Origin of the sequence: Bradyrhizobium sp. SZCCHNRI2009 (genome assembly GCF_032485115.1) — a bacterium.
Classification (GTDB): domain Bacteria; phylum Pseudomonadota; class Alphaproteobacteria; order Rhizobiales; family Xanthobacteraceae; genus Bradyrhizobium.
The window spans coordinates 395,907-626,592 of the sequence record NZ_JAUEUH010000003.1 but is presented as its reverse complement, the minus strand read 5'-3'; the positions used below and the strand labels follow the sequence as shown (position 1 = coordinate 626,592).

General features: G+C 66.3%; 183 protein-coding genes and 2 tRNA genes (1 of these 185 running past the window's edge). 93 read left to right on the top strand and 92 right to left on the bottom strand.

The window, feature by feature from the left end; all coding sequences use genetic code 11:
* Window positions 1-348 carry the end of a catalase family peroxidase gene (locus QX041_RS14690; protein WP_315713933.1) on the top strand. 633 nt of this gene lie to the left of the window's left edge, so 348 of the gene's 981 nt are visible here — the last part of the coding sequence; its start codon lies off the left edge, out of view; its stop codon occupies window positions 346-348.
* 1,108 nt (window positions 349-1,456) lie between these two features.
* Window positions 1,457-2,938: an outer membrane protein gene (locus tag QX041_RS14685; protein ID WP_316165758.1), complete on the top strand. Its 1,482-nt coding sequence runs from the start codon at window positions 1,457-1,459 to the stop codon at window positions 2,936-2,938.
* Between the two features lie 85 nt (window positions 2,939-3,023).
* Here QX041_RS14685 and QX041_RS14680 read toward each other — a convergent pair whose 3' ends face one another.
* On the bottom strand, window positions 3,024-5,213 hold the full coding sequence (locus tag QX041_RS14680) for a methyl-accepting chemotaxis protein (protein WP_316165757.1): 2,190 nt from the start codon (window positions 5,211-5,213) through the stop codon (window positions 3,024-3,026).
* A gap of 327 nt (window positions 5,214-5,540) precedes the next feature.
* Between QX041_RS14680 and QX041_RS14675 the strand changes: the two genes are divergently transcribed.
* The 4 genes from QX041_RS14675 to QX041_RS14660 all read left to right on the top strand — a co-directional run bounded on the left by QX041_RS14675 (window position 5,541) and on the right by QX041_RS14660 (window position 10,461).
* Window positions 5,541-6,542 (top strand): helix-turn-helix domain-containing protein, encoded by a 1,002-nt coding sequence (locus QX041_RS14675; protein ID WP_315713937.1) that lies wholly within the window; start codon window positions 5,541-5,543, stop codon window positions 6,540-6,542.
* Window positions 6,543-6,689: 147 nt separating this feature from the next.
* Window positions 6,690-8,207, top strand: a complete 1,518-nt coding sequence (gene adh / locus QX041_RS14670; RefSeq protein ID WP_315713938.1) for an aldehyde dehydrogenase — start codon at window positions 6,690-6,692, stop codon at window positions 8,205-8,207.
* A 444-nt stretch (window positions 8,208-8,651) separates the two neighbouring features.
* Window positions 8,652-9,173 (top strand): PAS domain-containing protein, encoded by a 522-nt coding sequence (locus tag QX041_RS14665; protein WP_315713939.1) that lies wholly within the window; start codon window positions 8,652-8,654, stop codon window positions 9,171-9,173.
* Window positions 9,151-10,461 (top strand): methyl-accepting chemotaxis protein, encoded by a 1,311-nt coding sequence (locus QX041_RS14660; protein ID WP_315713940.1) that lies wholly within the window; start codon window positions 9,151-9,153, stop codon window positions 10,459-10,461. Before QX041_RS14665 ends, QX041_RS14660 begins: the two co-directional genes overlap by 23 nt.
* Window positions 10,462-10,526: 65 nt before the next feature.
* On the opposite strand, the gene QX041_RS14655 is transcribed toward QX041_RS14660, so the two are convergent.
* From QX041_RS14655 to xylB, 5 genes are all read right to left on the bottom strand, one after another.
* On the bottom strand, window positions 10,527-10,865 hold the full coding sequence (locus QX041_RS14655; protein ID WP_315713941.1) for a Rieske 2Fe-2S domain-containing protein: 339 nt from the start codon (window positions 10,863-10,865) through the stop codon (window positions 10,527-10,529).
* A 287-nt stretch (window positions 10,866-11,152) separates the two neighbouring features.
* Entirely contained in the window at window positions 11,153-12,100 is a 948-nt protein-coding gene (locus tag QX041_RS14650; RefSeq protein ID WP_315713942.1) for an ABC transporter substrate-binding protein, read from the bottom strand.
* 100 nt (window positions 12,101-12,200) lie between these two features.
* On the bottom strand, window positions 12,201-13,241 hold the full coding sequence (locus tag QX041_RS14645; protein ID WP_315713943.1) for an ABC transporter permease subunit: 1,041 nt from the start codon (window positions 13,239-13,241) through the stop codon (window positions 12,201-12,203).
* On the bottom strand, window positions 13,234-14,757 hold the full coding sequence (locus QX041_RS14640; protein ID WP_316165753.1) for a sugar ABC transporter ATP-binding protein: 1,524 nt from the start codon (window positions 14,755-14,757) through the stop codon (window positions 13,234-13,236). The genes QX041_RS14645 and QX041_RS14640 overlap by 8 nt, the downstream gene beginning before the upstream one ends.
* A gap of 148 nt (window positions 14,758-14,905) precedes the next feature.
* Window positions 14,906-16,351, bottom strand: a complete 1,446-nt coding sequence (xylB, locus tag QX041_RS14635; protein ID WP_316165751.1) for a xylulokinase — start codon at window positions 16,349-16,351, stop codon at window positions 14,906-14,908.
* Window positions 16,352-16,479: 128 nt separating this feature from the next.
* Between xylB and QX041_RS14630 the strand changes: the two genes are divergently transcribed.
* From QX041_RS14630 to QX041_RS14615, 4 genes are all read left to right on the top strand, one after another.
* Entirely contained in the window at window positions 16,480-17,313 is an 834-nt protein-coding gene (locus QX041_RS14630; protein WP_315713946.1) for a glucose 1-dehydrogenase, read from the top strand.
* Window positions 17,314-17,499: 186 nt separating this feature from the next.
* A complete protein-coding gene (locus tag QX041_RS14625) occupies window positions 17,500-18,624 on the top strand; it encodes a GGDEF domain-containing protein (RefSeq protein ID WP_316165749.1) in 1,125 nt (374 codons plus the stop codon).
* Window positions 18,625-18,737: 113 nt separating this feature from the next.
* Complete coding sequence (locus tag QX041_RS14620) at window positions 18,738-20,072, top strand: acyclic terpene utilization AtuA family protein (RefSeq protein ID WP_316165748.1); 1,335 nt, start codon at window positions 18,738-18,740, stop codon at window positions 20,070-20,072.
* 86 nt (window positions 20,073-20,158) lie between these two features.
* Window positions 20,159-21,709: a GMC family oxidoreductase gene (locus QX041_RS14615; RefSeq protein WP_316165747.1), complete on the top strand. Its 1,551-nt coding sequence runs from the start codon at window positions 20,159-20,161 to the stop codon at window positions 21,707-21,709.
* Between the two features lie 3 nt (window positions 21,710-21,712).
* Here the strand turns inward: QX041_RS14615 and ggt are convergent, their stop codons facing one another.
* Window positions 21,713-23,386 carry a gamma-glutamyltransferase gene (gene ggt / locus QX041_RS14610; protein ID WP_316165745.1) on the bottom strand — a complete coding sequence of 558 codons (1,674 nt, stop codon included), beginning with the start codon at window positions 23,384-23,386 and terminating at the stop codon, window positions 21,713-21,715.
* A gap of 216 nt (window positions 23,387-23,602) precedes the next feature.
* On the opposite strand from ggt, the gene QX041_RS14605 reads away from it, so the two are divergent.
* A complete protein-coding gene (locus QX041_RS14605; protein ID WP_315826045.1) occupies window positions 23,603-25,096 on the top strand; it encodes an amidohydrolase family protein in 1,494 nt (497 codons plus the stop codon).
* A complete protein-coding gene (locus tag QX041_RS14600; RefSeq protein WP_316165744.1) occupies window positions 25,093-26,022 on the top strand; it encodes a GTP-binding protein in 930 nt (309 codons plus the stop codon). The genes QX041_RS14605 and QX041_RS14600 overlap by 4 nt, the downstream gene beginning before the upstream one ends.
* 16 nt (window positions 26,023-26,038) lie before the next feature.
* Here the strand turns inward: QX041_RS14600 and QX041_RS14595 are convergent, their stop codons facing one another.
* Together QX041_RS14595 and QX041_RS14590 are read right to left on the bottom strand one after the other, a co-directional pair.
* Window positions 26,039-27,175: a GGDEF domain-containing protein gene (locus QX041_RS14595; protein WP_316165742.1), complete on the bottom strand. Its 1,137-nt coding sequence runs from the start codon at window positions 27,173-27,175 to the stop codon at window positions 26,039-26,041.
* Window positions 27,176-27,268: 93 nt separating this feature from the next.
* Window positions 27,269-28,339 carry a J domain-containing protein gene (locus QX041_RS14590; RefSeq protein ID WP_315713954.1) on the bottom strand — a complete coding sequence of 357 codons (1,071 nt, stop codon included), beginning with the start codon at window positions 28,337-28,339 and terminating at the stop codon, window positions 27,269-27,271.
* A gap of 129 nt (window positions 28,340-28,468) precedes the next feature.
* On the opposite strand from QX041_RS14590, the gene QX041_RS14585 reads away from it, so the two are divergent.
* The 4 genes from QX041_RS14585 to QX041_RS14570 all read left to right on the top strand — a co-directional run bounded on the left by QX041_RS14585 (window position 28,469) and on the right by QX041_RS14570 (window position 33,772).
* Complete coding sequence (locus QX041_RS14585) at window positions 28,469-28,636, top strand: hypothetical protein (RefSeq protein WP_316165740.1); 168 nt, start codon at window positions 28,469-28,471, stop codon at window positions 28,634-28,636.
* A 194-nt stretch (window positions 28,637-28,830) separates the two neighbouring features.
* On the top strand, window positions 28,831-29,706 hold the full coding sequence (locus QX041_RS14580; RefSeq protein WP_316165739.1) for a dihydrodipicolinate synthase family protein: 876 nt from the start codon (window positions 28,831-28,833) through the stop codon (window positions 29,704-29,706).
* A gap of 277 nt (window positions 29,707-29,983) precedes the next feature.
* Complete coding sequence (locus QX041_RS14575; protein WP_316165737.1) at window positions 29,984-32,323, top strand: xanthine dehydrogenase family protein molybdopterin-binding subunit; 2,340 nt, start codon at window positions 29,984-29,986, stop codon at window positions 32,321-32,323.
* A 387-nt stretch (window positions 32,324-32,710) separates the two neighbouring features.
* Window positions 32,711-33,772 (top strand): linear amide C-N hydrolase, encoded by a 1,062-nt coding sequence (locus tag QX041_RS14570; protein WP_316165736.1) that lies wholly within the window; start codon window positions 32,711-32,713, stop codon window positions 33,770-33,772.
* Between the two features lie 424 nt (window positions 33,773-34,196).
* On the opposite strand, the gene QX041_RS14565 is transcribed toward QX041_RS14570, so the two are convergent.
* The 3 genes from QX041_RS14565 to QX041_RS14555 form a co-directional block, all read right to left on the bottom strand.
* Window positions 34,197-36,632, bottom strand: coding sequence for a hypothetical protein (locus QX041_RS14565; protein ID WP_316165734.1), 2,436 nt, complete (start codon window positions 36,630-36,632; stop codon window positions 34,197-34,199).
* Window positions 36,633-37,871: 1,239 nt separating this feature from the next.
* Window positions 37,872-39,296, bottom strand: a complete 1,425-nt coding sequence (locus QX041_RS14560; RefSeq protein WP_316165733.1) for a sensor histidine kinase — start codon at window positions 39,294-39,296, stop codon at window positions 37,872-37,874.
* On the bottom strand, window positions 39,271-39,936 hold the full coding sequence (locus QX041_RS14555; protein ID WP_315713962.1) for a response regulator transcription factor: 666 nt from the start codon (window positions 39,934-39,936) through the stop codon (window positions 39,271-39,273). Before QX041_RS14555 ends, QX041_RS14560 begins: the two co-directional genes overlap by 26 nt.
* A gap of 119 nt (window positions 39,937-40,055) precedes the next feature.
* Between QX041_RS14555 and QX041_RS14550 the strand changes: the two genes are divergently transcribed.
* The 6 genes from QX041_RS14550 (at window position 40,056) to QX041_RS14525 (ending at window position 45,109) form a co-directional block, all read left to right on the top strand.
* Window positions 40,056-40,835, top strand: coding sequence for an ABC transporter ATP-binding protein (locus tag QX041_RS14550; RefSeq protein WP_315713963.1), 780 nt, complete (start codon window positions 40,056-40,058; stop codon window positions 40,833-40,835).
* Window positions 40,836-40,851: 16 nt separating this feature from the next.
* A complete protein-coding gene (locus tag QX041_RS14545) occupies window positions 40,852-41,718 on the top strand; it encodes an ABC transporter permease (RefSeq protein WP_315713964.1) in 867 nt (288 codons plus the stop codon).
* Between the two features lie 40 nt (window positions 41,719-41,758).
* Window positions 41,759-42,775 (top strand): ABC transporter substrate-binding protein, encoded by a 1,017-nt coding sequence (locus QX041_RS14540; RefSeq protein ID WP_315713965.1) that lies wholly within the window; start codon window positions 41,759-41,761, stop codon window positions 42,773-42,775.
* Window positions 42,776-43,064: 289 nt separating this feature from the next.
* A complete protein-coding gene (locus QX041_RS14535) occupies window positions 43,065-43,676 on the top strand; it encodes a LemA family protein (RefSeq protein WP_315713966.1) in 612 nt (203 codons plus the stop codon).
* 15 nt (window positions 43,677-43,691) lie between these two features.
* Window positions 43,692-44,594, top strand: a complete 903-nt coding sequence (locus QX041_RS14530; RefSeq protein WP_316165732.1) for a YgcG family protein — start codon at window positions 43,692-43,694, stop codon at window positions 44,592-44,594.
* A gap of 17 nt (window positions 44,595-44,611) precedes the next feature.
* Window positions 44,612-45,109: a TPM domain-containing protein gene (locus QX041_RS14525; RefSeq protein WP_315713968.1), complete on the top strand. Its 498-nt coding sequence runs from the start codon at window positions 44,612-44,614 to the stop codon at window positions 45,107-45,109.
* Between the two features lie 120 nt (window positions 45,110-45,229).
* Here the strand turns inward: QX041_RS14525 and QX041_RS14520 are convergent, their stop codons facing one another.
* Window positions 45,230-46,198: a YafY family protein gene (locus QX041_RS14520; RefSeq protein WP_315826052.1), complete on the bottom strand. Its 969-nt coding sequence runs from the start codon at window positions 46,196-46,198 to the stop codon at window positions 45,230-45,232.
* A gap of 86 nt (window positions 46,199-46,284) precedes the next feature.
* On the opposite strand from QX041_RS14520, the gene QX041_RS14515 reads away from it, so the two are divergent.
* Window positions 46,285-46,929, top strand: a complete 645-nt coding sequence (locus QX041_RS14515) for a glutathione S-transferase family protein (RefSeq protein WP_315713970.1) — start codon at window positions 46,285-46,287, stop codon at window positions 46,927-46,929.
* Between the two features lie 117 nt (window positions 46,930-47,046).
* Here QX041_RS14515 and QX041_RS14510 read toward each other — a convergent pair whose 3' ends face one another.
* Both QX041_RS14510 and QX041_RS14505 read right to left on the bottom strand, forming a co-directional pair.
* Entirely contained in the window at window positions 47,047-47,604 is a 558-nt protein-coding gene (locus QX041_RS14510) for a hypothetical protein (protein ID WP_315713971.1), read from the bottom strand.
* A complete protein-coding gene (locus QX041_RS14505) occupies window positions 47,601-47,906 on the bottom strand; it encodes a hypothetical protein (RefSeq protein WP_315713972.1) in 306 nt (101 codons plus the stop codon). The genes QX041_RS14510 and QX041_RS14505 overlap by 4 nt, the downstream gene beginning before the upstream one ends.
* Before the next feature lie 1,015 nt (window positions 47,907-48,921).
* Here QX041_RS14505 and QX041_RS14500 point away from each other — a divergent pair.
* Window positions 48,922-50,853, top strand: coding sequence for a hypothetical protein (locus QX041_RS14500; protein ID WP_316165731.1), 1,932 nt, complete (start codon window positions 48,922-48,924; stop codon window positions 50,851-50,853).
* A gap of 128 nt (window positions 50,854-50,981) precedes the next feature.
* Window positions 50,982-52,556, top strand: a complete 1,575-nt coding sequence (locus tag QX041_RS14495) for a hypothetical protein (protein ID WP_410051868.1) — start codon at window positions 50,982-50,984, stop codon at window positions 52,554-52,556.
* A 1-nt stretch (window position 52,557) separates the two neighbouring features.
* Here the strand turns inward: QX041_RS14495 and QX041_RS14490 are convergent, their stop codons facing one another.
* The 3 genes from QX041_RS14490 to QX041_RS14480 all read right to left on the bottom strand — a co-directional run bounded on the left by QX041_RS14490 (window position 52,558) and on the right by QX041_RS14480 (window position 56,199).
* On the bottom strand, window positions 52,558-53,766 hold the full coding sequence (locus QX041_RS14490; RefSeq protein WP_315713974.1) for a CoA transferase: 1,209 nt from the start codon (window positions 53,764-53,766) through the stop codon (window positions 52,558-52,560).
* Window positions 53,767-54,018: 252 nt separating this feature from the next.
* Window positions 54,019-54,219, bottom strand: a complete 201-nt coding sequence (locus QX041_RS14485) for a cold-shock protein (RefSeq protein WP_315713975.1) — start codon at window positions 54,217-54,219, stop codon at window positions 54,019-54,021.
* Between the two features lie 252 nt (window positions 54,220-54,471).
* Window positions 54,472-56,199 carry an adenylate/guanylate cyclase domain-containing protein gene (locus QX041_RS14480; RefSeq protein ID WP_316165730.1) on the bottom strand — a complete coding sequence of 576 codons (1,728 nt, stop codon included), beginning with the start codon at window positions 56,197-56,199 and terminating at the stop codon, window positions 54,472-54,474.
* Between the two features lie 224 nt (window positions 56,200-56,423).
* On the opposite strand from QX041_RS14480, the gene QX041_RS14475 reads away from it, so the two are divergent.
* Window positions 56,424-57,929, top strand: coding sequence for a glycosyltransferase family 39 protein (locus tag QX041_RS14475; protein ID WP_315713977.1), 1,506 nt, complete (start codon window positions 56,424-56,426; stop codon window positions 57,927-57,929).
* A 3-nt stretch (window positions 57,930-57,932) separates the two neighbouring features.
* Here QX041_RS14475 and QX041_RS14470 read toward each other — a convergent pair whose 3' ends face one another.
* Window positions 57,933-58,961 (bottom strand): TIGR01620 family protein, encoded by a 1,029-nt coding sequence (locus QX041_RS14470; protein WP_315713978.1) that lies wholly within the window; start codon window positions 58,959-58,961, stop codon window positions 57,933-57,935.
* Window positions 58,958-60,421 carry a YcjX family protein gene (locus QX041_RS14465; RefSeq protein WP_315713979.1) on the bottom strand — a complete coding sequence of 488 codons (1,464 nt, stop codon included), beginning with the start codon at window positions 60,419-60,421 and terminating at the stop codon, window positions 58,958-58,960. The genes QX041_RS14470 and QX041_RS14465 overlap by 4 nt, the downstream gene beginning before the upstream one ends.
* Window positions 60,422-60,612: 191 nt before the next feature.
* On the opposite strand from QX041_RS14465, the gene trhA reads away from it, so the two are divergent.
* Window positions 60,613-61,308, top strand: a complete 696-nt coding sequence (trhA, locus tag QX041_RS14460) for a PAQR family membrane homeostasis protein TrhA (RefSeq protein ID WP_315713980.1) — start codon at window positions 60,613-60,615, stop codon at window positions 61,306-61,308.
* A 24-nt stretch (window positions 61,309-61,332) separates the two neighbouring features.
* On the top strand, window positions 61,333-62,127 hold the full coding sequence (locus tag QX041_RS14455) for an SDR family oxidoreductase (RefSeq protein ID WP_315713981.1): 795 nt from the start codon (window positions 61,333-61,335) through the stop codon (window positions 62,125-62,127).
* A 765-nt stretch (window positions 62,128-62,892) separates the two neighbouring features.
* On the opposite strand, the gene QX041_RS14450 is transcribed toward QX041_RS14455, so the two are convergent.
* Window positions 62,893-63,204 (bottom strand): MarR family winged helix-turn-helix transcriptional regulator, encoded by a 312-nt coding sequence (locus tag QX041_RS14450; protein ID WP_409977923.1) that lies wholly within the window; start codon window positions 63,202-63,204, stop codon window positions 62,893-62,895.
* Window positions 63,205-63,714: 510 nt separating this feature from the next.
* On the opposite strand from QX041_RS14450, the gene QX041_RS14445 reads away from it, so the two are divergent.
* Window positions 63,715-65,409, top strand: coding sequence for an outer membrane beta-barrel protein (locus tag QX041_RS14445; RefSeq protein ID WP_315713982.1), 1,695 nt, complete (start codon window positions 63,715-63,717; stop codon window positions 65,407-65,409).
* 397 nt (window positions 65,410-65,806) lie between these two features.
* Here QX041_RS14445 and QX041_RS14440 read toward each other — a convergent pair whose 3' ends face one another.
* The 10 genes from QX041_RS14440 to QX041_RS14395 form a co-directional block, all read right to left on the bottom strand.
* Window positions 65,807-67,591, bottom strand: coding sequence for a hypothetical protein (locus QX041_RS14440; protein WP_315713983.1), 1,785 nt, complete (start codon window positions 67,589-67,591; stop codon window positions 65,807-65,809).
* Window positions 67,592-67,595: 4 nt separating this feature from the next.
* Complete coding sequence (locus QX041_RS14435) at window positions 67,596-67,871, bottom strand: hypothetical protein (protein ID WP_315713984.1); 276 nt, start codon at window positions 67,869-67,871, stop codon at window positions 67,596-67,598.
* A 43-nt stretch (window positions 67,872-67,914) separates the two neighbouring features.
* Window positions 67,915-69,537, bottom strand: coding sequence for a benzoylformate decarboxylase (mdlC, locus tag QX041_RS14430; protein ID WP_315713985.1), 1,623 nt, complete (start codon window positions 69,535-69,537; stop codon window positions 67,915-67,917).
* Window positions 69,538-69,711: 174 nt separating this feature from the next.
* Window positions 69,712-70,560: a MaoC family dehydratase N-terminal domain-containing protein gene (locus tag QX041_RS14425; protein WP_315713986.1), complete on the bottom strand. Its 849-nt coding sequence runs from the start codon at window positions 70,558-70,560 to the stop codon at window positions 69,712-69,714.
* A gap of 2 nt (window positions 70,561-70,562) precedes the next feature.
* Window positions 70,563-71,675 carry a CaiB/BaiF CoA-transferase family protein gene (locus tag QX041_RS14420; protein WP_315713987.1) on the bottom strand — a complete coding sequence of 371 codons (1,113 nt, stop codon included), beginning with the start codon at window positions 71,673-71,675 and terminating at the stop codon, window positions 70,563-70,565.
* A 9-nt stretch (window positions 71,676-71,684) separates the two neighbouring features.
* Window positions 71,685-72,851 (bottom strand): acyl-CoA dehydrogenase family protein, encoded by a 1,167-nt coding sequence (locus QX041_RS14415; protein WP_316165728.1) that lies wholly within the window; start codon window positions 72,849-72,851, stop codon window positions 71,685-71,687.
* A 162-nt stretch (window positions 72,852-73,013) separates the two neighbouring features.
* Window positions 73,014-73,595 carry a thiamine pyrophosphate-dependent enzyme gene (locus QX041_RS14410; RefSeq protein WP_315826067.1) on the bottom strand — a complete coding sequence of 194 codons (582 nt, stop codon included), beginning with the start codon at window positions 73,593-73,595 and terminating at the stop codon, window positions 73,014-73,016.
* Complete coding sequence (locus tag QX041_RS14405) at window positions 73,595-74,134, bottom strand: thiamine pyrophosphate-binding protein (RefSeq protein ID WP_315752662.1); 540 nt, start codon at window positions 74,132-74,134, stop codon at window positions 73,595-73,597. Before QX041_RS14405 ends, QX041_RS14410 begins: the two co-directional genes overlap by 1 nt.
* A 276-nt stretch (window positions 74,135-74,410) precedes the next feature.
* Window positions 74,411-75,682, bottom strand: a complete 1,272-nt coding sequence (locus tag QX041_RS14400) for a cytochrome P450 (protein WP_315713991.1) — start codon at window positions 75,680-75,682, stop codon at window positions 74,411-74,413.
* Between the two features lie 183 nt (window positions 75,683-75,865).
* On the bottom strand, window positions 75,866-77,161 hold the full coding sequence (locus QX041_RS14395) for a cytochrome P450 (protein ID WP_315752664.1): 1,296 nt from the start codon (window positions 77,159-77,161) through the stop codon (window positions 75,866-75,868).
* Window positions 77,162-77,379: 218 nt separating this feature from the next.
* On the opposite strand from QX041_RS14395, the gene QX041_RS14390 reads away from it, so the two are divergent.
* From QX041_RS14390 to QX041_RS14380, 3 genes are all read left to right on the top strand, one after another.
* Window positions 77,380-78,552, top strand: coding sequence for an isovaleryl-CoA dehydrogenase (locus QX041_RS14390; RefSeq protein WP_315713993.1), 1,173 nt, complete (start codon window positions 77,380-77,382; stop codon window positions 78,550-78,552).
* Window positions 78,553-78,759: 207 nt separating this feature from the next.
* Window positions 78,760-79,893, top strand: coding sequence for a DUF898 family protein (locus QX041_RS14385; protein ID WP_315714374.1), 1,134 nt, complete (start codon window positions 78,760-78,762; stop codon window positions 79,891-79,893).
* Window positions 79,868-81,013, top strand: coding sequence for a M48 family metallopeptidase (locus tag QX041_RS14380; protein ID WP_316165727.1), 1,146 nt, complete (start codon window positions 79,868-79,870; stop codon window positions 81,011-81,013). Before QX041_RS14385 ends, QX041_RS14380 begins: the two co-directional genes overlap by 26 nt.
* 266 nt (window positions 81,014-81,279) lie before the next feature.
* On the opposite strand, the gene QX041_RS14375 is transcribed toward QX041_RS14380, so the two are convergent.
* The gene (locus QX041_RS14375; protein ID WP_409998669.1) at window positions 81,280-82,122 is read right to left on the bottom strand and encodes a DUF2927 domain-containing protein; all 843 of its coding nucleotides are present in this window, start codon (window positions 82,120-82,122) and stop codon (window positions 81,280-81,282) included.
* 21 nt (window positions 82,123-82,143) lie between these two features.
* Window positions 82,144-82,716, bottom strand: a complete 573-nt coding sequence (locus tag QX041_RS14370; RefSeq protein ID WP_315826071.1) for a L,D-transpeptidase — start codon at window positions 82,714-82,716, stop codon at window positions 82,144-82,146.
* A 278-nt stretch (window positions 82,717-82,994) separates the two neighbouring features.
* On the opposite strand from QX041_RS14370, the gene QX041_RS14365 reads away from it, so the two are divergent.
* Both QX041_RS14365 and QX041_RS14360 read left to right on the top strand, forming a co-directional pair.
* Window positions 82,995-84,542, top strand: a complete 1,548-nt coding sequence (locus QX041_RS14365; RefSeq protein ID WP_315752667.1) for an acetolactate synthase large subunit — start codon at window positions 82,995-82,997, stop codon at window positions 84,540-84,542.
* Between the two features lie 130 nt (window positions 84,543-84,672).
* Window positions 84,673-85,188, top strand: coding sequence for a hypothetical protein (locus tag QX041_RS14360; protein WP_315713998.1), 516 nt, complete (start codon window positions 84,673-84,675; stop codon window positions 85,186-85,188).
* Between the two features lie 119 nt (window positions 85,189-85,307).
* Here the strand turns inward: QX041_RS14360 and QX041_RS14355 are convergent, their stop codons facing one another.
* The 11 genes from QX041_RS14355 to QX041_RS14305 all read right to left on the bottom strand — a co-directional run bounded on the left by QX041_RS14355 (window position 85,308) and on the right by QX041_RS14305 (window position 96,645).
* Window positions 85,308-85,862, bottom strand: coding sequence for a hypothetical protein (locus QX041_RS14355; protein ID WP_315713999.1), 555 nt, complete (start codon window positions 85,860-85,862; stop codon window positions 85,308-85,310).
* A gap of 267 nt (window positions 85,863-86,129) precedes the next feature.
* Complete coding sequence (locus QX041_RS14350; RefSeq protein WP_316165726.1) at window positions 86,130-87,206, bottom strand: nickel/cobalt efflux transporter; 1,077 nt, start codon at window positions 87,204-87,206, stop codon at window positions 86,130-86,132.
* A gap of 8 nt (window positions 87,207-87,214) precedes the next feature.
* The gene (locus QX041_RS14345) at window positions 87,215-87,493 is read right to left on the bottom strand and encodes a metal/formaldehyde-sensitive transcriptional repressor (protein WP_315714001.1); all 279 of its coding nucleotides are present in this window, start codon (window positions 87,491-87,493) and stop codon (window positions 87,215-87,217) included.
* 218 nt (window positions 87,494-87,711) lie between these two features.
* The gene (locus QX041_RS14340; protein ID WP_316165725.1) at window positions 87,712-88,428 is read right to left on the bottom strand and encodes a Spy/CpxP family protein refolding chaperone; all 717 of its coding nucleotides are present in this window, start codon (window positions 88,426-88,428) and stop codon (window positions 87,712-87,714) included.
* A 153-nt stretch (window positions 88,429-88,581) separates the two neighbouring features.
* Window positions 88,582-91,752, bottom strand: coding sequence for an efflux RND transporter permease subunit (locus tag QX041_RS14335; RefSeq protein WP_315752672.1), 3,171 nt, complete (start codon window positions 91,750-91,752; stop codon window positions 88,582-88,584).
* Window positions 91,749-93,173: an efflux RND transporter periplasmic adaptor subunit gene (locus tag QX041_RS14330; RefSeq protein ID WP_315714004.1), complete on the bottom strand. Its 1,425-nt coding sequence runs from the start codon at window positions 93,171-93,173 to the stop codon at window positions 91,749-91,751. Before QX041_RS14330 ends, QX041_RS14335 begins: the two co-directional genes overlap by 4 nt.
* 76 nt (window positions 93,174-93,249) lie before the next feature.
* Entirely contained in the window at window positions 93,250-93,642 is a 393-nt protein-coding gene (locus QX041_RS14325; RefSeq protein ID WP_315714005.1) for a FixH family protein, read from the bottom strand.
* Window positions 93,643-93,737: 95 nt separating this feature from the next.
* The gene (locus QX041_RS14320; protein WP_315752732.1) at window positions 93,738-94,103 is read right to left on the bottom strand and encodes a hypothetical protein; all 366 of its coding nucleotides are present in this window, start codon (window positions 94,101-94,103) and stop codon (window positions 93,738-93,740) included.
* Between the two features lie 171 nt (window positions 94,104-94,274).
* Window positions 94,275-94,349, bottom strand: a tRNA-Val gene (locus tag QX041_RS14315).
* A gap of 238 nt (window positions 94,350-94,587) precedes the next feature.
* Window positions 94,588-95,874 carry a hypothetical protein gene (locus QX041_RS14310; protein WP_315714006.1) on the bottom strand — a complete coding sequence of 429 codons (1,287 nt, stop codon included), beginning with the start codon at window positions 95,872-95,874 and terminating at the stop codon, window positions 94,588-94,590.
* A gap of 144 nt (window positions 95,875-96,018) precedes the next feature.
* Window positions 96,019-96,645 carry a DUF1134 domain-containing protein gene (locus tag QX041_RS14305; protein ID WP_315714007.1) on the bottom strand — a complete coding sequence of 209 codons (627 nt, stop codon included), beginning with the start codon at window positions 96,643-96,645 and terminating at the stop codon, window positions 96,019-96,021.
* A gap of 119 nt (window positions 96,646-96,764) precedes the next feature.
* Between QX041_RS14305 and QX041_RS14300 the strand changes: the two genes are divergently transcribed.
* Window positions 96,765-97,271 carry a YHS domain-containing (seleno)protein gene (locus QX041_RS14300; protein WP_315752674.1) on the top strand — a complete coding sequence of 169 codons (507 nt, stop codon included), beginning with the start codon at window positions 96,765-96,767 and terminating at the stop codon, window positions 97,269-97,271.
* A 15-nt stretch (window positions 97,272-97,286) separates the two neighbouring features.
* On the opposite strand, the gene cysQ is transcribed toward QX041_RS14300, so the two are convergent.
* Complete coding sequence (gene cysQ / locus QX041_RS14295; protein WP_316165724.1) at window positions 97,287-98,120, bottom strand: 3'(2'),5'-bisphosphate nucleotidase CysQ; 834 nt, start codon at window positions 98,118-98,120, stop codon at window positions 97,287-97,289.
* Between the two features lie 232 nt (window positions 98,121-98,352).
* Here cysQ and chpT point away from each other — a divergent pair, with 232 nt between their 5' ends.
* From chpT to QX041_RS14255, 8 genes are all read left to right on the top strand, one after another.
* Window positions 98,353-99,015 carry a histidine phosphotransferase ChpT gene (gene chpT, locus QX041_RS14290; protein WP_315752676.1) on the top strand — a complete coding sequence of 221 codons (663 nt, stop codon included), beginning with the start codon at window positions 98,353-98,355 and terminating at the stop codon, window positions 99,013-99,015.
* 243 nt (window positions 99,016-99,258) lie between these two features.
* A complete protein-coding gene (locus QX041_RS14285) occupies window positions 99,259-102,027 on the top strand; it encodes a hybrid sensor histidine kinase/response regulator (protein ID WP_315714011.1) in 2,769 nt (922 codons plus the stop codon).
* A gap of 26 nt (window positions 102,028-102,053) precedes the next feature.
* Window positions 102,054-102,527, top strand: a complete 474-nt coding sequence (locus QX041_RS14280; protein ID WP_316165723.1) for a chemotaxis protein CheW — start codon at window positions 102,054-102,056, stop codon at window positions 102,525-102,527.
* A 30-nt stretch (window positions 102,528-102,557) separates the two neighbouring features.
* Window positions 102,558-102,947 carry a response regulator gene (locus QX041_RS14275; RefSeq protein WP_315716971.1) on the top strand — a complete coding sequence of 130 codons (390 nt, stop codon included), beginning with the start codon at window positions 102,558-102,560 and terminating at the stop codon, window positions 102,945-102,947.
* A gap of 29 nt (window positions 102,948-102,976) precedes the next feature.
* Window positions 102,977-103,846: a protein-glutamate O-methyltransferase CheR gene (locus tag QX041_RS14270; RefSeq protein ID WP_315750716.1), complete on the top strand. Its 870-nt coding sequence runs from the start codon at window positions 102,977-102,979 to the stop codon at window positions 103,844-103,846.
* A 34-nt stretch (window positions 103,847-103,880) separates the two neighbouring features.
* Complete coding sequence (locus QX041_RS14265) at window positions 103,881-104,204, top strand: PilZ domain-containing protein (protein WP_315716973.1); 324 nt, start codon at window positions 103,881-103,883, stop codon at window positions 104,202-104,204.
* 197 nt (window positions 104,205-104,401) lie between these two features.
* Complete coding sequence (locus QX041_RS14260; RefSeq protein ID WP_316165721.1) at window positions 104,402-104,911, top strand: response regulator; 510 nt, start codon at window positions 104,402-104,404, stop codon at window positions 104,909-104,911.
* Between the two features lie 461 nt (window positions 104,912-105,372).
* Complete coding sequence (locus tag QX041_RS14255) at window positions 105,373-106,008, top strand: response regulator transcription factor (protein WP_315750719.1); 636 nt, start codon at window positions 105,373-105,375, stop codon at window positions 106,006-106,008.
* 114 nt (window positions 106,009-106,122) lie between these two features.
* Here the strand turns inward: QX041_RS14255 and QX041_RS14250 are convergent, their stop codons facing one another.
* From QX041_RS14250 to QX041_RS14240, 3 genes are all read right to left on the bottom strand, one after another.
* Entirely contained in the window at window positions 106,123-109,734 is a 3,612-nt protein-coding gene (locus tag QX041_RS14250; RefSeq protein WP_316165720.1) for a PAS domain S-box protein, read from the bottom strand.
* The gene (locus QX041_RS14245) at window positions 109,715-110,149 is read right to left on the bottom strand and encodes a response regulator (protein ID WP_315750724.1); all 435 of its coding nucleotides are present in this window, start codon (window positions 110,147-110,149) and stop codon (window positions 109,715-109,717) included. The genes QX041_RS14250 and QX041_RS14245 overlap by 20 nt, the downstream gene beginning before the upstream one ends.
* Before the next feature lie 382 nt (window positions 110,150-110,531).
* Entirely contained in the window at window positions 110,532-111,242 is a 711-nt protein-coding gene (locus QX041_RS14240) for a GntR family transcriptional regulator (protein WP_315750726.1), read from the bottom strand.
* A gap of 124 nt (window positions 111,243-111,366) precedes the next feature.
* On the opposite strand from QX041_RS14240, the gene QX041_RS14235 reads away from it, so the two are divergent.
* The 5 genes from QX041_RS14235 to QX041_RS14215 all read left to right on the top strand — a co-directional run bounded on the left by QX041_RS14235 (window position 111,367) and on the right by QX041_RS14215 (window position 116,608).
* Window positions 111,367-112,398, top strand: a complete 1,032-nt coding sequence (locus QX041_RS14235) for an ABC transporter substrate-binding protein (protein WP_316165719.1) — start codon at window positions 111,367-111,369, stop codon at window positions 112,396-112,398.
* Complete coding sequence (locus tag QX041_RS14230; RefSeq protein ID WP_315750730.1) at window positions 112,398-113,162, top strand: ABC transporter ATP-binding protein; 765 nt, start codon at window positions 112,398-112,400, stop codon at window positions 113,160-113,162. The genes QX041_RS14235 and QX041_RS14230 overlap by 1 nt, the downstream gene beginning before the upstream one ends.
* An 11-nt stretch (window positions 113,163-113,173) precedes the next feature.
* Window positions 113,174-114,034 carry an ABC transporter permease gene (locus tag QX041_RS14225; RefSeq protein WP_315750732.1) on the top strand — a complete coding sequence of 287 codons (861 nt, stop codon included), beginning with the start codon at window positions 113,174-113,176 and terminating at the stop codon, window positions 114,032-114,034.
* Window positions 114,031-115,767 carry an L-arabinonate dehydratase gene (gene araD / locus QX041_RS14220; protein WP_316165718.1) on the top strand — a complete coding sequence of 579 codons (1,737 nt, stop codon included), beginning with the start codon at window positions 114,031-114,033 and terminating at the stop codon, window positions 115,765-115,767. The genes QX041_RS14225 and araD overlap by 4 nt, the downstream gene beginning before the upstream one ends.
* A gap of 121 nt (window positions 115,768-115,888) precedes the next feature.
* Window positions 115,889-116,608, top strand: coding sequence for a ribonuclease activity regulator RraA (locus QX041_RS14215; RefSeq protein ID WP_315828378.1), 720 nt, complete (start codon window positions 115,889-115,891; stop codon window positions 116,606-116,608).
* 190 nt (window positions 116,609-116,798) lie between these two features.
* Here the strand turns inward: QX041_RS14215 and QX041_RS14210 are convergent, their stop codons facing one another.
* From QX041_RS14210 to QX041_RS14195, 4 genes are all read right to left on the bottom strand, one after another.
* The gene (locus tag QX041_RS14210; protein WP_315828377.1) at window positions 116,799-118,898 is read right to left on the bottom strand and encodes a S9 family peptidase; all 2,100 of its coding nucleotides are present in this window, start codon (window positions 118,896-118,898) and stop codon (window positions 116,799-116,801) included.
* An 8-nt stretch (window positions 118,899-118,906) separates the two neighbouring features.
* Window positions 118,907-120,094: a pyridoxal-phosphate-dependent aminotransferase family protein gene (locus QX041_RS14205; RefSeq protein WP_315828376.1), complete on the bottom strand. Its 1,188-nt coding sequence runs from the start codon at window positions 120,092-120,094 to the stop codon at window positions 118,907-118,909.
* A 155-nt stretch (window positions 120,095-120,249) separates the two neighbouring features.
* Window positions 120,250-120,975, bottom strand: coding sequence for a thermonuclease family protein (locus QX041_RS14200; RefSeq protein ID WP_315716988.1), 726 nt, complete (start codon window positions 120,973-120,975; stop codon window positions 120,250-120,252).
* 202 nt (window positions 120,976-121,177) lie between these two features.
* Window positions 121,178-122,902, bottom strand: a complete 1,725-nt coding sequence (locus tag QX041_RS14195; RefSeq protein ID WP_315828375.1) for a hypothetical protein — start codon at window positions 122,900-122,902, stop codon at window positions 121,178-121,180.
* Between the two features lie 430 nt (window positions 122,903-123,332).
* Between QX041_RS14195 and QX041_RS14190 the strand changes: the two genes are divergently transcribed.
* Window positions 123,333-124,193 (top strand): caspase family protein, encoded by an 861-nt coding sequence (locus tag QX041_RS14190; RefSeq protein WP_315750742.1) that lies wholly within the window; start codon window positions 123,333-123,335, stop codon window positions 124,191-124,193.
* Window positions 124,194-124,774: 581 nt separating this feature from the next.
* Here QX041_RS14190 and QX041_RS14185 read toward each other — a convergent pair.
* Window positions 124,775-125,653, bottom strand: coding sequence for an efflux RND transporter periplasmic adaptor subunit (locus tag QX041_RS14185; RefSeq protein ID WP_315716991.1), 879 nt, complete (start codon window positions 125,651-125,653; stop codon window positions 124,775-124,777).
* A gap of 200 nt (window positions 125,654-125,853) precedes the next feature.
* Between QX041_RS14185 and QX041_RS14180 the strand changes: the two genes are divergently transcribed.
* Window positions 125,854-126,831, top strand: coding sequence for a L,D-transpeptidase (locus QX041_RS14180; protein ID WP_316165716.1), 978 nt, complete (start codon window positions 125,854-125,856; stop codon window positions 126,829-126,831).
* Between the two features lie 545 nt (window positions 126,832-127,376).
* On the opposite strand, the gene QX041_RS14175 is transcribed toward QX041_RS14180, so the two are convergent.
* Window positions 127,377-127,577, bottom strand: coding sequence for a hypothetical protein (locus tag QX041_RS14175; RefSeq protein ID WP_315828373.1), 201 nt, complete (start codon window positions 127,575-127,577; stop codon window positions 127,377-127,379).
* Between the two features lie 60 nt (window positions 127,578-127,637).
* Window positions 127,638-128,444 (bottom strand): N-acyl homoserine lactonase family protein, encoded by an 807-nt coding sequence (locus QX041_RS14170; RefSeq protein ID WP_315828372.1) that lies wholly within the window; start codon window positions 128,442-128,444, stop codon window positions 127,638-127,640.
* Between the two features lie 351 nt (window positions 128,445-128,795).
* Here QX041_RS14170 and QX041_RS14165 point away from each other — a divergent pair, with 351 nt between their 5' ends.
* The 4 genes from QX041_RS14165 to QX041_RS14150 all read left to right on the top strand — a co-directional run bounded on the left by QX041_RS14165 (window position 128,796) and on the right by QX041_RS14150 (window position 135,392).
* Complete coding sequence (locus tag QX041_RS14165; RefSeq protein WP_316165822.1) at window positions 128,796-130,349, top strand: caspase family protein; 1,554 nt, start codon at window positions 128,796-128,798, stop codon at window positions 130,347-130,349.
* Between the two features lie 130 nt (window positions 130,350-130,479).
* A complete protein-coding gene (locus QX041_RS14160; protein WP_316165715.1) occupies window positions 130,480-131,157 on the top strand; it encodes an OmpA family protein in 678 nt (225 codons plus the stop codon).
* A gap of 159 nt (window positions 131,158-131,316) precedes the next feature.
* Window positions 131,317-132,243 (top strand): efflux RND transporter periplasmic adaptor subunit, encoded by a 927-nt coding sequence (locus QX041_RS14155; protein ID WP_316165714.1) that lies wholly within the window; start codon window positions 131,317-131,319, stop codon window positions 132,241-132,243.
* On the top strand, window positions 132,243-135,392 hold the full coding sequence (locus QX041_RS14150; protein WP_315828370.1) for an efflux RND transporter permease subunit: 3,150 nt from the start codon (window positions 132,243-132,245) through the stop codon (window positions 135,390-135,392). Before QX041_RS14155 ends, QX041_RS14150 begins: the two co-directional genes overlap by 1 nt.
* 24 nt (window positions 135,393-135,416) lie before the next feature.
* Here the strand turns inward: QX041_RS14150 and QX041_RS14145 are convergent, their stop codons facing one another.
* Both QX041_RS14145 and QX041_RS14140 read right to left on the bottom strand, forming a co-directional pair.
* Entirely contained in the window at window positions 135,417-137,051 is a 1,635-nt protein-coding gene (locus QX041_RS14145; protein ID WP_316165712.1) for a glycosyltransferase family 39 protein, read from the bottom strand.
* Window positions 137,052-137,317: 266 nt separating this feature from the next.
* Window positions 137,318-137,992, bottom strand: a complete 675-nt coding sequence (locus QX041_RS14140) for a Crp/Fnr family transcriptional regulator (protein ID WP_315717001.1) — start codon at window positions 137,990-137,992, stop codon at window positions 137,318-137,320.
* Between the two features lie 212 nt (window positions 137,993-138,204).
* Here QX041_RS14140 and QX041_RS14135 point away from each other — a divergent pair, with 212 nt between their 5' ends.
* Together QX041_RS14135 and QX041_RS14130 are read left to right on the top strand one after the other, a co-directional pair.
* Entirely contained in the window at window positions 138,205-140,286 is a 2,082-nt protein-coding gene (locus QX041_RS14135; protein ID WP_316165710.1) for an AsmA family protein, read from the top strand.
* Between the two features lie 259 nt (window positions 140,287-140,545).
* Complete coding sequence (locus tag QX041_RS14130) at window positions 140,546-142,999, top strand: adenylate/guanylate cyclase domain-containing protein (protein ID WP_316165708.1); 2,454 nt, start codon at window positions 140,546-140,548, stop codon at window positions 142,997-142,999.
* A 135-nt stretch (window positions 143,000-143,134) separates the two neighbouring features.
* Here QX041_RS14130 and QX041_RS14125 read toward each other — a convergent pair whose 3' ends face one another.
* Window positions 143,135-143,692, bottom strand: a complete 558-nt coding sequence (locus tag QX041_RS14125; RefSeq protein WP_316165707.1) for a MarR family transcriptional regulator — start codon at window positions 143,690-143,692, stop codon at window positions 143,135-143,137.
* 165 nt (window positions 143,693-143,857) lie between these two features.
* Here QX041_RS14125 and QX041_RS14120 point away from each other — a divergent pair, with 165 nt between their 5' ends.
* The 5 genes from QX041_RS14120 to fahA all read left to right on the top strand — a co-directional run bounded on the left by QX041_RS14120 (window position 143,858) and on the right by fahA (window position 149,536).
* Window positions 143,858-145,492: an FAD-dependent oxidoreductase gene (locus QX041_RS14120; RefSeq protein WP_316165705.1), complete on the top strand. Its 1,635-nt coding sequence runs from the start codon at window positions 143,858-143,860 to the stop codon at window positions 145,490-145,492.
* A gap of 13 nt (window positions 145,493-145,505) precedes the next feature.
* The gene (locus tag QX041_RS14115; RefSeq protein ID WP_315750764.1) at window positions 145,506-145,733 is read left to right on the top strand and encodes a DUF2783 domain-containing protein; all 228 of its coding nucleotides are present in this window, start codon (window positions 145,506-145,508) and stop codon (window positions 145,731-145,733) included.
* A 27-nt stretch (window positions 145,734-145,760) separates the two neighbouring features.
* Window positions 145,761-146,717 carry an MBL fold metallo-hydrolase gene (locus tag QX041_RS14110; protein ID WP_315750766.1) on the top strand — a complete coding sequence of 319 codons (957 nt, stop codon included), beginning with the start codon at window positions 145,761-145,763 and terminating at the stop codon, window positions 146,715-146,717.
* Entirely contained in the window at window positions 146,717-148,063 is a 1,347-nt protein-coding gene (hmgA, locus tag QX041_RS14105) for a homogentisate 1,2-dioxygenase (RefSeq protein ID WP_316165704.1), read from the top strand. Before QX041_RS14110 ends, hmgA begins: the two co-directional genes overlap by 1 nt.
* Before the next feature lie 198 nt (window positions 148,064-148,261).
* A complete protein-coding gene (fahA, locus tag QX041_RS14100) occupies window positions 148,262-149,536 on the top strand; it encodes a fumarylacetoacetase (protein ID WP_316165703.1) in 1,275 nt (424 codons plus the stop codon).
* A gap of 82 nt (window positions 149,537-149,618) precedes the next feature.
* Here fahA and QX041_RS14095 read toward each other — a convergent pair whose 3' ends face one another.
* Both QX041_RS14095 and QX041_RS14090 read right to left on the bottom strand, forming a co-directional pair.
* Complete coding sequence (locus QX041_RS14095) at window positions 149,619-149,930, bottom strand: DUF1272 domain-containing protein (RefSeq protein WP_316165702.1); 312 nt, start codon at window positions 149,928-149,930, stop codon at window positions 149,619-149,621.
* A 91-nt stretch (window positions 149,931-150,021) separates the two neighbouring features.
* Entirely contained in the window at window positions 150,022-150,501 is a 480-nt protein-coding gene (locus QX041_RS14090) for an Lrp/AsnC family transcriptional regulator (protein ID WP_316165701.1), read from the bottom strand.
* 122 nt (window positions 150,502-150,623) lie between these two features.
* Here QX041_RS14090 and hppD point away from each other — a divergent pair, with 122 nt between their 5' ends.
* The gene (gene hppD / locus QX041_RS14085) at window positions 150,624-151,742 is read left to right on the top strand and encodes a 4-hydroxyphenylpyruvate dioxygenase (protein ID WP_316165699.1); all 1,119 of its coding nucleotides are present in this window, start codon (window positions 150,624-150,626) and stop codon (window positions 151,740-151,742) included.
* Between the two features lie 369 nt (window positions 151,743-152,111).
* On the opposite strand, the gene QX041_RS14080 is transcribed toward hppD, so the two are convergent.
* The 4 genes from QX041_RS14080 to QX041_RS14065 form a co-directional block, all read right to left on the bottom strand.
* Window positions 152,112-153,224 (bottom strand): CaiB/BaiF CoA-transferase family protein, encoded by a 1,113-nt coding sequence (locus QX041_RS14080; RefSeq protein WP_316165697.1) that lies wholly within the window; start codon window positions 153,222-153,224, stop codon window positions 152,112-152,114.
* A 283-nt stretch (window positions 153,225-153,507) separates the two neighbouring features.
* A complete protein-coding gene (locus QX041_RS14075; RefSeq protein WP_316165695.1) occupies window positions 153,508-154,308 on the bottom strand; it encodes a xanthine dehydrogenase family protein subunit M in 801 nt (266 codons plus the stop codon).
* A gap of 18 nt (window positions 154,309-154,326) precedes the next feature.
* Complete coding sequence (locus QX041_RS14070; protein WP_316165694.1) at window positions 154,327-156,672, bottom strand: xanthine dehydrogenase family protein molybdopterin-binding subunit; 2,346 nt, start codon at window positions 156,670-156,672, stop codon at window positions 154,327-154,329.
* Between the two features lie 99 nt (window positions 156,673-156,771).
* Complete coding sequence (locus QX041_RS14065; protein ID WP_316165693.1) at window positions 156,772-157,257, bottom strand: (2Fe-2S)-binding protein; 486 nt, start codon at window positions 157,255-157,257, stop codon at window positions 156,772-156,774.
* A 297-nt stretch (window positions 157,258-157,554) separates the two neighbouring features.
* On the opposite strand from QX041_RS14065, the gene QX041_RS14060 reads away from it, so the two are divergent.
* The 4 genes from QX041_RS14060 (at window position 157,555) to QX041_RS14045 (ending at window position 164,005) form a co-directional block, all read left to right on the top strand.
* Entirely contained in the window at window positions 157,555-159,591 is a 2,037-nt protein-coding gene (locus QX041_RS14060) for a HAMP domain-containing methyl-accepting chemotaxis protein (RefSeq protein ID WP_316165692.1), read from the top strand.
* Between the two features lie 400 nt (window positions 159,592-159,991).
* Window positions 159,992-161,506 carry an MFS transporter gene (locus QX041_RS14055; protein ID WP_316165691.1) on the top strand — a complete coding sequence of 505 codons (1,515 nt, stop codon included), beginning with the start codon at window positions 159,992-159,994 and terminating at the stop codon, window positions 161,504-161,506.
* Window positions 161,507-162,328 carry a trehalose-phosphatase gene (gene otsB, locus QX041_RS14050; RefSeq protein ID WP_316165690.1) on the top strand — a complete coding sequence of 274 codons (822 nt, stop codon included), beginning with the start codon at window positions 161,507-161,509 and terminating at the stop codon, window positions 162,326-162,328.
* Window positions 162,329-162,544: 216 nt separating this feature from the next.
* Window positions 162,545-164,005: a trehalose-6-phosphate synthase gene (locus QX041_RS14045; protein WP_316165688.1), complete on the top strand. Its 1,461-nt coding sequence runs from the start codon at window positions 162,545-162,547 to the stop codon at window positions 164,003-164,005.
* Window positions 164,006-164,043: 38 nt separating this feature from the next.
* On the opposite strand, the gene QX041_RS14040 is transcribed toward QX041_RS14045, so the two are convergent.
* Window positions 164,044-164,388, bottom strand: coding sequence for a hypothetical protein (locus QX041_RS14040; RefSeq protein ID WP_315717023.1), 345 nt, complete (start codon window positions 164,386-164,388; stop codon window positions 164,044-164,046).
* 221 nt (window positions 164,389-164,609) lie between these two features.
* Between QX041_RS14040 and QX041_RS14035 the strand changes: the two genes are divergently transcribed.
* A tRNA-Ser gene (locus QX041_RS14035) sits at window positions 164,610-164,699 on the top strand.
* Between the two features lie 56 nt (window positions 164,700-164,755).
* On the opposite strand, the gene QX041_RS14030 is transcribed toward QX041_RS14035, so the two are convergent.
* Entirely contained in the window at window positions 164,756-165,655 is a 900-nt protein-coding gene (locus QX041_RS14030) for a helix-turn-helix domain-containing protein (protein WP_316165821.1), read from the bottom strand.
* A 184-nt stretch (window positions 165,656-165,839) separates the two neighbouring features.
* Between QX041_RS14030 and QX041_RS14025 the strand changes: the two genes are divergently transcribed.
* The 3 genes from QX041_RS14025 to QX041_RS14015 all read left to right on the top strand — a co-directional run bounded on the left by QX041_RS14025 (window position 165,840) and on the right by QX041_RS14015 (window position 170,916).
* Window positions 165,840-166,772 carry an alpha/beta hydrolase gene (locus QX041_RS14025; protein ID WP_316165687.1) on the top strand — a complete coding sequence of 311 codons (933 nt, stop codon included), beginning with the start codon at window positions 165,840-165,842 and terminating at the stop codon, window positions 166,770-166,772.
* A gap of 410 nt (window positions 166,773-167,182) precedes the next feature.
* The gene (locus tag QX041_RS14020) at window positions 167,183-168,388 is read left to right on the top strand and encodes an MFS transporter (RefSeq protein ID WP_316165685.1); all 1,206 of its coding nucleotides are present in this window, start codon (window positions 167,183-167,185) and stop codon (window positions 168,386-168,388) included.
* Between the two features lie 830 nt (window positions 168,389-169,218).
* Window positions 169,219-170,916: a methyl-accepting chemotaxis protein gene (locus QX041_RS14015; RefSeq protein WP_316165684.1), complete on the top strand. Its 1,698-nt coding sequence runs from the start codon at window positions 169,219-169,221 to the stop codon at window positions 170,914-170,916.
* 23 nt (window positions 170,917-170,939) lie between these two features.
* Here QX041_RS14015 and QX041_RS14010 read toward each other — a convergent pair whose 3' ends face one another.
* The 5 genes from QX041_RS14010 to QX041_RS13990 all read right to left on the bottom strand — a co-directional run bounded on the left by QX041_RS14010 (window position 170,940) and on the right by QX041_RS13990 (window position 176,139).
* A complete protein-coding gene (locus tag QX041_RS14010; RefSeq protein WP_315827900.1) occupies window positions 170,940-171,401 on the bottom strand; it encodes an NUDIX domain-containing protein in 462 nt (153 codons plus the stop codon).
* Window positions 171,402-171,405: 4 nt separating this feature from the next.
* The gene (locus QX041_RS14005; protein WP_315717030.1) at window positions 171,406-172,647 is read right to left on the bottom strand and encodes a DUF763 domain-containing protein; all 1,242 of its coding nucleotides are present in this window, start codon (window positions 172,645-172,647) and stop codon (window positions 171,406-171,408) included.
* An 87-nt stretch (window positions 172,648-172,734) separates the two neighbouring features.
* The gene (locus tag QX041_RS14000) at window positions 172,735-173,715 is read right to left on the bottom strand and encodes a homoserine O-succinyltransferase (protein WP_316165683.1); all 981 of its coding nucleotides are present in this window, start codon (window positions 173,713-173,715) and stop codon (window positions 172,735-172,737) included.
* 12 nt (window positions 173,716-173,727) lie between these two features.
* Entirely contained in the window at window positions 173,728-175,032 is a 1,305-nt protein-coding gene (locus QX041_RS13995) for an O-acetylhomoserine aminocarboxypropyltransferase/cysteine synthase family protein (RefSeq protein WP_316165682.1), read from the bottom strand.
* 150 nt (window positions 175,033-175,182) lie between these two features.
* Window positions 175,183-176,139: an alpha/beta hydrolase gene (locus QX041_RS13990; RefSeq protein ID WP_316165680.1), complete on the bottom strand. Its 957-nt coding sequence runs from the start codon at window positions 176,137-176,139 to the stop codon at window positions 175,183-175,185.
* Window positions 176,140-176,280: 141 nt separating this feature from the next.
* Between QX041_RS13990 and QX041_RS13985 the strand changes: the two genes are divergently transcribed.
* Window positions 176,281-177,168, top strand: coding sequence for a branched-chain amino acid aminotransferase (locus QX041_RS13985; protein WP_316165679.1), 888 nt, complete (start codon window positions 176,281-176,283; stop codon window positions 177,166-177,168).
* A gap of 1 nt (window position 177,169) precedes the next feature.
* Here the strand turns inward: QX041_RS13985 and QX041_RS13980 are convergent, their stop codons facing one another.
* From QX041_RS13980 to QX041_RS13970, 3 genes are read right to left on the bottom strand one after another with little or no spacing between them, the layout of a single operon-like run.
* Window positions 177,170-178,051 carry an acyl-CoA acyltransferase gene (locus QX041_RS13980; RefSeq protein WP_315717035.1) on the bottom strand — a complete coding sequence of 294 codons (882 nt, stop codon included), beginning with the start codon at window positions 178,049-178,051 and terminating at the stop codon, window positions 177,170-177,172.
* Between the two features lie 39 nt (window positions 178,052-178,090).
* A complete protein-coding gene (locus QX041_RS13975) occupies window positions 178,091-179,053 on the bottom strand; it encodes an amino acid--[acyl-carrier-protein] ligase (RefSeq protein ID WP_315717036.1) in 963 nt (320 codons plus the stop codon).
* Window positions 179,054-179,095: 42 nt separating this feature from the next.
* Entirely contained in the window at window positions 179,096-180,247 is a 1,152-nt protein-coding gene (locus QX041_RS13970) for an acyl-CoA dehydrogenase family protein (RefSeq protein ID WP_409977914.1), read from the bottom strand.
* Window positions 180,248-180,664: 417 nt separating this feature from the next.
* Between QX041_RS13970 and QX041_RS13965 the strand changes: the two genes are divergently transcribed.
* From QX041_RS13965 to mtnA, 3 genes are all read left to right on the top strand, one after another.
* On the top strand, window positions 180,665-180,937 hold the full coding sequence (locus QX041_RS13965) for a phosphopantetheine-binding protein (protein ID WP_315717167.1): 273 nt from the start codon (window positions 180,665-180,667) through the stop codon (window positions 180,935-180,937).
* Window positions 180,938-181,027: 90 nt separating this feature from the next.
* Window positions 181,028-181,903, top strand: a complete 876-nt coding sequence (locus QX041_RS13960; protein WP_316165677.1) for an S-methyl-5'-thioadenosine phosphorylase — start codon at window positions 181,028-181,030, stop codon at window positions 181,901-181,903.
* 12 nt (window positions 181,904-181,915) lie between these two features.
* Window positions 181,916-183,022 (top strand): S-methyl-5-thioribose-1-phosphate isomerase, encoded by a 1,107-nt coding sequence (gene mtnA, locus QX041_RS13955; protein ID WP_316165675.1) that lies wholly within the window; start codon window positions 181,916-181,918, stop codon window positions 183,020-183,022.
* 89 nt (window positions 183,023-183,111) lie between these two features.
* Here the strand turns inward: mtnA and QX041_RS13950 are convergent, their stop codons facing one another.
* Window positions 183,112-183,747, bottom strand: coding sequence for an HAD-IA family hydrolase (locus tag QX041_RS13950; protein WP_316165673.1), 636 nt, complete (start codon window positions 183,745-183,747; stop codon window positions 183,112-183,114).
* Window positions 183,748-183,838: 91 nt separating this feature from the next.
* On the opposite strand from QX041_RS13950, the gene QX041_RS13945 reads away from it, so the two are divergent.
* On the top strand, window positions 183,839-184,609 hold the full coding sequence (locus tag QX041_RS13945) for a S1 family peptidase (protein ID WP_410051871.1): 771 nt from the start codon (window positions 183,839-183,841) through the stop codon (window positions 184,607-184,609).
* A gap of 110 nt (window positions 184,610-184,719) precedes the next feature.
* Entirely contained in the window at window positions 184,720-186,222 is a 1,503-nt protein-coding gene (locus QX041_RS13940) for an NAD(P)/FAD-dependent oxidoreductase (RefSeq protein ID WP_316165670.1), read from the top strand.
* 217 nt (window positions 186,223-186,439) lie between these two features.
* Here the strand turns inward: QX041_RS13940 and QX041_RS13935 are convergent, their stop codons facing one another.
* Together QX041_RS13935 and QX041_RS13930 are read right to left on the bottom strand one after the other, a co-directional pair.
* Window positions 186,440-187,357 (bottom strand): response regulator transcription factor, encoded by a 918-nt coding sequence (locus tag QX041_RS13935; RefSeq protein ID WP_316165820.1) that lies wholly within the window; start codon window positions 187,355-187,357, stop codon window positions 186,440-186,442.
* A complete protein-coding gene (locus QX041_RS13930; protein WP_316165668.1) occupies window positions 187,347-190,721 on the bottom strand; it encodes an ATP-binding protein in 3,375 nt (1,124 codons plus the stop codon). The genes QX041_RS13935 and QX041_RS13930 overlap by 11 nt, the downstream gene beginning before the upstream one ends.
* 185 nt (window positions 190,722-190,906) lie before the next feature.
* Between QX041_RS13930 and urtA the strand changes: the two genes are divergently transcribed.
* The 7 genes from urtA (at window position 190,907) to QX041_RS13895 (ending at window position 197,874) form a co-directional block, all read left to right on the top strand.
* Entirely contained in the window at window positions 190,907-192,169 is a 1,263-nt protein-coding gene (gene urtA / locus QX041_RS13925) for an urea ABC transporter substrate-binding protein (RefSeq protein ID WP_315750826.1), read from the top strand.
* 240 nt (window positions 192,170-192,409) lie between these two features.
* On the top strand, window positions 192,410-193,336 hold the full coding sequence (gene urtB, locus QX041_RS13920; RefSeq protein WP_316165667.1) for an urea ABC transporter permease subunit UrtB: 927 nt from the start codon (window positions 192,410-192,412) through the stop codon (window positions 193,334-193,336).
* A 39-nt stretch (window positions 193,337-193,375) separates the two neighbouring features.
* The gene (urtC, locus tag QX041_RS13915; RefSeq protein ID WP_315751134.1) at window positions 193,376-194,515 is read left to right on the top strand and encodes an urea ABC transporter permease subunit UrtC; all 1,140 of its coding nucleotides are present in this window, start codon (window positions 193,376-193,378) and stop codon (window positions 194,513-194,515) included.
* 10 nt (window positions 194,516-194,525) lie between these two features.
* Window positions 194,526-195,281 carry an urea ABC transporter ATP-binding protein UrtD gene (gene urtD / locus QX041_RS13910; RefSeq protein WP_316165666.1) on the top strand — a complete coding sequence of 252 codons (756 nt, stop codon included), beginning with the start codon at window positions 194,526-194,528 and terminating at the stop codon, window positions 195,279-195,281.
* A 199-nt stretch (window positions 195,282-195,480) separates the two neighbouring features.
* A complete protein-coding gene (urtE, locus tag QX041_RS13905; RefSeq protein ID WP_315751136.1) occupies window positions 195,481-196,170 on the top strand; it encodes an urea ABC transporter ATP-binding subunit UrtE in 690 nt (229 codons plus the stop codon).
* Window positions 196,171-196,206: 36 nt separating this feature from the next.
* On the top strand, window positions 196,207-197,436 hold the full coding sequence (fmdA, locus tag QX041_RS13900; protein WP_315827910.1) for a formamidase: 1,230 nt from the start codon (window positions 196,207-196,209) through the stop codon (window positions 197,434-197,436).
* A 96-nt stretch (window positions 197,437-197,532) separates the two neighbouring features.
* Window positions 197,533-197,874 carry a zinc ribbon domain-containing protein gene (locus QX041_RS13895; RefSeq protein ID WP_315751138.1) on the top strand — a complete coding sequence of 114 codons (342 nt, stop codon included), beginning with the start codon at window positions 197,533-197,535 and terminating at the stop codon, window positions 197,872-197,874.
* A 29-nt stretch (window positions 197,875-197,903) separates the two neighbouring features.
* On the opposite strand, the gene QX041_RS13890 is transcribed toward QX041_RS13895, so the two are convergent.
* From QX041_RS13890 to QX041_RS13875, 4 genes are all read right to left on the bottom strand, one after another.
* The gene (locus tag QX041_RS13890; protein WP_316165664.1) at window positions 197,904-198,728 is read right to left on the bottom strand and encodes an MlaD family protein; all 825 of its coding nucleotides are present in this window, start codon (window positions 198,726-198,728) and stop codon (window positions 197,904-197,906) included.
* Window positions 198,729-198,784: 56 nt separating this feature from the next.
* The gene (locus QX041_RS13885) at window positions 198,785-199,501 is read right to left on the bottom strand and encodes a DUF1614 domain-containing protein (RefSeq protein WP_316165663.1); all 717 of its coding nucleotides are present in this window, start codon (window positions 199,499-199,501) and stop codon (window positions 198,785-198,787) included.
* Between the two features lie 113 nt (window positions 199,502-199,614).
* Window positions 199,615-200,184: a class GN sortase gene (locus QX041_RS13880; protein ID WP_316165661.1), complete on the bottom strand. Its 570-nt coding sequence runs from the start codon at window positions 200,182-200,184 to the stop codon at window positions 199,615-199,617.
* Window positions 200,185-200,284: 100 nt separating this feature from the next.
* Window positions 200,285-202,552: a marine proteobacterial sortase target protein gene (locus tag QX041_RS13875; protein WP_316165659.1), complete on the bottom strand. Its 2,268-nt coding sequence runs from the start codon at window positions 202,550-202,552 to the stop codon at window positions 200,285-200,287.
* Between the two features lie 199 nt (window positions 202,553-202,751).
* Here QX041_RS13875 and QX041_RS13870 point away from each other — a divergent pair, with 199 nt between their 5' ends.
* Window positions 202,752-203,525, top strand: a complete 774-nt coding sequence (locus QX041_RS13870) for a helix-turn-helix transcriptional regulator (RefSeq protein WP_316165657.1) — start codon at window positions 202,752-202,754, stop codon at window positions 203,523-203,525.
* 1,148 nt (window positions 203,526-204,673) lie between these two features.
* Here QX041_RS13870 and QX041_RS13865 read toward each other — a convergent pair.
* Complete coding sequence (locus QX041_RS13865) at window positions 204,674-205,906, bottom strand: ABC transporter substrate-binding protein (protein ID WP_315717056.1); 1,233 nt, start codon at window positions 205,904-205,906, stop codon at window positions 204,674-204,676.
* Window positions 205,907-206,175: 269 nt separating this feature from the next.
* Between QX041_RS13865 and QX041_RS13860 the strand changes: the two genes are divergently transcribed.
* The 4 genes from QX041_RS13860 to QX041_RS13845 all read left to right on the top strand — a co-directional run bounded on the left by QX041_RS13860 (window position 206,176) and on the right by QX041_RS13845 (window position 210,324).
* Complete coding sequence (locus QX041_RS13860) at window positions 206,176-207,315, top strand: acyl-CoA dehydrogenase family protein (RefSeq protein WP_315751145.1); 1,140 nt, start codon at window positions 206,176-206,178, stop codon at window positions 207,313-207,315.
* A 214-nt stretch (window positions 207,316-207,529) separates the two neighbouring features.
* A complete protein-coding gene (locus QX041_RS13855) occupies window positions 207,530-208,699 on the top strand; it encodes an acyl-CoA dehydrogenase family protein (protein ID WP_315717058.1) in 1,170 nt (389 codons plus the stop codon).
* On the top strand, window positions 208,699-209,355 hold the full coding sequence (locus QX041_RS13850; RefSeq protein ID WP_315751149.1) for a glutathione S-transferase family protein: 657 nt from the start codon (window positions 208,699-208,701) through the stop codon (window positions 209,353-209,355). The genes QX041_RS13855 and QX041_RS13850 overlap by 1 nt, the downstream gene beginning before the upstream one ends.
* Before the next feature lie 177 nt (window positions 209,356-209,532).
* Window positions 209,533-210,324, top strand: coding sequence for an AraC family transcriptional regulator (locus QX041_RS13845; RefSeq protein WP_316165654.1), 792 nt, complete (start codon window positions 209,533-209,535; stop codon window positions 210,322-210,324).
* Here the strand turns inward: QX041_RS13845 and QX041_RS13840 are convergent.
* Window positions 210,294-212,876: a cation-translocating P-type ATPase gene (locus QX041_RS13840; RefSeq protein ID WP_316165652.1), complete on the bottom strand. Its 2,583-nt coding sequence runs from the start codon at window positions 212,874-212,876 to the stop codon at window positions 210,294-210,296. The genes QX041_RS13845 and QX041_RS13840 overlap by 31 nt on opposite strands.
* A 186-nt stretch (window positions 212,877-213,062) precedes the next feature.
* On the opposite strand from QX041_RS13840, the gene QX041_RS13835 reads away from it, so the two are divergent.
* The 4 genes from QX041_RS13835 (at window position 213,063) to QX041_RS13820 (ending at window position 219,374) form a co-directional block, all read left to right on the top strand.
* The gene (locus QX041_RS13835; RefSeq protein ID WP_315767746.1) at window positions 213,063-213,929 is read left to right on the top strand and encodes a 3-keto-5-aminohexanoate cleavage protein; all 867 of its coding nucleotides are present in this window, start codon (window positions 213,063-213,065) and stop codon (window positions 213,927-213,929) included.
* A 119-nt stretch (window positions 213,930-214,048) separates the two neighbouring features.
* Window positions 214,049-215,644: an AMP-binding protein gene (locus tag QX041_RS13830; RefSeq protein WP_316165650.1), complete on the top strand. Its 1,596-nt coding sequence runs from the start codon at window positions 214,049-214,051 to the stop codon at window positions 215,642-215,644.
* Between the two features lie 140 nt (window positions 215,645-215,784).
* The gene (locus QX041_RS13825) at window positions 215,785-217,401 is read left to right on the top strand and encodes an acyl-CoA carboxylase subunit beta (protein ID WP_316165648.1); all 1,617 of its coding nucleotides are present in this window, start codon (window positions 215,785-215,787) and stop codon (window positions 217,399-217,401) included.
* A gap of 17 nt (window positions 217,402-217,418) precedes the next feature.
* Window positions 217,419-219,374: an acetyl-CoA carboxylase biotin carboxylase subunit gene (locus QX041_RS13820; RefSeq protein ID WP_316165818.1), complete on the top strand. Its 1,956-nt coding sequence runs from the start codon at window positions 217,419-217,421 to the stop codon at window positions 219,372-219,374.
* 227 nt (window positions 219,375-219,601) lie between these two features.
* On the opposite strand, the gene QX041_RS13815 is transcribed toward QX041_RS13820, so the two are convergent.
* The 5 genes from QX041_RS13815 to QX041_RS13795 form a co-directional block, all read right to left on the bottom strand.
* Window positions 219,602-219,964, bottom strand: coding sequence for a response regulator (locus QX041_RS13815; protein ID WP_315717065.1), 363 nt, complete (start codon window positions 219,962-219,964; stop codon window positions 219,602-219,604).
* A complete protein-coding gene (locus tag QX041_RS13810; protein ID WP_316165647.1) occupies window positions 219,951-221,333 on the bottom strand; it encodes a PAS domain S-box protein in 1,383 nt (460 codons plus the stop codon). Before QX041_RS13810 ends, QX041_RS13815 begins: the two co-directional genes overlap by 14 nt.
* 331 nt (window positions 221,334-221,664) lie before the next feature.
* Window positions 221,665-221,970 carry a cytochrome c gene (locus QX041_RS13805; protein WP_315717067.1) on the bottom strand — a complete coding sequence of 102 codons (306 nt, stop codon included), beginning with the start codon at window positions 221,968-221,970 and terminating at the stop codon, window positions 221,665-221,667.
* Window positions 221,971-221,982: 12 nt separating this feature from the next.
* Window positions 221,983-222,732: a CBS domain-containing protein gene (locus QX041_RS13800; RefSeq protein WP_316165645.1), complete on the bottom strand. Its 750-nt coding sequence runs from the start codon at window positions 222,730-222,732 to the stop codon at window positions 221,983-221,985.
* A gap of 91 nt (window positions 222,733-222,823) precedes the next feature.
* Window positions 222,824-224,386 (bottom strand): AMP-binding protein, encoded by a 1,563-nt coding sequence (locus tag QX041_RS13795; protein ID WP_316165644.1) that lies wholly within the window; start codon window positions 224,384-224,386, stop codon window positions 222,824-222,826.
* 323 nt (window positions 224,387-224,709) lie between these two features.
* Here QX041_RS13795 and QX041_RS13790 point away from each other — a divergent pair, with 323 nt between their 5' ends.
* Window positions 224,710-225,897: an ABC transporter substrate-binding protein gene (locus QX041_RS13790; protein WP_316165643.1), complete on the top strand. Its 1,188-nt coding sequence runs from the start codon at window positions 224,710-224,712 to the stop codon at window positions 225,895-225,897.
* Between the two features lie 59 nt (window positions 225,898-225,956).
* On the opposite strand, the gene QX041_RS13785 is transcribed toward QX041_RS13790, so the two are convergent.
* From QX041_RS13785 to QX041_RS13770, 4 genes are read right to left on the bottom strand one after another with little or no spacing between them, the layout of a single operon-like run.
* A complete protein-coding gene (locus QX041_RS13785; protein ID WP_315827924.1) occupies window positions 225,957-226,349 on the bottom strand; it encodes an MAPEG family protein in 393 nt (130 codons plus the stop codon).
* Window positions 226,350-226,376: 27 nt separating this feature from the next.
* Window positions 226,377-227,459 carry a lipocalin-like domain-containing protein gene (locus tag QX041_RS13780; protein ID WP_316165641.1) on the bottom strand — a complete coding sequence of 361 codons (1,083 nt, stop codon included), beginning with the start codon at window positions 227,457-227,459 and terminating at the stop codon, window positions 226,377-226,379.
* Window positions 227,449-229,911 carry an ABC transporter permease gene (locus QX041_RS13775; protein WP_316165640.1) on the bottom strand — a complete coding sequence of 821 codons (2,463 nt, stop codon included), beginning with the start codon at window positions 229,909-229,911 and terminating at the stop codon, window positions 227,449-227,451. Before QX041_RS13775 ends, QX041_RS13780 begins: the two co-directional genes overlap by 11 nt.
* On the bottom strand, window positions 229,908-230,567 hold the full coding sequence (locus QX041_RS13770) for an ABC transporter ATP-binding protein (protein WP_315717075.1): 660 nt from the start codon (window positions 230,565-230,567) through the stop codon (window positions 229,908-229,910). Before QX041_RS13770 ends, QX041_RS13775 begins: the two co-directional genes overlap by 4 nt.
* Window positions 230,568-230,686 lie beyond the last annotated feature (119 nt).

Sequence of the window (230,686 nt, the reverse complement as noted above, 5' to 3'; positions counted from 1 at the left end):
GTCGTGCATATCGACCAGGAGGACGCGGCGAAACGCGCGCCGGACTTCCTGATGGCCGAGCTGCCGGCGCGGCTGAAGCAGGGGCCGGTGACGTTCCGCTTCAAGGCGCAGCTCGCCGCGGCCGGCGACGACACCAAGGATCCGGCAAAGCCGTGGCCTGACGATCGCAAGCTGGTCGAGCTCGGCGTGCTGACGATCGACAAGGCGGTCGAAGACAGTGACGCCGCGCAGAAGAAGCTGCTGTTCCTGCCGGGCCAGCTCACCGACGGCATCGAGGCCTCCGACGATCCGATGATCGACATCCGCAACGGCGCCTATGCCATCTCGTTCTCCCGGCGCAATCCGTGATGATGGTGGCATGACACGCCATGTGCCGTGCGCACCGCGCGGTGCGGCGGATCACGCTGCGCTGATCCGCCCGACGGGCCTCAGTCTGTCGTCATGGCCGAGGCGAGCCCCGCCATGATGCTGCGCGCCGCAGGCGGCGCTTGTGCTGATGACCGGACGATTTAGCGGCGAGCTCAAATCCGTATTTCCGGACGCGATCGGCCGTGACCTAGCTTCGTTCCATCCTCATCGCAATCCAGAACGAGCGGAAATGGGTGCATCTCTTCGGAGTGCAGGATCGGATCGACACCCTCTGCGGGGCCTTCGAGCCCGGCGAGTGAGCACGATACAACTGGCCGCAATTATGGATGCTTCGCGGCATGCGCCCCCGATGAGTTGCCGCAACGTTGACGAAGCCACGCCTCATTCGGTGCGATTACGGCGGCGTCCGCCGCTTTCTCTCCCGATCGATGACGTCGCACAGGCTGCGCGATAACGGCGAAACCAAGAGCAGGGGTTGTCGACACGCATGGACAGCCGAGCGTCGGCGCGTCGAAGACGATGGCGGCCGTGCAGCCGATATGCCGCCCTGCTCGATGTGATGCAATCGAGACGTGTAGTAGATGTGAAGGACGACGATCGCGAGGTGCGCGCGATCAGGAAGCATGCCGTCGAGCGCGGGGCCGCGCGCAGCGCATCCAGTGAGTTCGGTGCGCACGTTCGTCTACGAATGAACTCGTGAGCCGCGACGGCATCGCGCATCGCGCCGTTTGTCGCAATCGTGTCGCGCGCTGCTTCTTTTTGCCAGAATCCTGCATCTTGCGTGCAACAGTCAAAGCCGAATCTCGATCGCGTCGGGGGGCCGATCTGCATTCCTTCCGAATGACATTTTTCAATTCAGTTCGCGACACAATCTCACCCTCCTGATGCGGCCGCCGTTTGTTGCGGCACGTGTTCAGGAGTTGTGAGTTCGATGCGTCGCGTATTTGGCGTATGCCTTTGCCTATCTACTTTCGCAGGAAGTACGACATCGGTCTGGGCGACTGATCTCGCCCTGCCTCCCCCGCTCCCGCCGCCCGACGTCTTCGCCTACAGGTGGAGTGGCTGCCATGCCGGCGCGAATGCCGGGATGGCCTGGTCACGCCAGCAGCAGACGTGGAGTCAGGTCGCCAATGCCGCTGCCGCGCCCGTTCAGCCCGTGCAGCAACCGGTCGGTAACGCGAACAACCCGCCTGTGGTCAAGCCGCCTTTGGTTGCAAACCCTGCGCCGAACCCGCCGCCGCCGAACAACCCCGGCGGGAATAACGGCGGGTGGAAGCCGCCGCATAAGCCGCCGCAAAAGCCCCCGATCTGTGAGCGCGGCGACAAGGGCTGGTGGCAGCCCGGCAAGCCGTATGGCGACAAGGATCACGACTGGCCAAAGGTTGGATCGAAAGGCGGCGACAACAAGTCGTCCTGGCCGTCGGCGCCATCCAAGAACAAGGACAACAACTACAACGACGTCAAATATGGTGGCGGCTGGTTCGACAAGCATCACGACGACGACCATGACAAGTCGAGCGGCTGGTCGCAGCTGCATTCAAACGGCTACTCCGACAGATCGGCTTGGCTGCACCGTGATCGGCAGGACGATCACGACAAGCCGGCTTCCGGATGGGGTGGGAAGAAGGACGACGGATACGACAAGCCACTCGGTTTCGGCTGGTCGAAGCAGCCGCTGAAGAGCGAGCGTGACAGCTACGCCTGGCTGAAGCCGGATCAACGCGACGACGACAAGCATGGCGGCTATGGCTGGGGCGGCAAGCTGCGCGACAATGATGACGGCAAGGGCGGCTATGGCGACAAGCAGCCCGACAAGGATCATTGGCAGCAGCAGGGCGGCAACTACCATCATGGCGGATGGCCGTATCATCCGGACAAGCCCTGGCCGCCGAAGAATCCGCCGCCGAACAATGGCGGCGGCCAGCCGAACCCGCCGCCGCAGGGCAACAATGGCAACCCGCCGCCGCAGAACCAGCCGCCGGTGGCAGGCGGCGGCAACGTGGCGCCGCTGCCCGTCGCTGCCGTGCAGATTCCGACAGCCATCTCGAGCAATGGCAGCGACGTCATCGGCGGCCTGCAGCTGGGCTGCGATTATCAGATGGACCGCTTCGTGGTCGGCATCCAGGCCATGGCCGATATCGGCATCATCAACGCGTCGAGCCCGCTCGGGCCGGCGCTGACGATGAACACGCGGACGAGCAACCTCTACACCGCCACGGTGCGTGCCGGCTATCTCGTGACACCTGAGATCCTGGCCTACGTGCGCGGTGGTGCGGCGTGGACACGGACCAACGTTTCGGTGGTCAACGCCGCCACCGGGCAGTCGGCAAGCGTGGCGTTCAACCGCAGCGGATGGACGGTCGGCGCCGGCGTCGAGTGGATGTTCGCCCGCAACTGGTCGGCCTTCGCCGAATATGATTACGCCGATTTCGGCACCGTGACCGGCACGCTGCCGGGCGCCGCCGCGATCACCGGAGGGCCGAACGTCGTCAGCCAGAAGACCCAGCTCCACACGGCGATGGTCGGCGTCAACTACCGCTTCGAGATGCTGTCGCGCGGCGGCCGCTGAGATCAGCAGCAGACGCATTGCATCCCACACGACAAAGGCCGCCTGGCTCATCCAGGCGGCCTTTTCGGTTTTGGTCGGCCGGCGCTCAGCTCGCGCGGACCGAGCTCAGGAACTTGCCGACCTCGTCCCTCAGGCGGCCACTGTCACGCGACAGCAGCTTCGCGGCCGACAGCACCTCGGAGGACGCGGTCCCGGTGCTGCTTGCGCCGCGCTGCACATCGGTGATGTTCGAGGAGACCTGCTGCGTGCCCTGGGCCGCCTGCTGGACGTTGCGTGAGATCTCCTGCGTCGCCGCGCCCTGTTGCTCGACTGCGGCGGCGATGGTGGCCGAGATCTCCGACAGGCGTTCGATGGTCTCGCTGATCTCGCGGATCGCGCCGACGGACTCCTGGGTGGCGGTCTGGATGCCCGCGATCTGCTGGCCGATGTCGCCGGTCGCCTTCGCGGTCTGCTCGGCAAGCGCCTTGACCTCGGTGGCGACCACGGCAAAGCCGCGTCCGGCGTCGCCCGCCCGTGCCGCCTCGATGGTGGCGTTGAGGGCGAGCAGGTTGGTCTGGCCGGCGATGCTGTTGATGAGCTCGACGACGTCGCCGATCCGCGCGGCCGCCTTCGACAGCTCGCCGACCCGCCCCGTGGTGGAGCGTGCCTGCGTGACGGCCTCGTTGGCCATGCGCGCGGACTGCTGCACCTGGCGGCTGATCTCGGTCACCGAGGAGGCCATCTCCTCGGTCGCGGACGCCACCGACTGCACGTTGGTGGACGCCTGCTCCGATGCCACGGCGACCGTCGTAGCCAGCGTCTGCGCCCGCTCCGCGGTGGCGCTCAACGAGCCGGCCGACGTCTCCAGCGTGCTCGAGGCAGCCGACACGGTTTCGACGATGCTGCCGACGGACGCCTCGAACTGATCCGCCATCTGGCTCATCTCGTGGCGACGCTGGGCGTCGGCGGCGGCCTGGTCCTCGGCGCGCTGCGCGATGCTCTGCTTCAGGTCGCCCTGCATGGCTTTCAGGGAGGTGGCGAGGGCTCCGACCTCGTCGGCCTGCTCGATGGTGAGGGTCTGGTTGAAGTCGCCTTTGGCGATGCCATTGGCAAACGCGGCGCAATCCTGGATCGGACGGGCAATGCCCCGTGCCGCCACCCAGATGAGGAAGATCGCAAGCGCCGTGATCACCGTTCCGACCCCGAGCTGCCACAGCGTGTTGTTGGTCGAGCGGCCGCTGAGCGAGGCGTCGAGCTGCCGTGCGGAGGCGAGAACGACGTCGCGCGGGACGGAGATCACGACCGACCAGGGCGTGTCGGTGAGACCGAATGTGATCGGGGCGTAGATGTCGACGTTGGGATTGTTGGGCTCGTCGAGAACGGTGCCCTTGCCGGTTCGAACGATGGCGGCGCTGTCGGCCCAGCGCGAGTCGGCCTCGGCGGCGGATTTGCCGATGACGTTCTGGTCGGCGCTGTCGGCGACGACGAGGCCGGTGTCGTTGAGGATCACGACCTTGCCCTTGCCGTCGAACAGCGAGGTGTTGATCTTGACCGCCAGCTTCTGCACGAAGTCGAGATTGTAGTCGGCGCCGGCGAGACCGCGGAATTTGCCGTCAATCATGACGGGAACGGACATCGTGGCCAGGAACACCGGCTTGCCCTGGACGATGTAGGGCAGCGGTCCGAGGATGTTCTCCTTCCCCGTGGTGCTCGGGTTGATGTACCAGGCGCCCTTCACGAGGCCATTCTGATGGCGCTCGCTGCTGTCGTATTCGACCAGCGGCTGCACGGCGATTGCGCCGCCGGCGCTTCGCGTCCAATAGGGGAGGAAGCGGCCGGTGTGGTCGGAGCCCATTTCCTTGTTGGCCTTGAAGGCCGCATCGTTGCCGTCCAGCCCGTCGGGCTCCCAGGCCGAATAGGTGCCGTTGAAGGCGGGATTGAGCTCCAGCACGTGCCGCAGCACGGCGTTGAGCTGCGCGCGGCGGGCGCTCGTGGCGGTCCCGTTCTTGGCGTCAGCCAACACCGCAAAGGACTGCGCCAGCGTGCGCGCGGCGTCGAACCCGACCTCCAGCTCGGCCTTGATGACGTTGGCCTCGGTGGAGGCCCGGTTCATCAGGCTCTCCTTGGTCTGGCGATCGACGAGCTGCATCACCTCGTGGTTGACGTACTGGTTCATGCTCTGCGTCGAGAACAGACCATAGCCGATCAGGATGACGCAGGTGAGCGCCAGGCAGAAGCCGGCGATCAAGGCGATCTTGGTCTGGATGGAGCGTATTGCCGCAAAGGATAGGCGCATGTTTCCCTCTCATGGTTGCCTCGCGACACCGGCAATGACGTTCGTCGGTGCGAAGCGCATACGGGAACCATCCGGACTGAGGATTAATGCGCTTCAAGGCACCGGCTCCATTTCAGGGCACACGGACCAGTTCGGGCGAGGGAGTGTCGCAGTGTTGCGACACCCCCGTAGTCGTCCGGGGAAAGTGAGGCATCGGTCGCGGCCCCGGCGGCGAGCGAAGGATTGCAGCCTGGTCGGCGTTCCTTGACGCCGGTCAAACCGCGGTGCTGTAGTTGCGCTAGTCTAGCAATAAGCCGCGCCAACGCGGGCAGAGCCGGGAGGAGGGACATGGGGCGTTCGCCCGGGAATGCCCATTCGGATCGCGTCCTGGAGGCCTTGGCCAAGGGGGATGCGAAGGCTGACGCAGACAGCAGAGCCGACAGAGGCGCGCCGGCGGTCTCGGCGCTCGCGGCATCATGGCGCCGCTCCGGCCATCTCCATGCGCTCGATCCCGCCACGCCGAAGCTGCCGGCTCGCCTGACTGCCGCCGAAATCGCGGACGCGCGCGCGCGGCTCGGGCGGCTGCTCGCGATCGCGCAGGCGAGCCTCGACCGGCTGTTCCTGGCGGTTGGGGGCGTCGGCTGCTCGGTGCTGCTCGCCGATGCCGACGGCACCGTGCTCGAGCGCCGCGGCGCCCGCGGGGACGACGCCACCTTCGAATCCTGGGGCCTGTGGACCGGCGCGGTGTGGAGCGAGCGGCACGAGGGCACCAACGCCATCGGCACCTGCCTGGTCGAGAAGCGGCCGCTGACCATCGACCGCGATCAGCACTACCTGTCGCGCAACGCGCGCCTGTTCTGCACCACCGCGCCGATCTTCGACGAGCACGGTCAGCTCAAGGCCGCGCTCGACGTCTCCTCCTGTCGTGCCGATCTCACCGAAGGCTTCAGCCGGCTGATCGCGACCACCGTCGCGGATGCCGCGCGCCTGATCGAGGCGGAGAATTTCCGCCAGGCCTTTCCGCACGCCCGCATCGTGCTCACGCCGGACAGCGAGCGCGAGATCAACTCGCTGCTGGCGGTCGATCGCAACGACCTCGTCATCGGTGCCACACGGGCGGCGCGCCGTGCGCTCAACCTTTCTTCGTCCGCGCTGGCGCGCCCGGTGCCAGCCGGCGACCTGATCAAGGACGCAACCACCGAGGGCGACGACATCGACGCCGCCGAGCGTGCCGTTCTGAAGCGCGCGCTGGCGCGCGCCGGCGGCAACGTCTCGAAGGCGGCAAAGGAGCTCGACATGTCGCGCGCCACCCTGCACCGGAAGATGAAGCGGCTCGGGCTCGAGCGGTGAACGCGCCGCGGCTGTCGAATCGCAGCCAAGATGTCGCAGAACTGCGACACTTCCTCGGACGCGCTCGCTCCGGCCTCTGGTCTGTTGCGTCGGTTTGATCGAGCCTGTCTCCAACGCCGTGTGCATCGGCGTGAATGGGAGAGACAGATGACCAAGGTTGACGTCAATGCGGCGTTCAAGCCGCCGTTCGCTGCGCGTTACGACAATTTCATCGGCGGCGCCTGGAAGGCCCCCAACGCCGGCAAATATTTCGACAACATCTCGCCGATCACCGGCCAGCCGGTGTGCCAGATCGCGCGCTCCGATGCCTCCGACATCGAGGCCGCGCTCGACGCCGCGCATGCCGCCAAGGACGGCTGGGCCCGCGCCAGCGTCACCGAGCGCGCGATGGTCCTCAACCGGATCGCCGACCGCATGGAGGCCAATCTCGACAAGCTCGCGCTCGCCGAGACCTGGGACAATGGCAAGCCGATCCGCGAGACGACCGCCGCCGACATCCCGCTCGCCATCGATCACTTCCGCTATTTCGCCGGCGTGATCCGCGCGCAGGAAGGCTCGATCGCCGAGATCGACCACGATACCATCGCCTATCACTTCCACGAGCCGCTCGGCGTCGTCGGCCAGATCATTCCGTGGAATTTCCCGATCCTGATGGCGGCCTGGAAGCTCGCGCCCGCGCTCGCCGCCGGCAACTGCGTCGTGCTCAAGCCGGCCGAGCAGACCCCGGCCTCGATCCTCGTGCTGATGGAGATCGTCGGCGATCTGCTGCCGCCCGGCGTGCTCAACGTCGTCAACGGCTTCGGCTTAGAGGCGGGCAAGCCGCTGGCCTCCTCCAACCGCATCGCCAAGATCGCCTTCACCGGCGAGACCTCGACGGGGCGGCTGATCATGCAATATGCGTCCCAGAACCTGATCCCGGTCACGCTCGAACTCGGCGGCAAGTCGCCCAACATCTTCTTCAAGGACGTCTGCGCCGAGGACGACGACTTCCTCGACAAGGCGATCGAGGGCTTCGTGATGTTCGCGCTCAACCAGGGCGAGGTCTGCACCTGCCCGAGCCGTGCGCTGATCCACGAGTCGATCTACGAGCGCTTCATGGAGCGCGCGCTGAAGCGCGTCGGCGCGATCGTGCAGGGCAGCCCGCTCGATCCCGCCACCATGATCGGCGCGCAGGCCTCCTCGGAGCAGCTCACCAAGATCCTGTCCTACATCGACATCGGCAAGAACGAGGGTGCGCAGCTCCTGATCGGTGGCGAGCGCAACATGCTCGGCGGCGATCTCGCCGGCGGCTATTACGTCAAGCCGACGGTGTTCAAGGGACACAACAAGATGCGCGTGTTCCAGGAGGAGATCTTCGGGCCGGTCGTCTCGGTCACGACCTTCAAGACCGAGGACGAGGCGCTGGCGATCGCCAACGACACGCTCTACGGCCTGGGGGCCGGCGTGTGGAGCCGCGACGCCAACACATGCTACCGCTTCGGCCGCAACATCCAGGCGGGGCGCGTCTGGACCAACTGCTATCACGCCTATCCGGCGCATGCGGCGTTCGGCGGTTACAAGCAGTCCGGCGTCGGACGCGAGACCCACAAGGTGATGCTCGACCACTACCAGCAGACCAAGAACATGCTGGTCAGCTACAGCCCGAAGAAGCTCGGCTTCTTCTGAGGCAGGGGGCGCCGGGCCGGTCGGGCATGAGCGCCCCGACCGGCCCGTGCGCGTCTCACGAGGTTGCGTGGCGTCACGTACGCACCTCCTGGTCCTTGTGCCACACCTTCCGACAAGGCGACGGCCGATGCGATCCTCCGGCCAGCGGTCCAGACCCAACGCCGACCATCGAGCCGGCGCGTCCCGTCCCTGCCGCGGGCGGTCTCTGTAGTTTGGCGGACCTCCCGGTTAACGCGATGTTTGACAGTTAACGTCAGATTGAGGCCGGTGAGGCGGACAGCCTTTTTCCTGAGCCGACGAAAGCCGGTCGATGGGGGTCTCGGCGACACCCGGCCGCATGCCGGACGACGCCGGTTCCGCCAGCGCGTCGACCGGACCGTCCGTGAAGGCCGGGACATCCCGTCTGTCCGCCCCGCATCGTGATGACCGCAAGGAGGACCAGCCATGGCCCACGTTGTGAAGCCGACGGGAATCGAGCACATGCTCGGCGAAGAAGACCTGATCGTCTCGAAGACCGACCGCAAGGGACGCATCACCTACGCCAACGACGTCTTCGTTCGCATGGCCAGGTATAGCTATGACGAGCTCCTGGGAGCGCCTCACAGCCTGATCCGCCATCCCGAGATGCCGCGCTGCGTCTTCAAGCTGCTGTGGGACACGCTGGAGGCCAAGCGCGAGATCTTCGCCTATGTCGTCAACCTGGCCAAGGACGGCAGCCATTATTGGGTGCTCGCCCATGTGACGCCGACGCTGGACGACCAGGGCAATATCATCGGCTACCATTCCAACCGCCGCAGACCCGATCGTGCGCCGATCGAGCGGCTCAAGTCCATCTACAAGGCGCTGTGCGACGAAGAGGCGCGCCACGCCAATGCCAAGGACGGCCTGCGCGCAAGCTTTGACATGATGGTCGCGGTGATCAAACAACAAGGCGTTGAATATGATGAGTTCGTGCTCTCTCTCTAAGGCGCAGATCGCGATCGCGGCCGCTGCGCTGCTGGCGCTTGGCGCGCTGGCCTGGCTCGTCGTCGCCGGCGCGACCCCGCCCGCGGCAGGCGGAGCGCTGCTCATCGCGGTCGCGCTGCTGCTCGGCCTTGCCCTGTGGCAGCTGCGCTTGGCGGCCGCCGTGGTCGCGGAGGCGGCCATGGTGTGTCACAGCGCGGCCAAAGGCAACCTTGAGCCGCGGGTGCTGAGCCGGCGCCAGCACGGCGACATCGGTTTGTTGCAGAAATCGATCAACGACATGCTCGACATCACCGACGCCTTCGTGCGCGAAGCGTCGGCCTCGATGGACTATGCCAGCCGCGGCAAGCATTTCCGCAAGATCATGGCGCGAGGCCTGCCTGGCGCATTCCGCCGGTCCGCGGCGATCATCAACCAGGGCACCGACAGCCTCGGCCGCCGGGTGGTCGACATTGCGGGTCTGGCCCGGCAGTTCGGCACCCAACTCGATCAGATCGTCGTCAGCCTCGTCGGTGCGGCGGAGGATCTCGAGTCCGATGCCGGCCACGTCGCGACGGCCGCGACGGAAACCAGCCGCCAGACCGAGGATGTGATCGCCGCCTCGGGGCGCGCGTCGTCCAATGTTCAGACGGCGGCGGGCGCGGCCGATCAGCTCGCGTCCTCGATCGCCGAAATTGGCCGGCAGGTTTCACGCTCCACCGAAAGCGCCGGGCGTGCGGTCAGCGAGGCCAATCGTGCCGGCGGGGAGATCCGCGAACTGGCCGATGCCGCGGTCCGGATCGGCGACGTGGTCAAGCTGATCAGCGAGATCGCGGAACAGACCAATCTCCTGGCGCTCAACGCGTCGATCGAAGCGGCGCGGGCCGGCGACGCCGGGCGCGGTTTTTCCGTCGTTGCGGCCGAGGTCAAGAGTCTTGCCGATCAGACCGCCAAGGCGACCGAAGAGATCAGCGCCAAGGTCAACGAGATGCAGCACTCGACCTCCACGTCGGTCGCGTCGGTCGAGGCGATCGCGCGAACGATCGCCGAGATCGACGAGATCGCTTCCGCCATCTCGGCCGCGGTCGACCAGCAGGCGGCGGCGACGCGAGACATCGCGCACAACGTTCAGGAAGCCTCGTCCGGCACGGCACGGGTCGCGTCCAATGTCGGCGCGATCAGCAGCGCTGCCGCCGACACCGGCCGGATCGCGGCGCGGGTCAACAATGCCTCCGAGCGGGTCCATGGTGAGGTCGAGACGCTGCGTCGCGAGGTCGACCAGTTCATGAAGCGGCTGATGGCAACGGGATAGCTGCGGCGGTGTGCGGGCAGGTGTCTGCCGCGCGACCGTCGAGCGCCCGGCCGGCCTGGGCCCGATCAGCTCGCGGCGCGTGCCGGCTTCACCGGCCCGACATCCACCTGGATCTCATCGCCCTCGACCTGCAGCGGGTAGGCGTGCAACGCATTGCGGACGAGGTGGGTGACGCACTTGCCGTGGGTGGCGTCGAAGCCCCATTGATGATGCGGGCAGGTGATCGTCCGGCCGTCGAAGGTCGCTTCCGCCAGCGGCACGTCGGCATGCGGGCAGCGGCCGCGATAGGCCTTCAGCTCGCCGCCACGGGGCCAGAGCAGCAGCACGCTCTTCTTGCCGACCTGGTACAGGCCCATGCCGCCTTCGGTCATGGCGCTTGTCGGACAGACTGCGGTGAAAGCCATCGGATCGCCTGCTGATTGATGCGGTCAGGCAGGCCCACGCAAGTTCCGGACCAGCGGAAAGCGGGACAAACAGGGGAGTCTTGTCGCAAACGCGACAAGGCGCAGCGCAGGTTGAATTCCCCCGTCGAGAACGTTGTTTGCCACATCTGCCATCGACGTGCGAGTCTACGGCGATCGGTCGTTGAAGGCACGCCGACGAGACAGAATGTGGTTCCAAGCACAACGCCGCCCCAGAGAGGGCGGCGCTTCTCGATGCTTTCAATCAGATGCGGGTCGACGATCGAGCTCTATTCCTTCCGCTCCGAGGTCCAACCCTTGTACTCGCCGACATTGTCGCGCGTGATCAGCTTGGAGGGCAGCAGCTCGACCGTCGAGGCCGGTTTCTGGCCATTGAGCAGGCCGACGCCGATCTGCACGGCGCGGCGGGCCATGAAGAACGGATCCTGCGAGGCCGAGGCTTGGATCTGCTGCGAGGCCGGATCCTTCAGCGCCGCCTCGATGTCGGGGGCGCCGTCGACCGCAGTGATGATGATGCCGGTGCGCTGCTGCTGACGCGCAGCGAGATCGGTGCCGATCGCCTGCGGATCGTTGATGGCGAAGATGGCGTCGATCTTCGGGAAGCGGGTGAGATAGCCCTGCGTCACCGTGAGGCCGCCCTCACGCGAGCCCTTGCCGTCCTGGTCGCTGGAGAGAACCTTGATGCCGGGGGCCTTGGCGAACACGCTCTTGCAGCCGTTGACGCGGTCGATCACCGCCGACACCTGCGGCCCGTTCTCGATGATCACGTCACCCTTGCCGCCGAGTTTGTCGACGATGTACTGGCACGAGATCTCGCCGGCCTGCACGTTGTTGGTCGTCACGGTGGCATCGGCGCCCTCGGCCGCGGTGTCGACCGCAACGACGAGGATGCCGGCCGCCTGCGCCTTCTTGATCGCCGGGCCGATCGCCTTGGGATCTCCCGGGTTGAGCAGGATCATGTCGACGCCGGCGGCGATGAAATTGTCGATCTGGGTGACCTGCTTGCCGAGATCATATTCGAAGCCGACCGCGGTGATCTTGACGTTGGGATTGGTCTTCTTGGCCTCGAACTCGGCGCCCTTCGACAACGCGACGAAGAACGGGTTGCCGAGTGAACCCAGCGACACGCCGATCGATTTCAGCTCCTTGGCCGATGACGGCGCGGAGCTCATCACGAGCGCCAGCGCGGCACCGGCTGATAACATCGACTTGACCATGTGTTTCCTCCCTGGTCCTTCCTGTTCGTCTACGCACGGCGGACCAGTGGCCGTGGAAGAATGCGTTGTGGCGGGCCCCGGTGGCGCCCGCCATGTTGTCTCAGGTGCGGGCCGAGCCCTGCAGCCGGTAGCGGTCGAGCGCGACGGCGCCGATGATCACGAGGCCCTTGATGACGTATTGCCAGATGTCGGACACGCCGACCAAGATGAGCCCGTTCGACAACACCGCGATGATGAGCGCGCCGACCAGCGTGCCCCAGATCGAGCCGATGCCGCCGACGAACGACGTGCCGCCGAGAATGACGGCGGTGATCGCGTCGAGCTCGTAGGACTGGCCGAGCTGCAGACCGTTCGCCGCATAGAGCCGCGCCGCCTGCATGCCGCCGCCGAGGCCGGCGAGCAGGCCGGACATGCCGTAGACGAAGATCAGCACCGCCCAGACCTTGATGCCGGCGAGCCGCGCGGCGCTCTCATTGCCGCCGACGGCATAGATGTGCACGCCGAGCACGGTCCGGCGCAGGATCAGCCAGGAGCCCAGGATCACCAGCAGCGCGATCACCGACAGCCAGGGGATCGAGACGACGCCGGGAATGATCGTCAGCGAGGCGTTGCCGATGAAGGCGTAGGGAATCGATGGGTTGAACACGGTGGTGTCGCCACCCATCAGGCGGGCGAGACCGCGCACCGCCGTGAGCGACCCGAGTGTCACGATGAACGGCGGCAGCCGCAATAGCGCGATCAGCGCGCCATTGACGACGCCGAAGGCAAGGCCCGTCAGCACCGCGGCCGGCAGCCACAGTGCGCCGAGATCGGGCATCTTCGACAGTGTCAGGCCGGCCATGGCAGCCGCGGCGAGGATCGAGCCGACCGACAAATCGATGCCGCCGGTCAGGATGACGAAGGTCATGCCGGCGGCGAGCACGGTATTCACGGCGGCCTGCTGCAGCACGATGCCGAGATTCTGTCCGGAGAAGAAGCGTCCGTCGGACAGCATGTGGAAGCCGACGCAGAGGATCAGCAGCACCGGCAGCATGCCGGCGGCGCGGATCATCAGCCGTAGCCGCTGCTGCTTGTTGTCCGATGCGGACGGCAGGCCGGATGAAGGCGCGGTCTTGGCTTGCGACGAACTGTTGTCAGGCATCGACGTGCTCCGTCCCGGTGGCCAGCGCCATGATGTCTTCCTGGGTGATGGGGGATGTCGCGCTCTGCTGCAGCTCGCCGGCCAGATGCCCTTCGCGCATCACCAGCACGCGGTCGCAGATGCCGAGAATTTCCGGCAGGTCGGACGAGATCACCAGGATCGCGGTGCCGGACTTGGCGAGATTGTCGATGATCGAATAGATCTCGGACTTGGCGCCGACATCGACGCCGCGGGTCGGCTCGTCCAGGATCAGGACCTTCGGCGCGGTCGCAAGCAGGCGGGACAGCAGCACCTTCTGCTGATTGCCGCCCGACAGGCCGCCGACGGTGACGCCCGGATTGGGAGCGCGGATGCCGAGCGCGCTGAACGCCTCGTCGGCGCGTGCGCGCGCCTTGTCGCGGTCGAGAATGCCGCCGGGCTTCGCGTCCCGTCCGATCACGGCGAGGTTGATGTTGTCGGCGCAGGACATGTCGAGGAACAGCCCGAGCGCCTTCCTGTCCTCGGTCAGATAGGCGATGCCGGCATCGAGCGCATCGCGCGGCGTGTCGATGCTGACTTTCTCGCCGTCGAGCTCGATGTGTCCGGTCGTCTTCGGCGCGGCTCCGATGATGAGATGCGCGAGCTCGGTGCGTCCGGCGCCGATCAGCCCGGCGAGGCCGACCACCTCGCCGGCATGAACGGTCAGCGAGCAATTCTTGACGCGATGGCCGTCGCCGAGGTCGACAGCGCTGAGCACCGCGCGATCACGCTTGGCGTGCGGGTCGTGGTCCTTCTTGTAGAACGACGACACGTCGCGGCCGACCATCATGCGGACGATGCTGTCGGCGCGGATCTCCGGCTTGTCGAGCGAGCCGACCAGCCGGCCGTCGCGCAGCACGGTGACGCGGTCGCCGAGCGCATAGACCTCGTCCATGCGATGCGAGATGTAGATGATGGCGAGCCCTTCGGCGCGGAGCTGGCGGATCAGCGCGAACAGCTTCTCGCTCTCGCCGGCCGACAGCGAGGTGGTCGGCTCGTCCATGATCAGGATCTTGGATCGTGCATGCAGCGCGCGGGCAATCTCCACCAGCTGGCGCTGGCCCATCGACAACTCGGCCACCAAGGTGGAGGCCGTGAAATCGGCGCCGAGCCGGTCCAGGATCGGTCCGACGCCCTCGCGCATCGCGCTGCGCGCGAGCAGGCCGCTCTGCGACAGCTCGCGGCCGAGATAGATGTTTTCGGCGACCGTCAGGTTCGGCGCCAGCGACAACTCCTGGTAGATGATCGAAATGCCGGCGTTGCGGCCGCCCATCGGCCCTTCGATGCGCACCGGCCGGCCCTCGATGCGGATCTCACCGCCGGGATCCGGGCGATAGGCGCCGGAGAGAATCTTCATCAGCGTGGATTTGCCGGCACCGTTCTCGCCCATCAGCGCATGGACTTCGCCGGCGTAGACGGTGAGGTCGACCTTGTGCAGGGCCTTGATGGTGAAGAATGACTTCGACACCCCGCGCATCTCGAGGATCGGACCGCTCATCGTGCCTCCCAATGCACGTCGTCTCGTCGTCCGCGGCTCGTTGATCGCTGGCGCGGGAAGCCATTAAACTAGAGGCTGTTGCCGAATACAATATGAAAGAGACGCCGCCGCAACACGTCGCCGCGACGAATGCCTTTCAGAGATCCGGTTAGCTCGGCCGACGATAGAGCTGTCGCCAGCGCGGCCGCCGCTCGGCATAGGCTGCCGACAGCGCGACGTCCGGAGCGAAGGTCCGCACGCGCGCCGGCGGCGTGCAGACCGCGCCGATGTCCTCACCGGTGACGGCAAGACGTGCCAGCCGCGCCGCGCCGAAGGCGGCGCCGGTCTCGCCCTCGGCGAGCCGATGAACGGGAATGCCGAGCACATTCGCCAGGATCGCCAGCCAAAGGTCCGAGCGCGATCCGCCGCCGATCGCATCCGCCTCGGCAATGACGAGCCCGGTTTCCGTCAGCGCGTCGCGGCAGTCGGCCAGTGCGAAGGCAACGCCCTCGAGCACCGCCTGGACGATGGCGTTGCGGTCGGTGGCGTGGCTCAGGCCGTCGAGCAGGCCGCGGACATGGGGATCGTCATGCGGCGTGCGCTCGCCCGCGAGATAGGGCAGGAAGCTGACCGGCGACGGCGCGGCGGGGCCCGTGCCCAGCGGGGCGAGCAGCTCGGTCTCGCTCGCGCCGAGCAGCCGCGCGACCCAGGCGAGGCATGAGGCCGCCGACAGCATCGCGCCAGCCTGCAGCCACATCGCCGGGATGGCATGACAGAAGGTGTGAACGACGCGCTCGGGATTGGCCGTGACGGCGTCGACCGGCGAGATCACGGCGCCGGACGTGCCGAGCGTGATGAACGTGGCGCCCGGCCGGACAGCACCGATGCCGATGGCGCCGGCCGGGTTGTCGCCGGCGCCGCCCGCGAAGGCCGGACGCTTCGTCATGCCCCAGCGTTCCGCGAGGTTACTGCGCAACCGGCCTGCCGGCGCGCAGCCTTCGACGAGGCGCGGCATCTGCGCACGGGTGAGGCCGGTAGCGGCGAGGCCCTCGTCGCACCAGTCGCGCCTGGTGACATCGAGCCAGAGCGAGCCGGACGCATCGGACATGTCCTCGATCGCATCGCCCGTCAGCACCAGCCGGACATAGGCCTTCGGCAGCAGAACCAGCCGCGTGGCCGCGAAGATCTCGGGCTCGTGCGCCGCGATCCACATCAGCTTCGGCGCGGCGAAGCCGGGCATCGCCTTGTTGCCGGTGATCGTGCGCAAGGCGGGCCAGCGCTGCTCCAGCGCAACGCATTCGCGCTCCGACCGGCCGTCGTTCCAGAGAATGCAGGGCCGCAACGGATTCATCGCGGCATCGAGCAGCACCGGGCCATGCATCTGACCCGACAGGCCGATGGCGTCCACCGCCGCCAACGCGCCGGGATGATCGGCCTTCAGCGCATCGAGCGTGGCGAACACCGCGCCGATCCATGCGGCGGGGTCCTGCTCGGCCCGGCCCGGTCGTGGCACGTCCATCGTCAAGGCGTGGCTGCGGCTCGCAACGACGCGCTGCGTGTCATCGACGATGATCGTCTTGACCGAGGATGTTCCAAGATCGATGCCGAGATACATGACGTCTCACGCCTGCGTGCGCAACGACGGATACGGAGTGGAGCGATACCAGACTCCTGATAGCCTTGTCATCCGAACGCGAGTCATCGCAGGGCGCTGAGGCGAGATCATTTTCACGGAGTCGAGACATGGAGCCATCTGACCAACCAGCCGAACGGGCGTCGCGTCTCGTCGGACACTACGCGCTGGTGACGGGCGCAACGCAAGGCATCGGCCGCGCGATCGCGGTGCGGTTTGCCGAGGAGGGTGCGCATGTCGCGATCAATTTCGGCGGCCCGTCGCCGTCCGGCGACGAAACCCTGGCGCTGGTGCAGGCCGCCTCAGCCGCGCATGGTCACGGCTCGCGCGATCACGTTGCCGTGAAGGCCGACATCGGCGTCGAGGCCGAGATCGCCGAGATGTTCGAGACGGTGCTGAAGCGCTGGCCCCGGCTCGACTGCCTGGTCAACAATGCCGGCTTTCAGCGGGAATCGCCCAGCGAGGCGCTCGACGTCGACACGTATCGCAAGATCCTCGAGGTCAACCTCAACGGTGCCGTGCTCTGCGCGCGTCACGCGCTGGCGCATTTCGTCACGCGCGGCGGCGGCAACATCATCAACACCTCAAGCGTGCACCAGATCATTCCGAAGCCCGGCTATCTCGCTTATTCGATCAGTAAGAGCGCGATGGCGGGCCTCACGCGGACCCTGGCGCTCGAATTCGCCGGGCGCGGCATCCGCGTCAATTCGGTCGGGCCGGGCGCCGTCGACACGCCGATCAACGCGGCCTGGACCGGGGACCCGGCCAAGCGCGCGGCGGTCGAGTCCCACATTCCGATGGGGCGGGTGGCGAGCCCGGAAGAGATCGCCGGCGTGTTCGCCTTTCTCGCCTCGTCCGAAGCGAGCTACATCACCGGACAGACGATCTATGCATGCGGCGGCATCACGCTGTTCGGCGAATTCCGAGACAATTGGGCGAGCTGATCCCGGCCCTGCATCGCTCATGCGCGCGTGCGCGTACCATCATTCGCATTGTATCCACTTGCATTGTCATCGTCGCGGTGAGGATCTCTTAAGCATCCGCGGCGCATGGCAGCCCTTCGCGGGTGCAGCGAGATTTCGTTAAGGCGTGGGTACGAGAGTGCGCGCGCTTGGCGAACTGGAATTGCGATGCATCGATTGGACCCGGACATTCGTCGCGATCTCGCGCATCTGCTGTACAGCTCGATGCCGCTGGTCGGGACGATCTCGGCCGCCGCCGTCGTGATCGGCAGCGTGATGGCCTGGGTAGCGCGCGATCCGGGCTACGCCGCGATCACGGTGGTGCTGCTGGTGATCGGTGCCCTTCGTGTTCTCAAGCTACGGATGTTCGCCGCGCGCTTCGATCGGCTCGATCACGATGCGATCATTCGCTGGGAACGCCTCTACGGCCTCGGCGCCGCCGCCTTCGGTCTGGCCGTCGGTGCGTTGTCGGCACGCGCGTTTCAGATCGGCGACGGGCCCGGCATCTGGATGTGCTTCGGCCTGTCGATGGCCTTCTGCGTCGGCATCGTGTCGCGGGTCAGCCCATGGATCGTCATGACCTCCTCGGCGGTGCTGCTGATTCCGACCGTGGTGGCTTGTCTGATGCAGCCCGAACCGGTGTACCGGATGGGCGCCGGCATGGTGGTGCTGTTCTGGATCACGCTGCGCGGCACGGCGTATCGACTCACGGCCGCCTTCACCGAGCGGATCACGGCGCAGCAGGCCTTGGCGCGGCAGGCGCTGCGCGATTTCCTCACCGGCCTGCCGAACCGCGCCGCGTTCATCGCCGCGCTCGGCCGGTGCGATCGCCCCGTCGCCATCATCGCGGTCGATCTCGATGGCTTCAAGCTCGTCAACGACCGGTTCGGCCATCAGGCCGGTGACGAGCTGCTGTGCCAGGTCGGCGCACGTCTGCAGGATTGCCTCGGCGAAACGGGCCTGGCGGCGCGGTTCGGCGGCGACGAATTCATGCTGCTGCTGCCCGCGGTGGAACGTGACGCCGCTCTCGCGTTCGCGCAAGCGGCGGTGACGGCGCTGTCGCAACCCTTCACGCTGCCTGGAACGCGCGTTCAGATCGGCGCAAGCGCCGGCATCCTGGTCACCGAGGATCGGCAGGCGGACACCGAGGCGCTGCTCGACCAGGCCGATCGCGCGCTCTATGCGGCCAAGCGTGCCGGCGGCCAGCGTTGGTGCTGGGCCGACGACCACATGGCCGTCGCCGTCGCATGCACGGCGAGCAGCGAGGCGCCGACGCTGGCGCTCGCGGATTAGCAGCACGATCGCAGCCTGACCGCTCCACGCGGACGCTGGCAAGCTCGGACCGCGGCCGCTAATGTGGCCGGCAGAAGCCGACGAACGGCGCACGATGTCAGGAGGAGCGGCCGATGCGGAGCATCAGGATCGGCGCCGGAGCAGGCTATTCCGGTGACCGGATCGAGCCTGCGGTGGAGCTCGCGGCGAAGGGCGGCCTGGACTATCTCGTGTTCGAGTGCCTGGCGGAGCGCACGATCGCGCTGGCGCAGCAGGCGCGCATGAAGGATCCGGCCGCCGGCTATGATCCGCTGCTGGCGGCGCGCATGCAGGCCGTGCTGCCGATCTGCCGCGCCAACAACGTCCGTATCGTCACCAACATGGGTGCGGCCAACCCGGTCGCCGCGGCCGAAGCCACCCGCACCATCGCGCGCCGGCTTGGATTGACGGGGCTGAAGATCGCGGCCGTGACCGGCGACGATGTTCTGGAGCCGTTGAAGACAGCGGATGTCGTGCTCGACACCGGCGACACGATCCGGGCCCTCGGCAATCGGGTCGTCTCGGCCAACGCCTATGTCGGGGCGGGCGCGATCGCGGAGGCGCTCGCGGCCGGCGCGGATGTCCTGATCACCGGGCGCGCCGCCGACCCGGCGCTGTTTCTCGGACCTCTGATCCACGAGTTCGGCTGGGCCCTGGATGATTGGGACCGGCTCGGGCAGGGCACCGTCGTCGGTCATCTGCTCGAATGCGCCGGACAGATCACCGGCGGCTATTTCGCCGATCCCGGAGCGAAGGATGTTCCCGATCTCGCCCGGCTCGGCTTTCCGATCGGCGAGGTGCGCGAGGATGGCGAACTGATCGTGACCAAGGTCGCGGGCTCCGGCGGCTGCGTCACGCCGGCGACCGTGAAGGAGCAACTGCTCTATGAGATCCACGATCCCGAGCAATATTTCCAACCCGACGTCGTGGCGGATTTCTCGCAGGTGACCGTCGAGGAGCTTGGTCCGGACCGGGTCAGGGTGGTCGGCGGTCGCGGCCGGCCGAAGACGGGACTGCTGAAGACCTCGGTCGGCTATCTCGATTCCTATATCGGCGAGGGTCAGATCTCCTATGCCGGCCCTGGCGCGGTCACGCGCGGCCGCCTTGCGCTCGATGTCGTCAGGGAGCGCCTCGCGCTCACCGGCGTGGCGGTGAACGAGCTGCGCTGCGACCTGATCGGGTTGAATGCGCTGCATGGCGACGATCGCGCACAGGGCGCCGAGCCCTACGAGGTGCGCGTTCGTGTCGCCGGGAGGACCGAGACGATGGCGGAGGCGATCCGCATCGGCAACGAGGTCGAGACGCTCTACACCAATGGCCCGGCAGGTGGCGGCGGCGCCTGGAAATCGGCGCGCGAGGTGATCGCCGTCGCCTCCTGTCTCGTTGCCGAGGATGCGCCGCAGCTCTGCGTCGGCATGCTGACGGCCTGAGTTTTCAAGGGCTTCACGGATCGCTCTCGGCAGCGCAAGCTGGCCGTCATGGTTGCGGTGCCTGAGAACAAGCGAGAATTCAGTCCATGTATGACGTCATTGTGGTCGGCGGCGGCTCCGCGGGAGCGGTCGTCGCTGCGCGCCTGTCCGAAGACCCCCGGACGCGGGTCCTGCTGCTCGAAGCCGGCGCGGACTGGCGCGCGGACGACGCGCCGTGGGAGATCGTGACGCCGAACCCGATTCCGATCATCCACGATCGCGCCTTCCAGGAGAAATGGCAGTGGCCGCAGTTGATGTCCCGCCGCGTCGCCGGGCAGGACATGCGTTTCTACTGGCGCGGAAAGGGGCTGGGCGGCAGCTCGATGATGAACGGCCAGATCGCGATCCGCGGCGTGGCCGATGCGTTCGACGAATGGGCGGCCAATGGCTGTACGGGATGGTCAGCCAAGGAGGTCATGCCGCTGTTCTCGGTGATCGAGGACGATCTCGCATTCGGTGATCGCGAGGGGCACGGTCGCGGCGGCCCGCTTCCAGTCACTCGCGCACCGCCTGACACATGGGGCCCGATCGATCGTGGCTTGCGCGATGCCGCGCTGGCGAGCGGCTATCGCTGGTGCGACGATCTCAACGGGCCCGATGGCGAGGGTGTCGCCTGCTATCCGATCAACAGCCGCGCCGGCCGCCGTATTTCCACCAATGAGGGCTATCTCGAGCCGGCCCGCGGCCGTCCGAACCTCGAGATCCGCGGACGGGCGCTGGTCGATCGGCTGCTGATCAGCGACGGCAGGGCGACCGGCGTGCGCGTCCACGTCGAAGGTGAAGGCGTGAAAAACGTCGCGGCGCGCGAGGTCGTGCTGTGTGCCGGCGCGATCCACAGCCCCGCGATCCTGCTGCGCTCGGGTATCGGCCCTGCGACCGATCTGCTGGAGATGGGAATTGCGGTCGTGCGTGATCTTCCGGTCGGCCGGCACTTCTTCGATCATCCGCTGTTCCGCACCACGATCCAGCTCCGCGAGGCGCTGCGTCCGACCGACCGCGACACGCGCCATACCAATTGCTGCGTCACCTACTCGTCGGGCCTCGCCGGCGGCGGCAAGCGCGACATGATCCTGATCGCGTTCAACCATCGGGGCATCGGCGTGCCCGGCGCGATCGGCGCCGGACTGTTCAACGCCTTCTCGCGCGGTACGCTCAGGCTCGCCTCGACCGATCCGAGCGTGGATCCGATCGTCGAAGAGAACATGCTGGCCGATCCGCGCGACGTGGCGCGAATGCGGGACGCGGTGAAGCGGCTGGCCGTGATCACGGTGCAGCCCGCGCTGCGCGACATCGCCGACTGGATTCGCCTCGGCGATACGGAGTTCACGCTGCCGCAGGCGGCTGCGCTGCCCGAGGCCGAGCTCGATGCGCTGCTGCGGCAGGTCACCGGCGACATCCAGCATGCGGCGGGGAGCTGCCGCATGAGCGGATTCGACGATGGCGACGGCGTGGTCGATCCGGACGGCCGCGTGAAGGGCATTGCCGGCCTGCGCGTCGCCGATGCCTCGATCATGCCGTCCGATTGCCGCGCCAACACGCATTTCACCACCGTCGTGATCGGCGAGGCGATCGCGCGGATGATGCGAGAGCGCCTGTAGAGCTCACGTGATGGCGAAGCGAAGCCCGGCGCGGGCGCGCCCGCCGGAGATCGCGATCGGGGTGCCGTCGGCGCGCCAGCACGCGGCTCCTGTCAGCGTGCCGTCGTCGCCGAACGCGATCGCGTTCATGCCGCCGGCCACGACCGGCTCGCGTTTGATCTCGTGCCCGCGTGCGGCGAGCTCCCGCGCCACATGGTCGGGAAACGCCGGCTCGAGCTCGAGCACGCCGCCCTGCGTCCAGAGCCGCGGCGCCTCGACCGCCTCCTGCAGCGACATGCCGTGGTCGATCAGGTTGACCAGCGCCTGGAAGGCCGAGGGAAAGATGCGCAGGCCGCCGGGCAGGCCGAGCGCATAGCGCAAGCGGCCGTCGCGCAGCGCCATCATCGGCGCCATCGAGGTGAAGACGCGCTTGCCCGGCTGGATCGACAGCGCGCGGCCCGGATGCGGATCGAAATTGTACATGTAGTTGTTGGCGGTCATGCCGGTGCCCGGGATCTGCACGCAGGCGCCGAACAGGCCGTTGATGGTCTGGGTCGCCGCGACGACGTTGCCCTCGGCATCGGCGACCGTGACATGGGTGGTGTTGGCGGACTCCGTCGGCGCAAGGCCCGGGCCGAAGCTCCGGGCCCGGCTCATGTCGATCTGCGCCCGCCGCTGCGCGGCATAGGCCTTCGACGTCAGCCGCTCGACCGGCACGTCGACGAAAGCGGGATCGGCGGTGGCGACCGCCCGGTCGGCAAAGGCGATCTTCAAGGCTTCGGCAAGCACGTGCACGCCATCGGCCGAACCGAAGCCGAGCCCGCCGACATCGAAGCCCTCGAGGATGTTCAGCATCTGCACGATGTGCACGCCGCTGGAGGACGGCGGCGGCGGGCCGATGATCTCGTGGCCGCGATAGAGGCCGCGGATCGGCGCGCGTTCGATCACCTTGTAGGCGGCGAGGTCGCTCGCATCGATCAGCCCGCCATTGTCGGCCATGTAGTCGGCCAGCGCGATCCCGAGCGGCCCGCCATAGAGAGCGTCCGGTCCTTGCTCCGCGATCAGCCGCAGCGATGCCGCATAGTCGGTCTGGATCACGCGCGTGCCTGGACTGACGGGCTCGCCGCCCGGCAGGAACAGCGCGGCGAGATGCGGATCGCCCGCGAGGTCGTCCGCGACCAGCCGCACGCAGTCGTTGAGATAGGGGCTGGCGATGAAACCATGCTCGGCGAGCCGGATCGCCGGCGCCATCACCTCGGCCAGCGGCAGCCGGCCGAAGCGCGACAGGGCCTCGCACCATCCCTTCAGCGCGCCGGGCACGGCGACCGCCAGCGCGCCTGCGACGTTGCGGCGTCCGCGGGTCTCGCGCGCCAGCGCGATCTCGTCGGAGACCGGATCATACATTCCCGGCGTGGCGCGCCGCGGCGCGGTGCTCAATCCGTCGAGCACGATGTGCCGTCCATCCGCAAGGCGGATGTGCGACAGCCCGCCGCCGAGAATGCCGACCATCATCGGCTCGACCACCGTCAGCGCGAACAGTGCGGCGACCGCGGCATCGATCGCGTTGCCGTCACGCATCAGCATCTCGGCACCGGCGCTGGAGGCGAGCGGATGATTGGTCACCACCATGCCGCGCGAGCCCGTCGCCGGCTGCTTCTCGCAGGTGAAGTCGGCGATGCGCCGTGTGTGCGAAGCCATTCGGGTCTCCTCTGTCGAACGGCGGATGCCGAGAGGTCGTCTTTCGCAATCCTGACCGATCCCTTGCGCAAGGGGAAGAGCGGCGCCCCAGTTCGACGAACTGATAAGTGCGCCACGCATGGCTCGGAGAGCATCGATCTCTCCCGCCGCGTTCTCATCGCCGCGCATCTGTGTTAGGCCTGCGCGCAGTTCCACTTCGCGAGCCCAGCTGATTTCATGCCTCACTACGATCTGATCATTCGCGGCGGTCGCGTGCTCGACCCGGAAACGAAGCTCGACGCCACGGCCGATGTCGCCATCAAGGATGGCGCGATCGCTGCCGTGGGCGATGTCGGCGGGGCCGCCGATCAGGTGGTCGATGCGGCCGGCCTTGCCGTCGTGCCCGGCTTCATCGATCTGCACGCCCATGGCCAGTCGCTGCCGGCGGACCGCATGCAGGCTTTCGACGGCGTCACCACCACGCTCGAGCTCGAAATCGGCGTGATGCCGGTGGCGCGCTGGTATGACGAGCAGGCGGCGATCGGCCGCCTTCTGAATTACGGCGCAGCGTCGGGCTGGGTGTTCGCGCGGATCGCGACGATGACGACGCAGCAGACCGCGTCCAACATCGCCGGCATGGGCGAGGCGATGCGCGACAAGCGTTGGGTCGAGGAGGTCGCCACGGCTGCCGAGACCGCCGAGATCGTCGAGCGCACGCGGCAGGGTCTGGAGCAGGGCGGTCTCGGCATTGCCTTCCCGAACGCCTACGCGCCCGGCACCGGCATGAAGGAGCTGTCGGAGCTGTGCAGCCTGGCGGCCAAGCATGACGTGCCGACCTACACGCACATCGCCTATATGTCGAACGTCGATCCGCGCAGCTCGGTCGATGCCTACACGCGGCTGATCGGGCTGGCCGGCTCGACCGGCGCCCACATGCACATCTGCCATTTCAACAGCACCAGCCTGCAGGATGTCGAGCGCTGCGCCGAGCTGGTGCAGACCGCGCAGAAGCAAGGCCTGAAGGTCACGACCGAAGCCTATCCCTACGGCACCGGCTCGACCGTGGTCGGCGCCGGCTTCTTCGCCGATCCCGCGTTCTGCCAGCGCATGGGCACCGGCTATGACGCAATCGAGATGGTCGCCGAGCGCCATCGGCTCGGCAGCCGTGACGAATTGCTCGCGCGGCAGCAGGACGATCCCGGCGCGTTGGTGCTGATCCATTTCCTCGATGTCGCCGTCAACCAGCGCCACCGCGACCTGCTCGACGTCTCCGTGCTGTTTCCGGGCGGCGCCATCGCCTCCGATGCGATGCCGTGGATCCTGTCCAACGGCACGGACTACACCGGCGACGCCTGGCCGCTGCCGGATGACGCGGTGTCGCATCCGCGCTCATCGGCGACGTTCACGAAATTCCTGCGCGAATGGGTGCTGGACCGCAAGGCGGTGCCGCTGATGGAGGGCCTCGCCAAGTGCACGCTGATCCCGGCCCGGATTCTGGAACCGTCGACGCCCGCGATGCGCAAGAAGGGACGGCTGCAGGCCGGCTGCGACGCCGACATCGCCGTGCTCGATCTCGCCAGCCTGCGTGACCGCGCCGACTTCCTCAACATGAACCGGCCGTCCGAGGGCGTGCGGCATCTGCTCGTCAATGGCCGCGCCGTCATCACCGATGGCGAGCTCGTTCGCGACGTCAGGCCGGGGCAGGCGGTACGCCGTCCGGTCCTGTCATGATCGTCCCGGTCCTGCTGGTCGCCGGATCGCTCGGTGCCGGTAAGACGACCCTGCTCAATCATCTGCTCGCCAATCCGGACGGACGGCGCATCGCCGCTGTTGTCAACGACTTCGGCGCGGTCGACATCGACGCGCAATTGCTCGGCACCGTCACCGAGGAGGTGATCAGCCTCAAGAACGGCTGCATTTGCTGCTCGCTGCAGGGCGACCTGCTGCGCACGCTGTCCTCCGTCATCAAGCGCGATCCGGCACCCGACGCGATTGCGATCGAGACATCGGGCATTTCCGATCCCGCCGAAATCATCCGCAGCCTGATGGATCCCGTGATCTTCAAGGTTGCGCCGCTCGAGACCGTCGTCACCTTGGTCGACCCGCAGCGGCTGCGCGATGATCCCGAGATCGAACAGGATGTGCTGTGGCGCTCGCAGTTGCGGGCCGCGGATTTCGTGCTGCTGACCAAGGCCGATCTGCTCGACCGCGCCGCGCTCGATGCCGCCTGCGCCGTCGTCCGCGGCACCAAGCCGCAATCGGCGATCTTCGAGATCGCGCATGGCGTCGTCGCGCCGGACCTGCTGTTCAGCCGCGACATTCGCGCGCCGCGAGAGCTGCCCAAGCAGGTGCCGACGATGTCGCAACCTTTCGCAACCCTCACCTGGACCTCCCGTGCTCCGCTGTCGCTGGCCCGCTTCCAGCAGGTGATCGGAAAGCTCGCGCCGCGCACCCTGCGCATCAAGGGCATCCTGCTGTTCACCGACCATCCGGGACAGCCGATCCTGTTTCAGTCGGTGGCGACGCGCGGCACCTTGGCGCCGTCGCCGGTGTCGCCCGCCGATGGCCTCACGGCCCAGCTCGTGCTGATCGGACGCGAAGGTGAGCTCGACGCCGGCGAGATCGACGCGCTGCTGCACGAGGTGATCGTCGCCTGAGATCGAAGGCCGCGCGTCAGCCCGCCTGCCGCAATGCGCCGTCCGCGACCTCGGCCCAGGTGCAGCAGCCGCCCCCGGCGCGCTTGGCGGCATAGAGCGCGCTGTCGACCTGACGCAGCACCTCGTCCATGGACTCGTCCGTGAGCGGCCGGTCGTTCACCAGCAGGCCGGCGCTGGCGCCGATCACCACGGGAATGTCGGACAGCAGGAACGGCATCGACAGCGAACGGATGGCCTCGCGCGCCAGCGCCAGCGCCTCGTCGCGTCCGTCCGCGCCGCCCGTCACCGGCTTCAGCAGCATGAACTCATCGCCGCCGAAGCGCGCGGCGAGACCGCCCTGGCCGACACAGCTCGACAGCCGGGCTGCGACCTGACGCAGCAGGTCGTCGCCGGCGTGGTGGCCATGGCGGTCGTTGACGGGCTTGAAGCCGTCGAGATCGATGGCAATGATCGCGACAGTCCGGGTCGTGCGTTCGAGCGCAGCCAGGAAGGCCGCCCGGTTGGGCAGGTCGGTCAGGAAATCATGGTTGGCCTGGCGGGCCAGCGCGTGCTTGGCCTCGAGCCGCTCGATGAACGCGGTGCTGAGATGGCGCGAGGCTTCGCGGATCGAGAACCAGAACAGCACCAGCAGGACGGCCCCGAGCTGATAGGGCAGCTCCGGGCGCATCAACCCGGCGATGAGCGTCGGGGCGAGCAGCACGGCGGTTGTCGTCAGCACGACCCACGGGCGGATCGCCGCGCGCGACACCATGCCGACGCAATAGGACATCGACAGGCCGAAGGCGATCCATGCGCCCGGAGCATCGTTGAGCTGGAACGCGCGGAAGGTGAGAGCGCCAAGCGCAAGGCCGAAGGCGGCGGCGCCCGCGGCGTAGACTTTCTCCCAGAGGATCACGTCGCGATCGGACAGGCGTCCCGCATATTGTTTGTAGCGCAGCAGGCTGACCACGCGACCGATGGCGTTGACGATGATCGCGAACGTGATCGCGATGTAGCCGGGATCGCCGTGCAGGACCGCAAGCGTGACCGAGCCGGTGATGGCGGCCGCGTTGATCGACATGACCTGCGGCAGAGACGTGTACAGCAGATCGACGAGCTCGCGCCGGATCGCCGGGTTCGGATGGATGAATCTGGAAAGCAGCCCATGTCCCATGGGAACACCATGGGACACCTTTCCTAACAGTTGATGGGCGCGAACGATTCGCGCGACGAAGGTTCGGAGTTACCTTAAATCTTCGTCAATCGCTCAGGGGGCGCGGCTGGGGTCGGTGGTTGGATAGACCGGCGTCGCCGTCGACATCCGCGAGGGCATCGGCGCCGCCGCCGCCACTTTCGGCGCCTCTGCCTTCGGCGTCTCCGCCTTGATGTCGGACTTTGGCGGCTCGAGCTTCAGCGGCCGCAGCGGCTGACGCTTCGCCATCGCGTCGAGTACGGCGCGGTTCGTCTTCTCGATGCGCTTTGCGGCCGCAACGTCGGCAAAGGCGCGGTCGAACTTGCGCATGCGATAGAACACGATGCCGCGGTCGATATAGGCCTCATGGTAGCGGGGATCGAGCTGGATCGCCGCGTCGAGATCGGCCAGCGCCGCCGCGAAGTCGCCCTTCTGGAACGCGGCCATGCCGCGATCGTGATGGGCCTGGGCCTCGTTCGAAGCCGTACCCCCGGCGAGCATTGCATCCGCCGTGCATGGCGCGGTCGCGCCTGCCGCGCAGGGCGCACGCTCCTGCTCGGCAGAATAGACCGTGTCGATCTTGCTGACGCGTAGCGGAAGCGGATCGGCGGATACCGAGGCATTGCTGCCCGATGCGCTGCCGACCGTTGCGCTGGCAGCCGTCTCGCCGCCGGAATTCGCGGCCGCATCGCCGGCCGTCGCCGCCTCAGTGGCGCTATCGATCGGTTTGGCGGGAACCTCGTTCGGCTTGACCTTGTTGGTCGCAACCACGATCGGCTTGAGCGGCGCGACGGAAGCCGACGACATGTGGGTGAACAGCAGGTAGCCGGTTAGCGCCACGGCGGACGCACCGGCCAGCGCCATCACGCCGGACGCAACCTTGTGGACCTTGGCGACGACGGCCAGCTTGGAATCCTGCTGATGCTCGTCCTGCGCGGCGCCGAGCAGCCGGTCATAGGCCGTGCGCTGCTCCTTGTCGCCGAGAATGTCGTTGGCGCGGATGATCTGTCGAAACCGCAGCGCGGCATCCGGATCGCCGGGATTGACGTCGGGGTGGCTCTCTTTGACCGCTTTGCGGAAGGCCGCCCGGATATCGTCAGCGTCATCGTCCGGAAGAGCTCCGAGTAAATCGTAAAGCGTCTTCATCGTCGTTCTCGCTGCAGGCTTCCCTCGTCTCCGATCGAAATTCCTACGGCGAATTTACGCTGGAGCACTCGTACTAACTCTTTCCGCTTCGCATGATGGTTGGTCAATCCGGCGGAAAAATGACTGAAAATGGCGAAGTTCGTAGCCATTTTTGCCGTGTTTGAGGTCATCGCGCTCGTCCTTCTTCGCCACGGTGCGCGCAATCCCAGATTGAATCGCTGCCCTCTGACCGCCTCCGCCGCGGGACATGCACCTATGGTGAAGAGAAAGTTTGAAGCCGGATTTAACGTGAGCTGATTGGCAGCTCGGTTTGCGGCAACACCCCGCATTCCATCGCGGCAGTGTGGCGCTGCTACACACCGGCTCTTGTCCGCTGGTGTCAGGTCCCTGAGGCAGATGTCGCTGCGGGCAACAGGCCGGGCCTGAGAAGGGCGCCTCCCGCTTCGGCGGCCGCCTTGCGGAACCAGCGACCCGGCCGCTATACCGGCCGCATGACTGAATTTCATGGTGTCTTTCCCTACCTGGCCTCGCCGATCGGCGCGGATGGAACGATCCGTACGGAGGTGCTGGGGCGTCTTTGCGACGATCTGATCCTTGCCGGTGTGCACGGCCTGACGCCGCTCGGCTCCACCGGCGAGTTCGCCTATCTCGATCGTGCCCAGCGCATGACCGTCGTGGAGACGACCATCGATGCCGCCCAGGGCCGCGTTCCCGTGATCGCAGGCGTGGCCTCGACTGCGATCGCTGACGCGGTGGCGCAGGCCAAGGCTTACCAGAAGCGCGGCGCAAACGGCATCCTGGCGGTGCTCGAAGCCTACTTCCCGGTCAACGACGCCGGCATCGAGGCGTATTTCCGGGCGATTGCCGATGCCGTCGACGTTCCCGTCGTCATCTACACCAATCCCCAGTTCCAGCGTTCCGACCTGTCGCTCGACGTCATCGCGAGCCTCGCCGAGCATCCGCGCATCAACTACATCAAGGACGCTTCGACCAACACCGGCCGGCTGTTGTCGATCATCAATCGCTGCGGCGACGCCATCAAGGTGTTCGCGGCGTCCTCACACATTCCGGCCGCGGTGATGCTGATCGGCGGCAAGGGCTGGATGGCCGGGCCGGCCTGCATCATCCCGCGCCAGAGCGTCGAGCTCTACAATCTCTGCAAGGCGTCGTGCTGGGACGATGCGATGCTGCTGCAGAAGAAGCTGTGGCGCGTCAACGAGGCCTTCGCCCGCTTCAACCTCGCGGCCTGCATCAAGGCCGGCCTGTCGATCCAGGGCTACGACGTCGGCGATCCCGTGCCGCCGCAGGCCCCGCTCTCGCCCGAGCAGCGCAAGGTCGTCGAAGAGGTACTGCGCAGCCTGGGGTGAGCTAGCCCCGGCTTTGGCCCCCGCTCTCTCCTCATCGTCATTCCGGGGCAGCCCAAGGGCTGAGCCCGGAATCCATACTCCGCGACCTCTCGGGTGGGCAGACCGGGAGACATCGAGCCTCCAAACTACCGGTCGTGGTTATGGATTCCGGGCTCGCGCTGCGCGCGCCCCGGAATGACGGTTCGTCATGACGCATCAGCTTAAACACGTGTTGGCCACCGCAACGCCGATCCGCTAAGACCCTGCCAAATTCATTGAACTGACCAAGGACTGACGAATGAACATTCTTCCCAACAATATGCGGTTTGGTGCGGGGCAGCCCCTCAAGCGTCTGGAGGATCAGCGGCTGCTGACCGGGAAGGGGCAGTTCATCGACGACAAGGCGGAGGACGGCGCGCTGTGGCTCTACGTGCTGCGCTCCCCGCATGCGCATGCCAGGATCCTGTCGATCGACACCGCCGCTGCCCGCGAGATCGCGGGCGTGCAGGCGATTTACACCGGCGCGGACCTCGTCGCTGACGATGTCGGCACCATTCCGACCCTGGCAATCTTCAAGCGTCCCGACGGCAAGCCGATGACGGTGCCGCCGCGCCGCCTGCTTGCCCATGAGATTGTCCGCTTCACCGGCGAGGCGGTCGCCGCCGTGGTCGCGACCTCGCGCACGGTCGCGCAGGAGGCCGCGGAAGCGATCGTCGTCGATTACGAGGTGCTGCCGGCGGTGACCGATCCGGTGAAGGCGATCGAGCCCGGCGCGCCCGTGGTCTGGGCCGAGGCGCCCGACAACGTCGTCGCCGCGATGAGCTATGGCGATGCCGCCAAGGTCGAGGCGGCGTTCGCCGGCGCTGCGCACAAGGTCTCGCTCGACATCACCAGCCAGCGCCTGGTGCCCTCGGCGATGGAGCCGCGCTCGACCATCGCCGAGATCGAGAAGAAGACCGGCCGGCTGCTGCTGCACGTGCAGTCGCAGACCCCGGCCTCGACCCGCGACGTGCTGGCGGAAGCCGTGCTGAAGCGCCCGAAGGAGAGCGTGCGCGTGCTGGTCGGCGACATCGGCGGTGGCTTCGGCCAGAAGACCAACCTCTATCCTGAGGACGGCATCGTCGCCTATGCCGCCACCAAGCTTAACAAGAAGATCCGCTGGCGCGCCGAGCGCACCGACGAGTTCGTCGGCGGCACGCATGGCCGCGACCTCACCTCCACCGCCGAGTTCGCTTTGGACGCCAAGGGCAGGGTGCTGGCCTATCGCGTGCGCTCGATCGGCGCCACCGGCGCCTATTCGTCGGGCGCGGCCAACATCATCCCGCTGGTGCTCGGGCCATTCGTGCAGACCGGCGTCTATGATCTGCCGCTGGTGCATTTCGAGATCAAGACCGTGATGACGCATACGGCGCCGGTCGGCGCCTATCGCGGTGCCGGACGCCCCGAGGCGGTGTTCATCGTCGAGCGGCTGTTCGATGCGGCCGCGCGCCAGATCGGGATCGATCCGCGCGCCATCCGCAAGACCAACTACATCAAGCCGGCGCAGCTCCCCTACACCAACGCCGTCGGCCAGGTGTATGATTCCGGCGCCTTTGCCCACATGCTGGAGCGCGCGTCCAAGCTTGCCGATTGGGACGGCTTCAACGCGCGTAAGCGCGAGGCGAAGAAGCGCGGCATGCTCTACGGCCGCGGCCTGACCAGCTACATCGAATGGACCGGCGGCCGCGCCCACACCGAGAAGGTATCGCTGCACGCGACCTCCGAGGGCCGCGTCATCCTGCATTCCGGCACCATGGCGATGGGGCAGGGCCTGCAGACCACCTATACGCAGATGATCTCCGACACGCTCGGCATTCCCCTGGACAAGATCGACGTCGTGCAGGGCGACACCGATCTCGCCACCGGCTTCGGCAGCGTCGGCTCGCGCTCGCTGTTCGTCGGCGGCACGGCGGTGGCGGTGTCGTCGAACGACCTCATCACCAAGGCGCGCGAGAAGGCGTCCAACCTGCTGGAGACCGCGGTCGAGGACATCGAGTATCGCGACGGCTTCCTCACCGTCGTCGGCACCGACCGCCGCATCAGCCTGTTCGACATCGCCGGGAAGGAGCAGGGCGCCAAGCTGTCGGTCGACAGCGAGGGCGAGGTCGACGGTCCGAGCTGGCCGAACGGCACGCATGTCTGCGAGGTCGAGATCGATCCGGAGACCGGCATCAGCCGCGTGGTGCGCTACACCACGGTCGACGACGTCGGCGTCGCCGTCAATCCGATGCTGGTCGCCGGCCAGATCCATGGCGGCGTCGCGCAGGGCATCGGCCAGGCGCTGTACGAGAACGTCGCCTATGATGCCGACGGCCAGCTCCTGACCGCCACCTATCAGGACTATTGCATCCCGCGCGCCGACGACGTGCCGCCGATCGTGGTCACGCTCGACGATTCCGCGCCGTGCAAGACCAACCCGCTGGGGGCCAAGGGCTGCGGCGAATCCGGCGCCATCGGCGGCCCGCCCTGCGTCACCAACGGCGTCATGGACGCGCTGTTCGAACTGGGCATCACCAACCTGCAGACCCCGCTGACGCCGGAGAAGGTGTGGGCGGCGATCTCCGAGGCGAAGGCGGCAAAGGCCAAAGCGTCGGCCTGAGCGAGCGCGCGGGACGCTCCCGCGCCGGACGTGCTCCTGTTGCGTCGCTCAACGCGCCGATCTGCGCCGAGCTGTTCAGTGACGAGAGCGGCGAGGGTCACGCCCGCATCTGGTCGCGCCCCTGCATGCGCAGCGGCGACTGATCTTGCTGCGTCATAGCCCGCCATTCCGGGGCAGCCCGTCAGGGCTGAGTCCAGAATCTCGAGATTTTCGGTGCAATTGCGCAACTGAGGGGACGATGCTGTCGGATCGCCCCCGCCGAGCCCGGCAAGACAACGATCTCATGCGAATCGTCGCGGCGCCGCGACCGACGATGATTGACCCAGATCAAGGTCGCCGACTCGCACTCGCCTCTAGATTGTATTGAACACAACGAGGAGCGTGACCATGCGGCGGTGTGCGGGCGTGACGAGCGGGGCGATGGCTTTGGCAATCGTCGCGTTTGGATCATCTCTGGCGGACGCGTGTTCGCGCGTCCTCTGGGCCGATAATGGTCAGGCCGTTGTCACCGGGCGCAACATGGATTGGCCCGAAGACATGCGCACCGATCTCTGGGCCTTTCCGCGCGGCCTTGCGCGCAAAGGAGAGAGCGGCGACGACAACGAACTGAGCTGGACGTCGAAATACGGCAGCGTCGGCGGGGCGGTTTATAATCTGGCGATCGCCGACGGCATGAATGAAAAAGGTCTTGTCGCCAACCTGCTGTGGCTCTCCGAGAGCGATTACGGAAAGCGCGATCTCAAGCGCCCCGGCCTCGCGCTGTCGCTATGGGCGCAATACAATCTCGACAACTTTGCCACCGTTGCCGAGGCCGTGGCCGACATCGAAACCGGTCGCTATCAACTCATCGCCGCCGGCATGCCCGGATACGCGACGGCGACCGTGCATCTGTCGCTTTCGGACGCGACGGGCGATTCGGCGATCATCGAAATCGTCGATGGCGGCAAGGTGCGCGTTCATCACGACCGCCGCTATCTGGTCATGACGAACTCGCCGCCCTTCCCCGAGCAGCTCGCCAATCTGAAGAAGTACCACGTCTTTGGCGGCACCGAAGCGCTGCCGGGGACGAGCGAAGCGGCCGACCGCTTCGTCCGCGCCGCCTATTACATCCAGAACCAGACCAAGCCGTCGGACACCCGCCAGACCGTGGCCCGCATGTTGTCGGTCATGCGCAACGTGGCGCAGCCTTTCGTGCGGCCAGACCCGAAGCGACCGGAGGCGTCACACACGATCTGGCGCGCCGTCGCCGACTCGACCGACCGGCTCTATTTCTTCGAATCGACCCTCAGCCCGAACATCGTCTGGGTCAACTTGTCGCTGTTGGACCTTTCCGTCGGCGCTCCGATCCGCAAGCTCGACCTGTCCGGGGCGGACAGGGATCTGGTCGGCGAGGTGAGCAGCCAGTTCAAGCCCGCCGCGCCGCTGGAATTCAAGAAAGGCGGCTCCTGACGGGGGCGGAACCCTGAGGACAGATACAACGTCATCTTTATATTTGCGTTGTGGCGCCTGCACGCCGCGCTACATGATTGGCGGCCGCTCGCCGTGCAGCCCTGCCACCGCACCGGCCTGGAAGCGCCGCGCCGTTTGTAAAGGACGGATCGAGCTGACGGGTCGATGTCTGCCTCGGGCGAATTCCGGACATGACCGGGCGGTCCGATCAAATCGTAATTGGGGGTAGACCGGCTGTGCCATCAGCCTGCCGACCACGGCTGCCCCTGACCCGAAGCAGACCTTCGGCCGAACTGATAGCCTGCGTTCATCATCAAAGTTGGCTCGGTGTCTTCAAAACCGGTAGCAGGCAAAGCATTCGTGCTGAACGTCGTCCAAAATCGAGATTGCGGCCCACGACGCTTCGCCGTGAGCCCGGCGAACGTCATTTAGCGAGGCCCGAAAGCCCGGCGATCAGGAACGATGCCAGCACATAGCCCATGATCTTGTGCCCATAGAAATAGTAGCGGGCCCAGCCTTGCAGATCGTAATCGTAGTGCTTTTTGCGCAACTGGATGATCGGCAGCAATATGTCGAAGCTGTAGGCTAGGCCGAACGGCATTCCGTTGCGCGGCCCCTCTCTGGAAACCCGCAAGACGGTGGCCCCCGCTATCACCAGACCGATCGCCCAGAAGGCTGCTCGTAGAGGGTAATAGCCGTAGCCGACCACCAATTTGAGGGCGGTCAGCCAAGCCCACTCGCGCCCCACGGCTTTGGCGCGCTCGCTTTCGCGACCTGAATATCGGATTCTGGTCGCAAGCGCCCTGTTCCCCTGGCTCTGAACAACGGATGCGAGCTGATCGTATGGTTGTGGCGCGTAGCGAAGAAGCTTGCGAAACCAGTTCTCGAATTCGTCGGCCCTGCCTGCGTTCCGATAAGTCAAGCCATCAACATCGAGCTTCGGGGCCCAGGCATCCGCCAAAGCGGGAATGAGACCGATCTTGACGTTGCGCAGCCCGAGAGTCACACCATCCGACCATCGCGCCGAGCCAAACGCCAACTCGCCGCCGATCTCAGCCCCAGTCAAATTCACATTCTGGTGAAATTCTCCATCGGTCAGGTAAAGATTGCCTTTGATCCTGGCAGCGCCACAGTTGATCGGGCCATCAAATCTCGTGCCGCCACCCAAGAGGATATGCTGCCCAACCTCCATGCCGGCACAGTCGAGTTCGCCCGCTACTTTCGAGCGGCCGAGGACTAACCCGCCGACATGCGCAAAGCCAAGATCCACCTCGGCAAACTCGGCCGCCATGAGCAGAAACCGGTCAACTCGAAGTCCGTTCATATTGAGTTTACCAACTACTTTGGAACCAACCAGCCCTAGCTGTCCGCCCACGTGGGCGCCGCTAAGGTCTACCTGGGTGAACTCGGCCTTGTCATCCATGCGTAGATCTTGGCCGACTTGTAGTTCGCTCATATTGAGCCTTCCGGCCACCTTCGAACCGCTCAGGTTTAGATGCGCACCCACGCGGGCGCCGGCAAGGTCTACGTCGGCAAACTCGGCCTTATCACCCATGAATAGATCGTTGCCGACTTGTAGTCCGTTCATATTGAGCCTGCCGGCTACTTTCGAACCGCTAAGCTCTAACCTGCCGACGTGCGCAAAGCCAAGGTCTACCTCGGCGAACTCGGCCGCATCGCGCATGAGCAGAAATTGGTCAACTTGAAGTCCGCTCATACTAAGTTTGCCAATCACTTTGGAGCTACTCAAGTTCAGCTGTCCGCCCACATGGGCCCCGATAAGCTCAACCTCATCGAACTCAGCCTTATTGTACATGAGCAGAAATTGCGCGACTTGAATGCTGTTCATGTTGAGTTTGCCGGCTACTTTCGACCCGCTAAGCTCTAGCCTGCCGACGTGCGCGAAGCCCAGATTCACCTCGGCAAACTCGGCCCCATCGCGCATGAGCAGAAACTGGTCAACTTGAAGTCCGCTCATATTGAGTGTGCCAATCACTTTGGAGCCGCTCAAGTCCAACTGTTCGCCCACATGGGCGCCGGTAAGGTCCACCTCAGCGAACTCGGCCTTGCTGTGCATAAGCAGGGATTTGTCGACTCGAAGGCCGTTCATGCTGAGTTCGCCGGTCACTTTGGAGCCGACCAGCGTTAGTAACCCGCCCACGTGGGCGCCGGTAAGGTACACCTCGGCGAACTCGGCGTAGCCGAGCAGAGCGTGCTCGACTCGAAGGCCCAGCATGTTGAGTTTGCCGGTCACTTTAGAACCGACCAGCACTAGCACTCGGCCGACATGTGCACCGCCAAGGTCCAAGTCGGCGAACTCAGCCTTACCGTACATGTACAGACCGGCGTCGATATCGGTCCCGCTCATGTCGAGAGTGCCTGCAAATTTCGAACCGGAGAAGTTGATTTGATATTTTGATCTTGCTTGTTGGAGGCTGGCGCCCTTTTCAAGACGGCTCCGCGTCAGCTCGAGCGAATGCTGGAGTTCCGCGCCTGCGAGGTCGACAGCCTCTGTGAACCATGCGCCGCGAATGACAACGCCGCGGCGCGTCAAGGCACGGCGGTATGGGTCCTTGAGCAGGATCGTCGCGAGAAAGACCGGTCGCAGCACGCGATTCTGTGGCCAGCCTTCCGGCTTCCTGGGATCGAGGTCCCCGCCGTAGTCTGACCCTTCGTTGAAATCCGTATCCTTCCCGGCGCAGACGTGCTCCCAGACGAACTGCTCCTGTTTGGTCCAGCGTGGATCGACCGCTACGGAGCACGACTCGTCGAGGGAAGCCTGCGGCATGGGCTGTTGGGCGCGCGCACCGAAAAGCGCGACCAGCAACATGAGCACGAAGAGAAGACGCCAGCGTCGCACGACAATGCCCCCGGGTCGGCCCGTTTGGTGCCAACAGGTTATGAGATAGAGGTAAATTGTCGCTGTCAATCAATGGTTGCGTGCTGAAGGTGCTGATCGGAATATTCAGGTGTTGCGCGGAACGCGGAATCTGACTTGGTGGCCAGACCGCGCAATTCGCCACGCGTCGTCAAAGCTCTCCCGCATCAGCGGTCAAAGCGGATGTTGGCAGAGCTATGTCCAATGCGCCATATGCGGACAAGGCGGCGGGGCGGAATGCCACATTTGCGACGATAGCCGCGCGGACCTGAAGCGAGCGCGGAAGGCTCCAACCCGATCGTCGGCAGCTCTTGCACGAACGTAAGTCCCGGAACGGAGGTGTCATTTCCGAAGCTGGGGGTACACCGGCTGCGCCACCAGCTTGCCGGCCACAGCCACCCTTGACCCGTAGCCCACGTCCGCAACGGGCTGAAAACGGAGGTTTCCCGAGCGCCAATGGCTCCACGACGAGTTGCCCCCGGCAAGGTTTCAGCGCGCTCCAAAAACACCTTGCTCGGTGGCCGAGCATCGACCCGGACGTTGCGTATGTCCCCCCTGCCACCGAGCTTCCATGTGCGCGACTGCCGCCATGTTCAGGCCGCGAGGCAACGATGCCGCGCCTTGGCTGCTCGCCGGCTGAGTCGGGCAAATCAAGCGACCAATTGTGCCGGCCCGATCGTACGGGAGTGCCGTAGGGGACGAAAATCATGTGCGCGGAAAAATTCATTTCGCCAGCCGTTTCAACGCGCAAGGGCTGGTGAGGCCCTAGTCCCGAAATTTTCCTCTTTCTTTTTATCAGAAATCATGGATGATGCGTCCATCCCGCCTCAACGAGATGGGGCGTTGCGCGCGATCGTCACGACACGCGAGGCGGGGATGCGATGGACGTTTTTGCGGCGTGAGACGAACGCGGCGAGGGCGGACGTGAAGTCGTGTGGTTCTGGCATCCCGACGCTGATGCTAAGTTGCTTGGGTGATGATCCGAGCGACGACGGTGGCCAAAAAGCCCGGTGCACCGAGAAGAGCACGATATATGCGTTAAAACCGTCGCGCAGGGAAGGCCGGGATGTCTCGGCCGAACCTGTGGTTCCTGCCCCGTGCATTTTGTTCGCACGGGGGCCATGGGGGCGGCGAGCTCCCGGCCTTCCCTGCGCCCTCTCGATCTTCGAAAGGGCATGTCGATCGCAAGACCCGGGCGTGATCCGCCGCGGGACGACGACGTCATGTCTGCTGCTGTTTGAGCTGTGAATCTGGACGTGGATCGACTGCTGTCGACCGATCGACCGGCAGCTCCAGTCGCACACTGAAGTCGCCTGCCACTCCGCTGAACCGCAGCCGGCCGCCATGGGCCTGCGCGACCTCGCTCGCAATGGCGAGGCCGAGGCCTGAGCCGTGGGAGCCGTCGCCCTTCTGGAACGGGGTCAGCAGGCGTTGCTGCGCGTCGGCTGCGATCCCAGGTCCGTCGTCCCAGACCATGATCGCAACATGCGTCGCGGTTCTTCCCACCGTCACCATCAGCCGGGTCCGCGCGCCATGCGCCAGCGCGTTGTGAATGAGATTGGCGAGCGCCTCGCGCAGGCTGATGGCGTCGGCGGCGAGCATCACCTCGTCCTCCGATGGCACGAAGCTGACGGAGACTTCGCGATCGAGAGAGAGCGGCACGCTCTGCGACAGCACCGATTTCGCCAGCGCGTTGATATCGACCGCGGCGAAGCGCGGTGCTTGGGCGCGGTGCTGGATCATGGCGTGATCGAGCAGTTGGCTGGTGAGGCGGGCGAGATCCGCGATGCGACCGCGCAGCCTGTCGAGCGCCTTCGGGTCCTTGGTCTGATCGCTCAGCAGCTCGACCTCGGCATCGATCGCCGCCAGCGGCGTGCGCAGCTGGTGGGTGGCGTCGGCGATGAAGCGCTGCATCAGCGCGATGCGCTCGGCGAGGCGCTGCATGAAGCCGTCGATCGCGCCGACCAGCGCGCGCACCTCGCGCGGCGGCGTGATCGCGATCGGGCTGAGATCGTCCGGCCGTCGCTTGACGATCTCGGCCTCGATCCGCGTCAGCGGCGCGAACACCAGCCGCAGGCACAGCGCAGTCGCCACCAGCGCCAGCAGGCTCATCGCAGCGATCAGGCCGATCGCCTTGGAGGCGAGATCCCAGGTCAGCGCGTCGCGGGCGCGCAAGGTCTGCGCCAGCACGATCTCGCTCCAGCCGTCGCCGGGCGCGCCGTCGAGCTTGCGCGCCACGGCCGCGATGCGCACCGCCTGGTCGCGATAGATGCCGTCTCGCAGGACGACGCCCTCACGCAGCGCCCTGGCGGGCGCGGTGACGGCGAGATCGTCATAGCCGGCGACGACGACGCCGCGCGGATCGGTGACGCGATAGAACACGAGGTCATAGGCCGACAATGTCGCAAACGCTGCCGCCGGCGGATCCAGCGTCACGACGCCACCCTGCATGTAGATGTTCTCGGCGATCTGCACGGCGCCGCCGGCGAGCAGCTTGTCATAGGCGTCGCGCGCGGCGGTGGCGGCATATTGCCAGGCGGCGAGGCTCAGCACGATGGCGCCGACGGCCAGGATCGCGCCGATCGCGATCAGCAGCCGCGCGCGCAGCGAGGTCCTGAGGTCACGAAGCGTGGAGCTGATAGCCAAGGCCGCGCTCGGTCTTGATCTCGACGGATGTCGCCGCCAGCTTGCGCCTGAGACGCGCGACGAACTGCTCGACGGCGTTGGGGCTCGGATCCTGGTCGAAGCTGAAGAGCTGCTCGACCAGCTCCTCCTTGGCGACGTAACGCCCAGGGCGTGCGGCGAGGATTTCCAGCACGGTCAGCTCGCGCCGCGTCAGGTCCAGCGGTTGGCCGGCGACGCTGGCGGTGCGCCCGGCGCGGTCGATCACCAGCGGCCCCAGGGTCAGCAGATTGTCGGACTGGCCGGCGGCCCGGCGCAGCAGCGCCCGCGCCCGCGCCTCCAGCTCGCGATAGTCGAACGGCTTGATCAGGTAGTCGTCGGCGCCGAGGTCGAGCGCGCCGATCCGGTCGTCGACCGCCGAGCGCGCGGTCAGCACCAGCACCGGCGTGCGCAGGCCGCGCTTGCGCAGGTGCTTGAGCACGGCAAAGCCGTCCATGTTCGGCAGCATCACGTCGAGCACGATAAGGTCATAGGTCTGCACCTCGATCAGCTCGCTCGCGGTGCGGCCGTCCTTTTCCCAGTCGACGGCATAGCCGATCCGTTCGAACCGGCTGGTCACGGCGGCGCCGATCTCGGGCGTGTCTTCCACCAGCAGGATGCGCAAGGTCTTGTTGTCCGCCTCGGAGTCAGGTTCGCGTCAGTCTCCTCCTCTATCACTTCGAATAAGGGCGCCGAAGTGCACCGAGCGAAATTTCGCATTGCAATATAAAGGAGGGGAGGACGATGACCGTCCATCAATCGCCATCTCAGTTCGAGCCGCTGCTCTCGGTCGAGGGCGTGACGCTCCAGTACAAGACGCCGGACACCTTGGTCACGGCGACCTACCGCGTCGACTTCAAGGTCTTCGATTCCGACCGTTTCGTGCTGCTCGGCCCCTCCGGCTGCGGCAAATCCACGCTTCTCAAGGCGATCGGCGGCTATCTGAAGCCGACCGAGGGCCGCATCCGCCTCAAGGGCCACGATGTCAGCGAGCCCGGCCCGGACCGCATGATGGTATTCCAGGAGTTCGACCAGCTGCTGCCGTGGAAGACGGTGCGCGAGAACGTCGTGTTCGCGCTGACCGCCAGCGGCCGGCTCGGCACCGCGGAAGCCAACGAGCGCGCCAAGTCCTATATCGACAAGGTCGGCCTCACCAAGTTCATCGACTCCTATCCGCATATGCTCTCCGGCGGCATGAAGCAGCGGGTCGCGATCGCCAGGGGCATGGCGATGGAGCCCGACGTGCTCTTGATGGACGAGCCGTTCGCCGCCTTGGACGCGCTGACCCGGCGCAAGATGCAGGACGAGCTGCTGCAGCTCTGGCAGGACACCCGCTTCACCGTGCTGTTCGTGACGCATTCGATCGAGGAGGCGATCAAGATCGGCTCCCGCATCCTGCTGCTGTCGCCGCATCCCGGCCGCGTCCGCGCCGAGCTCAACAGCGTGCCGCCGGGCACGATGGGCTCGCCCGAACAGGTCGCCCTCGAAGGGCGCATCAACGACATGCTGTTCGGCCAACACTGAGACGAGGAGAGCATCCATGAGCGAGACGCTGGCGCTGCGCCCCGAAATCGTCAATGCAGACACGCCCCTCGGCGACGTCAAGGTCGAGGCGAGCCTGTCCTGGCTGGAACGCATCTACCATATCGGTGCGGTCCGCAAGGCCATCATCCTGGTGGCGCTCGCCGCGCTGTGGCAGGCCTATGGCCTGTGGCTCGGCAATCCCCTGTTGTTTCCGACCTTCACCGACACGCTCTCAGCCTTCTTCGAGAACATCGGCAACGGCATCATCCCTGCGCGCACCCTCGTGTCGCTGGAGACGCTGCTGATCGGCTACGGCATCGGCATCGCGCTGGCGGCCGTGCTGACCACGATCGCGATCGGCTCGCGGATCGGCGCCGACATGCTGGAGGCGCTGACCTCGATGTTCAATCCGCTGCCGGCGATCGCGTTGCTGCCGCTGGCGCTGATCTGGTTCGGCCTCGGCAAGGGCAGCATCATCTTCGTGCTGGTGCATTCGGTGTTGTGGGCGATCGCGCTCAACACCCATTCCGGCTTCCGCTCGGTGTCGAACACCTTGCGCATGGTCGGCCTGAACTACGGCCTGCGCGGGTTGAAGCTGGTGCGCTTCATCCTGATCCCGGCTGCATTTCCGGCCATCCTCACCGGCCTGAAGGTGGGCTGGGCCTTCGCCTGGCGCACCCTGATCGCGGCCGAGCTGGTATTCGGCGTATCCTCGGGCTCCGGCGGCCTCGGCTGGTTCATCTTCGAGAACCGCAACCAGTTGGAGACGGCCAACGTCTTCGCCGGCCTGTTCACCGTGATCTTCATCGGCCTCGTCGTCGAGAACGTCGTGTTCGCGACCATCGAGCGCAAGACGGTGCGGCGCTGGGGCATGCAGCACTGAACTTCGAGTTATAAGCACAACAACAGGGAAGGAGACGACCATGTCCTGGAGCAAATCATTCACGGCCGCCGCGCTCGGCCTCACCGCGCTGCTCGGCGCCACCGGCGCTTCGCAGGCCGAGGTCAAGGAGATCAGGCTCTCCAAGGGCTACGGCATCCTCTATCTGCCGCTGATCGTGATGGAGGATCAGAAGCTGATGGAGAAGCAGGCGGAGAAGGCCGGGCTCGGTCCGTTCAAGGTGAACTGGCAGATGCTCGACGGCGGCAACATCATCAACGACGCGATGATGGCCGGCTCGCTCGACATCGCCGGCACCGGCGCGCCCGGCTTCATCACGCTGTGGGCCAAGGCCAAGGGCATTCCGGCGGTTGAGGTGGTCGGCGTCAGCGGCCTCAGCTCGACCTCGCTGTGGATGAACACCAACAATCCTGAGATCAAGTCGCTGAAGGATTTCAAGCCGAGCGACAAGATCGCCCTGCCGGGCATCAAGACCTCGCTTTCGGCGGTCATGCTGCAGATGATGGCGGCGCAGGAGTTCGGCAAGGAGAACTACGCCAAGCTCGATCCGATGACCGTCGGCCTGCCGCATCCGGAGGCGCTGGCGGCGCTCACCTCGGGCAAGACCGAGATCACGGCGCATTTCACCTCGCCGCCGTTCTCCTACATCGAGCTGAAGGATTCGAAGATTCGCCGCGTTGCCAATTCCGCCGACGTGCTCGGACGGATGACGATGGACGTGGTGTTCGCGCCCAAGCGCTTCGTCGACGCCAATCCCAAGGTCGTGCAGGCGTTCCTCGATGCGCTCGACGAGGCCTGCACGCTGATCGCCAACGACAAGGCTGCCGCAGCCGAGATCTATGCCCGCACCGCCAAGGTGAAGACCACCAAGGAGGACGTGCTGGAGATGCTGCAGGACAAGGACACCTGGTTCTCGTCGACGCCGGAGGGCGTGCTGAAGATCGCCGAGTTCATGCACGGCGTCGGCTCGATCAAGGTCAAACCGGCGAGCTGGCAGGACATGTTCGTGACCCAGCTACGCGACCGCAAGGGCAGTTGAGCGTAAGCGCCTATGGTGTCGTCCGGGGCGCGCGGATGCCCCGGAATGACGGGGTGTGTGGTTGGCGCAGGCCCATCATCCAGCCGCGAGTCCCGCTGCAAAGACGACATTGCCTCTCTCCGCCGGTCATTCCGCGCGAATGACCCGCATCCGCGGCAGACCCGGAACCTCCCTGAACCGACGCACCGGCCGCCGCGACCCATGTCCGGCGGCCGGCTGCCGTCATTGCGCCGTCGCCAAAGCTGTGCTGTGTGAAGGCGGTACAACCGGATGAAGAGGGGGACGCGCGATGCGGAGATTGCTGACCGTGCTGGCGGCACTGATGACGCTGAGCCTGACCAATTGCGGCTACAACGCCATCCAGACCAATGACGAGCAGGTCAAGGCGGCTTGGTCCGAGGTCGTCAACCAGTATCAACGCCGCGCCGACCTCGTGCCCAACCTGGTCAACAGCGTCAAGGGCTTTGCCCAGCAGGAGAAGGACGTGCTGCTCGGCGTCACCAACGCCCGCGCCAAGGTCGGCAGCGTGCAGGCCACGCCCGACGTCGTCAACGATCCCGCGGCGCTGCAGAAGTTCCAGGCGGCGCAGAGCGAACTGACCGGAGCATTGTCGCGGCTGCTGGTCGTCACCGAGAATTACCCCCAGCTCAAATCGGACGCGCTGTTCCGCGACCTGATGTCCCAGCTCGAAGGCACCGAGAACCGCATCACGGTGGCGCGCAACCGCTACATCAAGGCGGTGCAGGAGTACAACGTCGGCATCCGCACCTTCCCGAACAACCTGACCGCGATGGTCTTCGGCTACAAGGAAAAGGCCAACTTCACCGTCGAGAACGAGCGCGAGATATCGGTCGCGCCGAAGGTCGATTTCAACGCGCCGTCGCCTGCGCCGTCGAAATAGCCGGAGCAGGGAATCGTGCGCGCGCTGCCGGTCCTCAAGGCGCTGCTTGCGACGCTGTTCGTCTGCCTCGCGACGATCGTGCTGGCGGACGTCGCGGTGCCGCAGCTCACCGGCCGCGTCGTCGACCAGACCGGCACGCTGTCCTCCTCGGAGATCGCAGGCCTCACGCAGAAGCTGAAGGACCTGGAAACCCGCAAGGGCAGCCAGGTCGCGGTGCTGATCGTGCCGACGACGCAGCCGGAGACCATCGAGCAGTTTTCGCTCCGCGTCGCCGAGGCCTGGAAGATCGGGCGCAAGAAGGTCGACGACGGCGCGCTGCTGGTGATCGCCAAGAACGACCGCAAGCTGCGCATCGAGGTCGGCTACGGCCTCGAAGGCAGCCTCACCGACGTCACCGCGCGGCGCATCATCGACGAGGTCATCACGCCAAGATTTCGCAGCGGCGATTTCGCCGGCGGCATCGACGCCGGCGTCGACCGCATCATCGGCGTGATCAATGGCGAGAGTCTGCCGGTGCCGCAGCCGCAGGCCTCGCACGGCACGGATCTTGATATCGACACCATCTCCTCGTTCGCACCTGTCGCCTTCTTCGGTGCGATCTTTATTGGTGGCGCGCTGCGGGCCTTGTTCGGGCGGCTGCTGGGTTCGCTTGCGACCGGCGGCGCGCTGGGGATTCTGACCTGGGTGCTTGTGGGATCGACCACGCTTGCGCTGCTGTCCAGCGTGGCCGGCATCGTCATTGCCTTCATCGCCGGCGGCTTGTCCTCGTCGATGCCGACGTCGGGCGGGCGCCGCGGCAGCGGCTGGTCGAGCGGCTCGTCATCCGGCGGCTGGAGCAGCGGCAGCTCGAGCGACAGCGGCAGCTTCTCGGGCGGCGGCGGCAGTTTTGGTGGCGGCGGCGCCTCGGGCAACTGGTGAGGACGAGGCGCGCGACCATGAGCATCAGGCGGATCGGCCGGCATCTCCTGCATCATCACTGGCAGCTGAAGCGCATCTTCACGCCGGCTGTGCTGGCACGCATCGAGCAGGCGATCAAGGACGGCGAGCGCACCCATGCCGGCCAGCTTCGCTTCGTCGTCGAGGGCGCGCTCGACGGCCGGCCGTTGTGGCGCGACCAGCCGCCGCGCGAGCGCGCGCTGGACATCTTTTCCAACCTGCGGATCTGGGACACCGCGCACAACAACGGCGTCCTGATCTACCTGCTCTTGGCCGATCGCGACGTCGAGATCATCGCCGATCGCGGCATTCATCGACATGTCGGCGCCGAAGGCTGGGAGACGATCTGCCGCGCGATGGAAGCGGAGTTTCGCGCAGGCCGCTTTGAGCGGGGCGTGGTCGATGGCATTGCCGCGGTGTCACGCGAGCTCGCCAGGCACTACCCGCCGCATGCCGGCGATCCCAACGAGCTGCCCGACACACCAGTGGTGCTTTAGCTCCGATCATACCGGTCGCGCTCACTTGCCGGTCGCGCTCATCCTGGCTGGACGTGAGCGCGCACCCCTCTCGCCAATGATGCGGATGGAAAATACGTCCGCAACTCACGCCGTCGCAGCTCATGCGCCGTAGCGTTCCGCCATCGCCCGCGCCAGCTCGGCCATTTTCGCACGCAGCTCGGGCGGGTCGAGCACCTCGGCCTCGGGCCCGAAGCGCAGCAGCTCGCCGGCGGCATGCCACAGCGTCGTTCCGATCGGGATCGTCACGATGCGCCAGCCGTCGGCATCGGTGTCGTCGGCGAGGCGCGTGCGGGCGCGCACGTAAGGCTGGCTCCACACCTCCAGCAGCTTCACACCGAGCGCTGACAGGCGCACCGTCGCCTGCTTCGGATGCAGCTCCGCCTCCAGCCGCTCCGTCGCGGCGCGCCAATAGGCGGCGAGGTCAAAGTCTGCAGGTCGCGCGAAGCACTCGTCGGTCACGGCACAGTCGAGAATGCGCGCGACGCGATAGGTGCGCACGCTGCGCTCGACCTGCCCGGCGAGATACCAATTGCCGCCCTTCAGCACGAGGCCGAGCGGCGCGACGCGGCGGCGCTTCTCGGCACGCCAGGTCTGATAGCGGACGTCGACCATGACGTCGCGGAGCAGGGCGTCGGCAATGGCGCGCAGATGCGTCGGCTCCTCGGACTCGCCGAACCAGCCAGGCGCGTCGAGATGGAAGCGCGCCTGCATGCGGCCGGCATTGGCGCGCAGGCTTTGCGGCAGTGCCGCCACCAGCTTGGTCTGCGCCGCGCTCATCGCGCCATCGAGCCCGAGCGCGGCGGCGGGGCCCGGCAGGCCCGCCATGAACAGTGCGTCGGTTTCCGTCGGCGACAGCCCGTTCAGCCGCACGCGATAGCCGTCGAGCAGGCGGAATCCGCCTTCGGCGCCGCGCTCGGCATAGACCGGGATGCCCGCCGCGGCGAGCGCGTCGATGTCGCGATAGATCGTGCGCACCGAGACCTCGCAGGCGCCTGCGAGTTCGGGCGCCGTGACCTGTCCCTTGGCCTGCAAGGTGGTGAGGATGGAGAGCAGCCGGCTCGCGCGCATGCCCTTCTTTAAACATACCTGACACACCTTGTCAGGTATGGTGTGCGACAAGCCAGCACCGCAGCCGGCAATGGGAGGACACCATCATGACCGCCGACGACAAGATCACGCTGTATTACTCGCCGCAGACCCGCGCCGCCGGCACCCGCGTCCTGCTCGAGGAGCTGGGCGCGCCCTACGATCTGCATGTCCTCAACATGAAGGCGGGCGAGCAGCGCAAGCCGGAGTTCCTGGCCGTCAATCCGCTCGGCAAGGTGCCGACGATCGGACATCGCGGCCAGATCGTGACCGAGCAGGTCGCGATCTTCATCTATCTCGCCGATCTGTTTCCGCAAGCGGGCCTGACGCCGGCGCTCGATGATGCCATGCGCGGGCCCTATCTGCGCTGGATCGCCTATTACGGTGCGTCGTTCGAGCCCGCCGTGATCGACCATTTCATGAAGCGCGAACCGGCCCCGATCACGCAGTCACCCTATGCCGACTACGATACGATGCTGGGCGCGCTGGAGCAGCAGCTCGCCAAGGGGCCGTATCTCCTCGGCGAGCGCATGACCGCCGCCGACGTGTTGTGGGGCGTCGCCTTCAACTGGACCATGATGTTCGGCGTCGTGCCGCGCAAGGACGTGTTCGCGCGTTACGCCGAGCGCATCACCCAGCGTCCGGCGTTCCAGCGCGTCACCGCCGCGGATGCCGAGATGGCGGCCCAGCACGCGGCCGCCACCGGCGTTTGAGCGCCAGCATTGACGCAATCGAGCGAGGTCCCGCCGGCAACGGGACCTCACTGATGTGATTGCACGTTGTCCGGCAGGCGCAGCTCGCCAAATGCCGGGTTTCCCGCGGCGGCGTCGCTAGTTCAGGCTGATCCCCGTGAGCGGCGTGCCGTCGACGCCGTTGTTGCTGATTGCGTTGTTCTTGAAGGACGAGACGGAGCCGCCGCCGGTCTGGACGACGCCGTTGGAATTGCCCTGGATGACGGAATTTCCCAACGTCACGATGGCGCCGCTGCCGCTCGCCAGAACGCCGGTGTTGTTGAACTCGGAGGTCAGCCGGTCGAGAAACACGCCCATCCCCGGCTTTCCGGCCGGGACCGTGGCGGATATCCCGGCATTGCCATTTTCGATGGCCTTGGTGTTCGAGACGAGCACGCTGATCGCGCTGCTCGAATTCGCGGTCGAGACCGTGACGCCGAACGCGGACGCCTTGAGCGAGGAGTCCGCGATCACCACCTGGGCCGCACCGGTCGGCGCGACCGAGATCGCGCTTTGCGAGAAGTTCTCGAAGGTACAGTTCTCGACGACGAGCTTTCGGCCGGCCAGGAAATTGACGCCATTGAGGCCGAGGGTCGTGCCGGCGCCGTTGATGCTCAAATTGCGCAGGATGATGACGTCGTTGGCGCCGGCATTCACGTTGTGCCGTTGGTCGCCGATGCCAGGATCGAGGCCATCGTCCCCCCGCCGTCGATCGTGATCGATTTGGTGATCGTGACGGCGCCGTAGCCGCCGGGATCGAGCACGTCGATCTCACCGCCCGCGGCGGTCTTCGAGATCGCTCCGGCGAAGGTCTTGCAGGGCGCCGTGCGGCTGCACGGGTTGACGTCGTCGCCGACGCCGGACACCCAGGTCCGCGTCGCCTGCGCGTGAGCCCCTGGCGAGGCAAGGATCAAAAACGCGGCGCACAAAAATCCGATCGAAGAAATGAGCTTTCGCATGAGCGCTCCCCTTGAAATGCTGGAAATGAAAAATAGCCCGAACGCAGAGTGTTAGTCTACGAAAGCAACCAGAGCGTTCATCGAAAACGGCGGGCTGTACGGGACATTATGCAATCGGTGGTTGCCGCTTCGGCCGGAGGTGATTTCGCTGACGGTGCACGCCTTCCATCTGTCGATTGCATTGCAGGACTACAACATTCGCGAGCCTGCAGTCGCCCATCGCCCACCCACCCGACGGGCAATTCCGGCAATCCGTCCATGCGCCAACTGCCCGTCGAGCCAGTTTGTCGCATGTGTGCCGCCTTGCAGCGTCGGGCAAATCACGACGATGATCCCGGCCATCCCGTTCGCGATGAGGAGGGGCGGCTCGGCCGATCGTCACGAGGCGTAGCAGCGGGGAGCGGTGGCCGTATCAGGCTTGGGGCTCTGCGCGAGCGGGCCGGCGAGCAAGCGAGGTACGGACGGTCAAGTCGTAGGGTCCTGGCATCCCGACGCCGATGCCAAGTTCGCATGCAGGCTTCGCCTCGTGCGGATGACGGTGACCAGAAAGCCCGGCGCACCGGGGAGACTACGAAGCAGCCGTAACACCATCGCGCAGGGAAGGCTGGGTCGCTCCGGCTGAACCTGTGGTTCCTGCCCCGTGCAATCTTTCCGCACGGGGGCCACGGGTGCCAGTCGGCACCCGGCCTTCCCTGCACCCTCCGACCGATCCGGAGGGAATGATGGTCAAAGCTCGGGTGCAATCGCGCCGCGAGAGCGGCTCTGTTTGACTCCGCGTTTGACTCTGCGTCGACCACGCTGTGCCGCGTGCCGATCGTGCCTGCTGCCGCCGGATGGGGCCCCCAGAGCTGAATATTCGGGCACCGCTCGCCACATCTGCTCCACTTTGTCGGCGCAAATCCGCCCGGTATGAATCCCTAAAACTCAGGTAAGCCCTGCAAAAGTAAGATTTTGGCAATCAATCGAACGCTAACTAAGGTTACCAAGTGCTCAACGTCATGCGGAGACTCTGAACGTGAGCGACCAAAAGCCCGAGCGGGCCAGCCTTGGCGTGGCCGGTACGACTGGCGCGGCCAGTGCGAGTGTCGACCCGATGCCGAAGACATCCGCAGTCCCCGATGCAGTCGACCTGGCCGTGCCTGCGATCGCGACCGTCGCCCCGCCCATGATCGCGCCGGATCACGAAGCGCCGGCGGCTGACCGTCCGGGCATCGACCCGAAGGCGAAGATCGTGGAAGCGGTGACCGCGCCCGAGCCACAGCCGGAGGCCAGCAAGTCCGAGATCAAGACCGAGGTGGCGGCCGACACCGAGATCGGGACGACCAAGGTCGAGTCGGTCAAGCCCGAGCAGGTCAAGGTCGAAACCCTCACGGCCGAGCAGGAAAAAATCGAGCCCGCCAAGATCGAAGCGGTGAAGCCGGAGCGAGCCAAAGCCGAGCCCGCGCGGCTCGACCTGGTCAAGTCCGACAAGGGCAAATCCGACAAGGCCAAGCCGGAGCTGACCAAGCCCCAGGCGGTGGGGGGCAACGTTGCGGTGCCGGGCAAAGTCGAAGCCGCAGCGGCCTCGAGTGCTGCGAAATCTCCCTCGACGATCCTGGATCTGATCAGGACGGAGCCGGTCAAGTCGGACCCGATCAAGACGGCTGCGGCCGGTGAGCTCCTCAAGGTCGAGACACCGAAGCTGTCGATGCTCGCGGCCAATGCGCCGAAAGTCGGCCCGATGGCAGCGGCCGCGCCGAAGCCGGAGACGGCCATCAAGCCGGACGCGCCGATCAAGTCGGTGACTGCCACCAAGACAGAAGCCGTCGTTCGGCCTGAGCCGGCTGCCAAGCCGGAGACTGTTGCCAAGTCGGATGCCAAACCGGATGCCAAGTCGGAGCCCGTTGCCAAGCAGGCATCCGCGGCCAAACCCGGGGCGTCCGCGACGCGCCCGGTCACGCCAGTCCAGGCGGATGCCGGACCGGCGACCAGGGGGGGTGCTTTTGCCGCGGTCGACAAGGCCGCGGCCTGGGCCAAAGCGAAGTTCAAGACCGAGCCCTTCAAGTTCAATGCGGCGTCCAAGCCGGCGGCCGCTGCCGCAACGGCGGCCAGCACGGCCGCTGCGGGAGCGACGCTGCCACCTCCGCAACCGGGCCAGACCCCGCCGCCGCATGCCGCAAACGGCAGGCTCGGCCTACCGGCCATGGCTGCGATCCTGCTGCTGTCGATGGTTGTCGGCGGGGTTGCCGGTGGTCTGGTCACGGCCAAATTCGTCACGCGCTCCGGCGGCGGCGACGCGGCCGATGCGACGGCCGGCGAGGCTGCGGACTCCACGCTTGGCGCGACCGTGGCGCGAATCGACAATGATGTCGCCGCGCTGAAGGCGAGCCTCGACCAGACCAATCAGACGAGCCTCGTCGAGCTCAACAAGTCCGCGGAGCGTCTCGACCGGCTCGAGAAGATCCTGGGTGACCTGTCGACGAAATCGTCGGCCAAGCCGAGCGAGTTGCAGCGTCTGAGCGAGGCCGTGGACCGGCTGCGCGCCGCGCAGGCGTCCGCGACCGCGCAAGCCCCCGCGCGTGACAGCGCCGCGTCCGCGCCGCAGGCGGTGGGGGCGATCAATGCGGCGGCGCCGCCCGCGGGCGTGGCGAGCCGGGCCGACGCGGCCAGGACCACCGAGGCAGCCAGGACCGAAGCAGCAAGGGCAGAGGCGAGCCGGGCCGAGCCGGCCAGGGCGGAGACCGCTCGCCCCGAGCCGAACCGCACGGAGGCCACCAAGCCCAAGGTCGTCGAGGGCTGGGTGCTGCGCGACGTCGGTCGTGGCGGCGCGCTGATCGAGGGCCGCGGTGGCCTCTACGAGGTCTATGCCGGCGATCCCGTGCCGGGCCTCGGCAAGGTCGACGCGATTCGCAAGCAGGACGGTCGCTGGGTGGTCGTCACCACCAAGGGGCTTGTCGTCGCGCGCTGACGGACCATCTGTTTTTGGAGACGAATCTGGACGAGGCGCCTCACCGCGACGTGAGGCGCCTCGTCGCACAATTGTCCGAAGCCGCCCGCCTTTCGGCTATCTTCGAGGACTAGCAGGCCCTCAATTGCATGTTCGTGGAAGTGAGGAGGCGCGTCTTGCGACTGTCGGTATTCGGCCTTGTCATGCTGTGCTGCGGCCCGCTCGCTCATGCGGACGAGAGCCCGCCGGTCGAGCGCGGCGCCGCCATCCTCGAGCCGTTCGCGCTGCGTGAGCTCGACAACGGCGCGTTCGGCCTCGGGAAGATGCTTGCGCACGCCAGTGATGCGCCGCTGACCGACGCGGCGTTGTTTGCGCTGCCGTCGATGATGCCCGTACGCAAGGCGCTCGACACGGAGTTCGACCGCTACGTCGACAAGCACAAGACGACGTTGCCGAACGAGAGCATCGGCGTCGGTACGTCCTACGCGTTCCAGCTGTTCGACCGCACCGTGCTCGATTCGCCCGATGCCCGCTTCGTGCTGGCCGGCGTCGTCAATCGCATGGATCGCGCCTTCGTCGATCCCGATCATTGCGGCGAGGTGCGGCTGCTGTACCGCCTGACGCGGACCACGCCGCCCGAGGCCAAAGATGGCGAGGTCGCCTCGCCGCGGCTGCCGATGACGCTCAACATCGTGCTCAAGGCGCGCAGCGATGCGGAGGCCAAGAGCAATTCGCCGAGTTGTGCCGAGATCGCCAAGCGGTGGCTGGCGACGTCCGATCTGCAACTGACCGGGCCTGGGCTTGCCGCGAAGCTGACGGCGCCGGACGGCCCGCTGGCGCTGATCAGGCCGGAGAACATCCACCGCATCGAGACCAACCTGCAGATCGCGCATGCGCCGAAATCGGCGATCCGCGATTTCCGCACCGACTACATGATGAAGGTGTTCGACTATCAGGCCGCGAGCGGGACGTTCGAGGAGGCGGTGCTGGAGGATCAGGTCGATCGCGACCGGCTGCTGGCGGATGCCGCGCTGGCGCGCGAGTTCAAGGCCTGGCTGCTCGACCCCGTCCATCTCGGCGAGCTCGACCGCGGCACCGCGGTGATCCCCGAGCAGTTCCTGGCCAAGGTTGCGGTGGCGCCGACCCCGGTCGGATTCGTCAATTCCGATCTGCTGCCGGCCTACGGGCTGGTGCAGGGGAGCGCGGCCGGGCAGGGCGCGGTGTTCACCGAGGCCGACGTGGTCGGTGCGCTGGAGAAGGCGGCCGCGCAGGGCATCGTGCTGCAGAACATCCGGTCGGTCGCAGGCTTCGAGCGACGCCTCAACGATTCGAGCTGCGGCGGCTGCCATCAGACCCGCGGCATCGGCGGCTTTCACTTTCCCGGTGTCGACTGGATGGCGGAGAAGCCGTCCAACACCGTCGTGGTGCCGGGCTCGCCGCACTTCTTCGGCGACCAGGTCCGCCGACGCGACATCCTCAACGCCTTTGCCGAGGGGCGGACTCCGGATTTCTCGCGCGGCTTCGCCAGCCGCCCGCAATTGCGCGGCAGCGATGAGCTCGCCGGCACGGTCTACAATGACGGCTGGGGCGGGCATTGCTACGCGAGCCACGCCGCGGCCGCGGACAACGACAAGAGCTTCTCGAGCTGGACCTGCGCCGCGAACCTGTCCTGTCAGACCGGCCCGGCGACGCGGTTCGGCATGTGCTTCATCGCGACGCGCTAGCTCAGGCCACCGCACCGCGCGCGCGCAGGTCGCGGATGGCCTCGTCGTCGAAGCCGGCGCTGCGCAGGATCTCGTCGCTGTGCTGGCCTATGCCGGGCGGCTTGCGCGGGGTGACCTTGCGCTGGCCGTCGATGAAGATCGGGCTGTTGACCGTCAGCATGGTGTCGTTCTCGAACGGCACCAGCACCTCGTTCTCGATCATCTGCCTGTCGTTTGGAATGTCGTCGAGAATCCCGACCACCCCGAACACGAGCCCGCTGCCGTCGAGGATCCGGCGCCATTCGGCCAGCGGCCTGGTCGCGAACACCGCGTCGAACTCGTGGATCAGTTCGACCGAGCGGGCGTGGCGATCGGCCTTGGTGACGAAGCGCGGATCGTCGATCAGCTCCTCTCGGCCAAGGCAGCGGGCGAGGATCGGCCACTGCTTCTCCTCATTGAGGAGCGACAGCATGATCCAGCGGCCGTCCTGGCATTTGTAGTGATTGGCGACCGCGTTCAGCGCGCGTTCGCGCGGCCGCCGCTCAACGAAGGTCGCGCCGCAAAGCTTGGCCTGAGCAAGCACGGAGGCGGCCCAGACCCCGTTGGCCATCAGGTTGGAGGCCACATGGCAGCCCTTGCCGGTCTTCTCGCGCTGGTAAAGCGCCGTGACGATCGCGCCATAGAACGCCATTGCGCAGGGGTGGTCGCCCATGCCGGCCACGGAGCGGGCGGGTGTCGTGCTCTCGTCGGCACGGACCAGGTCCATCAGTCCGGAGCGCGCCCAATAGGCATTGCTATCGAAGCCGGGTTTGTCGGCTTCCTCGCCTTTCTCGCCATATCCGGTGAACGACGCATAGATCAGCCGCGGATTGAGCGGCGCCAGCTTTTCGTGGGTGAGGCCGAGCTTGGCGCGGACCGACGGCGGGAAATTGGTGATGAAGACATCGGCTTCACTTACCAGCCGTTGCAGCACGGTCTGCGCTTCCGGCTTCGACAGGTCGAGTGCGAGGCTGCGCTTGTTGCGGGCTTCGAGATACCACGCGTAGTTATGCTCGCTGCGCGGATAGCCCGGCAGGTTCGGCAGGTTGCGGTAGGGATCGCCGGCGCCGGGCGGCTCGATCTTGATGACGTCAGCGCCGAAATCGGAAAGAACGGTGGCGGCTGCGGGGGCCGCGATGAAGCTCGCGCAGTCCAGCACCTTCAGGCCATGGAAAATGCCCTTGTCGTCCATGTTGCGTCGCTCCCGTCGCTTGTTTCCGCGCGCTGGAATTACGTTGACGGCGCGGTTCGAGGCGCATTTGACCCGGGTCGGGCGGGTGAGGCAATGGCGGGGAGGGAGCTGAAACTACAAACAAACGCAAAGATGTGATCAGGAGCGGGCACCGCTCCTGTCTATTTCGACGTGTCGACAATCATGCTGGCTTGGTGAGGGAAACGATCGCGCCGAATAGCCGCGAGGCGGAATGGCGCGCCAATTGATCCGCTACACTTTCAGGTTCTCGGCCGAACTCCTGCCGCGGTTGGCAATCTCGTCGTACTCGATGGTCTGGCCCTCGTTGAGGGTCGCCAGCCCGGCCTTCTGCACTGCGGAGATGTGAACGAAAATGTCCTTGCCCCCGGCCGCGGGCTGGATGAAGCCATAGCCCTTGGTCGGGTTGAACCACTTGACCGTACCTTTAGCCATACGTCGCCTCCGCGGGACCAATCCGAGTACGAGCCGCGGTCCCCGCAAACCGTCAGGCCCGGAATTCGAGACTACTGCGGTTGTGACAGGCGTGATAGCGCAAACAGCGGGCGGTTTTGGCCCGAAATGATCGATATCGTGGCGACTTTGCGGCTTTTGACCGCAGTGCCACCGTTCCGCCAGTCACCGCGGACCCGCTGCAACCGTTCTCGGTATGACAGCGCAGGCTGCAAACAGGTTCAACGCAACTTGTCACGCAGCCGTCCCCTCGTCCGAGAGCATCGCGAGTTCAGCGGCGTCCATGGCCGTCCTGACGCGCATCGGCTCGGCGCGGCCGCGAATCTCGACCTCGCGCTGCGGCAGCACGTCGGAGCCGAGTCGCGCCCGCGCGTAGACCTCGTCCGAGATGATGACCTGGCAGCCGAGGGTCTTCGTCATGTCTTGCAGTCGTGACGCGACGTTGACGGCGTCGCCCAGCGCGGTGAACACCATGTGGTCGCGATAACCGATCTCGCCCACGATCACCTCGCCGCCGTGAATGCCGATGCCGAAGCGGATCGGGTCATGCAGATCATGGCTGAGGAACGCGTTCAGCTCGGCGATGTTGGCCGCGATGTCACGCGCCGCCTGGATCGCCTGGCCGCAGGCGACATGTGAATCGGTGGCTAGCCCGAACAGCGCGAGCATACCGTCACCGACGAACTGATTGGGCTGCCCGCCATTCGCCAGCACGGCCTGGGAGACGGCGCTGAGGAAGCGGTTGACGATGAACACCACGTCGAACGGCAGCCGTTTCTCAGCGAGGCCGGTCGATCCACGCATGTCGACGAACAGGCTGACGAGGTAGCGCTCCTGCCCGATTCCGGCGCGCGAGCTGCCGCGCTCGCCGGGTGTCGGGTTCGGCATGAACAGTTGGAAGAATGAAAGATCGCCGGTGGGGCGCAACTGGCAGGCCAGCCTGACCGACGGGTCCGCCGCGCCGATCTGCGCGAGCACGAAGGCCTCGCGAGGCGAGGGCGGCGGCAGCGCGCCGGGATCTCCGATCACCCTGATGCGGCAGGTCGAGCAACGTGCGCGGCCGCCGCACATGCTGGCATGCGGTACGTTGTTGCGCAGACTGGCCTCGAGCACGGACAAACCCTTTGGCACCCGGATGGAGCGGCCATTGTTGTAGGATAGCGTGACCATGCCGCCGCGTCGCTCATGCACCGCGCGCACGCCGCGCGCGGCGAGCGCCAAGCCGATCAGGCCGCCATAGCCGACCAAGAAGCCGTTCATGATGGTCTCCAGCACCGCCTGTTCAGATGGCGTGCCGGTCTGCCTTAATGAAAGATTTTCGGCGCGCCACCGCGGTGTTGCGTTGGCGGCGATGACGTCTCGGCCCCCACGATAGAAGCCGAGCAGCGCCAGCGCCGGGAGCAGCACGGCGCAGGCGAGCAGCCACGGCGCTGCGCGCTTGTAGAACGGCTTGAGCCGCAGCCAGAAGTGCAGCCCGATGCAGCCATGCGCCCATGACGTCAGCAGGGCTGCCGACATCAACCAGATCCGCCAGGATGGGCCGGTCCAATACGAGTACAGGACCTGCGGGTACAGCTTCTCCTGTCCGTACAGGGTCTGTCCGATGCGGACGCCGGCGATGTGGCTGAAGATCAGCGCCGGAATGCTTAGGCCGAGCAGCAGTTGCAGCGGCTCCATCGTGTTGCGGCTGAATTGCCGGCGCTGATAAAGCGCCCATACGCCGAGCCCGCCATGGGTAAGAGCGGCCGCATAGAACAGCACCGCGATCGGAAGAGACTGCCAGAACGCCACATGATAGGACACGCCCTCGGCGAGCGCCTGCAGCGAGATGTTGCCGAGCGCATGGTTGAGAAAATGACTGAGCAGGTAGCTGAAGAGTATGAAGCCGCAGATCAGCCGCACCTGCCGCACACCGATGCCGCGACAGGTCGACCGCAAACGATGGTAAATCGAAATGGTCATGTGGCCCGTATGATCTGGAGCCGCAATGCTAGAGATTTATTCCCTGTTGTCCTAGAGGGCTGGTGGCGGCGGTCATCCGGCGGCGCGAGCTGCGCGGGAACGTTGACTCGCCCGGTGGAGTCGGGGAAAAGCACCGCGTGACGGCCATTTCCCCAGGCATCGACAGCCCAAAGTCTCGATCCACGCGCTCTGCGTGGCTGACGGCTGCGGCCGTGATCGCAAGCATGACGATCATCCGCATCGTCTATGCCGGGACGCTCGATCTGCGCACCGACGAGGCCTATTACTGGACCTGGTCGAAGGAGCTGCAGCTCTGCTTCCTCGATCATCCGCCCATGATCGCCTGGTTCATCCGGCTGGGCACTGCCCTGTTCGGCGATACCAATCTCGGCGTTCGCTTTGCCGGCATCCTCGCGATGGGGGTGACGCAGCTCCTGCTCGCCGACATCGTTCGCCGTACCACTCACGATATGCGGGCCGTGATCCTCGCGGTGCTGCTGCCCGAGGCCGCGCTCTACTATGGCCTGCTGATGGCCAAGGTGGCGCCGGACGTCGCGGCGATCCCGTTTGCACTCGCGATGATCTGGGCGCTGGTTTGCCTCGCCGAGAGCGATGACGGCCGCTGGTGGCTCGCGGCCGGCCTGTTCGGTGGACTGGCGTTGTTGTCCAAATTCACGGTGGTCATGCTGCTGCCGGGCGTGGCGGCGTTCCTGCTCGTTCCGGCCTGGCGCAGCCGCTGGCTTCTGAGTCCCTATCCATGGTGCGGAGCACTGATTGCGCTGGCCGTGTTCTCGCCGGTGCTGATCTGGAACGTACAGCACGACTGGGCCTCGTTCCGCTTCCAGTTCGTTCGCGCCACCGCGCCGCATGAGTTTTCGTTGCGGACGCTCGGCGATTATCTCGGATTGCAGTTCGGACAGGTCGGCTTCGTCCTGCTGCCGGTCACATTGTCGGCGCTGAGTTTCACGGCCTGGCGCGGCTATCGCACGCGTGAGCCGGTCGCGATCCTGCTGTCGACGGCGGTGCTGGTGCCGTTTCTCTACTTCCTCTGGAAATCGTTTACCTTGCGGATCGGCGACACCTGGCCGATGTTCATGTGGCCGATCGGGTTTGCGGCGGTCGCGATCAACATCGTCAAGCTGCCGCAGGACGGCGCGTCCGCCTGGTTCGTCCGATCGACCGTGCGCTGGGCGCGGATCGCCGTCGTTAGCGGCATTGCCATGGTGGTCCTGATCTTTCTCTACTACGTCGTCGCGCCGTGGAATTTTCTCGGGCGGGCCGATCCGATCGGCGCCGAGGCGGGCTATCAGCAGGTGGCGGCACGCGCCGAGCAGGAACTGGCAAGCACCGGCGCCACCTGGATCGCGACCTCCGACTATCGCACCTATGCGATGATGCGGTGGTTCTTTCGCGGCCGCGTGCCGGTGGTCCAGATCAACGAGCGGGCCCGCTTCATCGGCTTCCGTGATCCCGGCATGGACCTGATCGCGGGACATGCCGGCCTCTATGTCGTGCGCGAGCCGGACAATACCGGCCCGCTGCTGTCGGACACGACCGCGCACCGCGAGCCGCTCGGACACGTCGAGCGGAGCTGGCGCGGCCGCGTCATGGACAGTTACGCGTTCGGCAGGCTGACGGGCTGGACTCCCGAACTGGCGCCGCCACCGGACTCGCCCTTGTACCAATGGCGCTGGCTCGCCGGTGGGTTCGATTCCACGCTGCGGGCCTGAGCCTCATTCCCGGTCGTCCTGCTTGCGCAGCAGATCCTTGGCGAGATCCGCCAGCGCCGGCCGCGGCAGCGCGGCGAACGGCATCGGCCGCGTCACGTCGATGGCCGCGAGGCCGAGCCGCGCCGTGAGCAGTCCGTTGAGCACGCCTTCGCCGAGGCGCTGCGACAGTTTTGCCGCGATGCCATGGCCCAGTACCTGCTGGATCAGGCTGTCGCTCGCGGCCATGCCGCCGGTGATGGCGAGATGCGCGACGACATGGCGCAACAGGCTGATCATGCCAAGCGCGCCGGGACGGCCGCCATAGAGCCGCGCGAGCTGCCGGATCATCCGCAAGCTTGCCACGAAGACGAACAGCACGTCGATCAGCGCGCGCGGGCTCACGGCCGTGACCACGGAAACCCGTTGCGCCGCAACCGACACCAGACGCCGCGCCTCGCTGTCGAGTGGCGCCATCAGCTCGCGCTCGGCAAGCTTGATCATGTCGCCGCCGTCGATGATGTCGTCGGCGTGGCCGGCGAGCGCGGCACGCGGACGCGCCAGGCGGGGATTGGCATGTGCGATCCGCAACAGCTCGGCGACCACTTCGCGGCTCTCGGCACGATCGTCGGACAGCAGCACCGCGGCCGCGCGCTGGTGCAGCTTCTCGATGGTGGCGAGACGCACCAGCCCGTAAGTCTCTCGGGCAATGACGGCCGCCAATGCGATCGCGGCTGCGGCCGCGAACCCCGCGCCGACATAGCCGAGGGCCTCGCTGCGTGCGAACAGATCCTCGATCAGTCTGACGACGCCGAGGCCGAGGCCGAGCAGGACGAGGCCTGCGACCGAGCCCCAGAAAAGTGCGCCCCAGCCGAAGCTGCGCCGCGTCGGCAGGACGGTCTCGACCGGCACCGGCAATTGCGCCGGATCAGCCTCCGGCGTGATCTGGATGGTGCCGCGGCCCGGCCGGGCGGCCTCTTCGGCATCGACCACGACGACGTCGGGATCATCGAGCCGGAAGGTCTGGGGACGACGATGCTTGGCGCGTTCGCTCATTGCAGCCGGTCTCCGATCAGGAACTGAAGGGCGCGGTCCATGCGGATATGGGGCAAAGCGGGCTCGCCGCCAGGATCGGGGGCCAGCAAAGGCGGACGGAAGCGAAGAAAGCGGAAGTCGGTGCCGTCGGCGGCAGCGCTCGACAGGCCGCGATAGGCGCCGCCCTTGAACAGCTCCTCCGCATCGGCCGGCAGCTCGCCCGGAAAGGTTGCCACCTCGGTGTCGCCGTCGAAGATCTCGCCATTGGCGCTTTCGCCGGCCGCCGGCGTGCCGAGCAGCGACGGCAGCTTCTCGCGGCCGCGGGCGACCAGCGCCTCGCGCGTCGCCCTGACGGCGGCCAGCGCCACCACGTCGATTGCGGCGCCCGTGCTCTCGGCTCGGGCCACCGCGCGGTTGACCGCGCGCCGCAGCACGGCTTCGAGCCGGTCGTGGCTGGTGTGATGCAGATGGTCGGCCTTGGTCGCCGCGAACAGGATGCGGTCGATGCGCGGCCGAAACAGCGCCGTCAGCATGTTTCCGCGTCCGACGCGGAAGCAATCGAGAATGCCGGTCAGCGCGGCCTCGAGATCGTGCAGCGCCTCGGGGCCCGCATTGAACGCCGCCAGCGCGTCGACCAGCACGATCTGGCGATCGAGCCGGGCGAAATGGTCGCGAAAGAACGGCCTGACGACGATGTCCTTGTAGGACTCGTAGCGGCGCGCCATCATCGCCCATAGCGAGCCGGCCGGCGCCTGGCCGTCGGCCGGGACATCGAGCGGCGCGAAGGTCAGCGCCGGCGAGCCCGCGAGATTGCCCGGCATCAGGAAGCGGCCGGGCGGCAGCAGGCTCATGGCGAAGCGCTCGTCGCGGCAGGCACGCAAGTAGTCGGTGAACAGCCGTGCGGCCTCGAGTGTCGCCGACTCGTCCTCGCGGCCTTCGGGGGCGAGCGTCGCCAGATGCGCGTGCCAGTCCTTGGCGACATGCGCGCGCGGCTCGCTGCGCGACAGCGCGAGGCTTTCCCGCGCCCACTGCTCATAGCTCTTGTTCAGCAGCGGCAGGTCGAGCAGCCATTCGCCGGGATAGTCGACGATGTCGAGCGTGAGCGTCCGCTCGGCGCCGTTGGCGCGCTGGAATTCGATCACCAGCCTGAGCTCGCTGATGTCGACGGTCGAGCTTGGCCAGCGCCGCTCGGCGACGAGCGCCCGCAAATGGCTCTCATAGGCAAAGCGCGGCACGCCGTCGTCGGGTTGCGGCGTCAGATATGCGCGGGCGATGCGGCCCGATGCCAAGGCCTCGAACACCGGCATGCGCCCGCCGCGCACGAGGTCATGAATCAGCGCGGTGATGAACACGGTCTTGCCGGCCCGTGACAGCCCGGTGACGCCAAGGCGGATGGTCGGGTTGAGGAAGCTCTCGCCATAATCAAGCAGGGCACGGGCCGACAGCCGCGCTTCCTCGACGAGTTCGGAAAAGGTCACCATGGGAGGAGGGGAATTCGCCAGTTGAAAAGGGCGTGAGCGATTTTTGACAGGTGGCGATGCAAAACGCCGGATTCAAGCTCACAATTCCGGCCCGTTTCCGGATAGAACCAGACTTTGAACGGAACGTTGACCACTGGAAACCATAATCCTTCCGGCACAATTGTCCCGGAAAACCGGCACCAGGTTCTGACATGACCGTATTTCAACTGAAGCAGTTCGCCTCGACCTCCGTCCATGCCGCCACCGGCGCGATGCGTTGGAACTACGACAAGGTCGAGATGATCGCGGACGGCGTCGTCCACGTCGTCGGCATCGCCGCCGGCCTGGTCGCCGCAACCGTGCTCGTCGTGCTGACCTCGATCTATGCCAGCGCCGTCGACATCGTGGTGGTGTCGATCTACGTCGCGGGACTGCTCTCGATGCTGACGCTGTCGGCAACCTATAATCTGTGGCCGGTGTCGCCGACCAAATGGGTGCTGCGCCGCTTTGACCACTCCGCCATCTATGTGCTGATCGCAGCCACCTATACGCCGTTCATCGCCGCCCTGAAGGATACGGTGTTCTCGGCCGCGCTGCTGCTCGGGGTCTGGGGCGTCGCCATCTTCGGCATCGTGCTGAAGCTGCGCTGGCCGGGCCGCTTCGACGCGCTCTCGATCGGGCTGTATCTCGCGCTCGGCTGGAGCGGCGTCATGATGTACGACCGGGTGATCTCGGTGATGCCGCCCTCGGTCCTGGCCTTCGTGCTCACCGGCGGCATCCTCTACAGCCTCGGCGTCATCTTCCATTCGTGGCGGCGCTTGCGCTTCCAGAACGCGATCTGGCATGGTTTCGTGTTGCTGGGCGCCGGCTTTCATTATACCGCAGTGCTCGACCTGGTCTTGACCTAGAAAATTCCACGAGGAGGGCTTTGCATGCAGGTGACCGGCAAGATTGTTGTGGTCACCGGCGGAGCCCGCGGCATCGGCAAGGCGTTGTGCGAGGCCTTCGCGGCCGCCGGTGCGGCCAAGGTGATCGTAGCCGATCTCGACGAAACCGGCGCCAAGGCCGTCGCTGGTGGCATCGGCGGCGCCGCCTTCAGATGCGACGTCTCCCAGGAAGCCGACATCCGGCACGTGATCGAGGAAACCGAGCGGCAGTTCGGGCCCATTGCGCTGTTCTGCTCCAATGCCGGCATTGGCGGCGGCTTCGACCCGCTGTCGGTCAATGTCGGCGGCACCTCCGACGAGCCGTGGGCGCGCAGTTGGGCCATTCACGTGATGGCGCATGTCTACGCGGCGCGGCATCTGATCCCGCGCTACAAGGCGCGCGGCGGCGGCTATTTCCTCAACACGATCTCCGCGGCCGGCCTGCTGTCGCAGGTCGGCAGCGCGCCTTACTCCACCACCAAGCATGCCGCGGTGGGATTTGCGGAGAATCTCGCGATCTCGCACAAGGCCGACAACATCAAGGTCTCGATCCTGTGCCCGCAGGGCGTCGACACCGACATGCTGCGATCGATTCCGAAGGGCCCGCAATCCGGCGACGGCGATCTGAGCCCTGAGCAGGTCGCGCAGGACGTGCTGAAAGGCCTTGCCGAGGAGAGCTTCCTGATCCTGCCGCATCCGCAGGTCCTCGGCTACATGCGCAAGAAGACCGAGAATTACGACCGCTGGCTCGGCGGCATGGCGAAGATCCAGGCAAAGATGCGCGAGGAGTTCGGGAAGTAGGTCTGCGACCATCGTCGGTCGACGTGACGGCGCCCGGCCTCAACGCCCTCCGCGGTCGTCCCCGCGACCACGGAGACCCATAGTCCCAGGGTGCAGTTCGAGCCACGCGCGTCGACCATCTCGCCCGAGGTTTTCGACCGCGGCGTATGGATCCGGCGTTCGCCGGAATGACGCTAAGGAGAGATCGTGCGGACATCATGGGCAGCGGACTTGATCCGACATCGATAGACATCATTGCGCCTTCTCGCGGCACATCATGCCCGAGCTGTACAGTTGACTTGTCCCTTCAAGATTCGAAGGGCGCAGGGAATGCCGGGTGAAGGCCTCACCCATGGCCCGCCTGCAGCAAAAAATGCAGGCGGCAGGTACCACAGGTGCAGCCGATCACCGGCATTCCCTGCGCGATGGTCTTCACGCTTATACGCAGTCTCCCTGGTGCGCCGGGCTGTTGGCCACCATTGTCCGCGCGGTGCATCATCGCCATCGCGAACGAAACACCAGCATCGGGGTGTCAGGACGCTGCGACTTCACGTCCGCGGCCACGCCGTTCGTCCGCGTAGCAAGCTACGCTGCGGCATGGCCACGGCCATCGCATCCCGCCTCGCGTGTCGTGACGATCGCGCGCAACGCCCCTCCGTGGTGAGGCGGGATGCGCGGAAAGATCGTCCTGATTTGCCCGACGGCGCAAGGCCGCATGCTGCGGCATTTCAACACGACGGGCAGTTTCGTCATGGTGTGTATGCGCAATCTGCCCGTCGGGCGCCCTCATGGCTCCGACGGTTGCATGTCCTGCTCTGCCGCGCGCCAGGCTTCGAGCGCGCGGGCGTACAGCAACAGGCCCTCGCGCACCGTGCGCCGCTCGGTCTTCGACAGGGCCGACAGGGCGCCGCGGACCTGCTGGCGGCCGAAGGCGTGCAGCGTGGCCACCCTCTTCCGTCCCTTCGCGGTGAGGCAGAGCGGCTTGATGCGGGCGTCGCCGGAATCGATTGTCTCCTGCAACTCGCCGCTGTCGATCAGCTTGCGGACCATGCGGCTGACGCCGGATTTTTCCAGGTGCAGGACCGCGCCGAGCTGCATCGCGGTGAGACGCGTCGCCCTACGTCGTCGGCCACGTCCTGGCGGCCGACGGCGGCTTCCTCGCGGTCTGAATCTGAAAGGCGTCGGCTGTCGCCGATGGCGCAAGGCCCGCGATCGCCGAGCGGTCTCGGACGCGAGCGATCGTGGTCGAAACAGCTTCATGCTGAAGTCGGAATTTCGCCAGCTTCCGCGAAGCCGCGCAGCGATCGTCACCGTTTCAACTAATTAGTGCTTTCTACGAACGCGAAGATGCTTAGGCGCCGCTCCGCGGCGGCTCGTTGCGAACAGCTCTCAATCTCGCCTGAAATGTTCCCAGCTCGGCAAAACTTCCGCCGACGTTTGCCGGCTATCTCCAAGGCAAGGGGCTTCGTCGCGTGCATGCGCTGCGTATTCATCGCGACGGCGCCCTGACCCGACCTCGTCGCGTGATATTGGCATACCCCGGCATTTGCTTTGCAGGCTCATTCACCACACAAGACCGGCGCGTTCGCGGTGCGGACCAAGCGGCTCATGGTGACGCGATCCCACCGCGGGGTCACGCTCGCGCTCGTCGAGGTGCTGCTGCTGACCGTGATGGTGGTGGACGGCGCGTCCGCGCAGCAGACCATCAAGGCCAAGCCGACGGACGTCGTCCCGGGACGCGCCGACCGGCTGTTCTTTCGTCACGTGACGGCGCGCAGCATCTACTACAACGTTCCGCGGATCACCAACGACAGCCGGACGCTGATGATGCGCCAGGACCCGCGTGGCGTGAGCGCATTGCTGCGTCCGGTGCGCGAGGCCGGTGCGCCGTCGCTGGCCGCGCCGGGCAGGCCCGGCGCGCCGGTAGGCAGCTTCGGATTCTCCGCGTTTCAGCCCGCCCGTGGCGCGCGCGTGGCCACGGCCGAGCCGGCGGGAGACGCTCAACGCGCCGCGCCGCAACCGGCTGCGCGGCAGATCGCGGCAAAGCCCGCGGCAGCCGCCGAGGCGCCGCCGGCCAAGCCAGACGAGACCGTGGCAACCGCCCAGCCCGCGGCCGTGCTGCGCAACCGTGACGTTCTTCCCGATCGCAACCTGAATACGGTGAAGCCGCAGCCGGTGACCGCCGACGCGAAGCCCTATGATCCGACGGGCGTGACGGTCGGGTCGTTCCTGGTGAAACCGGCCGTCGAGATCCAGGCCGGTTATGACACCAATCCCACGCGGCGCAACGGCGGGCAGGGCTCACCGGTCGCCATCGTGGCGACGGAGGTCGCGGTCCGCTCGCAATGGGAGCGGCATCAGCTCAACGCCGATTTCCGCGGCGCCTACACCGAGGACAGCAACGTCCGCTCGCTCAGTCATCCGACGTTCGAGGCGCGGGCGCAAGGACGCTACGACGTCACCGAGGGCACCGCGATCACCGGCGAGGCGCGTTTCGTCAACGATGCATTGGCGCTTCCGGGGGCGCTCAAGCTGCCGCGCGCCACGACGTTCGGCGGCAGCGCCGGCGTGCTGCAGAAGATCGGTCCCGCCGAGATCGCATTCAAGGGATCGGCCGACCGCGTCATGTTCAACGACGCGCTGATCTTGGCCAACGTGCCGTTGCGGACGCAGGACCGCAACTACACCCAGCCGGGCGCGCAGGTCCGCGTCACCTATGTGCTCACGCCGAACATCTCGCCGTTCGTCGACATGAGCTTCGATCGGCGCAACCACGATCTGCAGGTCGACTTCAACGGCCAGCGCCGCGATTCCAGCGGCATCACCGCGCGCGGCGGCGCCGTCGTCAACATGGGATCGCTGACCGGCGAGGCCTCGGTCGGCTATCTCTCGCGCCGCATGGACTCGCCGCTGATGCCGAACATCAACGGCGTGATCGCGGATGCGACGCTCGCTTGGGCCGCGACCGACGCCACGACGTTCGTGCTGGTGGCGCGCTCGCAGGCCTCGGAGACGCCGGCGATGAACGTCTCGGGCATCCTGTCGCGCGACGTGATCCTGCAGATGGACCATCAGTTCGAGCCGTGGCTGATCGGAACGCTGCGCGGCGGCTACGGCCAGGATCAGTTCGTCGGCATCGGCCGCGTCGACCAGCGCATGTTCGTCGCCGCCGGCGGCACCTACAAGATGAACCGCAACGTTCAGCTCAAGAGCGAGGTCCGGACCGAATGGACCCGCTCCAACATCGCTCTCAACAACTTCATGACGGTGGTCGGCGTCGTCGGCGTGCGATTCCAATATTGAGCAGCGGCCGGGTCCGGTGGCGCACCTTCGCCGCCCTGCATCTCCGCCGTCGTCCCGGGCAAGCCGCGCGACAGCGCGGGTGCGACGCCGACGGGGACCCAGACGCCGCGACGGATGTCTGACCGGATTGCGAACGACGCGGCTGGTCTGCATCGACCACAAGCGGCTGGTCTGTCGCGCTCAAAAGAAAAGCCCCGCAGGGGACGGGGCTTGAAGGCAATGCATGCCGGTCGGGTGGGGGGGGACCCGGGCGTCTCACGCGGCGGGATGAGGTCAGGTCGCCGACGCGTGGGTCGTCCCGGATTGGTTCGGCATGCGGCTGGTGATGGTCTTGTTATCGTTATCCGTGTCCGCGCCGCCCGGCGTAAGCCGACAGGCGGCGCGGAGCGCAGCGGTCTCACTGTTCGAGCGCGGCCAGGGCAGCGTTGCCGATCTGCTGCGCCTCGGCCCAGGCGGCCTGGGTGGCCTGCTGGGCGGCGGTGTAGCCGGCCTGGATCTGCTGCTGAGCCGCGGCCCGCAGCGCCTGCTCCTGCTGCTCGCCGGTCTCGCGGGCCTGGGTCAGGGCCTGATTGTCGGCATTCAGCGTCGCATTGGCCTGGTTGAAGGCGTTGGCGGTGGTCTGCGCCTTGGCCTGGGCCGCCGCCAGTGCGGCCTGGTTGGCCGCATTGTTGGCGCGTTCGAGGACCTCGGCGGCCTCCTGTGCGTCCTGCTTGGCCTGCTGCGCGGCCTGACGCGCCTGCTCCAGCGCCTGCCGGTCGGCGTTCACCTTCTGCTCGGCCGCTTCCACCGTCGCATCGATCGTGCCGATCTTCTGGTTCAGCGCGGCCTCGACCGTCTTCTGGTTCTGGGTCGCAGCCGCCTGCGCGGCCTGGGTCTTCTGCTGGGCGACCGCGCGTGCCTGCTCGCCGGTCTTCAACGCCGCCTGCAGCGCGGCCTGCTCGGCGGCTTCCTGGGCCGCCTGGTTCTGCTGATTGTTGTTATTGTTGTTGCCGTTGCCGGCCGCCGCTCCGCCATTGTTGGCATTGCCGCCATTGTTGGCGTTGCCGGCCGCCTGGCCGGCCTGCTGGGCCGCCTTGCCGGCGGCCTCGGCCGTCTCGCGCGCGGTGTCCTTGGCGGCGTTGGCGGCTTCCTTGGCCTCGTTGGAGACGTCGATGTCCTTGTCGAGCTTCTGGAACGCGGCCTGCAGCGCGGCCGAGGCTGCCGTCAGCTTCGCAGCGTTCGCGGTCGCCGCGGCCTGGTTGGCGGCGGTCGGGTTCTTCTCGGCCTGCTCCTGGGCCTCGATCGCGGCGCCGCGTGCGTTCTGCTCGGCCTGACGAGCGACGTCGATTGCCTTGCGGTCGGCAGCGACCTGCGCCTCGGCGGCGGCGGCGGTCTGCGCGGCGGCCGCGGCCGCTGCGTTGGCCTTGGCGACGGCATCGGTGCTGCTCGACGCCGCGGCAGCCGCCTTGGCCGGCGTCGCTGCGGCTGCGGGTGTCGCGGTGGCCTTGGCGACCGCGACGGTGGTGGTCGCTGCCGCGGCGGCCGCAGCGGCCGGCTTCGCCGCGCTCGTCGTGGTGCTGGTCGCGGCTGCGGTCTTGGCCGCACCGGTCGTCGTCGTTGCGGCGGTGGCGGCAGCGGCGGGCTTGGCGGCGGTCGTCGCGGCCGTGGCGACGGCAGCGACGGGCTTGGCCGCAGCCGTGCCGGTCGTTACGGCCGCCGTCTTGGCGGCGGTGCTCGCCGCGGTCGCCGCGGCGGTGGTGGCGGCCGTGGTCGCAGCGGTGTTCGCAGCCTTGGCGGCGGCGCCGGCCGCGGCCTTCGCAGCGGCGCTGGCTGCGGCCTTCGCTGCCGCGTCGGTCGCCGCCTTCGCGGCAGCATTCGCTGCAGCCTTGGCCGCAGCGTTTGCCGCAGCCTTGGCGGCGGCGTCCTGCGCGGCCTTGGCGGCGGCAGCGGCTGCAGCCTTGGCAGCGGCATCCTGGGCCGCCTTGGCGGCTGCCTGGGCTGCGGCCTTCGCCGCCGCCTCCTGCGCCGCCTTCGCGGCGGCGTTGGTGGTGGCCGAAGTGGCAAGGGCGGTGGTCATGGCCTGCGCATTGGCCTGATGCGGCAGCGCCGTCACCGCCAGAGCGGACATCAGGGCCAGCACGCTGACATGGCGATAGAGATCGGTCCTCGACGCCGCGGTTTGAAGATTCTTCTTATCCGCCATCAGCTCAACTCCCTTGGTACGCTGGATTGGATGATGGAACCTTTTGAAAATGATTTTGGCTTGCAGAATGGTCGGACCTTGCAAGCAGCAAGGCGTCTGCCTGCAAGCTGACGGCAGGATTTCGCGATGTTTGCGGCAAGCCGGCCGCGACGAGATGGCGCAGGGGAACAGAAAGCTTTTGAAACAAACGGTTGCAGTCGGAACGCCGGTTGCACGGTTGCGGCGGGCCGATGAGCATTTCGCGGCGAGCCATGCCGCCGCCATTGAAGATGCGACGCATTGTCGCATATGTCGTGAAAGTCGTCCGCTGTGCGAACGGCGGCTCAGCCCTTCTGGGCGTAGAGCAGCGGGACCGCGGCGTCGACCATCACCTCGACGAGGCTCGTGCCGGCATGGGCGAGGGCTCGCGTCAGCGCACCGGCGAGATCGGCGGCATGGTTCACGCGCACTGCGTCGCAGCCCATGCCGTCCGCGAGCTTGACGAAATCGAGGCCGGGCAGCTCGAGCCCGGGCACGTTGCGCACCTGCATGACCTGGCTGAACGAGCGCATCGCGCCATAGCCGGAATTGTTGATGACGACGACCGTCAGCGGCAGCCTGCGCTGCGTGGCGGTCCACAGCGCCTGCAGCGAATACATCGCCGAGCCGTCGCCGATCAGGCACACCGTGCGGCCGGTGCGACGGCCCAGCGCCATGCCGACCGCCGCCGGCAGGCTGTAGCCGAGCCCGCCGCTCGCCATCGTGTAGAACGACTCCGCGCCGGGCATTGGCATGTACTTGTGCATCACCGGCCGGTGCGAGGGGATCTCCTCGACCACGGCGCTGCCCGCCGGCAGCGCCTGCGCCAGCGTGTGCAGGAGATAGTCGACCGGAATCGGATCGGATGGCTTCGGCGCGTCGGGTAGCACGCGGCCCTTCGGCGCCGCGCGCCTGGTCTCCGGCAGCAGCTCCAGCAGCAGCGACAGCGCCGGCCGCATCGTGGCGATGATGCTGGTGCCGACCGGCGGCACCGCGGCGCCTTCGGCGTCGTCGGTGATCTGATAAAGCGTGGTGGCGCCGTCGAAGATCGCGGCGTGGCCCTCGACATGGAAGGTGAACACCGGCGCGCCGATCACGACGACGAGGTCGTGCGGTTTCAGGGCGTCGGACAATTGTCCGGGCGAGGCGTGCAGAAAGCCCTGGAATTGCGGATGGCGCTCGGGAAACGAGCAGCGCGCCGAGAACGGGCTGACCCAGACCGCGGCCTTGGCCTTCTCGGCGACCTCGACCATCAGTTCGACGCAGCCGGCGCGGTCGATGCCGGGGCCGACCACGAGCGCGGGATTCTTCGCGGCGGCAAGTGCGCTCACCAGGTCGTCCATGGCGGCGCGATCGGGGCCGAGCTCGCGGCTTACCTTGCGCGCGGTGATCGGTTGCGCCGGATGCATCCAGTCGTCGATCGGGATCGAGACGAAGGTCGGCCCGCAAGGCGGCTGCATCGCGGTGTAGTAGGCGCGGGCGATCGCGCCCGGCACGTCCTCGGGCCGCGCCGGCTCGACGCTGTATTTGACGTAAGGGCGCGGGAATTCGGACGGGCGTTCGGCATAGAGAAAGGCCTGCAGCGGCAGGATCGAGCGCGCCTGCTGGCCGGCGGTGATGACCAGCGGCGTCTGGTTGCGGTGCGCGGTGTAGATGTTGCCGAGCGCGTTGCCGACGCCGGCCGCCGAATGCAGATTGACGAAGCCGGCATTGCGCGTCGCCTGGGCATAGCCGTCGGCCATGCCGACGACGGAAGCCTCCTGCAGGCCGAGCACGTAGTCGATGTCCTCGGGCCAGTCGCTGAGGAACGGCAGCTCGGTCGAGCCGGGATTGCCGAACACCTTTTTGATGCCGAAGGCGCGCAGCAGCTCGAAGGTGGCCTGCTTGACGGTGACGGGTTTGGTTGTTGTTTTCGTTGTTTTGGCCAAAGGCGTTCCCTCGGGTGCTTTTGTGGGTCGTCATTCCGGGGCGATGCGAAGCATCGAACCCGGAATCTCGAGCGGTTCTTCTCCCTCACCTCGAGGTTCCGGGTTCGGTGCTCTGCGCCAAAATGGCTTCGCCATTCTGTCGCGACGCACCGCCCCGGAACGACAGAGTCTACGTCACCAACTCGCGGTGCCCTTCATCGTCGGCTGTCGCTCGGCGTTGGCGGTCCACAGCTCCAGGCCGCCATCCTTGTCATTCGCATTCACCGAGAACGCGCTGCCCTCGAACAAGGGCTGCACGCCGCGATAGGCGAACTTGGCCGGCGGTTTGCCCTTAAGTCTGGCGGCGAACTCGACCAGCAGCGCGGCCTGCAAAGGTCCGTGGAAGATCAGGCCCGGATAGCCTTCGACCCTGGTGACGTAGTCGCGGTCGTAATGGATGCGATGGCCGTTGAAGGTCAGGGCGGAATAGCGAAACAACAGCACGGCATCGGAGACGCGCGTCTCGCTGTGCTGCGCGACCGGCGGAGGCGGCGGCGCCTTCGCCGGCGCAGCCTGGGCGCCACCCATGTCGCGATAGACGATGTCCTGGCGCTCGCGGATCGCGACCCCGCGCGACGTCGATACGACATGTTCCACCGACACGAAGCAGAGCTGGCCGGTCGAGCCGCTCTTCAGCGCGACGTCGGTGATGGTCGACACGCGCGTCGCGACATCGCCGACGCGCAAGGGATCGATGAACTGCACCTCGCCGCCCGCCCACATGCGGCGCGGCAAGGGTACCGGCGGCAGGAAGCCGCCGCGGGTCGGATGGCCGTCGGGGCCGAGCTGATCGTGTGGAAACACCGGCTGGCCCAAACACCAGTGCACGGTGTAGGGCGCGATGTCGCCGGTTGTCGGTTCGCCGATCTCCTGGAACAGCGTCGCGCGCAGCCCCTTGGTGAGCTGCGGGGTGACGAGGTCGGTGGCCTCGGCGCTGCGGCCGACCCATTGCCGGAGGTGATCGAGATCGAGCGTGTCCGTCATGATCATCCCTTTCGCTGATGCGGCGAGGCCGCCTCGCCGATCGCGGGCACGGCGCCGTAACACCTGTCGTCGCCGACCACGATCGCCGCCGGCGCGGGATAGCTGACGACGCCGTTCGGCGTGTTCACCTCGATCCGCCGCAGATGCGGATGAACCGCGAGGTCGGCCATGCTGTTGACCTCGGCAAAGGCGATGTCGGCGCTCGCGAGCTTGCCCAGCAGCTCATCGCGCGACAGCGCCGCGAAGCGCTCCGCGACGATGCCGTCGGTCAGCGCACGGTTGCGCACGCGCTCGACCATGTTGGCGAAGCGCGGATCGTCCGGCAATGTGGGCTGGTCCAGCACCTTGGCGCACAGCGTCTTCCACTCGCGCTCGCTCTGGATCGAGATCAGGATGTCCTTGCCGTCCTTCGAGGTGAACACGCCATAGGGCGCGATCGAGGGGTGGGCGAGGCCGATGCGCTTCGGCGCATTGCCGGCTTCCGCGTTGAGCAGCGGCACGGTGAGCCAGTCGGCCATCACGTCGAACATCGAGATCCTGATGTCGGCGCCTTCGCCAGTGCGGCCGCGCCTGATCAGCGCCTCCAGGATCGCGGCATGCGCCGTCGCGCCGGTCGCGACGTCGACGATCGACATGCCGACGCGGGAGGGGCCGTCCGGCCCGCCGGTGATCGAGGCCAGCCCGCTCTCGGCCTGGATCAACAGGTCATAAGCCTTGCGATCGGCGTAGGGACCGGAGTCGCCATAGCCGGTGATGGTGCAGCAGATCAGCTTCGGATAGTCCTTGCGCAGCCGCTCGCGGGCAAAGCCCATTCTGTCCATCGAGCCGGGCTTCAGGTTCTGCAGCAGCACGTCGGCGCCGGCGATCAGCTTCTCCAGCTCGGCGCGACCTTCCGGTCTTGAAAGGTCGACGACGACGGAATCCTTGCCGCGGTTGAGCCACACGAAATAGCTGCTCTGACCCTTGGCGGCGGCGTCGTAGCCGCGGGCGAAATCGCCCTCGGGCCGCTCGATCTTGATCACGTGAGCGCCGGCATCGGCGAGACGCGACGAGCAGAACGGCGCGGCCACCGCCTGCTCGACGGCGACGACAATGATCCCTTCAAGCGGCAGCATGGCCCGACCTCAATACGAGCGCGGCATGCCGAGCACGTGCTCGGCGACGTAGGAGAGAATGAGGTTGGTCGAGATCGGCGCCACCTGATACAGCCGCGTCTCGCGGAATTTGCGCTCCACGTCGTATTCCTCGGCGAAGCCGAAGCCGCCATGGGTCTGGATGCAGGCATTGGCCGCCTCGAACGACGCATCGGCCGCGAGCATCTTGGCCATATTGGCCTCGGCGCCGCAGTCGAGCCCGGCCTCGTATTTGCGCGTGGCCTCCTTGACCATCAGCTCGGCCGCGCGCATCGACGCATAGGCCTTGGCGATCGGGAACTGGACGCCTTGATTCTGGCCGATCGGCCGGCCGAACACGACGCGCTCCTTGGCATAGGTGGTGGCTTTCGCGATGAACCATTTGGCGTCGCCGACGCATTCGGCCGCGATCAGGATGCGCTCGGCATTCATGCCGGAAAGGATGTAGCGGAAGCCCTTGCCTTCCTCGCCGATCAGGTTCTCCGCGGGCACGCGCATGTCGGTGAAGAACACTTCCGTCGTGGCGTGGTTCATCATCGTCCGGATCGGGCGGATGGTGAGCCCGGCCTTCTTGGCCTCGCGCATGTCGACGATGAAGACGGAGAGACCATCGGTGCGCTTCTGCGCCTGTTCTTTCGGCGTGGTGCGCGCGAGCAGGATCATCAGGTCGGAATGCTCCGCGCGGCTGGTCCAGATCTTCTGGCCGTTGACGACATAGCTGTCGCCGTCGCGCTTCGCGACCGTCTTCAGCGACGTCGTGTCGGTGCCCGAAGTGGGTTCGGTGACGCCGAAAGCCTGCAGCCGCAACTCGCCGCTGGCGACCTTCGGCAGCCACTTCGCCTTCTGCTCGGCGGAGCCGTGGCGCAGCACCGTGCCCATCGTGTACATCTGGGCGTGACAGCCGCCGCCATTGCAGCCGGCACGCTGGATCTCCTCGAGGATCGCCGCAGCCGCCGACAGCTTCAATCCTGCGCCGCCATATTCCTCGGGAATCAGCACGGAGAGATAGCCCGCCTCGGTCAGCGCATCGACGAAGGCCGAGGGATAGGCCATCTCGCGATCGAGCTTGCGCCAATATTCACCAGGGAACTGCGCGCACAGCTTGGCCACCGCGTCGCGGATATCGGCGTAATCGTCGTGCTGATGCTGGTCTGTCATCTGTTGCTCCGCCGGCCGCCGTGACGCGGCCTGGGCTCTCTCCCTGGACTTGTTTCCTGATAGCCTATGACCAAGCGGGTCACGCTTGGCAAGCTTGGAATGCCAGCGTTGCAGCCGAGCAGCCTTGCCGGAGCGACAGAGCAGGCCGCCTGCGGCGACGTTCTAGCTGACGGGAAATCCGAGATGACCGCGGAAACGGTTTTTGAGGAAGACACCGTCGCGTGCGGGCAGCGCGCGGTCAACGTGATCGGTCGAGATCGCGACGCGGGCGAAGTGCGGCCCGGAGAACGCGTGCAGCTTCGGCCGGAAGGCGTCGAGCGCGGCGCTGTCCTCGAGCGTGCTGACGGAGGGAAAGCCGGCTCCGGTCGCGATCAGCTCGAGATTTGCGCCGAGCCCGGAATGGCTCATCTGCATGCCGGTCTCGCCGAAATGGGCGTTGTCGAGCACGACGATCGAGAGATTCTTGGGCTTCTTCGCGGCTGCAGTCGCGAGGCTGCCGAGCCCCATCAGTTGTTCGCCGTCGCCGGTGATGACGACGACCGGGCGCGATGGCTGTGCCAGGGCGAGACCCAGGCCGATCATGGCCGCGCCGCCCATCGCGCCCCACAGATAGAAGTTGGCGTCGTGATCACCCGCGGCGAACACGTCGTAGGACGATGAGCCGAGGCCGCTGACGACCAGCAGGTCGCCACGGTCCTGCAGCAGCGCCTTGACGGCGGTGCGGCGGTCGAGCGGTGCTCCCATCACTTCGCCTCCGTCCACTTCTTGGCGCCGATCATGCGCTGGGAGATCAGCACCGCGATCGGCTGATCGCTGTCGAACGCGAGCCTCGCTGCAGCGGCCGCCATCTCGCCGGCGTCTTCGGGACGTTCCAGCCGGAACACCGTGACGCCCATGATCTCGAAGGCCGCCTGCGTCGCCTTGCCCATCGGCACCTGCCACGGATTGAACTCGGCCCACTCGCCGCGCATCGTCACGAAGGCGAGGAACGGGAAGCGGCAGCTCTGAAGCAACGACAGCATGTTGACGCAATTGCCGACGCCGCTCGACTGCATCAGCAGCACTGCGCGCTGCCCGCCGAGCCAGGCGCCGGCGGAGAGCGCGACACCTTCCTCTTCGGTGGTCAGGACCGTGGTGGCGATCGCGGGATCGTCATGGGCGAGGCCGATCAGGCGGGAATGGCCGGCGTCGGGGACGTAGCAGAGCTGACGGACGTCGGCCGCCTTCAGCGCCTCGTAGATGGCGAGCGGCCAGTCGGTGGTGGGCGTGTCGGAAGCGGCCATGGCGTCCTGAGGTTCATGAGCACCGATGGTGCTGCGGATGATTTAGCCAGAAACAACCGTCGAAGCCCATTGAATCTCGTTCAACCCGCCATGCTGGATTCTCATAGGCAGCCTAGGGCCTCGTGGTTCGGCTGGGGAGGCCTCATGGTTCGAGACGCCGCTGCGCGGCTCCACACCCTCATGGTGAGGAGCGCCGCTCGCGGCGCGTCTCGAACCATGAGGCCCCATGCGGCCGACCACGCGATCGTCATGTGGAGTGGCGGGAGTAACAGGAACTCACCCCGGGATCCGCACCGGCAGCGATTCATAGCCTCGGACGAAGCTGGAATAGACCCGCTTCGGCTCGCCCACGACCTCGATGCGGTCGAAGCGCTTGAGGATCTCTTGCCAGACGATGCGCAGCTGCAACTCGGCGAGTCGCATGCCGACGCAGCGGTGGATGCCGAAGCCGAATGAGAGATGAATGCGCGGCCGCTTGCGGTCGATGATGAAGGCGTCGGGGTTCTCGATCACCTCCCCGTCGCGGTTGCCCGAGACGTACCACATCACGACGCGGTCCCCCTTCTTGATCGTCTTCCCGCCGAGCTCGGTATCGACCAGCGCGGTGCGGCGCATGTGGGCGAGCGGCGTCTGCCAGCGGATCACCTCGGGCACCATGGTCTCGATCAGCGCCGGATTGTCGCGCAGCTTCTGATACTCGGCCGGGTTCTCGTTCAGCGCCAGCACCGATGCCGTCATCGTATTGCGGGTGGTGTCGTTGCCGCCGACGATGAGCAGGATCAGGTTGCCCATCAGATTGTCCGGCGTCATGTGCCGCGTCGCCTCGCTGTGCGCCATCATCGAGATCAGGTCGCGGCCGGGCTCGGCCTGACGCGCCTTCCACATCCGGCCGAAGGTCTCGGCGCATTCGCCGAGCTCGCGGCGGCGCTCCTCCTCCGACGAAACGATGCCGCTCTTGGGCAGTGCGGTCGAGACATCCGACCAGCGCGTCAGCTTGCGGCGCTCCTCGAACGGGAAGTCGAACAGGGTCGCCAGCATCTGCGTCGTCAGCTCGATCGAGACCTTCTCGACCCAGTTGAAGGTCTCGTTGCGCGGCAGCGAATCCAGCACCTTGGCCGAGCGCTGCCGGATCAGCACCGCCATCTCGTCCAGATGGTCCGGCGTGAACATCGGCTGCACGGTCTTGCGCTGCTCGCCATGGCGGGGCTCGTCCATCGCGATGAAGCTCGGCCACTCATAGCCCGGCGGCACGTCGCGGATCATGATTCCGCCATTGCTGACGTCCGACGAGAAGACCGCGTGGTTGGTATCGACATGCATGATGTCGTGATAGCGCGTCACCGACCAATAGGGCTCGATCGGCGCCTTGGTGCAGTAGTGCACGGGCGCCTCCTTACGCAGCCGCTCGAACCACGGCCAGATCGTGTCGTTCTGGAACAGCCGGGGCGCGCCGGGATGGAAGTCCTCGATCGGCGTCGAGTAGGCCTCGAGGCGCGCGTCGCGCAGCAGATCGGCCTTATCGGAGCGAAGCGCGGCCTGGACGGTCATGGGGTGGTCCTTTTCTTGCTGCTGTTTCTTGCTGCCGTACCGATCGTACTCACGTCATCCTCCGCAAAGGCGGACGATCCAGTACGTCGAGACGTCAATCATATTGCAATATCGTTCTCCGGAATACGGGATGCCCCGCCTGCGCGGGGCATGACGGCAAAGTTGATCTGCATCGCAATCAGTTCACACTGCAATCCGTACCGGCAACGTCTCGTATCCCTTCACGAAGCTCGAATAGACCCGCTTCGGCTCGTCCATCACGTCGATATGATCGAATCGTTTCAGGATCTCCTCCCAGATGATCTTGAGTTGCAGTTCGGCCAATCGCAAGCCGACGCAGCGGTGGATGCCGAAGCCAAATGACAGATGCTGGCGCGGCCTGACACGGTCGATGATGAAGTCGTAGGGACGCTCGATGGCGGCCTCGTCGCGGTTGCCCGAGACGTACCACATCACGACCTTGTCGCCTTTCTTGATCTGCTTGCCGCGGAACTCGATGTCTTCCAGCGCGGTGCGGCGCATGTGGGCGAGCGGGGTCTGCCAGCGGATGACCTCGGGGACGAAGCTGTCGATCAGCGCGGGGTTGTCCTTGAGCTTGCGGTACTGATCAGGGTTCTGACTGAGCGCATAGATGCTGCCGGACATGGTATTGCGCGTGGTGTCGTTGCCGCCGACGATCAGGAGCACGAGATTGCCGAGGAAGTTCTTCGGGTCCATGTTCCGGGTCGCCTCGCTGTGGGCCATCATCGACAGCAGGTCGCTCTTCGGCGGCTGGTTGACGCGCTCCTGCCAGAGCCGGGCGAAATAGCGCGCACAGTCCATCAGTTCGGCCTGCCGTTCGTCCTCGGTCGCGACAAGCCCATCGGGGCCGGGGATCGTGGTCGCGATATCCGACCAGCGCGTCAGCTTGCGGCGGTCTTCCCAGGGGAAGTCGAACAGCACCGCCAGCATCTGCGTGGTCAGCTCGATCGAGACGCGATCGACCCAGTCGAACACCTCGCCGACAGGCAGATTGTCCAGGCATTCGGCGGAGCGCTTGCGGATGTTGATCGCGAGCTCGTCGAGATGTGTCGGCGTGAACATCGGTGCCACGGTCTTGCGCTGCGCGGCATGGCGCGGCGGATCCATCGCGATGAAGCTCTCGCGGCGCAGGTCAGGATCGACGTCGCGAATGGTGATGCCGCCGAGCGCGGACGCCGAGGAGAACACCGCGTGATTGGTCTCGATCTCCATGATGTCGTCGTAGCGGGTGATCGACCAGTAGGGGCCGAACATCGACTCCTTGCAGTAGTGCACCGGATCCTCGCGGCGCAGCCGGTCGAAATAGGGCCAGTGCGTGTCGGTACGGAACAACTCCGGATGACCGGGGTCGAATTCGGCGAGCGGCAACGATGCGGCGCGGCGGGCGGCCGCGTCGTCGACGCGCTCGCCTGCTGCGGCGTGTCGCTGTGCCTCGGCCGTCGTGGTGGTCCCGTGCATGGACGTCTCCCTGATGGCCGGATTTGAGCTGTCCGGCGATGTTGGGTGCGATTACATCCTGCCCGGGAGCGCGGGGCAAGCGCGGAGTGGGGCCGCCGGGCCGGTCTTGCGTCGCAACGCTGGTATTTGTCCGGACGTCGGGCGTGACAAGCGCCACGTCACGGAATATGGCTTTGAGCGATTGTTGCAAAGCAGAAGACTAGCAGGAGGCCGCCCCCATGATCGCCAACGCGCAGCGCATGTTCAATTTCGATCTCGGCGAGACCGCAGACGCGATTCGCGAGACGGTGGCGAGCTTTTCGCAAGAGCAGATCGCGCCGCGCGCTGCCGAGATCGACCGCTCCAACCAGTTTCCGCGCGATCTCTGGCCCAGGATCGGCGAGCTCGGCCTGCACGGCATCACGGTGGAGGAAGAGTATGGCGGTGCCGGCCTCGGCTATCTCGAGCACTGCATCGCCATGGAAGAGATCTCGCGCGCCTCGGCCTCGGTGGGCCTGTCCTACGGCGCCCACTCCAACCTCTGCGTCAACCAGATCCGCCGCAACGGCAACGAGGCGCAGAAGCGCAAATATCTGCCGAAGCTGATCTCGGGCGAGCATGTCGGCTCGCTGGCGATGTCCGAGCCGCAGGCCGGCTCCGACGTGGTGTCGATGAAGACCCGCGCCGACAAGAAGGGAGACCGCTTCGTCCTCAACGGCAACAAGATGTGGATCACCAATGGTCCGATCGCCGAGACGCTGGTGGTCTATGCCAAGACCGATCCGCAAGGAGGCCCGCGCGGCATCACCGCGTTCATCATCGAGAAGGGCATGAAGGGCTTCTCGACCGCGCAGAAGCTCGACAAGCTCGGCATGCGCGGCTCCGACACCTGCGAGCTCGTGTTCGAGGATTGCGAGGTACCGGAGGAGAACGTGCTGGGGCAGGTCGGCCGCGGCGTCAACGTGCTGATGAGTGGCCTCGATTACGAGCGCGCGGTGCTCGCGGCAGGTCCGCTCGGCATCATGCAGGCCTGCATGGACGCGGTGCTACCCTACGTGCACGAGCGCAAGCAGTTCGGCCAGCCGATCGGCACCTTCCAGCTCGTGCAGGGCAAGGTTGCCGACATGTACACGACGATGAATGCCGCGCGCGCCTATGTCTATGCCGTGGCCAAGGCCTGCGATCGGGGCGAGACGACGCGTGAGGACGCCGCCGGCGCGATTTTGTTCGCCGCCGAAAAGGCGACGCAATGTGCGCTCGATGCGATCCAGCTGCTCGGCGGCAACGGCTATATCAACGACTATGCGACCGGGCGGCTGCTGCGCGACGCCAAGCTCTACGAGATCGGCGCCGGCACCAGCGAGATCCGCCGCATGCTGATCGGGCGGGAATTGTTCGAGAAGACGTCTTGAGGCGCAGACCAAGCGGTTGGCGTATGCGGGACATGCGTTCGCCAACCGGCCGGATGCAGATATTTTAGTCATCCTCGTCGAGGCCGGTGTTTTTTTCCGGCCGACTTGCGTAGAAAATACGTCGAACCTCGAAGTCGTCCCGGCGACGAACCATCGAGGTATATTGTAGATCTTTTGCGGGTGTCGGAGGCTTGAGCCGTGAACCAGATGAGCTACGTTCCGGAGCAGCCGCCGCCGCTTCCGCCTCTCACCGCCACCTTCTCAGGTGCGCGTGGCGAGTTCTTCCGGCTGGTCAGCCGCGGGGCGGCCATCGAACTGATCACGCTGGGCTTCTACCGGTTCTGGCTCGCGACCGACATCCGCCGTCATCTCTGGGTCAACACGGCCGTCGACGGTGATGCCGCCGAATATACCGGCCGCGGCAAGGAGCTCCTGATTGGCTTCCTGTTCGCGATGGCGATCCTGGTCCCGATCTACCTTGCCTACTTCCTCGTCGGCGTCGAGGCCGAGCGCTTCAAGGCCTTCGCCAGCGTGCCGCTGGTGATCGCCTTCTACGCCTTCGGCCAGTTCGCGATCTTCCGCGCGCGCCGCTACCGCCTGACGCGCACGGTCTGGCGCGGCATCCGATTCTGGATGACCGGCTCGGGCTGGGCCTATGCCGGGCGCGCCATGCTGTGGACCTTGTTGACGGTGGTCACGCTGGGGCTGGCCTGGCCGTGGCGCGCCGCCGCGCTCGAGCGCTACAAGATGCGGCATTCGCACTATGGCGATCTCAGCGGCGACTTCGAGGGACGCGGCTGGGAGTTCTTCAAGCGCGCCTGGTATCTGTGGGTCATCGCGCCGTTTGCGCTGCTGCTGTTTCCGTTGTTTCCGTTCGTCTATGCGCAGTTCAAAGCGATCGAGTGGCGCTGGTGGCTGTCGGGCATCCGCTTCGGCGGCGTGCGTCTGGAATCGGACCTGCCCGGCAACGCGTTCTATGGTCTGTATTGGAAGGTGATCGGCTGGTGGTTTCTGCTGTCGGTCGCCTCCGGCGCCTATTTCAGTGGCGTCGCCGCGCTGATGATCAAACTGCTGGGGCCGGGAAGCGACGGCCTGCCTCAGGTGCAGGCGCTGTCTGACAACATACCGATGCTGGTGCTGGTCGGATTGGGCTACGTCGCCTGGATCCTGGCGCTCAACGTCGTGATGCGGCTCTATCTGGTGCGCGACATGTGGGCGACCGTGCTGCAGTCGGTTCAAGTGCATGGCATCGAGGCCATGGCCAATGTCGCCGCCAAGGGCGATCTGGCCAGCGCGCTCGGCGAAGGATTTGCCGATGGACTCGACGTCGCCGGATTCTGATTCCGGGCCGGCGGGCGCTGCTGCGCCGGCCGCCGCCACGCCGGTCGAGCCTGCCGCTCCGCTCGGCGGCCCTGCGGTCTATTTCGACGGCCTGTCCAACCGGCGGCAGGTGGTCACGATCGGCTTTGCCAATCAGCTCGTGATGCGCAGCGCCGACAATTTCGTCTCCTGGCCCTATGCCGACATCCGCCGCGTCGATGGGCCGAGCGGCACGCTGCGCGTGAGCTGCCTGTCGGCGTCGCCGCTGGCGCGGCTGGAGATCCGCGACGCAGCGCTGTCGGCTGAGCTGATCGCGCGCTGCAGCCACATCGACCAGAATAGGATGACCCGCGGCGCCATCACGCGCATCGTCGGCTGGTCGCTGGCCGCCGCCGCCTCGATCGTCGCCGTCGTGCTGGTGGTGATTCCGTTCGCCTCCGACCGGCTGACGCCCCTGGTGCCGCCGACCATGGAGCGGCATCTCGGCGAGGCCGCCGTGGTGCAGATCCAGACCGTGTTCGGCGACAAGCTCTGCAGCGAGGCGGCGGGGCAGGCCGCGTTCGCCAAGCTAGTCACGGCGCTGCGCCGCCCCGCCGGCCTCGACGACAGCATCGCGTCGCAGGTGCTGGACACGCCGATCCCCAACGCCTTCGCGCTGCCGGGCGGGCGATTCTTCCTGTTCAGGGGGCTGCTCGACAAGGCCAATGACCCCGACGAGGTCGCCGGCGTGCTGGCGCACGAGCTCGGCCACCTCAAGCATCGCGACAACCTGCGGCAGATGATCCACAATGGCGGCAGCTCGTTCCTGATCGGCCTGCTGTTCGGCGACGTCACCGGCGCGGGCGCGGCGATCTTCGCCTCGCGGGCCATGATCAACGCGTCCTATTCGCGCGAGGCGGAGGCGGCCGCGGACGGCTTCGCGATCGAGGTGATGCACAAGCTCGGACGGCCGACGCGCCCGATGGGCGAATTGCTGTTCCGCATCACCGGCAAGGAGGACGGCAAGCGCCCGTCGCTGTGGGCCAGCCATCCGCTCAGCGAGGACCGTCTCGCCCGCATGCGCGCCGAGGACCGGCCGCCGAGCGGCCCGCCGCTGCTCAGTGCGGAGGAGTGGCGGGCGCTGAAGGGGATTTGTCGCTAGGCATTGGGACGCGTTTGGCGTTGGGCGACGGCTGCGCTTGGCGTCGATTTGTGCCGACAGCGTTGCCATACATTCGGTGTCGTCCCTGCGAACGCAGGGACCCATAACCACCGAACCTTGTTGTTGGAAGCGGGCGTCGCTCAGCTTGCCACTTGCAGAGGCCGCGGCGTATGGGTCCCTGCGTTCGCAGGGACGACAGCGGAGGCTGAGGCGGCGTCCGGGCTCTCAATGAGGCGATCACAAGCGCGTTCGGATCAACCGACCGCTCACTCCGCCAGATTGTTGGTCTTCCTCACCCAGGCCCGCACATCGGCCAGCACGTCCGGCAGCACCGCCTTGACGTCGGCGAGCGTCATGCCGGCCTTGACGCGCGGGTCGTACAGCAGGTTGAGGATGTACTGGTCGTAGACGTCGAAATAGCCCATCGAGACGTTGTCGTTGAACATCGTCCAGGGCACGCTCGAAGTGTCGTTGATCGGCCCGAGCGACTGCAGCAGCTCCTCATAGGCGCAATCGAGGAAGACGAAATCGCCGTTGTCGACGGTCAGGATGACGTCGGAGCGCTCGATCTCGAACGCCTCGTTCTTGCGGAAGCCGGACAGGCATTGCGGATCCAGCGAGGTCTTGATCTCGCGCGCGCGCTCGCTGCCATAGGCCTGGCTGATGGTGTGGTAGAGGTCGCGGTCGCGCACCAGCTTGACGCGGACATTGGCATCGCCGTCGGTCTCGGTCATCGCAATGTCGAGGTTGCGGATGCGGGCGGCGATATCTTTGACGACCTTGGCGAGCTGCGCCTTGCGGTCGGCGCGGCGGCCGTCGGCAAACACCCGCACCGGCGCGCTGTATTTCCGGATGCGGTCAACCCGGCCCGCCAGGTGATACTCGGCGCCGAAGGCGGTCTTGAAGAAGCCGTCGGTGATCTCGGCGTCGGTGAAGCTCTTCTTCTCGATGCGCTGGCGGGCGGCGATCGCCGGAATTTCGGCGGCCGACGCCGGCAGCGGGACCACCACGGTCACGAGCGCAGCCAGCGCGGCAGCCACCGCGCTCCGCAGGGGACGCCCGGAGCACCGGTGCTGCCGGCGAGGATGCGCGCTGTGACATTGCCTCATCGTCGTGGTCGCGTGCGGCTCTCAGTTCTTGACGATCACGGTGGTGCCGACCGAGACGCGGTCGTAGAGGTCGGCGACGTCGTCATTGGTCATGCGGAAGCAGCCCGACGATACCGCCTGGCCGATCGTCTCGGGCTCGTTCGAGCCGTGGATGCGGTACAGCGTGGAGCCGAGATACATCGCGCGGGCGCCGAGCGGGTTCTCGATGCCGCCGGCCATGTGGCGCGGCAGGTCGGGCCGGCGCCGCAGCATCTGCGACGGCGGGGTCCAGGCCGGCCATTCCTTCTTCGCGGTGATGCGGTGCACGCCGCTCCAGCGGAACCCGTCACGGCCGACGCCGATGCCGTAGCGCAACGCCTGGCCGCCGGGCAGGACCAGATAGAGCCGGCGCTCGCTGGTGTTCACGATGATGGTGCCCGGCGCATACTGGCTCTGGAACATCACGGTCTGGCGCGGAATCGGGCTCACGCCGCTCTGGTAGAAGTTCGGCCCGCCGCCGAAGAGGTCCCTGGTGTCGAACATTTCCGCCCGCGCCATCCCGGCGCTTGCCACCGAGGCGACCACAGCAATTCCCAAAGCCAAACAGCGCTTCATTTCCATCCCCTGGCAAACATCAAATTCCGTTCGCAGACAGGCCATAAACGGTTGCACTTCGCAACCCACGGCGGCGTGAGGCCGGTATGTGGCGACGGTCCGTGACCCAAATCCCACGGAAAATCGCGCGCGTCCTGGACCAACATCCTGTTAGCCAAGCCCGCGCATGAGCACCGCGGCGATGGCAGCAATGCGGCCAGCCCCTTTGACGCCGCGGGCGAACAATGATTGATCTGCCCAGCATTGCAAATGGCGCGCGGAATCAGCAGGAGAATAGGATGAACGGTGCGGAAAGCCTGGTGCGGACCCTGGTCGCGGGCGGCGTTGACGTCTGCTTTACCAATCCGGGCACCTCCGAGATGCACTTCGTCGCCGCGCTCGACCGTGTCGAGGGCATGCGCTGCGTGCTCGGCCTGTTCGAAGGCGTGGTGACCGGCGCCGCCGACGGCTATTTCCGCATGAAGGGCACGCCGGCCTCGACGCTTCTCCATCTCGGCCCCGGCCTCGCCAACGGCCTTGCCAATTTGCACAACGCCAAGAAGGCCCGCTCGGGCATCGTCAACATCGTCGGCCAGCACGCCACCTACCACATCGGCTTCAACGCGCCGCTGACCTCGGACATCGAGGGCCTGGCGCGGCCGATGTCGGACTGGGTGCGGACCTCGCCGAGCGCCAAGGCCGTGGCCGCCGACGGCGCCGCCGCGATCGCCGCCGCCAAGAGCGCGCCGCCGCAGATCGCCACCCTGATCCTGCCCGCCGACACCGCCTGGAACGAGGCCGACGGCATTGCCCAGGTTCCGGGAGAGGCGCAGCGCCCGAGCTATTCGGCTGACGCGGTGGAGAAGGCGGCCAAGATCCTGCATGCCCACGGCCCCGAGACCCTGGTGCTGATGACGGCGGGCGCGCTGACCGAGCAGGCGCTGACCTTCGCCCAGCAGATTGCCGGCAAGACCGGCTGCCGCGTGATGGGCCAGACCTATCACCCGCGCATGGCGCGCGGCGCCGGCCGCTTCTCGATCGACCGCATTCCTTACGTGATCGAGCAGGCGCTGCCGATCCTGAAGAACTACAAGCACATCGTGCTGGTCGAGGCCAACGACCCCGTCGCCTTCTTCGCCTATCCGAACAAGCCGAGCATGCTCAAGGCCGAGGGCACCGAGGTACACCGCATGACCGCCTGGGGCGAGAACTCGGCTGCGGCGCTCGAGGCGCTGGCCGGCCATCTCGGCGCCAAGCCGGCCGACGTGAAGCCGCAGCCGCTCGCCGAGCTGATCAAGCCGCTAGGGGCGCTCAACCACACCACCATCGCCCAGGCGATCGCCTATGCGATCCCCGAGAACGCGATCGTCGTCGACGAATCCATCACCACGGGCCGCGGCTTCTTCCCGCCGACGGCGGCCGCCAAGCCGCATGACTGGCTGCAGAACATGGGCGGCTCGATCGGCTTCTCGACCCCGGTCGCGACCGGCGCCGCGGTGGCCTGCCCGGACCGCAAGGTCATGTGCCTCGTGGGCGACGGCAGCGCGATGTACACGATCCAGTCGCTGTGGACCCAGGCGCGCGAGAACCTCAACGTCGTCACGGTGGTGTTCGCCAACAGGATCTACCAGATCCTGCGCGGCGAGTTCGACGGCGTCGGCGCCGGCGAGCCCGGCCAGCGCGCCCAGGACATGCTCAAGATCGACCGCCCGACGCTCGACTTCGTCGCCATGGCCAAGGGCATGGGCGTCCCCGGCCGCGCCGTTACCTCGGCCGACGAGTTCAATGCCGCGCTGGCCGAGGCGAACGCCGAATATGGTCCGCGCCTGATCGAAGTGCAGATGTAAATCCGCAACGCTGGCGGCCGCAAAACGGCCGCCGGCCGAGGGAAGGCGCATCGCCTCATTTATGGGGTTGGCGACTCACGCCGATCGCGTGTTGATGGTGAGGTGTCCTTCTCTCCTGTATCTGAGCGGCATGCACAGTGAATTGAACCGGCTGATCTCTGCGCTGCAGGAGTTCTATGCGCGCGAGCGCTTCATCCTCGACCGTGATCTCGGCGAGCGCGCCTTGACGCATCGGCTGGCGGTGCATCTCGAACGCAACTTCCTGGGGTGGGACGTCGATTGCGATTACAACCGGCTCGGCGACCGCGCCATGCTGCTGCCGCGTGGCACCATCGTCTCGACCGACGACGAGCTGGGAAAATCGGTCTACCCGGACATCGTCGTGCACAAGCGTGCCGTGCCCGACAATCTGCTGGCGATCGAGGTCCGCAAGGCCGGCAACCACCAGCCGCTGGCGCATGACCGCCACAAGCTGATGGCGCTGACCGATCCGCATCTGTGGTTCGCCTATTGGATCGGCGTGCTGGTGATTCTCGACCGCCGCAGCGTGATCACGCCGGAGGTCTATGTCGGCGCCCGGATCGATCCGGTCTTGTCGGCCTGGTTCGCGGGGCGATTGCAGCAGATGGGACTCGCCGCCGGCTGAGACATCTCGCAGAAGAGGTGCGCGATCGCCGGTCGACGCGAATGAACAAGGGCCGCCCCTGAGAGGAGCGGCCCGATCTCGTCGCGCATGTGGAGCCTGCGGACAGGCGCTCCCACGCCTTACTTCGACATGGCGTCGCCGGACGACTTCTTCGCCGACTTCTTCTTCGTCTTGCTCATCTTCATGTCGTCGCCCCCGCCCATGGCGTCGCCGCTCTTCGCCGACTGGCCGGTGGTCGTCATCGGCTTCTCGGTGGACTGGGCAAGAGCGGCCGACGAGACGAACGCGAGGGCGGCGGTAGCGATGATCAGTTTACGCATGCGGAAAACCTCCGTGGGTTGGAAACGCGCCGGACCATAGGCGAATTCGACCAGCGGCGTTCTGACGCAGGAATCAGGAAAACGTGAGAGTTCCGCCCCGCAAAAGCCGACTTGCACCGGCGGCACGGGCAGCGGCGAGGGCATTCTGTGACGATTGTGCCGGACGCAGGGAGCCCATGCGCGGGTGAGCGAGGCCAATTTGGCCCAGTGCATCGACGCAGCAGCCTCCAACTGCGGCTGCGAGCTTCGGGCTCTCATCGCGATGCGGTGGGCTCGCGGCGTCATGGGAATGAATGTCATGCCAATCGGCCTCAGCGCGGTGCCGAGATCCTGGCGGAGGTCGCTCGAGCCCACGACCAGGACCTCGGCATTCCCGCCAAGCTCGGGCGCTGCCTGGAAGCTGCGCGCGACATCGATGATCTCATCGACGCCGCTACGGAGAGCCAGGAGGGCCGCTGTCAGAGCCGGATCTCTGCGCGGGCGGCGGGACTGTCGGAGCGCGAGGCGATCGATCGGCGGCGGTTCGATCTGCCGATGAGAGGCTAGTCCGGCCGCCATTCACGGACGAATTCGCCCATGAATCCTCTGTGGCGCCGCATCGGCTTAGGTCGCGCTTTCGCCTCAAGTCATCAGTTGGTGCAGTCCCAGCCAACCCGTATAGGTCCCGACCAGTACGATCAGAGCAGCCGAGAGATAGGGCGCCTGGTGCGCGAGGCGGCTGAAGCCGGACCAGTGGTGCTCGACATGTCGAAGGCTGAGTGCGGCCAGGACGCCGACGGACACCATGGTGATGGCCAGGCCGATGCCGAAGCAGAGCACCAGGATGAAGCCCAGGCTGAACTGCTTCAGTTGAAGGCACAACAGCAGGACCGTGATGGCGGCGGGGCAAGGGATCAGACCGCCGCTCAGTCCGAAGAGGACGATCTGTGCGGTCGTGACCGTACGGCCGGCGAAGCGCCGTCGAATGTCGTCGGCGTGGGCGCGCGCATGGGCATCGTCCTCGTCGCCGAGGTCCATGTGATCGTGGGTGTGCTCCTCGAACAGGATCTCGACGGAGGCGCCAGCAAGCGTGATGCGTGCCTTGAACGCGTGCGGCTCGGGGATCTCCTCGATGCTCTCCAAGGCGTCGCCGCTGGCCCGGAAACTGAACTGCTGCTCGTGGCCGTCTCCACGAACGGTCGTGACGTGGAGCGTATCGGCGGGTGGGAGTGCGCCGGTCTCGTTCCGGATCCGCCAACGCGGCGGCACGCCATCTTCGAAGATCTCCACCGACAGCGCGTGGCCGGCAAGCGCGACCGATCGCAGCGCGTCGTGATGGTGATGATGGTCATGGTCATGGTCATGGTGTCCACTCTGGTCCCGCCAGGTGCGCCAGACCATCCAGGCCGCGATGCCGATGATGACGACGGCCGAGATCAGTTGCAGAAGGGCTTCGCTGCGCTCGCCCGAAAGCTCCTGACCGAAGTGAAGACCGGCGAGTGCGATCACCCATACGATCGCGGTGTGGGAGATGGTCGCCGAGAGGCCGAGCAGCACGGCCTGCAGGACGGTGCCGCGGATTGCGACGATGAAGGCGGCCATCATGGTCTTGGAATGACCGGGCTCCAGGCCATGCAGCGCACCCAGGGCAATCGCGCTGGGCACGAACAGCCACGCATGCGCGCTGCCTTGCTGGAGCAGTTGAGACAGATCGGTCAATGCCAGTCTCACTTCAGATAGGTCCGGACCACTTCGATCAGGTCGGCGGCGCCCTTGGCCTTGTCGGGATCGCTTTCGTGCGCGGGGTCCACGACATGGTGCCGGATGTGATCTTCCAGCAGCTCGGTGGTCAGGCCTCCGATTGCGCCCCTGACCGACGCGACGAGCATGAGCACGTCGGCGCAGCCCAACTCCGCTTCGAGCGCGCGCTCCACCGCATCGATCTGGCCCTTGATGCGCCGGACCCGTGCGAGGAGCTTGGACTTGTGTTTGATGGTGTGCGACATCGGGATAATATAGGGGGGTACCCTATATAGGTCAACTTCCCATGTCGACCGCAGACGTCGAATGCGACGCTCGCGGCGTATCCGCTTGCCGATCGGCCCCCGGCAGCCCCTTCGTACCGGTCATTGCACGAAACCGACGAGCGCCGCGGATCCCCCGTTCGGATTGACGACTGCCAGGCGGAGGCGGAGTCGACCGGCTTCATGGAGCAGGTCCTCTCCTAATGGCCCCGCTGCATCCGCATGGAGCTCATTCTGCCGCCCCGCATCCCCATCGGCGGCATGCCGAGATTGGGCGCGAGCAGTTCGTCGGCCACCTTTCGCTGCTCGTCGGAAAAGGTTGCGACGAGGTCGCTCAGGGCGGTCTTGATCGCTCGCGTGGCGTCGAGGCGAGCCGATAGCGATTTTTCCTGTGCGGTCAGCTGGTCGAGCACCGTCTCCGAGCCGGCCTGCGACATCATCGCAGTCCGCAGATCGCCGAGCGTCTTCGCACGCGCGCGAAACGCGTCGGCGAAACTGTTCCATGCCGGCATCTGGGCGTCCGTGATCTTGAGCTCCGCCCGCAGGAACGCGATCCGTCCCTCCACATGATCGAGCACCTCCATGCCGCCCATACAATCGTCGGACGGCCGCGTCATGCCGGACATCATCGGCATCATGTTGGACATCGGCATGCCGTCCATCATCTTCATCATGCCGCCGCCCATCATGGTCTGTGACGAACTCGCCCCGCTGGTCGATTTGCCGGCATCAGTTGCTGGCGCTTCCTTCTGATCAGGATGATGGGCCGAATGGTCACTAGAGGATTGAGCAAAGGCGGGATGCGCCAAAGCAGAAAACGCCAACAGAAAAGCCAGGGGCAATTTTTGCATGACCAAGTCCTCCTTCAGGGGGCGATCAACAATGGCCAGACGTGGGCCATTCAGGTTGATCCACATCAACGGTCGGCGGGCTCAGGGGTGACGATCGTTCGTTGTCAGCGCCGGTACGGCTAGTCGCTGACCGTGATCGGGCGCCTTAGCCGCGCCGCCGCGACCACCGGAGCTCCTGTCGCGAAATTTCTCATCGTCTCTCCTCTCGCTGTCGGTGGATCAAGCTGCCCTTTGCACGTCCTGCGACCCGCTCGAAGCGCTTGCCGCCGTCCCGGTTCTGGTCGACAGGCTGCGTCCCTTGACCAGACCGAAGATGGCCGGAATCACGATCAGGGTGAGCAGGGTCGACGAAATCATGCCGCCGATCATCGGCACGGCGATGCGCTGCATGATCTCTGACCCTGTGCCCGTACTCCACATGATCGGCAGCAGGCCCGCCATGATCGCGACAACGGTCATCATCTTCGGGCGCACGCGCTCGACCGCGCCTTCCATGATCGCGTCCTGGAGATCCTGCCGATTCACCGGACAGCCTTCGACGCTGCGCCTCGCCTTCACCGCGGCCAGCGCGTGATCGAGATAGATCAGCATCACGACGCCGGTCTCTGCGGCGACGCCGGCAAGCGCAATGAAGCCGACGGCGACGGCGACCGACAGATTGAAGCCGAGCCACCACATCATCCAGATGCCGCCCACCAGCGCGAACGGCAGCGACAGCATCACGATCAGGGTTTCGGTCATGGCCCTGAAGTTCAGATACAGCAGCAGGAAGATGATGGTGAGCGTCACCGGAATGACGATCTTGAGCCGGGCAGTCGCGCGTTGCAGATACTCATACTGCCCGCTCCAGAGTACATAGGTGCCGGCCGGAAACTGGATGCTCTCGGTGACGGCGCGCTGCGCGTCCGCGACGTAGCTGCCGATGTCGCGGTCGCGGATGTCGACATAGATGTAGGTCGCGAGCTGGCCGTTCTCGGTGCGGATCGAGGTGGGGCCACGTGCCGGCTCGACCTTCGCGACCTCGCCGAGCGGCACGGCGCCGCCTGAGGGCATCGGCACCAGGACATCGCTGGCGATGGCCTTCGGATTGTCGCGGAGATCGCGCGGATAGCGCATGTTCACGCTGAAGCGCTGGCGGCCCTCCACGGTCGTGGTGATCGTCTGGCCGCCGAGGGCGGCCGCGATCGTATCCTGGACGTCCTGGACCAGGAGTCCGTAGCGGGCGAGGGCCTCGCGGTCGGGCGTGATCTCAAGGTAATAGCCGCCGATGCCGCGCTCGGCATAGGCCGAGGAGGTTCCGGGGACGGTCTTGATCACCCGCTCGATCTGCTTGGCCAGACGATCGATCTCGGTCAGGTCCGTGCCTATTACCTTGACGCCGATCGGCGTGCGGATGCCGGTCGAGAGCATGTCGATGCGCGCCTTGATCGGCATGGTCCAGGCGTTGGAGACGCCGGGGAATTGCAGCGCCTTGTCCATCTCGGCAACGAGGCTGTCGATCGTGACGCCGGGACGCCACTGCTCCCTGGGCTTGAGGTTGACGACCGTCTCGAACATCTCGGTCGGCGCGGGGTCGGTGGCGGTCGCCGCCCGCCCGGCCTTGCCGTAGACAGAGGCGACCTCGGGGAACGACTTGATGATCCGATCCTGCATCTGCATCAGCTCGGCGGCCTTGGTGACGGAGATGCCGGGCAGGGTGGTCGGCATGTAGAGCAGCGTGCCCTCGTTCAGGCTCGGCATGAATTCGGTGCCGAGCTGGCGTGCCGGCCAGACGGTGATGGCGAGCACGGCGGCCGCGGCGAGGATCACGAGCGTCTTGGCCCGCAGCACACCCTTGATGACCGGCCGGTAGATCCAGATCAGCAAGCGGTTGATCGGATTACGATGCTCGGGAACGATCCTGCCGCGCACGAAGATCACCATCAGCGCCGGCACCAGCGTCACCGAGAGTAGCGCCGCTGCCGCCATCGAGAACGTCTTGGTGAAGGCGAGCGGGCTGAACAGCCGGCCTTCCTGCGATTCCAACGTGAAGATCGGCATGAACGACACGGTGATGATCAGCAGGCTGAAGAACAGGGCGGGACCGACCTCCGCGGCCGCGTCGATCAGGATCTGGACGCGTGATGCGTCGGGCTCGGCACGCTCCAGATGCTTGTGGGCGTTCTCGATCATGACGATCGCGGCATCCACCATGGCGCCGATCGCAATCGCGATGCCCCCCAGGCTCATGATGTTCGAGCCGAGTCCGAGCAGCTTCATCGCGCCGAACGCCATCAGCACGCCGACCGGCAACATCAGGATGGCGACCAGGGCGCTGCGGACGTGCAGCAGGAACACGATGCAGACGAAGGCGACGACGATGCTCTCCTCGAGCAGCGTGTGCTTCAGCGTGTCGATGGCGGCATAGATCAGGTTCGAGCGGTCGTAGACCGGAACGATCTCGACCGATTTGGGCAGGCTGCTCGCGATCTCATGCAGGCGCTTCTTGACGTTCTCGATCACGTCGAGCGCGTTGACGCCGAAGCGCTGTAGTACGATGCCGCTGGCGACCTCGCCCTCGCCATTGAGCTCGGCGATGCCGCGCCGTTCGTCGGGGCCAAGCTCGACATTGGCGACGTCGCGCAGCAGCACGGGCGTGCCGCCTGAGCTCTTGAGCACGATGTTGCCGAGATCGTTGATGCTCTTCAGATAGCCCTTGCCGCGGATGACGTATTCGAACTCGGACAGCTCGACCGTCCGGCCGCCGACATCGGCATTGCTGGCGCGGATCGCATCGCGGATCTTCTGCAGGCTGATGCCGCGGTCGCGCATGCGCTGCGGGTCGAGCACGACGTTGTACTGCTTGACGAAGCCGCCGATGCTCGCGACCTCGGCGACACCCTCGGCCTTGGCGAGCGCGAACTTCAGGTTCCAGTCCTGGATCGTGCGGGTGTCGGCGAGATTCAGCTCCTTCGACATGACGGCGTATTGGTAGACCCAGCCGACGCCGGTCGCGTCCGGGCCGATCGTCGGCGTGATCCCCGCCGGAAGCCGCGAGGCCGCGCTGTTCAGGAACTCCATCACGCGCGAGCGCGCCCAGTAGATGTCGGTGCCGTCTTCGAAGATGACGTAGACGAACGACACGCCGAAGAACGAGAAGCCGCGCACGACCTTCGACTTCGGCACCGTGAGCATCGCGGTCGTCAGGGGATAGGTGACCTGGTCTTCGATGACCTCAGGCGCCTGACCGGGATACTCGGTGTAGACGATCACCTGGGTGTCCGACAGATCGGGAATTGCGTCGAGCGGCAGGTGAATGAGTGCGTAGAGCCCGGCTGCTGCGGCGAAGCCGGTCCCGAACAGGACCAGCAGCAGGTTGCGCGCCGACCAGGCAATGATGCGGGCGATCATTTGTGGTCTCCCATGCCGGCGTGGTCGCTGCCGGCGGATTGCGCTTCGTCGGAGTCCGCGAAGCTCTTCAGCGCGGCCTTCAGGTTGCTTTCGGCGTCGATCAGGAAGTTGGCCGAGGTGACGACCGCCTCGCCATCCGACAGGCCATCGCGCACCTCGACATAGCCGGCGCCGCGCCGGCCGAGCGTCACGGCGCGCGGCTCGTAGCGGCCGCCGCCCTTGTCGATGAGGACCGCCTGGCGCCTGCCGGTGTCGAGCACGGCATCAGCGGGCACGGCCAAGAGCGGCGCCGGGTCCGCGGTGTCGATCTCGGCATCGACATACATGTCGGGGAGCAGCGCGAGGTCCGGATTGGCGAGCTCGATCCGTAGGCGCGCCGTCCGCGTGTCCTTGTTCACCTGGGGATAGACGACTGCGATCGTGCCGGCGAAGGTTCGGCCCGCGAAGCTGCGCGCATGGATCGTCACGGGCTGTCCGACGGCGATGCTGCCGAGGTCGCGTTCGGCGACATCGACCAAGGCCCAGACCGTCGAGATGTCGGCGATCCGGAACAGCACGTCGCCCGGATTGGCGCGCATGCCTTCGGTCGCATTGCGCTCCAGCACGACGCCATCGCGCGGCGCCGACCATTGAACCGTGATCGGTGCGACGCGCGACCTCTCCATCGCCATGATCACCGGCTCCGGGACGTCCAGATTGGTCAAGCGCTGGCGCGCGCCGCGGCCGTAGGCTGCGTTGCCGCCGACGATGTTGGAATTGATGGTGGAGAGATACTCGGCTGCGGCCGCGGCCATCGCCGAGCTGTAGATCTCCATCAGCGGCTGGCCCGCCTTCACGCGCGTGCCCGTGGTCACGTCGGCGACCTTCTGCACGAAGCTTTCGGCCCGCATCGCGATCACGGAGACTCGGCGCTCGTCGAGCTGGATCGTTCCCGGTGCCTTGACGGCGATGCGGAGCGTGCGCCGCTCGACCGGCGTGGATCTCACGCCCGTCCGCTGGATCTTGCCGGGCGACAGCTTCACCACGCCATCCTCGGCATCGTCGCCCTCGTAGACGGGAACGTAGTCCATTCCCATCGGGTCCTTCTTCGGAGAAGGCGACGTGTCAGGTAGGCCCATGGGATTGCGGTAGTAGAGAATCCGGCGCGAGGAGTCCGCCTGCTGCTTCGGCTTGGCGGGGGCGGGCGCGGCTTGATCGTCGTCGTAGACCGGCAGGTAGTCCCGCCCGCGCTCGTCCTTCCTGGGGCCTGCCGACCAGGCAGGGGCGCCGCTGGGATCGCGATAATACAGCGGCATCCGCTCCGCCGCCGTGGCGGCAAGATGGGGGCGGAGCGACGGCGGCGATGTCTGGATCGACCAGAGACCACCCAAACCAAGGCCGGCGCCGAGCGTAACGGCCGCGAGCAGACGCAATGTGTTCATGACATCACCGTGAGGCGCGCGACGCGCGCGATCCGTTGGGAAGGGCGGGGCGCTCGTCGGGGAGCGCCCCGCAGGCTCACTTCGTCGCCTTGACGACGACCTTGCCGGTGACCGTCTCCGGCTCGCCCTGCACCTTCGCGGAGAGTGTGACCTGGTAGCGCCCGGCCATCGGCAGGTCGGTCTTGAAGGCGTAGACGCCGGGCTCCTTGGACGGCAGCGGCGCCACCTCCGACACCATGTCGGCCATCCCATCCGGCGCCATGTCGACGCGTGTCTTGAAAATGACCGCGTCAGTTACGGCCTTGCCGGTCTGCTTATGGGTGAGACGAACGGCGACCGTGACGTCGTCGCCCTTCTTCATCTCGGCCGTGACGGGCTCGAAGCTGTAGTCGGCGGCGCCGGCGATGGCGGCCGGTGCGGCGAGCGAAAGGGTGGCGGCGAGGGCCGCGGTGCTGATTCTGGAAAGCATGGTCCTGTCCTCATGAATGGATCTCGGCCGTGGCGCCCGCGGCGCGCACGTCAGTCATCGGCGCGCAGACATTGTGCGCGTCGGCTCGTGCGAGATCAGACTCGAGGAGGTCGGAACGGAGGACTGCCGCTGTGAAGAGAAGCGACCTGATCGGCGGGAATGGCGATCCTGGTCGCGCTCACGGCGAGGGGCGCGAAGGCAACGGCCCTGACATCGCCGAGCGCAACCGTCCCTCCCGCGCAGCAGAAACCCATGCTGCATTTGGTGTTGTGCGACGGGGAGCCGGTGCCCTTCATGTCGTCGGGGCAGCATTCGTCCATCGACATGCCGGCCCCGTCGTCCATCTGCATGCTCGTCTGCATCTCGTCCGACGACGCCATCACAGCCGCCGATGCGCCGATCGGCAGCATCGCCACGGACAGGGCAATCGCGAACGCCAGGATGGTACGGACGAGCCGCATCGAGATGGAGTTACCTTTCCGGTCGCAGAGCAAGACAGCTAACATAAGCCAGGCGCCGACGCAGTCGTTGATCCCGCTCAATCCTGCGTGACCATCGCGTCGCCGGAGGCATGACGACGGGCCAGACCAGCACAAGCGATCGCATGAAAGGAAAAGGATGGCGACGGCAAATGGTGGGCGCACAAGGGATCGAACCTTGGACCTCTCCCGTGTGAAGGGAACGCTCTCCCGCTGAGCTATGCGCCCGGTTGCCGGTGGCGGTCGTGGCTGTGAGCCAGCGAGCCGCCGAAGCAGTCCGTCGGAGCCCGCGATTTACGAAGCGCGGGCAGGGGGTGTCAAGGATTTGCGGCGGAGATGGCGAGGAAAACTGCCGGGGTGCGGTGGCCCGTCCTCGATCGGGGCCGAAACCGGCCCTCTCGCGGGCCAGCCTCCATACTGAAGCGAGGGGCAGATATCCGCCGCACTCGGCTCCGATCCGGCGGCCTCAGGCCCCGAGCTGCCGTGCTCGCGAGGCATGAGACTGCAGCGCGCGGATGCGGTCGGCCAGGGTACCGCCCTGGGGCGCACCGCCGGCCGCAGCAGCCGGCGCCGCGGCGACGCCATTGGCGTTGGCAGGCTTGGCGGGGGCCGGCTCGGCGGCCAGCATGGCCTCGATCGTCGAGTTCGGGCCCTCGATCTGCATCGCGAGCTTGGCGACCTCGGCGGCGATGTCGTTGATACGTTCGCGCAACAGCGCGTTCTCCATCCGCTCCTGGGCCCAGGTGCTCTCGGCCTGCTGCTGGATGGCGTTCATCTCGCGCTGCAGCTTGGTGCGCTCGTCGCGGGCGGCCTGCAGCTGCTGTTCGAGGGCGGCCTTCTCGGATTTGAGCCGCTCGAACGCGGCCGACTTGCCGCTGCCCATGCCGGCCAGCTCCTCGCGCAGCTCCTTCAAGGCGCGGTCGGCGGCCACGTTGGCCTCGCGCAACTGGTTGTTCTCGAAATCACGTTCGGCAAGCAGCTTGCCCTGGGTCGACAGCCGGCCCTCGAGGTCGGCGACGCGGCTCGCCAGCATCTCGGCTTCCTTGACCTGGACGATCAGCTGGCGGTCGAGCTCGGTGACGCGCTGGCTGAGATTCTCGACCCGAGCGCGGGCGTCGTTGAGCGCCTTGGTCGCGGTGTCGGATTCGTCGCGCTCCAGCGCGAGCCGCGTCTGGGTCGCGGAGAATTCCTTCTCGGCGTCGGCCACGCGGCTGCGCAGCTCCTCGACCTGGGTCCTAACGGACACCAGCTCGACCTGCCGGCTGTCGGCCAGCAAAGCCTTGTCGTTGAGCTCGGCAGTCAGGCGCACCTGCTCGGCCTGCTTCTCCTTCAGCGCCTGCTCGGCGGCGCGCAGCGCCTCCGTCTTGGCGGCGAATTCTTCCTCGGTGGCGCGCAGCTGATCCTTCAGCGCCTTCTCGCGCGCCTCCAGCGCAAAGATCGCGGCGTTCTTCTCGCCGAGCTCGATCTTCATGCGGTTGATGGCGTCGGTCTTCTTGCCGAGGTCGGCGAGCTGGCCGGTGGCCTTGTTCTTGAGCGCGTCGACGCTCATCTCCAGCCGCCGCGCCGACATCGCGAACTCCGCGCGCAGCTGGTCCTTGTCGGCCTGGATCTCGGCCATCGACAGCGGCGTCGCCGCCTCGAGCCGGCGCGTCGTCAGCCGCACCGCACGATTGTGCACCAGCGGCACGATCATCAGCGCACAGAGCATGGCGATCAGAAAACCGATCGCAAAATACATGATCGGCTCGACCATGACGCACAACTCCCGGTCAGAAATGATTAACGGAATCACAATGCACGGCGGGCTGATTCAACGCCAGCCCAATGCCGTGTTAACCTTGATCCGTCACGGGAGAACGTGTCCTCGCGGCATCAATTGGCGGTATCGGCGGCGGCCTCAGAACGGGTTCCAGGTCGCGCTCGGCGTGAACTTGAGGTAGCCGACATTGGCGCCGAGCCGCAGGCCGATGCCGGACCTGATCGGGACCAGCACGATGTTGTTGGCGGTGAGCGCCGTCATGCCGAAGCCGCCGACGATATAGGCCGAGCCGTCGATGCCGACGAAGCGCTGGTAGATCGCGCTGGTGGCCGGCAGGTTGTAGACCAGCGTCATGGTGCGGGCGCCGTCGCCGCCCCAGTCGAAGCCGAGCGAGGGGCCCTGCCAATAGACGCGGAGGTCGCCGGCGTTCTTGGTGTAGAGCGTGCCTTCGCCGTAACGGAGACCGGCGACGAAGGCACCGGCGCCTTCCTCACCCAGGATGTAGCCATTCGGCAGGCCCCATTGGCTGACGGCGCGCTCGATCACCGAGGCGAGGCCGCGCGAGACGTTGCCGAAGAAGCGGTGGCCGGCATTGACGAGCTCGTCCGGGTTGAAGCTGTCCGGGCTCGGCGCAGGGCGCGGCGGGGGGGCGGGCTGCTGATACGGCGGCGCGGCAGGCGGGGGCGCCTGCTGCGCGGCGACCGACGCGGTCATGGCCAGCACGGCCGCGAACGTCGTGGCGGCAAGGCGGGATGCGAAACTCATCGATGGAAATCCCCTGCTATCGGCTGCCCGAGCCTCGCCTTAACCTGACGCCAATCACATCGGGCGATTGTCGGGCGAGGGGCGATGCCCCTGCGACTCCCATGTTATCGGCACCAACTATGACCGCACAACGGCAACAACCGCCCCAGACCGGGTCAAAGTCGCTGTTTCGCCTTGTAATTGCCGCTATCGCGCTCGCTGCGCTGCCGCCGGTCGGCGCGCCGGCGGCCACGACGCAGCGCATCATCTCCGACCGCTTCAGCGGGCTGGCGATCGACGGCTTCGACCCTGTTTCCTATTTCGTGGATGGCAGGGCCATGCCGGGGCTGCCGGATTTCGAGGCGTCCCAGGGTGGAGTGGTCTGGCGGTTTCGCAACGAGGGCAATCGCGCCTCGTTCCTGGCCCATCCGGAGGTCTATGGCCCGCAATTCGGCGGCTACGACCCGACCGATGTGGCTCGCGGCGTGACGGTGGCCGGCAACCCGCGCTTCTTCGTCGTGGTCGAGGAACGGCTGTTCCTGTTCAACCGCGAAGAGAGCCGCGACGCTTTCGCGGCCGACCCGAGCCGCTATCTGCCGGGTGCGGAGGCCCGTTGGCCGGCGCTCGAGGGCGACCTGCCGCAATAGCGCGGCAGGGCTGTCTCAAACCTTCACCGCAGCCGGGTCGCCCCAGGCGATGAAGGACGGCACGATGAAGCCGTCGGGGCGCTCGCCATAGCGCAACGGCGCGCCGGTCTCGCTGGTGACGGTGCCGCCGGCGGCTGAGACCACGGCGTGGCCTGCCGCCACGTCCCATTCCGAGGTCGGGCCGAGCCGGGGATAGATGTCGGCCAGACCTTCGGCGAGCCGGCCGAACTTCACGGCCGAGCCGAGCGGCAGGCGCACCGCGCCCGGACGCGCCGCAATGAAGGCTTCGGTGCGGGCATCGCCATGCGACCGGCTGACCGCGGCGACCCATGCCGCGCCTTGCGGCGGCATCGGCCGGGTGCGGATCGGCTCGGCGGCCGCCAGACCCGCCTCCGTGAACGACAGCCGCTCGGCGCCACGGCCGACCAGGCCGCGCCAGATCTGGCCGATCGCCGGCGCGCAGACGATGCCGAGCAGCGGGCTGCCGTCGGTAACCAGCGCCAGATTGACCGTGAACTCGCCGCGCCCGGCGACGAACTCCTTGGTGCCGTCGAGCGGATCGATCAGGAAGAAGCTGCCCTCGAACGGTCCTGCGCTCGCCCCGACCCGCTCCTCCGACAGCGCGGGAATCGCGGGCGCCAGCCGCGCCAGCCCCTCGGCAATGACCCGGTCGGCGGCAAGATCGGCCTCGGTGACCGGCGAGCCGTCGGATTTGTCGGTAACGGCCATGGCGCGCCGGTTGACGGCGAGGATCGCGTAGGCCGCCTCGACGACGAGCTCCGTCAGGGGCGTCATCAGCGCCGCGGCGGCCTCGACCCCGACGGTTCCTGCAGTCGGTGCCGTCGTCATTGCGCGGTGCTCCTTCCGGCCGTTCCGTACGCAGCTGGCATCATCGTATCCCTGTTCTGGCGCCCGGCGCATCCGGGTACGGCCGTTCGCACGTTCATTGCGGCTGCCGGGAAAACCGCTACGTACTTTCCCGTGTCCCGCTCTCAGTTCGGTGGCGGTCCATGCTTTCGCAGTGTATCAAGCGTTAACGCAAGCATGATTCGCCCAGGTTCGCGGATTTCAGGAACATCGAATGTCCGGCACGTCCTCTCCCGAGATCGCCAATCCGATTCCCGCTCCCGATACGCTCGAACTTGCCGCTCTGCTCTGCTCGAAGGTCTGCCACGACCTGATTAGTCCGGTCGGCGCCATCGTCAATGGGCTCGAGGTGCTCGACGACAATCCGAAGCCGGAGGATCGCGACTTCGCGCTGGAGCTGATCCGCAAGAGCGCCAAGACGGCGTCGGCCCGGCTGCAATTCTGCCGCCTCGCCTTTGGTGCGGCCGGCTCTGCGGGCGCGCAGATCGATCTCGGCGACGCCCAGACCATGGCGCGCGGCCACATCGAGGACGCCAAGACCTCGATCACCTGGAATCTGCCGCGGCTGCTGTTGCCCAAGAACCGGGTCAAGCTGCTGCTCAACATGATGGTGGTGGCGCAGCAGACGATCCCGCGCGGCGGCATGCTGACCGTCGACCCGATCGGCGATGGCGAGACCATGAGCTTCCGCGTCGCCGCCACCGGGCTCAATGCCCGGCTGCCGCAGAACATCGTCAATCTGCTCGGTGGCGACTTGCAATCGACCATCGATGCCCACGCGGTGCAGCCCTACTACACCCGTCTGCTCGCCGATGCCTGCGGCCTCAAGGTGACGCTCACCGCCGACGGCAATGCGATGGTCGTGCAGGCGGCCTGATCGGGCGGACGTCCTGCCGCGTCAGTCCCTGCGACCTCGTGTCGTGGGACAGACGCAACAATCCATTCACCATGGTTAATCAAGCCTTGCCGATGTGTCCGAACTTGTCCGGATGCATCTTATCTCTTTGTTGAGTCCGTTCATTTGCGCTTACTCAACTAATATTAAACGCTTTGCACCGAAACTGGCCACGGTTTGAAGGGCGCGTCATGTCGCGTTCCGTTGCGTGCGAAGGCCAGTTTCATGGATGACCTGTTGCGTGAGTTCCTGACGGAGACCAGCGAGAGCCTGGACACCGTCGACAATCAATTGGTGCGGTTCGAGCAGGAGCCGAACAACGCCAAGATCCTCGATAACATCTTCCGGCTGGTGCACACGATCAAGGGGACCTGCGGTTTCCTCGGCCTGCCTCGGCTCGAGGCGCTGGCGCACGCCGCCGAAACATTGATGGGCAAATTCCGCGACGGCATGCCGGTGACCGGCGAGGCCGTGACGCTGATCCTGACCACGATCGACCGCATCAAGGACATCCTGGGACAGCTCGAGGCCAACGAGGCCGAGCCCGAGGGCGAGGACCGCGACCTCATCAGCGAGCTCGAGGCCATGGTCGAGCGCGGCATGGCGGCCATGGCCGCCGGCGAGGCGGCCCCGCCGCTGGTGCCGGCCGCGCCGCCCGCCCCCGCGGTGACGCACGGCTCGCTGATCGACCAGACGCTGGAGCGTCCGCTGCGTCCGGGCGAAGTGTCGCTCGACGAGCTCGAGCGGGCCTTCCGCGAGACCGCGATCGAGTTGCCGCCCGCGCATGAGAAGGCGCCTGAGCCCAAGGCCGCTGCCCCGGCGCCGGTCGCCAAGGCCGGGCCTGCCAAGGCGGAAGCAGAGGCCAAGGCCGAGCCGAAGAAGGCGGCGCGGCCGAAGGTCAATGCCGACGGCGAGGTGCACGAGAACGACAAGGTCGCCAACCAGTCGATCCGCGTCAACGTCGACACGCTCGAACATCTGATGACGATGGTCTCGGAGCTGGTGCTGACGCGCAACCAGCTCCTGGAGATCGCCCGCCGCAACGAGGACACCGAGTTCAAGGTGCCGCTGCAGCGGCTGTCCAACGTCACCGCCGAGCTGCAGGAGGGCGTCATGAAGACGCGCATGCAGCCGATCGGCAATGCCTGGCAGAAGCTGCCGCGCATCGTCCGCGACCTCGCCACCGAACTCGGCAAGCAGATCGAGCTCGAGATGCACGGCGCCGACACCGAGCTCGACCGCCAGGTGCTCGACCTGATCAAGGACCCGCTCACCCACATGGTGCGCAACTCCGCCGATCACGGCCTGGAGACGATGGCCGAGCGCGCCGCGGCCGGCAAGGCCGAGCAGGGCACCATCCGGCTGTCCGCCTATCACGAAGGCGGCCATATCATCATCTGCATCGCCGACAACGGCCGCGGCCTCAACACCGAGCGCATCAAGGCCAAGGCCTTGGCGAACGGCCTCGTCACCGAGGCCGAGCTCGAGAAGATGACGGAAGCGCAGATCCACAAGTTCATCTTCGAGCCGGGCTTCTCGACCGCGGCCGCCGTCACCTCGGTCTCGGGCCGCGGCGTCGGCATGGACGTGGTGCGCACCAACATCGACCAGATCGGCGGCACCATCGACATCAAGTCGGTGCTCGGCGAGGGCACCTCGGTCACCATCAAGATCCCGCTGACGCTCGCGATCGTCTCGGCGCTGATCGTCGAAGCCGGCGGCGACCGCTTCGCGATCCCGCAATTGTCGGTCGTCGAGCTGGTGCGTGCGCGCGCCAACTCCGAGCACCGCATCGAGCGCATCAAGGACACCGCCGTGCTGCGCTTGCGCAACAAGCTGCTGCCGCTGATGCATCTGAAGAAGCTCCTGAAGATCGACGACGGCTCGTCGACCGATCCGGAGAACGGCTTCATCGTGGTGACGCAGGTCGGCAACCAGACCTTCGGCATCGTGGTCGACTGCGTGTTCCACACCGAGGAAATCGTGGTCAAGCCGATGTCGACCAAGCTGCGTCACATCGACATGTTCTCGGGCAACACCATCCTGGGCGACGGCGCCGTGATCATGATCATCGATCCGAACGGCATTGCGAAAGCGCTCGGCGCCGCCGGCTCGGCCTCGCAGGCGGTGTCCGACGAGCACGCCGCGCATCACGCCATCGGCGGCGAGCAGCTCACCTCGCTCTTGGTGTTCCGCGCCGGCACGGCGCAGCCCAAGGCGGTGCCGCTGGCGCTGGTCACGCGCCTGGAGGAGATCGCGGCCGACAAGATCGAGATCTCCAACGGCCGCTACATGGTGCAGTACCGCGACCAGCTGATGCCCCTGGTGCAGATGGAAGGCGTGTCGGTGCAGACGTCGGGCTCGCAGCCGATCCTGGTGTTCGCCGACGAGACCCGCGCGATGGGCCTCGTGGTCGACGAGATCATCGACATCGTCGAGGAGCGGCTCAACATCCAGGTCTCCGGCGCCAAGGATGGCATCCTCGGCTCGGCGGTGATCAAGGGCCAGGCGACCGAGGTGATCGACGTCGGCCACTTCCTGCCGATGGCCTTCGCCGACTGGTTCATCCGCAAGGAGATGCACACCGACGCGCAGACGCAGTCGGTGCTGCTGGTCGACGACTCGCCGTTCTTCCGCAACATGCTGGCGCCGGTGTTGAAGTCGGCCGGCTACAAGGTGCGCACGGCGGCCTCGGCGATCGAGGGTCTGGCCACGCTGCGCTCCGGGCACAGCTTCGACATCGTCGTCACCGACATCGAGATGCCGGAGATGAACGGCTTCGAGTTCACCGAGGCGATCCGCGCCGACCAGAACCTGAGCCAGATGCCGGTCATCGCGGTGTCGTCGCTGGTGTCGCCGGCGGCGATCGAGCGCGGCCGCCAGGCGGGCCTCTACGACTACATCGCCAAGTTCGACCGGCCCGGCCTGATCGCGGCGCTGAAGGAACAGATCGAGGAACGTGCCCGCGCCGAAGCCAACCGGCGGGCCGCGTGACAGCAAGCGGGCAGGAGTAGCGTGCGATGAGCAGCAAGATTGAAACCACCGAGGGGGCCGCCGTCGAATACGTCACTGCGATGATCGGCGGTCAGCTCTTCGGCCTGCCGATCTCGCGGGTGCAGGACGTGTTCATGCCGGAACGGGTGACGCGGGTGCCGCTGTCATCGGCGGAGATCGCCGGCGTCCTGAACCTGCGCGGCCGCATCGTGACCGTCGTCGACATGCGGGCGCGGCTCGGCCTCGCCCGCGCCGAGGACGGCAAGCCGCCGATGGCGGTCGGCGTCGATCTGCGCGGCGAGTCCTATGGTCTCCTGATCGACCAGATCGGCGAGGTGCTGCGGCTGCCCGAGGAGAGCCGGGAGGAGAACCCCGTCAATCTCGACCCGCGCATGGCGAAATTCGCCGGCGGCGTGCACCGCCTCGACGGCCAGCTGATGGTCATTCTCGACGTCGATCGCGTGCTCGAGCTCCTGCCGAAGGCGGCAATCGCCGCTTAGCCCGTCAACCGTCGCATAGGGGAAACAACAATGAAGAGCTGTCTGGTCGTGGATGACTCCAGCGTCGTGCGCAAGATCGCACGCCGTATCCTGGAGGAGTTGGGCTTCTCCGTCGTCGAGGCGGAGGATGGCGAGCGGGCGCTCGAGATCTGCACCAAGAGCCTGCCGGACGCCATTCTGCTCGACTGGAACATGCCCGTCATGGACGGTTATGATTTCCTCGGGCGCCTGCGCCGGCTGCCGGGCGGCGAAGGCCCGAAGGTGGTGTTCTGCACCACCGAAAACGACATCGATCACATTTCGCGCGCGCTGAACGCCGGCGCCAACGAATACATCATGAAGCCGTTCGACAAAGAGATTGTGGCCGCCAAATTCCAGGAAGTTGGTCTCATCCAGGCGCTGTCAGCCGAATCCGCCTGATCCCTTCGTCTGCCCAGAAGAGGCCGCCCGTGAACCAGCCTGATTATGAGTTCCTGCGCAAGCTGCTTCGAGACAAGTCCGGTCTCGATCTGTCTGCCGACAAGCAATATCTGATCGAGAGCCGCCTGCTTCCGCTCGCGCGCAAGGCCGGCCTGGCCAGCATCAGCGATCTCGTCCAGAAGCTGAAGGACGGGTCGAGCGCCTTGATCAGCCAGGTCGTCGAAGCGATGACGACCAACGAGACGTTCTTCTTCCGCGACAAGGTCCCGTTCGATCATTTTCGCGACGTGATCATGCCGGAGCTCCTCAAGGCGCGCGCCAACCGCAAGTCGATCCGGATCTGGTGCGCTGCTTGCTCGACCGGCCAGGAGCCGTATTCGCTGGCGATGTCGCTCAAGGAGATGGGATCTGCGCTCAGTGGATGGCGCATCGAGATCATCGCCACCGATCTGTCGCAGGAGGTGCTGGAGAAATCGAAGGCCGGCCTCTACAGCCAGTTCGAGGTGCAGCGCGGGCTGCCGATCCAGCTTCTGGTCAAATATTTCAAGCAGGCAGGCGAACTCTGGCAGATCAATTCCGACGTGCGCGGCATGGTCCAGCATCGCCAGCTCAATCTGCTGCACGACTTCTCACAGCTCGGCACGTTCGACGTCGTGTTCTGCCGCAACGTGCTGATCTATTTCGATCAGGACACCAAGATCAACATCTTCGGCCGGCTCGCCAAGCAGATGGAGCCGGACGGCTTCCTCGTACTCGGTGCGGCGGAGACCGTCGTCGGCCTCACCGACGTGTTCAAGCCGCTCGCGGACCGGCGTGGCCTTTATCGCCCGAGCGGGATCGCTTCCGCGGCGAAGGCGTCCGCTCCGGGAATGCCCAGGATCGCGGCCGCGGGCAACTAGATGTTCCCGCAGCCCAATAGAGCAGGACGCGAAGATGTCTGACGACAACAAAGGTACGGAGCGCGTCACCTTCAGCCGCGGTTACGATGTCTGCATCATGGGCATCGACGGGACCTGGCGCAGGGACTGCCAGCTCAACGCCATCTCGGACACCGACGCGGTGCTGACGGTCGAGGGATCGATCCAGGGATTGAATCTGAAAGAGTTCTTTCTGCTGCTGTCCTCGACGGGGCTCGCCTACCGCCGCTGCGAGCTGGTCCGGGTCAACGGCTCCGAGATGGACATCCAGTTCATCAAGGGAAAGAACAAGAAGAAGCGTGGCAACGCTTCCGCCGGCCAGGAAACGACCGTCAACTAGTTCGCCTTGCGGCAGCACGGCGCATTGCTCGCCCGCCGCTCGGGAAACTTCCGCGCGCGGAGCGACGAGGAGACGCGCCAGCCCGGGTCCTGCGCAAGTCCTAAGACGCGTGGCCTTTTTTCCGAGAGCCGCTTTACGTCGCCGCAGGGTCGGACGTGTATGACAATGACGTCGGTCAAATTTTCCAGGGACGGCCAATGCCGGTCATGAGTTCGGAACTTGCATCCAGCCGGTCGGAGCGCGCCGATGATGGCGAACGGCGCGCGCTGCAGCTCTTGGTCGTCGACGACGACGCCGCGCAGCGGACGCTGATCGCGCTGGCGGCCAAGCAGGCCGGCCACGCCGTGACGGTCGCGGCCACGTGCAGCGATGCGATCCGCGAGGTGCGCAGCAACCGCTTTGACTGCGTGACGCTCGATCTCATGCTCGAGGATGGCGAGGGGACCGAGGTCCTCAAGGTCATCGCAGATACCCGCTTCGCCGGTTCCGTGATCGTGATCAGCGGCATGGATGCGGCAAAGCGAATTGAGGCCCGGCTGTTCGCGCGCTCGCTCGGGATCGACCTGCAGAGCCTGCCGAAGCCAGTCGATCTGGCAGCGTTGCGCATCTGCCTGGCGAATCTCGGCAAGACTGTGCTCGGCCTGCCCGTGGTTCACACCTGGGGCGGCGTCGCCGCCGAAAGTGTTGCCGCGAAGCATCGGTCCTGACAGAGCTGCATCGGCGCAAGCCGCGGTCCAGGGCGCACAATCCTATGCAACGTCCGAATCCCGCCGATCTCTGATCAAAACGAGGGCAAGGCCGGCTGACGGCTGTACGTCTTGTGTCAAATGCCGTGCAGATTTTCGTGGGCTGAGGGGCGTGCACGCGTCCGCCGCCGAGCATGTCTGTGGGCGTGGTGCACGTGGGCAACGCCGATGCGATCAGAGTTTGATGTCGATCATGACGCTGTCGGCGTTGATGTGTTTTTGCAAGGCAGCATGCTGCCCGAGACGACTGCCTTGAGATCGTGTCCAGATCATGGTCTCGTGAAGGCGATCACCGGTCTGCAGCTACTACTTGTGGGTTAGGATCATAAACCGTACAAATACGGGTGCCCAAAGCACCCGACGAGTATGGTATCATAAGACGCGCTTTCATTGTTTCTTCTCCTTTGCAAGAGCAATCGCCCATGGCCGAACAAACAGCTTCCCGCGGTGAGATTTTTGTCGTCGATGACGACCCAGCCGTGCGCGACACCCTCTCGATGGTCTTGTCGGCAGGTGGGTATGAAGTGATCTGTTTTGCGGACGGCGCCGCGCTCCTGGCGGTGGCGCGGAGCAGGACACCGGCCTGTATCCTGCTCGACGTGCACATCCCCGGAAAGTCCGGTCTCGACATTCTCAGGGAACTGCACGGCGAGGACTATCCGGCTCCGATCTTCATGATCTCGGGCCAGGGCGACATCCCGATGGCCGTCAATGCGATCAAGAACGGGGCGCTCGACTTCATCGAGAAGCCGTTCCGCGGCAGTGAGATCGTGGCCCGTCTGAACGAGGCGATCGGCGCGTTCGCGCGGCGGCAGAAGGAGAATGCCTCGCCGAAGATCGGCTCGCTGCATTTCCCCGGCCGCGAGCCGCTGACGCGGCGCGAGCGCGAGGTCCTGGAACAATTCACGGCGGGGGCCTCGAACAAGGAGGCGGGGCGCACGCTGGGCATCAGCCCGCGCACGATCGAGGATCACCGCGCCAACATCATGAAGAAGCTCGGCGCGCGCAACGCGGCCGATCTGATCCGCATCGTGATGACGGCGTCGCGCGCCAATTGAGCCGATGGCCGGGCCGCCCGCACGGGGCCTCAAGCTGGAGTAGCGGCAACCGCAAGCGCCAGGCCGCGTTGGTCGGGCCGCATTGGCCAAGCCTCGTTTTTCAAGCCTGGTTTTTCAAGCCTCGGTCGCGGCGAGCGCCTTGCGGATCATCTTGGCGAGCTCGGATTTGCGGTACGGCTTCGGCAGCAGAAGAATTCCTTCGTCGAGCCGGCCGTGATGCACCACGGCATTCTCGGTGTAGCCGGAGGTGAACAGGACCCGCTGCGTCGGACGAATCCGCTGGATCTCGGATGCGAGCTGGCGGCCGTTCATCGTCCCCGGCATGATGATGTCGGTGAAGAGCAGATCGAACGGCTCTCCGGCATTGGTGATCGCCAGCGCTTCGGCGGCATTGGCCGCCTCCAGCGTCGCATAGCCCAGTGCATGGAGCTGGGCGAGAACGTAGCCGCGCACCAGCCGGTCGTCCTCCACCACCAGGATCGTCTCCTGGCCGCCCTGGATCGCCGGCGCGTCGCCCGAGGGCTGCGTGATCGCTTCTTCGCTGCCCGGCGGCAGGTACATCCGGATCGTGGTGCCGTGGCCCTCTTCGCTGTAGATCCTGATGTGGCCGGCCGATTGCTTCACGAAGCCGTACACCATCGACAATCCGAGCCCCGTCCCCTTGCCCGGCCCCTTCGAGGTGAAGAACGGATTGAACACCTTGTCGATGATGGCGGCGGGAATGCCGCTGCCACTGTCGCTCACCGCGATCATCGCGTAGCGACCGGGCCGCACGTCGTCGTAGAGACTTGCGTAGTTCTCGTCGAGGTCGGCCCAGCCGGTCTCCAGGATGAGCTTGCCGCCATTCGGCATCGCGTCGCGGGCATTGAGCGCGAGGTTGATGACCGCCGTGGCGAGCTGGTTCGGATCGACATGCGCCACGCAGGTCTCGTCCTGGAAGACGGACTCGATCTCGATCTGCTCTCCGAGCGTCGGCCGCAGCAGCTTGGCCGTGTCGATCATCAGCGTGTTGACGTCGACCTCGCGCGGCTGCAGCGGCTGCCGGCGCGCAAAGGCGAGCAGATGCTGGGTGAGATCGGCCCCGCGCGCGGCGGCCTCGTCGATCATCCTAGTGATCGCGGCGAGCTGCGGCTCCTTGGCCACGGCCGCGGCGAGAATCTCGATCGTGCCGGTGATCACGGTGAGGATGTTGTTGAAGTCGTGTGCGATGCCGCCGGTGAGCTGGCCGATCGCCTCCATCTTCTCGGACTGGCGGATCCGTTCCTCGGTCGCGATCTTGTCGGTGAGGTCGCGGAAGAAGCCGTTCAGCACGAAGCCGTTGCGGGTCTTCAGCGCGGTCACGCTGAGCTCGGCCTTGAACTCGCGGCCGTCGCGCCGCTTCACCATGACCTCGCGTCGGCGGCCGACCCCGAGTGCGCTCGCTTGTCCGGTCATCAGGATGCGGCCGAGCGCGGCGCGCAGCTCCTCGCCGACGTCCCCGACCGTGATCACGTCGAAGACGTCCTTGCCGATGATCTCGGCGCGCGACCAGCCGAAGATCTTCTCGGCCTGGGAGTTCCAGTTGAGAATGGCCCCGTTGTCGTCGACCTGGACGAAGGCGTCGAGCGCGGTCTCGACGATGTTGCGGGCGAGCTGTTCGCTCTCCCGGAGCGTCTCCTGCGCCAGCCGGCTCTCGGTCATGTCGCGGCCGATGAAGAAGTGGCGCTGCACCGGCTCCGACCAGTTCGAGGTCCAGGACAGCGTCACCACGCGGCCGTCCTTGTGGACGTAGCGGCAGTCGGAGGTGCGCGCCCGAAGGCCGAGGCGCGAGGCGCGAAGCTCCTCGCGTGCTTTGGGTAGATCGTCCGGGTGGATGAACTCCGCGCCGCTGCGGCCGATCATCTCCGCCGGCGTATAGCCGAGAATCGCCTCCACACTCGGTGAGACCTGAACCAGGATGCCATTGCGGTCGGTGATGAGGATCAGGTCCTGCGACGTCTCGAAGATGCGCCGCCGTTCCTCGGTCTGCTGGCGCAGCGCCAGTTCGGTCCGGCGGCTCTCGGTGACGTCGCGTGCGATCTTGGAGGCGCCGATGATCTGGCCCGTCGGTGATTTGATCGGCGAGACGCTGAGCGAGACCTGGACCAGCTCACCGTCCTTGCGGATCCGCACCGTCTCGAAATGCTGGATCCGCTCGCCGCGGGCCATGCGCGCCAGAAGGTCCTGGGCCTCGGCCATGCGCTCGGGCGGCACGAGGAAATCCGCAAGGCGGCCCACGGCCTCCTCGGCGGAGTAGCCCAGCATGGCCTCGGCTGCCGGATTCCAGGCGGTGATGGTGCCGTCCAGCGACAGCGTCACGATCGCGTCGTTCGACGATTCCACCGCGGCACTGTAGAGCCGTTCGCGGGCGGCGAAATGGTCGCGCGCTGCTTCGGTCAGGTAATGCTCCTGGACCTCGCGCTCGAGCTCGGCGGTCTTGGTGCGAACCTCGTCCAGCACGCGGGCGAAGGCGCGCGCCAGCACGCCGGTCTCGCCGACCGCCTCGAGCGGGATATTCACCGCCTCGCCGCGCCCCACGCCCTCGACGGCCTGGGTCAGTTGGTTGATCGGCCGCGTCAGCGAGCGCGCGACCACGAAGGCGAGCGCGGCCGCGCACAGCATCGCGATCAGGCCGACCTCGATCGCCGTCTTGCGGATGGCGAGGGCGGGCGCCATGAAGGCGGTGTTCGGGATCGTCTCGATCACCGCCACCCATTCCTGTCCCGCGAGCAGCGCCGGCGCGAAGGCGACACCGCCGGGACGATCGGCTTCGTCGTGCAGGATCTGCGCGAAACCCTCGGCGCTGCCGGTCGCGCCGGCGAGCGTCGGAAAATCGTCCTGCCATCGCGTAGATCGGCCGCGTTTTGAGGCGAATTCCCGGTCTGATTCGGGATGGAAGAGATAGTCGCCGCGGGCGTTCACGACATAGAGCTGCGCGCCCGGGCGGGCCGCCGTGCGCAGATGCGCGAAGATCGGGCGCATGTCGAGATCGACCATCAGGATCGCGTACGGCTTGCCGTCCGGCGCGAACACCGGCGTGCCGACGCACAGCATCGGCACGCCTGTCTTGGGGTCCGTCGTGTTGCCGTCGAGAATGATCGGCGAGAGCCGGATGCCGCCGGGCGGCAGGCTCAGCGTCTCCTTGATGTAGTTGCGCTCGCCGCGCGTGATCAGCTCGTTCTCCGGAACGATCCGCACCGTGTTGCCCGGCCCGAGCCGGTCGACCCGGATCAGCTCGCGATAATCGTTCTCGATCCCGACCAGGCGGATCATCGCGTAGGTCGGCTTGGCCTGCAGCTCGGCGAAGTAGCGCGTTGCGACCCGCTCGCGCCACGACTGCGCCGGCAGCCCTTCGCGGGGATCGGGAGCCCCCGTCTTCAGCGTGCGCATCAACGTCGCCAGATTCGGCGAGGCGCGATAGCCGTTGATGTCATTCCGGGCGCTGCCGACATAGTTTTCGAGCTCGGTCGCCATCAGCCGCGAATGCGACTCGATTCGATCGAGCGCGCGCGGCAACAGCGCCCGCTCGAGGCTGCGATAGCCGAGCCAGCCGACGGCGAACACCGCGATCGCGACCAGCAGGATCATCGCGATCGCCAGCCGCGTCGTCAGCGTGAGGCGGCCGCCGAACCGCGGCGCCTCGCTCGCGCGCTGCGCGCCGCTGAGCAGGAGCCCTTCGGTTCGGCCGTCAGGATTTCGGAACAGCATCTTGGCCTGGCCGGGGTCGAGCAGCCCGATCGCCTGCCGATGCCAGGCATTCGGAAACCATCGTCAGGAGGGCTGCCGGTTTGAATGGCTTGGGCAATGCGGACACCGCTCCCAGCCTGGTGGCCATGGTAAGATAGTCGGGCTCGGTCACCGAGGTCGGGGTGTGGGCACGTCCCGAGGTCATGATGATCGGAACGCCCGGCGTGTGCTTGAGGATCAAGCGCATCGCCTCCAGCCCGTCCATGCCCGGCATGAAGATGTCCAGGATCACCAAGTCAAAGCTCTCGCTCTTGAAGCGGACGAGTGCCTTCTGGCCGTCGCCGGCGATGCCGACGACGTGACCGGCCCGTTCGAGCACGCGCTGAATTGTCAGCTGCATGAGCGGATCGTCGTCCACGACCAGAATCTTCGCCACGCTCCGCATCTCCCGATTGGCTGGCAGCAAGACCAACGGTCAGTTGTAAGGTTTTGCCCAATTCGCGGCGCGCCGCAAGCGTTTCGCCGGGCAAGTCACATGCAGGATGGGGCGCGGTGATCGATGTCCTGTACGGGACAAGGGTGGACTATCCGGGCGCCGGGCCTGCATTCGAGGCGCTCGCGCCGTAGTTGCATGGCACGGAGCGCTTCACAATCGCCTCGTCCTCGCGTGGAATGCACAATATTTGAGCACATGTCTGAGGGTTTGCGATCCCAGGTGGCGCGACAGACGGTGCGGACCAGCACGGGACGAAGTGGCCACAGACGACATGCCGGCGTGCGGCGTGACACCGCTCACGTCCTCCGATTGGGCGGGGCCGCTAGCCACTGAGATAGTCCGGCCAGCGGCCGCGAATGGTCGCGAGGTCGCTCAGCGTCCCGGTCAGGTGCTCGCGCAGATGCGTCTGCGCGTCGTCCGGCCGGCCGGCGGCGATCGCATCGACGATCTGCTTGTGATGGCGCAGGATCGTCTGCGCCTTGCCGGGCGAGGGCAGATGCAGCCGGCGCAGCCGGTCGATGTGACCGCTGCGGCTGCGCACCAGGGTCCACAGCTCGTGCTTGTCCGCGGCGGTGTAGAGCCGCTCGTGAAATGCGTTGTCGACCACCGTGAATGACGCGAAGTCGCCGTCCTTGGCGAATCGCCGCTGCTGGGCGATCAGAGCATGGAGTTCGTCGATCGGCGCCGCCGCAGGCCGCAGCGCGAGCAGGCGCACGATCTCGAGCTCCAGCGCCTGGCGCAGGAACTGCGCCTGCTGCGCCCGACCAACATCGATGCGGCTGACCAGGGTCGCATGCTGCGGGAACACGTCGACGAGGCCTTCCTCGGCGAGGCGCATCAGCGCGTCGCGGATCGGCGTCGAGCTGAGGCCGAACTCGGCCTGCAGCGCCGGCCGCGACAATGGCGCTCCCGGTGGGAGCGCGAGGGCGATGATCTGGTCGCGCAACCGCTCGAAGACCTGCGGTGCCGCGCGCCGGCTCGGATCGAGCCGTTCGGGCGGGAGAACCGCAGCAGGCGTCGCGGGCAATGCCATTTGGTGGGACGTCCGGCTCGAATGTCGCAGGGGGAGAACAGCCCTTGTCAGAGATGCACTAATGCATTAGTGCATCTCTCCGCCGGCCGTCAAGAAGGAGCCGGCACGCGAGGAGGGATGTCCCATGTTCGAGAAGTTCGCGCGCTCGGCCGCACGAGCCGCCGGCCTGCTGGCCACGCTGCTGGTCGCGGCGGCCTGGAATGACGCCGCGCAGGCCCAGCAGAAGACCGAAATCTCGCTGTCGCGCCAGCCTGGCATCTTCTACATGCCGAGCCACATCATCGAGAAGAACAAGCTGATCGAGAAGCATGCGGCCGCGCTCGGCGTGCCCGGCGTCACCACCAAATGGCTGACCTTCTCCGGCGGCGGCGCGCAGACCGATGCGCTGCTGTCGGGCAGCGTCGACATCCTCAACACCGGCACCGGCAATCTGCTGCTGTTGTGGGATCGTACCCGCGGCGGCGTGAAGGGCATCGTCGCCACCTCGGCGCAGCCGATGACCCTGATCAGCCGCGATCCCAACATCAAGTCGATCAAGGACTTCGGTCCCAGTGACAAGATCGCCGTGCCGACCGTCAAGGTCTCGACCCAGGCCATCGTGCTGCAGATCGCGGCCGCCGAGGCGTTTGGCGCCGATCAGTGGAACAAGCTCGACGCCAACACCGTGCAGCTCGGTCACCCCGACGCCTATACGGCGCTGTCGAACCCGCAGCACGAGGTGCACAATCATTTCTCGATCCCGCCCTACACGTTCCTCGAATTGAAGAACGTGCCCGGCGCGCATGTCGTGATGAATTCGCCCGACGTCATGGGCGGACCGCTGAGCCAGGCGCAGTTCTTCACCACCACGAAGTTCGCCGACGCCAATCCGAAGATCATCCAGGCGGTGCGCGATGCGACCAAGGAAGCGCAGGACCTGATCCGCAGCGATACCAGGACGGCGGTCGAGATCTACAAGGAGATCACCGGCGACAAGACCTCGGTCGATGACCTGCTCGCCTGGCTCAAGGAGCCCGGCATGATGGAATGGAATCTGGAGCCGCAGGGCACCATGAAGTTCGCGGCCCATCTCGCCAAGATCGGCACCATCAAGACCCAGCCCAAGGCCTGGACCGATTATTATCTCCCCGTCGCGCATGATCTGAAGGGCAACTGATGTCCGCTCTGCTCGACGTCGATGGCGTCACCCTGCGCTACAAGACCTCCAGCGCAGTGATCACCGCGACGGAGCGGGTCGGCTTCTCCGTCGACCGCTCCGATCGCTTCGTGCTGCTGGGACCGTCCGGTTGCGGCAAGTCGACCTTGCTGAAGGCGGTCGGTGGCTACATCAAGCCGAGCGAGGGCCGGATGCGCATCAACGGCCGCGAGATCACCGGTCCCGGCGCCGACCGCATGATGATCTTCCAGGAGTTCGACCAGCTGCTGCCGTGGAAGACCGTGCTCGCCAACGTGATGTTCCCGCTGCTGACGGCGCGGCGCATGCCGCGCAAGGAGGCCGAGAGCCGCGCCCGCACCTATATCGAGAAAGTCGGGCTGACGCGCGTCGTCGATGCCTATCCGCACACGCTGTCGGGCGGCATGAAGCAGCGCGTCGCGATCGCCCGGGGCATGGCGATGGAGCCGGACATCCTGCTGATGGACGAGCCGTTCGCCGCGCTCGATGCGCTGACGCGGCGCACCTGCCAGGACGAGCTGCTGCAGTTGTGGAACGAGACGAAATTCACCGTCTTGTTCGTGACGCATTCGATCGCCGAAGCCATCAAGATCGGCAACCGCATTCTGCTGCTGTCGCCGCATCCCGGCCGCGTCAAGGCCGAGGTGGTCGACGTCGACAAGGTCTCGGCCGAGGACGGCAGCGCGGCGCGCCTGGAGAAGCAGATCCATGATCTCTTGTTCTCCGAACCTGCAACGACGCATTGAGGACGGCGCCCATGGCTGAAGCCAAGATCATCCTGCGCGATACGTCGGCCGCGAGCGCCGCGCCTGCAGATGTCGCGCGCAAGCTCGGCGTGCTCGAGCTGCTGTGGAACGACGGCTTCGTGCGCAAGAGCCTGATCATCGTCTTGCTCGCCGCGATCTGGCAGGCCTATGGCAGCTATCTCGACAATCCCCTGCTGTTCCCGACCTTCTCCGACACCATCGCGGCGCTGTGGGAGAAGGTCCGCGACGGCACCATCCCGATGCGCGTCTGGACCTCGCTGAAGGTGCTGTTCATGGGCTATGCCGCAGGCATCGTTCTCGCGGCGATCCTGACTGTGCTCGCGATCTCGACCCGCATCGGCACCGATTTCCTCGAGACGATCACGGCGATGTTCAATCCCTTGCCGGCGATCGCGCTGCTGCCGCTGGCGCTGATCTGGTTCGGGCTCGGCAGCGGCAGTCTCGTCTTCGTGCTGATCCATTCGGTGCTGTGGCCCGTCGCGCTCAACACCCATTCCGGCTTCAAAAGCGTCTCGAACACGCTGCGCATGGTCGGGCGCAACTACGGTCTCAGCGGCTTCTCCTATGTGATCCGAATCCTGATTCCGGCGGCGTTCGGCGCCATCCTCACGGGTCTGAAGATCGGCTGGGCCTTCGCCTGGCGCACCCTGATCGCGGCCGAGCTGGTGTTCGGTGTCTCCTCGGGGCAGGGCGGCCTCGGCTGGTTCATCTTCGAGAACCGCAATCTGCTCGAGATCCCCGCGGTGTTCGCCGGCCTGCTGACCGTGATCCTGATCGGCCTCGTGGTCGAGAACCTGATCTTCCGCACCATCGAGCGCAAGACCGTGCTGACCTGGGGAACGCAATCATGAGCCACAAGAAGAGCCCCGATCAGCTGCGCAGCGCGCGCTGGTTCGCGCCCGACGATCTCCGTTCCTTCGGCCACCGCTCGCGGGTGATGCAGATGGGCTATGCCCAGGAGGAGTGGAAGGGCCGTCCGGTCATCGCCATCATCAACACCTGGTCCGACGCGCAGCCCTGCCACATGCACTTCAAGCAGCGGGTCGACGACGTCAAGCGCGGCGTGCTGATGGCCGGCGGTTTCCCGATCGAGCTGCCTGCGCTGTCGCTGTCGGAGTCGCTGTTGAAGCCAACCACGATGCTCTATCGCAACATGCTGGCGATGGATGTCGAGGAGCTCTTGCGCGGCCACCCCGTCGATGGCGTCGTGCTGATGGGCGGCTGCGACAAGACCACGCCGGCGCTGCTGCTCGGCGCCACCAGCATGAACCTGCCGGCGATCTATCTCCCGGCCGGGCCGATGCTGCGCGGCAACTGGAAGGGCAAGACGCTGGGCTCCGGCTCCGACGCCTGGAAGTACTGGGATGAACGCCGCGCCGGCAAGCTGTCGGACGCTGATTGGAACGCGATGGAAGCCGGCATCGCCCGCAGCCACGGCACCTGCATGACCATGGGGACGGCCTCGACCATGACCGCGATCGCGGAAGCGATCGGCATGACCTTGCCCGGCGCCTCGTCGATTCCGGCTGCCGATGCCGAGCACATCCGCATGAGCTCGGAATGCGGCCGCCGCGTCGTCGAGATGGTGTGGGAGGACCTGACGCCATCGAAGATCCAGACCCATCAGGCGTTCGAGAATGCGATCGCGGTCGCCATGGCGATGGGCTGCTCGACCAACGCCATCATCCATGTGATCGCGCAGGCGCGCCGCGCCGGCGCCGATATCGGCCTTGATGATTTCGAGGCCGCCAGCCGCAAGGTGCCGGTGCTCGCCAATGTCCGGCCGAGCGGCGACACTTACCTGATGGAGGATTTCTACTATGCCGGAGGGCTGCCCGGCCTGATGAGCCGTATGACCGAGCATCTCCATCTCGACTGCCTCACCGTCAATGGCCGCACCCTCGGCGACAACATCAAGGGCGCCGGCGTCTACAATGACGACGTCATCCGTCCGCAGTCGAACCCGATCTATCGCGAAGGTGCGCTCGCCGTGCTCAAGGGCAACCTTGCGCCGGACGGCTGCGTCATCAAGCCCTCTGCCTGTGATCCGCGCTTCCTCAGGCACACCGGCCCGGCGCTGGTGTTCGACGACTATCCCTCGATGAAGAAGGCGATCGACGATCCCGATCTCGACGTCACCGCCGACCATGTGCTGATCCTGCGCAATGCCGGGCCACAGGGCGGGCCGGGGATGCCGGAATGGGGCATGCTGCCGATCCCGACCAAGCTGGTGAAGCAGGGCGTGCGCGACATGGTCCGGCTGTCCGACGCGCGCATGAGCGGGACGTCCTACGGCGCCTGCATCCTGCACGTCGCGCCGGAGGCCTATGTCGGCGGTCCGCTGGCGCTGGTGAAGAATGGCGACCTGATCACGCTGGACGTCGCCGCGCGCACCATCAATCTCGATGTGCCCGAGGACGAACTGGCGCGCCGCCGCGCCGCCTGGACTCCGCCGGACCCGCGCTTCGAGCGCGGCTATGGCTGGATGTTCGCCCGCCACATCAAGCAGGCCAATGATGGCTGCGATTTCGATTTCCTCGAGACCGGCTTCGGCGCCGCAGTCGGCGAGCCAGCGATTTATTAGTTCACCCGTCATTCCGGGGCGCCGCGGAGCGGCGAGCCCGGAATCCATAACCACGATCGGGAGTATGGATTCCGGGCTCGCGCTCCGCGCGCCCCGGAATGACGACCGGAGAGAGCAGGACATGACCAGACTCAGCACCGCCACCCGCAACAAGCTCAAGACCGTCTCGACGGCCACGGTCGCTACCGCGCTGTTCAAGCGCGGCCTGCGCATCCAGTGCATCCAGAACGTCCATCCGCTCAGCCCGGCGCAGCCGACCATGGTCGGCGAAGCCTTCACCTTGCGCTACATCCCAGCGCGCGAGGATCTCAACACCATCGAAGTGTTTCGCGACCGCGGCCATCCGCAGCGCAAGGCCGTCGAAGATTGTCCGCCCGGCGCCGTGCTGGTGATGGACAGCCGCAAGGACGCGCGCGCCGCCTCGGCCGGCGCCATTCTCGTGAGCCGCCTGCAGCAGCGCGGCGTCGCCGGCGTCGTCACCGACGGCGGCTTCCGTGACGCCGCCGACATTGCCAAGCTCGGCATCCCCGCCTTCCACCAGCGTCCGAGCGCGCCGACCAATCTCACCCTGCATCATGCGATCGAGATCAACGGCCCGATCGCCTGCGGCGACGCGCCGGTGTTTCCGGGTGACGTCATCCTCGGCGATTCCGACGGCGTCATCGTCATCCCCGCCCATCTCGCCGACGAGATCGCGGACGAGACGTTCGAGATGACCGCGTTCGAGGATTTCGTTGCCGAGGAAGTTGCCAAGGGCCGCTCGATCCTCGGCCTCTATCCCGCGACGGATCCGCAGACGCCCGCCGACTTCGCGGCGTGGCGCGCGAAGCACAACCGGTAGCAGTCATGTCCTCCGCTGTTGTCCCGGCCTTGAGCCGGGAGCCATAACCACAGGGCGACGTGACTACGAAGGACGCAGCTCCAGCGCGCTCAGAAACGGACGGCGATGGTTACGGGTCCCTGCGTTCGCAGGGACGACACCGGTGTTCAGGCGAGAGTTTGCCTCAGATCGGATTGCAGCCCATCGCCGCTCACGCCGTCCGATCTGCCAGACCCACCGCCCATAGCGCGAACGCGTAGACGATCGCGACCTCGTCCAGCCGGTTGAAGCGGCCGGAGGCGCCGCCGTGGCCGGCGCCCATGTTGGTGCGCAGGAGGACCGGCCCGCCGCCGGTCATCGTCGCGCGCAGCTGCGCGATCCACTTTGCAGGCTCCCAATAGGTGACGCGCGGGTCGGTCAGTCCGGCCATCGCGAGGATCGCGGGATACTCCTTGGCGGCGACGTTGTCGTAGGGCGAGTAGGACAGGATGGTGCGGAAATCCTTCTCGCTCTCGATCGGGTTGCCCCACTCGGGCCATTCCGGCGGCGTCAGCGGCAGGGTATCGTCGAGCATCGTGTTCAGCACGTCGACGAACGGCACCTCGGCGACGATGCCGGCGAACAGCTCGCCCGCGCGGTTGGCGACCGCGCCCATCAGCATGCCACCGGCGCTGCCGCCATGACCGACGATGCGCCTGGCGCTGGTGTAGTTCGCCGCGATCAGCGCCCGTGCACAGGCAGCGAAGTCGTCGAAACTGTTGGTCTTCTTCTCGCGCTTGCCGTCGAGATACCAGCCCCAGCCCTTGTCGGTGCCGCCGCGGATATGGGCGATGGCGTAGACGAAGCCGCGGTCGACCAGCGACAGCCGGTTGGCCGAGAACGAGGCCGGCATCGCGTGGCCATAGGAGCCGTAGCCATAGAGCAGCAGCGGCGCCGAGCCGTCGGCGTTGAGGTCGCGCCGGTGCAGCAGCGACACCGGCACCTCGGCGCCGTCCTCCGCCTTGGCCATGATGCGCGTGGTGACGTAGTCGGCCGGATTGTGCCCGGACGGAATCTCCTGGCGCTTGCGCAAGGTCTTCGCGCGCGTCACCATGTCGTAGTCCCACACCTCCGACGGCGTCGTCATCGACGAATAGGCAAAGCGCAGATTGGTGGTGTCGAACTCGTAGGAGCCCATCGCGTCGAGCGAATAGGCGCCTTCGTCGAAGGCGATGGCGTGCTCCTCGCCGGATGCGAGATCGCGGATGACGATCGACGGCAGCGCATTGGCGCGCTCCAGCCGCACGAGGTGCCCGGCATACAGATCGTGGTCGAGTACGTAGATGCCGGCGCGGTGCGGAATGAGGTCGCGCCAGTTGGCGCGCTCGGGCGCGGACAGCGGCGCGGTGACGATCTTGAAGTCGATGGCGCCGTCGGCATTGGTCAGGATGAACAGCTCATCGCCGCGGTCGGCGATCGAATATTGCACGCCGTTCTCGCGCGCGGCCACGAGGCGCGGCGGCGCCTCGGGAGCATCGAGATCGATCAACCGTTGTTCGGACGTCTCGTGGTCGCCGCCGGCGATGACGCAGAACCGGCCCGACGTCGACTCGTGCACATGGGTGAACCAGCCGGTGTCCTTCTCCTCGTACACCAGCGCGTCTTCGGCCTGCCTGGTGCCGAGCTTATGCCGCCACACCTGCATCGGGCGGTGATTGTCGTCGAGCTTGACGTAGAAGAAGCTCGTGCAATCGCGTGACCACACCACACCGCCGTCGGTCTCCTCGACGACGTCGTCGAGATCGTTGCCGCTATCCCAGTCGCGGACGCGGATGGTGAAATATTCCGAGCCCTTGGTGTCGGCGCTCCAGGCGACGCGCTTGTGGTCGTGCGAATGCCGGCTGCCGCCGAACTTGAAATAGTCGTGGCCTCGCGCCAGCGCATCGCCATCGAGCCCGATCGTCTCCGCCCCGCCGTTGCGCGGCGTCCGGCAGAACAGCTCGTGCTGGCCGCCCTCGCGATACTTGCGGAAATAGGCGTAGGGCCCGTCCGGCGACGGCACCGAGGAATCGTCCTCCTTGATGCGGCCGCGCATCTCCGCGACGAGCTTCTTCTGCAGCGGTGAGGTGTGGCCGAGCACGGATTCCGCATAGGCGTTCTCGGCCTCGAGATAGGCGCGGATATCAGCATCCAGCAGCGACGGATCGTGCAGCACCTCCTGCCACCGCGCGTCTTTCAGCCACGCATAGTCGTCGCTTACGGTGATGCCGTGACGGGTGAAGCTGTGCGGATGGCGCGGCGCCACCGGCGCCTTGGTGCTCAAGTCGGTCATGTCGTCCTTTACGGGGTCACGCTCTCGCCGAGCCATTGGATCGCGGCGTCGAGGCCTCCGCGGCCGTGCGGAATCTTCAACGCCACCAGCGCCATTTCGATCACGCCGAGCGTGCCCAGCACCATCGGCGCGTTGACATGGCCCATATGGGCGATGCGGAACGCCTGGCCCTGGAGATCGCCGATCCCGGTGCCGAGCACGACGCCGCACTGCTCCTTGCAGTAGGTCTGCAACACGGCCGGATCATAACCTTCGCCGACCAGCACAGTGGTCACGGTGTTGGAGCGCTCGGCGGCGTCTTCGATGTTGAAACCGATCACCTGGCCCTCGCTCCACTTCGCCACCGCGCGGCGCACGGCCTCAGCCAACAGCTCATGGCGGCGGAAGGCATGCGGCAGTCCTTCGGCGAACAGCATGTCCATGGCTTGGCGCAGTGCGAACAGCAGATGCACCGGCGCGGTGCCGCCATATTTGCGATAGTGCTCGGTGCCCTCGCGCTCGCTCCAGTCCCAATAGGGCGTGCGCATGTTGGCGCGCTTGTGCGCCTCGAGCGCGCGGTCATTGGCCGCGACGAAGCCGAGACCCGGCGGCGTCATCAGGCCCTTCTGCGACCCGGACATCGCGACGTCGATGCCCCAGGCATCCATCTCGAACGGCATGCAGCCGAGCGAGGCCACGGTGTCGACCATGTAGAGTGCCGGATGGCCCGCGGCCTTGATGGCGCGGCCGATCGCCTCGACGTCGTTGACGACGCCGGACGCCGTATCGATCTGCGCCACCACGATCGCCTTGATGCTGTGCTCCTTGTCGGCGCGCAGCCGCGCCTCGACCTCGGCCGGCCGCACCGCGCGGCGCCAGTCGCCGCGGAGCACTTCGACCTCGGCGCCCATCGCGCGCGCCGCATTGCCCCAGCCGATCGCGAAGCGGCCGCTCTCCAGCACCAGCACCTTGTCGCCGCGCGCCAGCACGTTGGAGAGCACCGCCTCCCAGGCGCCGTGACCGTTGGCGATGTAGATGTAGGTCTTGCCCTTGGTGGCGAACAGCCGGCCGAGATCGGACATGATGCCGTCGGTCAGCTCGACCATCTGCTTGGAGTAGATGTCGAGCGCCGGGCGGTGCATCGCCTGCAGCACCTCGTCGGGCATCGTGGTGGGTCCCGGGATGGCCAGAAACTCCCGGCCCGCGCGAACGGTCATTGTCAGTGTCCTCGGCGATGTGGTTTGGCGGTTGAGGGTGGTGACGGGCTCTCGCACACGGCCGGCCCATGGTCGTTTTACGTGGCGCGGCGCATTAAGAAAAGCCGGAGAAGCCGGGGGGCTGGCATGCCCCGGCAGGCCGGCGGGTTGGGCCGTCAGCGCCTCGTTTCGCGGCAGCCGGCGGCCTCGGCCTCCTCGACCGAGCAGAACCAGCGGGTGCCCTTGGCGACGTGCATCTTGATCTGCGCGTACCAGCGGCTCTGCGGCGTGTGATAGATGCACTCGCCGGCGCCGTTGACATTGCCCTTGATGGTGCAGTCCGGCGAGGGCGCGACCGGGCCCGAGGCCGAGGCGAGCAGGATTTTGCGCGCGCCCTCCGGCGGGTTGGTGGCCCCGAGGATCGCAGTCTTCTTGTTGCGCACGCGCCAGTCCCATGGCGCGATGAACGCGCCCTGCCACATGCCGGCCTTGGCTGCGCGCGCCTCCGCCTCGTCGGGCTCGTAGTCATGCGAGAGGGTGCGATAGGCCAGCGCCCAGCCGCTGCGCACCAGCCATTTCTGGATGTCCTCGCCGTCGACGTCGCAGCGCGCGACCTGGCGGCCGCGGCGGTCGATCGAGCGCGGATGGCAGGTCCAGCTCTTGCCGTCGACGTACTTGATCAGCTCGTCACGCGCCGCCACGCCGCAGGTCCAGCGCTCGCCGTTCTTGTTGAGGCAGAGCTGATCCACGGAGGGCGCGTCGATGCCGCCGAGCCGGATGCGGGTGGTCCCGATCGTGATCCCATCGGCCTCACGGATCTTGGGAATCCCGGTGATGTCGGCCGCGGACGCGACGGAGGGCAGCAGCAGGAGGAGCGCAAGCAAAGCTGGTTTCATCGACATCAACGGGCGCGGGTCGTCCTTGGGGATGGGAAGGCTGGAGCAATTGTGCGGCGGATCGGCCCGCGGTTCCAGCGCCGTGATTGGCTGAGCCGCTCAACTTCGCGCGATGGCGGGCTGAGAGAAGGGCGACTCGAGCTATCACCTCGACGGCAGTGCGCTCCCTTTCCCGCAAGGGGGAGGGGAGCCGACCGCCATCACTCCCTCACCGCACGACGACCCGCCGCGCCAGCGCCAGGCCCATCAGCACGAAGGCAGATGTCACCTCAGGGCCGCCGACCAGGATCCGGGTCGGGGTCTTCATCTTGTTCCACTCATAGGCGCGGTACGGATGCCGCCGGCCACCCTCGCCGAACGACGTCACGATGCAATGCACTGCGGGCGCGAAGCTCGCCGCAGCGCCGCCGAGATGGCCGAGCGCGATCAGCGCCAGCGCGGCGTCGAACGGGTTCATCTCGCGGCCGACCAGCTCGTCCTCGACATAGGCCAGCACGCGCAGACGAATGAGCTCGAACGCGCCGTCGGGATCGATCGCCTGCCGCGCCGCCGGCGGCAGCGCCATGAAGGCGTGGTAGCAGCGGCCGAAATAGGCGCAGTACAGCTCCGGCAGATAATAGATGTGCGAGCGGGGGTCGGCGAAGGCGCCGCTCAGCACCAGCCGCTGCTGGAAGCCGACAATCCGCCTGACGACATCGAGCCGGGCTTGCGTCTCCAGGATCTGCCAGCGCCCGAGATTGCGGAACGATACCTCGAGCACGTCGAGGTTCAACGTCGGATCGAGATCATTGCCGTAGGGCCGCTCGCCGGCCAGGCTGTCGATCCAGGTCGCGACACCGCCTTCATAGTCGATGTTGTCGTTGATCGGCACCGTCACGCGCGGCTCGTTGCCGCCGGCGCGCACCTGGTAGCCCGCATAGAAATCCAGCAGCGGCTGGCTCAACATCGGATCCTCCGAGCCGGCCTGCGTCGCCGCCGAGAACGAGCACGCCGTGGTGTCGCAATCCGGCACGTAGACGCCGAAGCCGAGGTCCTGCTTGATCTGGGTGAAGAAGCGCGAGAAGCGCGGATGCGGCGGCGGCGCCAGCGCGGTGACGACATTGTAGCTCTTGCCGTCGGCGCCGCGCACCTCCTCGCGGCTGATGGTCAGGCAGAACTCGACCATGGCGGCGATGGCGCTGCGCGCCGCGCTTGTCTGCTCCGATGACGCGAGGCCCGTCTCCAGATAGCTCAGCAGCGCCTCGGTGAAGAACGCGTCGTAATAGGCCGAGCGGTGGCGGATCTGCACCGGCTCCCACATCGGCTCGGCGATGCCGCGCCACGGCGGATTGATCACCGCGGCCGCCGGCGATCGCGCGATGAAGACGCGGGCGAGGTTGAACAGCAAGGTCGAGTTCTTGTAGCCGCGGGCGTCGAGCCCCTGCAGCGCCATCTTGACCTCGCGGCCCTTCATGTCGGGATCGCCGATCAGGTTGAAGGCGGCATAGGTCGGGATGAAGCCATTGCGGCTGAACGAGCCGAGCAGATCGGCGCCACAGGCCCGGATCACGCGATCGACCTCGCCGGCCGGCGGCATGGCCGCCGCCGCAGTCCGGCGCGGCGGGGCAGGGTGGTGCAAGGCGACGCTGTCGACCAGATCGGCGACGGGGCGGCCGACCTGCTCCCAGTCCGGCGTCGGATTGTCGCGGGCAAGGACCAGCGCGTCGCGCAGCGCATTGAGAACAGCGGGATCGTTCAACTCGGGCAGGCCGGCACGGCGCAGCAATGCGCGCAGCGCCGGGTTCCCGAGCGCGGTCCGATAGAATTTCGACAGATGCGGGTCGCCGCTGCCGGGCCGGCGCAGGATGGGATCGCAGACCTCGTACAGCGAGGGCCCATCCTTCCGGGCCGTCAGTGCGCGACAGGCCGCGCCGGCGAAATACTGGAAACTCAAGCGAGGACTCGCGGGTTGTCGAAGGCAGGACGAGCGGCATGCGTTGCTCGAGACGCCCGGCAAACGGCGCGTCACGCGCATGCATTGGGCAAACTGACACGCTGGACGGCCAAAGACAACGTGACGGCGGTCACGGCGCGGGAGGCGGATTTGGCGGCAATGTGGTCTCCCGGCGGTCCGTCCGGGGTCGTTTGGAGATCGCCGTCATGGTTAAATTTGCGTTTCTCTTCAAGTGCTTGAAAAGTCAATGGTGTTCCGATGTTGCTTGGGACGCGGGTTCGGGTTAAGCCTTTCTTCGTTGCGGCGCCGCAATTTGCGCGCATTGAGACGACACATCGTCTCGCAACCCCTCAAACCTCAGAGGCACCAGCGCGACCAAAGGGTGCACCCCTTTGGCATCGATGGGCAGGCTCGGACCAGGATTGACGTGATGACCGCAAGGCAGCCTTCTCTTTCCCGCCGATCGGCCGTGATCGCCGCCGCGCTTCTCTGCACGGTGTCGCTCGCGATCGGCGCGCATGCTGCCCTGAACAAGCGTTCGCTCGAGGCGCCCAAGGCCGCGGCCTCCGAGCAGAGCAGCGTGGCGACCGGCAACGGCGCGCGCCTCGCGCTCGTGATCGGCAATGGTCACTATCCCGACGCCAACGCGCCGCTCGTCCAGCCGATCAACGATGCCCGTGCGCTGACCGGCGCGCTGCGCCGCGACGGCTTCGACGTCGACGTCGTCGAGGATGCCAACAAGGACGACATGGCCCGCGCGGTCGAGCGCCTCAAGGCCAGGATCAAGCCCGACTCGGTCGTGATGCTGTTCTTCGGCGGCTACGCCATCCAGGCCGGACGCGAGAGCTACATGATCCCGGTCGACGCCAAGATCTGGCGGGAAGCCGACGTGCGCCGCGACGGCACCAGCATCGAGCGCCTGCTCGACACCGTCCGCGAGCAGGGTGCGCGCGCCAAGCTGGTAGTGATCGACGCCGCCCGCCGCAATCCCTATGAGCGCCGCTTCCGCGCCTATTCGCACGGCCTGGCGCCGATCAATGCGCCGGCCAACGCCCTGATCCTGTCGTCGGCGACGCCAGGCAAGGTGCTGGACGATCCGAAGGGCCAGAACAGCGTGCTGGTCACCGAGCTGCTGAACCAGCTCGGCAAGAGCCCGAGCGCCGAGACCGTGTTCAACAAGACCCGCAACGCCATCGCCCGCAGCTCCGACGGCGAGCAGGTGCCGACCGTGTCGTCCTCGCTGGTCGAGGACATCCGCTTCAGCGCCGACGTCGCCAACGCCGGCAGCTGAGCTTAGCCTGTCCCGCGCCTGAGATGCTCCGCCTTCTCGGCGGTCTCCCACCCTCCCCTGGAGGGGGAGGGTCGCCTCACGGCGAGCGAAGCGAACCGTGGGGCGGGGTGGGGTGATCTCTCCACTTGCACCGTCATCCGTGGCTCCGCCGCACGTCGCTGACGCGCCGTGCGACGACCCTCCCCCTCCAGGCGATAGTCATGTACTTGACATATACTGCAACGCAGCCTCGATAGACCGCTCGCGTGATATTTGTAGCGTGCGTCTCTGATCCGGGTGAGTGCATCGGATGATAGTCCAGCCGCGCCCGGAGTCTACTTGCTCAATCTCTAGCATGCGGCAGAACGTAGCCAATTCAACCCCGATATCTGAGGTTCTGATGTGCCAATCGTACGTTGCACTATTTTTCATGTGGTTCCGGCTTCTTTGACGCCAGCTGCTTAATAATCTCGTCGGCCGCAGACTTGTCTTCATCCGCCTCGATCTCGCGCGCCTTCTGAATGAAGGCTTCGATTGCTCCGGGTTGCCCTCGAAGGGCGGGTGCGTAGCGCGCCCGCCGGCTCTCTACGACGCCGCTGCCCTCAATTGCTCGCCATCACCGGCCGGACCGGGTCGCCCTCGCGCAGCAGCGCGCCGGCGCGGGTGACGACGACGTCGCCCTCGGCGAGGCCGTCGCGGATCTCGACCTGGCCGCCGGCCATCAGGCCGATCTCGACCCGCTTGGTCTCGATCCGCTGAGCCCGGACCACCTGCACCACCGTGCCGTCGGGATCGTACAGCACGGCGGTCAGCGGCACCGCAACGCCGCAGCTCTGGCCGATCTTGATCACGGCGCGGCCGAACGAATTGACCAGCAACCGCGCCGTGCCGGTGATGCCGATGAAGGCCTGGCCGAGCTGGCTGTTCGGCTCGACGGTCGGCGCCACCCTTCGGATCTTGCCCTCGACCTCGCCGGCCCCGACGATGCGGATCCGCGCGGTCTGGTTGACCGCGAGCTTGCCGAGCTGGGCTGATGGCACCAAGCCGACGAGATCATATTCGTTGCGGGCGAGAATCGAGAACAGCGCCTCGCCGCGACCGGAGGCGAACGCGCCGATGGTGGCGCTCGACGACAGGATGGTGCCCGCGACCGGCGCCTGGATCATGATCGTGCCGCCCTCCGGCGGCGTCAGCCGCGCCAGGTTCTGTCCGGCCGTGACGGTGTCGCCGGCATCGACCAGCACCTCCGCGACCTTCAGGCCGGGACGATCGGGCCTGACGGCGGTCTCGTCGCGCGCTAGCACCATGCCGGACACCTCGACCGTGTTGTCGAAGCAGGCCTTGGTCGCCTTGAGCACGCTGACCGCGGCGCCCTTCGGCGCGCCGTCATCGGCTGCCGCAGCCTGGATCATCGCCAGCAGGCCGGCGGCGGCGAGCATCGGCATCCGGCGCATCGTGGCGGCAATTGCGGCATGTCCCATCCGAAACCGATCCTCGCGAACCCAATTCATTGCACGGCTGTCGCCGGGATAGCAGACGCACCGCCGCCGGGCCAGCCGACCCGCGTCCATGGTAGTCGCGCCAGGATGCCGCGACGTTCAGCCGATGGTGCCGAACTTCTCGGCCGGGTCGCCGTTGACGTTGCCGAATGTCAGCCGTCTTTCACTTGGGACCCACGACCATGCTTCGGCTCTGGATACCGCTTCTGCTCTGCGTCGTCGGCGTCACGCCTGCGGTCTCCGCCGAGCTCACCGCCGACGCCGTCAACAGCGCCGAGCTGCGCAAGCGGCCGCCGGCCGAGGAGAAGATGGATCCGGTGGCGATCCGCGCCCAGGTGCTGCTCGATCGCGCGCATGTCTCGCCCGGCGAGATCGACGGCCGCTTCGGCGACAATGCGCGCAAGGCGCTCGCCGCGTTCGCGCGGGCCAAGGCGCTTGCCGGTGATGCGAAGCTGACGCCCGAGCTGTGGGAGGCGCTGCTGCGCGGCGACCAGGCGCCGGCGATCGTCTCCTACACGATCACCCGCGACGATGTGAAAGGGCCGTTCCTGAAGAAGCTGCCGCAGCACATGGAGGACATGAAGGACCTCCCGGCGCTCGGCTACACCTCGCCGCGCGAGGCGCTGGCCGAGAAATTCCACATGAGCGAGGCGCTGCTGTCGGCGCTCAATCCGAAGGCCAGCTTCGACAAGGAGGGCGAGCAGATCGCCGTCGCCAATGTGATCAGGCCGGACGAGAAGGCGCCAGACATCATGCGGCTCGACATCAGCAAGGACGCCGGCACGGTGCAGGCGTTCGACCGCGACGGCAAGCTGGTGGCGGTGTTTCCCGCCACGGTCGGCAGCGACGAAAAGCCGACGCCCGACGGCAGCTTCGAGGTCACCTCGCGGGATGCCGATCCCAACTACCGCTACAATCCGGACTACGAGTTCAAGGGCGTCAAGTCGCGCAAGCCGTTCACCATCAAGCCCGGCCCGAACAACCCCGTCGGCGCCTATTGGATCGGCCTGTCGGTCGGCAACGGCTACGGCATCCACGGCACGGCCGAGCCGTCCAAGGTCGGCAAGTCGGAGTCGCATGGCTGCGTGCGGCTGACCAATTGGGACGTGCGATTCCTCGGCGACCACCTGGCGAAGAAGGCGAAGGTGGAGCTGCATTGAATGTTCACAATCATTCCGGGGCGGTTGGATTGCTTCGTCGCTTCGCTCCTCGCAATGACGGAGCACGTCAATCTGCATCTGCGCGTAGTGGCCGATTTATTCAGTCATCTCAACTTGATCTGGGTCGTCCAGATGTTCGGTAAAAAAGAAATCGCTTGTGCCGTCGGGCAAATCAGGTGGAGACTTCCGCCCGTCCCGCCTCGTTGAAGAGGGGCGCTTTCGCGAACGTCACGACGCGTTGAGGTGGGATGCGATGGCCGCGGCGGGGCGCAGCGTGAGAGCACGCCGACGTACGCCATGCTGCGGACGGTGAAGTCGCAGGGTCCTGGCCTCCCGACGCTGAGGTCCGCGCGGCGCGCGTGATGCGCGCGTCGTCGCCACGGTGACAAACAAGCCGGTCACCGAGGAGACTGCGTATAAATCGTAAAGCCATCGCGCAGGGAGGGCCGGGTCATTCCGGCTGTACCTGTGGTTCTGCCGCCTGCATTTTTTCGCAGGCGGACCGCAGGCCTCAGCCGAGGCCTGGCTCTCCCTGCGCCCTCTGTTCAGAAGAGGGTGTCTCGATGAGTAAAGCTCGGACGCGAAACGCGCCGCGAGACCGAAGTGTCATGTTCGCGCGGCGCTTCGTCGATCACCCGCGCAGGCGGGTGGTCCAGTACGCCGCGGCCGTGGTGATTGAGCCTGTCCGTCTCGGAGTCCTGGATCGCCCGTTCGAGCCGGGCGATGACGGCGAAGAAAATCAGCACCGCCTCGGGATGGCGGAAACGATGCTCATTCCTGTCACGTCACTTGGTCCTGCCGCGCCGCTATCTCGCAAACGACCGAGACGGCGCCACATGCAGTGCGTAGGCATCGGCCGCCTCGCTCACGCGCGGATAGAGTTCGGTCACCAGCGGATCGTGGCCCGGAATGAATCGATCCGGATGCCCGGCGAGGCGCTCGATGATCTCCCAGCCCTGGATCATGTCGCCGATGTTGAGCACGATCGGAAACGGGCTGCGGCGCTGCAGGTTGGCGTAGTAATGCGCGGCGTCGGAGGCGAGCACGACCGGGCCGCGCGCGGTGTCGACGCGCACCACCTGCAGCCCGTCGGAATGGCCGCCGACCCGGTGCACGGTGACGCCCGGCGCGACCTCACCGTCGCCGTTGTGGAAGGTGACGCGCTCGCCATAGACGTGGCGCACCATCGTGGTGACGTGCTCGACCGTGAACGGGTAGCGCAGCATGCCGTTGCACATGCAGCGTCCGGTCGCATACGCCATCTCGCGCTCCTGCAGGTGAAAGCGCGCGTTCGGGAAGCGGTCGAGATTGCCGGCGTGATCGTAGTGCAGATGGGTCACGATGATGTCGCGGATGTCGGCCGCCGCGACGCCGAAGGAAGCGAGCGCATCGATCGGATCGCGCGTCAGGGTGCGATGGCGGATCTCGGCCTCCGCGGCGTTGAAGCCGGTGTCGACCAGGATGTCGCGCCCGTCACGGCGGATCAGCCACACGAAATAGTCGAGGTCCTGCGCCGTGCTGTCGTGCGGATCGGGCTGCAGGAAGTTCATGTGCGACGTGCGCGGCGACATCGTCGCGTAGCGCAGCGCGTAGATCTCGGCGGCGTTCCCCATGATGGCCTTCTCGTTGGTTGGGCGCGGCAACCATCGAGCCATCGGCACGGATCGAGGTCAATCGCATCGAGGTCAATCGCGGTGCTCGTCGAACCGGACGCTGCGCTGCCGCGACACAGCGTGAGGCATCTCACATTTCAAGCCATTGGGATCGTTGCATGGTCCGCTCGTGTCATGGCCCGCAGCTCGCAAGAGGCTCCTGCGGGCGGTCGCCGCCTCAGACGATTCGTCAACCTCTGCAAGCGGTTGACGTGCCGTCACGGCGATTTGATAATGCCTGACGCGTGGGATATGGTCGCCGCGGCGCAAGCTGGACGGCGCCTGATTGCTGACCGCTGGACCGCCATCGTGATGACTTTCCGCCTGCTGTTGCCGCTCGGCCTGATGTTCTCCGTCGCGTTTTCGGCCGTGGTTTCCGGGCCCGCGCACGCGGCCGGCGACCGCTTCGCCCTGGTGATCGGCAATGCGAAATATCCGGATGCCGAGGCGCCGCTCAAGGAACCGGTCAACGATGCCCGCGATCTCACCGACGAGTTGAAGCGTGACGGTTTCAGCGTCGAGACGCTGGAAAATGCCGGCGGCGACGCGATGCGCCGCGGCCTCGATCGGCTCTATGGCAAGATCAAGCCGGGCTCGGTGGCGCTGCTGTTCTTCTCCGGCTACGGCATCCAGTCGAGCCGACAGAGCTACATGATCCCGGTCGATGCGCAGATCTGGCAGGAGGCCGACGTGCGGCGCGACGGCATCGGCCTCGAGCAGGTGCTGCAGGAGATCAACAGCCGCGGCGCCGGCGTGAAGATCGCGCTGCTCGATGCCTCCCGGCGCAATCCCTATGAGCGCAGGTTCCGCACCGCCTCGGCCGGCCTCGCGCCGGTCATCGCACCGAGCGGTACTTTGGTGATGTACTCGGCGGCGCTGTCCGCTGTCGTGACGGATGGCGGGCGCGATCGCAGCCTGTTCGTGCAGGAGCTCCTGAAGGAGATCCGCGTTCCCGATCTCACCGCCGAGGAGACGCTGAACCGCACCCGCGTCGGCGTCACCCGCGCCTCGCGCAGCGAGCAGGTGCCGTGGATCTCGTCGTCGTTGGCGGAGGACTTCTCCTTCGTGCCGGGCAATGGCGGCGTCAGGCCGCCGCCGGCCGAGAGCAATGCCGCGCCGGCGCCTGCACCTGCACCTGTACCTGCGCCAACCCCGACGCAGGTCGTGGTGGCGCCGCCGGTGCCGTCGCCGCTGCCGCCGGCTCCGTCCGCGCCGCAGCCGACGCCGGTGCAGAAGGTGGACACCCCGTCGCCCGCGCCGGTTGCTCCGGCGCCGCCGGCGCCCGCGCCATCTCCTGTGATCGCGAACGTGGCGCCCGCCGCGCCTGCTGCGCCCGCGGCCCCAGCAGCGCCCGCGCAGGATCCGTTCGCCGAGGATCCGACGATCAAGAGCCTGAGCGCCAAGATCGCGGCCAATCCGGAGGATGCCGGCGCGCTGTACCGGCGCGGCCAGGTGTATGCGAGCAAGGGCGCCTACGCGCAGGCGATCCGCGATTTCGACGACACCATCCGGATCAATCCGAAGGACGTCGAGGCGCTCAACAACCGCTGCTGGGCGCGCACCGTCGTCGGCGAGCTGCAACCTGCGCTGCGCGACTGCAACGAGGCGCTGCGGCTGCGGCCGAATTTCGTGGACGCGCTCGACAGCCGCGGGCTGGTCAACCTCAAGAGCGGCGCGGTCAAGAACGCCATCGCCGATTTCGATGCGGCGCTGAAGATCAACCCGCGGCTGACGTCGTCATTGTACGGCCGCGGTCTCGCCAAACAGCGTAACGGCGCCGCGCAGGAGGGCGCGCTCGACATCGCCAACGCCAAGGCGATGGACCCCAACATCGTCCGCGAGTTCGAAGCCTACGGCGTGCGCTGATTTGTTGCGCGCGTCGGCCGGCCGGCTCGAACCATGCGGCAGGCCGGACCGACATAACAGCGAACAGCCGGGTGTCGCGCCGGGCGCGGCGGAGACCGGGACGATCAGTTCGCGTGAGGAGGGATTGGCAATGACCGCACCGAAAACGAATTCGACGATGACCGCCGGCCTGACGGCTCTCCTGGCCGCGACGGTCCTGAGCGCGGCCGCGTCGCTGAGCGCGATGCCGGCCTTCGCCGCCGATGATGTCAGCGAGGATCAGATCGTCCGCGCCCTGGCCGGGCCGAAGAGGCCGCTGACCCGGGGACTGTCGATGTCGCCGCCGTCGGAGGCCACACCCGCGGTCGCGCCGGAGCAGGACAAGTTCCTGCAGAGCATTCGCGGCCGCTCGACGCGGTCGCTGTCCACTGCCGAGCGCGAGGAGATCGCGGCGGTCGCCAGGACCAAGCCGAACATCGACCTCGAGATCACCTTCGACTACAACTCCGCCAACATCAGCCAGAAGTCGCTGCCGTCGGTGCAGGCGCTCGGCCGGGCGCTGACCAACGCCGAGCTGAAAGGGTCGACCTTCGTCGTCGCCGGTCATACCGATGCCGCCGGTGGCGAGGCCTACAATCAGGATCTCTCCGAGCGCCGCGCCGATTCGATCAAGCGCTATCTGGTCGAGAAGTTCGGCATCGCCGGCGCCGACCTGGTGACGGTGGGCTATGGCAAGAGCAAGCTGAAGGATCCGAGCCAGCCGCTCGCCGAGGTGAATCGCCGCGTTCAGGTCGTCAACATGCAGAGCAAGACGGCGGCGGCCAAGTAGCGCCGCGTCCATCAAGCGCCGTCGGAGGTCGCGTGGCCGGAGATCGAGGTGCCGGATGCGTCCCGCAGGATTGCGGGGCGCATCGCCTTGTCGGAGCGCCCCGTGCCAAATTCGCAGCATCCATAACCCGCATCTCGCGCCGACCGGATCCCCCTGCCGATGAAGCTGCCAAAATCCCTCAAGTCCGCGGCCAGTGCGGTCGTCTTCGTGGCCCTGTTCGCCGGCTATTACTGGTATGAGCATCGTCCCCATCACACCGCCGAGGAGCCGCCGATGCAGGCCCAGGTGCTGGTGACCAAGGCGGTGAAGGCCTGCTTCTCAGATCTGGTGCGCGTCACCGGCTTCGTCGTGGCCCGACGCGAGGCGGTGGTCGGCGCCGATCAGGAAGGCTCGCGGGTCATCGACGTTCTGGTCAAGGAGGGCGACACCGTTACCGAGAACCAGGAGCTGGCGCGCCTGACGCCGCCACCGCCGCAGCCGGGAGCGCCGGCGGCGGCCGCGAACCGGCCGGTGTCGCTGCGTGCGCCGGCCGCAGGACTCGTCACCGAGGTCCGCACGATCGCCGGTGCGCCGGCCTCGCCGCAGGCCGGTCCGATGTTCCGCATCGCCGTGAACAACGAGCTGGAGCTCGACGCCGAAGTTCCGAGCGTTCATCTCCTGAAGCTCGGCACGGGCGCGCCGGTGCGCATCACTCGCGACAACCTACCTGACATTGTCGGCCGCCTGCGCGTAGTGGCGCCGCAGGTCGACCGGACCACCCAGCTGGGCCATGTGCGCATCGCGCTGACCAGCAATCCGTCGCTCAAGCCCGGCATGTTCGCGCGCGCCAATATCGATGCCCGGCGGAGCTGCGGCGTCGCCGTGCCCAATACGGCGATCGATCATCTCACCATCCAGGTCGTGAAGGGCAACACGATCGAGACCCGCCGGGTGCGGGTCGGCCTGGTGTCGGATACGGCGAGCGAGATCCTCGACGGGCTGACAGAGGGAGAAATCGTGGTGGCCGACGCCGGCAGCTCGCTGCACGATGGCGACCAGATCAAGACCATGTTTGCCGAAGACATCGATCGCACGCGGGTACGCTGATGGCACTGAACATTTCGGCATGGTCGATCCGGAACCCGCTGCCGTCGATCCTCTTCTCCATCATCCTGCTGATCCTGGGCTGGATGAGCTTCACCAAGCTCGCGGTCACCCGGCTGCCGAACGCCGACATTCCGGTGATCTCGGTCGCGGTGGCGCAGTTCGGCGCGGCGCCGTCGGAGCTTGAATCCCAGGTCACCAAGATCATCGAGGACGGCGTCTCCGGCGTCGAGGGCGCGCGCCACATCCAGTCGCTGATCACCGACGGCCTGTCGGTGACGACGATTACGTTCGCGCTCGAGACCAACACCGATCGCGCCATCAACGACGTCAAGGACGCCGTCACCCGGGTTCGTTCCGACCTGCCGCAGAACGTCACCGAGCCGCTGATCTCGCGCGTCGACAAGATCGGCCTGCCGATCGTCACCTATGCGGCGATCTCACCGGGCAAGACCCCGGAGCAGCTGTCGTTCTTCGTCGACGACGTCGTCAAGCGCGAGCTGCAGGGCGTGCGCGGCGTCAGCCAGGTCGAGCGCATCGGCGGCGTCGAGCGCGAGATTCTGGTCTCGCTCGATCCCGACCGGCTGCAGGCCATGGGTCTCACCGCCGTCAATGTCAGCCAGAGTCTGCGCGGCACCAATGTGGACGTCGCCGGCGGCCGCGCCGAGATCGGCAAGAACGACCAGGCGATCCGCACGCTTGCCGGCGCCAAGACGCTGAACGAGCTGTCCAACACGATGATTCCCTTGTTCGGCGGCGGCGAGGTCCGGCTCGCCGATCTCGGGACGGTCACCGACACGATCGCCGATCGGCGCACCTTTGCGCGCTTCAACGGCGAGCCGGTGGTCGCGCTCGGCATCAAGCGCGCCAAGGGCGCCAGCGATGTGGTCGTCGCCGCCGCGGTGCAGAAGCGCATCGACCAGGTCAGAGCCGCCCATCCCGATGTCGAGCTGAAGCTGATCGATACGTCGGTCGATTTCACCAAGGGCAATTACGAAGCGGCGATCTCGACCCTGTTCGAGGGCGCGATCCTGGCCGTCATCATCGTGCTCTTGTTCCTGCGCGACTTCAGGGCCACGGTGATCGCGGCGATCTCGCTGCCGCTGTCGATCTTTCCGGCCTTCTGGGCGATGGATATTCTCGGCTTCTCGCTGAACATGGTGTCGTTCCTGGCGATCACGTTGTCGACCGGCATTCTCGTCGACGACGCCATCGTCGAGATCGAGAACATCGTGCGCCACATGCGGATGGGGAAGTCGCCCTATCGCGCGGCGCTCGATGCCGCCGACGAGATCGGGCTCGCGGTCATCGCGATCAGCCTCACCATCATCGCGATCTTTGCGCCGGCGAGCTTCATGTCCGGCATCGCCGGACAGTTCTTCAAGCAGTTCGGCATCACCGTCTCGGTGCAGGTGTTCTTCTCGCTGCTGGCGGCGCGCTTCGTCACGCCGATGCTGGCGGCCTACTTCCTCAAGGATCACAAGCACGACGATCCGCCGCCGGGGTTCATCCTGCGTGCCTATCAGCGCATCGTGACGTGGTCGGTAAAGCACTACTTTGTCACGGTGCTGCTCGGCATCGGGATCTTCGCTGCCTCGATCTGGAGCACGACGCTGCTGTCGCAAGGGTTCTTGCCGGCGCAGGACGCGGCGCGATCGCTGCTCGCGATCGAGCTGCCGCCAGGCGCGCAGCTCGCCTACACCGAGAAGGTCACCGAGGACATCGTCGCGCGCCTGCGCAAGCGGCCCGAAGTCCGCAGCGTGTTCGTCGACGGCGGCCGGCTTCAGGGCGCGATGGAGGTTCGTCGCGCCGGAATGATCGTCAACTACACGCCGAAGACCGAGCGCAAGATCACCCAGAAAGAGCTCGAGCTCGAGATCACCAAGGATCTCGAAACCATTCCGGACATCCGTTTCTGGTTCACCGACGAAAATGGTCTGCGCCCGATCAAGCTGGTGCTGACGGGCTCGGATCCCAAGCTGGTCGACAACGTTGCGAGCGAGCTCGCCTCGCAGATGAGGCGGATTCCGATCATCTCCAACGTGGTGTCGGACACTTCGCTCGACCGGCCGGAGTTGCGGGTGCAGCCGCGCGCGGATCTGGCGGCACGTCTGGGCGTGTCGACCGAAAGCCTGTCGCAGACGATCCGCGTCGCCACGATCGGAGATGTTGGACCTGCGCTGGCGAAGTATGACGCCGGCGGCCGGCTGGTCCCGATCCGGGTGCAACTCGAGGACGCGGCGCGCAGCGACGTGAAGATCCTCGAACAGTTGCGGGTGCCGCTCGGCCAGTACGGCGAAAAGGGCGGCGTGCCGCTGGCCGTCGTCGCCGACATCAAGCTCGACCAGGGCCCGACCAGCATCAGCCGCTACGATCGCGGGCGGCAGGCCACCGTCGCCGCCGACCTCGTCGGACTTGCGGCGCTCGGCGACGCAACCAAGCAGATCGACGAGCTGCCGGTCAGAAAGAGCATGCCGGCCAGCGTCAAGCTGATCCCGTCCGATGATGCCGAGAGCCTGAACGAGCTGGCGTCGGGCTTCATCACGGCGATCACGGCGGGCTTGATGATCGTCTACGCCGTGCTGGTGCTGCTGTTCGGCACGTTCCTGCAGCCGATCACGATCCTGTTCTCGCTGCCGCTGTCGATCGGCGGCGCGATCGCCGCGCTGATGCTGACGGGCAAGCAGCTCACCATACCGGTCTATATCGGCATGATGATGCTGATGGGCATCGTCACCAAGAACGCGATCATGCTGGTGGAATTCGCGGTCGAGGCGATCCATGCCGGCGTCAGGCGTGACGAGGCGATCATCGATGCCGGCATGAAGCGGGCCCGTCCGATCGTGATGACCACGATCGCGATGGTCGCCGGCATGATGCCGAGCGCGCTCGCGGTCGGTGCCGGCGGCGAATTCCGCTCGCCGATGGCGCTGGCGGTGATCGGCGGGCTGGTGTTCTCGACCGTGCTGTCGCTGTTGTTTGTGCCGGCGATGTTCCTGGTGATGGACGATGTCGGCGCATTGTTCGCCCGCCTTGGCCGCAAGCTGATCGTCTCTTCCGGCGATGCCGCCGACGAGGCGCAGTCCGGCCATGGGCCGGAGGCGGCGCATCAGTCAAAGCCGCCGTCGGCGATGTCGCCGGCTGCGGAATGAGATGACGTGCCGGAACGAGCTGTTTCAGTTCGCGGTCGAGGGCATGCGGCGGCGCGCGCTGAGATCCTGGCCCCCGCTCGGGGCGCCGTCGACTGGCGCGGCGGTCTCAGGCGGCACGATCAGGGCAACGAAGCCCTGGCTGGCGCCCTCCAGGCCGAACAGCTTGGTCCGGAGCGTGAAATCGGCCCGCACCGAACGTCGCGCCAGCGCCGCCGCGGCTTGCATGCCGGAGATGCAGGAGATGTCGGTGTCGTAGCACAGCGCCGCCCAGCCCTGCGCAGTCAGCGCTTCGGACGGAGGTTGCAGCTCATGCGGGTGCACCAGCGCCATTTCATAGTGCGGGTGGTCGGGACTGTAGAACGCTGCGGCAAAGGCGAGGCCGTCATCGCCGCCGACGGCGGGAAGGACGCCGTTCGATGCCGTCTGCCACAGGCGGTCCAGCTCGGTCACGGCCGGCTCATAGAAGTTGCGACCCTCGTTCAACGGAACGTAGTTCCGGTACACTGCATGGAAGGGCGCTACGACCGTGGCCGCGAATGCGGCGATTGCGATCGTCGCAGCGGCGAGATTGATCGTGATGTCGCGGGGGGCGTGATAGCTCGCGCCATACACGATCACGATGACGAACAGGAAGACGCCCTGCAGGCCCCACAGCGGCGGCATGTCGGTGCCGAACACGATCGAGACCAGTGCGGGGAACACCACGGTCCCGATGCTGATCATCGCCAGCAGCCGGAGTCCGGAGTCGAGGCTGAGCGCATCGTTCAGCACGCGGGTGGGGCGAGGCCGCGTCATGGCGAGCCATATGAGGCCGGGGATACCGGCGATGCCGGCCATCGCCAACAGGAAGCCGCTGCCCTCGACCAGGGCGGCCACGGCGGTCTTGCCGACGTGATGCTCGATTGCATGCGAGAACGGCTGGGCGCCGGTCGTGGCCAGCCAATAGATATGAGGCGCCAGCGCGACCAGGCTGGACAGCGCCGCGATCCACGGCGCGGGCGAGGTGAAATAGGCCCGACGCTCGCCGTGGCACAACGCTGCGACCGCAAAGCTCGCGATCAGGAAGACCGAGTAGTACTTGCCGAGCATCGCGAGCGCCCCGGTCAGGCCGACCGCGATGGCCCAGCCGACGTGACGCGTCTCGAACGAGCGCAGGAAACACCAGGTCGCCAGCGGCCAGCTCGACAGCAGCACGGCGTTGGCGTTGAAGCGCTGCGCATGCAGTTGATAGACCGGCAGCAGCATGAGCAACAGCAGCACGACCAGCCGCTTGTCACCGCGCGCGAAACGCCGGGTGATGAGGTCGACGGCGAAGAGGCCGACGGCTGCGTTGGTCAGCGCCAGCAGGTTGAACGACCAGTTGGTCAGCGGAAACACGGTGGTCCAGGCCCACGCCGCCCAGCCCATCAGCGGCGGATGCTTGGTCGAACCCCAGTCGAAGCTGCGTCCAAGCGACCAGGTCTCGATCACGTCCTGGTGGAGATCGCCCCCGAGATAGGCGATCGAGAAATACACCATCCAGACCGCGACGAACCCGACGATCAAGGCCGGAACGGCCCAGCCGTCCTCCACGGCGTCGATCCAGACCGCGAGAGCTCTGCGCCAACGGCCAACAGAACCACTGGCCTCGATGGCGATTGCCGGCAACGCAAGACTCATGACGTCACTTCCAACCACGCTTGCCTGGCGCGCAAAGCTCCACCCCGCGCGCCGCCGCGCGCGAGCAAATGGAACTCTCCGCTGCCGGATTGAACCCTGTTAGAATTGTTAAAAAGAGTTCATGTCGCAAATTGTGAGGCGTGGTGGCCCAATTGCGATCATGTTTGGCCGATGCTGATACGAAACGATGCATGGCGGGCGGTTCCCGCCATGGACCGGACCCGCAATCGACAAATTTGCGGTGAGCACGCTGCGCGCTCGGCCAATTAGTCGTTGCGTGCGATCGTGTTCAGCTTGGTCAGGTCATGCAGAAGGATGCGGCCGCGTTGCAGATCCAGGATCTTGTCCTTGCGCCAGGCCTGCAACTGGCGGTTCACGCTTTCACGCGCCGCGCCGACGAAGACGCCAAGCTGTTCCTGCGAGATATGAACCTCGGAGCCGAAATCCTCCGCCAAGGCGCACAGCCGGCGTGCCAGCCGGACCGGCAGCGGCTGCAGCACCGATTCCTCCATTCGCTCGCTCTGCCAGCGGATGCGCTGGCACAGCAGCTGAATGATCCTGATCGCCACCTTGGGCTCGCGTTCCAGGAAGCTGAGGAAATCCTCGCGGCGAAGCACGAACAGCTCGGTCGCTTCACCGGCGGTGGCGTCGGCCGTGCGCTCCTGCCCGTCGAGCACGGCGACCTCGCCGAACAGATCGCCGGGCCCCATGAAGTTGAGCGTCAGCCGGCTGCCGTCGGTGGCACCGGTCTCGATGCGAATCTGGCCGCGCCGCACCCCAAACAGGGCATTGCCGGGGTCGCCCTTCTGGAACAGCACCTCGCCCGACGACAGATGCTGGGTGTGGCAGAGGCTCGAGATTCGCTGCAGCTCGTCCGCGCCGAGGTCGGCGAACATCGGGTTCATCTTCAGAATGACCGCAAATTCGGCCTGCTTGCTCATCACTATACCTTCGGCAACGGTTCAAAGCCTCAGTTACAGAAACCCCCCGGGCGGAAGTGTGTCATAAGTCACATAATGACGCACGGGCTTCCGACTATTTTGGTCGCGCTGGGAGCGGTCTTCGTTCCGAGAAAATTTCGGATTGAACCGGGTCGGCATTGCCGCACGCTAACCCGTGGAGACCGCTCGCGCCTCGCGCTTGGGACATCGACATGAAGGCATTGAAGATCGCAGGCGGTTTGATTGGCGCCGTCATCGTCGTGCTGGCTCTGGCGCTGGCTTTTGGACTTCCGGCGAGCTTCCTCACGGTGGCCATCCAGGACCGCGTCGAGCGTGACACCGGCTATCGCCTGAGCATCGCCGGCTCGGCGAGCGTCAGCCTGTGGCCGTCGCTGCATGCGACCCTGACGGACATCACCCTGCAGGATCCGAAGGAGCGTGACGGCAACAATCGGCTGACGATCGGCAAGCTGCAGGCCGACGTGGCGCTGTCGAGCCTGTGGTCCGGCCGGCCCGACATCGGCGAGATCATCATCGACAAGCCCACACTTTATCTGCCGTTGCTGCGCGAACGGCTGCGGGACAATGCGCCGCGCAGCCGTGCCTCGGCGAAGCCGGAAGCGGCGCTTGCGGCCCGGATCGAACGGGTCACCGTCAGGGACGGCGCCGTCGTCCTCTCCAACCCGCGCGACCGCGTCGAGAATCGGCTCGAGGGCATCGGCGCGACGGCGTCTCTGTCCGATGGCAAGGTCAAGATCACGGGTACGGCCCGGGCCGGCGACCGTCCGGTGACCTTCGACCTCACAGCGGCCGCGCCCGCGCTGCCTATTGAGCGCCAGACGCTGCCGGTCGATTTCAAGATCGACATGGCTTCTGCATTCCGCGGGAGTCTTGCCGGCCGCGCCGACGTTCGGCTGAATGGCCCGGTGGTGATGATCAACGGCCTCAGCGGCACGCTTGGCGACGGCGATTTCAACGGCTGGGCCTCGGTCGATCTGGCGAGCAAGCCGCTGGTGAAGGTCGATCTCGACGTTCGCCGGCTCGACTTGGGAGCGCCTGCCGCGCAGGGCTCTGCCGGCGCGTCGGGATGGAGCACGGCGGCAATCGACTTGCGGGGTCTGAACTACGTCGACGCGCGCGTGAAGCTGTCGGCGACGGATGTCGTTCTCTCCGGGACTCGCCTCGGGCCGCTCGATCTCGAAGCCTCGCTGGCCGGCGGCCTGCTGAAGGCGACCGTCGCCAATCTCGGCGCCTATGAGGGGCAGGCCAGTGGCGAGGTCGTGATCGACGCCTCCACGGGCAATCCGGCCTATGCGATGCACTGTGATCTCGTCGGCATCCGGGCGCTGCCGCTGCTCTCGAGCGTCGCCGGATTCGACAAGCTCGATGCGCGGATGCAGGGCAAGCTGGCCTTGCGCTCCAGCGGCGCCAGCCAGCAGGCTCTCATGAGCAACCTGAGCGGCTCGGCGTTCCTGCTGTTCCAGGACGGCGCGATCCGCGGCATCAACGTTGCGCAGATGATCCGCTCACTGACGTCCAATCCGCTGTCGGGATGGCAGGATTCGAAGGAACTGACGACCGATCTCACGCAGCTCTCGGCCTCGTTTCAGGTCGAGCGCGGGCAGGCCGCCACCAGTGACCTCAACCTGGTCGGACCGCTGGTCAAAGTCACCGGTACGGGGACGATCGATCTGGGCAATCGGGCGCTGGCGATGCGGGTCGAGCCGAAGCTCGTGATGACGACCGAGGGGCAGGGCCGCACCTCGGAGCCGATAGGTCTCGGGATTCCCGTCGTCATCGACGGCCCCTGGAGTCAGCCGCGCTTCTACCCCGACATGGCCGGCATCCTCGACAATCCGGATGCTGCCTACGCCAGGCTCAAGCAGATGGGCCAGGGCCTGTTCGGCAAGGACGGGGTCGGGCTGAACAATTTGATCAACGGCATCGGCGGCCTCATCGGAAATTCTGCGCCCACCGGTGCTGCTGGTCCGAACGGCGCGCCGTCAACGGCAGCCCCGAATGCACAGGCCCCGGCGGCTGGCCAATCCGACCTGCTCGGCGGCGATCTCGGATCGGCGATCGGCAATCTGATTCAGCAAGGACTGCAGGCCGCGCAGCCGCCAGCCAAGAGCCGCGGCCGTACGCTGGTTGCGCCTCAGGACGGCGCTGTTTCTCGGCCTCCGGGCGACGACGGCCGGGGCGCGGCGGAGGCAGCTCCCGCCGAGCCCTTGCAGGAGGGTGTGCAGGACAGCCAGCCGATGAACGACGTTCTGAAGCGCATCTTCAATAGGTAATATATAGCCGCGATCGACCGAGCCTGCGGAGAATCTCCTCGAGCGGTGCATGCGATTCAGGGCCAGCCGAGCAATAACGAGTTGGCGCGGGGCGCCGGCATGGTCGCCGCTGTGCATGCCATTCTGTGCTAAACGGGTGCCGGCGACGGGCCGTCTCGCACCCGAGCGGTCCTGCCTCCAAAGTGTTGCTGCCGCGAGGACGGCAGCGGACGCGCTTGTCCGAGGCTGACCTCGGTGATGACGCGCGTGAGGGGTCCGGATGAACGAGGTCGAGAACAGAGGCTGGTCGTTGCGGCAGGGCCTGTTCGCCAAATACGTCGTGTCGCTGGTCGGGCTCGTCGTGTTCGTCCTGGCCGTGAATGGCGCGACCGAAACCTGGATCAGTTATCAGTCCACCAAGGCGAGCCTGACCGCCGCCATGGCCGAAAAGGCCGACGCCAGCGCCCGGCGGATCGATCAGGCGCTCTCGGATCTGCAGCGACAGATCAGCTGGGTGACGCGGGCGAGCGCCAATACGCTGGAGCTCCGCCGCGCCGACTATGTACAACTGCTGAGTCAGGCGCCGGCTGTGCGGCAGCTGTATCAGCTCGACGGCCAGGGCCGGGAACAGCTCCGCGTGTCGCGCACCTCGATCTCGTTTGCCTCGGGCAACGACTTGTCACGCGATCTGCGCTTCACCGACACCGTCACACACGGAAGCAATTTCTCCGCCGTGACCTTCAAGGGCGCGCAGCCGATGATGTCGATCTCGGTCGCGCATTCCGGCTTCAATGCCGGGGTGACTGTGGCCGACATCGACCTCGACTTTCTCGAAGACTTCATGACCGAGGCGCAGATCGGCAAGGTCGGCACCGCCTACGTGGTCGATCCGCGGGGCCAGGTGTTGGCGAGCTCGGCGAGGGGACCGGCGGTCGGTCAGGACCTCTCCAAGCTGCCGCAGGTCGCGGCGGTGCTCACGCCGGATGGCGAGCCGCTGGCCTCCGGCACCGACGGCGAGGGGCACGCGGTGCTCTCGGCGGCCGCGACGCTGCCCAAGCTCGGCTGGGCCGTGTTCTTCGAGCAGTCCACGGCTCACGCGCTGGCGCCGATCCGCGATCAGCTGTTGCGCGGTGCGCTGTTGATCGCGCTCGGCCTTGCGGTTGCGATCCTCGCGGGCTCGGTGCTGGCGCGACGCATGCTCGTCCCGATCACCGCGTTGCGCGCCGGCGCGCGCAAGCTCGGCGCCGGCGATTTCGCCCAGCGCATCGAGGTGAAAACGCATGACGAGCTCGAGGAGCTCGCCGATCAGTTCAACAGCATGGCCGGCCAGCTCGCGCAGTCCTATGCCGTGCTGGAAGCCAAGGTCGAGGAACGCACGCGCGACCTGGCCCAGTCGATCAATGAGCTGAAGGTGCTCGAGGAGGTCGGCCGCGCGGTGGCCTCCTCGCTCGATCTCAATGCGGTGCTGCCGACGGTGGCGGCCCGGGCACTGGAGATCACCAAGACCGACGCCGTGCTGATCTATTCCTATGAGGCCGCCGAACGCCGCTTCAGGCTGGTGGAGGCCAAGGGCGTCGACCGGGACGGCCCGCACAATGTGCTGGACGAGCGGACGAGCCTGCTCTCCGACTCCGTGCGCAGCGGCGAGCCGATCGCGATCGCCGAGCTGGAAAACGCGCCCGATCACCCGCTGCGCGACGTCGCGGTTGCCGCCGGCTTTCACGCCGTGCTGTTCACGCCGCTGGTCGATCAGCAGGGCGTGCTCGGCGCGCTCGTGGTGCTCCGCCGGTCGGCCGGTACGTTCCCGCCGAACCTGATCGGACTGATGCGAACGTTCGCCAACCAGGCCGTGCTGGCGATGCGCAACGCACGACTGTTCACCGAGGTCGATCAGAAGGGCCGCGAGCTCGCGCTGACCCACGCGACGGTGCAGCAGCAGGCCGAAAAGCTCACCGAGCAGACCGAGCAGCTGCGCGAATGGAACAAGTCGCTCGAGGAGCGCGTCGAGAAGCAACTGGCGGAGATCGAGCGGATCAGGCGGCTGGAGCGCTTCCTGGCGCCGCAGGTGGCGCAGATCATCGCGTCGTCGGACGGCCATGATGCGCTGCTGGAAAGCCACCGCCGCGAGGTCACGGTGGTGTTCTGCGATCTGCGCGGCTTCACAGCGTTTACCGAGACGACCGAGCCCGAAGAGGCGATGAACGTGCTGCGCGAATATCACGCCGCGCTGGGCAAGCTCATCTTCAAATATGAGGGCACGCTCGATCGCTATGCCGGCGACGGCGTGATGATCCTGTTCAATGCGCCGATCCCGTTCGAGGATCACACCATGCGCGCGGTGAAGATGGCGCTCGAAATGCGCGACGAGATCGGCCAATTGACGGAGCGCTGGAAAAATCGCGGCCACAGCCTGGGGTTCGGCGTCGGCATCGCACTGGGATATGCGACGCTCGGCCAGGTCGGCTTCGAGCACCGGCTCGAATACGCCGCGATCGGCAGCGTCACCAATCTCGCCTCGCGGCTGTGCGACGAGGCCAAGGCAGGCCAAGTGATCGTGTCGCGCCGGGTGTTCGGCGTCGTCGAACAGTCGGTCGATGCCAGGCCGATCGACGACCTGCATCTCAAGGGCTTCAATCACCCGGTGCTGGCGATGGAGATTTTGCGCTGGCGGGGGGAGGGCGCGGACGTGGTCGAAGTCGAGGAGCCGCGGCGATCGTCGGCGACTAACAAGTAGGGCGGGCAAGGGCGCGCGGCGCCTTGCTCGTCGTCGACGGCAGTCTCGCGCGCGCTCGTGCCCATCGCTGTCGTTTGACGAAGGATGGTGGGCACGGGTCGCCTTCGGCGCTTTACCCACCCGACGAAGCTCGGCTCAATAGGCCTGCTTCGCGTCGGCCTCCTCGCTGGTCTGGATCAGATCGAGGCTCGCCTCGATCTTGCCGATCAGGCGGTCGAACGTCTTGCGCTCGTCGGCGGACAGGCATGCCATGATCTCGCGCTCGCGCTGCTGCAAACGCGGGATCAGCTCCTCGTACAGCGTCTTGCCCTTACGTGTCAGGCGCAGACGGAACTCGCGGCGATCCTCGGCGTTCTCGACGCGCTCGATCAGCCGCCGCTCCAGCAACGACGTCACGGCTCGGCTGATGGTCGATTTGTGCGTGCGGGTGCACGCTGCGACATATTGCGCGCTGCAGGCCTCGCGGCGGAAGCCGAGCGTCGCCAGCACGCGCCATTCCGGAATGTCGAGCCCGTAGCGCTCCCGATACTCGACGGCGAGCGCCGCGCTGACCTCGGCGGCCAGACGGTTGAGCCGGAATGGTGCGAACTTGAACAGGTCGAGCCGCTCGTCGTCCTGCGGCACTGCCGCATTTCGGTCATCCTCGACCGGCTTCGCCTGCCGCTTGGACGCCGCGGTAGAGGGCTTCGCCAAGATCGCGCTCCGATTTTTGAGTTGACGCGGCCGAAGCCGTCGGCTTTAGAATAGTTGCAGGTGAGACTATCTGGCAAGACGGCCAGATGCCTCGCCCGAGGAAATGTCGGTCGCTTCGAAAGTCGTCGCTTCGAAAGTCCAAGAAAACCACAAGGCGAGCAAGCCATGGTGCAGGCCAATCCGGGGCAGGGCGCGAGCCAGGCGAAGGTTCAGTTCGGCTATCATCGGCACGAAGACCAGGATCAGGCCACGCCGGCCGCGCATCCGGTCGTCGTCGTGGGGGCGGGTCCCGTCGGGCTGTCGTTTGCCATCGATCTTGCGCAGCGCGGCCATGCGGTCGTGGTGCTCGATGATGCCGACCGGATCGGCGAGGGCTCGCGCGCGATCTGCTTCTCCAAGCGCTCGCTGGAATATTGGGATCGCCTCGGCGTTGGCGACCGGATGGTCGACAAGGGCGTGGTGTGGAACGTCGGCCGCATCTTTCACGGTCCGTCCGAGCTCTATCAGTTCAACCTGCTGCCGGAGCCCGGGCACAAGCGGCCGGCCTTCATCAACCTGCAGCAGTTCTATGCCGAGGCCTATCTGGTCGATCGCGTCAACGCGCTGCCGGAGATCTCGCTGCGCTGGCGCAACAAGGTCACCGCGCTCGAACAGCGCAACGATCATGTCGTGCTGACGATCGAGACGCCGGACGGCCCCTATCGGCTGTCGGCGCAATATGTGATCGCCTGCGACGGCGCGCGCTCGTCGCTGCGCCAGATGGTCGGCGCGGGTTTTTCCGGCAAGGTGTTCGAGGATCAGTTCCTGATCGCCGACGTCAGGATGACGGCCGAATTCCCCACCGAGCGCTGGTTCTGGTTCGATCCGCCGTTCCATGCCGGGCGCTCGGCGCTGTTGCACCGGCAGCCGGACAATGTCTGGCGCATCGACCTGCAGCTCAGCCGCTATGCCGATCCCAACGTCGAGAAGCAGCCGGAGAATGTGCGGCCCCGGATCGCACGCATGCTCGGCCATGATCAGTTCGAATTCGAATGGATCTCGCTCTACAAATTCCAGTGCCGGCGCATGGAGCGCTTCATTCATGGTCGCGTCGTCTTCGCTGGCGATTCCGCCCATCAGGTCTCGCCGTTCGGCGCACGCGGTGCCAATTCGGGGCTGGAGGATGCCGAGAATCTGGCCTGGAAGCTCGATCGCGTGCTGCGCGGAACCTCGCCCGCGACGCTGCTCGAAACCTACCATCTGGAGCGAAGCGCGGCCGCCGACGAAAACATTCGCGAATCCACGCGGGCGACGGATTTCATGGCGCCGAATTCGCACCAGGAAGCGCGGCTGCGCAAGGTGGTGCTCGCGCTCGCCAGGGACACCGAATTCGGCAAGCGCATGGTCAATGGCGGCCGGCTGTCGGTTCCCTCGGTCTACCAGACGCCGTTGTCGACCGAAGACGACGAGGCCTGGCACGGTGGCCCTCGTCCGGGAACATCGATGCCGGATGCGCCGCTCGAGACGGCAGACGGACGGCACCTTCACCTTACCGATGCATTCAATGCTCAGGGCCGGCGTTTCACCCTGCTGTCTTTTGCCAATGGTGAGGCGATCGATGTGCCCGACGATGTCGGTGTCGTCAGCATCGGCGGTCCGAATGGACTTGCCGATGGCGAGGGTTTCGCGGGCAGGCGTTACGGGGCCGAACCCGGCACCTCCTATCTGCTGCGTCCCGATGGCTATGTCGCGGCGCGCTTCCGGCACCCGCGCCGCGCCGCGATCGCGGCGGCGGTCGCCCGCGCCTCCGGCCTGAACTGAGGAAGCCGCAACGATGACGCTCTCGACCGCCTCCAATTTCGCCAAGCCCGACGATGCCTTCCGCGCCATTGTCGAAGCGCATCGGGGCCTCTCGGACCTCGAAAGCGCCGATCTCGATGCGGCATTGGTCCTGATCCTCGCCAATCACATCGGTGACATCGGTGTGCTGGGCGAGGCGATCGCGCTGGCGAAACGCAGCATGGCGGATGCCGGCCAACAGCAACAACAGCAGCAGCAATAGGCTGCTGCGCACACAAGGAATGAAGTGATGGCGAAGGGTTTCGCATCGACCACGGATCTCGCCGAGAAGAAGGTCACCTTCTCGGAGATCGGCCCGGATCTCTATGCTTTCACGGCGGAGGGCGATCCGAACTCTGCGGTGATCGTCGGCGACGACGGCTGCATCGTGTTCGACGCGCAGGCGACGCCGGCGATGGCCAACAAGGTGATCGAGCGGGTCAAGACCGTCACCGACAAGCCGATCAAATATGTCGTGCTGTCGCACTACCACGCCGTGCGCGTGCTCGGCGCCTCGGCCTATCATGCGCAGGGCATCGTCGCCTCGCAGGAGACGCACCGGCTGATCGTCGAGCGCGGCCAGCAGGATTGGGACTCCGAATACGGCCGTTTCCCGCGCCTGTTCCAGGACGCCGAGAGCATTCCCGGCCTGACCTGGCCGACCCTGACCTTCGAGGGCGAGATGACGATCCATCTCGGCAAGCGCGAGGTGCAACTGATCCAACTCGGCGCGGGCCACACCTCCGGTGACATCGTCGCCTGGGTGCCGGACGCCGAGGTGATGTTCTCCGGCGATCTCATCGAATATCACTCGGCCTGTTATTGCGGCGATGCCTATTTGCGCGAATGGCCGTCGACCTTGAACGAGATCCGCGACTTCAATCCCAAGGCGATCGCGCCAGGCCGCGGCGATGCGCTGAAGGGCGAGGCCACCGTGCGCGAGGCGATCGCGATGACGCGCGACTTCGTTACGTCGCTGTATGGCGCGGCCGAGATGTCGGTCGCCAAGGGGCGCAGCCTGAAGGAGTCGATGGCGGCGACGCGCGAGGTGATGGATCCGAAATTCTCGAGCTTCGCCATCTACGAGCACTGCCTGCCGTTCAACGTGTCGCGCGCCTATGACGAGGCCAGCGGCATCGACGATCCCGTGATCTGGACCGCCGAGCGCGACCGCGAGATGTGGGCCCGCTTGCAAGGAGAAGGATGATGAACGTCAACACATCGCCTGACCAGCTCAACCGCGCCACCGGGCAGGTGACGCCGGGCTACATGTCCGGCTTCGGCAATTCGTTCGAGACCGAGGCGCTGCCCGGCGCACTGCCGATCGGGCGCAACTCGCCGCAGCGCTGCGCCTACGGGCTCTATGCCGAGCAGCTCTCGGGTTCGCCGTTCACCGCGCCGCGCGGGTCCAACGAGCGCTCCTGGCTGTATCGCATCCGTCCGTCGGTGAAGCATTCCGGCCGCTTCGCCAAGGTCGATGCCGGGCTGTGGCGCACCGCGCCCTGCCACGAGCAGGAGGTCACGGTGCAGCAACTGCGCTGGGATCCGACACCGTTGCCGTCGGGCGATGTGACGTTCCTGCAGGGCGTGCAGACCATGACGACGGCCGGCGACGCCGCGACGCAGGCCGGCATGGCGGCGCATGTCTACGTCATCACCAAATCGATGGTCGACCAGCACTTCTACAATGCCGACGGCGAGCTGATGTTCGTCCTGCAGCAGGGGCGTTTGCTGTTCGTCACCGAGTTCGGCCGCATCGACGCCGAGCCTGGCGAGATCGTCGTGATCCCGCGCGGCGTCAAGTTCCGGGTCGAGATCCCGGCGGGGCCGGCGCGCGGCTATCTCTGCGAGAATTATGGCGGCGCCTTCACGCTGCCGGAGCGCGGACCGATCGGCGCCAACTGCCTCGCCAATGCCCGCGACTTCCTGACGCCGGTCGCCTCCTACGAGGACAAGGACACCCCGACCGAGCTCTACGTCAAGTGGGGCGGCGCGCTGTTCAAGACCGAGCTCGAACATTCTCCGATCGACGTCGTCGCCTGGCACGGCAACTACGCGCCCTACAAATACGACCTGCGCACCTTCTCCCCGGTCGGCGCCATCGGCTTCGACCATCCCGATCCGTCGATCTTCACCGTGCTGACCTCGCCGTCGGAGACGGCCGGCACCGCCAACATCGACTTCGTGATCTTCCCCGAGCGCTGGATGGTGGCCGACAACACCTTCCGTCCGCCGTGGTATCACATGAACATCATGTCGGAGTTCATGGGGCTGATCTACGGCGTCTACGACGCCAAGCCGCAGGGCTTCGTGCCGGGTGGCATGAGCCTGCACAACTGCATGCTGCCGCACGGGCCGGATCGCGAGGCGTTCGATCACGCCAGCAATGGCGAGTTGAAGCCGGTCAAGCTCACAGGCACCATGGCCTTCATGTTCGAGACGCGCTTCCCGCAGCGGATCACCAAGCACGCAGCGGAGTCCGGCACCATGCAGAGCGACTACGCCGATTGCTGGAACGGGCTGGAGAAGCGGTTCGATCCGAACCGGCCGTAGCCACGACCTCCGCCGTCATTCCGGGGCGCCGCGCAGCGGCGAGCCCGGAATCCATAACCACGATCGGCCGTGGGGATGCAAAGCTCGGCCACAACCACTGTGCCCCACACATCTGCCCGTTGCTATGGATTCCGGGCTCGCGCTGCGCGCGCCCCGGAATGACGAGCGGAGACATGGTCCGAACTCAGGAAGACAACTGTGCCCCACCCCAACGATCCCTCGCTCCGCTCCTTCATCCCGGTCGATCCGTCTTCTGACTTCCCGATCCAGAACCTGCCCTACGGCGTGTTCTCCGCCGCCGACTCGCCGAAGCCGCGCGTCGGCGTGGCGATCGGCGACGTCGTCCTCGACCTCGCGGTGCTCGAGGACGAAGGCCTGCTCGATCTGGCGCCGGCCTATGAGGTGTTCGCGCAATCCTCGCTGAATGCCTTCATGGCGCTCGGCCCCGCCGTGTGGTCGAAGACGCGGGCTGCGATCAGCGCCCTCTTGCGCCAGGACAATCCGCGGCTGCGCGACGACAAGCCGTTGCGTAGCCGGGCGCTGCTGCCGCGCTCCGACGTTACGCTGCATCTGCCGTTCCATGTCGCCGGCTACACGGATTTCTATTCGTCGAAGGAGCACGCCACCAATGTCGGCGTCATGTTCCGCGGCAAGGACAATGCGCTGCAGCCGAACTGGCTGCACATGCCGATCGGCTATAACGGCCGCGCGTCGACCGTGGTCGTGTCGGGCACCCGAGTGCGTCGGCCGCGCGGACAGCTGAAGCCGCCGGGCGCCGACGTGCCGAGCTTCGGTCCATGCAAGCGGCTCGATTTCGAGCTGGAGATGGGCGTCGTCATCGGCCAGTCCTCGCCGCTCGGCGAGATGCTGACCGAGGCGCAGGCGGAGGCGATGATCTTCGGCTTCGTGCTGCTCAACGACTGGAGCGCGCGCGACATCCAGCAATGGGAATATGTGCCCCTCGGCCCGTTCCAGGCCAAGGCGTTTGCGACGTCGATCAGCCCGTGGGTGGTGACGCGGGAGGCGCTGGAGCCGTTCCGCGTGTCGGGGCCAACGCAGGATCCAACGCCGCTGCCCTACCTGCAGCAGAAGGAGGCGCAGAACTACGATCTCTCCCTCGACGTGGCCTTGCGCGCCTCCGGCAGTAACGCCGCGCAGACCATCGCGCAGACCAATTTCAAGTACATGTACTGGTCGAGCGTGCAGCAGCTGATGCACCATGCCTCGTCCGGCTGTGCCATGAGTGTCGGCGATCTCCTGGGGAGCGGCACCATCTCCGGTCCGGAAAAGCACCAGCGCGGCAGCCTGCTGGAGATCAGTTGGAACGGCACCGAGCCGGTCGAGCTCGCCGGTGGCGTGAAGCGCTCGTTCTTGGAGGACGGTGACTCCCTCATCATGCACGGCTGGTGCCAGGGGCAGGGCTATCGCGTCGGCTTCGGCGAGGTCGAAGGCACGATCGCGGCGGCGGAGTAGGCGTCACTGCGAGCGTAGCGAAGCAATCCAGAGTCGTGTGCGCAGCCCTGGATTGCTTCGCTGCGCTCGCAATGACGAAGATCTAGCGGTCCTCTGGCATAACGTCCTTCACACCAGCCACGAATGCCGCAACGTCCTCCGCCGCATATTTCAGATGCACGCGCGTGTCGGACGGCCGTTGCTTCGTCACGCAAGCTCCCGACCGCCACTCGCGGCTGGGCCGGATCGGCCTGGGCGCAAAGCCGCCGCCGCAGTTCGGGCAGACATTGAACAGCTTGGTCTCGACGCAGTCGGCGCAGAACGTGCATTCGTAGGAGCAGATGCACGCCTCTGTTGCCGAGGGCGGCAGGTCCTTGTCGCAATATTCGCAATTGGGCCGAAGCTGCAGGGCCATGGTCGTCTCGCAGATCAGGGGACACGGTCACTGTCGCAAAAGCGCTGGCGATGTTGAAGGACGCATTTCCCTCGATTTGCGCCGCAGACGCTCAGTCGGTCGATAGCGAAGCCAGCGGCAGCTTCGCGCTCTCCTTGAGGCGGTCGAGCACGATCGAGGAGCGGACATGCGCCACGCTCTGGTGCGGCATCAGCACGTTGTTGACGATGTCGGACAGGCTCTTGAGATCGCGCAGCACGACCTTGAGCAAATAGTCGGAATCGCCGGTCAGCGCGTAGGCCTCCTGGATGTCGTCGACGCGGTTGACCAGCGCGCGAAACTTCTGCGCATTGTCGGGCGAATGCGTCGCCAGGGTGATCTGGATGAAGGCAATCAGCTCGAAGCCGAGCGCCTGGCTGGCGAGCTGCGCGCGATACCCCGCGATCACGCCGTCCTGCTCCAGCCGCATCCGGCGCCGCGAGCACTGCGAGGCCGACAGGCCGGCGATGTCCGCCAGCTCCTGGTTTGTGAGCCGGCCGTCGTCCTGCAGCGCGGCCAGGATACGGAGATCGAAGCTGTCGACCGAATTCATGCGCCATTTCCTCTGATCGTGCATGGATCGTGCATAACCAGGCGAAAATGACAATGGTTTGCATGCCCTGTGCGCGGAATTCGGGAGATGATCGGCACATCAAGCCGAAGGAGCTTCCACCGATGGGTCCATTTCCGCACGATGCGCCTCCTGCCACCATCTCCGCCGACAACCCGATGGGCACGGACGGCTTCGAGTTCGTCGAATATGCGCACCCCGAAGCAAGCGAGCTGCACGCGCTGTTCAAGCTGATGGGCTTCGCCGCGGTCGCGCGCCACAAGACCAAGGCGATCACGCTGTACCGCCAGGGTGCCATCAACTACCTCGTCAACGAGGAGCCGGGCAGCCACGGCCACGACTTCGTCGCCGCGCACGGGCCGTGTGCACCGTCGATGGCGTTCCGCGTGGTCGACGCCAACAAGGCTTACGACCGCGCGATCGCGCTCGGCGCCGAGCCGGCCGACCTGCCCGCATCGCAGAAGACGCTGGACGTTCCTGTCATCAAGGGCATCGGCGGCAGCCTGCTGTATCTGGTCGATCGCTACGGCGCCAAGGGCTCGGCCTATGATCTCGACTTCGAGTGGACCGGCGCGCGCGACCCGCGCCCCGCAGGCTCCGGCCTGTACTACATCGATCATCTGACCCACAATGTGCACCGCGGCCGCATGGACGTCTGGGCCGGCTTCTACGAAAAACTGTTCAACTTCCGCCAGATCCGCTTCTTCGACATCGAGGGCCGCGCCTCCGGCCTGTTCTCGCGTGCGCTGACCAGCCCCGACGGCAAGATCCGGATTCCGATCAACGAGGATGCCGGAGATTCCGGGCAGATCGAGGAGTATCTCAAGATCTATCGCGGTGAAGGCATCCAGCACATTGCTTGCGGCGCCCGCGACATCTACGCCACCGTCGAGGGCCTGCGCGCATCAGGCCTGCCGTTCATGCCGTCGCCGCCCGACACCTATTTCGAGCGCATCGAGTCTCGCCTGCCCAAGCATGGCGAGGACCTCGCTCGCCTGCAGAGAAACGGCATCCTGATCGATGGCGAGGGAGTCGTCGCTGGCGGTCACACCAAGGTGTTGCTGCAGATCTTCTCGGCCAATGCGATCGGGCCGATCTTCTTCGAGTTCATCCAACGCAAGGGCGACGACGGTTTTGGCGAAGGCAACTTCAAGGCGCTGTTCGAGTCGATCGAGGAAGACCAGATCCGCCGCGGCGTGCTGAAGGTGGAGGCGGCGGAGTAGGCGAAGGAAGTAGGCCGTCATTGCGGGAAGCGGAGCGACGAAGCAATCCAGACTTCCGTCTGTCCCTGGAATGCTTGGCTTCGCTGGCAATGACGGCGTGATTGGAGGCAGGATTGTCGCCAAACTCTCAACTGTCGTTCCGGGCAAGCCCGACGGCGCGTAAGCGGCGTTGGGCACCGACTCGGGACCCATACCGCAGGGTGCGTCGATGAGGCACGGCGACAGATAATCGTCGTCTCAGCACGGCCTGTGGTTATGGGTCCCCGCGTTCGCGGGGACGACACTGAGATTGAGGCGACGGCGTAGCCAACTCATTGACCTCGGAACAGTCGAGCAGCGCTCGATCGGCGCTGCTGCAGCGATCGAGCTTTACCGCCCCGCCTGCCACGCACTCACCACAGCCCTGATCTCCGTCACCTCCGGCTCGCGGATATTCGACGGCGTCCGCGAGAACCTTGGCGCCGGCGCGGGCTGCGTCACGCCGTGCCGCTCGACGAACACGCCACGCGCGGCCATGTGCGCATGCTTCGGCGCCTCCGACATCGTCAGCACCGGTGCGAAGCAGATGTCGGTGCCCTCCATGATTGCGCACCATTCCTCGCGCGTCTTGCTCTTGAACACCGCGACCAGCTTCTCCTTCAACGCCGGCCAGGCGCGCGGATCCATCTGCGCATCGAAGGCGGGATCGGAGAGGTCGGCATGCTGCCGCAGCAGCGCGTAGAACTGCGGCTCGATCGAGCCGATGGAGATGAAGTTGCCACAGGCGCATTCGTAGACGCCGTAGAAGTGCGCGCCGCCGTCGAGGAAGTTGCGCTCGCGCCCCTCGGTCCAGCGGCCCATCGCGGTGAGGTCGAAGAACATCGCGAGCAGCGAGGCCGCGCCGTCGCACATCGCGGTATCCACCACCTGCCCCTTACCGGACTTCGAGGCTTCGAGCAGTGCGGCAAGCACGCCGACGACCAGATAGAGCGCACCGCCGCCGAAATCCCCGACCAGGTTGAGCGGCGGCACCGGCCGCTCCCTGGGTCCGATCGCGGCCAGCGCGCCGGTAATCGAGATGTAGTTGATGTCGTGACCGGCCGCATGCGCCAGCGGTCCGTCCTGGCCCCAGCCGGTCATGCGGCCGTAGACGAGCCTCGGATTACGCGCGAGCACGACCTCGGGGCCGAGGCCCAACCGCTCCATCACGCCGGGCCGGAAACCCTCGATCAGCGCGTCGGCACCGGCGAGCAGATCGAGCACCTGGGGGATGACCCCCTTGTCCTTGAGATCCAGCTCGATCACCTTGCGGCCGCGGCCGGCGACCGACTTCATGGTCTTGCGCGCACCGACGCGATCGAGCGTCACCACCTCCGCGCCCATGTCGGCCAGCAGCATACAGGCGAACGGACCCGGTCCAATGCCGGCGAACTCGACGATGCGGAAGCCCGCGAGCGGTCCGGTGGCGCGGATCTCGGTCTGTGGTGCGGTCTTGTCGAGCACGTTTGTCTTGTCCCTGCGGTGCTTCGGCGCGTGATGAGGTCGATCGGACAAAGATGGTCGCCGTGACCTTCACCCTCCGCCTCCAGGGGAGGGTGGGTGTGCTTGGCTGCTGTCCGCATCAATCAAACATCATCACGCGCGATGCGTTTCCTGATCCTTTGATTGTCCCGCGTGCATCAGGCCAACGCAAGCGCGCTGTATGCCGCAAAGCAAAACGGCGCGCATCGCTGCGCGCCGCATGGAATTTGTCGTGCCGTTGCGCGGAATGATCCGCGTCGTGAGGTCAGCCCGCGGCTTGCACCGCGCGCTGCGCCATCACCTTCACCAGATTGGCACGGTAATCGGCGGAGCCGTGGATGTCGCTCAAGAGGCCTGACGCCGACACCGTGACCCCGTCGATCGCCGAGGCCGACCAGTTCGACTTCAGCGCCGCCTCGATCGCCGGCACGCGCATCACGCCGCTCTGCGAAGCGCCGGTGGCCGCAACGCGGACGTCGCCGCCCTTCGTCTTTGTGACGAACACGCCAGTGAGCGCGAAACGCGACGCCGGGTGGCGCATCTTGGCGTAGCCGGCCTTTTCCGGCACCGGGAACGACACCTGGGTGATGATCTCGCCGTCCTCCAGCGCCGTCGTGAACAGGCCCTTGAAGAAATCATCCGCCGAGATCGACCGCTTGTTCGTCTTCACGGTGGCGCCGAGCGAGATCAGCGCCGCCGGGAAATCCGCCGCCGGATCGTTGTTCGCGATCGAGCCGCCAATCGTGCCGCGGGCGCGCACCGCGGGATCGCCGAGCACCGAGGTGAGATGGGCGATCGCGGGGATCGCCTTCTTCACATCGGCATTGGTCATGATGTCGTAGTAGGTCGTCGCGGCCTTGATGACGAGCGTGTCGCCCGACAACTGCACCCCGATCAGGTCCTTGATCTTGCCGATGTCGATGACATCGGACGGAGCAGCAAGGCGCTGCTTCATCACCGGGATCAAGGTGTGACCGCCGGCAAGGAACTTGGCTTCGCTGCCCTTGGCGAACAGCGCCGCCGCCTCGTCGACCGAGGAGGCACGATGATAAGTCGTCTGATACATGGTTGCTCCTCCGTTCGATCAGGCGTTGCCGTGGATCGCGTGCCAGACGCGGTCCGGCGTCGCCGGCATTTCCAGCTTGTTGTTGCCGATCGCATCCGTGATCGCGTTGATCACGGCGGCGGATGCGCCGATCGCGCCGGCCTCGCCGCAGCCCTTCACGCCGAGCGGATTACCCGGGCACAGGGTCGTGGTGTGGCTCAGCTTGAAGGACGGCACGTCGTCGGCACGCGGCATCGCGTAGTCCATGAACGATGCCGTCACCGGCTGGCCGTTGCTGTCGTAGATCGCGTGCTCGAGCAGTGCCTGGCCGATGCCCTGGACCAGACCGCCATGAACCTGGCCCTCGACGATCATCGGATTGATCAGCCGGCCGAAATCGTCCGCCGCGACGAAGTTGACGAACGACGTCTTGCCGGTGGCCTCGTCGACCTCGAGCTCGCAGATATAGGTGCCGGCGGGGAAGGTGAAGTTGGTCGGATCGTAGAAAGCAGTCTCCTTCAATCCGGGCTCCATCCCGTCCGGCAGGTTGTGCGCGGTGTAGGCAGCGAGCGCAACCATCGGCAGCGCGATCGACTTGTCAGTGCCGGTCACCTTGAACTCGCCGTTTTCGATGACGATGTCGCCTTCCGAGGCCTCCAGCGCGTGGGCTGCGATCTTCTTGGCCTTGGCCTCGACCTTCTCCATCGCCTTGAGGATCGCGGTGAGGCCGACTGCGGCCGAGCGCGAGCCGTAGGTGCCCATGCCGAACTGCACCTTGTCGGTGTCGCCATGAACGATCGAGACTTGGCTGATCGGCACGCCCAGGCGCTCGGCGATCAGCTGGCAGAAGGTGGTCTCGTGGCCCTGGCCGTGGCTGTGTGATCCGGTGAGCACCTCGATGGTGCCGACCGGGTTGACGCGGATCTCGGCCGATTCCCACAGACCGACGCCGGCGCCAAGGCTGCCGACTGCCTTTGACGGCGCGATGCCGCAGGCCTCGATGTAGCAGGAGAAGCCGAGACCGCGCAGCTTGCCCTGCGCCTTGGCGGCCGCCTTGCGCGCCGGGAAGCCGGCGTAGTCGATCGCCTTCAACGCCGCGTCGAGCGAGGCGTTGAAGTCGCCGGTGTCGTAGGCCATGATCACGGGGGTCTGGTGCGGGAACTGGGTGATGAAGTTCTTGCGCCGCAGCTCGGCCGGATCGACCTTGAGCTGACGCGCTGCGGTCTCCATCAGCCGCTCCAGCAGGTAGCTCGCCTCAGGGCGTCCGGCGCCACGATAGGCGTCGACCGGCGTGGTGTTGGTGTAGACGCCCATCACCTCGGCATAGATCGCCGGGATGTTGTACTGGCCCGACAGCAGGGTCGCGTACAGATAGGTCGGCACCGAGGACGAGAACAGCGACATGTAGGCGCCGAAATTGGCGTGGGTCTTGACCCGCAGCCCCAGGATCTTGTTGTCGGCATCGAGCGCCATCTCGGCCTTGGAGATGTGGTCGCGGCCGTGCGCGTCGGTCAGGAACGCCTCGGTGCGATCGCCGGTCCACTTCACCGGACGGCCGACCTTCTTGGAGGCCCACAGCGCCACCATCTCCTCGGGATAGATGAAGATCTTGGAGCCGAAGCCGCCGCCGACGTCGGGCGCGATGACGCGCAGCTTGTGTTCTGGTGCGATGTTGTAGAACGCCGACAGCACCAGGCGAGCGACGTGCGGGTTCTGCGACGTCGTATAGAGCGTGAAATGCTCCTCGGCCGCATCGTACTCGGCGATCGCCGCGCGCGGCTCCATCGCGTTCGGCGCCAGCCGGTTGTTGGTCAATTCCAGGGTGACGACGTTGGCGGCCTTGGCGAAGGCGGCGTTGACCGCCCCCTCGTCGCCAATATGCCAGTCATAGACGACGTTGCCGGGGGCCTCCGGGTGAAGCTGCGGCGCGCCGGGCTTCAGCGCGGAGGGCATGTCGGCGACCGCCGGCAGCTCCTCATATTCGACCACGACGGCCTCGGCGGCGTCACGGGCGAGGTTCTTGCTCTCGGCGATCACGACCGCCACGGCCTGGCCGACGAATCGCACGGTCTCCGGCGCCATCGCCGGCCATGCGCCCATCCTCATCGGCGAGCCGTCCTTCGAGGTGATGGCCCAGCCGCAGATCAGATTGCCGACCTTGTCGTCGACGATCTGCCTGCCCGTGAGCACCGCGACCACGCCGGGCATTGCCTCGGCGGCCGAGGAGTCGATGCTCTTGACCTTGGCGTGCGCGTGCGGGCTGCGGATGAAATGGGCAAAGGTCATGCCCAACAGCTTGACGTCGTCGACGTAACGGCCCTTGCCGGTGATGAAACGCTTGTCCTCCTTGCGGACGACGCTGGCGCCAATGCCTTCCATACCCATGCGAATCTCTCCCCTACCGGAGTTCTATTGTCCCGCCGCGGCCATCGCGCGCAGCGGTCGTGGTCTCGGTATTGCGGTAAACGGCGGCTCTCGCCGGTCTCATTCGGCAGCTTGCGCGACCTTCATCCGTCCGGCAGCGTCGAGCACGGCCTTGACGATGTTGTGATAGCCGGTGCAGCGGCAGATGTTGCCTTCCAGCTCCTCACGCACCGTGCTCTCGTCGAGCTCGCCTCCGTGGCGGTGCACAATGTCGATGGCCGACATGATCATCCCCGGCGTGCAATAGCCGCATTGCAGGCCATGATTGTCGCGGAAGGCCGCCTGCATCGGGTGCAGCTCGTCACCCTTGGCGATGCCTTCGATGGTGGTGACGTTGGCGCCGGCGGTCTGGCCGGCCAGCACGGTGCAGGATTTCACGGCACGGCCGTCGATATGGACGACGCAGGCGCCGCATTGGCTGGTGTCACAGCCGACATGGGTGCCGGTGAGGTTCAGATGATCCCGCAGGAGGTGAACGAGCAGGGTGCGATCCTCGGCCTCGACCGAGACCGCCTTGCCGTTCACCGTCAGTTTGACTGTCGACACGAGTAACCTCCCGATGAATTTTTCTTATTCTGATTAGAAACAGCGCCCTCAGGACTTTGCAACTCGAATTTTCGTCTCTGATGTCATTGCGACGTCTTGCGCGCGGCCTCGGCGATTCGGTCGCATGTGGCACGCCACGCGAGGCGGCGCCGGCGCGGGTGAAGCGCAGGCCGCAGGCCGAGGCCGCCCATTTACCGCCCCTTAGCCATTGTGACGTAGTTTTGATCACGCTCTGGTGCGTTGCTGCCGGGCGGTTGGTTTCTGGCCAATATAAAGAATGGCGTGTCGGGGGTGGGAATGTCTGCGCAGCTTGCGCCGCAGTCGCGGCGTGCCAATTTTCTGACCCTGCGATTTCGCGGCAAGATCTTCCTGGGCTTTGCCGTGGTGCTGGCCATATCCGCCGTCAGCATCGGCTTCTCCTATCTGGGGTTCGAGCGGGTCGCCGCGGCAGTGGCGGCCTATCGCAGCAGCGTTGCGGAAGCCGACACCACCCGCACCATCGATCGCGAGCTGGTCTCGTACCAGGCTCTCGCCCGTTACTATGCCCTGACCGGCAAAGCCGACGACGAGGCGGCGGCCACCGCTGCCCATCAGGCGCTCCAGGCCGCGATCGACAAATCGATGGCCGCGACCGGCGCCGAGCGGCGGGCGCAGGTCGGCAAGCTGCAGGCGCAGTTTCAGGCCTTCGCCAAGACATTCTCGAGCATCGTTGCCCTGACCCGCGAGAACGCGAAGCTGGCGACCGACCAGATCGGCATCATCGGCAACAAGATCCGGTTCAAGTTCGATGATCTGGCGGACACCGCCGCGCTCGCCGGCCTGCCGTCCGTGCAGACGACGGCCAAGGACCTCACCGGCCAGTACCTGACCGTGTCCGCGCTGGTCGGGACCTACATCGCCAAGCCCGATGCCAAGACGGCCGACGGCGCCATCGCGCGCACGCGCTTCCTGGAAACCTCGCTGGTGACGATCTATGCCAATGACGAGAAGATCACCCAGCGCGTCGCCGAGCTCGGCGACCTGATCAAGCAGTACCGCGCCGCCTTCATCAAGCTGTCGGAGAACATGAAAGCGCTCGGCAAGCTCGAACAGGAGATGGGCGTCGTCGGGACCGAGATCATCGCGCTGTCGAACGGGCTGAAATCCGACGTCGCGTCCGACCAGCAGCGCATCGAGGCCGCCGCCAACACCACCATCGCGGACATCGAGCGGCTGATCGCGATGCTGGCGATCGGCGGGCTGACGCTCGGCGCCGTGCTGGCGCTGATGCTCGGCAACGGCATTTCCAGGCCGATGATCACGATGTGCAAGGCGATGCGCGAGCTCGCCTCGGGCAATTTCGACGTCCGGCTGCCCGGCCTCGGGCGCGCCGATGAGATCGGCGAGATGGCGGCCGCCGTCGAGGAGTTCAAGGTCCAGGCGGTGGCCAAGGCCGAGCGCGACGCCGCGACGCAGGACGCCCAGAACAAGGCTGCGGGCGCCGCGCGCCGGGCCGAGCTCATCCGCTTCGCCGACGAGTTCGAGACCGCCGTCGGCTCGATCGTGTCCAACGTCTCGAGCTCGGCCGAGCACCTCGAGCAGGCGGCTTCGACCCTGACGCGCACCGCCGAGACCACGCAGTCGCTGGCGAGCCGCGTGAGCGGCACCTCCGACCAGGCCACCGGCCGCATCCACTCGGTCGCGAGCGCGACCGACGAGCTGTCGGCCTCGGTCGACGAGATCGGCCGCCAGGTCCGCGAGTCCAGCCGCATCGCGGAATCCGCCGTGGCCCAGGCCGAGGAGACCGACGGGCGCATCGGCAAGCTGTCGCGCGCGGCGCAGGAGATCGGCGACGTCGTCAAGCTGATCACCGCGATCGCCGAGCAGACCAACCTGCTCGCGCTGAACGCCACCATCGAGGCGGCACGCGCCGGCGATGCCGGCCGCGGCTTCGCGGTGGTGGCTTCCGAGGTCAAGTCGCTGGCGGAGCAGACCGCCAAGGCGACCGACGACATCTCCAACCACATCTCCGGCATGCAGGCAGCGACCCAGGAGTCGGTGACCGCGATCAAGCAGATCGGCGGCACGATCCGTCAGATCTCGACCATCGCCTCGTCGATCGCGACCGCGGTCGAGCAGCAGGGCGGCGCGACCCAGGAGATCGCCAGGAACGTGCAGAGCGTCGCGGCAGGCACGCAGGCCGCCGCCGCCGATATCACCCAGGTCAATCGCGGCGCGACCCAGACCGGCGAGGCCTCGGAGGAGGTGCTGCGCTCGGCCCAGTCGCTGTCCTCGGAAAGCGCCCGCCTGCGCGCGGAGCTCAACCGCTTCATGGCGAACATCCGCGCGGCGTGAGTCTTGCGGCGACCGGCTGGTCTTCACGCCGCTCGCAAATGCGCTGGCGAGCCCACGGCCAAACCCTCCGCTGTCATCCCGGCGAACGCCGGGATCCATACGCCGCGGCCGATATGTGGCGGGCGATATCGATCGCGTGCCCCAATCTTGCATCACGCGGTATGCCAGGTCGCGCTCGCTCCGCCCGCTTGCCCGGGACGACACCTGAAATGAGGCGCGCCTGGGCCTCACTCAGGAAACGCTGCGCCCCCGGGCGGGTCGAGCGCCGAACCCCGCCCCACTTCCGGGAACCCGGCGCGCGGCGAGACGTTGGGTCGCAGCGGCAGGGTTTCATTGCCGCATTTGCTTCATCCTCTCGGTCGAGCATGCGGTGCGACCCGCGCCGTCGCATTGGGATTCCATGGCACCCCGACAGGCATCCTTTCCGCACCTCCGCGTCGTCACGTCAGCGCCGCAATCCGGCGCGCCGCCGGGCGACACGGCTGGCCAGGATCGAATCATCGAAACCAATATCCCCGCCCGGCTCGACGACCTCCGCTGGAGCGCCTTTCACACCCGCGTCGTGCTGGCGCTCGGCATCACCTGGGTGCTCGATGGGCTCGAGGTGACGCTCGCCGGCGCCTTGTCGGGCGCACTCAAGCAGAGCCCGGCGCTGCATTTCTCCAATCTCGAGATCGGGCTTGCCAACAGCGCCTATCTCGCCGGCGCCGTGCTCGGCGCGCTCGGCTTCGGCTGGCTGACCGACCGCATCGGCCGCCGGAAGCTGTTCTTCATCACGCTCGCGCTCTATCTGTCCGCGACGGCCGCCACCGCCTTGTCGTGGAATGTCGCGACCTACGCGCTGTTTCGCTTCCTGACCGGCGCCGGCATCGGCGGCGAGTATACCGCGATCAATTCGACGATCCAGGAGCTGGTGCCGGCGCGCTATCGCGGCTGGACCGATCTCATGATCAACGGCAGCTTCTGGCTGGGGGCCGCGCTCGGCGCCGTCGGCGCCATCGTGCTGCTTGATCCTGATGTCGCCGGCCCGGATGTCGGCTGGCGGCTGGCCTACGGCATCGGCGCCTGTCTCGGCCTGGTCGTGCTGGTCATGCGGATGTGGATTCCGGAGAGTCCGCGCTGGCTGATGATTCACGGCCATCCCGAAGAGGCGCATCGGATCGTGGCGGAGATCGAACGCGGCGTCACCGGCCACGACCGCGAGGCGCGCGCTAAGGAATTGCCGAGGATGCGGCTGCGGATGCGTAGCCACACGCCGTTACGAGAGGTCGCGCATACGCTGTTCTCGGTCTATCGTCAGCGCTCACTGGTCGGGCTGACGCTGATGATCGCCCAAGCGTTCTTCTACAACGCGATCTTCTTCACCTTCGCGCTGGTGCTGACCGACTTCTACGGCATCAAGTCCGATCATGTCGGCTGGTACATCCTGCCCTTCGCGGCCGGCAACGTGCTCGGACCGCTGCTGCTCGGCCGTCTGTTCGACACGCTCGGCCGCCGCGCCATGATCACCTTCACCTATGGCGTCTCCGGCGTGCTGCTCGCGCTCACCGGCTATCTGTTCTCGATCGGAGTGCTGAGCGCCGCGACGCAGACCGCGGCCTGGATGGTGATCTTCTTCTTCGCGTCACCGGCGGCGAGCGCCGCCTATCTCACCGTGTCGGAAAATTTTCCGCTGGAAGTGCGCGCGCTCGCGATCGCGCTGTTCTACGCCATCGGCACCGGGATCGGCGGCGTGGCGGGACCCGCGCTGTTCGGCGCGCTGCTCGACAGCGGGGCGCGCGGCGCGGTGTTCGGCGGCTATCTGTTCGGTGCCGCGCTGATGCTGATGGCGGCGCTCGTCGCCTGGCGCTATGCCATTGCGGCCGAGCGCAAATCGCTCGAGCAGGTGGCGCGCCCGCTCGCTGTCATGGAGTAGATGATGATGTCCGACAACTCCGATCTGATCGGTTCTCCTGCGGCGGAGCCCGCCGAGATCGTTCCGACGCCGGTGAGTCTCGTGCCGCATCTTCGCGAGGTGGCGATCCTGCTCGATATCGACGGCACCCTGCTCGATCTCGCGCCGACACCGCGCGAGGTGTGGGTCCCGCCGGGGCTTGCCGAGGCACTGAACGCGTTGCTGCAACGAACCTCCGGCGCGCTGGCGCTGGTCTCGGGCCGCTCACTCAACGACATCGATCTCATCTTCGCGCCGGAGGTCTACCCCGCCGTCGGCGGTCATGGCGCGGAGATGCGGCTCGGCGGCGGCAGTGAGGCGGATGCGATCAAGGCGCCGCCGCTGGACAGGGAGCTGAAGCGCAGGCTCGCTGCGATCGCCAAGCTCAGCCCCGGCATTCTGCTCGAGGACAAGGGGTACTCGCTGGCGCTGCATTATCGCCTCGCGCCGCAGGCGGAGAAGGCGATCTACGAGGAGGTGTCGCGCATCCGCGCCGAGTTGCCGGAGGCGCCGATCGAGGTGCTGCCCGGAAAATGTGTGTGCGAGATCAAGCATGCCGGCTTCACCAAGGCGAGCGGTGTGCGCGAGCTGATGCGGCACGCGCCCTTCAAGGGACGCAAGCCGTTCTTCATCGGCGACGACGTCACCGACGAGACGGTGTTCGCGATCATGCCGGATTTCGCCGGCCTGTCGTTCTCGGTCGGCCGTCGGGCGCTCGGTGTCGACGGACATTTCGACGCTCCGGACGACGTGCGCGCGTTCCTGGCGCGCCTCGCCGACGGCGGAACTAATTCATCGACCTAGCGGTCCGCGCAGTGGCTCGGTATCGCCGCGTTATTAGTTCCATCCGCCATGCATTCGCATGTTGCATGCGTCGCTCTTGATTAGAAACGTTCTGACTTGATTGACGCTGTGATTACACCGCGCGAATGCCCGAATTTGGTTTCATTTGGTTGAAAGGGTGGCCTGGAACCATATTGATGAACAGCTGTTAACCGACATGACCAACAGGAGGGAGCTGTGAACCTCGTCGTGGTTTCGAATCGGGTGGCACGTGGCAAAGCCAACGAGCCAATGACCGGCGGACTTGCGGCAGCATTGCTGCCCATCGTGGAGAAATCGGGGGCAGTTTGGGTGGGATCTTCGGGACGTGTGCGCGACGGCGCGCAGACGGAACCGATCGCGGAGATCGAGCAGATCGGTGAAGGCGCGCTCGCGCTGCTGGATCTGCCGGCTGCGCACTATGCCGGCTACTACGAAGGCTTCGCCAATTCGGCGCTGTGGCCGGCGCTGCATTCACGCAGCGATCTGATCAGCGTCTCGCATGATGATTATCGGTCCTATCGCGAGGTCAACGCCTTCGTGGCGCGCGCGCTGCTCCGGTTCCAGAAGCAGGACACCTTGTTCTGGATCCAGGACTATCACTTCCTGTCGCTCGGCGCGGAGTTGCGCACGCTCGGTGTCAAGAGCCCGATCGGTTTCTTCCTGCACACGCCGTGGCCCGCCCGCAGCGTCATCGACAGCGTGCCGAATCACCGCGATCTCGTCACCGCGATGCTCGCCTATGATCTAATCGGCTTCCAGACCGAGGACGATCGCGAGAACTTCACCGCCTGCATCCGCGCCGATCTCGGCTTGCAGGTGCGTGACGGCGTGGTCAGGTCGCTGCACGGCCGCACACGTCTGGCGGTGTTCCCGATCGGCATCGATGCCGACAAGTTTGCGCAGCAGGCGGCGAAGGCGGTGGCGCATCCGGACGTGTCGCGGCTGCGCCGCAGCCTGAATGGCGAGAAGCTCGCCATCGGCGTCGACCGGCTCGACTACTCCAAGGGCCTCGTCAACCGCATCAACGCGTTCGACCGGATGTGGACGATGCACCCGAGCCTGCTGCGCGCCGCGTCGCTGCTGCAGATCGCAACGCCGTCGCGCGAATCGATCGAGGCCTATGGCAATCTGCAGAGCGAGGTCGCGCGCCTCGTCAGCGAGGTCAATGGCCGCCATGGCGAGGTCGACTGGACGCCGATCCGCTACCTCAACAAGGGCTATGGTCAGGGCGTGCTGGCCGGCCTCTATCGCAGCGCCCAGGTCGGCGTCGTCACGCCGCTGCACGACGGCATGAACCTGGTGGCGAAGGAGTATGTCGCCGCGCAGAGCCCGGTCGATCCCGGCGTGCTGGTGTTGTCGAAATTCGCCGGCGCCGCCAACGAGCTCGACGCGGCGCTGATCGTCAATCCGCATGACATCGACGGCATGGCGCGGACGATCGCGATGGCGCTGTCGATGCCGCTCAACGAGCGCCGCATGCGCTATGAGATCATGATGACGAAGCTGCGCCGCCATTCGATCCAGCAATGGTTTGCCGACTTCGTCGAGACCCTGCAGGACGGTGACTCGGCCGAGGTCGAGATCGAGCCTCTGCCTGCAGCGCCGGCGGGTTTTCTGGCCGGCCGCATGCTGTCGCCCGGCGCGCGCTATCACTGAACCGGGCGTTACACCTCGCCGCCGCGCGGCGGCGAGGCTCAATGGCAGTAGGAGACGCCGTCGAGCACGGCGCAGCGCAGCTTGTTTGGCGAACTCGGATTGTCCATCGGCACCATCCCGTTGCCCTGTCCGACGAACACGCCGGGTCCCACCACCACCGATGCCTTGTTGCCGACGATGACGGACGGGTGCGGCTTCAGGCTGGACTTGGTCCCGTCCGGCCACAGGATCGCATCGCCCTGCCAGATCCCCTTGCGGCCGTCGTCGCAGGTCACGTCGACGCCCTGCTTGGTGCATTGATCGGCGCGCGCCGGGCCGGCGGCAGTCAGGCTGAATGCTGCCGCCAGCAGCACGGCGAGACGGGCAGGGGTGGATGACGGCATCGCGAGGTCCCTCATGCGCAGCCGGACCGACGGGCTGCAAATCAGTGGTCGTGCCGGCCGGCCAGCCGGTTCATCGATCGGCCGGCGCGCGGCAGCGGCCCCCGACCGAGCCCGCAACCAGGGCGGATTGATGATTTTTATCAGCGATTTGGGGGAAATTTGCCGCCGGAGCCCCCGCCCGGCTTGCAAAACGCCGCCGACCCCGCCAAGAGAGGGCCGCTGGAGAGATGGCCGAGTGGCTTAAGGCGCACGCTTGGAAAGCGTGTGTGCGGGAAACCGTACCGTGGGTTCGAATCCCACTCTCTCCGCCAGTCACCCATCCCAGCCATTCCATTCAGTTGCGAGAAGATGAAATCGCTGCGGGCCGTCAGCCCTCCGGCCTCTTCCGCACGAGCGTGCGCGGGGGCACGCCATATCGACGGCGGAAGAGGCGGCTAAAATGCGAGGGGTCGTTGAAGCCCCAGCGCAGGGCGATGTCGGTGATGCTCTCGGTTCGGCGCGCGGCTTGGAGGTCGCGGCGGCAGCGGTTGAGGCGGCGCTGGCGGATGCATTCCGAGGGCGTGGTGCCGTGCTCGGCGAACAACAATTGTACGGAGCGGACGGATAGTCCGAAGTGGGCGGCGATCTCGGCGCTGTCGAGATCGGGGTCGTGCAGCTGTGCGTCGATGTAGCTCATGATGCGCGCGAGCCGCGCGGATGAGCGGCGCGGTGCAGCGTCGCGGCGCACGAGGCGCGCAGCCCTGGCGACGATCTCGAGCCCGGTATCGACGGCGGCATGGGCCTCGCGGTCGTCCATCTCGGCCAGCGTGCCGGCGAAGCCCTCGAAGTAACCGGACACGGCGGCGCCGAAGCCGTGCCGGCCGGGCAGATGCAGGCGGCCGCGTCCGATCAGGTCGGGGTGAAAATTCCGGATCACGGCTTCAGGGCAGGCGATCATCATCTTGCGCAGCGGACTGAGCGTGGCGAAGGCGAGCGTCTCGCGCGTGTTCCAGACGATCACGTCGCCCGCTTCGAACAGCACCGTGCCCGTTGAGTCCTCGCCGCGCTCCCGGCCCTCGATCACGGTCATCACGACCACCAGACCGGCATCGGAAGCGCGGCGCATCCCGGCGCAGCCCTGTGCGACCTGCGCTTCGATCACGAGAGCATCGCCTAGCTGCCTCAACTGCTGACGGAGCGAGATGGCCTCGTGAATGGTCCAGCCGAGCAGTGGGTCGAGGGACGTCGTGGGCGCGGTCAGCGAGGCAAACCCTTGCACGTTCGGCATCTGCAACGCTTTCCCTCGGCCGCCCGGAGGCCCTCGCTTGCGGCGGCTGCGTCCGCCCGCGTTTCGCCGTCGTCCGGGTTCGCTTTCGCTGCCGTCCGGGACGTCGGTGCCGCGCTTGGACTAGAGCCTAGGCTGTGACCGCCGTGCAGACAAGGCGGAGAGACGAGAGCAAAGGGAGGTTGCAATGGTCGGTTCGGAACGGCGGGCTGGGTTCGAGAAGGTGGCCTTCAAGGCCGACGATGGTACGGTGCTGCGCGGCTGGCACGTGCCGCCGCAGGGGGACGCGCCGACAGCGCCCATCGTCGTGCTTCATCACGGCTTCAGCGGGCTCAAGGAAAGCTATCTCGACAAATATGCCGCCGCGTTCAGCGCAGCCGGTCTCGGCGCGCTGGTCTATGATCCCCGCAATTTTGGCGAGAGCGAAGGGCGCGTCCGGCAGGAGATCGACCCGATGCAGCAGCTGGCCGACTACCGCGATGCCATCACCTTCGCAATGACCCTGTCGCGCGTCGATCCCAGAAGGATCGGCGCTTGGGGCTCCAGTTATGGCGGCGGTGTCGCCATCCAGGCGGCGGCGATCGATCAGCGCATCCGCTGCGTGGCAGTGCAGGTCTCGTTCCTCAGCGGCGGCGCGATCTGGAGCCACATTCCGGCGGAGACGAAGGCGCAGCTGTCGCAGCTGTTCGTAGGCGAGCGATTGGCCCGTGCCGCGGGCGAGCCGCCGATGACCATGCAGGTTGTGGCGCAGGATCCGGCGACGACGCCGTGCATCCTGGGGACATCGGACGCCTACGACTGGTGCATGGAGGCGGCGAAGATCTCGCCGCTGTGGCGCAACGAGGTTACCGTGCGCAGCCTGGAGCTCACCTTCAGCTTCGAGCCGGTCGCCTTCTTGCATCGCATCGCGCCGCGGCCCCTGATGTTGATCGCGGCCGAGGGCGACATGCTGATGCCGATCGAGGCGTCGCGGGAGGCGTTCGCGCGCGCCGGCGAGCCAAAACAGTTTGTCAGTTTGCCCTGCGGGCATTTCGCGCCCTATGTCGAGCACTTCGAACGATCATCCTCGGCTGCGCGTGACTGGTTTCGATCACACCTCCTTCAGACGCGCGAAGCTTGAGCTCCGCCGGTGGGGCGATCGCATATGAGGCAACAAGCTGTGGCGAGCGCTCGTTTCGCGGCCATCCTTCGCGACGGCAGCCTAAGGCGGCCTCTCGGGATGAGGGTCTTTTTCGCGGCCAAATCTAAACCCTCATGGTGAGGAGCGCCGCTCTGCGGCGCGTTAGGCGATGCTCTTGCTTCGCCTTGAGACCCATGGGGGCTGACGATCGGCTGCTCCCGTGCGGCGCTGCTCATGCTGCTCCTGCTCGGGCCGGCGGCCGTGCGTGCAGTTGCCGGCACCTGGCACGAGCACCCCGCCGGCGGCGGGGCCGCAATTCCGAAACAGCGGGGCTGATTCGGCGCGAATGCTCTAGAATTAGGATTGCAACGCGCGCCGCGCGTCACCTCCGTGCAGTGCCCCCGTCCGAAATGCCCTCCGTCATCGCCGACCCCTCCCTCCTGCGCGTCCTGATCGTGCTCGCCATCACCCAGCTGATCGCCTGGGGCACGCTCAGCCTGCCGGCGGTGATCGGCCGGGCGATGGCGGCGGATCTGGAGATGGAGCTGACGGCGATCTTCGCCAGCACGACGGTGCTGTACATGTCGATGGGGCTGTGCTCGCCGCTGCTGGCGCGGCCGTTCGTCAAGCATGGCGGGCGGCGGGTGATGATCGCGGGCACTCTGCTGGCGGCGCCGGGCTACGCGCTGCTGTCTGCGGCGCAGGGGCCGCTCTCTTATTATGCCGCCTGGCTGCTGCTCGGCGTGGCCGGCAGCGCCACGCTCTCGACCGCCTCCTACATCGTGCTCAACGAGATCGCGGGCCTGCGCGCGCGCAGCGCCATCGGCGCGCTGATGCTGGTCACGGGCCTCTCGAGCAGCATCTTCTGGCCGGTCACCTCGGCCCTCTCCGCGCATATCGGCTCGCGCAGCACCTGTCTCGTCTATGCCGGCCTGCTGCTGCTGGTCTCGCTGCCGCTGTTCGTGTTCCTGCTGCCGCGGCGCGTCCATGATCATCTGCCGCCGTCATCGGATGCGCCGGCGTCGGCTCCCGCATCGACGCCGTCGCGCGGCACGTTCTATCTGCTGGTCGGCGCCTCCGGCCTCAACGCCTTCGTCGCGTTCGGGATGGGAGCCGTGCTGATCGAGCTCCTGAAGGCCAAAGGCCTGTCGGCGGCCGAGGCGGTCGGTTTCGGCTCGATGCTGGGGGTGATCCAGATCAGCGCCCGCGCCATCGATTTTCTCGGCGGCGGCCGCTGGGACGGCATCACCACCGCGATCGTCGCCGGACTGGCGCTGCCGGTGGCGATGCTGCTGCTGATGCTGAGCGACGGGTCGCACGCCGCGATCGGCGGCTTCATCCTGATCTACGGCCTTGGCAGCGGCGCGCTCGCCGTGGCGCGAGCCACGATGCCGCTGGTGTTCTACGACAAGGCGGCGTTCGCCAAGGCGTCCGCCCAGATCGGACTGCCGCTCAACCTGCTGTCGGCGGTGTCGGCGCCCATCCTCGTCGAGCTCTTGACCCGCTACGGCAGCAAAGCGCCGCTGGCGCTGAGCCTGGCCTGCTCGTGCGCGGCGGTGGTCATCCTGTTGCTGCTGCGGCAGCGCCGGCCGGCGCGCGCGGCGGTCTCTCCCTGAGGCGTTCGACCGAGTCGCCCGTCGGGCCGGACATGGGCTCCGCCGGGAGCGCCGCGACATGCCGCATTCCCCCTGCGCCGAAACACAAAGTTCATTCGCCGTCTCAACGACATCGGCGCAATCGCGCCCGCCTGCGCAAATTTTGTTCTTTCGTTTTATCGGAATTCGTGCTTCTCTCTGCTTATCCCGCCTCATCGACGAGGGGCGCTGCGCATCGTCAGGAGCGTTGAGGTGGGATGTGATGGACGGGCAGGCGCCGACTGACGAGCGGCGCCGGCACGGACGGTCAAGTCGCATGGTCCTGGCATCCCGACGCTGATGCCTGCGCGGCGTGCCATTGGCGCGTTGTCGCAAACGGGGGCAAGAACGCCGGTCCCCGAGGAGAGTGCGAAGCAGCCGTAACACCATTGCGCAGGGAAGGCCGGGCAAACCCGGCTGAACCTGTGGTTCCTGCCCCGTGCATTCCTTTCCGCACGGGGGCCGCAGGAATCAGCCGATGCCTGGTCTTCCCAAGAGGTGAGGGCTTCGCTGCACAAAGCTCGGGCGCCTGACGCGTCGCGACGACGAAACTCCGTGGGAACTCGACACCTGACCCACTGGAACTGGCAAGGGAACCGGCCGCCCCCTTGGACGATACTTCTGATTATCGCATGTTAATTCGAACGATCGCCACCCCAGCTCGGGTTGGTTGTTCTCAGGCTTGAGTTCGCGTGAGTGGACATGATCTGTCCAAAAACTAATTAGTTCGCCAGTGTTCGGACGGAACGGATAGCAAACCATTAATGTACGGTTGGTATCGTGCATACAGTCCACGCAACGAGAACCAGAAAATGCGACACCTGACTGTCTATCAGCGTCTCGCGGCGATCATCGCCGTGATGTCGATCGCACTGTTCGCCGTCTCCGCCATGCAGATCCTGATGCTGCGCGGAACCGTTCTCGAGGAGCGGCAGACCATGGTCCGCAACCTCGTCGAGTCCGCCGTCAAGGTGCTGAGCTATTATGACGCCGCGGCGACCGCCGGCAAAATGGCGCCGGAGCAGGCGCGGCAGCAGGCCTACGCCGCGATCGGCGCAATGCGCTGGGGCCAGTACAACGACTATCTCGGCGTCTACGGAACCGGATCGTCGGATGCAGGCGTGACCTATGTCCACGCCAACCCGAAATACATCAACGTCAACCGCTGGGACTTCAAGGATTCCACCGGCAAGCTCCTGATCCAGGACATCGTGCGCATGGCGCGCGCCGGCGGCGGCTTCGTCGAGTACAAGGTGCCGCGCGCGGGGGGGACGACCGAGCTGCCGAAGATGTCCTACGTCGGCGCCTATGGCAGCGGCGACAAGATGCTGGCGATCCAGGCCGGCGTGTATGTCGACGACATCGATGCGGTCGTCTATCAGCGCGCGCTGTGGGCCGGCTTCGGCGCGCTCGCAGGTCTGCTGGTGGCCGCGGTCGTCGCCTTCTGGCTCGGACGCAGCGTCGTCGTTCCGCTCGACCGTACCTGCGCCGTGATGGACGAGCTGACCAAGGGCAATCTGGGCCTCGAGGTGCCGTTCACGGATCGCAGGAACGAGATCGGCCGCATGGCGCGCAGCCTGCAGATCTTCAAGGACCATCTCGCCGAGAGCGAGCGTCTCCGGGCCGAGCAGGAGCAGTCCAAGCAGCAGGCCGCCGAGGAGCGCCGCACGGTGCTGGTGCGGATCGCCGACGAGTTCGAGCGCTCGATCGGCGGCGTGATCCAGACCACCGCGACCGCCGCCGGCGAGCTGCAGACCTCGGCGCAATCGATGTCGAGCATCGTCTCCGGCACGACCGACCAGAGCGCGAAGGTGGCCTCGGCCGCCGAGCAGACCGCCAAGAACGTGCAGACGGTGTCGGCCTCCGCCGAGCAGCTGTCGTCATCGATCCAGGAGATCGCCAAGCAGGTCACGCAGTCGTCCTCGATCGCTCAGAACGCGGTCGGGCAGGCGACGCGGACGGAGGCGATGGTCGACCGGCTGGTCCACGCGTCGCAGAAGATCGGCGAGGTCATGGCGCTGATCCAGACCATCGCCGGCCAGACCAACCTGCTGGCGCTGAACGCCACCATCGAATCGGCGCGTGCCGGCGAGGCCGGCAAGGGCTTCGCGGTGGTCGCCAACGAGGTCAAGGCGCTGTCGGCGCAGACCGCCAAGGCGACCGAGGAGATCACCAGCCAGATCGAAGCCATCCGCGACGCCACCGGCTCGACGGTCAACGCCATCCGCGAGATCGGCGCGACCATCGGCCAGATGAACGAGATCACCGACGCGATCGCAGCCGCGGTCGAGGAGCAGGGTGCCGCGACCAAGGAAATTGCCCGCAGCGTTCAGCAGGCGGCGCAGGGCACCCAGGGGGTCATGCAGCACATCGTCGGCGTGCGCGAGGCGTCCGGCCAGGTCGGCGCCGCGGCGGCGCAGGTGCTGAGCGCGGCCTCCCAGCTCGGCAGCCAGTCGGATCAGCTCAAGACCCAGACCGGGCGATTCCTCGGCAACGTCCGAGCGGCGTGACGTCGGCGGCGGATGGTGACAGCTCACCCTCCGCCGATCGCCACGAGACGGTCGAGCAGCGCGGCCTGGGCTGGATTGATCCGGACCCTCGCCTCGGCGAGGTCGAACCAGGCGGCGCGGTCCACCTCGGGAAAACGCCTGATGTGGCCGCTACGCGGCGGCCATTCGAGCTCGAACGCGTTGCTGGTGATGCTGCCGGCATCGAGATCGATTTCGGCGGCGAATGCCTCGACCACCTTGCCGCCGCGCTGCTTGATCTCGCCGAGCGGCACGAGCGGCGCCGTCAGCGTCGTGCCGAGCTCCTCGGCGAATTCGCGCCGCGCCACCGCCTCGGCCGCCTCGCCGGCGCCGAACTCGCCCTTCGGGATCGACCAGGCGCCGAGATCCTTGTTGCGCCAGAACGGGCCGCCGGGATGTACCAGCAGCACCTCGAGTCCATCGGCGGTGCGGCGAAAGGCGAGCACGCCCGCGCTGCGCGCCGGCATGCCGCTACGCCTCGCCGGTGCGCTGGATGAGGTCGCGCTCCCAGCCGAACACCGAACGGCCGTCGAGCTCTGGCGAGGCGGCGCGCTCGGTCGCGATGTAGGCATCGAGCGAGGGGCCGGTCGCGCTGCGCTCCAGCCGGCGGGCCTGGTCGTCGAGCCGCTTCAGCGCCGACAGCGCCTCGTCGCGGCCGAGCTTGGCGTTGCCGACGGCCGATTTGAGCACGCGGATGGTCTCGTCATAGACCTTGATCGGCACCGGATAGGGATGCCGGTCCTTGCCGCCATGCGCCAGCGAGAACCGCGCCGGGTCGCCGAAGCGATACGGCGCGCCGTGCACGACCTCGGCGACCATGGCGAGCGAGCGCACGGTACGGGCGCCGACGCCCGGCGTCAGCAGCAGGTCGGGGAAGTCGACCGGGCCGCGCTCGGCCGCGGCCGCCAGCGTGCCGTGAAGGCGGCGGGCGAATACGTCCTTCGGCCTGACGTCGTGATGCGCCGGCATGACCAGATGCGGCAGCAGGCCCTGCGCCGGCTCCGGCGTGCTCAGCCGCGCGAACTCGGCGACGACGCGGTCGGGGCCGAGCTCGGTGAGCAGCTCGAGCTGGGCGTCGCGCGACGGCGCGGCGCGCTTGTCGGTGAGGTTGACGATCTCGCCCTGGACCGGACCGTCGATGGCGCTGTGCGGAGCGTCGACGAAGCTCGCGAGCTGTTGCGAGTGCCAGTGATAGCGCCGGGCCTGGCGGGCGTCGCCATTCATGCCCTGCTGCACGACGGTCCATTTGCCGTCGGCGGTGACGAAGAAGCCGTGCAGATAGAGGTCGAAGCCGTCCTGCACCGCGGCGCTGTCGACCTTGGCGACGAGCTTGCTGGTCCGCACCAGCTCCTCGCCGTCGAGGCCGAGTCGGTCGCCGAGCAGGCGCAGCTCGTCGGGCGTCTTGCGCGAATGCTCGCCGCGGCCGCCGCAGACGTAGATGCCGAGCTCGCCGGACAGCGGCTTCAGCCCGCGCTTCAGCGCGCCGATCACGCTCGTGGTGATGCCGGAGGAATGCCAGTCCATGCCCATGACGGCGCCGAACGACTGGAACCAGAACGGATGCGACATCCGCGCCAGGAATTCGTCGCGGCCGTAATGATGCACGATCGCCTGGGTGATGATGGCGCCGAGCGAGGCCATGCGCGTGCCGAGCCAGGCCGGGACGCGTCCGGAATGGAGCGGAAGATCGGCGCTGCCGGTGCGTCGGGCCATCGGAACCTTGCAAGCGAAGTGTGCCGTGCCAATCTAACAGACGGCGCGCGATCGCGCGATCGCTGCGATGGGACGCGGGCCTTGGCGCTATCCGGTTTGCCCGAGATGGCCGATCCAGTTCCTGAACAGCGTCTGGGCGGCGCTTTCGGCGGCGAGATCGGGCCGCAGCGTCAATCCCGGGAGCTCGGCCGCCAGCGTCGGGTCGCGCCTTTCCTTGGCCCGCCACTCGAACGCGTTGAGCACCGCCTCGCTCTCGGCGCTGAAATAGGATTTCGGCAGCCGCGGGTAGTCGTCGCGCTGCCCGGCGAGAAAGCGCGCGATGTCACGCATGTATTCGCGCTGCAGGGAGAGCGCGTCATACTCGGGATGGCCCTGGAAGAACACGAACCGGCTCGGCATCGAGCGCGCGAAAATGTCGACGCCGACTTCGTCCGAGCGGGTCAGGATGTCGTAGCCGCGCTCCGCCAGCAGCGGCTCGTTGACGGCGTTGAGGCGGGAGTGCGGCACCTGAAGCGGCAAATGGATGCCGTGCGTGAGCCAGTCGTCCTGGACCTTCACGCAGTCGAAGATGCCGGAGCATTTGCTCGCCAGCCGCTGCCGCTCGATGTCGTCGAGATGCAGCACGGCCGCGTGGGCCGCGAGACACGACCAGATGGTCGAGCGCGTGTTGGTTCTGGCCCAGTCGATCACGGAGGTGAGGTCCGACCAATAGGGCTCGTCGCGCAAGGCCGCGGCGACAGGCTCGGCGCCGGTCACGATCAGGCCGTCGATGCCGAGCCGATCGAGCGACCCGATGTCGGCGTAGGACTGGGCGACGTGGCTCCTGGCCGCCTGCGAGCGAGAGATGGAGGGCAGCGAGAAACAGTGCAGGCGGATGCGGACGTGCCGCGGCGCGCACTGCCGCAGCAGGCGGCCGATCTGGAGATCAGTCGCCTTCAGGGCGCTGTCCGGCATGTTGTTGACGAGGCCGATCGAAAGCTCGATCGGGCGTCGGCCGCGGTCGTCGAACTCAGCGGGTGCGAGGGCAGGGCTCGCGATCCTGCGATGTCGGTCGAACAGCAGGGTCATAGGCTGATCGCTCTACTCCGCCGCATCCAGCTGACGCGTGCGAGGGCAGGCCTGGGCGAGCGCCTGGTCGAGATCCTCGATGATGTCGCTGACGTGCTCGATGCCGATCGACAGCCGGATCGTCTCCGGGAGGACGCCCGCCTTGCGCTGGTCGTCCGGCGGCATCTGCCGATGCGTGGTCGATGCGGGATGGCAGGCCAGCGACTTCGCATCGCCGATATTGACCAGCCGTGTGACCAGCTTCAGGGCGTCGTAGAACGCCTTGCCCGCCTCCATGCCGCCCTTGATCCCGAATGTGAACAGCGACGACGCCCGGCCGTCGAGATATTTCTGGACCAGGGGATAATAGCGGCTGTCGGCGAAACCGGCGTAGTTGACCCACGCCACGCGCGGATCGTTGCGGAGGAATTCGGCGACCTTGCGCGCATTCTCGACGTGGCGCTCCATGCGCAGGGCGACCGTTTCGATGCCCTGCAGCAGCAGGAAGGCATTGAACGGCGACAGCACCGCGCCCATGGTCCGCTGATAGACGCTGCGCGCGCGCTGGATATAGGCGCTGCGGCCGAAATGATCGGTGTAGACCATCCCGTGATAGGACGCGTCGGGCTGGGTGAAGGCGGGAAAGCGGTCGGCGTGATCCTTCCAGGGGAAGTTGCCGCTGTCGACCAGCATGCCGCCCAGCGTCGTGCCGTGACCGCCGAGAAACTTGGTCAGCGAATGCACCGCGATGTCGGCGCCGTAATCGAACGGCCGCAGCAGGATCGGTGTTGCGACGGTGTTGTCGACGATCAGCGGGACGCCGTTGCGATGCGCGAGCTTCGCCAGCGCCTCGATGTCGCAGACATTGCCGGCGGGATTGCCGATCGTCTCGGCGAACACGGCCTTGGTGTTTTCGTCGATGAGACGCTCGATGGCGTCGGACGCATCGCTTTCGGCAAAGCGTCCGGTGATGCCCTGGCGCGGCAGGATGTGACCGAGCAGCGTGTGCGTGGTGCCGTAGAGCTGTGGCACCGAGACGATGTTGCCGCCGCCATCGGCAAGATTGACGAATGCGAAGTGAAGTGCCGCCTGCCCGGTGCCGACGGCGAGCGCGCCGACGCCGCCCTCGAGCTCGGTGACGCGCTTCTCGAGCACCGCCGTGGTCGGGTTCGAGATCCGGCTGTAGCGATAGCCCTCGGCTTCGAGATTGAACAGCGCGGCGCCGTGATCGGCGCTGTCGAAGGCGTAGGCGGCGGTCTGATAGATCGGAACCGCGACGGCCTTGGTGGTCGCCTCCGGCTCATAGCCGGCGTGGATTGCAATCGTCTCGTTGCGCATCGGCGATCTCCCCGCTCGCTTCGATCAATGCGGCGAGCTGCTCGTATTCCGCGAGTGGTGTCGTTGTAGGAGCGCAGGCGTAAAGCGGGCAATAATTCGCGACAAGAACGACGAAATAACCCTAACGATATGTGGCCGAAGAGCTTCGAATTAGCGCGCAACAGGGACACGCAGGAGCGACCGGATCTGCTGCCCGACCAGATCCAGTGCGACCTTCGCCTGCGGCAAAATCGCGCCGAGGGCGTGGAAATTGTGAACCATGCCGTCGTGACAGACATGCGCGACGGTGACGCCGGCCTCCGTGAGCCGTGCCGCATAGGCATTGCCCTCGTCGCGCATCGGATCGAACTCCGCGGTGTGGATCACGGCGGGGGGAAGCCCAGCCAGCGTCTCGCGGCACAAGGGCGATATCAGGGGATTGGCGACATCGGACTCGCCGGCCAGATAGTCGGCGAGGTCGGCCTGCCAGGTCGCCCTGTCGATCAGATAGCCGGTCCCGAACAACTCGCGCGACGGCCAGGGGTTGGAAAAATCAAGCACCGGGCAGATCAGGCATTGCAGCACGATCCTGAGACCGGTGCTGCCGGCAGCCTGCTGACAAACCGCGGCGGCGAGCGTGGCGCCCGCGGAATCGCCGCCGATCACAATGCGATTGCCGTCGATGCCGAGCGCGGCCGCGTGATCGATGGCGAAGTGAACCGCAGCGATCGCATCCTCGATTGCTGCGGGGAACGTGTGCTCGGGAGCGAGACGGTAGTCGATCGAGAGCAGCCGGCAGCCGGCGGCGGCGGCAAGCGCGGCGGCGACCTTGTCGTGCGTGTCGATGCTGCCTGCCACGAGACCGCCGCCGTGAAAGTATACGAAGCCGGGCGGCATCCCGGTATCGTCCAGGCCTGCTGCAGGCGTATACAGGCGATAACGAAGCAGCCCGGAGGGACCGGAGAAATCGCCGTCCCGCGTGATGGCGGCGCCGCAGTCGTTGCGCGCGAACTGCATCAGTTTCGCCAGCGACTGCCGGCGTTGCCGGGGACTCGGAGGCTCCCGGCTTTCCGTCACAACTGCCGCCACCATCGAAAGCAGGCGCTGGGCGCGAGGGTCGAGCGGCATGACAGCTCCAGTTAACCAAGGCATCGGGCATTGTGCCCATCAGCAGTGAATCGATCATGAGCGGCAGGTCGCGACCGGGAAATCCTTAAAATATTCACGCCAGAAGTGCAGATACGATCGATGCCGAACGGGAGCGCCGCCATGACCCACATTGTCAAGCCTGTCAGTTACTCGCAGACCTGGACCTTCTTCGACGGCGAATGGCGCGAGGGCAATGCACCGATCATGGGCGTCCGGACCCACGCGACGTGGCTCGCATCGACCGTGTTCGATGGTGCGCGCGCATTCGAAGGCGTGACGCCCGATCTCGATCGGCACTGCGCGCGGGTGAATCAGTCCGCGATCAATTTCCGGCTCAAGCCCGTGGTGGACGTCGAGACCTGGATGGGGCTGGCGCGAGAGGGCGTCGCGCGCTTCGCAGCAAGAGCCGAGCTCTACATCCGCCCGATGTACTGGGCGCAGCACGGCGCCGGCGGTGGTGTCCTGTTCGATCCCGAGACCACCAATTGGTGCCTGTGCATCTATGAGGCGCCGATGCCGCAGCCGACGGGCAACGCCATCACGCTGTCGCCGTTCCGGCGGCCGACGGCCGAATGCGCGCCGGTCGACGCCAAGGCGGCGTGCCTCTATCCGAACAATTCGCGCGCGCTGATCGAGGCGGCCTCGCGCGGCTTCAACAATTGCCTGATGCTGGATCTGCTCGGCAATGTCGCCGAGTTCGGCAATGCCAACGTGTTCATGGTCAAGGATGGCGTTGTCTTCACGCCGGTGCCGAACGGAACCTTCCTCAACGGGATCACGCGACAGCGCGTGATCGAATTGCTGCGAGGCGACGGCGTCAGTGTGGTCGAGACGACGCTCCGATATGACGATTTTCTGAACGCCGACGAGATATTCTCATCGGGCAACTTCGCCAAGGTCGCGCCGGTGATCCGCATCGACGAGCGGACGATGCCGATCGGTCCGGTGTTCAGCCGTGCGCGCACGCTGTACTGGGACTATGCGCAACAGGCCAGGGCGGCGGCATAGGTCAGGACCCGTAGATCGGAAGCTCGGTGTCGCTGAGATCGCCGAGCCGCGCCGGCTGCGGCCCCTTGATGTACTTGCGGCCGCGGCGTTCGGTGTAGACGCCGTACAGCCCGGCGACCGGTCCGTTGGCGTCGACGATGACGGACACGCGGCCCCGCAGCAGCAGGAAACGGCCGACGGCGCCGGCGCAGGCGACATAGTCTGAGATGTCGCGGCAATAGATCAGCTGCATGGCGGGCAGTGCGAACCGTCCTTGCCGGATGCGCGCCTGCTGCAGCACCAGGGGAATGCTGCTCTGCTTCGACCTGACCACGATGCTGAGACAGCCATGGCCGGCGTGGCGGATCAGCAGATCCGCTTCGTCGGATGGAATGCCGTCTACAGCGTGCGCATCTGCCGCGACCTGTTGGACTCGAGCGCCCTGGCCCGCAGCCGAGAGTACCGGAATGGAAAACAACAGGCCGCGACAATAGGCACGAAACCCCTGAGCCTCGATGATCGGCCAGGTCCGGCGCGCGGCGCTGATGTTGACGTAGGTGACCTCGGGCCGCCGCTGGGCGATCGCGGTGAGCATCGTCGCGTAGTTGCGGAACGCCGGCTCGACATACCAGCTCGAGAGATTGCACCAGATCCGGGGCTGCGCTGGTGTGCCTCGATTGCTGTAGATCAGCAGCAGGACGCCGACCGCATTGCCGCCCTGCTCGAGCAGGTAGCCGTAGCGTGGATAGCCCTCGGGCGTCGGGCGCGCGGCCTGTCGCTGCAGGCCGCTCGACCAATAGCGGCGGGGGCGCCGGGGAAAGCCGCGCGCCAAGAGATCGGCGACCGCGTCCAGATCGGAGGCTCCGATCTCGCGGCACCGGATCGGTGGCTGGAGCGCGCTCATGAGATGGTCTGCCGATCCCTCGCCGGCGGCTTGGTGGCGTCAGCCGACGGTGCTTGCCTGGCGCTCGAATTGCAGCGCTTCCCGCACGCGCGACGGCCAGCGCGTCGGATCGATGCCGTGGGTGTGGAACAGCGCGACTGCCAGGCGGTCCATGCCGAAGGCCACGCAACCGGTGTGCGCCGGCGCACCGTCGGCATCGTCGATGCCCCAGGTGGTGCCGAAATGCTCGCGATGATAGTTGAAGCTCATGCAGGCGGTGGGCTGCTCCTCCGAGCGCAACGGCACCAGCAGCTCGAATTTCAGCGCCTGCTGCTTCTGGCTGACCGCCTTCATCTGGCCGACGCGGCCGAAGAACGGGTCGCTGGCGTGATCGACGCGGAACGACAGGCCGAGATCGCGCGCAATCGCCTGTGCCTTTACCATCCAGCGGTCGCGGAATGCCGAGACGTCGTCGGGCGTGCCGATACAGACATATTCGCGCATCCGGAACGACTGCAGGCGGTCGAGATGACGCGACGGCTCGCGGCGGAAGCAATCGGCCGCGACGTCGAAGCGCAGGCCGCCGACCGGCAGCGCGCCGCGGCTCGCCGCGATCGGATAGACCGGATAGCAGGCCGCGGGCGACAGCACGAGGTCGGCTGGTGACAATGAGGTGGTCCAGTCGCCGCCCTTGTCGAACCGTGCCACGGCTTCATGGATGTCCCGCTCGGTGCCGTGCAGGCCGCAGACGCAGCCGAGCAGGTTGGGGAAACTCTTGAGATAGCCCGACTTTTCGAGCTGGGCGCGGCTCATGACGGGCGGAAAGCGCATGACCTCCGTGCCGGGCTCGCGATGCCGCGTGATGAGCGTCGCGAGCCGCTCCACCACGCCTTCATACAGCGCGGTCCGCGCATAGACGCCATCCGCGCCCATGCGATGGAACAGCGCGCCGGTCAGATGATCGAGCGCGTCGGCCGGCTGGGGTGCAATCTCGGGCGACTGCGGGAGAACGGGAATCGTCATTGTGCAAATCCTGGGTCGAGGCAATGGCTGCAATCGGCGCGATCATTCATGGAGCGAAGTCGGTACCGTGCTCATCAAGTTGGCCGTGGCAATGTTTGCGAGAATACGGTCGTTGTTGATCATGATCGGCGCCGACAGAACGTCGCGCAGGTGGCGGCCGATCGAGAACTCGCCGTCGTTGCGATAGCCCGAGAGACCGCAGGCGCGCATGGCATGCATCACGGTCTCGACGGCAAGTTCAGAGGCCTGCACCTTCAATAGCGTGATGGAGGACTGGAAGTCGAGCGAACCCAGCGCCCGCTCGTCATACTCATGGGCGACGAAGGCATCCATGTTGGTGACGATCATTGCGCGCAGCCGGGCCAGCGCCATCTTCGCCGCGGTGTAATGCGCAGCTGCCGGCGGCATCTGTCCGCCGGCGCCGCGTGCGGCCTTGCGCAGGAAGCGCTGAGCGCGCTCCACGGCAGCCGCAGCGATGCCGGCCCAGGCCGACGACCAGCACAGATGTGCGAACGGCGTCATCGTCTGGCCGTGGATGCGCTCATAGGGCTCGGTGAACATGCGGTCGGAGGGACAACTCACCTCGAGCGCGAATCCTGTTGAGCAGGTGCCGCGCATGCCCAGCGTTTCCCAGCCAAGGGTGCGCGAGATCGTGTAGTCGTCCCTGGTCAGCGCCAGCAGCACCTGATCGGAGGCGGCGGCGCCGTCGGCGCGCCGTGCAATCGTGACGAGGCCATCGGCTTCCGCGCCATAGGAGATGACCGTGGCGTCGCGCTTCAGCGAGATGCGGCCATTCTCGTGGCCGACGGCCGCAGCGCTTGCGCGGATGTTGCCGCCGTTCTGTCCCTCGGTGGTGGACGAGGCCATCAGCAGCTGCTCGGATGCGATACGGCGCATCAGGGATTCCATGTAGGCGCTGCCGCGGCCGTGACGCACCAGGCAGGCGACCTTGGTCTGGTGCATGGCGAAGATCATGGCGCTGGAGGCGCAGGCGCGGCCGAGCGCATAGCAGGCATCGGCAATGTCGTGAATCGAGGCACCGAAGCCACCGAACTCGACCGGAATCTGCATCCCGAGCAGCTTGTGCTCGCGTGACGCTTCGATTGCTGCCTTCGGGAAGCGGCCGTCACGGTCGACCTCGTCGGCTTCCGCGGCGGCCTGCGCGGCAACAGCGGCGGTCCGCTGCAGGAACATGTCGCTGCGATCGAGCAGGAGGCTCTCGCCATCGTCGGGGATCGGGTTTCGAAGCGCGGTTCCCTGGAGAGTCATGACCGATCGATACTCCGGATTTTGTCTCGTTGAGAGATCGGCACGTGCGTCCTCGCAAGATCAGGACAGATGCACTGCGCCTTCTTTGGGCTGCACGCAGGGTATGGATTTGATTCAAATACGTCGACGAAATTCAGGGTAAACGCCGCGCCATCGACGGGTGGGGGTTAATTCCTGGTTGTTTTGGTCCGAGAATTCTGGACCAAGCCGTTAGCGTTAAGACGAGTTCAGACTTGGAACGGGCTGCGGCGTAACTCTTTCGACGCCGAATTGCATTATCTCCCTGCGCGAGCGTCGATCAGATCCGACGTGCCCGAACAAGCCGCGAGTGAAGAGGTCCCCATGCCGAGTTTCGATGTCGATGTCAGTCACAGGATCGTGGCGCTCGTGCGCGATATCCTCGCGCAGAACGCCACGGCCGCCGACGTGACGGCGGATGCAAAGCTCGTCGACATCGGGCTGACGTCCATGGACATGGTCAACCTGATGCTGGCGCTTGAGGCGGAGTTCGATTTCACCATTCCGCAGGAGCTGATCACGCCGGAGAACTTCCAGTCTGTCGCCACGCTGGAGCGTCTGGTGAGCGGTCAGCTGGCGGCAGCCAAGGCTGCCTGATCCAGTTGCCACGCCCCACGGATCACCGCGTCGCTGTTTTCAATTCGTCGCAAAGCTGGCATTCTCGTCTCGGTTGGAGATGGGGACGTCATGACGAAGGCTGTGCTTGGCATTATCGGCGGCTCAGGCATCTATGATCTGCCGGGACTGGAAGATGCCCGCGAAGAGGTGATCGCGAGCCCCTGGGGTGAGCCGTCGGCGCCGGTACGCCGGGGGACGATCGCGGGCCTGCCGATCGTGTTCCTGCCGCGCCATGACAAGGGACACCGGCTGTCTCCCTCCGATATCAATTATCGCGCCAACATCGACGTGCTGAAGCGCGCTGGCGTCACCGACCTGGTGTCGCTGTCGGCCTGCGGCTCGTTCAAGGAAGAGCTCCCGCCGGGCACCTTCGTGCTGGTCGATCAGTTCGTCGATCGCACCTACAAGCGCGAGAGCTCGTTTTTCGGCAAGGGGTGCGTCGCCCACGTGTCGATGGCGCATCCGGTTTCGCCGCGGTTGCGCATTCATCTGGCGGCGGCGGCCGAGGCGGAAGGCATCGCGATCGTGCGCGGCGGCACCTATGTCTGCATGGAGGGGCCGCAATTCTCGACCTATGCCGAGAGCATGACCTACAAGGCGTCAGGCTATTCGGTCATCGGCATGACCAACATGCCGGAGGCGAAGCTCGCCCGCGAGGCCGAGATCTGCTACGCGACGGTCGCGATGGTGACCGACTTCGACTGCTGGCATCCGGATCATGACGCCGTCACCGTGCAGGATATCATTCGCGTGCTCACCACCAACGCCGACAAGGCGAAATCACTGGTGGCGCGGCTCGCCCGCGAGTTTCCGCGCGAGCACGAACCGTGCCCGATCGGCTCCGACCGTGCGCTCGACACAGCCTTGATCACTGCGCCGGAGGCGCGCGATCCCGAGCTTCTGAAGAAGCTCGATGCGGTCGCAGGCCGTATCTTGCGCGGCTGAGGGGGATCGAACATGAAGGTGGACGGCCGGCACTATCGCAGCATCTGGCTCGACTCCGACGGCTGGTCGGTCTGCGCGATCGATCAGCGCCGATTGCCGCACGAGTTCGTGATGGCGAAGATCACGACATGCGAGGAGGCCGCTGACGCGATCCGCGGCATGCTGGTCCGCGGTGCGCCGCTCATCGGCGCTACCGCCGCGTTCGGCATGGCGCTGGCGATGCGCGACGACCGCTCCGATCCCGGCATCGACCGCGCCTACGAGATGCTGATCGCGACGCGGCCGACGGCGATCAACCTGAAATGGGCGCTCGACACGATGAGCACCATGCTGCGCCGGCTGGCGCCGTCGGAGCGTCGCGATGCGGCCTATTCCCGCGCCGTCGACATTGCCGGCGAGGACGTCACGATCAACCAGGGCATCGCCGCGCACGGCTTCGCGCTGATCGAGGCGGCCGCGGCGCGCAAGAAGCCGGGCGAAGTCGTGAACGTGCTGACCCACTGCAATGCCGGCTGGCTTGCGACCGTTGATTGGGGCACGGCGACCGCGCCGATCTATCTCGCGCACGATCGCGACATTCCGATCCATGTCTGGGTCGACGAGACCCGGCCGCGCAATCAGGGCGCCTCGCTGACTGCCTGGGAACTCGGGCATCACGGCGTGGCGCATACCGTCATCCCGGACAACACCGGCGGCCATCTCATGCAGCATGGGATGGTCGATCTCGCCATCGTCGGCACCGACCGCGTCGCCGCCAATGGCGACGTCTGCAACAAGATCGGCACCTATCTGAAGGCGCTGGCCGCGCATGACAATGGTGTGCCGTTCTATGTCGCGCTGCCGTCGCCCACGATCGACTTTGCCGTTGCCGAGGGACGGCAGATCCCGATCGAACAGCGCAGTGCGCAGGAGGTGACCGAGATGACCGGCCGCACCGCCGACGGCCGCATCGAGACCGTGCGCATCGTGCCGCCGGGATCGCCAGTCGCGAACTACGGCTTCGACGTCACCCCGGCCCGGCTGGTGAGCGGGCTGATCACCGAGCGTGGCGTGCTGCGGGCCGACGGCGCAGCACTGGCGGCGGCTTTTCCGGAGCGGGCCAAACAGACGAACTATTGAGATCAGCGTCGTTGCGAGCGCAGCGACGCAATCAAGAATCCCACGAAGCCTCTGGATTGCTTCGGCGCAAGTTCGCCGCGCAATGATGATCAGCGCAGGCTCAATCCCGTCGCCGCTTCCAGCTCCGCGATCGCCTGCGATGCGCTGACGACCTTGATCGTGGTCATGCCCATCTCGCGCGCCGGCTTCAGGTTGATGCCGAGATCGTCGAGGTAGACGCAGTCCGCGGGGCTGACTCCGAGCGTCTCGGTCATCATCTGGTAGATCCGGGGATCGGGCTTGCGCAGCCCGATCTTGGCCGATTCGATCACGTGATCGAACAGCACCATCACCTCCGCGACGTACAACGAGCGGCCGCCCTGGCTGCCGGTTGCGTTCGCCGGGAGATTGTTGGTGATGCAGCCGGTCTTGCATTCCGTCTTGATGCGTCGGAGCGCCTCGACCATGTCGGGCCGGAGATCGCCGGCGAGCAGCGGCAGCACCTCGCGCCCGCTGACCGCTGCGCCACCGAGTGCCAGCGACTCCTCGGCGAACAACCTGTCAAACGTCTCGAGGTCGATTTCGGCGCGCTCGAATTTCGCCCAGGCGTTCTCGAGATGGTTGGCAGCATTGGTGTTGCGGATGATGTCGCCGGGATAGCCGCGCTCCTTCTCGAACCGCGCGAATGCCTCGAACGGCGATGTCGTCATCACGCCACCGAAATCAAAGATCACCGCCTCGACCATGTCAGTCCCCGTCCTCCCTCGATCCCTTGATGATCGCTAGCACGGGACGCCGCACTTGGCGACCTCGGCGGCAGCCGCTATTGCTGCCGCGATGAAGCCGTCTCACGCAATCATTGCAGCCGCCGTCCTGCTGGCGCCATCGCCAATCCTCGCCATCGTCGGCAACGCGCCGGCGCTGAATGACGGCATCGGCCGCTCCGTGGTCACGATCGTCGGCTCGCGCGGCAATTTTTGCAGCGGCGCGCTGATTGCTCCGAAGCTGGTGCTGACCGCCGGGCATTGCGTGCCGCCGGGGCTCGATTACCGCATCGTGGAATACGATCGTGACCGCAAGCCGGTTCTCAAGACGGTCCGGCGGGTGGCGGTGCATCCGAGCTTCAGCGTGCAGGCCATCCTGGCGCATCGCGCCACCGCTGATGTCGCGCTGCTGGAATTGGAGGCGCCCGCGGAGGCGCGCGTGCCGGTGGCGCTCGGCGTGCCGCAGCCGCCGCTTGCCGCCGGCAACGCGTTCACGGTCGCAGGGATCGGCGTCGCGATTCCCGGCGACGGCAAGAGCGGCGGCGTGGTGCGTGGGGCTGCGTTGGTTGCGACGGGCAAGCCAGGCACGTTGCAGATCCGGCTGGTCGATCCGGCGACGCAAGGCGCGCGGTCCGGACTGGGCGGATGCACCGGCGACTCCGGCGGCCCTGCGTTCGAGACGCAGCCGCAGGGTCAGGTGCTGATCGGCGTCATCTCATGGTCGACCGGACCGAATCTCGGCGCCGGCTGCGGCGGCATGACCGGCGTCACGCCGCTGACGCTATATCGCGATTGGGTCGCACAGACCGCGCGGCAATGGGGCATACCGCTCAGCGGAAATTGAGATCGTTCAGGGCTGGGTTGCGGCTCGCCGTCGCGGGTTGACCATCGTCGTGATCGGGTTCAGCCTGTCACGCGAGGAAACACCATCAAGACCAAAGCCCAGGGACTCACATGAACGTCATCGCGCCCATCCGGGAGGCCGCGTCCTCGCACGCGACCGAACATTTCGACGTGCTGATCGTCGGCGCCGGCATCTCCGGCATCGGCAGCGCCTATCAGCTGAGCAGGCAGATGCCCGACAAGCGTTTCGTGATCCTGGAGAGCCAGGACAGCTTCGGCGGCACCTGGCGGACGCACCGCTATCCCGGCATCCGCTCCGACAGCGACCTGCATACGTTCGGATACAGCTTCAAGCCATGGGTCGGCCCGCCGATCGCGACCGCGGAAGAGATCCTCAAATACATGGGCGACGTGATCGAGGAGAACGGTCTCGGCCGGCACATTCGCTACGGCCACCGCATCGTGTCGGCGAGCTGGTCGAGCGCGACCGGTCTCTGGACGGTGCAGGCGGTGAAGGGCAGGGATCAGCAGCCCGCCACCTTTACAACGAATTTCCTCTGGATGTGCCAGGGCTACTACCGCCACTCCAAGGGCTACACGCCGGAGTGGCCGGACATGGCGGAGTTCAAGGGCCGCATCGTGCATCCGCAGGTGTGGCCCGAGGATCTCGATCTCACGGGCAAGCAGGTCGTGGTCATCGGCTCCGGTGCGACCGCCGCGACCATCCTGCCATCGATCGCGGGCCAATGCGCACACGTGACCATGCTGCAGCGCTCGCCGACCTACTTCCGCATCGGCCGCAATGCGATCGAGCTGGCCGAGGAGCTGCGGAGACTGCAGGTGAAGGAGGAATGGATCCATGAGATCGTCAGGCGCAAGATCCTGTTCGAACAGGATTGGTTCACCAAGCGCTGCCTGACCGAGCCCGACCAGGTGAAGAAGGAGCTGATCGGCCAGATCAGCGCCATCCTCGGACCCGACTACACCGCCAAGCACTTCACGCCGAGCTACCGTCCGTGGCGGCAGCGCATCGCCTTCGTACCGGACGCCGACCTGTTCGAAGGCATCAAGAGCGGAAAGGCTTCGGTCGTGACCGACGAGATCGAGCGGTTCACGCAAGACGGCATCAAGCTGAAGTCCGGCGACGAGCTCAAGGCCGACATCATCGTCACCGCGACCGGCTTCGATCTTTGCGTGCTCGGCGATATCGCATTCTCGATCGACGGCAAGCCGCTCGACTTCGCCGACACCGTGACCTATCGCGGCATGATGTTCACCGGCGTGCCGAACCTAGCCTGGGTGTTCGGCTATTTCCGCGCCAGTTGGACGTTGCGCACGGACCTCGTCGCGGATTTCGTGTGCCGCCTGCTCGCGCACATGAAGGAAAAAGGCGTGAGCAAGGTCGTGCCGGCGCTGCGCCCGGAGGATCACAACATGCCGCTGCTGCCATGGATCGACCCGGAGAACTTCAACCCCGGCTACATGATGCGCAACATGCACCTGCTGCCCAAGCGCGGCGATAAGCCGGAGTGGCAGCACAGCCAGGACTATTGGAGCGAGAAGGACCAGATCCCGGCAATCGATCTGGATGATCCGGCGTTCGTGTATGGGTGAGCTTTTGACGGCCGGTGTGCCGCTCCAAAGACGGCGTCGTCCCCGCGAAAGCGGGGATCCATAGCCACCGGCAGGTGTGTTGGGCACAACGTCAACTTTCGTCCCGCCTCAAGCAGCATCACGCGGTATCGGTCCCGGGTCGGCGCCCGCCGGCGCTTCGCGCCGCAGGGCTTGCGCGGGACGGCAGTGATGGTTGGGGCACGCTGGTCGGCCCGCCTCATTCCTCCCGCCGCGTCACCCCCGTCGCGACCGCCGCGGCGGCGGTGCGGTTCTCGACGCCGAGCTTGGCGTAGATCTGCTCGAGGTGCTTGTCGACCGTGCGCGGACTCAGTCCCAGGATCTGCGCGATGTCGCGGTTGGTCTTGCCCTTGGAGAGCCATGACAGCACCTCGCCCTCGCGCGTGGTGAGACCGAACTCGCTGGAGAACTCCTTGGGCAGCTCACCGGAGGACTCCTTGGCGAGCCGCAGCAGGAACTCGTTGGGCCCGGCTCCGCCCATATAGTAGAGGCGCAGTTCGGGATGATCCGGGATCGAAGCGGCGGCCTTTGCACCGCCCTTGCCGTTCTGCGCCTGATCCAGCCACAGCCGCAGCGCCTCCGGCAGCACGACGTCGTCGGCGGTGCCAAGACTGTCCGACAGCAGCTTCTGCGCCTGCGGCGTTGCCCACATCAGCCGTCCCTCACGGTTGACGGCAAGCAGGAAGCGGCCGGAGACATCGAGTGCGGCGCGCGCGCTCTGCGTCATCCGGGCGTTCGCGAGATGCACGCGGATGCGCGCCAGCATTTCCGAGACGGCGATGGGCTTGGTGACGTAATCGACGCCGCCGGCCTCCAGTCCTTTCACGATATGCTCGGTATCGGCGAGCCCGGTCATGAAGATCACGGGGACGTTGGAGAGGCCGGCCTCGCGCTTCAGCTTGCGGCACGTTTCGAAGCCGTCCATGCCCGGCATGACCGCGTCGAGCAGGATGATGTCCGGCGTGATCTGGTCGACGATGCGCATCGCGGCCGCGCCGTCGAGCGCCACCATCACGGTCATGCCGGCGCTATCCAGCGCGTCGGTGAGCAGCCGAAGCGTTTCTGGCGAGTCGTCGACCACCAGCGCGACGTCACGCTTCCTGCTGTCAGTGCTCATAGGCATGCAAGGTCTTCAGAGTTGCCATGTACTGATCGAGATCGAAGCGGTCAACGAGCGTGCGCATATGTGCGACGAAGTCGGCATGCTCCGGATGCGCATTGCGGATCTCGTCGAGCTTGAGCTGAATGGCCCTGATGTAGCCGATCTGGCCGAGGCTCATCAACTCCTCGACATAGTTGAGCGGGGGCCTGGATCCGGTGTCCGGCCGCCAGCGTGGCGGAACCACGGGGATATCGGTCTGGTAGCTCCATTCGAGCTTCAGCAATTGACGTATCGCCTCCAGCAGCCTTGGGATGTCGATCGGCTTCATCAGGTAGCTGTCGTGAAATGGTTGCGCCAACGGCCGGCCGTGCGCCTCGAGCGCGCTCGCAGATGTCATCAGGATCCGGGCCTGATGATGACCGCTGTTGCGCAAGGTCTCGGCCACTGTCCAGCCGTCCATGCCGGGCATCGAGATGTCCAGAACGAACAGATCCGGCTGGCAATGTTGTGCAAGCGCGAGGCAGGCGGGACCGTCGGGCGCGCTCAGCAGGATGAAGCCGAGCGGCGTCAGCACCTCGCGCAGGAGGTCGCGATGCACAGGATCATCGTCGGTGATCAGAATCGTCCTGCGCGGCCCGAGATAGCCGGCCACCGGCGCCTTCACCGGTGGATGCCGTGTCGGGTTGGTGACCTCCGACAGCAGGATCTTGACCTTGAACGTGCTGCCCGCGCCGACTTTGCTCACGACCTTGATGTCGCCGCCCATGACGCCGGCGAGCAGACGGCTGATCGTCAGGCCGAGCCCCGTACCTGTCTGCGGCTGCGCAACCCCGAGCGCGCCGCGCTCGAAGGGCGCGAAGATGCGCTCCAGATCGTCAGGCTGGATGCCCGGACCGGTGTCGATCACCTCGAATTCGGCCACCGGGCTCCGATAATGCACGACGAACTGGACGCTGCCTTCCCCAGTGAATTTGATGGCATTCGACAGCAGGTTGATCAGGATCTGGCGCAGCCGCTTCTCGTCGGCATAGACGACCAGCGGCAGTACGGCAGGCCGCTTGAACACGAAGTCGACGCCCTTCGCCGCAGCCTGCAATCGGAACATGCCCACGAGCTGATCGAGGAATTCGCTCAGGCGGACCTCGTCGCGCGACAGATAAAGTCGCCCGGCCTCGATCTTGGAAATATCGAGAATGCCGTCGATCAGGCCGGACAGATGATCGGCGCTGCGGCGGACGACGCGGACCTGGTCCCGCGGCTTCGGTGCAAGGCTCGTGTCCTGCTCGAGCAGTTGCGCATAGCCGGAGATCGCGTTCAGCGGCGAGCGCAGCTCGTGGCTGAGGCCGACGACATAGCGGCTCTTGGCGAGATTGGCCGACTCCGCCACCTCCTTGGCGCGTTGCAGCTCGGCGTCAGTGCGCTTGTGCGCCTCGATCTCCTGAATCAACAGCTGCGTCTGCCGGCGCGTCTCGGCCTCGGCGGCGCGACGGCTCTGCTGCGCCAGCACGAACAGCCAGGTCACCACGCCGATGATGATGGACAGGGCGAAGAACACCTTCCACAGCACGTCGGAGATGATGCCCTTGAAGCCCGGGAGCGCCGCCGAGGTCTCCAGATAGATCATGCCGAGCGTCAGTGCGACGAGCCCGGCCGATGTCAGAAATACACCGACATAGTGACCGAGCTGCGAGTTGATCTTGGCCAGCAACGACTCTGGCAGCATGCCGCTGAGCGCCGCTGCGACCTGCGCCTGTGCCCGCGCGTGCGGCTTGCACAGGTCGTGGCAGCGGGCGTCGAGCGAGCAGCACAGCGAGCAGATCGGACCCGCATAGGCCGGGCAAGAGGCGGTGTCCTCCGGCTCGAACTGATGCTCACAGATGCAGCATTGGATCCGCTCGATGTTCTGCCAGCTCCGCTTTGGCTTGCGTGCCAGATAGTATTTGCCGTCGGTCAGATAGGCGATCGCAGGCGCGGTGACGAGCGCGACGCCGAGCGCGACGAAGGTCGACAGTGCCTTTCCGGTCGGCCCGAACAGGCCATAGAAGGCGCTGATCGAGACGATCGTCGCGATCGTCATCGCGCCGACACCGACCGGGTTGATGTCGTAGAGATGGGCTCGCTTGAACTCCATCTGCGGCGGGCGCAGGCCCAGCGGCTTGTTGATCACGAGGTCGGCCACTAGTGCGCCGACCCAGGAGATCGCGATGTTGGAGTACAGCGCCAGCGTCTGCTCCAGCGCCTTGTAGACGCCGATCTCCATCAGCAGCAGCGCGACGACGACGTTGAACACCAGCCACACGACGCGCCCCGGATGGCTGTGCGTCAGACGCGAGAAGAAGTTCGACCAGGCGATCGAGCCGGCATAGGCGTTGGTGACGTTGATCTTGATCTGAGAGACGATCACGAAGGTGCCGGTCAACGCAAGCGCCAGGTCCGGCCGGGCCAAGACATAGCGGAACGCCTCCAGATACATGTGCGCGGGTTCGGCTGCGTGGTCGGCGGAGACTCCGTGGCTCAGCGCGAAAAAGGCGAGGAACGAGCCTGCCAGCAGCTTCAGTGCTCCGAGCACGATCCAGCCGGGGCCAGCCGACAGCAGCGCGATCCACCACGAGCGCTTCGATGTGCGGCTGTCGCGCGGCAGGAAGCGCAGGAAGTCGACCTGCTCGCCGATCTGGGCGACCAGCGAGAACACGACCGCCGCCGCGGTCCCGAACAGCGCCAGATCGAGATGGCCCATGGGATCGCCGTGCTCGCCGGGAAACTGCTGCCATTCGACAAAGGAGTGCGGGCTGGCATAGGCGATTGCGGCAAAGGGCAGGATGTGCAGCACGACCCATAGCGGTTGCGTCCATAGCTGGAAGCGACTGATCAGGGTGATGCCGTAGGTGACGAGCGGGATGATGACGACGGCGCTGATGAGATAGCCGATCGGCCGGGGAATGCCGAAGCACATCTCCAGCGCCGAAGCCAGGATGACCGCCTCGATGGCGAAGAAGATGAAGGTGAACGACGCGTAGATCAGCGAGGTGACGGTCGAGCCGATATAGCCGAAGCCGGCGCCGCGGGTCAGCAGGTCGATGTCGATGCCGCATTTGGCCGCATGATAGGCGATCGGCAGGCCGCAACAGAAGATGATGACGCTGGCGACCAGGATCGCGGCGGTCGCGTTGGTGACGCCATAGTTCAGCGTAATGGTGCCGCCGATGGCCTCGAGTGCGAGGAACGAGATCGCGCCCAGCGCGGTGTTGGCGACGCGGGCGGCCGACCAGCGCCGTGCGCTCTTGGCCGTGAAACGGAGCGCATAGTCCTCCAACGTCTGGTTGGCGACCCACTGGTTGTATTGGCGCCTGACGCGGTCGATCCGCTGCCGCCCTGCCACTCTCGAACTCCTCACCCGCGAGCGCTTGTCCGCACGCTCGTCCTGCCCCTCGCAAGACCTACGCAGAGCCTACGTCGCGCTTTTGCGGTGCAGTATACGCAATCTTGCGTATCCGTGCGTTGCACAAAGCGCGCCATCCTTCGTCTGACCCAACGCGTGTCCTCGAACCAATGAATGGGGTGCTCATGTCAGACGAAACGAAAAAGGGCCTGAAGTCGCCGCTTCGGCGCCAATTGCTGATGGGAATGGCCGCGATCCCGGCGCTGGCCATGATGCCGCGGCCGTCCTTCGGCGCCGGCCCCGCAACCTCCGCTGTCAACACCACCGGCCTTGCAGTCACGGATAGCGAAGTCACCGTCGGTATTCTGCATTCGGTCACAGGCACCATGGCGATCTCCGAGACCGGGTCAGTGCAGGCCGAGAAGCTCGCGATCGAGCAGATCAATGCCGCGGGCGGTGTGCTCGGCCGCAAGATCAAGTACATCCAGGAAGACGGCGCGTCCGACTGGCCGACCTTCGCCGAGAAGGCGAAGAAGCTGCTGGTCAACGACAAATGCGCCGCCGTGATGGGCTGCTGGACCTCCGCCTCCCGCAAGGCGGTGCTGCCGGTGTTCGAGCAGTACAACGGCATGCTGTACTACCCGACCTTCTACGAAGGCCTCGAGCAGTCCAAGAACGTCATCTACACCGGCCAGGAAGCCACCCAGCAGATCATCGCCGGCCTCGACTGGGTCAACAAGACCAAGGGCGCGAAGACCTTCTATCTGCTCGGCTCCGACTACATCTGGCCGCGCACCTCGAACAAGATCGCGCGCAAGCACATCGAGGGCCATCTGCAGGGCTGCAAGGTCGTCGGCGAGGAATACTTCCCGCTCGGCCACACCCAGTTCAATTCGGTCATCAACAAGATCAAGCTGACCAAGCCGGACGTGATCTACGCGATCATCGTCGGCGGCTCCAACGTCGCGTTCTACAAGCAGCTCAAGGCGGCCGGCATCGACATGTCGAAGCAGACGCTGCTCACCATCTCCGTGACCGAGGACGAAATCGACGGCATCGGCGGCGAGAACATCGCGGGCGCCTACGCCTGCATGAAGTACTTCCAGTCGCTCGACAATCCGAACAACAAGGCCTTCGTCGCCGAATTCAAGAAGATGTGGGGCGAGAAGACCGTCATCGGCGACGTGACGCAAGCCGCTTACCTCGGTCCGTGGCTGTGGAAGCTGACGGTGGAAAAGGCCGGCAGCTTCGACATCGACAAGGTCGCCGCCGCCTCGCCTGGCATCGAGTTCAAGGGCGCGCCGGAAGGCTACGTTCGGATCCACGAGAACCACCATCTCTGGTCCAAGACCCGCGTCGGCCGCGCCAAGGCGGATGGTCAGTATGAGCTGATCTACGAGACCGCCGACTTGGTCGAGCCCGATCCGTTTCCGAAGGGCTACCAGTGAGCTGATCTGTCGCGTCTCATAGCAACAGGCGAATGAGATCGCTGATGCTGCTGCGCGGGAAGTGCGCTCCCTCCCCCCTTGTGGGGGAGGGCTGGGGAGGGGGGTACCCCACCCGCAGCTCGGCGCGGAGGCCCCCCTCCCTAGCCCTCCCCCACAAGGGGGGAGGGAACGATCCTGGCTGCGGACACACTGTGCCGGCGCCGATCCATTTTGCAGCAGGGCATCACGAGAGGACGGATCATGTTCGGTGACTATTCCATCGGCGACCTCGGGGCCATCTTCGCGATGCAGGGCTTCGCGGGCCTCATCCTGTTTTCGGTCTATGTGCTGATGGCGCTGGGGCTTGCCATCATCTTCGGCCAGATGGGCGTCATCAACATGGCGCATGGCGAGTTCATGATCCTCGGCGCCTACGTCACCTGGATGACGTCGAACGCCTTCCAGCATTTCCTGCCCTCGTTGTTTCCTGGCTACTTCTTCGTCGCGATGATCTTCGCCTTCATCGCCTCCGGATCCCTCGGCATGCTGGTCGAGTGGGCGATGATCCGCCGTCTCTACAGGCGGCCACTCGACACGCTGCTCGCCACCTGGGGTCTCAGCCTGATCCTGCAGCAGGCCTATCGTTCCGTGTTCGGCGCGCGCGAGGTCGGCGTCGAGTTGCCGGATTGGATGATGGGCTCTTGGCAGGCGACCGACGCCATCCAGATCCCAATCAACGGCATGTTCGTGATGTGCTTGACCATCCTGATCACGATCGTCGTGGCCTACGTGCTGTTCCTGTCGCGCTGGGGCAAGCAGGTGCGCGCTGTGGTGCAGAACCGCGTCATGGCGGGCGCCGTCGGCATCAACACCGAGAAAGTCGACCGCTACACCTTCGGCCTCGGCTGCGGCATCGCCGGGGTCGCGGGCTCCGCCTTCACCATGATCGGCTCGACCGGTCCGACCGCCGGACAGCTCTACATCGTCGATACGTTCCTGGTCGTCGTGTTCGGCGGCGCCGCCAGCCTGCTCGGTACCATCGCATCGGCCTTCACCATCTCCCAGGCGCAGTCGACCATGGAGTTCTTCATGTCCGGCTCGATGGCCAAGGTGCTCACGCTGTTGGCGATCGTCGCGATCCTGATGCTGCGCCCCCAGGGGCTGTTTGCCCTGAAGGTCCGCAAGTAGCCGAAACGCGCAGGGAATAGGGAATCAGAAGGCACGGTCATGATCATCAACACGCGCTTCTTCAACCGCTCCGAGCTCATCGGCTTCGCTTCGCTGCTGCTGCTGCTCGTCGTCATCCTGCCGCTGGCACTCGACATCTTCCGCCTCAACCTCGTCGCGAAGTATCTGACGTATTCCTTCGTCGCGATCGGCCTGGTGCTGTGCTGGGGCTATGGCGGCATTCTCAGCCTCGGGCAGGGCGTGTTCTTCGGCCTTGGCGGCTACTGCATGGCGATGTTCCTCAAGCTGGAAGCCTCCAGCGTCGCCAACACCAAGATCCAGTCGACGCCGGGCATTCCGGACTTCATGGACTGGAATCAGCTGACGCAGCTGCCGTTCTTCTGGAAGCCGTTCCAGAGCTTCCCGTTCGCGCTCGCCGCGATCATCCTGGTGCCGGCGATCTTCGCCTTCATCATCGGCGCTGCGATGTTCAAGCGGCGGGTCGGCGGCGTGTACTTCGCAATCATCACCCAGGCGATCGCGGCGATCATGACGATCCTGATCGTGGGACAGCAGGGCTACACCGGCGGCATCAACGGCATCACCGACCTGCGCACGCTGCACGGCTGGGACATCCGCACCGACCACGCCAAGTACATCCTCTACTTCGTCGAGGTGTTCTTCCTGTTCGCAGCGATCCTCGTCGCCCAGTTCATCCGGCTGACCAAGCTCGGCCGCATCCTGGTGGCGATGCGTGAGCAGGAGGACCGGGTCCGCTTCTCCGGCTACAGCGTCGCCAATTTCAAGATCTTTGCTTTCTGCGCGGCCGCCGTGTTCGCCGCAGTCGGCGGCGCGCTGTTCACCTTGGAAGTCGGCTTCATGTCGCCGTCCTTCGTCGGCATCGTGCCGTCGATCGAGATGGTGATCTACACCGCGGTCGGCGGCCGGCTCTCGATCTTCGGCGCGGTCTACGGCTCGCTCCTCGTCAACTTTGCCAAGACCAGCCTCTCGGAGACGTTCCCGCAGCTCTGGCTGTTTGGCCTGGGAGCGCTGTTCATCGCCGTCGTCCTCGCTTTCCCAAACGGCCTCGCCGGCATCTGGGGCGACTACGTGCAGCCGCGCATCGACAAGCTGCTGGCCTCCCGCACCAAGAAATCCGGCAATGGCGGCCTCGTCGCCAACGGCGCCCCCGCAGAGTGAGGACACAGCGATGCTCATCGGTCATCAGCCCAAGGAATTCCTGCTCGCGGTTGAAGCGCTCACCGTGTCGTTCGACGGCTTCAAGGCGGTCAACGATCTCTCCTTCTATGTCGAGGAGAACGAGATCCGCGTGATCATCGGCCCCAACGGTGCCGGCAAGACCACTGTGCTCGACCTCATCTGCGGCAAGACCAAGGCGACCTCGGGCTCGATCCAGTTCCGCGGCAAGGAGCTGACCAAGCTGCGCGAGAACGAGATCGTCAAGGCCGGCGTCGGCCGCAAGTTCCAGACGCCGTCGGTGTTCGAGGATCTCACCGTGTTCGAGAATCTCGAGATCTCGTTTCCGCGCGGTCGCACCGTTTTCGGCTCGCTGATTTTCCAGCGTGACGCCGCAGTCAAGGATCGCGTCGAGGAGGTCGCCGAGATGATCTTCCTCAAGGATCGTCTCAAGACCTCGGCGGCCGTGCTCAGCCACGGTCAGAAGCAGTGGCTCGAGATCGGCATGCTGCTGATCCAGAACCCGGACCTTCTGATGCTCGACGAGCCCGTCGCCGGCATGAGCGTCAGCGAGCGCGCCAAGACCGCCGAGCTGCTGAATCGCATCATCAAGGACCGCTCGGTGCTGGTGATCGAGCACGACATGAAGTTCGTCGAGGACATCGCTCACAAGGTCACCGTGTTGCACCAGGGCCAGATCCTGTCCGAAGGCACGATGGAGCGAGTCAAGAACGACCCCAAGGTCGTCGAAGTCTATCTGGGGCACTGAGCCGATGCTCGGAAAATCGCTCGATCCACACCCTCGCTGCGCCGCCCTCCCCCTTGCGGGGAGGGGTCGGGGGGGGTCCACACGGGCAGTCTCGCCCGGAGCCCCCCCTCCCCAACCCTCCCCCACAAGGGGGGAGGGAGCTTAGTGCCAATGCCGCTCGATCGGCCGTCTCACTCCCTCTTGCATAGGAAGATATCCGATGCTCGCAATCTCCGATCTCCATGTCGCCTATGGCCAGAGCGAGGTGCTGCATGGCCTGAACGTCAAGGTCGCGCCCAACGAGATCGTTGCGATCATGGGGCGCAACGGCATGGGCAAGACCACGCTGATGAAGTCGCTGATGGGCATCCTTCCGGCCAAGAGCGGTTCGATCGCGATGGACGGCGCCGAGCTCGCAAGCCTGAAGAGCTATGAGCGTGTCGCCAAGGGCCTCGCTTACGTGCCGCAGGGCCGCATGATCTTCTCGACCATGACGGTGAAGGAGAACATCGAGACCGGGCTCGTCGTGTCCGGCGGGTCCGAGGTGCCCGGCGACATCTACGAGCTGTTCCCGGTGCTGCTGGAGATGAAGGGACGCCGTGGCGGCAATCTCTCCGGCGGCCAGCAGCAGCAGCTCGCGATCGCGCGCGCGCTCGCCACCAAGCCGAAGGTGCTGCTGCTCGACGAGCCGACCGAGGGCATCCAGCCGTCGATCATCAAGGAGATGGCGCGCACCCTGAAGCGCATCCGCGACGAGAAGGGGCTGTCGATCGTCGTCTCCGAGCAGGTGCTGAGCTTTGCGCTCGACATCGCCGACCGCGTGCTGGTGATCGAGAACGGCGAGATCGTCCGCGACGATCCGCGCGACCAGGTCGATGCTGCGCAGGTCTCGAAATATCTGTCCGTCTAACCACTCCGTGCAAGCAAGTAACAAGGGGAGCTTCTGATGCCTGACACACTGATCAAGGTCGATCTGACCAAATCGGCCTACGAGAACGACAAGGTGCACAATCGCTGGCACCCTGACATTCCGATGGTGGAGTGGGTCAATCCGGGTGACGACTTCATCATCGAGACCTATGACTGGACCGGCGGCTTCATCAAGAACAACGACTCCGCCGACGACGTGCGCGACATCGATTTGTCGATCGTGCACTTCCTGTCGGGCCCGATCGGTGTCAAGGGCGCCGAGCCGGGCGACCTCCTGGTCGTCGACCTGCTCGATGTCGGTCCGCTGAAGGAGAGCCTGTGGGGCTTCAACGGCTTCTTCTCCAAGCAAAACGGCGGCGGCTTCCTGACCGACCATTTCCCGCTGGCGCAGAAGTCGATCTGGGACATCAAGGGCCTCTACACCTCGTCGCGCCACGTGCCCGGCGTGAACTTCGCTGGCCTCATCCATCCCGGCCTGATCGGCTGTCTGCCCGATCCGAAGCTGCTCGCCACCTGGAACGAGCGTGAGAATGCGCTGATCGCCACCAACCCGACCCGCGTGCCCGGCCTCGCCAACCCGCCGTTCGCACCGACCGCGCATGCCGGCCAGGCCAAGGGCGACGTCAAGGCCAAGATCGGCGCCGAGGGCGCCCGCACGGTGCCGCCGCGCGAGCATGGCGGCAATTGCGACATCAAGGACCTGTCGCGCGGCTCGAAGATCTACTTCCCGGTCTACGTGCCCGGCGGCGGCCTCTCGATGGGCGACCTGCATTTCAGCCAGGGCGACGGTGAGATCACCTTCTGCGGCGCCATCGAGATGGCGGGCTGGCTGCACATCAAGGTCGACGTCATCAAGGATGGTGTGGCGAAGTACGGCATCAAGAACCCGATCTTCAAGCCGTCGCCGATCACGCCCAATTATCGCGACTACCTGATCTTCGAGGGCATCTCGGTCGATGAGACCGGCAAGCAGCACTATCTGGACGTCCACATCGCCTATCGCCAGGCGTGTCTCAACGCCATCGAGTACCTGAAGAAGTTCGGCTACTCCGGCGCCCAGGCCTATTCGATCCTCGGCACCGCGCCGGTGCAGGGCCACATCTCCGGCGTGGTCGACGTGCCCAACGCCTGCGCCACCTTGTGGCTGCCGACCGAGATCTTCGACTTCGACGTGATGCCGTCGTCGGCGGGTCCGATCAAGCACATCAAGGGCGACATCCAGATGCCGATCTCGCCGGACAAATAGCGGTCTCCCTGCGCGATGGGTGCGGGACGGCAGCGTATCGGCCGCCCCGCATCCGCCGCGTGAGATGGAGACGATTGTTGCGCAGGAGACGAGACGATGCCGGTCTATGAATATCTCTGTGATGCATGCGGTCCGTTCACGGACATGCGTCCGATGGCGGAATGTGATGAGCCGCAGGTCTGTCCACAATGCCAGGACATGGCGCCGCGCGTGATCCTCACCGCGCCCGCCTTCGCCTGCATGCCGGCGGAGCGGCGCACGGCGCATGCCACCAACGAGCGCAGCCGTCACGCGCCGCAGACGGTGGCCGAGTACAAGGCCAAACACGGTGCAGGCTGCGGCTGCTGCGGGCCTAAGAAATCGCCGCGGCTGATGACCAAGACCAGGAGCGGCGCCAAGGGCTTTCCGACGGCGCGGCCCTGGATGATCAGCCACTGAACGAACGCGAGGGGCGGCGCGTCCGCCCCTCAGCGTGACGCCGGCACGCGGCGCGGACCCGGACCCGCCGGCTGGCCGCCGAACTTGACGCTCATCGCGTTGGCGCCGTCGCTGATGTCGACCAGCGTCTTGCGGCTGTCGTCGATCACCTTGGCAGATTTGCGCTTGAAGCCGTCGACCAGCTCGCGCATCGACTTGATCTGGTCGAACAGCTGGCCGGGATTGCCGTCGGCAAATCCGGGAATGGCGCCGTCGATCTTGGTCACGAGCGTGTCGAAGCCCTTGAAGATGTCCTCGGCCTTGTCGATCGCGGAATCGAACGCCGCGGTCTTGGCCTGCAGCGAGGCGGTCTCGCTCTCGAAGCTCTGTAGCGCCTCCTTGATGGCCGGCGCATTGCTGACGACGTATTTGTCGATGTTGTGCACCGTCTCGACCATCGTCTCCTGGTCCTTGAGATCGGCCGTCAGCACCGGCACGCCGTCGCGATCGAGCGGCACCGGCGGCGCCGTCGGCGCGCCGCCGACCAGCGAGATCGCGGCGATGCCGGTCAGGCCCTGGAACTCGATGCCGGCGGTGGTGTCCTTGCGGATCGGCGCGGACTTGTCGAGCGTGATCATGGCAACGATCTTGCGCGGGCTTTCCAGATTGATCGACAGGATCTGCCCGGCCTGCACGCCGTCGAAATTGACCGGGCCGCCCTTGCGCAGGCCCGCCGCCGAGCCGCCGTCGAACACGACGCGCATCATGCTGCGCTGCTCGGCAATGCGATGCTTCTGCTTGATCAGGACGCCGCTGATCCCGGCCGCGACGGCCGCGATCGTCAGGGTTCCCACGATGAGATTGATCGCGCGCATTCCGTGCCCACTGCTGTCTCGCTCGATTTTAGCCGCTATGTCTCCCGGTTGAAAGCTCAGCGCGCAAGGCCCGGCCGGGAGGGCGCGGCGAGGCCGGCCAGCAGCACCGCCAGGATACCGGTGAGAAAAATGCCATCGAACGTCCCGGCACCGCCGATCGAGGCCACGGGCGCGCCGAGGCTGCCGATCTTGTCGAGGTTCATCAGGTCGGCGCCGACCAGCGTGCCCATCGAGCCGCCGATATAGGCCAGCGGCGCGGCATATTCGCGCGACAGCAGGAACGCCAGGATCGCGGTCACGACAACCGGCGCGAACACCGGCACGGCGATGCCGACGCCCTGCACCGGCGTCGCCATCGCGTGGATGATCACGGCGATCACCAGCACCGCGATCGCGGCGCGCAGCCAGAGCTGGTAGCGCAGCATGAGATAGGTCGACATGATCGTCGGGATCACGGCGCCGCCGACATTCACAGCGAGCAGCGTGCCGGGCCATTGATGCACCAGCGGCACGACATATTGCATGCCGAAAAAGTCGATGATCTCGCCGGAGCGCGCGACCTGCCCGGGCAGCATGGTGATCGGAATGTTGAAATAGCTGCCGACCAGCGAGCCGAACAGCAGCAGCATCGCGGTGCCCGAGCTGACGCCGAGCTTCATGTAGGCGTAGCGCAGGATGCCGAGCTGGATCAGGACGATCAGGACGCCGAACGCCAGCACCAGGATGGCGAAGAAGGCCGGCGTGATTGGCAGATACTGGACCTGGGAATGCATGTCGGAAGCGCTTGGGTGTGAGCCTTGCTGAGCCCGTGGGATCATCCCACGGGAGCGGCAGGGTGACAAATGGGCATTCGTCGCCTGGTTCCCAAGAGCGGCCATGCTCGTGTTCATTCGCCCGCAGCGATCATTGTGGCGTGCAGCACATAACGCTCCGGCCCCTGTGTCAGGGCGTCGAATGGCCAGCAGGTCGACAGCACCAGTTCGGCGCTGTCGGTCCCTGGATCGATCCCCGAGGCATCGAAGCGCACCACACGGGCGGCGTCGGCGCGATAGCGGAACGTCTTGCCGTCACGCCTGACGATGTCGATCTCGTCGCCGATTTTGATGTCGCGCAGGAAGCGGAAATGCGTGTCGCGGTGCGCGGAGTACACCACGACGCCCGGCTCGCCCGGCTCGGCGCTGCCTTCGACATGGCCGGCACCGAAGGCGAGCGCCTGGCCGCTGGAGCCGGCCAGCGCGATGGTGGAGACGCCGAGGCGCTTCACTTCGATGCGCGCCACCGGGACGGTGTCGGCCCAGGACCACGGCTTCACCGGATGGCCTGTAGCGATGGTTTGGCTGAACGCGCGGTCGAGCAGCGCTTGCGCGAGAACGGCCTTGGCGTGGATGAAGGCGCCGTGGCCGAACAGGATGACGCCGATCAGTGCTATCGCGAGAGGGATGAGGAAGCGGGGCATTGTCTCTCCTCCCGTCATTGCGAGGAGCGAAGCGACGGAGCAATCCAGAGTCGGGTCCTGAGCCCTGGATTGCTTCGTTTCGCTCGCAATGACGTGCTCCTTAGTTGGCAACTCGCCGCCTGATCGCGACCAGCCAGATCAGTTCGAGCATCAGCACGCCCAACCCGAGCAGCATGCTCAGCTCGGCATCGGTCGCCGTCTTCGGCAGGGTGATCGTCGCGGGCGACGCTGGCACCACCGGTCGCTTCACCGCGGCGAGCTGGACGTCGCCGTTGGCCTCAGCGCGGCGCTCGTTCTGCATTGCCGGCACCCGGCCGTGCTCGCCGAACACCTTCTCGAAGTCCCAGCCGGCCGGCAGGTTGATCGGCAACTCGGCGAGCCTCAGCGGCTCGCCGTCGGGACGGCGCGGCGTCTTGTCGACGGCGACGAGGCTGGTCAGGCGCGTCACCAACTGATGCTCCAGCGCCAGCTTGAGAATGGCGCCGTCGGCTTCCTCCGGCGTCATCTGCCGCATGGTCCTGGCCACCTCGGCGTCGCCGATCTTGCGCCGCGCCCACAGCTTTGAGAGGCCCTTGCCCTCGGCGGCGCCGGACAGCGGCAACGTGATGGTCCATGGCTGGTCGCCGATGCGGCCCCTGAGCTGCAGCGATCCGGCGAGACGGTCGATCTTGGCGGCGAGCACGAGCGGCTCGTTGCGATAGACGTCCGGCAGCACGGCTGGCGTGAGATCGGCGGAGGCCTCCGAGAAGCTCGCGCTGAGCCCGGTCACGATCGGGTTCTCGAGCTTGGCGAAGAGATCGCGCATGCGCCCCTCGACCTGCTCGACCGAGCCGATATGGGTGAAGGCGCCGCGGCCAAGCTCTGAGGCGCGGGTCATCAGATAGGTGTTCGGCGCCGAGCCGATGCCGACCATGAAGATGCGCGAGCGGCCGCGCATTGCGGTAATGGTCTCGAATAGCTGCTGCTCGTTGCCGATGGCGCCATCGGTGAGGAATACCACCTGTCGCACGCGGTCGCTGTCGCTGCCATCATCGGTCAGCGCCGCGCGCATCGCCGGCACCATCTCGGTGCCGCCGCGCGCGTCCAGCGAACTCACGAAGCTGGTGGCGCTGCCGACATGCTCGGCATCGGCCGGCACCGAGGCGGGGAAGAGCACCGTCATGGTGTCGTCGAAGCGGATCACGTTGAAGCGATCGTTCGGCTGCAGCCGTCCCAGCGCATAGAGCAGGCTGGCCTTGGCCTGGCGGATCGAGGTGCCGCCCATCGAGCCGGAATTGTCGATCACGAAGATGACGTCGCGCGGCTGCGGGCGCTGCGCCGTTGCAGCCACCGCCGGCGGCGTGACGAAGGCGAGCAGATAGTCGGCGTCGCCGACCTGCTCGTGAAACAGCCCGACCGACGGCATCGTCGCAGCGGCCGGCTTCCAGGTCAGCTCGAAGTCGCGGTCGGCCGGCACCACGCCCTCGGCCAGGGTGACGACTCGCGTCTTCGCATCGGGGCTGTCGATCGTCACCTGGTGATGGTGGCTCTTGACCTCGCCGAGCGCGAAGCCGGCCTGCAGCCGCACCGCGATCCTGGTTGGATTGACCGGGTCATTCTTGGCCGGATCGAGCACCTCCGGGGAGATGCGGTTGCGGTCCGGTACCGGATCGTTCGCAGCGGCGCCCCAGCCGTTGCTATCCGGGCGCAAATCGACGCTCTGCACGATCGGCGCCGGATTGTAGCGCGGCGCGACGACCAGCGGCACCCGCAGCGAAAATTCGCCGCCACTCTGTGCCACCGGCTGCTGATATTCGATCTGCACCAGCACGGTTTCGCCGGGGCCGATATTGGCGAGCGAGTTGGTGAAGATGTTCGGCCGCTCCTGCTCGGTCAGCGCCGCGGTCTTGCCGTCGCGCTTGGCCTGCTCGTAGATCACCTTGGCCTGTTCGCGCGGCTTGATGTCGCCGACCACGACGCGGTCGCCGACGAGCATCTTCAGCGTGTCCACCGCGCTGTCCGGCGGCAGCGGATAGACATAGACCGCCTCCATCCATTGCGAGCTCGTGTTCTTGAACAGTTGCGTCACGCGCGCCCGCGCCGTCGGCCCTGACACGACGATATCGACATCGATGCCGAGCCGCGGCGCCTCGGCGTAACCGGCGTCGCTCTTGAACAGCAGCGCCCCGGAGCGGGCATCGCCCGGCTTGGTCAGCGGCGCCAGCGGCCCTTCGGCGGACCAGCCAGGGGTGACGCTGAGAAACAGCGCCGTGAAGCCGACCAGCAGCACGGCGGCGGCCTGCAGCAGCAGGAATAGCAGCATGGTCACGATCCACGACCGGACCGGATGGGTGCTGCTTCTGATATCGTGGTCCATAGTCTCGCTCATCATTGGCTCCGCAACGAACAATTTCGGCATGCCGACACTGAGCGCAGCGCGTCAGCGCCGCGAGCGGAATGGTCGGTCTTGTTCGGCCGCCGCCCGCCTGCGCATGTCGGTGGTGGTCGAGAGCGCGGCTGATCTGTCCGGGTTTGTGCTGATTTGTCCGTCTGCTAGAAGAGGTACGCATCACGCGGCAGGGGACAGGATGTCGATACCGGACAACAGCGAGCTTTCCGACGAACAGAGCCGGCAGGTCGCGGAGACCATCCGCGAGGAGATCGCGCGGCGCCGGATGTCGCGGCAGGCGCTGGCGGAGCAGGCCAAGCTGAGCCTCTCGACCCTGGAGAAGGCCCTCGGCGGCCGCCGCCCGTTCACGCTCGCCACCATCGTCCGGCTCGAGCAGGCGCTCGGCATGTCCCTGCGCAAGGCGCCGAGCGCAGCTCTCGCCGCACCTGCCGCAAGCGGCGGCATTGCACCCGACAGCCTCGGCTCCTATTCGCGGCGGGCTGTGGAGTGGATCGAGGGCACCTACGTCACCTTGCGGCCGTCATTCGGCGACAAGGACGCCGTCTATGCGTACCGCACCGACATCGTCTGGGACGATGCGGCGTCGTCGCTGGTGTTTCGCGAGAGCGCGCGGCTCGATGCGGCGTTCACGCAGTTCGGCGAGGTCGCCGTGCCCAACCAGTCCGGCTTCGTCTACCTCGTCACCAACCGCCACGGCCAGCACCGGCTGATCACGGTGTCGCGTCCCACCATCACCGGCGAGATGTACGGCATCATCACGACGCTGCTGGCGGGCCGCGGCTCGCTGCTGACCCCGATCGCCGCGCCGATCGCGTTGCTGCCGTTGCGCAACGTGGTGGAGCCCAGCTTCGGGCGGCTGGGCGCTGACGATCCGCACTATCCGCTGTATCGCGAGCACCTGCGCAAGACGGTCGAGGAGCCGTTCGCGCTGTTCGTGCAGGGCGTGCCGTGACGTGTTGGGCGCAAAACTCACCACCGTCATTGCGAGGAGCGAAGCGACGAAGCAATCCAGAGTCGCGCACTCAGCCTGGATTGCTTCGCTTCGCTCGCAATGACGGAGCATGTGGGGGGCGACATCGCCTCAACGCACCCCCGTCATCCCGGCGAACGCCGTGATCCATAACCACAGGCCGTGGGTTGAGGCAGGATAGTCATGAGCATCTCGCACATCGCATCCGTCACGGCGTATGGGCCCCGGATCGGCGCCGCGACGTGCTGGCGCACGTCACGGCTTGTCCGGGACGACGGGAGGGGAGATCGGATTCACATCTCAAACAGCGCGAACGTTGCGAGCAATTCGGGCCTCAGCAACGCTCGGAAATTGTGAAAGAGGGGCACAAAGATACGGTCTCGCGGCGGGTGACGCCCGAGCTATGCGACCGGTTCGTCCCTCCTGAAAGTGCAGAGGGCGCAGGGAATGCCGGGTGAAGGCCTCACCCATGGCCCGCCTGCGAAAAGAATGCAGGCGGCAGGTACCACAGGCAAAGCCGAGCACGCCGGCATTCCCTGCGCGATGGGTTGAACGCTTATACGCAGTCTCCCTGGTGCGCCGGCTTGTTGGCCACCATGGCGACAATGCGCTTGCGCGCATTGCGCTGGACACCAGCTTCGGGGTGTCAGGACGCTGCGACTTCACGTCCGCGAGCGATCGTTCGTCCGCGCCCTCGTGAGAAGACGCTGCGATCTCTCGCGGCCACCGCATCCCCGCCTCGCGTGTCGTGACGATCGCGCGCAACGCCCCTCTGCGGTGAGGCGGGATGTCGAGAGATGATCATGGATTCGGAAAAATAGCAAGAAGTTTTTGGATGGCAGAATGTTGCGTCACGGGCAGTCTGCTCCCCTCCCTCCTTGCGGGGAGGGGTCGGGGGTGGGGGTCCACGAAGACCGCTCGAAGTATTGGGGTGATGAGAAGGAATTGTTCTGGGGGGTGGTTGCGGCGCCGAAATGCGCTGTGCCCTTCACGGCCTTTGGAGTGCGGAGACCCCCACCCCCAACCCCTCCCAAGGGGGAGGGGAGCCGATCGTCGGCGTAGAGAGAGGGGGGCTCAAGCGATGCGGCGCGCCGTTGGACGATTCCGAGTGAGGCGCCGCAGCGACGCTGCTATCCCCCGACATCCGCGCTGATGATGTCGCCGAACAGATCCCACTTGCCGCCCTTGAACTGCATCATCTTGAGCTGCTCGATCGGGGCGAAATCGTTCGGGCCGGTGTTGACCTTGATGCCCGGGATCAGGGTATCCGGCGCGAAGTCCTTGAGGCTGGCGGCCTGCTTCATGACATTGTCGCGGGTGAGAGTGTCGCCGCACTGTTTCAGGGTCTGCACCATGGTCTGGGCCGCGGCATAGCCATAGGCGAGGTTGGCGTCGGAGATGTTGGCGCCCGGCATGTACTTGTCGATGAAGGCCATGAACTTCTTCATGCCCTCGTCGTCCTTCCACTGGGGGTCCGACGGATCCTTGAGATAGCCGGCGGACAGCACGCCCTCGGACGCCTCGAGGCCGGCCGGCTTCATCACCGCGCCGATCGAGATCGAGACGTCGGTCATCAGATGCATCGGCTTCCATTCCAATTCGGCGATCTTCTTGATCGCCTGCGCCGCGAATTTCGGCGTCGAGATGTTGACGAACACGTCGGCGCCGGTGCCCTTGAGCTTGACGATGTGGGAGTCGATCGACGGCTCGGTGGTCTCGTAGCTCTCCTCGGCGACGATCATGGTCTTGGCCTTGTCGCCGAGCACCTCCTTGATGCCGAGGACGTAGTCCTTGCCGAAATCGTCATTGGCATAGAAGATCGCGATCTTCGCGTTCGGCTTCTCCTTGAGGATGTACTTGGCGAAGATCCGCGCCTCGACGCGGTAGCTCGGCTGGAAGCCCATGGTCCAGGGGAATTCCTTCGGGTCGTTCCATTTGCTGGCGCCGGTGGCCAGGAACAGCTGCGGCACCTTCTTGGCGTTGTGATATTTCTGCACGGCGGTCTGGGTCGGCGTGCCCAGCGCGTTGAACACCAGGAACACCTCGTCGCTCTCGATCAGCTTGCGCACCTGCTCGACCGTCTTCGGCGGGCTGTAGCCGTCGTCATAGGAAATGAAGTTGATCCGGCGGCCGTTGATGCCGCCCTGATCGTTGATCATCTTGAAATAGGCCTCCTCGGTCTTGCCGATGATGCCGTAGGCCGAGGCCGGGCCGCTATAGGCCTCGACGTTGCCGATCCTGATCTCGGTGTCGGTGGCGCCGGTGTCGTATTTCTTTTGCGCAAGCGCGCTCTGGCTCGCCAGTACGGAAAAGGCGGCCGCGGCCGCGAATGAGAGCAGTGTCCTGGTCGTCATCGGCAACATTCCCTGGGCTTCCTCTGGTTGAATTTTCGTGATTGTCGTTCTTGTTCTTGGCTTGCGGCGATGGCGACCATGGAAGGCCGCTCACGGCAACGAGTGGGCAGATGTGTGCAATGCACTGTCTTGCGTCCAGGCGCTGGCCCCGGGAGGCCGGCCGGGCCGACCGGGCGCGCCGCAGGTGATTTTGCCGGTCAGCCACTCCACGCAAGTTGATGCGGGCGTTTCCGGCGCATCTTCGGAAGCGCACGAAGCAGGATGCTCCCGGCACCGCCATGACGAAAAGCCCGTTCTACACGGCCGAGCACGAGGCCTTCCGCGACGTCATCAAGCGCTTCGTCGACAAGGAGATCGCGCCGTTCGCGAGCGCGTGGGACGAGGCCGGAGAATTTCCGCGCGCGCTGTATCTGAAGGCGGCGGAGATCGGCCTGCTTGGGCTCGGCTTCCCGGAGGAATTCGGCGGCGTGCCGGCCGACCAGTTCATGAAGATCGTGTCGTCGCAGGAACTGGCGCGTGCGGGTGCCGGAGGCATCAGCGCCAGCCTGATGAGCCATACGATCGGCGCGCCGCCGATCGCGCGCGCCGCGCAGCCGCAGGTGAGGGCGCGCGTGCTGCCGGAGATTCTGGCTGGGCGCAAGATCTCGGCGCTGGCGATCACGGAGCCGAGCGGTGGCTCAGACGTTGCCAATCTCAGGACCCGGGCCGTCCGCAACGGCGATCACTATGTCGTCAGCGGCGAGAAGACATTCATCACCTCCGGGATGCGGGCCGACTACATCACGGTCGCGGTGCGCACCGGCGGACCGGGGCCGGCGGGCGTCAGTCTGCTGCTCGTGCCGGGCGACACGCCGGGGCTGACGCGCACCAGGCTCGACAAGATGGGCTGGTGGGCGTCGGACACCGCGACCCTGCATTTCGACGGCTGCCGCGTGCCCGTCGAGAACCTGATCGGAGAGGAGGGGCAGGGCTTCAAGCTGATCATGCACAATTTCAACAGCGAGCGGATGGGCATGGCGGCGAGCTGCACGGCCTACGCCCGTGTCTGCCTCGACGATGCGATTGCCTACGCCAAGGAGCGCCAAACCTTCGGCAAGCCGCTCGCGCAGCACCAGGTCATCCGCCATAAGCTGGTCGACATGGCGCAGCGCGTGGCGGCATCGCAGGCGATGCTGGAAATGCTGGCGTGGCGGCTCGAACAGGGTGACAATCCGGTCGCCGAGATCTGCATGATGAAGAACCAGGCGACGCAGACGATGGCCTACTGCGCCTCCGAAGCCGTGCAGATCTTCGGCGGCGCCGGTTTCATGCGGGGTGTCCGCGTGGAACGGATCTATCGCGAGGTCAAGGTCAACGCCATCGGCGGCGGCACCGAGGAGATCATGAAGGACCTGGCGAGCCGGCAGATGGGATTGTGACGCGTGCCTCCCGCGCGCGTCATTCCGGGGCAGCCCGCAGGGCTGAACCCGGAATCTCGAGGTTGTTGCAACGAACGCAAAGCAATCTCTGGATTCCGGGTTCAAGGCCTGCGGCCTTGCCCCGGAATGACGAGCGTGACTCAGTCAAATGAGACCATATCGAGATTCCCGGTTCGGTCGCTCGCGATCGCTCCGGAATGACAGGGAATGAAACATGCTCTTCTCCGCCGACCACGACGAACCGCGCCGCATCCTGCAGAAGTTCATCGCCGCCGAGATCAATCCTCACGTCGACGAATGGGAGGAAGCCGGCATCTTCCCCGCGCATGAGCTGTTCAAGAAGCTCGGTGACCTCGGCTTTCTCGGCCTCAACAAGCCGGTCGAGTTCGGCGGCCAGGGGCTGGACTATTCCTACGCGCTGATGATGGCGGAAGAGCTCGGCGCCATCAATTGCGGCGCGATCCCGATGGCGATCGGCGTGCAGACCGACATGGCGACGCCGGCGCTGGCGCGGTTCGGCTCCGACGAGGTGCGCAAGGAGTTCCTGGCGCCCGCGATCTCAGGCGACTACGTCGCCTGCATCGGCGTCTCCGAGCCCGGCGCGGGCTCCGATGTCGCCTCGATCAAGACCCAGGCCCGCGGCGATGGCGACGACTACGTCATCAATGGCGGCAAGATGTGGATCACCAACGGCACCCAGGCCGATTTCATCTGCCTGCTCGCCAACACCAGCGACGGACCTGTCCATCGCAACAAGTCGCTGATCTGCGTGCCGATGAAGAGCAAGGGCGTGCAGGTCGCGCGCAAGCTCGACAAGATGGGCATGCGCTCGTCGGATACCGCGCAGATCTTCTTCGACAACGTCCGGGTGCCCAAGCGCAACCGCATCGGCGAGGAGGGGCAGGGTTTTACTTATCAGATGATGCAGTTCCAGGAGGAGCGACTGTGGGCGGGCGCCGCCTGCCTGAAGGCGCATGAGTCCATCATCAACGCGACCATCGAGTACACGCGCAACCGCAAGGCCTTCGGTCGCTCGATCCTCGACAACCAGGTCGTCCATTTCAAGCTCGCGGAAATGCAGACCGAGGTCGAGCTGCTGCGCGCGCTGACCTACCAGGCCGCGGAGGCGCTGATCGCCGGCGAGGACGTGACGCGGCTCGCGACCATGGTGAAGCTCAAGACCGGCCGGCTCGGCCGCGAGCTCACCGACGCCTGCCTGCAATATTGGGGCGGCATGGGCTTCATGAACGAGACCCCGGTCAGTCGCGCCTATCGCGATTCGCGCCTGAGCTCGATCGGTGGCGGCGCCGACGAGGTCATGTTGACCATCCTGTGCAAGATGATGGGGACTTTGCCCGGCACCGGCAAAGCCGGGAGCGCCTGATGATCACGCTGTATCATTGCGACGGCGCCCGCTCGTTTCGCCCGTTGTGGATGCTGGAAGAACTTCGACTTAACTACGAGTTGAAGATGCTGCCGTTCCCGCCGCGGGTGCTGGCGAAGGAGTATCTGGCGATCAATCCGCTCGGCACGATCCCGTTCATGATCGACGGCGAGACGAAGATGACGGAGTCCTCGGGCATCTGCCATTATCTCGGCATCAAGCACGGCCCGACGCCGCTGATGGTCGGGCCTGAGGAAAAGGACTACGGCGCGTTCCTGAACTGGATGTATTTCTCCGACGCCACGCTGACGTTCCCGCAGACGCTGGTATTGCGATACACTCAGCTCGAGCCGGAGGAGCGTCGCTCGCCGCAGGTCGCCACGGATTATGCCAAGTGGTTCCTGGGACGGCTGCGCGCCGTGGAGGCAGCGACCGCGAATGCCGAGTTCTTGTGCGGGGGTCGTTTCACCGCGGCCGACATCGTGATCGGCTATGCATTGCGTCTCGCAGACACGCTTGGGCTCGCCAAGGATTTTGGGCCGAATGTGGCTGCCTATTGGGTGCGATTGCAGCAGCGCGAGGGCTATCAGCGGGCACGCGCCGCCGAGCAGCGCGCGGGCGTGGAGCAGGGCATCGAGCCGCGGGTAAGGCCGTAGCTTTGGGCACGTCATTCCGGGGCGATGCTCACGCGCGCCCCGGAATGACGATCATCTCGGATCGGTGAGTTAACCGCGACAAAAATCGGCAATCGTCGCCGATGACAGGGGCGCGAATTGCGCTATGGTTCTTCTCCAAAGAAGCGGCCGACAGAGCCGCGCCTCAGGAGGAAGACCATGGATGTGACCCGCCGGGACTCCGGCCATCTCATGCTGATCACGCCCGAGCGCGTCTTCTACGCCGGGCTGCTCGGCCGTCCGCGCCAGCGCTGCTCGGGCGCGTGCCATATCTACGTCGCGCTCACCGGCAGCCTGCGGCTGATTCCCGACGGCGGCGAGGAGCGTTGCGGCGAGCTGCTGGTCGTGCCGCCCAACAGGCCGCACACGATCGAGAGTGACTATCGGACCGTCATCGTCGTAACGATCGAGCCGGAGAGCGTGCCGATCGGCACCTTGGATCGCTTCGCGAGCAAGGTCTCCCGCGAGGCGGAGGCCTATGCTGGCCGCATCCGCGCCGCCTATGAGGAGCTGGTGCAGCGGCCGCTGAGCGGCGACGTCACCAGCGCCGTGTTCGACCGGCTGTGCTTCGGCGAGGTGCTGCCGCAGCGGACGCTCGATCCGCGCGTGGTCAAGGCGATCGCGCTGATCAGCCGCTTCTCCGGCGAGCCGGCGACGGCCGAGAGCTGCGCCGCCGCCGTCGGGCTCTCGACGTCGCGCTTCCTGCATCTGTTCAAGGAGGAGACCGACATCTCCTTCCGCTCGTTCCGCGCCTGGAAGCGCGCGCGGCATCTGCTCAACTACGCCAACCAGGACCTCAACCTGGCGCATCTCGCGCAGGACATCGGTTATCCGGATTCCACGCATTTCAGCCACTCGATCCGGCGCTTCTACGGGCTGAAGCCGCGCGCGATCTTCTCCGGCTCGCGCGATCTCGCGATCTACCGCGCCGGCGAGGTCGCCTTGACCTGACCTTTCCTGGCTGCGTGCCGCGCGAGCGCGGCGCGCAGCGGAAACTTCGACAGTTCGAGCAGGATCAGCGTGGTCAGCGCGGCTGTCGCGGTCAGCGCGAGATCGTCGGCGTGCAGCGGTCCGAACCGGAACAGCGCCGCGGCGGCGGGCAGCGTCAGGCTGGTCGCGAGCACGGCGACGACGAAGCCGATCACCAGCAGCAGCATGCGGTTCGGCCGCAGCAGCGCCTCGCGCAGCGAGCTCGAGAACGAGCGGTTGACGAAGATCAGGCTGACGATCACCGACACCAGGGTGAAGAACACCAGCGCGCGGAGCTCGTCGTCCGGCATGCCGTTGCGGTGTGCCAGCAGCAGGACGCCGCCGGTGGTGAGCATAGCCAGGATGCCCTGCAGCGCCCCCCACAGCACCAGCGGCCGCGGCAGCAATGGCTCCTGCGGATCGCGCGGCGGCCGCCGCATGATGTCGCTTTCCTCGGTCTCGGCCTCGAACACCAGCGAACAGACGGGATCGATGATCATTTCGAGAAAGGCGATGTGCACGGGTCCGAGCAGCAGCGGCAGGCCCGTGACGAGCGGCAGCAGCGCCAGCCCGGCGATGGGAAAGTGCACGGCGAGGATGAAGCTCATCGCCTTGCGCAGATTGTCGTAGATGCGCCGGCCGAGCCGGATCGCCTTGACGATCGAGCCGAAATCATCGTCGAGCAGCACGATCGCCGAGGCCTCGCGCGCGACGTCGGTGCCGCGGCCGCCCATCGCGATGCCGATATGCGCGGCCTTGAGCGACGGCGCATCATTGACGCCGTCGCCGGTCATCGCGACGATCTCGCCGTCGGCCTTGAGCGCGGTGACGATGCGCAGCTTCTGCTCCGGCATGATGCGCGCGAACGCCGTCGGCGCGCGCGCCGCAAGCGCCAGGGCGTCGTCGTCGAGATCGGCAAGCTCGGGGCCCGCGATGACGCGCTCGGGATCGATTCCGGCCTGCCGCGCAATGGCGGTGGCCGTCGCGGGATAGTCGCCGGTGATCATGATGACGCGGACGCCGGCGGAGCGGCACTCGGCGACGGCATCCTTCACCTCCGGACGCAGCGGGTCGGCGAAGCCGACGAGACCGCGGAACGAGAACGCGAAGTCCTGCTGTGTGTCGGGGAGCGCCTCGCCGCTCCAGCTCGCCTGGGCGACGCCGAGCACGCGCAGGCCCTCGGCGGCGAGCGTCTCGACGCGCGCCTGCAGCGCCGCCAGCTCGCCGCCATCGACGCCGCAGAGCGATGCGATCGCTTCCGGCGCGCCCTTGGCCGCAGCGACGCCGGCGCCGTCGCGCGACCAGACGTTGGTCATCGCCAGCAGGTCGGGGCGCAGACCGTAGCGCCGCTGCAACGTGGCGCCCGCGGTGGCGTCGGCGCCGAGCGCGTGCAGCGCCTGCTCCATCGGATCATGCGACTGCGGGTCGCAGGCGAGCACGGCGGTGGCGACGAGATCGCGGAAGGGCGGTGTGATGGCATCCGGCGTCGCCGTCGCAGGCTGCAGCGCGCCGCCGTCCGGCAGCACCAGCCGGGCCACCATCATGCGGTTCTGCGTCAGCGTGCCGGTCTTGTCGGTGCACAGCACGGTGGCGGCGCCGAGCGATTCGATCGCCGAAGCGCGCCGCGTCAGCACCCGCGCCTGCGAGATGCGCCAGGCGCCCATCGCCAGAAACACCGTCAGCACCACCGGGAATTCCTCCGGGAGCATCGACATGCCCAGCGCGATGCCGGCGAGGATTCCCTCCAGCCAGCCGCCGCGGTACACCGCATAGAGCACGACCGTGACCGCAACCACGATGGCGCCGGCGATCGCGAACGCCAGCACCAGGCGCCGGGTCTGCTGCCGCAACCGCGGCGTCTCGGTCTCCAAGGCGGTCACCGACTGGCCGATCCTGCCGATCGCCGTGTGCGGCCCGGTCGCCATCACCTCGGCAATGCCGCCGCCGCGCACCACCAGGCTGCCGGAGAACACGAAGGGCTGGTCGTCGCCGCCGGCCACGGTTGCCGCGTCCATCGCTTCGCCGGCGGCCGGCCGCTTGCGCACCGGCACGGATTCGCCTGTCAGCAACGATTCATCTGTCAGCAGATCGTCGCATTGCCGCAGCACCGCATCGGCTGCGACGCGATCACCTTCCGCCAGCACGATGAGATCGCCGCGCACCACCTCGCGGCCGGCGATGCGGATGCGCTCGCCGTCGCGGATCACCAGGGCGCGCGGGCTTGACAGGTCGCGCAGCGATTCCAGCACGCGCTCGGTCCGCGCCTCCTGCACGATGGTGATGAAGACGGAGGCCGAGGCGAACACGCCGAGCAGCATCGCTTCCGCCGCGTCGCCCAGCGCGAGATAGATGCCGGCGCCGCCCAGCAGCAGGAGAAGCATCGGTTCCTTCAGAACGTCTGCGACGAGGCGCAGGATCGAGCGCGAGCCCGGCTGCGGCAGCTCGTTGAAGCCTTCCGTCCGCAGCCGGCGCGCTGCCTCCGCCGCGCTCAAGCCATTGGGAAACATCGGCGCAGGTTGTGGGTCGATCGACATTGCACGCCCGTGAGGAGAAGCAGGAACCGCTTAGCGCCGTTTCCGGCCGCGGACTTGATGCAAAGCAATATCCGGTTGCGCCGCATGTCACCAGCGAGTCAACGCAAGCAGATCCCGGCGTGCGGCCGTCATATACGGACCCTGTCAGCACAGCGCCGCCTGCGCGGAGCCCATCGAACGAGTGCCATGAGCGACAAAGCCGTCATCACCTGCGCGCTGAACGGCGTGCTCACCGATCCCAGGCAGCACCATGTGCCGGTCACGCCCGAGGAGATGGCGCGCGAGGCGCGGCGCGCCTATGACGCGGGTGCTGCGATCATGCACATCCATCTGCGCCAGCAGGCGCCGGGCAAGGGGCATCTGCCGTCCTGGGACGTCGACGTCTCCCGCGAGATCCAGCAGGCGATCCGGGAGGCCTGTCCCGGCGTGATCATCAATCACACCTCGGGCGTGTCGGGACCGAACTATCAAGGCGCGCTCGACTGCATCCGGCAAACCCGGCCGGAGATCGCGGCCTGCAATGCCGGCTCGCTGAACTATCTGAAGGTCAAGGCCGACAACAATTGGGCCTGGCCGCCGATGATGTTCGACAACTCGGTCGAGAAGATCCAGGACTATCTCGCCGCGATGAAGGACGCGCACACGATCCCGGAATTCGAATGCTTCGATGTCGGCATCGTCCGCTGCGTCGGCATGTATCGCCAGGCCGGCATGTATGACGGCCCGCTCGAATACAACTTCGTGATGGGCGTCGCGTCCGGCATGCCGGCCGATCCCGAGCTGCTGCCCATCCTGCTCAAGCTGAAGCTGCCGGAAGCGCACTGGCAAGTCACGGCAATTGGCCGGGCGGAGATCTGGCCGCTGCACCAGCGCTGCGCCGAGCTCGGCGGCCATCTCCGCACCGGGCTGGAGGACACGTTCTATCTCGCCGACGGCACCAAGGTGACCTCGAACGGCCAGCTGATCGAGGCCATCGCGGCGTGCGCGCGGCGCGCCGGCCGCGAGATCGCAAGCCCGGCCGAGGCGCGGCAGATGTTCGGCACGGTGAACTGACGCAGGCAGACGCCGTCATTGCGAGCGCAGCGACGCAATCCAGAGTTCTGCACGACGCCCTGGATTGCTTCGTCGCCTTCGGCTCCTCGCAATGACGTGAATGGGGAGGGAACAGACCAATGACCAATCTCGACGCCACCGGCGGCGTGTCCGGTCCCGGCCGCATCGGCCGGGTTGCGATCGGCGACCTCCTGAAGCGCGCGGCGCGCCGCTTTCCCGAGCGGGTGGCGATCACCGATGGCGCCCGTCAGGTGACGTTCACCGAGCTCGAGCGCGATGCCAACCGGTTTGCGAACCATCTCGTCGCCAAGGGGCTGAAGCCGGGCGAGAAGATCTCGACCGTCTGCAACAACTCGATCGAGTTCGTCAAAGCGCTGTTCGGCATCCATCGCGCCGGTCTCGTCTGGGTGCCGATCAATACGATGCTCGGGCCCGCCGACATGGATTACATCCTCGGCCATGCCGAGGTGCGCTTCGCGCTCGTCGATGACAATCTGTTTGCGCAGCCGGAGCGGCGGGCGGCGCTGGAACAGCGCGGCGTCGAGCTGGTCGCCGTCGATCTCACCGGCACGGCGAGGACCGCGGGGCTCGCCAGCTTCACCGACCTCATCCAGGGGCATTCGGACGTCGAGCCCGAGATCGAGATCAACGATCGCGATCTCGCGATGATCATCTACACGTCGGGCACGACGTCGCGGCCGAAGGGCGCGATGCACTGTCACCTCGCCGTGGTGATGGCCGTCATGAGCAACTGCATCGAGATGCAGCTCTCGCGCGACGACGGCATCACCGGGCAGTTCCCGCTGTTCCACTGTGCCGGTCACGTGCTGCTGCTCAGCTATCTCTCGGTCGGCGGCCGCATGGCGCTGATGCGCGGCTTCGACCCGGTCGCCTGCATGGAGGCGATCGTACGCGATCGGCTGACCGTGTTCGTCGGTCTGCCGCTGATGTACCAAGCCATCCTCGATCATCCGCGGCGGAAGGAGTTCGATCTTTCGCATCTGCGCACCTGCCTCTACACCATGGCGCCGATGGGCCGGCCGCTGCTGGAGCGCGCGATCAAGGAGCTGTGTCCGAACTTCGCGCTGACCAGCGGTCAGACCGAGATGTATCCGGCGACGACGATGTCGCGGCCCGAGGTCCAGCTCGACCGCTTCGGCAACTACTGGGGCGAGTCGCTGTTCGTCAACGAGACCGCCATCATGGACGATGCCGGAAATCTGCTGCCGCCCGGCGAGATCGGCGAGCTGGTGCATCGCGGGCCCAACGTGATGTTGGGCTACTACAAGGATCCGAAATCGACCGAGGACGCCCGCAAGTTCGGCTGGCACCACACGGGCGACCTCGCGGTCATCGACAAGGGCGAGGTGCTGTTCCTCGATCGCAAGAAGGACATGATCAAGTCCGGCGGTGAGAACGTCGCCTCGGTCAAGATCGAGGAGACCCTGCTGGCGCATCCGGCGGTGCAGAATGCCGCCGTCGTCGGCCTGCCGCATCCGCAATGGGGCGAGGCCGTCTCGGCCTTCGTCAAGCTCAAGCCCGGCGCGCGGGCCAGCGAGACCGAGCTGCTCGAGCACTGCCGCAAGTCGCTTGGCGGCTTCCAGGTGCCGAAGCTGGTGCGGGTGCTCGAGGAGATGCCGATGACGGCCACCGGCAAGCTGCGCAAGGTCGAGCTGCGCCAGGCCTATGGCGAGCATTTCGCGAAGAGCGCGTGAGCCGTATCAACGACTTCCGCCGTCATTCCGGGATGGCCCGAAGGGCCAGGCCCGGAATCCATAACCACCATCGGGAGTATGGATTCCGGGCTCGCGCTCCGCGCGCCCCGGAATGACGGCCAAAAGAGAGAACCTCGTTCGTGGCAGTGATCGACAACACCATCTCTCCCGCCGGCGCGGCCTTCCAAGCCAACCGTGACGGCATCCTCGACCTGATCGCGCGGATGCGCGATCTCGAGGCGCGCACGCGCAATGCCTCGGCGGCGGCAAAGGAGCGCTTCCATCAGCGCGGCCAGTTGTTGCCGCGCGAGCGCGTCGCCTTGGTGCTCGATCCCGGCGCGCCGTTCCTGGAGCTATCGACGCTTGCCGGCTACATGTTCGATACGCCGGACCCGGCCAAGAGTGTGCCGGGCGGCGGCGTCGTCGCCGGCATCGGCTTCGTGTCCGGCGTGCGCTGCATGGTCTCGGCGAACGACGCCGGCATCGATGCTGGCGCGCTGCAGCCTTACGGCCTCGACAAGACCCTGCGCGTGCAGGAGCTGGCGCTGGAGAACAAGCTGCCCTACGTGCAACTGGTCGAGAGTGCCGGTGCCAACCTGCTGCGCTACCGCGTCGAGGATTTCGTCCGCGGCGGCAACATCTTTCGCAATCTGGCGCGGCTCTCGGCGGCGGGCCTTCCGGTCGTCACCGTGACGCATGGTTCGTCGACCGCGGGCGGCGCCTATCAGACCGGATTGTCCGACTACATCGTGATGGTGCGCGGACGCACCCGTGCCTTCCTCGCCGGGCCGCCGCTGTTGAGGGCCGCGACCGGCGAGATCGCCACCGAGGAGGAGCTCGGCGGCGCCGAGATGCACACCTCGATCTCCGGGCTCGGCGACTATCTCGCCGAGGACGATCGCGACGCGCTGCGCATCGCGCGCGAAATCATGGGCAAGCTCAACTGGGACCGGCCATCGCAGGAGTCGTCGCCGGTACAGCCGCCGCGCTACGATCAGGAGGAGCTGCTCGGCATCATGCCGCTCGACCACAAGCGCCCCGTCGACATGCGCCAGGTCATTGCGCGCATCGTCGACGACAGTGACTTCGTCGAGATGGCGCCGAACTACGGGCCTGCGACGGTGTGCGGCCATGCCCGCATCGAGGGCCAGGCGATCGGCATCGTCACCAACAATGGCCCGCTCGATCCGGCGGGCGCCAACAAGGCGACGCACTTCATCCAGGCCTGCTGCCAGACGCGCACACCGATCCTGTATCTCAACAACACCACCGGCTACATGGTCGGCCGCGCCTATGAGGAGGCCGGCATGATCAAACACGGCTCCAAGATGATCCAGGCGGTGACGTCGGCGACCGTGCCGCAGATCACGATCTATTGCGGGGCCTCGTTCGGGGCGGGCAATTACGGCATGTGCGGCCGCGGCTTCCACCCGCGCTTCTGCTTCTCCTGGCCCAACGCCAAGACCGCCGTGATGGGTGGTGAGCAGGCGGCGGAGACGATGGCGATCGTGACCGAAGCGGCCGCAGCGCGCCGCGGCAAGCCGGTGGAACGCGAGAAGCTCGACGCCATGAAGGCGCAGATCATCGGCGTGTTCGACAGCCAGATGGACGTGTTTGCGACTTCGGCGCGCGTGCTCGACGACGGCGTGATCGATCCGCGCGACACCCGCGCGGTGCTGTCGGAGGTGCTGGCGATCTGCCGCGAGGCGGAAGCGCGGCAGCCGCAGCGCATGCAGTTCTCGGTGTCCAGGCCATGAGCGGAGAGATGACGGGAATGCAACGCAGGCCGTTCCACAAGGTGCTGATCGCCAACCGCGGTGAGATCGGCTTGCGGGTCATGCGCACCGCGCGCCGGCTCGGCTACGGTGTGGTCGCAGTCTATTCCGATGCAGATTTTGAGGCGCCGCATGTCCGGCTCGCCGATCAGGCGGTCCGCATCGGCGCGCCGCCGCCGGCACAGTCCTATCTCAACATCGCAGCGATCATTGCCGCCGCAAAGGCGACGGGCGCGGATGCCGTGCATCCCGGTTATGGCTTCCTCGCCGAGAACGAGGATTTTGCGCAAGCGTGCAAGGAGGCCGGTCTGGTGTTCATCGGGCCATCGCCCGAGGCGATCAAGGCGATGGGCAACAAGGCCGGCGCCAAGGTGATCATGAGTTGCGCCGGTGTGCCCTGCGTACCCGGCTATCAGGGGGAGGACCAGGGCGACGACGCGATGCTGCGCGAGGCGCGCCGCATTGGTTTCCCGGTAATGATCAAGGCCGTCGCCGGTGGCGGCGGCCGCGGCATGCGGCTCGTGACAGACGCCGGCGCGTTCCCCGATTTGCTGCGCAGTGCGCGCTCCGAAGCGGCCGCCGCGTTCGGTGACGGCACCGTCATCCTGGAGAAGGCGATCGCCAATCCGCGCCACATCGAGATCCAGGTGTTCGGCGATCGGCACGGCAATGCCATCCATCTCGGCGAGCGCGACTGTTCGGTGCAGCGCCGGCACCAGAAGCTGATCGAGGAGGCGCCGTCGCCCGCGGTCGGGCCGGAGCTGCGCGTGCGCATGGGCGCCGTGGCGGTGCAGGCGGTGAAGGCGCTCGGATATGAGGGCGCCGGCACCCTGGAATTCCTGCTCGACGGCGACGGCCAATTCTACTTCATGGAGATGAACACGCGGCTGCAGGTCGAGCATCCCGTGACAGAGGCACTGACGGGACTCGATCTCGTCGAATGGCAATTGCGCATCGCCGCGGGCGAGCCCCTGCCGTTGCGCCAGGAGCAGATCAGCTTCTCGGGTCACGCGATCGAGGTGCGACTGTGCTCCGAGGATGCGGCGCACGACTTCATGCCGCAGTCCGGGCGGATGACGCTGTGGCAGATGCCCGGGACGATCCGGGTCGAGCATGCGCTGGAGTCCGGCGCGGACATCCCGCCCCATTACGATTCGATGATCGCCAAGCTGATCAGCCATGCTGCGACTCGTGAGGAGGCGCGCGCAAGACTGATCGCCGGATTGGAGCAGGCCATTGCCTTGGGCGTCCCGACCAACCGGGCCTTCCTCATGTCCTGCCTGCGGCATCCGGCCTTCTCCGCGGGCAAGGCGACCACCGCATTCATCGCGGCGCATCGTGACGAGCTGCGTGCGCCGGCGGTCGAAGCGGCAGACCTCTCGCTGGGTGCGTTGCTGCTCTCCGTCAGCCATCCGCTCGCGCATCCCGTCCGCCGCGGCCGCTCGCTCGCGGCAGCCTTCGCGACGCCGCTCCGGTTCGAGATCGCCGGTGAGGTGGCCGAGTGCGAGCTGCTGCGCGAGCGTGACGGAATCTATCGCGTGACGCGTGGCGATGCAGAGCATCGCTTCGAGATCGTGTCGCTCACGGATGATGCGATCCGCGTTCGTCACGCCGAGATCGTCGAGAGCGCGCGCTTCGTCCGCGACAACGATCGGCTGTTCGTCCAGCATCGCGACCAGACGCTGGCGCTGCGCGACGTGACGTTGGCGAGGCCGCAATCCTCAGCCGCTGGCGGCGGTGATGGCAGGGTTCGCGCGGCGTTGAATGGTCGTGTGGTCGCGGTGCTGGTGAAGCCGGGCGACAGCGTGGCTGTGGGACAGCCGGTGGTGACGCTCGAGGCGATGAAGATGGAGCACGTCCACACCGCCGGCATCGCCGGAACGGTGACCGCGATCGAGGTCGCCGAGGGCGACCAGGTGACGACGGGGCGGATCGTGGCGGAGATTGCGGCCTGACCGTCGGGCAGGTGGGCGTGAGTTGCCTGCCTGCGTCCTTTCAGGGCGCGACGTCGATGTGGATGGCCGGGACAAGCCCGGCCATGACGACGTGGAAACAGACGGTCGAAAGACGGAGACCGCCACAAGCGATTGCGCTGGCAGTTGCGGGGAGAGGTCGGCTTGTCTCGAAGATGCAACCGCTGCAGCCACGTCACGCGGAAGCTCGTCTCCCGCTGCAACAGACTTCACTGATGCAATTGCCGCTTCAGTGCGGCTACCAGCCGCGACGTCTGGAACGGCTTCGACAGCAGCGGTGCCGTGGCGAATTCTTCCGGGCATTGATCGACGGAATAGCCGGTGACGGCGACGAAGGGCACGCCGGCCGCGACCAAAGCGCGCGCGATCGGCGCCGATGTTTCCTGCCCGAGATTGACGTCGAGCACGGCGAGATCGCAGTGATTCCGCTCCAGCAGATGGAGGGCTTTGTGCACGGTCGCCGCCACGCCGACGACCGTGAATCCGGCGGCTTCGAGCTCGACCGCGAGGTCGAAGCCGATCATGGGATCGTCCTCGACGATCAGGAGATGAGTCTTCTCACTGTCGCGCATGATGACGGTCGCGGCAGAGGCGTTGCAGGGGGCACCTCAGGTGCCAGCGTAGTCCGGTCGGCAGGAACTCGACCTCGACCGTTCCATCCAGGCCGGCGCGTACCAGATCGGAAATCACCCGGCTTCCGAAGCCGGTGTGCTCCGGCGGCGCGACCTCAGGTCCGCCGCTTTCGACCCACGTCATGTCGAAGCTGTCGTCGATGCGCGTCCAGCGGACCGCGATCCGTCCCTCGTCGTTCGACAGTGCGCCATATTTGGCGGCGTTGGTGGCGAGCTCGTGGACTGCCATGCCGATCGACTGCGCGGCCTCCGGCGTCAGCTCGATCGGCGGCCCGTCGATCGCGATGCGGTCGCCGATCAAGTCGCTGAACGCCCCGAGCTGCGAGCGGACCAGGCCGCCGAGTGGAATGAAACGCCAATCGTTCTGGATCAGGAGATCCTGATTGCTCGCGATCGCCTGCAGGCGCTCCAGAAAGCGGTTGAGGTCGAGCTGGCGGCCGTGACGGGTCATCTGCCGGGCGATCGCCTGCACCAGCGACAGCAGGTTCTTGCTGCGGTGGTTCACCTCGGCCAGCAAGGTGCGCAACTGCTCCCTTGTCTGGCGCTTGTCGGTGATGTCACGCACGATCTTGGAGGCGCCGATGATGCGGCCGCTGGAGTCCCGGACCGGCGAGACCGTCACCGACACGTCGATGAGCGCCCCATCCTTGCGCAGGCGGATGGTCTCGAAATTGTCGATGATCGCGCCGGATAGGACGGTGGCGAGGATCCGGTCCTCCTCGGCCTGGCGCTCCTGCGGGATGATCGTGCGGATCGAGCGGTTGATCATCTCGCCTTCCGAGAAGCCGAAGATGCGTTCGGCGCTCTTGTTCCAGCTGGTGATCGTGCCGTCCAGCGTCTTGCTGACGACGCCGTCCGAGGACGAGGCGACGATGGCCGCGAGCATCGCCGCCGCACGCTCGGTCTTCTTCGACAGCGTGACATCGCGGATGACTTTGGAGATGCCGACAATCACGCCGGTGCTGCTGCGGATCGGCGAAAACGTGATGGAGACCTCGATCGGGCGTCCCTGCTTGGTCAGCCGGACGGTCTCGAAGCTCTCGATCGCTTCGCCCGCGTTGACCCTGGCGCGCAAGGCGCTCGCTTCTTCCGCCAGCTCGGGGGGGATGATCTCGGAGACGGATCTGCCGATCATTTCAGCCGCGGTGAACCCCAGCATCCGTTCGCTGGCCGCGTTCCAACTGCGGATGACGCCGTCGGCGGTGGTGCCGACAATGGCGTCGGCCGAGGACTCCACGATCGCCGCCAGATAGGCCGTATCGTCGTCGGTTACGCGTGGGGCGGGGGAGGCGCCGGGCATTCCGTGCACGTCGCAGGCTCCTTGCTAACAGGTCGGCAGAGAAGACGCCGTGCACCGGATTACCAACTTGTTTGTGTACAAATGCAAGGGCTATCTCGATCGCTGCTTGTTGTTGGTTTTTCCGGCAACGAGGACAGGACGATTTGCCGTCGGCAGACCCCCTTGGGGCCGTGCGACGTGCTCCAGCTCACGACGGCGAACACGGAGAACGCAGGCATGGGCGTTTTGTTCCAGGAGATCCTGCTAAATTGCCGCCGAACGTTCGGCGCCAGGGGTCCGCTTGCATCCGGACGCCGCCGACCGGGGGGGCGGCTCAACCCATTGGCGAATGTCGCATCAACTACTTCCTCAGGCTGAGGATGTAGCCTGCCAGGTCGGCCGCATCATTCGCACTGAGCGGATTGTTGGCCATCGTCGCGTGGGGAAGCAGGAGGAACTTGGCCAGCATCTCCTTCGTCACGTCATCCCTGGCCGCGATGGCGACGAACGGCCGGGCGCGCCGGAACTTGGTCGGCTCTGTGGCCACGGCGTGGCAGGCGGCGCACCAGCGCTCGGCGAGCTGGCGGCCGTGATCGAGATCCTCGGCGGCCGCCGGGGCGGACAGCAGGACCAGCAGCAGCAGCGATGGTACGGAGGCACGTCGCACGCCCGGCTCTCCTCACAGCGGCTGGTCGTCGTCGGTCGACGGCTGGTCCTGCAGCGAGACGATGTCACCGCCGCCGAACTCGTCCTCTGGCGGCGGATAGACCCACATGTGGTCGCGCACGTTCCTGACGCCCTGGACGCTCTTGGCCGCCACGATCGCCGTGGCCCGCTCCTTCTCGCTGCGCACCGCGCCCGTGAGATGCGCGATACCGTTGCGGACGACGACGTTGAAGCGGCAATGCTTGCAGGCGGCCTGGTCGAGTGAATCGAGGATGGCGTTGCGGATCCCGTCATCGTCAGGGGTGGGGCCTGGAACGGCAGTGGCGAGGTCGGCCACGGTTTGCAGGAAATCCGTATGGGTCACCACGCCGGCCAGCCGGTCGCCACTCATCACAGGGAGACGCTTGATGTTGCGCTTCTCCATGATCTCGGCGATCTCCGCCAGGCTGGCATCGACGCTGACCGTGACCGGAGGCTGGCTCATGATGTCGCCAACCGTACGGCCGTGGGAATGGACGAAGTCGGCGCCGATGCGGCCGCGGCCGACCAGGAGGTCGAGCCAGCGGCCTTGCCTGCGTTCGGTGCCGAGCTCGGCGCGGCGCAGGAAATCACCGTCCGTGACCATGCCGACGAGCGTGCCGGACGCGTCGACCACAGGCAGCCCGCCGATGTGGTTGCGCAGCATGATCCGCGCTGCCTCGGCCACCGGGGTTCCGGGCGTCACCGCGATCACGGATCTGGTCATGATTTGATGAGCGCGCATGTCGTCGTCTCGTGCTGCGATCGCAATTGGCGGAGAATAGCTGCGCGGCACCGCGCGCGCTTGACCAGGATCAATCCGAGGTCGTGCCGCCCTACACGATCCTTGACGTCTTGTTGCCCCAATAGCGGTCGCGCAGCAGGCGCTTGTAGAGCTTGCCGGTCGGCAGCCGCGGCAGCTCCTTCTCGAAATCGATCGAGCGCGGCACCTTCTGCCGCGACAGCGACTGCCGGCAGAACGCGATCAGCTCCTCTTCCAGCTCGGGCCCAGGCATGATGCCCGACATCGGCTGGACCACCGCCTTCACCTCCTCGCCGAGATCGGGGTTGGGCACGCCGAATACGGCGGCATCGGCGACCTTCGGATGCGTGATCAGCAGGTTCTCGCATTCCTGCGGATAGATGTTCACGCCGCCGGAGATGATCATGAAGGTGGCGCGGTCGGTGAGATAGAGATAGCCGTCGGCATCGACATAGCCGACGTCGCCCACGGTGCTCATGCTGCCGTCGGCCGAACGGGCCTCCTTGGTGCGCTCGGGGTCGTTGAAGTACTCGAACGGCGATCCCGTCTTGAACCACACCGTGCCGGCCGTTCCTGTCGGGCACGGCTGCATGGTCTCATCGAGAATGTGCAGGTCGCCGAACAGCACCTTGCCGACGGTGCCGCGATGCGCGAGCCATTCCGCGCTGTCGCAGGCGGTGAAGCCGAGGCCTTCGGTGGCGCCGTAATATTCGTGGATGATCGGCCCCCACCATCTGATCATGTCCTCCTTGACCTGTGCCGGGCAGGGCGCGGCGGCATGGATCGCGACCTCGAGCGAGGAGAGATCATAGCGCGTGCGGATCTCTTCCGGCAGTTTCAACATGCGCGAGAACATCGTCGGCACCAATTGCGTATGCGTGATGCCCCATTGCTCGACCAGTTGCAGGTAGCGCTCGGGGTCGAACGTCTCCATGATGATGGCGGTGCCGCCGACGCGGATGGTGAGGTTGACCGCGGCCTGCGGCGCGGAGTGATAGAGCGGCGCCGGCGACAGGTAGATCATGCCTTCGCGGTAGCGCCACAGTCTTTCCAGGAAGTCGAAGATCGGAAGCTGCTGAACCGGCGGCTGCTCGGGCAGCGGCCGCAGGATGCCCTTCGGCCGGCCCGTGGTGCCGGAGGAGTACAGCATCGCGGTGCCGACGCATTCGTCGGCGATCGGCGTCGCCGGCAGGCCGGCCGTGGCCTCGGCGAGGCCGACGATCCGCTCGCTCTCGCCAAGTTCGTCCCGTCGGCCATCGGCGACGATGCAGAGCTCGATGTCGGGCGCCTGCTTCAGCGCCTCGCGCGCGACGTCGAGCTTGGCGAGGGAGGTGATCAGAAGCCGCGACCGGCTGTTATTGAGGATGTAGGCCAGCTCGCCGGGCGTGAGGTAGGAGTTCACGCAGGTGAAATACAGCCCGGAGCGCTCGCCGGCGCCGCACGCCTCCAGATAGCGGCTGTTGTTCTCCATGAAGATCGAATAGTGGTCGAGCCGCTTCAGGCCGCGTTGGCGGAACAGATGCGCCAGCCGGTTGCTGCGCGCCTCCAACTCGCGATAGGTCACCGCCTCGCCGGTCGAGGCCATGATGAAGGCAGGCTGCAATGGGCGCAGCCGGGCGTGCTTGCCGGTGTACATGTGTCCTCCTGCCGATGCGCGCAGCTCGCCGCGGCGCGGCGCGCAGGCGGGAGGAAGGCGCCTGCCGCGGCACCTCGGCATGGCGACGCGATGCAGACGGTGCTGCCTCACGCGTCCAGGCGGTTTCCTTCCCTGCGCACCATCCCGGCGGGACGGCTCGTTGTTTGGACGCGAATGTAGCGGAGGAGCCTGCGTCTCTCAACATGGCTGTCAGCCGATTGGCTGAGGCGGGAAGGGATGGGCGTGGCCGGGGTTCTGGCATAACATGAGCGCGCATTCCAACGAATGACATCTCAAGACCAAGACATGCGGGGAGAGACCATATGAAATCGGGTTTGCTGGCTTTTGCGGCCGTCGGTGCGCTGCTGGCGGCGGCGCCGGCGTCGGCGCAGGTCAAGATCGGCATCCTCAATGACCAGTCCGGCGTCTATGCCGACTACGGCGGCAAATATTCCGTCGAAGCGGCCAAGATGGCGATCGAGGATTTCGGCGGCGAGGTGCTGGGGCAGAAGGTCGAGCTGGTCACCGCCGACCATCAGAACAAGCCCGATCTCGCCTCGTCGATCGCGCGGCGCTGGTACGACACCGAGGGTGTCGACATGATCACCGAGCTGACGACCTCCTCGGTCGCGCTGGCGATCCAGGATCTGTCGAAGGAGAAGAAGAAGATCGACATCGTCGTCGGTGCCGCGACCTCGCGCATATCGGGCGATGCCTGCACGCCCTACGGCTTCCACTGGGCCTATGACACCCGCGCGCTCGCGGTCGGCACCGGCGGCGCGCTGGTCGAATCCGGCGGCGATACCTGGTTCTTCATGACCGCCGACTACGCCTTCGGCTATGCGCTGGAGAAGGACACCAGCGACATCGTGACGTCGAAGGGCGGCAAGGTGCTGGGCTCGGTGCGCATCCCGCTCAACTCGTCGGACTTCTCCTCCTTCCTGCTGCAGGCGCAGAGCTCGAAGGCCAAGATCATCGGGCTTGCCAATGCCGGCCTCGACACCACCAACTCGATCAAGCAGGCGGCCGAGTTCGGCATCGTCAAGGGCGGGCAGAAGCTCGCCGGCCTGCTGATGACCCTGTCCGAGGTGCATGGTCTCGGGCTGGAGGCGGCGCAGGGCCTGATCCTCACCGAAGGCTTCTACTGGGGTCGCGACGACAAGTCCCGCGCCTTCAGCGAGCGCTTCATGAAGCGCACCGGCCGGATGCCGAGCATGATCCACGCCGGCACCTATTCCGCGACATTGTCCTATCTGAAGGCGGTGAAGGCCGCCGGAACCAAGGACTCCGACGCGGTGGCGGCCAAGCTGAAGGAGCTGCCGGTCGACGACGCCTTCGCGCAGGGCAAGGTGCTCGCCAACGGTCGCATGGTCCACGACATGTACCTGTTCGAGGTCAAAAAGCCGTCGGAATCGAAGAAGCCGTGGGACTACTACAAGCAGCTCGCCACGGTGCCCGGCGACAAGGCGTTCTTCACCGCCAAGGAGAGCGGCTGTCCGCTGACGAAGTGATCGTCACACCATCGCCGCCGTCGCGGCGAAAGCCGGGGCGACGGCGATGGGTGCAGCAATCAGCCGTGCAGCATCCGCCACAGGATGGCGATCAGCGCGCCGGCGAGGAGTACGGATGCGGCGAGCGCCTGCACGCCGAAACCGGGGCCGCGCTTCTCCGCGGCCTTCGCATAGGACACCATGTACATCGCGCGACCCGCGATCCAGACGAGGCCGATCAGGGCCGCGATCGGGTCGCTGATATAGATCGCGAACAGCCACAGCGCCGGCAGGAAGATCGGCATCCATTCAAGCGTGTTCACTTGCACGCGATAGGTGCGCTCGAAATCGAGATTGCCGGTGACGGCCGGCGCCTTGACGCCGAACCTGGCGCGCGCTTGCGCGACGCGGACCCCCATGTAGAAATACAGCATGAGCGCGAGCACGGTGACGAGTGCGGTGAAGTGATACATGCGCGGTTCCCCCCTGATGACGGCTTTTCAATATCCCGTCAGCTCGAGATAGCCCACCCCGGTGTGGCTGCCCTTGAAGCTGATCGGTCCCTCCCAATAGGGCACGCGGGTGCCCATCCAGGCCTTGGAGTTGAGCGGCGCGGTATCGATGGCGATGCCGAGCGCTGATATCTCGACGCGCCAGCCGACCGGCAGCCTGCGCTCACCGATCGCAACGATATCCTTTGGCGTCATCACGATGCCCGCGGGGCCGAGCGCGCGCGAGACGCCGTCGGCCGTGATCCAGGTGCCGGACGTGTAGTCGCCATTGCCCTGCCGCATCCGGTACAGCATCAGCTTCTCGCCGCCGGAAAAATGCAGCGCGAACCAGTCCCAGCCGCTCTGGTCGGCGGCTAGCGGCTGGCTGCTCCATTCGCGGTCGAGCCAGGCCACGCCTGTCACCTCGACCGGCGTGTCGTCGAAATTGATCTGGCCGCGGGCGCGGTAGAACGGCTGGCTGTAATAGTAAGACGCCTGGCCGCGCTCGGATTTGCGGCTGTAGCCGCCGATGCCCTGCAGCACCACCGGACGGTCCGCCTCCAGATGCAGCGCGTAGGAGAAGTCCGGCCCGGCGGCGGTCATGTCGAGCGGCGCCAGCGATCGATCGTCGGTCGCGGCGGTGCCGCTCAGCAGCCAGTCATCGATCCAGGCCTGGAACGGCTTGGCCTCGACGCCGGCCTGGCCGACGCCGCCGCGCGCGAATTTCTCGGCGGAGCGATGGCTGTCCGCGCGCGTCACCGCGGCATGCGCCATCCAGAGCTGCTGATTGTCGAACCCCTCGGCTTGCGGCCCCGGCCGCGCCGCCGAGCGGAACAGGGTCCATTGCAGGCCATAGGCCTTGCCGCTGCTATCGCTGAGGTTTGCGGTGACGTACCACCACTCGATGCGGAAATCGTCGTGCGGCCCGTGATCCGCAGGGAAGCCGAACGCTCGTCCGGGCGTCACCGGTGCAAAGCCGTCGGCGCTGTCGCTCAGGCCCGCAAAGCCCTGTGCATGTGCGAGGCGCGGCAGGGCCAGCAGGCCGAGCCCGCCGATCAGGCCGCGCCGCGTGATCGTCGTTCTAGCGCTCAATGGTGAAGGTCCTGACCAGATCGGCCGGCTGCATCCGGGCCAGCCGCAGCACCGGCAGCAGCGAGGCGATCACCGCCGCGACCAGCGTGACGACCAGCAGCCGGATGAGCTGCAGCGGGAACACGTCGAACGGCAGCCGCCAGCCGAACGCTTTGACATTGACGATCGCGATCAGGCACCACGCCACGACGAGCCCGAGCGGCAGCGCGAGCAGCGCGGTCAGGCCGGCGAGCGACAGCGTCTTCAACAGCTCGACTTCGGCGAGCCGCCGTCGCGTCAGCCCGATGGCCCATAAGGGTGCGAGCTGCGGCAGCCGCGAGTTCGCCAAGGTCAGCAGGCTGGTCAGCAGCGCGATCGCGGCGACGCCCAGCGTGAAGGTGTTGAGCGCGCCGGTGACCGCGAAAGTGCGGTTGAAGATCTGCTTCGACTCCTGCTTCACGGTGGCCTGGTCGATGACGTTGCGGCCGTCCAGGCCGAATTTGTCGGTTAGCGCGCTGATCAGTCCCGGCACGTCGGGCGGCGCTGCGCGCACGGCCATGCGCGTGATGGGCGTCGCCGGGAAGCGGCGCGTCAGCGCGGCGACGTTGACCGTGATCTGGCCCTTGGGATTGCCGTAGTCGGCATAGATGCCGGCGATCGTGATGCGCCAGTCGCCGCCGGATGCGGGGAGGTCGATGCTGTCACCGACAGACAGATGGAGCCGGCGCGCCAACTGCTCGCTGACGAAGCCGGCGTCGCCGCGCACCAGCTGCTTCCAGGCGCTGTCGCCGGCCTGCAGCAGCGGCCAATGGTCGCGATAGGTGTCGTGATCGGGCAGGCCGAGAATGTCGATCGGAGCGCCCGCCAACTGCGTTTCGGCGCGTCCGCCCGGCAGCACGGCCTGGACATCGGGCCGCGCGCGCAGCCAGGTCTGGATGTCGCGCGCCTGCGCTTCATCCGCGGCGCTGACGTAGACGTCGGCGGCGAGCCGGCCATCGAGCCAGACCAGGAAGGTGCGGCTGAAGGTCTCGACCATCGTGGCGACGCCGACATTGACGGCGAGCGCGAGCAGCAGCGCCATCAGCGCCAGCGACAGGCCCGAGATCTGCTGGCGGCTGTCGGCCCAGAACCATTGCGCCAGCGCCGCGCGCGCGCCGCGCTCGCCGAGCCGCAGCACCAGCTCCAGGATCGCGGGCAGCAGCAGCGCCGCGCCGAGCATCATCGCCGCGAGCACGCCGAAGCCAGCCAGCAGCGACTGCCCGAGCCACAGCAGCAGGCCGGCGGCGACGAAGAAGGCGAGCGCGACCGCGCTCTGCAAGCGCAGCCAGCGCCGCTGCGCCTCCTGCCACGCATAGGGCTGCGCGGTGGAGAGGATCGGCAGCCGCATCGATTTGATCAGGCTGGTCGTCGCGGCTGCGAGCGCGCCGGCGATGCTGATGACGAGGCCCGCAAACCACCATTCCGGCTGCAGGCTGAGCTCGCCCGGCACCTGCGCGCCATACAGCCCGCGCAGCGATGCCGCCACGTTCGGCAGCAGCGCGGCGGCGATGACGTAGCCGCACACCAGCCCGACGAGCCCCGCCACCAAGGCAAAGGCGATGAGCTCGCCGATCAGCACGCCGTTGAGCTGGCGCGCCGACACGCCGCAGGCGCGCAAGGTGCGCAGCACCGGCAGGCGCTGCTCGAAGGCGAGGCCGATGGCGGAATTGACGATGAACAGGCCGACGACGAAGGACAGCAGGCCGAAGGCGGTGAGGTTGAGGTGGAAGCTGTCGGTCAGTCGCTCCAGGTCGGTCTCGGCCTCCGGCTGCACGAGCTGTAGCCGGCCGCCCGCGAACGACTGCAACGGCGGTCGTTGGACCGACGTCTTGCCGACCAGCAGCCGCGAAATCTGGCCGGGCCTGTCGAGAAGCCGCTGCGCGTCGCTGATATCGACCACGAGCACGCCGGGCGCGAGCTGCTGCTGCGCCATCAAGGGTGGCAGCAGGGCGTCGTTGCTGAGCCGCGGCGCCGTGCCGTCTTTCAGTCCGAGATCGGCCAGCGTCTCCGGCGAGATCAGCGTGCGATGTGGCGGTGTGAGAAAGGCCTCGAGCTCGCTGCGCCCGACCATCGGCGCATTGCCGACCTCCCGGGGGATGCTGAACGGCTCGATGCCGAGCAGCCGCACCGAGTGGCCGTCGATCTGCACGCGGCCTTCAAGCACCGGCGACACCGGCCAGCCGGCGCGGCGCAATTCCGCAAACACGCTCTGCGGCAGCATCTTGCCGTCGGTCGCGACCAGCATCGGCGTGCGCGCGCCGCCGAAGATCGCCGCGGCGCGATCATAGGAGCTGCGCGCCTGCTGGTTCAGCGCCTGCACGCCGCTCCACAGCGCGGTCGCCGAGATCAGCCCGATCAGCAAGGTCGCGAGCTGCATCGGATGCCGGCGCCAGTGGCTGAGCAGCACGGCGAGAATCCACAGCGCGCGCCTCATGCGATGCGCCCGCCATGCAGGTGGACGCGGCGGTCGAGCATCGCCGCGAGCCGCGCGCTGTGCGTCACCATCAGGAAGCCGCAGCCGGTGCGCGCGACGAGGTCGCGCGTCAGCGCCATCACCTCGTCGGCGGTGTCCTCGTCGAGATTGCCGGTCGGCTCGTCCGCGAGCAGCAGGGCCGGCTTGACCGCCAGCGCGCGGCCGATCGCGACGCGCTGCTGCTGTCCCCCCGACAGTTGCTCCGGATAGCGCTTGAGCAGCGACTTCAGCCCGAGCCGCTCGACGAGCTCGGTGTGCCACGCCGGATCATGCCGACCGGCCAGCCGCGCCTGGAAACTGAGATTGTCCTGAACCGACAGGCTCGGCACCAGATTGAACTGCTGGAACACGAGGCCGAGCCGCTCGCGCCGGACCGCCGCGCGTGCCGAATCGTCGAGCGCCCCGACCGAAACGCCGTCGAGCAGGATGTCGCCGCCGTCGGCGGCATCGAGCCCGGCGATGAGATGCAGCAGCGTGCTCTTGCCGGAGCCGGATTCACCGGTCAGCGCGACGCGCTCGCCGGAGGAGACGTCGAGGTCGACGCCACGCAGGACGTGGATCGGCTCGCCGCCGGATCGATAGGACTTGGTGAGATGACGGACGCTGAGCACGAGCATGATCGGGGTTGTTGCGTCACAACATAACAAGGGCCAGCGCGAACATCACGCGCTCGTTCTTCATGACGCCCCTGATGTGATGCCGGCCGCGCGCAATCAGGTTGCGAGGGTATCGCGAT

Excerpts from the sequence above, each read along its gene's own strand:
- QX041_RS14685 (WP_316165758.1), top strand. The coding sequence starts at position 1,457 with ATGGCCTGGTCACGCCAGCAGCAGACGTGGAGTCAGGTCGCCAATGCC.
- QX041_RS14680 (WP_316165757.1), bottom strand. The coding sequence starts at position 5,213 with ATGCGCCTATCCTTTGCGGCAATACGCTCCATCCAGACCAAGATCGCC.
- QX041_RS14675 (WP_315713937.1), top strand. The coding sequence starts at position 5,541 with ATGGGGCGTTCGCCCGGGAATGCCCATTCGGATCGCGTCCTGGAGGCC.
- adh (WP_315713938.1), top strand. The coding sequence starts at position 6,690 with ATGACCAAGGTTGACGTCAATGCGGCGTTCAAGCCGCCGTTCGCTGCG.
- QX041_RS14665 (WP_315713939.1), top strand. The coding sequence starts at position 8,652 with ATGGCCCACGTTGTGAAGCCGACGGGAATCGAGCACATGCTCGGCGAA.
- QX041_RS14660 (WP_315713940.1), top strand. The coding sequence starts at position 9,151 with ATGAGTTCGTGCTCTCTCTCTAAGGCGCAGATCGCGATCGCGGCCGCT.
- QX041_RS14655 (WP_315713941.1), bottom strand. The coding sequence starts at position 10,865 with ATGGCTTTCACCGCAGTCTGTCCGACAAGCGCCATGACCGAAGGCGGC.
- QX041_RS14650 (WP_315713942.1), bottom strand. The coding sequence starts at position 12,100 with ATGGTCAAGTCGATGTTATCAGCCGGTGCCGCGCTGGCGCTCGTGATG.
- QX041_RS14645 (WP_315713943.1), bottom strand. The coding sequence starts at position 13,241 with ATGCCTGACAACAGTTCGTCGCAAGCCAAGACCGCGCCTTCATCCGGC.
- QX041_RS14640 (WP_316165753.1), bottom strand. The coding sequence starts at position 14,757 with ATGAGCGGTCCGATCCTCGAGATGCGCGGGGTGTCGAAGTCATTCTTC.
- xylB (WP_316165751.1), bottom strand. The coding sequence starts at position 16,351 with ATGTATCTCGGCATCGATCTTGGAACATCCTCGGTCAAGACGATCATC.
- QX041_RS14630 (WP_315713946.1), top strand. The coding sequence starts at position 16,480 with ATGGAGCCATCTGACCAACCAGCCGAACGGGCGTCGCGTCTCGTCGGA.
- QX041_RS14625 (WP_316165749.1), top strand. The coding sequence starts at position 17,500 with ATGCATCGATTGGACCCGGACATTCGTCGCGATCTCGCGCATCTGCTG.
- QX041_RS14620 (WP_316165748.1), top strand. The coding sequence starts at position 18,738 with ATGCGGAGCATCAGGATCGGCGCCGGAGCAGGCTATTCCGGTGACCGG.
- QX041_RS14615 (WP_316165747.1), top strand. The coding sequence starts at position 20,159 with ATGTATGACGTCATTGTGGTCGGCGGCGGCTCCGCGGGAGCGGTCGTC.
- ggt (WP_316165745.1), bottom strand. The coding sequence starts at position 23,386 with ATGGCTTCGCACACACGGCGCATCGCCGACTTCACCTGCGAGAAGCAG.
- QX041_RS14605 (WP_315826045.1), top strand. The coding sequence starts at position 23,603 with ATGCCTCACTACGATCTGATCATTCGCGGCGGTCGCGTGCTCGACCCG.
- QX041_RS14600 (WP_316165744.1), top strand. The coding sequence starts at position 25,093 with ATGATCGTCCCGGTCCTGCTGGTCGCCGGATCGCTCGGTGCCGGTAAG.
- QX041_RS14595 (WP_316165742.1), bottom strand. The coding sequence starts at position 27,175 with ATGGGACATGGGCTGCTTTCCAGATTCATCCATCCGAACCCGGCGATC.
- QX041_RS14590 (WP_315713954.1), bottom strand. The coding sequence starts at position 28,339 with ATGAAGACGCTTTACGATTTACTCGGAGCTCTTCCGGACGATGACGCT.
- QX041_RS14585 (WP_316165740.1), top strand. The coding sequence starts at position 28,469 with ATGGCGAAGTTCGTAGCCATTTTTGCCGTGTTTGAGGTCATCGCGCTC.
- QX041_RS14580 (WP_316165739.1), top strand. The coding sequence starts at position 28,831 with ATGACTGAATTTCATGGTGTCTTTCCCTACCTGGCCTCGCCGATCGGC.
- QX041_RS14575 (WP_316165737.1), top strand. The coding sequence starts at position 29,984 with ATGAACATTCTTCCCAACAATATGCGGTTTGGTGCGGGGCAGCCCCTC.
- QX041_RS14570 (WP_316165736.1), top strand. The coding sequence starts at position 32,711 with ATGCGGCGGTGTGCGGGCGTGACGAGCGGGGCGATGGCTTTGGCAATC.
- QX041_RS14550 (WP_315713963.1), top strand. The coding sequence starts at position 40,056 with ATGACCGTCCATCAATCGCCATCTCAGTTCGAGCCGCTGCTCTCGGTC.
- QX041_RS14545 (WP_315713964.1), top strand. The coding sequence starts at position 40,852 with ATGAGCGAGACGCTGGCGCTGCGCCCCGAAATCGTCAATGCAGACACG.
- QX041_RS14540 (WP_315713965.1), top strand. The coding sequence starts at position 41,759 with ATGTCCTGGAGCAAATCATTCACGGCCGCCGCGCTCGGCCTCACCGCG.
- QX041_RS14535 (WP_315713966.1), top strand. The coding sequence starts at position 43,065 with ATGCGGAGATTGCTGACCGTGCTGGCGGCACTGATGACGCTGAGCCTG.
- QX041_RS14525 (WP_315713968.1), top strand. The coding sequence starts at position 44,612 with ATGAGCATCAGGCGGATCGGCCGGCATCTCCTGCATCATCACTGGCAG.
- QX041_RS14520 (WP_315826052.1), bottom strand. The coding sequence starts at position 46,198 with ATGCGCGCGAGCCGGCTGCTCTCCATCCTCACCACCTTGCAGGCCAAG.
- QX041_RS14515 (WP_315713970.1), top strand. The coding sequence starts at position 46,285 with ATGACCGCCGACGACAAGATCACGCTGTATTACTCGCCGCAGACCCGC.
- QX041_RS14505 (WP_315713972.1), bottom strand. The coding sequence starts at position 47,906 with ATGCGAAAGCTCATTTCTTCGATCGGATTTTTGTGCGCCGCGTTTTTG.
- QX041_RS14495 (WP_410051868.1), top strand. The coding sequence starts at position 50,982 with ATGTTCGTGGAAGTGAGGAGGCGCGTCTTGCGACTGTCGGTATTCGGC.
- QX041_RS14490 (WP_315713974.1), bottom strand. The coding sequence starts at position 53,766 with ATGGACGACAAGGGCATTTTCCATGGCCTGAAGGTGCTGGACTGCGCG.
- QX041_RS14485 (WP_315713975.1), bottom strand. The coding sequence starts at position 54,219 with ATGGCTAAAGGTACGGTCAAGTGGTTCAACCCGACCAAGGGCTATGGC.
- QX041_RS14480 (WP_316165730.1), bottom strand. The coding sequence starts at position 56,199 with ATGACCATTTCGATTTACCATCGTTTGCGGTCGACCTGTCGCGGCATC.
- QX041_RS14475 (WP_315713977.1), top strand. The coding sequence starts at position 56,424 with ATGACGATCATCCGCATCGTCTATGCCGGGACGCTCGATCTGCGCACC.
- QX041_RS14470 (WP_315713978.1), bottom strand. The coding sequence starts at position 58,961 with ATGAGCGAACGCGCCAAGCATCGTCGTCCCCAGACCTTCCGGCTCGAT.
- QX041_RS14465 (WP_315713979.1), bottom strand. The coding sequence starts at position 60,421 with ATGGTGACCTTTTCCGAACTCGTCGAGGAAGCGCGGCTGTCGGCCCGT.
- trhA (WP_315713980.1), top strand. The coding sequence starts at position 60,613 with ATGACCGTATTTCAACTGAAGCAGTTCGCCTCGACCTCCGTCCATGCC.
- QX041_RS14455 (WP_315713981.1), top strand. The coding sequence starts at position 61,333 with ATGCAGGTGACCGGCAAGATTGTTGTGGTCACCGGCGGAGCCCGCGGC.
- QX041_RS14450 (WP_409977923.1), bottom strand. The coding sequence starts at position 63,204 with ATGCAGCTCGGCGCGGTCCTGCACCTGGAAAAATCCGGCGTCAGCCGC.
- QX041_RS14445 (WP_315713982.1), top strand. The coding sequence starts at position 63,715 with ATGGTGACGCGATCCCACCGCGGGGTCACGCTCGCGCTCGTCGAGGTG.
- QX041_RS14440 (WP_315713983.1), bottom strand. The coding sequence starts at position 67,591 with ATGGCGGATAAGAAGAATCTTCAAACCGCGGCGTCGAGGACCGATCTC.
- QX041_RS14435 (WP_315713984.1), bottom strand. The coding sequence starts at position 67,871 with ATGCGTCGCATCTTCAATGGCGGCGGCATGGCTCGCCGCGAAATGCTC.
- QX041_RS14425 (WP_315713986.1), bottom strand. The coding sequence starts at position 70,560 with ATGACGGACACGCTCGATCTCGATCACCTCCGGCAATGGGTCGGCCGC.
- QX041_RS14420 (WP_315713987.1), bottom strand. The coding sequence starts at position 71,675 with ATGCTGCCGCTTGAAGGGATCATTGTCGTCGCCGTCGAGCAGGCGGTG.
- QX041_RS14415 (WP_316165728.1), bottom strand. The coding sequence starts at position 72,851 with ATGACAGACCAGCATCAGCACGACGATTACGCCGATATCCGCGACGCG.
- QX041_RS14410 (WP_315826067.1), bottom strand. The coding sequence starts at position 73,595 with ATGGGAGCACCGCTCGACCGCCGCACCGCCGTCAAGGCGCTGCTGCAG.
- QX041_RS14405 (WP_315752662.1), bottom strand. The coding sequence starts at position 74,134 with ATGGCCGCTTCCGACACGCCCACCACCGACTGGCCGCTCGCCATCTAC.
- QX041_RS14400 (WP_315713991.1), bottom strand. The coding sequence starts at position 75,682 with ATGACCGTCCAGGCCGCGCTTCGCTCCGATAAGGCCGATCTGCTGCGC.
- QX041_RS14395 (WP_315752664.1), bottom strand. The coding sequence starts at position 77,161 with ATGCACGGGACCACCACGACGGCCGAGGCACAGCGACACGCCGCAGCA.
- QX041_RS14390 (WP_315713993.1), top strand. The coding sequence starts at position 77,380 with ATGATCGCCAACGCGCAGCGCATGTTCAATTTCGATCTCGGCGAGACC.
- QX041_RS14385 (WP_315714374.1), top strand. The coding sequence starts at position 78,760 with ATGAGCTACGTTCCGGAGCAGCCGCCGCCGCTTCCGCCTCTCACCGCC.
- QX041_RS14380 (WP_316165727.1), top strand. The coding sequence starts at position 79,868 with ATGGACTCGACGTCGCCGGATTCTGATTCCGGGCCGGCGGGCGCTGCT.
- QX041_RS14375 (WP_409998669.1), bottom strand. The coding sequence starts at position 82,122 with ATGAGGCAATGTCACAGCGCGCATCCTCGCCGGCAGCACCGGTGCTCC.
- QX041_RS14370 (WP_315826071.1), bottom strand. The coding sequence starts at position 82,716 with ATGAAGCGCTGTTTGGCTTTGGGAATTGCTGTGGTCGCCTCGGTGGCA.
- QX041_RS14365 (WP_315752667.1), top strand. The coding sequence starts at position 82,995 with ATGAACGGTGCGGAAAGCCTGGTGCGGACCCTGGTCGCGGGCGGCGTT.
- QX041_RS14360 (WP_315713998.1), top strand. The coding sequence starts at position 84,673 with ATGCACAGTGAATTGAACCGGCTGATCTCTGCGCTGCAGGAGTTCTAT.
- QX041_RS14345 (WP_315714001.1), bottom strand. The coding sequence starts at position 87,493 with ATGTCGCACACCATCAAACACAAGTCCAAGCTCCTCGCACGGGTCCGG.
- QX041_RS14340 (WP_316165725.1), bottom strand. The coding sequence starts at position 88,428 with ATGTGGATCAACCTGAATGGCCCACGTCTGGCCATTGTTGATCGCCCC.
- QX041_RS14335 (WP_315752672.1), bottom strand. The coding sequence starts at position 91,752 with ATGATCGCCCGCATCATTGCCTGGTCGGCGCGCAACCTGCTGCTGGTC.
- QX041_RS14330 (WP_315714004.1), bottom strand. The coding sequence starts at position 93,173 with ATGAACACATTGCGTCTGCTCGCGGCCGTTACGCTCGGCGCCGGCCTT.
- QX041_RS14325 (WP_315714005.1), bottom strand. The coding sequence starts at position 93,642 with ATGCTTTCCAGAATCAGCACCGCGGCCCTCGCCGCCACCCTTTCGCTC.
- QX041_RS14320 (WP_315752732.1), bottom strand. The coding sequence starts at position 94,103 with ATGCGGCTCGTCCGTACCATCCTGGCGTTCGCGATTGCCCTGTCCGTG.
- QX041_RS14310 (WP_315714006.1), bottom strand. The coding sequence starts at position 95,874 with ATGGTCGAGCCGATCATGTATTTTGCGATCGGTTTTCTGATCGCCATG.
- QX041_RS14305 (WP_315714007.1), bottom strand. The coding sequence starts at position 96,645 with ATGAGTTTCGCATCCCGCCTTGCCGCCACGACGTTCGCGGCCGTGCTG.
- QX041_RS14300 (WP_315752674.1), top strand. The coding sequence starts at position 96,765 with ATGACCGCACAACGGCAACAACCGCCCCAGACCGGGTCAAAGTCGCTG.
- cysQ (WP_316165724.1), bottom strand. The coding sequence starts at position 98,120 with ATGACGACGGCACCGACTGCAGGAACCGTCGGGGTCGAGGCCGCCGCG.
- chpT (WP_315752676.1), top strand. The coding sequence starts at position 98,353 with ATGTCCGGCACGTCCTCTCCCGAGATCGCCAATCCGATTCCCGCTCCC.
- QX041_RS14285 (WP_315714011.1), top strand. The coding sequence starts at position 99,259 with ATGGATGACCTGTTGCGTGAGTTCCTGACGGAGACCAGCGAGAGCCTG.
- QX041_RS14280 (WP_316165723.1), top strand. The coding sequence starts at position 102,054 with ATGAGCAGCAAGATTGAAACCACCGAGGGGGCCGCCGTCGAATACGTC.
- QX041_RS14275 (WP_315716971.1), top strand. The coding sequence starts at position 102,558 with ATGAAGAGCTGTCTGGTCGTGGATGACTCCAGCGTCGTGCGCAAGATC.
- QX041_RS14265 (WP_315716973.1), top strand. The coding sequence starts at position 103,881 with ATGTCTGACGACAACAAAGGTACGGAGCGCGTCACCTTCAGCCGCGGT.
- QX041_RS14260 (WP_316165721.1), top strand. The coding sequence starts at position 104,402 with ATGCCGGTCATGAGTTCGGAACTTGCATCCAGCCGGTCGGAGCGCGCC.
- QX041_RS14255 (WP_315750719.1), top strand. The coding sequence starts at position 105,373 with ATGGCCGAACAAACAGCTTCCCGCGGTGAGATTTTTGTCGTCGATGAC.
- QX041_RS14250 (WP_316165720.1), bottom strand. The coding sequence starts at position 109,734 with ATGCTGTTCCGAAATCCTGACGGCCGAACCGAAGGGCTCCTGCTCAGC.
- QX041_RS14240 (WP_315750726.1), bottom strand. The coding sequence starts at position 111,242 with ATGGCATTGCCCGCGACGCCTGCTGCGGTTCTCCCGCCCGAACGGCTC.
- QX041_RS14235 (WP_316165719.1), top strand. The coding sequence starts at position 111,367 with ATGTTCGAGAAGTTCGCGCGCTCGGCCGCACGAGCCGCCGGCCTGCTG.
- QX041_RS14230 (WP_315750730.1), top strand. The coding sequence starts at position 112,398 with ATGTCCGCTCTGCTCGACGTCGATGGCGTCACCCTGCGCTACAAGACC.
- QX041_RS14225 (WP_315750732.1), top strand. The coding sequence starts at position 113,174 with ATGGCTGAAGCCAAGATCATCCTGCGCGATACGTCGGCCGCGAGCGCC.
- araD (WP_316165718.1), top strand. The coding sequence starts at position 114,031 with ATGAGCCACAAGAAGAGCCCCGATCAGCTGCGCAGCGCGCGCTGGTTC.
- QX041_RS14215 (WP_315828378.1), top strand. The coding sequence starts at position 115,889 with ATGACCAGACTCAGCACCGCCACCCGCAACAAGCTCAAGACCGTCTCG.
- QX041_RS14210 (WP_315828377.1), bottom strand. The coding sequence starts at position 118,898 with ATGACCGACTTGAGCACCAAGGCGCCGGTGGCGCCGCGCCATCCGCAC.
- QX041_RS14205 (WP_315828376.1), bottom strand. The coding sequence starts at position 120,094 with ATGACCGTTCGCGCGGGCCGGGAGTTTCTGGCCATCCCGGGACCCACC.
- QX041_RS14200 (WP_315716988.1), bottom strand. The coding sequence starts at position 120,975 with ATGTCGATGAAACCAGCTTTGCTTGCGCTCCTCCTGCTGCTGCCCTCC.
- QX041_RS14190 (WP_315750742.1), top strand. The coding sequence starts at position 123,333 with ATGACCGCAAGGCAGCCTTCTCTTTCCCGCCGATCGGCCGTGATCGCC.
- QX041_RS14185 (WP_315716991.1), bottom strand. The coding sequence starts at position 125,653 with ATGGGACATGCCGCAATTGCCGCCACGATGCGCCGGATGCCGATGCTC.
- QX041_RS14180 (WP_316165716.1), top strand. The coding sequence starts at position 125,854 with ATGCTTCGGCTCTGGATACCGCTTCTGCTCTGCGTCGTCGGCGTCACG.
- QX041_RS14170 (WP_315828372.1), bottom strand. The coding sequence starts at position 128,444 with ATGGGGAACGCCGCCGAGATCTACGCGCTGCGCTACGCGACGATGTCG.
- QX041_RS14165 (WP_316165822.1), top strand. The coding sequence starts at position 128,796 with ATGACTTTCCGCCTGCTGTTGCCGCTCGGCCTGATGTTCTCCGTCGCG.
- QX041_RS14160 (WP_316165715.1), top strand. The coding sequence starts at position 130,480 with ATGACCGCACCGAAAACGAATTCGACGATGACCGCCGGCCTGACGGCT.
- QX041_RS14155 (WP_316165714.1), top strand. The coding sequence starts at position 131,317 with ATGAAGCTGCCAAAATCCCTCAAGTCCGCGGCCAGTGCGGTCGTCTTC.
- QX041_RS14150 (WP_315828370.1), top strand. The coding sequence starts at position 132,243 with ATGGCACTGAACATTTCGGCATGGTCGATCCGGAACCCGCTGCCGTCG.
- QX041_RS14145 (WP_316165712.1), bottom strand. The coding sequence starts at position 137,051 with ATGAGTCTTGCGTTGCCGGCAATCGCCATCGAGGCCAGTGGTTCTGTT.
- QX041_RS14140 (WP_315717001.1), bottom strand. The coding sequence starts at position 137,992 with ATGAGCAAGCAGGCCGAATTTGCGGTCATTCTGAAGATGAACCCGATG.
- QX041_RS14135 (WP_316165710.1), top strand. The coding sequence starts at position 138,205 with ATGAAGGCATTGAAGATCGCAGGCGGTTTGATTGGCGCCGTCATCGTC.
- QX041_RS14130 (WP_316165708.1), top strand. The coding sequence starts at position 140,546 with ATGAACGAGGTCGAGAACAGAGGCTGGTCGTTGCGGCAGGGCCTGTTC.
- QX041_RS14120 (WP_316165705.1), top strand. The coding sequence starts at position 143,858 with ATGGTGCAGGCCAATCCGGGGCAGGGCGCGAGCCAGGCGAAGGTTCAG.
- QX041_RS14115 (WP_315750764.1), top strand. The coding sequence starts at position 145,506 with ATGACGCTCTCGACCGCCTCCAATTTCGCCAAGCCCGACGATGCCTTC.
- QX041_RS14110 (WP_315750766.1), top strand. The coding sequence starts at position 145,761 with ATGGCGAAGGGTTTCGCATCGACCACGGATCTCGCCGAGAAGAAGGTC.
- hmgA (WP_316165704.1), top strand. The coding sequence starts at position 146,717 with ATGAACGTCAACACATCGCCTGACCAGCTCAACCGCGCCACCGGGCAG.
- QX041_RS14095 (WP_316165702.1), bottom strand. The coding sequence starts at position 149,930 with ATGGCCCTGCAGCTTCGGCCCAATTGCGAATATTGCGACAAGGACCTG.
- QX041_RS14090 (WP_316165701.1), bottom strand. The coding sequence starts at position 150,501 with ATGAATTCGGTCGACAGCTTCGATCTCCGTATCCTGGCCGCGCTGCAG.
- hppD (WP_316165699.1), top strand. The coding sequence starts at position 150,624 with ATGGGTCCATTTCCGCACGATGCGCCTCCTGCCACCATCTCCGCCGAC.
- QX041_RS14075 (WP_316165695.1), bottom strand. The coding sequence starts at position 154,308 with ATGTATCAGACGACTTATCATCGTGCCTCCTCGGTCGACGAGGCGGCG.
- QX041_RS14070 (WP_316165694.1), bottom strand. The coding sequence starts at position 156,672 with ATGGGTATGGAAGGCATTGGCGCCAGCGTCGTCCGCAAGGAGGACAAG.
- QX041_RS14060 (WP_316165692.1), top strand. The coding sequence starts at position 157,555 with ATGTCTGCGCAGCTTGCGCCGCAGTCGCGGCGTGCCAATTTTCTGACC.
- QX041_RS14055 (WP_316165691.1), top strand. The coding sequence starts at position 159,992 with ATGGCACCCCGACAGGCATCCTTTCCGCACCTCCGCGTCGTCACGTCA.
- otsB (WP_316165690.1), top strand. The coding sequence starts at position 161,507 with ATGATGATGTCCGACAACTCCGATCTGATCGGTTCTCCTGCGGCGGAG.
- QX041_RS14040 (WP_315717023.1), bottom strand. The coding sequence starts at position 164,388 with ATGCCGTCATCCACCCCTGCCCGTCTCGCCGTGCTGCTGGCGGCAGCA.
- QX041_RS14030 (WP_316165821.1), bottom strand. The coding sequence starts at position 165,655 with ATGCCGAACGTGCAAGGGTTTGCCTCGCTGACCGCGCCCACGACGTCC.
- QX041_RS14025 (WP_316165687.1), top strand. The coding sequence starts at position 165,840 with ATGGTCGGTTCGGAACGGCGGGCTGGGTTCGAGAAGGTGGCCTTCAAG.
- QX041_RS14020 (WP_316165685.1), top strand. The coding sequence starts at position 167,183 with ATGCCCTCCGTCATCGCCGACCCCTCCCTCCTGCGCGTCCTGATCGTG.
- QX041_RS14015 (WP_316165684.1), top strand. The coding sequence starts at position 169,219 with ATGCGACACCTGACTGTCTATCAGCGTCTCGCGGCGATCATCGCCGTG.
- QX041_RS14010 (WP_315827900.1), bottom strand. The coding sequence starts at position 171,401 with ATGCCGGCGCGCAGCGCGGGCGTGCTCGCCTTTCGCCGCACCGCCGAT.
- QX041_RS14005 (WP_315717030.1), bottom strand. The coding sequence starts at position 172,647 with ATGGCCCGACGCACCGGCAGCGCCGATCTTCCGCTCCATTCCGGACGC.
- QX041_RS14000 (WP_316165683.1), bottom strand. The coding sequence starts at position 173,715 with ATGACCCTGCTGTTCGACCGACATCGCAGGATCGCGAGCCCTGCCCTC.
- QX041_RS13995 (WP_316165682.1), bottom strand. The coding sequence starts at position 175,032 with ATGCGCAACGAGACGATTGCAATCCACGCCGGCTATGAGCCGGAGGCG.
- QX041_RS13990 (WP_316165680.1), bottom strand. The coding sequence starts at position 176,139 with ATGCCGCTCGACCCTCGCGCCCAGCGCCTGCTTTCGATGGTGGCGGCA.
- QX041_RS13985 (WP_316165679.1), top strand. The coding sequence starts at position 176,281 with ATGACCCACATTGTCAAGCCTGTCAGTTACTCGCAGACCTGGACCTTC.
- QX041_RS13980 (WP_315717035.1), bottom strand. The coding sequence starts at position 178,051 with ATGAGCGCGCTCCAGCCACCGATCCGGTGCCGCGAGATCGGAGCCTCC.
- QX041_RS13975 (WP_315717036.1), bottom strand. The coding sequence starts at position 179,053 with ATGACGATTCCCGTTCTCCCGCAGTCGCCCGAGATTGCACCCCAGCCG.
- QX041_RS13970 (WP_409977914.1), bottom strand. The coding sequence starts at position 180,247 with ATGTTCCTGCAGCGGACCGCCGCTGTTGCCGCGCAGGCCGCCGCGGAA.
- QX041_RS13965 (WP_315717167.1), top strand. The coding sequence starts at position 180,665 with ATGCCGAGTTTCGATGTCGATGTCAGTCACAGGATCGTGGCGCTCGTG.
- QX041_RS13960 (WP_316165677.1), top strand. The coding sequence starts at position 181,028 with ATGACGAAGGCTGTGCTTGGCATTATCGGCGGCTCAGGCATCTATGAT.
- mtnA (WP_316165675.1), top strand. The coding sequence starts at position 181,916 with ATGAAGGTGGACGGCCGGCACTATCGCAGCATCTGGCTCGACTCCGAC.
- QX041_RS13950 (WP_316165673.1), bottom strand. The coding sequence starts at position 183,747 with ATGGTCGAGGCGGTGATCTTTGATTTCGGTGGCGTGATGACGACATCG.
- QX041_RS13945 (WP_410051871.1), top strand. The coding sequence starts at position 183,839 with ATGAAGCCGTCTCACGCAATCATTGCAGCCGCCGTCCTGCTGGCGCCA.
- QX041_RS13940 (WP_316165670.1), top strand. The coding sequence starts at position 184,720 with ATGAACGTCATCGCGCCCATCCGGGAGGCCGCGTCCTCGCACGCGACC.
- QX041_RS13935 (WP_316165820.1), bottom strand. The coding sequence starts at position 187,357 with ATGAGCACTGACAGCAGGAAGCGTGACGTCGCGCTGGTGGTCGACGAC.
- urtA (WP_315750826.1), top strand. The coding sequence starts at position 190,907 with ATGTCAGACGAAACGAAAAAGGGCCTGAAGTCGCCGCTTCGGCGCCAA.
- urtB (WP_316165667.1), top strand. The coding sequence starts at position 192,410 with ATGTTCGGTGACTATTCCATCGGCGACCTCGGGGCCATCTTCGCGATG.
- urtC (WP_315751134.1), top strand. The coding sequence starts at position 193,376 with ATGATCATCAACACGCGCTTCTTCAACCGCTCCGAGCTCATCGGCTTC.
- urtD (WP_316165666.1), top strand. The coding sequence starts at position 194,526 with ATGCTCATCGGTCATCAGCCCAAGGAATTCCTGCTCGCGGTTGAAGCG.
- urtE (WP_315751136.1), top strand. The coding sequence starts at position 195,481 with ATGCTCGCAATCTCCGATCTCCATGTCGCCTATGGCCAGAGCGAGGTG.
- fmdA (WP_315827910.1), top strand. The coding sequence starts at position 196,207 with ATGCCTGACACACTGATCAAGGTCGATCTGACCAAATCGGCCTACGAG.
- QX041_RS13895 (WP_315751138.1), top strand. The coding sequence starts at position 197,533 with ATGCCGGTCTATGAATATCTCTGTGATGCATGCGGTCCGTTCACGGAC.
- QX041_RS13890 (WP_316165664.1), bottom strand. The coding sequence starts at position 198,728 with ATGCGCGCGATCAATCTCATCGTGGGAACCCTGACGATCGCGGCCGTC.
- QX041_RS13885 (WP_316165663.1), bottom strand. The coding sequence starts at position 199,501 with ATGCATTCCCAGGTCCAGTATCTGCCAATCACGCCGGCCTTCTTCGCC.
- QX041_RS13880 (WP_316165661.1), bottom strand. The coding sequence starts at position 200,184 with ATGCCCCGCTTCCTCATCCCTCTCGCGATAGCACTGATCGGCGTCATC.
- QX041_RS13875 (WP_316165659.1), bottom strand. The coding sequence starts at position 202,552 with ATGAGCGAGACTATGGACCACGATATCAGAAGCAGCACCCATCCGGTC.
- QX041_RS13870 (WP_316165657.1), top strand. The coding sequence starts at position 202,752 with ATGTCGATACCGGACAACAGCGAGCTTTCCGACGAACAGAGCCGGCAG.
- QX041_RS13865 (WP_315717056.1), bottom strand. The coding sequence starts at position 205,906 with ATGTTGCCGATGACGACCAGGACACTGCTCTCATTCGCGGCCGCGGCC.
- QX041_RS13860 (WP_315751145.1), top strand. The coding sequence starts at position 206,176 with ATGACGAAAAGCCCGTTCTACACGGCCGAGCACGAGGCCTTCCGCGAC.
- QX041_RS13855 (WP_315717058.1), top strand. The coding sequence starts at position 207,530 with ATGCTCTTCTCCGCCGACCACGACGAACCGCGCCGCATCCTGCAGAAG.
- QX041_RS13850 (WP_315751149.1), top strand. The coding sequence starts at position 208,699 with ATGATCACGCTGTATCATTGCGACGGCGCCCGCTCGTTTCGCCCGTTG.
- QX041_RS13845 (WP_316165654.1), top strand. The coding sequence starts at position 209,533 with ATGGATGTGACCCGCCGGGACTCCGGCCATCTCATGCTGATCACGCCC.
- QX041_RS13840 (WP_316165652.1), bottom strand. The coding sequence starts at position 212,876 with ATGTCGATCGACCCACAACCTGCGCCGATGTTTCCCAATGGCTTGAGC.
- QX041_RS13835 (WP_315767746.1), top strand. The coding sequence starts at position 213,063 with ATGAGCGACAAAGCCGTCATCACCTGCGCGCTGAACGGCGTGCTCACC.
- QX041_RS13830 (WP_316165650.1), top strand. The coding sequence starts at position 214,049 with ATGACCAATCTCGACGCCACCGGCGGCGTGTCCGGTCCCGGCCGCATC.
- QX041_RS13820 (WP_316165818.1), top strand. The coding sequence starts at position 217,419 with ATGCAACGCAGGCCGTTCCACAAGGTGCTGATCGCCAACCGCGGTGAG.
- QX041_RS13815 (WP_315717065.1), bottom strand. The coding sequence starts at position 219,964 with ATGCGCGACAGTGAGAAGACTCATCTCCTGATCGTCGAGGACGATCCC.
- QX041_RS13800 (WP_316165645.1), bottom strand. The coding sequence starts at position 222,732 with ATGCGCGCTCATCAAATCATGACCAGATCCGTGATCGCGGTGACGCCC.
- QX041_RS13795 (WP_316165644.1), bottom strand. The coding sequence starts at position 224,386 with ATGTACACCGGCAAGCACGCCCGGCTGCGCCCATTGCAGCCTGCCTTC.
- QX041_RS13790 (WP_316165643.1), top strand. The coding sequence starts at position 224,710 with ATGAAATCGGGTTTGCTGGCTTTTGCGGCCGTCGGTGCGCTGCTGGCG.
- QX041_RS13785 (WP_315827924.1), bottom strand. The coding sequence starts at position 226,349 with ATGTATCACTTCACCGCACTCGTCACCGTGCTCGCGCTCATGCTGTAT.
- QX041_RS13775 (WP_316165640.1), bottom strand. The coding sequence starts at position 229,911 with ATGAGGCGCGCGCTGTGGATTCTCGCCGTGCTGCTCAGCCACTGGCGC.
- QX041_RS13770 (WP_315717075.1), bottom strand. The coding sequence starts at position 230,567 with ATGCTCGTGCTCAGCGTCCGTCATCTCACCAAGTCCTATCGATCCGGC.